Here is a 226,850-nt window from a genome sequence, read left to right as displayed (position 1 = left end):
GCGAGGTGATGTGCCCGATCTGTCGTAAAGAAGAGTTGACCCTCGTATCTTGGGTGTTCGGCGACAAGCTGGGTCCGGTGTCGGGGTCGGCACGGACACCCGAGGAACTGGTTCGTCTGGCCGCGACCGAGGAGGAGTTCTCGGTTCACGTCGTCGAGGTGTGCCGCACATGCAGCTGGAACCACCTGGTCCAGTCCTACGTTCTCGGTGCAGTGCCTGCACCGAAACGGCCGCGGAGGTCTTCGTCCCCGCGTCGCCGCACCGCGAGCGAGTAGGGATCCGACAGCTGTGCCCACCGACCGACGCAACCGAGGACTGCCCACAGTCACTCGATTACTGGAGATTCGTACGTGAGTTCCCCCAACAACCCTCAGGGTCGAGCCAACGGACCTAGACGTCCCAACGGCCCGCAGCAGAGTGGACGACCGGCCGGGCAGCAGCCCGGCCGACCTGTGGGTGGCCCCGCGCCGCGCCGCAACCCCGGCCCACCGCCGGGGGGCCGCCCCGCAGCACCGCGGCAGCCGCAGGGCGGACGCCCCCCGCAGGGTGGACGTCCCCCGCAGGGTGGTGCGCGTCCGGCTACGGGCGGCGGCGGTGGCCGCGGTCCCGGTGGGCGTCCGCCGGTCGGTCCGCCGCCCACGGCCCGCAAGTCGGGTGGGGGTTCGGGCGGTCAGCCGCCCAAGGGGCCGAAGAAGACCAAGTCGAGCAAGTGGAAGATCGCACGACGCGTCACCGCCGCGGTGGTGGCCGTCGGGCTGATCGTCCCGATCCTCGGCTTCATGGTCGCTTACATCTTCGCGGACGTCCCACGCCCCGGAGACATGAAGACGAATCAGGTGGCGACCATCCTGGCGTCCGACGGCACCACCGAGATCACGCGCGTCGTGCCGCCGGAGGGTAACCGCACCGAGGTCACGATCGACCAGATCCCGGCCCACGTGCGCAACGCCGTGCTCGCCGCCGAGGACCGTGACTTCTACTCCAACCCGGGCTTCTCGGTCACCGGCTTCGCCCGCGCGGCGCGCGACAACGTGCTCGGCCGCGACAGCGCAGGCGGCGGGTCGACGATCACCCAGCAGTACGTCAAGAACGCGCTCGTGGGTTCGGAGCGGTCGCTCACTCGCAAGATGAAGGAACTGGTCATCTCCTCGAAGATGGCCAAGCAGTGGTCCAAGGACGAGATCCTGGCCGCCTACCTGAACACGATCTACTTCGGTCGTGGCGCGTACGGCATCGCGGCGGCCTCGAAGGCGTACTTCGGCAAGCCGGTCGAGGAACTGACCGTGTCCGAGGGCGCCGTGCTGGCCGCGGTCATCCAGCAGCCGTCGGGGCTCGATCCGGAGTTCAACCCGACCGGTGCGCAGTCGCGCTGGAACTACGTCCTCGACGGCATGGTCGGCAGCGGCACACTCAACTCGGCCGATCGTGCGGCAGCTCAGTTCCCGCAGGTCATTCCGTCCGCCGAGGTCGACAACGGCGGCGGTGCCGGCGGCCCCGAGGGTCTCGTGAAGCAGCAGGTGCTGCAGGAACTCTCGGCGTCGGGGATCAGTGAGCAGGACCTCAACACCGAGGGCCTGCAGATCACCACGACGATCGATCCGAAGGCGCAGCAGGCCGCGATCGACGCCGTCGAGACCTACATGGAGGGCGAGCCCGAGGAGTTGCGCACCGCCGTCGTGTCGGTCGATCCGCGCAGCGGCGCCGTGCGCGCCTACTACGGCGGCCAGGACGGCTCCGGCTACGACTTCGCGCAGGCCGGCCTGCAGACCGGATCGTCGTTCAAGGTGTTCGGTCTCGCGGCCGCACTGGACCAGGGGATTCCGCTGTCGCAGATGTACGACAGCGGCCCGCTCACCGTCAACGGCATCTCGATCGGCAACGTCGAAGGCGAATCCTGCGGCACGTGCACCATCGCCGAGGCGCTCAAGCGGTCGCTCAACACGAGCTTCTACCGACAGATGCTGTCGATGGACAACGGTCCGCAGGCCATCGCCGACATGGCGCACAAGGCCGGCATCCCCGAGGAGATTCCCGGGGTCGGCAAGTCGCTCACCGAGCCCGACGGCAACGGCCCCAACAACGGCATCGTGCTGGGCCAGTACCAGTCGCGGCCGCTCGACATGGCGTCCGCGTACGCGACGCTGGCCGCGTCGGGTGTGTACCACCAGCCGTACTTCGTGCAGAAGGTCGTCACCGCCGACGGCACCGTGCTGCTCGACCGCGGCACGCCGGCCGGTGAGGAGCGCATCGACGACGCCGTCGCCGACAACACCACTGCCGCGATGACCCCGATCGCCGCGTACTCGCGCGGCCACGGCCTGGCGGGTGGACGCCCGTCGGCGTCGAAGACCGGCACCGCGCAGCTCGGTGACACCGGCGCCAACAAGGACGCCTGGATGGTCGGCTACACCCCGTCGCTGTCGACCGCCGTGTGGGTGGGCACCGAGCAGGGTCTGCCGCTGGTGAACAGCTACGGCGGCATGATCTACGGCTCGGGTCTGCCGTCGGACATCTGGAAGGCCACGATGGACGGCGCACTCAAGGGCACGGACGTCGAGAAGTTCCCGACGCCCAAGCCGATCGCCGGTGTCGCGGGTGTGCCCGCGTACTCGGCCCCGGCAGCGCCCAAGACGACGACCCAGGCGCCCCCGAGCACCTCGGAAACCACGACGACGCGGCCGCCGCTCGAGATCACCACGAGCAACGTGGAGATCCTGCCCGGCGTGACGATCCCGATCCCGGGGATCCGACCGGGGCAGACCACGGAACCCACCCCGACGCAGTCCCCCGACGCGTCGTCCGAGGAGCAGGAGCCGCCCGCCGCGGGTGGCAACGCTCCACAGGGACAGCAGCGGCCCGCGCCGCAGCCGGTACCCGCCGGGTAGCGGATTCCCGGTAGCCTCGCGGAGTGGCCGACACTACTGCGGGCAGCACCGAAGACAGGATCGGCGGTGAGTTGGTGTCTCCGGCACCACTCGCCGCCGATCGTCGTTCCGCCGACTGGCGGGACGTCCCCGGCCACACGGATCCGCTGACGTCGAAGTTGGCGGCGACGATCGGCGGCCCTGTGGGCCGGCACGCGCTGATCGGCCGGACCCGCTTCTTCACCCCGATGAGGGTGATCCTGCTGCTGGCCGTCGTCTTCCTCGCGCTCGGCTGGTTCACCAAGGCCGGCTGCATCCAGCAGGCCCCGGTGGGCGCGGACGGCGCTCTCGGGCTGGACTGGAGCGGCAACCGCCAGTACGTCGCGATGTGTTACTCCGACACCGTCCCGCTGTACGGTGCCGAGCACCTCGACGAGGGCGCGTTCCCCTACAAGAAGTGGTGGGAGGAACCGAGATCCGACGGCTCGATCCAGCAGCGGTACATGGAGTACCCGGTGCTGTCGGGTCTGTACCAGTACGGCTCGATGGTGGTCGCGAAGGCGTGGGACGCGACGCCGTGGTTGCCCGGTGGCCTGCAGGTGGCGATCTACTTCAACGTCGTCGCGTTCGGTCTGGCGATGGCGTGGCTGGTGACGGTGTGGGCGAGCGCGCTGTTGGCCGGCAGGCGGGTGTGGGACGCCGCCCTCGTCGCGTGCTCGCCGCTGGTGATCGTGCACGCGTTCACCAACTTCGACCCGCTCGCGACGGCGTTCGCGATGGGAGGCCTGCTGGCGTGGGCGCGCAGACGGCCGGTGCTCGCGGGCATCCTGCTCGGGCTGGGCGGCGCCGCCAAACTGTTCCCGCTGATGCTGCTCGGCCCGCTGCTGGTGTTGTGTCTGCGGTCTGGACGGATGCGCGACTGGACGCGCGCGACGCTCGCGGCGGCCGCCGCGTGGCTGGTGGTGAATCTGCCGATCGCGCTGCTGTTCCCGCGTGGTTGGGCCGAGTTCTTCCGGCTCAACTCCGAACGCGGCGCCGATCCCGACTCGATCTACAACGTCATCGCGTCGTTCACCGGATGGACCGGATTCGACGGACCGCTCGCGCCGGGTGAGTCGCCGTCCGTGCTGAACGCCGTCACGCTGCTGCTGTTCGCCGCGGTGTGTGTCGGCATCGGGTACGTCGCGCTCACCGCGCCGCGTCGTCCGCGCGTGGCGCAACTGTGCTTCCTGCTGGTCGCCGGCTTCCTACTCACCAACAAGGTGTGGAGTCCGCAGTACTCGTTGTGGCTGGTGCCACTCGCCGTCCTGGCCCTGCCGCACCGTCGGATCCTCTTGGCTTGGATGACGATCGACGCACTCGTGTGGGTGCCGCGAATGATGTACTACCTGGGCGTCTCCAACAAGGGGCTGCCCGAGGAATGGTTCACCGGCGCCGTCGTCGTGCGTGACCTGGCCGTCGTCGCGCTGTGCGTGCTGGTCCTACGGCAGATCTACCGCCCGGCCGACGACCTCGTGCGGTTCGGATTCATCGACGACCCCGCGGGAGGCGTCCTCGATCAGGCCGAGGACGCACCGCCGAGATGGCTGCCGCCGTGGCTGCGGCCCAAGGTGCCACCGGCTCCGGTCGAGGAACCGGTCCACGCGAGGTAGAGAGTGTCCTTCCGGCCGCTCAGACCCGCAGTCCGGTGAACGGTTCGAACGGAAGATTCCTGACCACGAACCACACCGCGAGGGTCGAACCGACGGCGACGGGAACCCAGCCGGGCCGTCGCGTGCTCTCGCCGCGGCGCCCACGCACCGATCGGAACACCCACACCACGTATGCGACCACGAGCACGACCGCGGCGACGACCCCGACGACGTTGTACCGCAGCGCGCCCGGAACGTCGAAGTGCAGCAGCGCGTACAGCATTCGAGAGCTGCCGCACAGCGGACAGTCGAGGCCCAGCAGCGCCTGCGTGGGGCAGGTCGGGATGGGTCCACCGGGCACGGTGGGGTTCGCCCGGACGACGAAGCCGCAGACCGCGAACGCGGCGGCGGCCACTGCCGCGGGTGCGGCGAGGCGACGTAGCCCTCGATGCGCAGGCGGGACGGTCACGGGATCCAGTGCATCACAAGGATGCCGGCGGGGCGCGGAGCCGCGGTTCACCGCGAGCGCGCCGTCGTCGCGGTGACCGGACGTTCCCGGACGAGGTCGGCCGATGTCGTGGGCGCCCGGGTCCCGCCCGCGTAGCGGCGCAACGGTACCCGCGTGAACAGCACGAAGAACACCACCAGCAGTGCGGCCTGACTCCACACGCCCAACTCGACGAGGAACCGTGCGACCTCCGCGTCCGAGTTCGTCGCGAGGGCGTCGAACCAGCGGAACACCGCGATTCCGAGCACGGCGTCGGCGACCAGGTACGTGCCGACCAGCGACCAGGGGATCCGGAGCAGCACCAGGAACGGCAGCAGCCACAGCGTGTACTGCGGCGAGTGCACCTTGTGCAGCAGGACGAACGCGCACAGCATCGACGCGCTGACACCGATCCACGGGTAGACGCCCTCGCGTCCGTACCGGCGCCAGCCCAGCCACAACGCGAGCGCGAAGCCGGCGGCGAGCGCCAACGGGGACAGCGTGCCGACGAGAGCGTGGTACGACGCGCTCCCCCGATCGCCGGCGCCCATCAGCGGACGCAGGCCCCAGTACCAGATGCTGTTGCTGGTGAGGTCGGCCTCGCGCAGTTGCTGGAACGAGAAGGACGCGCGCCAGCCCGTGTAGTCGTGCACCGCGAACGGCAGGTTGATCGCCGCCACCGTCGCCGCCGCGGCGCCGACCACGGCGGCGGCGCCGCGGACGTCGAGGTCGTCGCGCGCCCGGTTCCGGGTGAGGACGTACAGCGCGAGGGGCAGCACGAACAGGCCCGGATAGAGCTTGAGGCAGAACCCCACGCCCAACAGCACCGCCGCGAGCACCCCGCGGGTGCGCACCGACCACCGGCCCGTCGCCATCACCGCGATCGCTGCGACCGACGTCGCGACCACGGGCAGTTCCCAGTTGTGGAATCCGTACAGCAACAGCGGCGGGGTGGCCGCCCACAGCAGCGCGGTGCGTCCGGTGAGCCGGCGGAGCATCCACGCCGTCGCCAGCCCGAACGGCGCCAGCAGCAGCGCCGAGTGCTGGAAGAACTCGGCATCGGTGTGCGCGCCGATCGCCCCGAGCCACATCAGCAACCCGGTGAGCACCGGATATTCGACGGTGCCGCCGGTGAGCAAGCCGTCGGGCGTGATGCCGCCGGTGTAGGGGAACAGGTGCTGGTCGATGCCGCGTCCGAGCCACAGGAGTTGGACGTCGGAGTAGCAGACGTCGGAGTCCTTGATCCGATCGAAGATCAGACTGCGACCGTCGGCGCCGAACGGTGGACCGATGCAGCGAGCCTTGTCCAGGTAACCGAGCAACAGGGTGAGCACGCATGCGGTGAGAACGGTGACCGTCGTCCCTCCGGCCCGGAGGTGCCCCGTCGCCCGCATGGATCCAGCGTAGGGCGATCCCGCGGTCCCGTGGGACCGGCGAGCCCCGGCCGGATCCGACTGCGAGGTCAATTTCGCAGGTCAAAGGGCACTCGTGTACCCTGCAAAGGTTGCTGACGCAACGACCCTCCTGCCACGGACAGTCCGTGGCCGTTTCACAGTCCATAGGAGGTGATGAGGTCTTATGCGTCATTACGAATTGATGGTCATCCTCGACCCCAGCCTGGACGAGCGCACTGTCGCCCCGTCGCTGGATACGTTCCTGAATGTCGTCCGCAAGGACGGCGGCAATGTCGACAAGGTCGATGTCTGGGGCAAGCGTCGTCTCGCGTTCGAGATCGCGAAGAACGCCGAAGGCATCTACGCGGTCGTCGACATCACCGCCGAGCCGGCCACCGTCAAGGAGCTCGACCGTCAGCTGGGTCTGAACGAGTCGGTGCTTCGTACGAAGGTCCTGCGCCACGGCAAGTGATTCCCGTCTGATCCGGGGACGGGCGCTGGTCGTCAGTATCAGCACCTAGGCTCTGGACCAACAGGAACTCCACAAACAGCAGGAGGAACCACATGGCAGGCGACACCGTAATCACCGTCATCGGAAACCTGACGGCTGATCCCGAGCTTCGTTTCACCCCGGCGGGTGCCGCGGTCGCGAACTTCACCGTTGCGTCCACGCCCCGCACCTTCGATCGTCAGACGAACGAGTGGAAGGACGGCGAAGCGCTGTTCTTGCGCTGCAACATCTGGCGTGAGGCGGCGGAGAACGTTGCGGAGAGCTTGACCCGTGGCTCGCGAGTGATCGTGAGCGGACGGCTCAAGCAGCGGTCGTACGAGACCCGTGAGGGCGAGAAGCGCACTGTCGTGGAGCTCGAGGTCGACGAGATCGGCCCGTCGCTCCGTTACGCCACTGCCAAGGTCAACAAGGCCAACCGCGGAGGCGGTGGCGGTGGTGGCTTCGGTGGTTCTTCCGGCGGATCCGGCGGCGGACGTCCGGCGTCCAACTACAACAGCAGTCCCGGCGGAGAAGATCCGTGGGGCAGCGCGCCGCAGGCGGGCTCCTTCGGGGGCTCCCGCGGCGGGGACGACGAACCGCCGTTCTGATCCGTACCCGATCGGAACATCCAGAAAACGGAGATAGACATGCCGAAGCCGCCGCTGCGCGACAAGGTTATGAAGAAGAAGGTCTGCACGTTCTGCAAGGAAAAGAACACGCAGATCGATTACAAGGACACGGCACTGCTGCGTAAGTACGTCAGCGACCGCGGCAAGATCCGCGCCCGCCGCGTCACCGGCAACTGCGTCCAGCACCAGCGGGACATCGCGGTTGCCGTGAAGAACTCGCGTGAGGTTGCCCTGCTGCCTTACGTCTCGACGGCTCGCTGAGGAAAGGGAGGGACGACATGAAGCTGATTCTCACCGCTGACGTGGAAAACCTCGGTGCGCCCGGCGACACCGTTGAGGTCAAGGACGGCTACGGCCGTAACTACCTGCTCCCCCGCGGCCTGGCCATCGTCGCCACCCGTGGCGCCGAGAAGCAGGTCGAGGGCATCCGTCGTGCGCAGGAAGCGCGCGCGGTCCGTGGCCTCGACCACGCCAAGGAGCTCAAGGCTGCCATCGAGGGTCTCGAGGGTGTGTCGCTGTCGGTGAAGACCGCCGGTGACTCGGGCAAGCTGTTCGGTTCCGTCACCGCGGCCGACGTTGCAGGCGCCATCAAGGCTGCCGGCGGCCCGGTCGTCGACAAGCGCAGCCTGGAGCTGCCGAAGGCCCACATCAAGGCCACCGGCAAGCACCAGATCGTGGTCAACCTGCACCCCGAGGTTGCTGCCAAGTTCCACCTGAACGTCGTCGCCGCCTAGTCGACACGTTCGGTCGAAGGGCCCCGCGGACTCCTGGTCCGCGGGGCCCTTCGCGTTGTTGGGGACGGCTTGTGGATAGATTCGCCACCCGGTGCCATTTCTATGACCTGAGTCATACTCTCGTTGGACGTTTGTTTACCCAACACGCCCGGCTTGTCAACTTGGCCGACACGCCGAGAGAACTTCAATCCACAGGGTTGTGAAATCGAAAAGTGTCATCTACCTGCGAATTGTTGAGTGTGATGTTCATCGATCCACAGGTTGTCCCCAGTTTTCCCCAGCCGGTTAACACTCGAGGGTTCTGCGTCCCCAATTCATCCACAACTGTGTACACAGGCCGGTTTGATGTGGGCTCCTCGAGACCCCTAACGTCGCTGCGAGCATGTCTCTCGAGGCGCCCGCGGGGCGGCCGGGATTTGTCGGGGGACGCGAGTACAAAGAGAGTGCAGGACGCCGCCCGGACCTCGGTTCGGGAGGCGTCGCGGGCTCGTTGCGGGGAAGGACGGTCGCGTTGGCGGTTGTAGATGATCGAGGCCACTCCGAGTACCCGGGACCCCCGGAGGAGCCCAGCGAGGAGTTCGGCCGGCAACCTCCGCACGACATGGTCGCCGAGCAGTCGGTGCTCGGCGGCATGCTGCTGAGCAAGGACGCGATCGCCGACGTCCTCGAGGTGCTGCGCCCGGGCGACTTCTACCGGCCCGCACACCAATCCGTCTACGACGCGATCCTCGACCTCTACAGCCGAGGCGAGCCCGCCGACCCGGTGACGGTGTCCGCGGAACTGGATCGCCGCGGCGAACTGCGCCGCATCGGCGGCGCCCCCTACCTCGTGACCCTCACCCAGACCGTCCCCACCGCCGCGAACGCCGCGTACTACGCCGAGATCGTCGCGGAGAAGTCCATCCTGCGTCGCCTCGTCGACGCCGGCACCCGCATCGTGCAGTACGGCTACGCGGGCTCCGACGGCCAGGACGTCGCCGAGGTGGTCGACCGTGCGCAGGCCGAGATCTTCGAGGTCACCGAGCGGCGCACCACCGAGGACTTCATGCCGCTCGAGGAGCTGCTGCAGCCCACGATGGACGAGATCGACTCCATCGCCAGCCGCGGCGGCATCTCCCTCGGCGTGCCCACCGGGTTCAGCGAACTCGACGAGATCACCAACGGTCTTCATGCAGGTCAGATGATTATCGTGGCGGCTCGTCCGGGCGTCGGCAAGAGCACTATCGGCATGGATTTCATGCGGTCGTGCTCGATCAAGCACGGCATGGCGAGCGTCATCTTCTCGCTGGAAATGAGCAAGACCGAGATTGTGATGCGTCTGCTGTCGGCGGAGGCGAAGATCAAGCTCTCGGACATGCGCTCGGGCAAGATGACCGACGACGACTGGACGCGCCTGGCGCGGCGGATGAGCGAGATCAGCGAGGCCCCGCTGTTCATCGACGACTCCCCCAACCTGACGATGATGGAGATCCGCGCGAAGGCCCGCCGGCTCAAGCAGAAGCACAACATCCGGCTGATCGTGATCGACTACCTGCAGCTGATGTCGTCCGGCAAGAAGGTCGAGTCCCGTCAGCAGGAAGTCTCGGAGTTCTCGCGAAGCCTCAAGCTGCTAGCGAAGGAACTCGAGGTTCCGGTGATCGCGATCTGTCAGCTCAACCGTGGTCCCGAGCAGCGCACGGACAAGCGCCCCCAGGTTTCCGACCTCCGCGAGTCCGGCTCGCTCGAGCAGGACGCCGACATGGTGATGCTGCTGCACCGCCCCGACGCCTTCGAGCGGGACGATCCGCGCGGTGGTGAGGCCGACATCATCCTCGGCAAGCACCGAGGCGGTCCGACGGCCACCATCACCGTCGCGCACCAGCTGCACTACTCGCGGTTCGTGGACATGGCGCGGGGGTAGTTGCCGCCGCCGCGCGCGAGCTGCCCGCCGGAACGCCGCGGGAGGCCCGCCGTAGGCCCGCGCGGTGAGAGGCTGGGGTCATGACCGTGGTTTCCGGGGACTTCGAGCTGACGATCGAGGAGCTGCGATGTGTCGCGCGGTACGTGGTGGAAAGCGCTGAGGAAGTCCTGCCGGTGTTCGAGGCCGTGAGTCCCGATGACCCGCGGCCCCGTGCAGCCGTCGATGCGGCGTGGGAGTTCGTCAACGGCGCGAGGAGGACCAATCTGCAGCGCCGGACGTCGCTGGACGCACACCGGGCGGCGAAGGAGGCGCCCACCGAGGCGGCCCGTCTGGCCGCTCGCGCTGCCGGCGACGCGGCGTCCGCCGCTTACCTCCACCCGATCGCGAAGTCTCACCAGGTCGGTCACATCCTGCGCGCCGCTGCAAGTGCGGCGCGCATCGGTGAGTTGAACGCCGGCGACGATGCCGACGTGGGGAACGAGCTGATCGAGCGGGCGCGGCAGCGCGCCACACTCACGTTGACCGACGTGCTCGGCCGGTATCCCGCCGCTCAACCGGGGAAGGGCCGCGTTGCGGAGCTGATGTGTGCCCTCGACGCCGCTCTCCGCGCGACGAGCCGGTAGGGCCGGGACGCGGGATTCCGACCCGATGACGCGGCCGCAGGCGCCACGCCGCCCCCCTTCGCCGGCCCGGGAAACCCGTCCGGGACTCGTCCGGAGCCAGTGGCTTGGCAAGCTGATCCGGGGCGGCCTGACAGCTCCGGGAGGCGCTGCATGTGTGGTGCCGGTAGGCCCGCCGAGACGCTTCAATATGCTGGGTGCGCACACGCCGTTCTCCGCCATACCGGCATATGACGTGCGTCTCATCCAGCCCGGCGTCCCACCGAGCACGCCAATGAGCCAGAAAGACAGAGGAACGCAGTGAGCACAGCGGAACTGACGCAGTGGAACTCCGAGGAAGCCCTCGCCGAAGCGATGATCCCGATCATCGGCGGTCTGCACCGTAAGCACTCGGTGACCATTCTGCTGCACAGTCGCTCGTTGGTGAACAAGTCGGTCATCAAGATCCTGAGGACCCACCGCTTCGCCCGACAGATTCGTGGCGACGAGCTCTCGGTCGAGGAGACCTTCCCCTTCCTGGAGGCGCTGACCGACCTCGATCTGCGGCCGTCGAAGATCGACCTCGGTCTGCTGGTGACCGCGTACCACGCGCACGGCGCCGGTGTGCCGATCCCCGAGTTCGTCGCGGAGAGCCTCGCCGACCTGGTCGGTGGCGCCCAGACGAGCCCCGCGCGGCCGCAGGACGTCGTCCTCTACGGCTTCGGCCGTATCGGCCGTCTCGTGGCGCGTCTGCTCATCGAGAAGGCCGGTTCGGGCAACGGCCTGAACCTGCGTGCCGTGGTCGTCCGGAAGGGTGGCGAGGACGATCTGGTCAAGCGTGCGTCGCTGCTGCGTCGTGACTCCGTCCACGGTCAGTTCAACGGCACGATCAAGGTCGACGAGGCGAACAACGCCCTCATCGCCAACGGCAACGTCATCAAGTTCATCTACAGCAACGATCCGACGACGGTCGACTACACCGAGTACGGCATCGACAACGCGATCCTGATCGACAACACCGGCATCTGGCGTGACCGCGACGGGCTGTCGAAGCACCTGCGCCCCGGTGTGGCGAAGGTGGTGTTGACCGCGCCCGGCAAGGGCGACGTCCCCAACATCGTGCACGGCGTCAATCACCGCGACATCGATCCGGACGAGCGCATCGTGTCGTGCGCGTCCTGCACCACGAACGCGATCGTCCCGCCGCTGAAGACCATGGACGACGAGTTCGGCGTCCTGCGTGGCCACGTCGAGACTGTGCACTCGTTCACCAACGACCAGAACCTGCTGGACAACTTCCACAAGGCCGACCGTCGTGGTCGGTCCGCGCCGTTCAACCTCGTCCTCACCGAGACGGGTGCGGCCTCCGCGATCGCGAAGGCGCTCCCGGATCTGAAGGCCAAGATCACCGGCAACTCGATCCGCGTGCCCACGCCGGACGTGTCGGTCGCGATCCTCAACCTTCAGCTCGGCCGCGAGGCCACCAAAGACGAAGTGCTCGAGCACCTTCGTCAGGAGTCGCTGACGGGTGTGCTGAGCCGCAACCTCGACTACACCGCGGCAACCGACGCCGTGTCGAGTGACTTCATCGGCTCGCGGGCGGCATGCATCATCGATGCGAACGCCGCGATCGTCGAAGGCGACACCGCGATCCTGTACGTCTGGTACGACAACGAGTTCGGCTACTCGTGCCAGGTGGTGCGCACCGTGCAGTACCTGTCGGGCGTGGAGTACCCCATCTACCCGACCGTCGACGCGGCCGTTGCCGCCGAAGTGGTCGCCTAGCGTCCCGGGTCCGCGTCACGACCCACCGGATCGCAGCTTCGTCCGGACGGGATGCGGGTGATCATTCGCCGTGTTCACTCGCATCCCGGCCGGCCACGAGCCTGGCGGACCCCCGCGGTCAGGGCACGTCGGATCGAAGCCCCGTCCAGCTCCTGTCGACGTAGAAGCGTCGGCGGTCTGCGCTGTCGAGCGAGTTCACCGTGGGCGTCGGGTCCGCGTGCCATAGTGAGCGGATGCGGTCGACCTGCTCGCTATACATCGATGCCGGGTACCTGCTCGCCTCGGCTGCGACCCGGGTCACCGGCACCTCGCTCCGCGGTGGGATCCACGTCGACTACGCCAAGCTCGTCAGTTCACTCGTGGACGCGGCGCAGGCCCGGTCGGGACTACCGGTTCTGCGCGTGCACTGGTACGACTCGGCTCGCAACGGTGTTCCGGATCCGCAGCAGGAGCGCATCGGCGAGCTCTCCAAGGTCAAGCTCCGGCTGGGCCGGTTCGGGGTCAACGGCGAGCAGAAGGGTGTCGACCTGCGGATCGGCCTCGATCTCGTGGCCCACGCGCGCAACGGTGCCTCCGACGTGTTCTTCCTCGTGTCGGGTGACGACGATCTGACAGAGGCAGTGGACGAGGCGCAGGTCCACGGAGTCCAGGTGGTGGTGTTCGCCGTGCCGTCCGCCGAGGGCAAGCCGCACGGCGTGAGCCGGCACCTGGTGCGGGCGGCGGACGAACTCGACATCATCGAGGGCGCCGCGGTCGACGACGCCGTCCTCAAGGTCGATCGACAACCGGTTCCCGAGCCCGTTGCGCCGGAGACGGTGTCGGCGACACCCGCGACGGTGGCGGCGGCGCGGCCGACCCGCACCCCGCTCGATCTCGTGTCCCTCCCGCACAGCCCGGCACCGGCGCGGCCGACCAGCGTGCTCGCCTACAGCGTCTCCACCGGGTCTCAGGCGCAGGCACTGCCGGGATACGGCCACACCGAGAACCCCGAGCACGACCGGTTGATCGACGAGGTCGTGATGCGAGTCATCGCCTCGTTCCAGGAGAGTGCCACTGCTGCAGACCAGTTGGAGCTCCTGCGGGCGAAACCGTCGATCCCCCACGACATCGACCGAGCTCTTCTGCTCGACGCCTGCGACGTGATGCAGAAGTACGACCTGGACGAGGGGATCCGATACCGCTTGCGAGCGCGCTTCTGGGAGAGGTACGACGAGTCCTGAACCGCGGTGGCTCTACTCCCGGTTCAGCGTCGCCTCCTCGAGATCGAGCTCGCGCAACACCTGGCGCAGCACGTCGTCGTCGATGCGGCCGGTGTCGCGTTCGGCGATGAAGACGCCGCGCTCGGTCTCGAGCATCTGCAGACGTAGTGCGCGGAAGGCGGCGGATGGACTCTCGCCCAGCTCCGCATCGCTGCGGCCCAGTCGTTCCCATGCCGCGTTGGCGCGGTGTTCGCTCCACGCCCGCAGAATCTCCGCCGCGCGCTGCCGGACGGCGGCCGGGTCACCGTCGGTGTCGGCGACCAGCTGGTCGAGCACCTCCGTCGCGGCCCGCGCCGCCTTGTCCTGTGCGGCGGCGAGGGTGACTGCGTCTCTGCGGCGTTCCTCGGAATTGTCGACTCCGAGGCGAGTGATGAGCCACGGCAGGGTCAGCCCGTGCAGCAGCAGGGTGCCGACCACGACGACGAACGTGATGAACAGGATCATGTCGCGTCCGGGGAAGGGGGCGCCCGAGTTGACCGTGAGCGGAATAGCGAAGGCCGCGGCCAGCGAGACCACGCCGCGCATCCCGGACCATGCGAGTACGAACACCGCTCGCAGGCTCGGCGCAGGCTCCCGCTCGCGGATGCGCGCGGACATCATGCGGGGCAGGTAGGCCGCGGGATACACCCACACCACCCGCACCAGAATCACGGTGGCGAGTACGGCCGCGGACGCGCCCACCACCTCGATCGCACTGCGATCGTGCAGTGCCCGTACGACGCCCGGCAGCTGCAATCCGATCAGGAGAAACACGAACGACTCGAGGACGACGTCGACGGCCTTCCACACCGCGGTGTCCTGTAGGCGGGTCGCGTAGCCGGCACTGGTCGACCGCTGGCCGAGATACAGCCCGGCGACGACGACGGCGATCACCCCGGAGCTGTGGACCTCCTCGGCGGTCAGGTAGGCGACGAACGGGACGATCAGGCCGATCCCGCTCTCCATCACCGGATCCGAGAGCCGAGACCGGATCGCGGCGACGACCACTCCCACCACGAAGCCGATCAGGGTTCCGCCGATCGCGGCGCCGAGGAACGTGCGGACTCCTTCCAGGAGTGTCACTCCGGTGCCGATCGCCGCGGCGAGCGCGACCCGGTACGCGGTGAGCGCGGTCGCGTCGTTGAGCAGGCTCTCCCCGCCGAGCAGCGTCATGATTCGCCGGGGCAGGCCGAGTCGGCGTCCGATCGCACTGGCGGACACGGCATCCGGTGGGGCCACCACCGCCCCGAGCACCAACGCGGCGGCGAGCGGGAACTCGGGAATGACGAGGTAGGCGACGAGCCCGACGACAGCCGTGGTGGCCAGCGGCAACCCGATTGCGAGCAGCGCGATGGGACGCGCATTGCGGCGCATCGCCGGCGACGAGCTGTCGAGGGCAGCGGAGTAGAGCAGGGGCGGCAGCACCGCGTACAACACGAGATCGGGATCGAGCGCGGTGTCGGGCAAGCCCGGGATCTGCGATCCGGCCAGGCCGACCAGGACCAGCAGCAGCGGCGCCGACCAGTTCAACCGGCGCGCGACGGCGGCGGTGAGCAGCGCCACCACCGCGACGGCGAGCAGGGCCACGTTCACGGCGGTTCTCCGTCCGACGTTTCCGGTGTGGATATCGCTCCTTGAAGCATGCAGGATGGGAGGTGATGAAGAGAGCACTCCGACGTGCGGCGGATGCCATCAGGGCCGGATCCTCGGATCCGGCCACCGGCACGTCGTGCGTGGAGCTTGCGGAGGCCACCGGCGCGGACCCCGCGGCGAGGACGCCCGGTCGCTGCGAGGAGTGTGCGGCGCTCGGCGAACAGAACTGGGCGCACCTGCGGATGTGTCTCACCTGTGGGCATGTCGGATGCTGCGATTCGAGCCCACATCGGCACGCGACCGCGCATTTCGCGCAGACGGGACACCCGGTCATGCGTTCCCACGAACCGGGTGAGACGTGGCGGTGGTGCTACCGGCACGCGGAGATGGGCTGATCGTCTCCGACTCTTCCGTGGCGTCCGCGAGCGTGGTGTTCTGGATAGGTCACTGCCCCGGTCTCGGGGACCGGGGCGGATTACTCGACTGTCGAGGAATACGCCATGACGACGATCCATCTGCACGAGAAGACGACCGCGACACCGGAGGAGTTCTTGGCCGGTCTGACCGATTTCGGGCCCGGTCGCGGGGAACTGTTCGGCAACAGCACCGACGGGTATCTGAAGGTGCACAGCGAGGGCCCGCACGACGCGGACGTCACGGAGGGCTCGAACGGCATCTGGGAGCGCCTCCACTACGACTGGACCGATCCCCACCGGGTCGTGATGACGACGACGGACTCCAACCTGTGGGGCGGTGCCTCGGGCCACGTCTACACCCTCACCCGGGAGCCCGACGGGGAGACCGATGTGGACGTGGTGGTGGTCCGGGACGGCAAGAACCTCCGCGGCAAGCTGCTCGCGGGCGTGCTCAGTGCCTTCGGGTCCCGGGTGCTGGGCGGTCAGTTGAAGAAGTCCATCGAGGCCATCGAAGCGCGCAGCCACGGCGCGGGTGAGGCGGGCACGCCGCCGGCGGAGGGCTGAGTCACGCCACCGGCGCCCCGTCGGCGGCGTCGGGCACATCGGCTCGTCTCGGCAACAGAAGTGGCGTCGCGAGAAGCAGGAGGCCGGACGCGGTGATCGCCGCGAGCGGACTGGTCAGCGTGGCCAGGACGCCCCAGGCCGCGACGAGGGCGGCCTGGGCGAGTCTGCTGCTGACGCTCCACGCGGTGAGGACCCGCGCGGCGTGATCGGCGGGGGTGCGGCGCAGGCGTTCGGTCGCGTTGACGGGGTTGAAGACGCCCATGCAGACGATCAACAGGCTCTCGACGACGATCACCGTGAGCAGGCCGGTGACGCCGGGTCGGACGAGCGCGAGGCCCAGTGGAAAAACGGAGCGCAACCAGCCGGAGACGGTCATCACCCGGTGCCGCCCGTAGCGGGCGACGAGACGCGCGGAGAGGCGGGCGCCGACGAGACCCCCGAGCGCCGGGACGCCGAAAGCGAGTCCGTATTGCCAAGCCGGGAAACGATATTCGTCCAGAAGGAGAACCGTCAGAACGGGAACGGCGGCCATGATCAGACCACCGACCGCGACCGAGTTGAGGAACAGGCAGCGCAGGACACGGTCGCGGAGGATGAATCGCCACCCGGCCAAGAGGTCGCCCGCACGCATCACCGCGATCGGATCGCGGTGATGCTCGACGTCGTCCCCACGGATGCGGCGGATTCCGAGCGCGGACAGCAGAAAGCTGAGGGCGTCGACGGCGACGGTGACGACCGGTCCCAGCAACCCCACCAGCGCCCCGCCGAGCGGTGGCCCCATCGCGGTCGCCACCCAACTCGTCCCCTCGAACCTGGCGTTCGCGACGAGGAGATGCTCGCCGCGGACGAGGTGTTTCAGGTAGGCCCCGGAGGCGGCGGTGAAGACGATGCCGGCTGTACCCGACGCGACCGAGACGATCAGCAGTTGTCCGTAGGTCAGCACACCCAGGGCGTACGCGAGGGGCACGCTCGCCGTCGCGAGGAACCGGGTCAGATCCGCCGCGACCATCACCGGCCGCTTGGCGCGGCGCTCGACCCACGGTGCCAGCGGGACCGCGGCGAGCGCGGCGACGGTGAGTCCGGCGGCTTCGAGTAGCGAGACGGCGAAGGCCGTGGAGTGCAGCACCTGCACCGCGATGAGGGGAAATGCCCCGAACGCGATCCAGGTGCCGTAGGTGCTGACCGCGTAGGCCGACCACAGCCGGCCGAGGTTGCGTCGCGACGACCCGTCCATGCGCCTCCTCTCCGACAACCGACCCGCGGGTCTCGAATGAGAACAGCTGCGTCCGTGCCGGATCAAACAACGCGGGAAGCGGTGCGCCACAACGTTCGGTTGTGCGGGCATAGGCTCGGAAGATGGACACCGAGGGCTTGCGTTCGTTCGTCCGGGCCGCCGAGCTCGGGCAACTACGGCATGCGGCTGACGAACTGGGGGTGACTCAGCAGGCCGTCTCGAAGCGGATCGCGGCTCTCGAGCGCGAGCTGGGCGTCCGACTGTTCACCCGCACGCCTCGGGGCGTCCAGCTGACGCTCGACGGCCAGGCGTTCCTCTCCCATGCGCGGGGCATCGTCGCGGGCGTCGACCGGGCGGTCGCCGCGGTGAGGCCCGGGTCGCGGGCGCTGCGCATCGACGTCCTCGGGCTGAGGTCGGCGCAGGCCGTTGTCCTGCACGAGTATTGGCGGATGCACCCCGACGTCGAGCTCGACGTGGTGACCCTCAAGGTCGACGACCCGCGGGTGGCGGTGGCCGCCGTCGAAGCGGGTGAGATCGACGCTTCCTTCCGCTCGGTCACCGATCCGGCGATGTTGCCACGCGACGTGCGGATGATCCACGCGTTCGACTCGCCGCTCGAGCTTCTCGTCGGGCCACGGCACCCACTGGCCTCCGCACGGACGCTGACGCCGCCGCAACTGCGTCGGCATCGGATCTGGGTGCCGGGAATCGTGCCCGGCAGCGAATGGTCGGAGTTCTACGATCAACTCGCCACCGCGTTCGGCCTCCGCATCGACGCCGCCGGTCCGAACTTCGGCAACGAGGTTCTCCTCGACACGCTCGCCGACTCCGCCGACGTTGCCACCCTGATCGCCGCGCGCGATCGGTATCTCTGGCCGGTGCACTACGATCTGCGGCGAATTCCGATCGTGAATCCAACTCTCGCATACCCGATCTCGCTCCTCATGCGGGCTACCGGCGCCCACCCGGCGCTAAGCGGGATCGTCGACCACCTGAGCGCTCTGACGCCCCTCGCCGTGGGCGCCTGGCGACCGTCCTGGGCGCCGGCTCCCCGCGGAGTGGACGGCACGGTCGCCTACCGGAGTCCTACCGACCGGCCACCGAGATCCGTCGGTACCCCGTGACCTACTTCGGTTCCCTTCGGCGCACCATCTCGTCGATCCAGACCGGCGCGAAGGGCGAGGTGCAGTTCGGCAGCGTCGGATAGTCCTTCAGGACTTCGAGTCTCTCGCCGATGTCGATCGCCCGCGCCCGGAGTTCGCGGTGGTGGATGCCGATGGTGGCCAGGCACTCGTTCATCGCCCACTGCAGGCGCTCGGGGGCGTCCTTCATTCGGGTCTCGATGGTGTCGAGTAGTCCGGAAAGATCGAGCCCCTCCGGCGATTTCGCGACACGATCGCTGGTGAGCGTCCATCCGGCGGCGGCGACGGCGGGGTCGGGATCGGCGAGCCACGCGGTCCGCAGTTCTTCGACATGCGCGTTCTTCTTCACGACGTTGCTCACGAGCCATCCGTGCACCTTGGGGACCCGCGCATCGCGGAGCATGGCATCCAGTTCCGCTGCGCTGTAGGCCTTGGGGCGGCTGATCAGGATCGCGACGAGCCGGGCCGCGGTGTCGCCCGTCCCCCACAGCTGCCCCGCGAGGGCGTGCTGCGTCTTCAGGCGCTTGGCCACCGCCCGCAGCGCGGTGAGGTTGACGCCGTGATCGTCCCCGTGCCGTTCGTTGACCGCACGGATCTTCGGATCCTCGAGGGCTGCCAGCTCGGCCAGTATGTCGTCGACCGTCGTCTCCGGTGTCGTCGTCACAACCGCCTCCTTCCCCTCGATCCAGCGTACGGGCCGCATGTGGCGTTTGCGGCGATTGCCCGGGCGATGGACGCGGCACTCGATACGGTGGACACGACTCGGCCGACAGGGAGGACCGACCTTGACCAGGCGCATACTGCACGTCGTCAGCAACGTCGCGCACTACGACGATCCCTCCGAGCCGACCGGCTTGTGGCTGTCGGAGCTGACCCACGCCTGGGAGGTATTCGAGAAGCGCGGGTTCGAGCAGCGCATCGTCAGCCCCAGGGGTGGGCGTTCGGCGCTCGAGCCACGCTCGCTCAAATGGCCGAACATCGATGCGACGGCGAAGGCGTGGCTGGCCGACGAGGCCCGCATGGCGTTGCTGGCGGACACGGCGCGACCGGACGAGATCGACACCGCGGACTTCGACGCGATCTATCTCACCGGCGGACACGCCGTCATGTGGGATTTCCCGGACAGTCTGGGCCTGCAGCGCCTCACCTGCGACATCTGGGAACACGGCGGGGTCGTGTCCTCCGTCTGCCACGGCTACTGCGGCCTGCTGAACGCGAAGCTGTCCGACGGCACGCTGCTCGTCGCGGGACGCCGGCTCACCGGCTTCTCGTGGCGGGAGGAGGTGCTGGCCAGGGTGTCGAGGAAGGTGCCGTACAACGCGGAGGAGGAGATGAAGCAGCGCGGTGCGCTCTACGAGCGGGGCACGCTGCCCTTCACCTCCAAGGTCGTCGTCGACGGACGTCTGGTGACCGGTCAGAATCCGCAGTCGGCCGCGGCCACGGCCGAACAGGTCGCCGCGCTGCTCTGACGTCACGAAACCGACGTCACGAAACGGACGCCACGAAACCGACGCCGCGACGCGGAGAGCGATACCGAGAGCCCGGACTACCGGCCCCCGAAAAATAATTCTCCGCACCTGTCGATCCGCCGTCTTCCCGTTCGACGTCCTGGATGAGAGGGTCGATTCGCGACCCCGGACGAAGGAGCGGACACATGAAGTACATGCTGATCATGCGCGTCACCGACGAGGCGATCGAGGCGTCGAAGGACATCCCGTTCGAGCAGATCATCGAGGACATGGGCAAGTACAACGAGGCGATGATGAAGGCCGGTGTGCTGCTCGCCGGCGAGGGTCTCTCCGACGCGCAGGAAGGCTTCGTCGTCGACTTCACCAGCGAGACCCCGCTGGTGACCGACGGCCCTTACGGTGAGACGAAGGAACTGTTCAACGGCTTCTGGATCCTCGAGGTCGCGTCCAAGGAGGAGGCCGCCGAGTGGGCCAAGCGCGCTCCGCTCGGACCCGGAACCAAGCTCGAGGTGCGCCGGGTGACCGGCCCCGAGGACTTCCCTCAGGACAACGAGTGGATCGAGAAGGAAGAGGGCTGGCGCGAGGAACTCGAGAACCGCAAGGCCTGACCGTATGCCCGACATCCCGACCGAGCGTCGCGCGGAACCAGCGGAGTCTGCGCGACGCTCCGTCGCGGCGGTGTGGCGGATCGAGTCCGCCCGCATCGTCGCGACACTCACCCGCATGGTCGGTGACTTCGGCCGCGCCGAGGATCTCGCGCAGGACGCACTGGCCGACGCGCTCGCACAGTGGCCACAGACGGGTGTCCCCGCCAACCCCGGCGCGTGGCTGACGGCCGTCGCGAAGCGCCGCGCGATCGACGGCTGGCGCCGGCAGGAACGGTACGACGAGCGTCTCGCCGCGATCGCCCACGACCTCGGGACGGAGGAGGATCCCTCGTCGGACGAGTTGCCGTGGGACCCCGACCGGATCGACGACGACGTCCTGCGGTTGGTGTTCGTCTCGTGCCATCCGGTGCTGTCCCGCGAGGCCCGGGTTGCATTGACGCTCAGGGTGGTCGGCGGCCTGTCGAGCGAGGAGATCGCCCGCGCCTTCCTGGTGCCGACGTCGACGGTGCAGCAGCGGATCGTGCGGGCCAAGAAGACCCTGGCCGCCGCGAAGGTGCCGTTCGCGGTGCCCGAGCGCACCGAGTTCGCGGAGCGGCTGGGAACGGTGCTCGGGGTGCTGTATCTCGTGTTCAACGAGGGGCATTCGGCGAGCGCCGGCGACGACTGGATGCGCCCGGAGCTGAGCCGGGAGGCGCTGCGGCTCGGCCGGGTGCTCGTCGAGCTCGTGCCGCGCGAACCCGAGCCGCACGCGCTGGTTGCGCTGATGGAACTGACGGCGGCCCGGTTCCCGGCCCGGCTCGACGCGAACGGTGACCCGGTGCTGCTCGCCGACCAGGATCGACGACGTTGGGACCGGGGCGCGATCACGCGTGGCCGGGCCGCTCTCGCCCGCTCCGACGAGCTGGGACGCGGCCGCGGTGCCTACGCGCTGCAGGCGGCGATCGCGGAATGCCATGCGGTTGCACCGTCCGTGGACGACACCGACTGGGAGCGGATCGTGTTGTTGTACGCGGCGCTGGGGAGGCTCGCGCCCTCCCCCGTCGTCGACCTCAACCGGGCTGCCGCGGTGGCGATGGCGTCCGGGCCCGGTGCGGCGCTCGAGATCGTCGACGGTCTCGTCGCGGACGGGCGGCTCGCCGGATACCGGTTCCTGTCCGCGACCCGCGCGGAACTCCTCGTTCGCCTCGGCCGGAACCGGGAGGCGCGCGCGGAGTTCGAGGCGGCGGCCGAACTGACAGCCAACGTCCGGGAACGGAAGAGGCTCGAGGACAGGGCGTCCGAATTGCCGAGCGCGTGACGATGCCGGGAGTGTGCACAGCCGTGATGTAACGCGTCCGGTCGACCGCCCGACTTCCTCCATGACGTGACGCGCGGACCGGGGGCTGTCCACGTGTCTTCCGTGAGTCGGGTTTGGGGAGTGGACATGGCTATTCACGGCTTTCTCGAGCGGCACCGCGGCGCGACGCGGGTGCTCACCCCGATCGCACTGGGGGTGGCGTTGCTGGTGGTTCTGACGTGGGCGTTGTGGTCCTCCCCGCCGCGCACCATGGACACCGCGCTGACGGCGTCGACCACCGATTGCCACGACATGGTGACCTTGTCGATCGCGGGACGCGGTGACACGCCTCGCTCCGGCACCACGAAGATGCTCGTCGACGCGAACGGTCGGGAGTTGCCGGCGGCCTCGGCGGACGACTACGTCAGTGACTGGATCGACCAGGCGTCAAATGCGCCGCTGAAGGCGGTCGCGCCGGGCTCGTACGCCGCGATGTACATCGCCTACCCGGCGGACATGGCCAGCTACGAGAACGCCGTGACCACCGGTGTCGCGAACACCGAATCGGTGATCAAGGCGATTCGGGCGTCCTGCCCGGACACCAAGTTCGCGATCGTCGGCTACAGCGAGGGCGCCGACGTGGCCCGCCGCGTCGCGATGAACGTCGGCCACCAGGACGCGAGCGCCGAAGGCGGTTACGGCATCGTCGATCCGGCGAACGTGGTCGGGGTCGTCATCCTCGCCGATGCCGGTCGCGCGGAGGGGCAGGGCCCGTTTCCCGGTGCGAAGAACCCGTTCACCAATCCGGACGGCTTCGACGTGAAGTACCAGAACGGCAGGAACCCGGTCCCCGGTCAGGGTGTGACACCGGATACCGGGGGCTCCGATTTCGGTGCACTGGCCGGTCGCATCGCGTCGTTCTGCTCGGACGGTGACCTCACCTGTGCAGCGCCGCAGAACATCTCGTTGTTGCAGCTGGTGGTGAACGTGGGCCGACAGCTGAACATCGACGCACTCGAGCGGGAACAGTTGACGCCGGCCACCGGCGTCGACGTCGCGACGGTCCTTTCCCGGATCGCGCTCGACGCCTTCGCGCACATCCAGGCGCAGCCGGACTGGATGCAGAACGACGAGACGTTCCTGGACGTATTGCTCACGGTGTCGAATCCGTCGTACACCCGGCCCACCGCGCCGCCGACCACGACGACGAAGCAGTCGGAGACCGGTACCGACAACGCAACCACTGATTCGGACATCTCGACTCCCGTTTCGGGAGAGACGGATTCGATCCAGGTCGAGAAGATGTCACCGCTGGCGTACCTGCCGCAGAAGCTGTTCAAGGAGATCGTCGGTCTGATCGTGACGAACCAGAACACGATCCCGGTGATCATGAGCGATCCGTACCAGCTGACGTTGGGTCCGGATGTCGGGCACCACTTCGACTACTGGCGCGACGCCGACCAGGCGAACGGTAAGCCGCTCACCTCGGCGGACTACGCGGCTGCGTGGCTGACCCACCTCGCGAAGCAGGCTCAGAACGGACAGCAGGTGAATGCGGCGGCCAAACCCAGTGCGGCGGAACTGGCTGCGGCACTGAACGAGGTCACGTCCTCCGCGGCCCCGTCCTCCACAGCACCGTCCCCCGGGACCCCGTCCTCCACGCAGCCGAGCGCTTCGGCCGGACAGCCGCCGGCGGCCACCACGGCCGCCTCGCCCACCCCGCAGGCTCCCGCGCCCGCTACGACACCGGAGGTTGTGGTGCCCGAGACCACGACAGCTGGGACGGAAGATGTTTCGTCCCCGGCGGATGCGTCCACGTCGGCCCCGCAGACCACCACCGTGGCCCCGACGACGACGTCCAGCGCAGCCCCCACACCGAGCGGCTAGCTGTCGCGGGTTCGCACGGCAGGCCCCGATCGTTCATTCGTGAACGGTCGGGGCCTCCGTCACGGTGACCAGGCCGCCGTGCGTGGACTCGTCGAATGCCATGAGCGCCACCGACAGGTGCAGGGGCTTCCATGCGCCGTCGAGTCCGCGGCACCGGATCACGCCCTCGACCTTCCGGTGCGCGAGATCCTTCGCCATCGCCCTGGCGAGAGGGAGATCGTCCGGGTGGATCGCCGGCTTCGGTTCGCCGACAGCGTTGCCCCAGGCGATCCCGGGCATCGGCTGGTTGCGCCACTTGATCAGGGTGAGGCGTTTCAGGTCGACGTATGCGTGGTAGTGGCCGGGGGCGAGCACCGCGTCGAGGACTCGGTGCTCGAGGATGACCGGCGGAGGTGCCGACGAAACGTGTTCGGCGGGACCGATGTCGTGGGTGACGCCGCGCAGGATGACCACGCGGGGAGCGTCCGGTTCCGGTCGTTCGTCGAGCATTCGGCACGAGAAGTGTGCGGCGCGTTCGACGCCGTCGTCGCGCCGCACCTTCCATACCGCCTGGTGTTCGGTGCCGGGCTCGGACTGCACTATCTTCGCGAGTGCCTGACCCTCGTCGTGGTTGGTGACCAACCTGTTGAACGCGCCCGACAGTGCCGCCTCGGATCTGCGGTCCTCGGGTGCCACCCCGTACAGATCGAACAGGTCCTCACTACCGCTCGCGGTTCCTGCCGTCAGGTTGAAGTGCCACGCGCCGACGGGATCCCGCCTCGGAAGTTCGTCCGAGACGCCACCGCGCCACAGGTGAATGCCGTGCAGGCGTCCCTCCGAGTTGAGCAGTGGCACGGCCACGATCCGGTGGTCGCCGTCGTCGGTGGTCCGGTCGATCGGTCGATCGTGCGGATCGGCCATGACCTCCAGCACCGTGGAACGGATGTCGTCGAGGGACCGGTTCCTCTGTCTGCGGCGAGTTTTGAAGTGACGATCGAGAGCGACGAACGGTTTGGGGGTCGACCCGAGACCGATCAGTGCAGGCTCTGCACCGCCGAAGGTGTCGATCAGCAACCACTCCGGTGTCATGCGTACTTTCATCCCCCCAGTTGTGATGATGTGAACCCGCTCCGGGAGGAGCGGCACGCGAGACCTGCCTACCGTGAGGCCAGGCGCTTGGCCGCGGGCAGCAGCCATTGGTAGCCGGGCCCGAGGATCCGGGTGACGACGTCCACCACGCGGGCGTCGGGACCGACGAGCACGCGTGGGCGTCCGCGTTCGACACCCCGCAGGATCGTCCGAGCAGCATCGGCAGGGTCTGTGCGGGCGATCCGCTGTTCGAACGACGCCACGACGTCGGCGTGGTCGACGCCCGCTGCAATGCGCGCCGTGCGTGCGATGGGTGTCCGCACCCCGCCCGGGTAGACGCAGGTGACCTTGACACGATGTCCGGCGCTCTCCATTTCCTGCCGGAGCGATTCGGTGAAGCCGCGCACCGCGAACTTCGCGGCGTTGTATGCGGAATAGCCGGGGGCGGCCATCAGCCCGAAGGCCGACGACAGGTTGACGACGTGGCCGCGTTCGGACTTCAGGATGTGCGGAAGGAACTCCTTGGTGCCGTTGACGACACCCCAGAAGTCGACGTTCACGACATGTTCGAGATCCGCATAGTCGGCGTCGACTACGTTGCCGCTGAAGAGGACCCCGGCGTTGTTCACAATGACGTCGACTCCGCCGAACCGTCCGACGGTGTCGGTGGCGAAGGCCGCTACCGCTGTTCGGTCGATGACGTCGAGTGCTGTGGTCGCGACGTCGGCGCCGATTCGGCGGCAGGTCTCGGCCGTGACGTCGAGTGCGGCGGAGTCGACGTCGGCGAGTGCCAGAGATGCCCCCGACTGCGCCAATCGCAAAGCCAGTTCGCGGCCGATCCCTGAACCCGCACCGGTCACCGCGACGACGCGACGATCGAAATACTCCACTGAATTCCCCTGTCCCCGACATCTTCGTGCCTCTGGTTGATTACCAGACAGCAGTCATGCCCGCATCCCGGGCGAATGTCGGGAAGGAGACGACCGCCGGACGGGCGATCCGCGTCGGGGTGTCGGATCGCACGCCCGGCGGCCGAACGGCTCGAGTGCTTGCGTGAAGCCACACGAGCCGAGTCGGTTCGGCGTTCTGTTCGATTCGCGTGACGAAGATGCAGAACGCCAAGAGGGTGACATGCCGGTGCACGATGCGCTACAGGCAGACCCGACGTGGACAAGGCTGCAGGAGACCCCGTATGGAGTGCGCTGTTGGCACTGTAGGCGAGCGTCCGATGATGTGGCAACAACGGCGGCGTGTCGGCGGTTTTCGGGGATCGGGTGGTGACGCCGAACGCGTTCTGCGTCACCACCCGACCACGGCCCGCCAGGTCGGGGGTCCGGGAGGCCGTGGGCCGTCCGACGAATCGGCCGGCACTTCTGAACGCTAGTGGGGCCTCGTCCGGGGCTGTAGGGGGATTTGCCCCGTGGTGGCGGGTGGCCGCGCCGTGGGGGTCCCCGGCGGCGTCAGCTGTTGGGGGCGGCGTCGGATTCGGGGGCGAGGGTGAAGTAGTTCTCCTCTTCCTGGACGAAGTGCAACCGCAGCAGCGCGTGCAGTCCGTACAGGCACGCCAGTAGGTCGTCGACCTGGTCCGGGGTGATGCCGCCGGCCCCGTCGGCGCGGGTGAGGTGGGTGCGCAACCGACGGGCGAGGCGGTCGATCTCGGCGTGCATGCGGCTCATCGTCGCCGTCGCCTCCGCGTTGCCGAGGGGCGTGGCGAGCGCCGGATACAGCTCGCGGTCCTCAGCCTCCTCGTGGGGCAGGAGGGTGTCGAACAGGAAGGCGTCGACGCGGCGAAGCGCGGCGTGGGCGGCCTCGAGATCACCGGTTGCGAGCAGGTCGGCGGTGTCGCGCAGGATCGTGAGTTGGTCGCGGAGCTCGTCGTGCTCGGCGGAGAACCGATGCAGCATCGCCTCGGTGTCCTCGGGCAGCGGAACCTCCTCGGCCCGATCGCCGCCCAGCGCGCGCAGCGCGTTGAGGATCACCGCCACGTCGATGCCTTCCTGGAGCAGCGCACCGACCGCGGGTGGTAACAGGCCGAAGGCGGCGAAGCCCATGGCTACCAAGGACAATCCCATGCCGACGGCCGCGCTCTGCACCGCGATCCGCCGGGAGCGTCGCGCGATCGCCATGGCGTCCGCGAGGTGGTCGAGACGGTCCGTGGTGAGCACGACGTCCGCCGCCTCGGAGGTCGCCGTCGACCCGCGGGCGCCCATTGCCACGCCGACGGTCGCGGCCGCCAGGGCGGGTGCGTCGTTGACCCCGTCGCCGACCATGACGGTGACCGCTCGCTCCCGTTCCGCCCGCACCCCCGCCACCTTGTCGGCGGGGCTCTGTTCGGCGCGGACCGCGTCGAGGCCGAGGACCGCCCCGATCTCCTCCGCCGGTTCGCGGCGGTCCCCGGTGAGCATGACCAACCGGTTCAGGCCGGCGGCGCGGAGGCGCCGGAGGGTGCGGGAGGCGTCGCGGCGCACCGGGTCGATCAGCAGGATCGCGCCGGTCAGCCGGTCGTCGACGGTGACCCAGGCGACTGCCGCCCCGTCGAGGACGGCCCGTCCGTGCGCCGACCGGGCCCAGCCCGGAGCATCGTCCGGCAGGTTCAGGGTGCCGACGCTGACGCGATGTCCGTCGACGGTGGCGGTCACTGCGGTACCGGCCTCCTCGTCCACGTCGGTCGGCAGGGACAGGTCCAGGCCCCGCACCTTCGCCTCCTGCACGATGGCCTCGGCGAGCACGTGCGGTGACAGCTGATCGGCCGACGCGGCCAGGCGCAGCACCTCGGAGGTGTCACCGCCGGGCGCGGTGAGCACATCGGTCCCGGTGGGTCGGCCGGTGGTGAGCGTGCCGGTCTTGTCCATCACCAATGTGGTTGCATGCCCCAGATTCTCGAGCGCCCCGCCGTTACGGACCACGACGCCGCGGCGCGAGGCGCGGGACAGACCCGACACGATCGCGACGGGCGCGGCCAGCAGCAGTGGGCAGGGTGTGGCGACGACGAGAACGGCGACGGCGCGGGTCGCCGAGCCGCTGAGTAGCCAGGCGGCACCTGCCACGGCCAGCGCTACGGGTAGGAACCAGCCGGCGATGCGGTCCGCGACCCGGACGACGGGAGCGCTCTCGGCGGCGGCATCCTGGGCCAGGCGCACGATTCCGGCGTACGTACTCAGGTCCGCGGTGGTGCGCGCCTGCATCTCGAAAGCGCCACCGGCGTCGACCGTTCCGCTGCGAATCGCCTCGCCGCGTCGGCGCTGCACGGCGAGCGGTTCGCCGGTGAGTACGGACTCGTCGAGAACCGCCACCTCCGAGGTGACCCAGCCGTCGACGGGCACCACCTCGCCGGGACCGACGACGAGGGCGTCGCCGGCAACGACGGCTTCGAGCGGGACGGTCTCGACGGTGTCGCCGACCCGGCGTCGCGCGGTCCGTGGCGCATGGTCGAGCAGCGAGCGCAGGTCCTTGGTGGCGCGTCGTTCCGCGGCCGCGTCGAGGGCCTGGCCGGTCGCCAGCATCACGCCGATCAGTGCGCCCGCCAGATACTCCCCCACGAGAAGCGTGCCGACGAGCGAGAGCACGGCGATGAGATCGACGCCGACACGGCGGTGACGAAGGGCGTCGACCACCCACCACGTGGCGGGCACGATCGCGACGACGGTCCCGGCGATCCAGCACGCATCCGAGACGTCGCGCGCCCCCGAAAGCCAGGCGATGCCACCGGCCACGAGGGCTGCGAGCGTGACTGCCAGTAGGGCGGGTTCCCGCAGGCGGCGCAACAGTGCACGCCGCCTGGATCGTCCGTCGGACGCGGCATCCACCATGACGCTCCCAGGCTCTCGCGATGTCACCTCGACGGTACCGCGGCTGCATGCGTTGCCGGAGCAGACCGGTCAGTCGGGGCTGACGAGGTCGCCGTCCGGTTCCGTCGGTCTCCGCTGGGCCGCGGCGAAGGTCAGGGTGCCGTCGTCGACCGGGGTGTCGCGCAGGACCGCGACATCCTTGTAGTAGTCCATCTGCAGGTTCCAGGGGTCTTTTGTGCCGGCCTGCGGCCACAGGTCCAGGGAGCGTTGGACGTAGCCGGCAGCGAAGTCGAGCAGGGGGCGGGTGTCCATGCCCTCCTCGCGGTTCTCCGCGACGGCGACATCGGCGCCGCGCCGATCCATCTCGGTGAGCACTCGGCACAGGAATTCGGCCACCAGATCGACCTTCAGCGTCCACGGGGCATTCGTGTAGCCGACGGCGAACGAGAAGTTCGGGATGTCGGAGAGCATCGTGCCCTTGAAGGCCAGCCGCTCGGTGATGTCGACGGGTTCGCCGTCCAGTCGCAGTTCCACACCGCCGAGCGCCAGCAGGTCGAGTCCCGTCGCGGTGACCACGATGTCGGCGTCGAGGTGCCTGCCGGACTCGAGCGCGATACCGGTCTCGGTGAAGGTCTCGATCCGGTCGGTGACGACCGACGCCTTGCCCTTGCGGATCGTCGCGAACAGATCGCCGCCCGGTACGACGCACAGCCGCTGATCCCACGGGTCGTAGCGAGGATTGAAATGGGTGTCGACATCGAAACCCGACGGAAGCAGGCGCTTGTTGAGCCACCGGATGACGGCCCGGGCCTGCCGCGGAAACCGTTGACAGAGCTTGTAGATCCAGACGTTCTGGGCGATGTTCTTCTTCCGGGTGAGCCGATAGCCGCGCTCGTCGCCCAGCACGCGCCGGAACACACTCGACAGGGCGTCTTCGGCCGGCAACGGAATGATGTACGAGGGCGATCGCTGGAGCATCGTGACATGACCGGTGGCGTCCGCCATCGCCGGGATGAGCGTGACGGCGGTGGCCCCGGAGCCGATCACGACGACCTGCTTGCCGACGTAGTCCAGATCCTCGGGCCAGTGCTGCGGATGCACGAGTTGCCCGGCGAAGCGCTCGACGCCCGGCAACTGCGGGGTGTACCCCCGGTCGTAGTTGTAATAGCCGCTGGCGCAGAACAACCAGTTCGTCGTGAACGTCGCGGTCTCGTCGGTGTCACCGATCCGTGCGACCACGGTCCAGCGGGCATCGGATCGTGACCAGTCGGCACGGATCACCCTGTGGTGGTAGTGGATGTGCCGATCGAGGTCGTACTCACGGGCGGTCTCACGGATGTAGCCGAGGATGTCGGCGGCGGGTGCGAGCGCCTTGCGGCCCTTCCACGGCTTGAAGTCGTACCCGTAGGTCTGGACGTCCGAGTCGGAGCGAATGCCGGGGTAGCGGAACAGATCCCAGGTTCCGCCGGAAGCCGCGCGCGATTCCAGGATGGCGAGGGTCCGCTCGGGGTGCTCGCGACGCAGGCGGGCGGCGACGCCGATGCCGGACAGTCCGGCACCCACGACGAGGACGTCGACGTGCCGGGCAGTTCTCGCGTCGGTCTCGCTCATCGGGTCCTCCGGGTCGGCGTACGGTTGAACGGCGTCTGTACTGCACGTTAGCCCGATTCCGTAGGGTGGTGTGCGCAACGCGGCAACGGCTGCGTGGACGCCGTCCCGGACGCCGAGGGGCGCTGGGCGCGACCGAGTCGAGGAGGTACTTGTGCCCGAGACACCCGACATCGATCCGAGCGTGCCGCCGAGCGGCGCCGGATGCACCGAGTGCGACGCCACCGGCGGATGGTGGTTCCATCTGCGTCGGTGTGCCGCGTGCGGCCACGTCGGTTGCTGTGACTCCTCCCCGGCGCAGCACGCGAGCGCGCACGCGAAGGAGACCGGGCATCCGATCATCCGCAGCTACGAGCCGGGCGAGGCCTGGTTCTGGGACTACCGGACGCAGGGCCTCGCGGACGGTCCGGAACTGGCTCCCCCGCAGCATCATCCGCTGGATCAGACGGTGCCCGGACCCGCCGGTCGGGTGCCGGACGACTGGGCAGACCGGCTGCACTGACGGGACACCGATACGGTCGAGTAATGATCGAGGTTCCCGAGGCGCTCGTCGCTGCACAGCACAGGTACGGCGGTGCGTCCGGCCGGGCGTTCGTTGCCGCCCTCCCCCGGATCGCCGACGAGATGCTCGAGCGCTGGAACCTCCGCCCCGTCGGCCCTGCGATGCACGGCATGGCGGCGTTCGTGCTGCCGGTGACGGACGGTGACGATCGGGCCGCCGTCCTGAAACTTCAGGCCGTCGACGAGGAAACCGTCGGCGAGTCGGTCGCGTTGCGGATTTGGGACGGCGACGGCGCCGTCCGGCTGCTGGCGCACGACACCGACACCGGCGCGATGCTGCTCGAACGCCTCGACATCTCCCGGCACCTGTCGAGCGTCGCGGACACCCGCGCGGCGGTGAAGATCATCGCCGGACTCCTCGCGCGCCTGACCGTGCACACGGCACCGGACGGGTTGCGCCGGCTCGGCGACGTGGCATCCGCGATGTCGGCGCAGACGGCGTCGGCTGTCCGTCTGCTCGATGACCGAGGCGAACGGGATCTGCTGCTGGACTGCGCTGCGGCTGTGCGTGAGGTGATGGACGAGCCCGGAAACCAGCTGTTGCACTGGGATCTCCACTACGACAACGTCCTCGGCTCCGCGCGCGAGCCGTGGCTCGCAATCGATCCGAAGCCACTCGCCGGTGACCCCGGATTCGAGCTGTTGCCCGCCCTGACCGATCGGTTCGACGACGTGGACATCCGCTGGCGGTTCGACATCATGACCGAGGCGCTGAGCCTGGATCGGGATCGTGCGCGAGCCTGGACGCTCGGGCGCATCCTCCAGAACGCTCTGTGGGACATCGAGGACGGCGAACGGCGCCTGTCGCGGGACCAGGTCTCGATCGCACGCGTTCTGCTGCCCTGAATTACCATCCCCGCATGATGAGACGAATTGTGGGGATTGCCGCGTCGGTGGGAATCCTGGTGGGCCTGGGTAGCCAGGCTCCCGCAGCGGCGCAGCCGGAGCCGGTGGACGACCTGACGGCTGTCCGGACGGCGTTCGGCGCGGGACTGCCGGTCGGCGCGCTCACCCCGCAGTCGGTGCTGGAGACGCTGGGGCGGGTCGCCGCCGGCGTTCCGCGTGCCTCCTACTTCCCCCGTTCGGTGCAGCTGGCCGAGGGCGTGGTCCAGCCGTTCCTGTACGACACGTCGGCGTCCGACTGCCTGCTGCCCAACGCTCTCGGCGACGACTCGATCGGTGTCGCGCAGGCCATCGCCGGGCCGGCCGTCGACACGAGCCTGCCGACGCCGGTCATTCCGCCCGGGACGGTCAACGTGTTGTTCTCCGGGCTGGGTACGTCGACGTCCTCGCCGTTCCGCGGCGACCCGATGACGGTGTCGTGGTTGAACCTGAACACGATGCGTTCGGGAACGGCACCGCTGTTCCAGGAGCGCCCCGCGGACGGTCCCCGCACACTGTCGAACACGGTCGAAACTGGAAGGGGCACGGTCGTTTTCCTGGTCTCGGGGAGCATGATCGACAACACCAGCCGGGATCTGCCGGCGTGCGACTTCGCTCCGGTCGTGGGGGTCGTGCAGGCCTGATGCCGTCGAGCCGCCCGCCGTCCGCTCGACGGCGGGCCGGCCCGGCCACATACTGAGGGTCCAGCCGAGGGTGTCGAATCCGGGAGGTGAGCGGGCCATGGCCGTGTACCGACAGAGGCTCGGCGACGTCGCTTACGAGTTCCACGGCCTGGTGGACCTGCTCGCCAAGGCGACTCCCCGCCGCTCGGGCGACGAACTCGCCGGGTGCGCAGCGCATTCGGACGCCGAACGGGCAGCCGCCCAGTGGGCTCTCGCCGAGGTGCCGCTACGCACGTTCCTCACCGAGTCGGTGGTGCCGTACGAGAGCGACGAGGTGACCCGGCTGATCCTCGACACCCACGACGTCGCCGCGTTCGCGCCGATCGCCCACCTCACCGTCGGCGGACTCCGCGACCACCTGCTCGCGGTCGCGGCACGCCCCGACTCGGCCGACGTCCTGGCGGCCCTCGCGCCCGGGCTGACACCGGAGACCGTCGCGGCGGTCAGCAAGATCATGCGGAACCAGGACCTCGTCGCGGTGTCCCGGGCGGCGACCGTGACCAGCGCGTTCCGGACCACCATCGGGCTGCCAGGGCGGTTGGCCACCCGGCTGCAGCCGAACCATCCCCTCGACGATCCACGCGGTGTCGCCGCGGCGATCCTCGACGGATTGCTACTGGGGTGCGGCGACGCCGTCGTCGGGATCAACCCGGCGAGCGATTCACCGCACGCCGTCTCCGATCTGCTGCACCTGCTCGACGACATCCGTGAGCGGTTCGAGATCCCCACCCAGTCGTGCGTGCTCACCCATGTCACGACGACGATCGACCTCATCGAGCGCGGCGCACCCGTCGATCTCGTGTTCCAGTCCGTAGCGGGAACCGAGGGCGCCAACCGCGGTTTCGGGGTGGATCTGACGCTGCTTCGGGAGGGCAACGAGGCCGGTCGGTCGTCGGGCCGCGGCACGGTCGGCGACAACGTCATGTATCTCGAGACCGGCCAGGGGTCGGCGTTGTCGTCGGGAACTCACCTGGGCACCGGCGGCCGTCCGGTGGACCAGCAGACGCTCGAGGCCCGCGCGTACGCGGTGGCGCGGGACCTGCGGCCGTTGCTGGTGAACACCGTGGTCGGCTTCATCGGTCCCGAATACCTCTACGACGGAAAGCAAATCGTGCGGGCGGGGCTCGAGGATCAGTTCTGCGGAAAGCTCCTCGGGCTGCCGATGGGGGTGGACGTCTGCTACACCAACCACGCCGAGGCAGACCAGGACGACATGGACACCCTGCTGACGCTGCTCGCGGTCGCCGGCACGGCGTTCGTCATCACGGTGCCGGGTGCCGACGACGTCATGCTGGGCTATCAGTCGCTGTCGTTCCACGACGCGCTGTACGTCCGGGAGGTCGCCCGGCTGCGTCCCGCGCCCGAGTTCGAGGCGTGGTTGCGCAAACTCGGGATGGCCGACGACACCGGGCGGATTCTTCCCGTAGACGTCGCGGCGTCGCCGTTGCGCGCCCTTGGCGGCGCCGCATGATCGATCCCTGGGACGACATCCGGCGGCACACTCGGGCTCGGATCGGTCTGGGCCGCAGCGGGAACGGAGTGCCGACCCGCCGTCACCTCCAGTTCGTCGCCGCCCACGCGGAGGCGCGGGACGCGGTGCACACGGCGCTCGACGTCGAGACGCTGGCGGAACGGATCCGCGATGTAGGCATCGGGGCCCCGCTGATCGTGCGGAGTGCGGCGGCCGACCGGGCCACGTATCTGCGCCGACCCGATCTCGGCCGCATCCCGGAATCGGGAACGAAGTTGCCGCCCAATGCCTCCGACATCGGAATCGCACTGTGTGACGGGCTGTCCGCGACGGCGCTCGCGGCACACGGCCCCGGTCTGACGGCCGCGATCGTCCAGGCACTGCCGCGGCTGACGTTCGCTCCCCCGGTGATCGCCACACAGGCCCGGGTGGCGTTGGGGGACCACATCGGTGCACAACTCGGTGTCACGACGATGCTCGTGCTGATCGGGGAACGCCCAGGGCTGTCGGTCGCCGACAGCGTCGGCATTTATCTGACGCACCACCCGCGGCCGGGCCGCACCGACGCTCAACGCAACTGCGTCTCCAACGTCCATCCGCCGGACGGAATGACGTACGACCACGCGGCGCGGGTCGTCGCGGTACTCGTCGACGGGGCGCGGCGTATGGGGGCTTCCGGTATCGCACTCAAGGACTCGTCGCGCGATCCTGGCCTGACGGACACGGAACGGCCCGCGCTGTGAGAGCGCGGGCCGTTCCGAAGCGCAGTGACGTCAGCTGCTGAGCTTGGCGATCAGGTCGGCACGCTGACGCGCACCGAGACCCGAAACGCGGCGCGTCTCGGCGATGCCGACGGACTCGGCGATGTCGCGAGCCTTGATCTTGCCGACCTTCGGCAGGGATTCGAGCAGGTACAGCACCTTCGTCTTACCGACCAACTCGTCGGTGTCTGCCTTGTCGAGAACCTCCACCAGCGTCAGCTTGCCCGACTTGAGGCCTTCCCTCAGTTCGGAACGAGCCTTGCGCGACGCGGCGGCCTTCTCGAGGGCGGCGGCGCGCTGCTCGGGGGTCAACGTGGGCAATGCCATGATGTGCCTCTCTCTCGCGGTACCCGGAATGGACCTCAGGCTAGAACGCAATTGGGTTCCGCGCGCGCCAAGTTGGTCCCGCGTGTCGAGAAACTGGGGGTGTTCGTCTCATTTGCCCGTCCATTCGGGCTTCCGTTTCGCGAGGAATGCACTCATGCCCTCCTGTGCGTCGCACGTGACGGCGTTGTCGGCCATCGTCCGGGACATGAGTTCGTACGCCTCGTGCTGGGGCAGATCGATCTGGCGGTAGAACGCCTGCTTGCCGATCGCCAACGTGAGGGGGCTGGACTGGGCGATGCGGACGGCCAACTCATCTGTACGAACGTCCAGTTGCTCCGGCGCCACAACGATATTGACCAGACCCCAGTCTGCCGCTGTCGCGGCGTCGACCGTCTCGCCGGTGAGCAGCATCTGCATTGCCCGCTTGCGTCCCACTGCGCGGCTGAGCGCGACCATGGGCGTCGAACAGAACAGTCCGATCCGCACGCCCGGTGTCCCGAACACCGCGGTCGACGACGCCACGACGAGATCGCACGACGCGGCAAGCTGGCAGCCGGCGGCGATCGCCGGACCCTGGACTGCGGCGATCACCGGTTGCGGGATCGACTGGACGGTATCCATCATCTCTGTGCAGACCTCGAAGATCTCACGCTCCTCCTCGAGCGTTCGTCCGATCATCTCGGACAGATCGTGGCCGGCGGAGAACACGGGACCGGCCGCCGACAGCACCACGACACGGACGGCCTCGTCCTTGCCGAAGCCCTGCAGCGCGGCGGTGACCGCACGCATCATGCTGGTGGACAGCGGGTTCCGCTGGCCCGGCCGGTCGAGGTACAGACGCGCGACGCCCGTCCGGCCGTCGAAGCTCGTCCTGATCGGATCATCCATGCCGCACCTCTTCCCGCGAGTACTCGCAGCCCGATGCTACGACGTCGCGATTCCCCCTGCAGGCCCTGTACGTGCCGGATGGCCGGACACACCCCGGGTCGTTCCCGCGGCTGGCAGGATCGAGGGCGTGAGTATCGCGAATCTGACCCGCTCCGAGACCGCCGCGCGCTCGGCGGCCGTGACAGTCCGTGCCTATCGGGTGGAGTTGGACGTGTCGGACGCCCCCGACGAGACCGAGGCGGGCTTCCTGACCACGACCACGGTGGAGTTCGACGCCACCACCACCCCGGAGACGTGGCTGGACTTCCTCGGGCTCGAAGTGCGTTCGGTGATCGTCAACGGCCAGTTCGTCGACGTCGAGTACGACGGCGCCCGCATCCCGCTGCACGGCCTGCGCCGCTCCAACACGGTGGTGGTGAGTGCAGTGGGCTGTTACAGCCGTTCCGGTGAAGGGCTGCACCGCTTCCGGGATCCGGTCGACGGAGCGACGTATCTGTACACACAATACGAGCCGTCCGACGCGCGACGGGTGTTCGCGTGCTTCGAGCAACCGGACATGAAGGCGCCCTTCACGTTCGCGGTCACCGCACCGTCCGGCTGGGAGGTGGCGTCCAATCGTCCCGCCGCCATGGTGGAGGACGACGGCGATCGTCAGTCGGTGGAGTTCTCCCCCACTCTGCCCATCTCGACGTACATCACCGCGATCGTCGCCGGTCCCTACCATCGCGTCGAATCGCAATGGCGGCGAGGTGATCTCGACGTCCCGCTCGGGCTCCTGTGTCGCGCGTCGCTCGCCCGCTACCTGGATGCCGACACGATCTTCGAGGTGACCCGCCAGGGTCTCGACTTCTTCGCCGAGAACTTCGACTATCCGTACCCGTGGGGCAAGTACGACCAGGTGTTCGTCCCCGAGTACAACCTCGGTGCGATGGAGAACCCGGGTTGCGTCACGTTCACCGAGGCGTACGTGTTCCGCGGCGCCGCCACTGCAGCGCAGTACGAGGGTCGCGCCAACACGATCCTGCACGAGATGGCGCACATGTGGTTCGGCGACCTCGTGACGATGGTGTGGTGGGACGACCTCTGGCTCAAGGAGTCCTTCGCCGACTACATGGGTGCGCTCGCGAGCGCGGAGGCCACCGAGTGGACGGACGCGTGGGTCGCGTTCGCGAACCGGCGCAAGGCGTGGGCGTACTCGCAGGACCAGTTGCCCACGACGCACCCGATCGTCGCCGACATCGTCGACCTCGAGGCCGCGAAGCTGAACTTCGACGGCATCACGTACGCGAAGGGTGCCAGCGTTCTCAAGCAACTGGTGGCGTACGTCGGCCGGGATGCATTCTTCGAGGGAGCGCGCCGCTACTTCCGCAAGCACGAGTTCGGCAACACCACCCTCGCGGACCTGCTGTCGGAGTTGTCGGAGGCGTCCGGTCGCGACCTCGCCGCATGGGCGCAGGCATGGCTCCGGACGACCGGGGTCTCCACGTTGATCCTCGAGCGTGGCGTCGACGGCTACGAGATCGTGCAGACCGATCCTCGGCCGCACCGGATCGCCGTGGGTACCTACGACTTCGACGACTCGGGAAACCTCGTCCGACGCGATCGCGTGGAGCTGGACCTCGAGAGCGAACGCACACCCGTCGAGTTGCCGGATGCACCCCTGCGCCTGCTCAACGACGGCGACCTCACGTACGCGAAGGTCCGGCTCGACGCCGATTCCCTCGCTACCGTGGAGCGTTCGCTGGACCGTGTCGTCGACCCGCTGACCCGGGGGCTGATCTGGTCGGCGCTGTGGAATGCCACCCGTGACGGCGAGCTCGCGCCCGAGCGCTATCTTGCGATGGCGCAGGCCTTCGCGCCGTCCGAGAGCAACACGGCGCTCACGGCAGCGGTCCTGGCGAATGCCGGATACGCCGTCGGGCACTATCTTCCGGACCCGACGCGCGACGAGTGGCGCGGCCGTTGGCTCGAATCGTGCTGGGCGGCGCTGTGGGATGCGCAGCCCGGTTCCGGCGCACAGTTGGCATGGGCACGGGCGGTGGCGGGGGCGGCCGTCGTCGACGATCGCTTCGCGGTGCAGATCCGTGCCGTGCTCGACGGCTCCGCGCCGGCGCCCGACGGGCTGCCGCTCGATCCGGACCTGCGCTGGGCGTTGTGGACCGCGCTGGCCGCCACGGGGCATGCCGACGCGGCGGATCTCGACGCCGAACTCGGCCGCGACGACACCGCGTCCGGACGCACTGCGCACCTGCGAGCGCTCACGGCACGCCCGCTCGCGGAGGTCAAGGACGAGGCCTGGCGGGCGGCGCTGGAGGATCCGGGGCTCAGTAACGACCAACTCGATGCCGTCATCGGCGGCTTCCGGGCCGGCGATCGCCGCGATCTGATCGGCTCGTACGACGACGGCTATTTCGCGGCGCTCCGCGACGTGTGGGCGACGCGGAGCATCGAGATCGCGCGTCGCATCGTGCTGGGTCTGTTCCCGTCGTCGGAGTCGCTCGATCCGGTGGATGCCTGGCTGATGGCGAATACCGACGCTCCGGGAGCGCTCCGCCGCCTGGTTGTCGAACAGCGCGATCACCTGGCCCGCGATCTGCGGGTGCGGGGGCTCGGTGTTAACGACGTGTGACGTCGTTTTTACGCGCGGGTGCCTGAGCGTTTCCATTCTGTAATGGATTGCGATTCAAGGCTTTCACCGCTTGGAATCCGTTGTCGCCGTCCGCTACACATGCAGTGGCGCCGAGAACGGCGACTGAGACGAAGCACCAGCTTCACGGGAACAAAGGGGAAGACAATGGGTTCTGAGGAGTTCGCTACGGCTCTGGGTTCGGTCGACTTCGATCAGGTTGTCGCAGGTGCGGAAGCGGTGGGGGCTTTCGCCGGTCTGATCGCAGCCCTCGGGGCGTTCGCCGCGCTGCTCGTCTAGCGAGTGTGGCCGGGAGCCGGCCGACTCGTGTAGGGCCCGAAGCCGCTCGTCGGCTTCGGGCCCTACACGTATTCGACCTCAGGTGCGTTCGACCAGTCTCTCGTATCGCTGCCGCGCCGCTTGGGTGCTGCCGAGTCCCAACCCGAATGCGATTTCTCGCCAAGTCATTCCGCGCTGGCGAGCGATGCCGAGGAACAGCGCCTCGAGCTGGTCCATCTCCGCGCGAGCCTTGGGGAACAGTCCGAGGGCCGCGGTGATGTCGGCGTCGTCGACATCCGGTTCGCCGGGCTCGGGGGTGTGAACGCCGCCCGCCAGCGCGGCCACGACCCGGATGGCACCCAGGGGTTCCAGGATTTCGGGGTGTGACTGACGCGCCCGCTGTTCGGGGGTGGCGCCGTGGCGTTCGATGATCCGGAACAGGGCCGCGTACTCGCGGTGGGCACGCTCGCGGCTGGGGTTGGGTGGAGTGAAATCCTCGGAGGTCATGCTTCGAGGGTCCATTGAAGAATCCCTGTTTGTCAACGAAATATTGACAACAAGATGTTCACACCATTTCGGCGCGACGTGTAATCGCGACGTGTAATGCGGACCGCCCCTGTGCGATGAAACCGGCATGAAATTAACAAAAGGGACGGTCGGCTCTGTTGTGGCCGGTACGGCGCTCTCGGCACTCGTTCTCGGCGTGCCGACGGCCGCGGCCGACGTCGTTCGGGTGGATGCCCATCCCGGACTCAGCTACACGTGGACCCCGGAGCGTGGCTTCGAGGAGAAGTTCGGAACCAACTGCATCTATGCGGTGACCGCGGCAACGACGTGGCAGAACCCCGTCTCGTTCTTCGACTTCCAGAAGGCCACGATCCTGCCGAGCCCGCTGGCGCCCGTTCTGAACGGCACGGCCACAGTCGGGTGGATTCCGCGCACCCCCGGTGACCATCGGATCGTGGCGTACCACACGTCGGCGGGCGGTCCCGACGTGACAGTTCCGGTGGGAACGGGGATCCCATTGGGTCCGGCCTGTTTCGTGCTTCCATGAGTCCGGTGGCACTCGTCAACCTGCCTGCCTTCCCGGCTTCGGGTCGTGCCCGGCGCGCATGCTCGCGACGGCGTTGACGGCGAGCAGGACGAGGAACGCGGTGACCGGTGTGGTCCACGATCCGGTGGCGTCGTGCAGGATCGACGCCAGGATCGGTCCGGTCGCCGCGATCAGGTAACCGCCCGTCTGCGCCACGGTCGACAGCGCGGCCACGTGGTCCGGGGTACGCCCGCGTCGGGCGTACAGCACTCCGGCAACGGCTTGACCCGCGCCGAGCCCGACACCGAGGATCAACGCCCATACGACCGGCACGGAGTCGGGCGCGATGAGCAACCCGGCGAAGCCCGCGGCGCACACCGCGACGATCGCCAGGATGTGAGGTCGCTGGTCCACGCTCGCGGCTGCGAGGATCGGTGCCACCAGTCCTCCCCCGGCGACGCCGACGATGAACAGCGCCTGCATGTTTCCGGCGCTGCCGTCGGCCAGCCCGGCGGCGACCAGGATGGAGGGCAGCCAGGCGAGCGTCGCGTAGAAGAGCAGCGTCTGGATGCCGAAGAAGATCGTCGAACTCCATGCGGTCCACGTACGCAGCACTTTCGGCCGGTCGTGGGCCGTCGCCCCCGCGTGGGTGCCGGGCCGACTCGCATGCCGCAGTTGTGGGACGGTTCCGACGAGCGCCAGGAGCGCGGGAATCACCGCGAGTCCGATTGCCGGCGGCCATGATTCGCCCGACGCGCGCCACACGGGAATCATCAGCGCCGCGATCACGGCGGAGCCGGCGCCCATCGACATGGCGTAGACACCCATCATCACGCCGGTCCGTTCGGGCGCGAACCGCTTGCGTACGAACACCGGCACGAGCACGTTCACCACCGCGGTCGCGAGGCTCACGATCACGGTGCCGGCGATCAGCCCGGGCATACCCGCCATCCGGACCAGCGCTCCCACGAGGAGCACGGCGCCGGCGGCGAACAGGGCGCGCTCCTCGCCGAGGCGTCGGCGAGCGACGACGGCGAGCGGCGCGAACAGTCCCATCACCAACGGGGGGATCAGCCCGAGCAGTGTGACGGTGGCGGCGTCGAACCCGGCAACCGGGGCCAGTGGGCCGATCTGACCGAAAGCGACGCGGGTGTTCGCGCTGATCAGGACGAAACCGGCGACCAGCAGCATCATCGAGGCGCCGACGCCTGCGCGGGACGCCGCGGCCGGTGCGGCATCGGACTGCAGAGACTGCACTGAGCGTTCCTTTCCGAGGAGTAGGCTCACAGCGTCCACACTCAAGTGGGCTTGAGCGCAAGTCGGAGGTGTCGCATGCCCGACGACCTCTTCTCCATCACCGACGTCGCGCACGCCTTCGGACTGTCCGTGCCGGCGCTGCGGTACTACGAGGAGCGCGGTCTCATCGAGGCGTCGGAGCGTCGCGGGCGCGTCCGCTATTACAGCCGCGACGACCTCGGTCGGCTCGCCTACATCCAGTTGTGGCACGAGGACGGGATGCTCTCGCTCGCCGATACCCAGGCGATCGTCGACTCGGACACGGTGGCGGACCGCAGCAGGTTGATCGAGGACCAGGCCGCCCGGATGCGTGAGCGCATCAGTCATCTGTCCCGGGCGGTCGCGGTGCTCGAACACATGCTCGGCTGCCGCACCGACCGGGCGCGCGACTGCCCGACCACCGGCGGGTACATCCGGGCCCGAGTCGACGCGGCCCTGTCCGGTGAGGACTTCGCGGACGACTTCCTGCCCAAGGCTTCCGAACCGTGAGCACCTCGCTCGTGAACCCCGGCCTCGCGCTGTTCGTCCTGTGCGCGGTCATGGTGGGTCTGGCCGCCGTCGTGTATCGCTTCGCCGGACTCGGCAACCCGCTGACCGCGCCGTGGGCCGCGGTGCGTGGCGCGCTGCAACTGGCCGCGGTGTCGCTGATCCTGGCGGCGGCGCTCGCGCACCTGTGGTCGTCGTTGCTGGTGCTCGCGGTGATGTTCGTGGCGGCGGCGTTCACCGCGGCGCGGCGCTCGCGGGCGGGCCGGTCGGCGGTGTGGCTGGCGTCGGCGTTGGCCGTCGGCGTCGGGCTGGTGGTTCCTCTCATGCTGGTCAGTGGTGTGGTGCCGCTCGAGGGGGTGGCACTGGTGCCGATCGGCGGCATCGTCCTGGGTAACGCGATGACCGCGACGGCACTTGCCGCCAAACGCGGCCTCGACGCGATCGAGCAACGCTGGGGAGAGGTGGAAGCCGCACTCAGCCTGGGGTTGAGCACGCGGGACGCCCGGATGGAGGTGGTCGGGTCGGCCGCCGCGGATGCTCTGCTGCCGGGCCTCGACCAGACCAGGACCGTGGGCCTGGTGACGCTGCCCGGAGCGTTCGTCGGCGTGCTGCTCGCGACCGGATCCGCCGTGCAGGCCGGTGCCGTGCAGATCCTCGTCCTCGTCGGTCTTCTGCTCGCACAGACGTGCGCGGTCGCCACCACGATCGAGTTGGTGGCGCGCGGCGCCGTCCACCGGCCGCGGACCTCCGGTCTCCACCACCCCTGAGTCCCCCTCTCCCCCGCGTTTCGCGCACTTGTCGCGCAATTCCGGGGCGTTTTCCCCGCGCTAAGTGCGCGAAACGCGAAGGGGGCGGGAAGGGGAACAGTCGATGAATGCTCGGTACGTTTCACGATTCTTGTTGAACGTGCGTCCGAATTGCGTTGTGATCCGGGGGTGTTCGAGAACAACGACATCGCTGGGGTGACTCGCCGCGGGGTGCTGCGCGGCTCGATGGTGCTCGCAGGGGCCGGAATCGCCGCCGCGGCAGCGGGACGGGCGTCGGCGGCCACACCGGCACCGGGTTTCGTCCACGGGGTGGCATCCGGTGACCCGCTCCCCGACCGCGTGATCATCTGGACGCGCTTCACCCCGACGGCCGACGCGCTACCGGGATCCGCTGCCGGGCCCGCCGTCCCGGTCACCTGGCAGGTCGCGACCGACGCGGGATTCGCGACGCTCGTTCGCAGCGGCACGGTCACCGCCGGTCCGGAGACCGACCACACGGTGAAGGTCGACGTCACCGGGTTGCGCCCCGGCACCGGATACTTCTACCGGTTCACCGGACTCGGCATCGTCTCCCCCGTCGGACGCACCCGCACGGCGCCGGCCGCGGACGCCGACATCGCCCGCCTGCGTTTCGGCGTCGTGTCGTGCTCCAACTGGGAGGCAGGGTACTTCGCGTCGTACCGGCACCTCGCCGAACGGGACGACCTCGATGCGATTCTCCACCTCGGCGACTACATCTACGAGTACGGTCGCGGCGAGTACGGGGCCCGCGGCGGTTCGGTGCGCCTGCACGACCCGGCCCACGAGATCGTCTCGCTCGCCGACTACCGAATCCGGCACGCGCAGTACAAGACCGACCCCGATCTCCTGGCGTTGCACGCGAAGCTGCCGTTCATCGCGACGTGGGACGACCACGAATCGGCAGACAACTCGTACGACGGCGGCGCCGAGAACCACGATCCGGCCACCGAGGGGGACTGGGGTGCGCGCAAGGCCGCGTCGACCCGGGCCTACTTCGAGTGGATGCCGGTGCGGGTCCACGGGACCGGGTCCGACGCCGCACTGTACCGGCGCTTCCGGTTCGGCACGTTGGCGGAACTGTCGATGCTCGACCTGCGCACCTATCGTGACGAACCGGCATCCGCCGGCGCCGGATGGCGCAAGGTCGACTCCCCCGACCGGACGATTACCGGTCGCGCGCAGATGGATTGGTTGACGAGCGGCGTCGTGACCGCGTCGACCCGGTGGAAGATCGTGGGCAACCCGGTGATGATCACACCGTGCGTCTTTCCGCCCCTGGACAATCGGACGATGGGTGCGATCACGCAGATGATCGGCGTGCCCGACGCCGGTATCCCCTACAACACCGACCAGTGGGACGGCTACACCGCCGACCGTCGACGCCTGTTCGACGCCATCACCGCGAACGGGGTGCGCAACACGGTGTTCCTCACCGGGGATATCCACACGTCGTGGGCGTGCGACCTACCGGTGGACGCCGCGAACTACCCGGCTGCGGGCACGGTCGGCACCGAGTTCGTCGTGCCGTCGGTGACGTCGCCGAACATCGACGACATGTTGAAGGTGCCGCCTCGCACCGCGACCGTGGCCGCGGAGGAGGCGTTCAAGGCGTTCAACCGTCACGTCCGGTACGTCGAACTGGATTCGCACGGTTACGGTGTGTTCGAAGTGAACGAAGCTGCGGCGCAGATGGACTGGTTCTACGTATCCGACCCCACCGATCCGCGCGGGATCGTCCGGCACGCGATGAGCTACCGCGTCGCCGACGGCACGCAGCAGGCGCATCCCGTCGCAGGACCGCTCGCGCCCTGACCCGTCAACCGTCGACCGGGAGCCCGAACTGCCGAGCTCGCCGCAGCACGGCCTTGGCTGCGGCCAGCCGGGGCACGTCCGCGCCGGAAGCGACGTGTTCGCCGTGCGCGCCCAGGCGGTCGATCGTCGCTGCCGCGGAATCGATCTCGGCGAGAGTGGGGGAGAGTGCATCGTTGATGACTGCGGCATCGGCCGGCCGCACGGCGAGTCTTCCCGTCATCCCCAGTTCGGCTGCACCGCGGGTGTCGAGCGCCACCGCTTCCTCCCGTGCGCTGGGACCGTCGATCGGCCCGGGCAGCCCGGCGGCGCGGCTTGCCACCACCAGTCGGGACCGCGCGTACGCCAACGCGGCAGGGGTGTTCGCCACGCCGGTGTCGTGTCGGAAGTCGCCGACACCGAAGGCCAGGCGGACCGCAGGTCCGGCGGCGGCGATCTCGACCGCGCGGGTGAGTGCGAGCGCGGACTCGATCATCGGCACGATCGGGAGCCCGGGCAGTTCGCGTGCCGTCGTGCGTACGTCCTCGGCGGATTCGGCCTTCGCGAGCACCACACCGAGTACCCCGGGAGTGCCCCGCACCACCTCGACGTCGAGAGCGTGCTGGCCGGAGTTCACGTCGCCGATGCGGACCCAGGACGGGTTGTCGGACAGCCACTCCCGTACCAGCTGTCGCGCGAAGCTCTTGCGAGCGAACGGCACTCCGTCCTCGAGGTCGACGACGAGACAGTCCGCTCCGGCGCGGGCGGCGGCGGACAGCGCGTCCTCGCCCACCGCTGCCGCCAGGAGCCAGGATCGTGCCGCGGCAGTGCGGGTCTCGGGGTTCTCCGCGGCCAGGGTCACAGCGCGACGTACTTCGTCTCGAGGTACTCCTCGATGCCCTCGGTGCCGCCCTCGCGGCCGAAACCCGAGTGCTTGACGCCACCGAACGGGGCGGACGCGTCCGACAGGATGCCCCGGTTGACGGCGACCATGCCGGTGTCGAGAGCGGCCGCGACCCGCATCGCCCGATCCATGTCGCGGGTGTAGAAGTAGGAGGCCAGACCGTACTCGGTGTCGTTCGCGGCCGCGATGCCCTCCTCTTCGGTGTCGAATCCGGAGACGGTCGCGACGGGCCCGAAGATCTCTTCGCGCAGCACTCTCGCGTCCGCGGGGATGCGGTCGAGCAGTGTCGGTGCGTAGAAGAATCCCGGACTCTCCGGGGCGAAACCGCCGGTGCGGACACGGGCACCGCGAGCGACGGCGTCGGCCACGAGGTCGGACACGACGTCGCGTTGGTCCGCGTTGACGAGCGGCCCGACGTCGGTGGTCGGATCGATGCCCGGGCCCGTGCGCAGCGCGGAGATCCGTGCGCTCAGCTTCTCGGTGAACTCCTCGATGACCGCGTGCGCGACGTGGAACCGGTTGGCGGCCGTGCAGGCCTGCCCGCCGTTACGCATCTTCGCGGCCATGGCACCGTCCACCGCGGCATCGACGTCGGCGTCCTCGAACACCACGAACGGTGCGTTGCCACCGAGTTCCATCGAGGTCCGGAGGAGCTGGTCGGCGGCGTTGCGCACCAACAGCTTTCCGACCGGCGTCGAGCCCGTGAAGGTCACCTTCCGCAGGCGGGGATCCTGCATGAGTGGCCCGGACAGTGCCGACGCGTTCGACGTCGGCAGGATCGACAGCACGCCGTCGGGCAGCCCGGCCTCGGCGAACACCTCACCGAGCAGCAGCATCGTCAGGGGTGTCTCCTCGGCCGGCTTGACGATGATCGTGCATCCCGCCGCGACGGCCGGCGCGATCTTGCGGGTTCCCATGGCCAGCGGGAAGTTCCACGGGGTGATCGCCAGTACCGGGCCCACCGGGACCTTGGTGACCAGGATCCGTCCGTTGCCGCCCGGTGCGGCGCCGAACCGTCCGCCGACGCGGACGGCCTCCTCCGCGAACCATCGCAGATACTCGGCTCCGTAGGCGACCTCGCTGCGCGCCTCACCGATGGCCTTGCCCATCTCGAGTGTCATGACGGTCGCGAAGTCCTCGCTGCGCCTGCGCACCGACTCGAAGGCGGCGCGCAGGATCTCACCGCGCTCTCGCGGCGCGGTGGCCGCCCACCGAGCCTGGGTTCTCGACGCGAGATCGAGGGCGCGGCGGCCGTCGTCCGGGCTCGCGTCGGCGACGTGGGTGAGGACGCTGCCGGTTGCGGGGTTGTGCACCGGGAAGGTGGCGCCGGTGGATGCGGGGGTCTGCCGGCCGCCCACCCACAGGTCGGTGGGCACGGAGTCGACGATGCTGTCGGGGGTGGTGAGGATCGTCATCGAGTCATCTTTCGAGAGTTCGCCTGCGGAGATACGGGTTCTCAGTCCACGGCCGCGGCAGGGCGGACGCGGGCCGGAGCAACGGACGCGGTCTCCTCGAGCGGGCGTCCGGCGGTCTCCGGAGCCCACGCGTAGCAGGCGGCGAATCCGGCCAGCGTGATGAGCGCGCCGAAGCCCATGGTGGTGCCGATACCGAAGTTGTCGATGCTGATGGGCAGCAGGTAGGTGCCGGTCGCGGCGCCGATCCGGCTGATACCCACGGACACACCCACGGCAGTGGCGCGGATCTCGGTGGGGAACAGCTCGTTCGGGTAGATCCACTCGAGAATGCTGGGGCCACCGGACGCGAAGGCGTACGCGCAGAAGGCCACGACCACCAGCCACACGGGTGCGTCCGGGACGAGCCACAGGAAGATCAGCGGGAACGCCATGACCGCGAACGGGATGATCGACATCTTGCGGCGGCCGATCGTCTCGACCCAGCGCAATGCCGGGATGGAACCGATCGCGAACAGCAGGATGATGACGGTCTCGACGATCAAACCGGCCGAGCCGTCGCTCGACACCGCGAACCCCGCCAGGATGACCGGGAGGAAGGTCAGCATCGCGTACTGCGGCGTGATCTGTGCGAAGTACAGGGCACCGCACATGAGGGTGCGCTTGAGATAGCCCCCGCGCACGATCGCCTTGAACGACTGAAGCATCGTCATCCCGGAGTCGGCAGGTGCTTCGTCGGTGAGGTCGAGCTTCTTGCCGTAGACGTCGAGGATCACCTGCTCGGCCTCGGCGACGCGACCCTTGCCGAGGAGCCACCGGGGCGACTCCGGGATGCCGCGGCGGGCGAGCACGACGACGACGCCCAGGATCGCGGACGTCGCCAGCATCCAGCGCCAGTGATCGTGACCGCCACTGACGCCGACGAACACCGCGCCGACGATGTAGGCGAAGCCGGCGCCGAGCGACCACGACAGACCGGTCACGCCGATCATGAAGCCCCGCTTCTTCGTCGGGGTGAATTCGGTGAGCAGCGACGTCGCGATGGGATAGTCCGCACCGATCGCGAGTCCGATCACGAACCGGAGCACGATCAGTTGCCACGCCTCCTGGACGAACGCGCTGAGGGCGCAACCGATCACCAGGACCGTGAGGTCGAGGGCGTACATCTTCTCGCGGCCGATGCGGTCGGTGAGTGCGCCGAAGAGCGTCGCGCCGAAGAAGATGCCGATCAACGACGCGGCACCGATGAGTCCGACCTCGGCACTCGACGGCATCAGGTCGGCCTTGATGCCGACCAGCGCCACGCCGATGATGCTGAGCACGAACCCGTCCAGGAACGGGCCGCCGCAGCAGGCGATCAACAACTTTCGGTGGAAGCGCGACGTCGGCGCCTCGTCCATGACGTCAAAAGATTTCATCGTGAGTGTCCTCGAAGTGTCGCAGCCGCGGCCAGGAGACGGACCGGAGCGGAACTGATTGCTCGAAACACTAGGAGAACCCTCGGCCGGTGTGAACTGTACGACAGGACGTAACTCGTGGGTGATTCTATCCAGCAGTACAACCCCCTGGACTCGAAGACAGCGTGCTGGGGCCTGATTCGAGCCTTGTTGCTCGTGGTGCGAAATACCGCCGGACCGGGTGTACGCGAGTACGAGCGCGGGGGTCAATTGCAGACTTCGGTACGAGTGATCGCGGTGGGTCGGTGTGGAACAGTCGAGGCGCCAGATCGAAGCATCAGCACGTTCCAGAGAGGTCTCCCATGTCGACCGCGATCGAGTTTCCGACGTTGTTCAGCCCCCTCCGACTCGGTGGGACGACGCTGAAGAACCGGATCTTCTCGTCGGGTCACGACACCGTCATGGTGCACGACGGCGAGGTCACCGACCAGCTCGTCGCATACCACCGCGCGCGGGCGGAGGGCGGCGCCGGAATGATCATCATGCAGGTCGCCGGCATTCACGAGACCGCGCGCTACACCTCGCACGTCCTGATGATCACCGACGACAGCTGCATTCCCGGCTACCGGAGAGTGGCCGAGGCAGTGCACGAGCACGACTGCAAATTGATCTCGCAGATCTTCCATCCGGGACGCGAAATCATGGAATCCGGCGACGGTGCGCTACCTGTCGCGCTCGCACCTTCCGCGGTGCCGAACGAGCGCTTCCACGTCATGCCGCAGGCCGTTGGCATCGAACTTCTGCAGGAGATCATCGCCGGCTACGCCGAGGGCGCGATTCGGCTGCAGACCGCGGGCCTCGACGGTGTGGAGATCGTCGCGAGTCACGGCTACCTCCCCGCGCAGTTCCTCAATCCGAATCTCAATGTGCGCGAGGACCGCTACGGCGGGAGCCTCGAGAATCGGATGCGCATGCTGCGCGAGACGGCCCGGGCCGTGCGCCAGGCAGTCGGACCCGACTTCGTGGTGGGCGTACGCCTTTCGGCCGACGAGAACACCTACGACGCCACCGGTGAGAGCGACACCATCGCGCTGTGCAAGGCGCTCGACGCGGACGGCTACGTCGACTACCTGAACGTCACCGAGGGCACGTCCGCGAGCACGGGCGGGTCCACGCACATCGTGCCACCCATGCACTACGAGGCGATGTACACCGCACCGTCCGCCGCGAAGATCAAAAAGCAGGTGTCGGTGCCGGTTCTGGTCGCCGGACGCATCAACCAGCCGCACGAGGCGGAGATCGTGCTGGCGTCCGGACAGGCCGACGCCTGCGCGATGACGCGGGCGCTCATCTGTGATCCCGAGATGCCGGACAAGGCGCAGTCGCAACGCACCGAGGAGATCCGGGCGTGTATCGCGTGCAACCAGGCATGCATCGGCCACTTCCACATGGGGTACCCGATCTCGTGCATCCAGCGTCCCGAGACGGGCCGTGAAATTCAGTTCGGCCGTACTGTTCCCGCTGCCGCGGCGAAGAGCGTGATGGTCGTGGGCGGCGGGCCGGCGGGCATGAAAGCGGCCGCGATTGCCGCGCAGCGTGGGCACCACGTCACGATCTACGAGGCGGCCGGCCGCGTCGGCGGTCAGGTGTTGTTGGCCGAGAGGTTGCCGCACCGAGCGGAGTTCGGCGGCGCGGTCACGAACCTGCAGTCGGAGATCGAACGCTACGGGGTGGAGGTGCACACCCGAGTGCATGTCGACGCCGCGCTGGTCCGCGAGGTGAACCCGGATGTCGTGATCGTCGCTACGGGCGCCACCCCGTACCGTCCGCCACTCGAGCTCGACGACGCCCTGCCGGTGTTCGAGTCATGGGACGTCATCAAGTCGAACGCCGCCGAGCTTCCGAAGGGACGAATCGTGGTGGCCGACTGGCGCTGCGACTGGATCGGTCTGGGGGTCGCGGAGATGATCGCCCGCAGCGGAGGCCGCAAGGTGACGCTCGCCGTGGACGGCTACGCACCCGGCGAAACCATCCAGCAGTACACCCGCAACGCCATGCTGGCTGCGGTGTACGAGGCGGGCGTGGAGATCGTCACCAACGCGCGACTCTACGGCGCCGACGACGACACCGTGTACCTCCAGAACACCCTCACTTCGCAGCCCGTGATCGCGGAAGACGTTGCAGCGCTGGTGCTGTGCCTCGGCCACAAGCAGGAGGACGGGCTGTTTCACGAGCTGACAGCGCAGTTGAGTGGAACCGGGACCGAGGTGTACGCGATCGGAGACTGCCAGGCGCCGCGCACCGTCGAGGAGGCGACTCTCGAAGGATTGCGGGTCGCCAGCAGAATCTGATGCTCGAGCCCACCGTGTCATGCGGCGTGTGGTCCCGCCCGGTTGTGGGCGGGGACGGGTTTCCTGTAGGGGTCGACGGTGCTCGGTGGGGTGAACCACGGGTGCCGGTCGTCGCCGATTCTCACGTCCCAGTGGGAATTATGCAGTAGATGGTGGTGGAAGCGGCAGAGCATCACGAGATTGTCGAGGTCGGTGGGGCCGCCGTCGGCCCAATGTTCGATGTGGTGGCCTTCGCAGTGGGCGGGTGGTGTGCCGCAACCGGGGAAGGCGCAGCCGTGGTCGCGGGCGATCAACGCCCGACGCTGTTTCTTCGACACGGTCCTGCTGCTGCGGCCCAGATTCAGGGGCACGCCATCGTCCATGACGATGGGAGTGAGGTGACAGTCGCACGCGATCCGCCGCGCGGTCGCGATCGACAGTGGCCCGGTGTGGGGCATGCGTGCGATGTCTTTGTCACCGAACAGGTCCGACCCTTCACCGGTGGGCGTCCACTCGTGAGCCGACTCGCTGCGGGCGAGATCGCTGGCGTTCACGTGCAGTGACAGGTGGGGCCGCTCCCCGCCCTCGATCGGGGCGTCGCCGGAGTCGAGGTAGCGGCGCAGAATCTCCGCGAACGCATCGGCTCGCTGCCGTGCCGGGGTGCGTTTCTCAGCGGGGTCGTCGACCGGATTCCTGGGTTTGGTCAGCGCCGACAGTGCCGTCAACAGCATCTCGCCGGTCACGGCATCGAGGTCACCTTTGACGGAGACGCGGCCGTTCAACGTTTTCGAGGCGTGGAATTCGTTACGTTCGGTGTCTTCGCTGGGCGGGAGTTCGTCGGATTCGAAGATCCGCTCCAACCGCGAGATGCAGGTGCGAACGGTTATGGTGGTCGCGGCGGGACCGGACGCGGCGTCCAGCAACACTTTCCGGCACGAACCAAGCGCTTCGTTCGGCATGCCGCGCGGCGGGGTCTCGCAGAACTTCCCGATCAACGCCGCGTGCTCGGCGGAAATATCGCCGGCGTTGAAGGCGTCGGCGATCTCGGGCTGCCGGCTCAGCATCCGGCCCAACGCGAGGATCCGTGCTGCGGCCGGCACTTCCAGCAATGTGTTCGCGGCCAGCCACTGCTTGACGCTGCGGAAGCCGAGGGTGTCGAACGAGACCGCACGCGCATCGACTTCGGCGGCCATCGCTACCCGCAACGCTTGGAGCCGTTCGATCTCACGGCAAACGTCGGCCATGCCCTGCACAAGAACCGCTTCGGCGAGCGATCCCACGTCGCCAGACCGCAGCGAAGCGGCTGCGATGCCCGAATTGTTGAGTCCCCCCGGATTCATGACACGAGCCTAGTTCGAACTTACGTTCGAGTCAATGGATGCTGAGGCCGGTCGGGAGCGGCTGCGAGTAAGGCGGTTACCGCCAGTTCGTGGACCCGGGAGCAGCACTGTGCCCCGGACAAGTTCGTCCGGGGCACAGAGATGGAGCCGTAGCGATTACGCCGGAGTCGGTACCCCGCCGCCGGAACCGCTGACCTGGAAACCGGAAGAGCCGGCCGAGAATCCCAGGTTCAGGATCAAGGTGAAAAAGTCGCCCACGCTGGAGAACATTTGGAACTCCTTCTCTGTCGGTCGAACAGAAACGGTTGGTACGTGATGAACGTTATCAACCGATTGTGAGGTCTGCATGGCAGCAGTTTCCGGGCGCCGAAAGGCCGTCCCCGACGCCCCTCGCGCCGCGGGTGTTCCGGTCCGCCGCTAGTTTTTCGGCGACGTACGTAGAGTGCGCGACGGGGGAGTGGGTTCCGCGGAGGGGGCGTATGAGAATGATGAGGCTGATCGGTGTGCTCGGGACGCTGGCGCTGGCGACCGGCTGTGGTGCCGACCGAGCGACGCTCCCGTCGAACCCCTCTTTCGCCTCCACGCCGGCCGACCGAACCGGACGAATCGACGTCGGATCCGTCGCCACGCCGCGGTCCACGCTCGAACTCGTGCCGGACGGCGGTGTCCTCTCGACGATCGGTCCTGCCTCTACTGCGTCGGTGAGAGATGTACGAATCGAAACTGATGTGGAGGCGGGTGCGGATCGAGTTGTGTACTCCTTCACCGGGTCCGGAGTGCCGTTCTGGAAGGTCGGCTACGTTGCCGAGGCTGTGCCGCACCGTGGTGGTTCGCCGCTGACGATTCCTGGGCGATCGCTGGTGCAGGTGGACATGATGGACACCGCGCCACCGGCCCGTCATCTCTCTGCCGCTGCAGCACCACTGGCGGGTCCGGAAGGTTCCCGCGTTGCCCAGCTCTACTTGCTCCCCGACATTCGGGAGACCGGGAGAATCACTCAGTCCTTCATCGGTTTCCGGGACGATCCAGCGCTGTTCGATGTGACCGTGCTCGACGCCCCGCCGCGGTTGGTCATCGAGTTCCGCTAGCCCGACTATTGGTTCCCACCGCGACTGATCCGCAGTGCGATGAGCGCCATCCAGAAGGTCGAGATGTCGGCGGAGCTCTTGGTGCTGCGGCCGGTGATCGTTTCGATTCGCTTGAGCCGGTAGGCGAGTGTCTGCCGATGGATCATCAGCTTCTCGGCGGTGGCCGTCCAGCTTCGGTCGAGGGTCAGGAAGGTGTCCAGGGTTTCGACCAGCTGGGACTGGTTGGCGGTGTCGTGGTCCATCAGATCGCCCAGGACGGCACGGGCGGCGAAGGTCGCCTCGCTGAGGGTGCGGGGAAGGAACAGTGGTGACGCCGTGGAGTATTCGGCGACGGCACTGCCGTCGGCGCGTGCGGCCTGCAACGCCCAGCGGGCCTGTCGGACGCTGTCCGGAAGGCGCTGAATCGTGGAGGTGGGGGCCGAGACACCGAGATGCGGGATTCGGCCGGACAGCAGGTCCAGCGCGGCGCTCATGTCGTCGGCCGTGGTCATGAGGTAGCCCTCCTCTCCCACGATGCATGTCAGACTCGGCAAGGCGCTGTCTCCCAGATAGATTCGCGCCGCCCGCAGATGTGGTGAATCGAACGCGATCACAACCCACTCGCGGTCGGCGAGGCCGCTCTGTTCGAGCCGGGGTTGCGCGGCGTCGGAGCCGAGCGAGCCGTCGACGATCTGCTCGAACAGCAGTGCGCCGGATGCGTCGTCGCGTTCGCGGTCGCGGGTCGCGCGTTCGACCTCGATTCCGATGAGGCTCTGGGCGTGCAGCAGGCCGAACGCGTCCATGTCGATATCGGACGGGCCGTCCACGACGAGCATGCACTTGCGGTGGGTCGAAAGCGCGAAGGCCGTCGCGACCAGTTCGTCGCCTACCGTCACGGCCTGGCGAGCGGGCAGCCGGTCGAGCTTGCCGCCGACCCGTTGGCGGAGCGCTCGGACGGTCTCGGCGGGCATGCGTCCCCGGCGGCCGAGAACTTCGGTGCCGAATTCGACGTCGACAACGTGGAGGGGGTGCCCCAGTTCCGTGGACAGCCGGTCCAGCAGCGAAGAGTCAGCGAGCGTGGCGGACCTCGCCACCTCGTACAGCCGACTCAGCCGCGCGATACGGCTGATCTGTTCGCTCTGGGTGGCGACGCCGACCGTCCGCCCGATGGCCGAGAACGGCGTGGAATGCGAGACGCTCAGGATCGGCAGGTCCAGCGCGTTCGCCTCGTCGAGCATCCCGTCGGTCAGCGGTGGGGCTTTCAGGTCGTCGCCGATCGCCATGCCGGCGATGCCCGCTTTGTGGAGCCGGCGGATCATCTCGATCTGGAGTGCTTCGTCTGAGGGAATGCACATGCCGGTGGTCATCAGCAGTTCGTCGGTGGCCACCCAGTTCCACGGGTCGTCGAGCTCGCAGGAATGCGCCCACACGACCGGTCGGTCCAGGCCGCCCGATCCGGCGATCGTCCGACAACCCAACTGGCGCATGGCGACGAGGTCGCCCACGGTCAACTCGGACATTGTGTTTCCTGCCGACGTTCGGGAATGAGGACTGCACTATACGAGGGTATGTCGATTGCGGGGAAGTCCGTACGACAGTACGTCGCTGTTGCAGATCAGTGTGTGACAGCCTCGACGAAGGTAGCGCCTCGCCCCTTTCCCTTGCGGTAGTGGCGATTTCGTCCACAGATCAGGTCGCTGCCGGGTATCGAGAGGAGAGTCGGATGTCGCAGGAAACCAAGGTGATCGAGGTCCGGGAGGCGCCGTTCACGTGGGCGAAGACCGCGGAGTACAGCCAGGTCGTCAGGGTCGGCGACTTCGTCTACACGGCGGGCATCGGTGGCTTCGATGATGCCGGCAGCCTGGTGGCAGGCGGTTTCGTCGAGCAGGCCCGGCAGGCGTTCCGGAACATCGAACTCGCCCTGCGTTCGCACGGGGTGGGTCTCGAGTCGATCGTGAAGATGTCGGTTCACGTCCCGAACATCGAAGACTACGACCTGTTCAAGCAGGTGCGTCCCGAGTTTCTGCAGGCTCCGTGGCCCGCTTCCATCGCCATCTCCTCGGGATTGCTCGTCGAGGGCATGCTCATCGAAATGGACGCCGTCGCGGTAGTCGACGGCAAGCGCGTCTTCGTCGGCTGACGTCCCGAACGCTGAGCCCATCGGTGAGGCCGCCCGATCACCGTCTCGCTTGCGGCTACATTCGAGGGCATGAGCGCACAGCCGGTCGCCCGTCGTCGACGCCTCGCCATGTGGATCGCATCCGTGGCCGCGGTGCTGGTGTTGGCGGCGGGCGCCGTGCTGTGGTGGGCGCCGCCGCGTTACCTGCCGTGGGACACGGCGTCGTTTCCCGACGTCGACACGTCCGCGCTGACGCCCACCCAGGCGAAGGTCGTCGGTCTTCTGGAGAACGAGCACCGCGAGCAGCGGCCCGGCACGTTCTACTCGGAGGGCGTCAAGGAGCCGTGGTGCGCCAACTTCGTCAGCTGGGTGATGCGCGAGGCCGGCGAACCGTTCTCGAACCCCAACTCGGGGTCGTGGCGCATTCCCGGTGTGTACACGCTGCAGGAGTACTACGAATCCCAGGGGCGCTTCGAGCCGATCGGTAACGGCTACCGTCCCAAGACCGGGGATACGGTGCTGTACGACAACGAGTTCCGCATCGGTCAGCACACCAACTTCGTGGTCGCGGTGGACGGCGACACCGCGACCACGGTCGGCGGCAACGAACTCGGCAAGATCCGTGTGCACGATCTCGACTGGCTGTCGGACGGCGCCGTCGTCGGGTTCGGCCGGCTCGATTCCTGACGGCTCACCGGGATCGGAGCGACGGCGCAAGCTGTCAGAACGCCCATCGCAGCGCCGCGGCGATCTCCTCGTCGCTCGCATCCGCGAATCGCGCGGTCTCTGCACGGCGGACGTCGACGATGGTCGCGGACAGCTCGGTCCCGAACGCCTCGGTGAGCATCGTGTCCGCCTCGAAGGCGTCGGTGGCCGCGGCGAGAGAACTCGGCAGGCGGTCGATTCCGCGACGGCTGCGTTCCTCGTCGGTGAGCGAAGCCGGGTCGACGTCCACCAGGTCGGGCAGGGCGACGCCCTCGCGGATTCCGGCCATCCCGGCGAACAGCAGACCGGCCATGCACAGGTACGGGTTCGCGGACAGATCCAGCACCTTCACCTCGAGATTCGAGGCGCGGTCCTCCTCGCCGCCGCTGCCGGTGACCAATCGCAGTGCGGCCTCGCGGTTCTCGTGGCCACATGCCCGGAACGGCGCAGCCCACTGCCCGGGCACCAGGCGAAGGTAGCTCGCCGCCGACGGTGCCCCCACCGCGAGCAGACCGGGTAGGTGTTCGAGGATGCCGGCGGCGAAGGCCTCGGCCGTCGCGGTCAGCCCGCACGGGCCGTCGCCGCCGCTGTGCAGATTTCGTCGGTCCCACCACAGCGACAGATGCACGTGTCCGCCGTTGCCGACCCCGCCGGCAACCACTTTGGGGGAGAACGACACCCGCATTGCGTGCCGGACCGTCACCGCTCGGATCGTCTCGCGCACCAGCACCGACGTGTCGGCCGCAGCGAGTGGGTCCTCCGCGGCGACCGACAACTCGAACTGCCCTGACGCGTACTCCGGATGGATCTGCTCCACCCGCACACCCTGCTTCCGCAGTGCGCTCGCCAGGTCGGTCAGGTAGTCGGACTTCTCGACCAGCCGCGTGAATCCGTACGCGGGCCCCCGGGTGGCGGGGGTGAAGCCGTCGGCGTCCGCCGCGACGATCCACTCGATCTCGAACGCCGCCTGCGCCGTCAGACCCTCGTCGTCGAGTTGCGCGACCGCCCGGCGCAGTGTCCCGCGCGCATCCTGGGGGTGCACCTCGCCGTCCTGCGTGTACCGGTCCACGGGCGCCCACGCCCACCCCGGCACCGCGGCGAGGACGGTGATCCGGGCGAGGTCGGGCATCAACCGCAGGTCGCCGACCGGTCCGCCGGCGTAGCGGCCGGGGACGATCGTGTCGTCCGGGGCGAACGCGTCGAAGACCGGGGAGGCGCCCACGCCCCACGCGGCGGCCCGCTCCAAACGGTCGATCGGGACGGCCTTGGTGCGCACCACGCCGCTGTTGTCGACCCACGGCAACGCGACGAGCACCACCCCGGCGTGGGCGAGTTCGCCGGTGAGCCGCGCCGCGGCGAGGGCCCGACGCTCGCGTTCGAGCCGATCCATCGCAACTCCCTCGCAGCGGGGCCGGTCGGCGGCAGAATGGCAGCGTGACGTTCTCACCGGACGATACGCCCCCGGCCCCCGACGGTGACTCGTTTGCGGAGATGGTCGACGCCCTCCCGCTCGTCGATCATCACTGCCACGGCGTGCTGCGTCGCCCCCTCGACCGGGCCGGGTTCGAGTCGTTCCTCACCGAGGCGGCGGCACCCGGATGGTGGCACGGGAGCCTGTTCGACACGCAGGCCGGCACCGCGGTCCGCAGTCTGTGCGCGCCGGTGCTGGACCTCGACAGGCACGCCGGACCCGACGAGTACCTCGACCGGCGGACCGAACTCGGCGTCGACGAGGTGACCCGACGGCTGCTCGACGCGGCCGGGATCTCCGAGTTCCTCGTCGACACAGGGTTTCTCCCGGACCGGCTGACGGCGCCGGACGAGCTGGCAGATTTCACCGGCGGTGTCGCGCACGAGGTGGTCCGCCTCGAGTCGGTGGCCGAGGACGTCATCGCCGGGCACAATGCCGACGCGTTCGCGCCGACGTGTCGAGCGCGGTTGGCCGACGCGTCCCGCACCGCCGTCGCGTTCAAAACCGTTGCGGCCTATCGGGTGGGCCTGGATCTGGCGGCGGATCGCCCGTCCGACGCCGCGGTCTTCACGGCCGCTGCGCGCTGGGCGGCGGACGTCGCCGCGGGGCGCCCGGTTCGGCTGCACGACGAAACCCTCGTCCGGTTCCTGTTCTGGACCGCCGTCGATCTGGGTCTGCCGATCCAGTTCCACGTCGGTTACGGCGACGCCGACACAGATCTGCACCGCGCGGACCCGCTGCTGCTGATGCCGCTGCTGCGGGCTACCGCGGGCCGGGACGTGCCGATCATGTTGCTGCACAACTACCCCTTCCACCGAAATGCGGGCTATCTCGCGCAGGTGTTCGACCACGTCTTCGTCGACGTCGGGCTCGCCGTGCAGAACGTCGGTGGTGGCGGCGCGGCCCGCATCCTCGCCGAACTGCTCGAGCTCGCTCCGTTCGGGTCGGTGCTCTTCTCCACGGACGGGTGTGGGCTGCCCGAGCTGTTCCACGTGGCCGCGGTGCGGTTCCGTCGCGCACTCGCAGCGGTGCTCGACGCCGAAGTGGCCCGGCGGGACTGGTCGCGTGCGGATGCCCGGCGCGTCGCACGGATGATCGCCGCTGACAACGCGCGCCGCGCCTACCGGCTCGGATCCAACACCCCACCGACCGATTAGTCCGAAACGCCAGGAACCGAGGGGCTGTGATCCGGGTCTCTCGCATGGCATAGTTTCGGCCCACACCAACACGCCACGCGGCGTGCATCGAGCGAGGAGCCGTCAATGCTGAGTACGATGAATGATTTACCTCTTTCCATCGCGCAGCTTTTGCGGCACGGAAGCACCGTCCACGCGGACGCCGAGGTGGTGACCTGGACCGAGGCCGGCGCGCGGCGTCGGACGTACGCGGAGGTCGGCCTGCGCTGTGCACAGCTGGCGCACGCCCTCCGCGGCCTCGGCGTCGACGGTGACGACCGGGTCGCGACGTTCATGTGGAACAACGCCGAGCACCTCGAGGCCTACCTCGCGGTGCCCTCGATGGGGGCGGTGCTCCACACGCTCAACACCCGACTGTTCCCGGAGCAGTTGGTCCACGTGGCCAACCACGCCGAGGACCGCGTGATCATCGTCGACGCCACGCTCGTCCCGTTGCTCGCGCCCCAGTTGCCGCAGCTCAAGACCGTCGAGCACGTGATCGTGACGGGAGAGTCGACGGCCGGGTTGGAGGTGGCGGAGGGCGTCCAGGTGCACACCTACGAGGACCTGATCGCTGGCGAGTCGACCGAGTACGACTGGCCCGAGCTCGACGAACGATCAGCAGCGGCAATGTGTTACACCTCGGGGACCACCGGTGACCCGAAGGGTGTCGTGTACTCGCACCGCTCGATCTACCTGCATTCGATGCAGGTCTGCATGAGTGACGGGCCGAACCTGGCGCAGGGCGACCGCGCGCTCGCGGTGGTGCCGCAGTTTCACGCGATGTCGTGGGGGCTGCCCTACGCGGCGTTCATGATCGGCGCGTCGTTGATCATGCCGGACCGGTTCCTGCAGCCCGGCCCGCTCGCGGAGCTCATCGCGGCGGAGCGGCCGACGTTCGCGGCCGCGGTGCCGACGATCTGGCAGGGCCTGCACCTGCACCTCGAACACCATCCGCAGGACATCTCGTCGATGCGTGAGGTGCTCATCGGCGGGGCCGCGGTGCCGCCGTCGCTGATGCACGCGTTCGAGAACGACCACCAGGTGTCGGTGCTGCACGCGTGGGGGATGACCGAGACGTCGCCGGTCGGTTCGGTCGCGCGTCCGCCCGCCGAGGCCACGGGGGAGGAGCGATGGAAGTACCGCTACACGCAGGGCCGGTTCCCGGCATCCGTGGAGGCCCGCCTGATCGACGACGACGGCAACCGGGTTCCGCACGACGGCACCAGCATCGGTGAACTCGAGGTCCGCGGGCCGTGGATCACCGCGTCGTACTACGGCGTCGAGGCGCCGGACAAGTTCCGGGACGGCTGGCTGCGCACCGGTGACGTCGGCTCGATCACGCCCGACGGGTACCTGACGCTGTCGGACCGGACGAAGGACATCATCAAGTCCGGTGGGGAGTGGATCTCCTCGGTCGACCTCGAGAACGCGGTGATGGGGCACCCGGCCGTGGCCGAGGCCGCGGTGATCGGCATCCCCGACGAGAAGTGGGACGAGCGTCCGCTGGTGGCGGTGGTGCTGCGTGAGGGCAGCGACACCACACTCGATCAACTGCGAGACTTCCTGGCGGACAAGGTCGCCAAGTGGCAGCTCCCGGAGAACTGGGCGGTGATCCAGGAGGTTCCCAAGACCAGCGTCGGCAAGTTCGACAAGAAGCGCCTACGCGCCGATTTCCACGACGGAAGCCTCGACATCACCCGGTTGTGAGCCGCCGGGCCTGCCACGCCGGTTCGGGCGCGTGGCAGGCCCCGGGAGGCTCACGCCCGTTCGAGGTCGGTGTCGTTCGCGGGCTCGGCGGTCCCGGACCACTTCGGGGCGGGCGGCGCCCACGTCGTCATCGCGGTCCGAACGTCGTCGAGGTCGGTGGCGACGAGCAGCGCCTCCCGCTGGTACGCGGCCACGAACCCGGCGTCGACGAGGTGGTCGAGGAGCGCGACGAGGGGCTGCCAGAAACCGTCCGCGTCGAACAGGAACACCGGCTTGTCGTGCAGCCCGAGCTGCTGCCAGGTCCAGATCTCGAAAAACTCGTCGAGCGTTCCGGCGCCACCGGGCAGCACCACGAAGGCATCTGCGAGCTCGGCCATCCGCTGCTTGCGGACGTGCATCGATTCGACGACCTCGAGGGTCGACAGGCCCGGATGTGCGATCTCCTTGTCTGCGAGATGCCGGGGAATCACCCCCACGGTCTCGCCGCCGCCTGCGACCACCGCGTCGGCCACGGCGCCCATGAGTCCGACGCGGCCGCCGCCGTACACCAGGCCGATTCCGGCCGCGGCCAGGTCGCGGCCGAACTGCGTCGCCGTCTGCAGATGGGTGGGATCGTGCCCGGTGGCCGACCCCATGAAGACGGTGATCCTCATTCCACTCCTTAATGCAACGCAACGTTGCGTTGCATCCTATCGCGTGGCAGCATGCGCGCATGCCGGTTCCCAGTGCCGAGCCGCGTCGCGGCGGCCCACGCAAGCGTGACCTCGTGCTTCGGACGGTCGTCGACGAGCTGGCCGTGACGCCGTACGCGCAGCTGACCGTCGAGCGCATCGCCGAGGCGAGCGGTGTGCACAAGACCACGCTGTACCGCTGGTGGTCGGGCAAGCCGGAACTCGTCGCCGACGCACTCGCGACACTGATGGACACCGGGCCGGTTCCTGACACCGGCAGTACGCGGGACGACCTCGTGCAGTGGCTGACCGGGACCGTGCGCAACTACGCGGGCTCACCCCTCGGCGTCGCGATGCCCGCCCTCATCAGTGACCTGGCCCGGACGCCCGAGGGGCTCGCCGCCTTCCGGGGCGCATTCCTTGCCGAGCGCCGCACCAATTGCGTGGAGGTCATCGACCGGGGGGTGGCGCGGGGAGATCTGCCGGCCGATCTCGACGTCGACCTGTTCATGGACACGCTCGCGGGCGCCGTCTTCTACCGCCAGGTGGTCAGCGGCGGCCTGGTCGACGCCGACCTCGCCGAGCGCGTGGTCGACCTGCTCCTACCGTCGGCGAGTGGCGCCCGCGAGTAGCGCAGACGTCATGAGAACGGCTGCAGCGCAGATGAATGCCGCCCGGAACCCGTCGCCGAGCATCGGTGCCACGACGAGCGGTCCGAGGATCTGGCCGAGGCCGTAGATCGCGGTCAGCGCGGCCGCGGCTCGGGGGATGCCCAGTCCCAGAGCCGAATCCATGGCCAGCAACGTGATTCCCATGAATGTTCCGCCGAACAGGACGGCGGCCACCACGGCGGCTATCGGTCCGTCGACCAGTGCGGGCAGCAGCGCCGACACCGACTGAAGCAGGAGTGCCACGGCCAGCAGGGATTCGGCCGACCAGCGGCGGAGGGCTTTCGCCCACAGCAGCGGTGACGGCACGGCGGCGAGCCCGACCACCACCCACGCGGCGGGGCCGGTCCACGCTTCGCCGCCCGCCGATACCGCCGCGACGAGGAAGGTGCCGAGGATGATGTAGCCCAGTCCCTCCAGGAAGTACGACGCGCCGAGTGTCCACCACCGTGCGGACGGCGCCGTGCGGGGCGGAGGTCTGCCGTGGGTCGGGGAAGGCGGTGGGTATCCCGGGGGCAGGCTCCACGCGATCGCGGCATACCCGACCGTGGACGCCGCGGCGACGACCCACAGCGCAGTCCACGACAGCATCGGCCCGAGCACGGCGACGAGCACCCCGGAGGTCGCGATGCCGATCCCGACGCCGGTGAAGGTGATCCCGGCCGAGGGGTGTCCCACCACGGCCGTGGCGCAGTAGACGAAGATCGCGGCGCTGGCCACGCCCGCGACCACGCGCGCGGCCAGCCACACGCGTACGTCCGTCCCGACGGTCATCGCGAGTTCGCTCGCGACGAGGGCGAGGATCGAGGCGCGGAAGACGGTCACCGAGCGCGTGCCGGCCGGGAACACCGCGAGGGCGATCGCACCCAGGAAGTAGCCGAGGTAGTTGGCGGTCGCGACCAGTGCCGTGTCCGAGTGCGAGACCCCGGTCTGCTCCTGCATCAGCGGCAGCAGCGGGGTGTACACGAACCTGCCGACCCCCATGGCGGCGGCGAGTCCGGCCGCCGCGCGCACCACCGTCAGGCGTGTGCGGCGGGCCGGGACCTCCAGGTCGGTTCCTGCCGGCGCGCTCACGTCGTCCCCCTTCGTCGCCTCGACGTTATGCGGGAGGACGGCCGGACGGAAATGCCGCCTCGTTTGGATCTATGCTCAGCAGTTATGAATGTCGAGTTGCGGCATCTGAGGGCGCTGGTCGCGGTGATCGACGCCGGGACCTTCACCGGCGCTGCCGAGCGACTGAGCATCACCCAACCCGCGCTGACGCGGACGATCCAGCAGCTCGAGGCGACGCTGGGCACCCGGCTGCTGGAGCGGACGTCCCGCTCGATGGAGCCCACCGACGACGGGCGAGCCTTCGCGGAGCGGGTGCGGCACGTGCTCGGCGACCTGGATGCTGCCGTCGCATCGGTGCAGGCCAACCGGACGGTGCGGCTGGGGTTCAGCTGGCTGCTGCCCGATCCGTGGGCGCACGACACGATCGCCGCGTGCGAACAGCGCTCGGGTGCGCGCGTGCTGCTGCAACGGTGCGACGACCCGGTGACGGCACTGCGGGACGGTGTCGTGGACGCCGCGGTGATGCGCGGTGAGGTTTCCGGCGCAGCCCTCGCCGTGCATCACCTGTTCTCGGAGCCCCGGGTCGCCGCGGTCAGTGCCCGCTCACCCCTCGCGGAGCGGGACACCGTGACGTGGGAGGAACTGGGGACGCATCCGCTGGTGGTCAACACCCTGACCGGGACGACCCGCGCCGAATCGTGGGCCGCGCCAGACCCGAACCGGGAGATCGTGACCTGCACCAACTTCGACGAGTGGCTGGAGCTGGTCGCGGCCGACCGCGGTGTCGGGGCGGTGCCGGTGGCGGCGCGCCGCCGCGTCCACCACCACAACGTCCGCTTCGTCGACATCGAGGGGGCCGCGCCGACCGCGGTGAGCCTCGTTTACATCGCGAGCCGCGTGACTCCGCTGATGCGGGTGCTGCGGGACTGCGCGCTGACCGAGGCCCGCCGCCTCCGGCGCTGAGACCGTCTACGACGCGCTGCCGAACCCGAACGGCGACGGTGTCACGTCGAACTCGACTGTGGTGGTTGCTGTTTCGCCCGACGGCGGCGCGAAGGTGGCAACTGCCGTGTAGCGGCCCGCCTCGTGGACTCGAACGACCTGGGTGGCGCCGCCCAAGGTCAGCGGAACGGTGAAGCTGGTCGTGTCGCCGTCGGGTTCCGTGAGGGCGAGGGTGACGGGGGTGGTGGCGTCGGCGCCCGACGGGGCGGGGCCGACGACCACCGCCAGGGTCGTGATCGTGCTGCTGAAGACGGTGCCGATCGGAGGAACGACGGTCACGGTGTACGTCGTGGCAGCGGAAGCGGTGGGCGCGAATGCCAGGCAGGCGGCACCGGCGAACGCGGCGAGGGTGGCGGAACTGCGCGGGAGGCTCATGCGAATCCCTTCGTGTCGACAGCGATGAACATGCGACCCCGCCACGCTAGCTGCCCGGACCGGCAACGCATTTCACCCGCACAGGGTGAAATCCGAACTCAGAAACCCCAACCGAGCACCGCGGGCCGCTCCGCCCGGAACGCCAGATCGAACTGCGTCAGTTCGCGGTCCGACATCGCCCGCACGCGCCCGGCTGCCGCGAAGGGGCGGGCGTGGTGGCCACCGAGATACAGGCTGCCCAGGACCTCGAGATCGAGCGAGATCGTGGGTGACGCATCGGTGCGTCGGCACTGTGCGTGCCCGTCCCGCACCGTCAACGCGTACGTCCCGCCGGCATCCAGATACGGGTCGCGGACCTCGACGACGGTGTCGAGATCGAGGGCGTACGTGCGTGCCTCCAGTGCGGCCGGCACGTCCATGATGCGCAGCCACAGGTCGTCGACGACGCGGGTGGTGCGCACCAGCCGAGGGTCGGTGAGCATGTGCCGGAGCGAATCGTCGGGGTGCGTGCTCGCCTCGACACGGACCATCAGGTCCAGCCCGCACAGGGCTCGCCACAGCGCGGCGTGGGCGTCGTCGGTCACAGCGATCAACTCCTCGACGACAGCGGTGCGGGCGTCGCCGTCGCCGCGGCGTCGGAACATCGCATACCCGTCGGGGTGCAGCAGGAAGAAGAGCCCGGTACCGCCGCCGCGGCCCGACTCCGGATCGGTGAACGTGAACTCCCAGTGAGGTTCCGGTCGTGCCTGTGCGCCGGGTGTGATGCGGCGCCAGCGGTCGTAGATTTCCGGCAGGTGGCGCGCGGCGGTGGTCGCGTCAACCACCTGGACGCCACCCGGGTCGGGCGCGTCGTCACGGAACCGGGCGAATCGGCGATCGAGTGTCACGTCGGAGACGACGGTGGCGGGGCCGTACCCGAACCGGCCGTAGATGCCGCCCTCGCTCGCGGTCAGGGCGGACAGCGGCACGCCGGTGGCCGCGATCTCCCGATGCAGGTGGGTGAACATTGCACGGAGGACGCCGCGCCGCCGATGTGTCGGCGCCACCGACACCCAGGAGACGCCACGGGTGGCCGCCCGGTGCCCGCCGGGGACCGTGAGCTCGAGCGGCAGGTGGAGCGCGACTCCGACCGGGTTGCCGCAGTCGGTCGCCACGACGATGTCGTCGATCCGGTTCAGCGCTCTGCCGAGGGTCCGGTCCGGCTCCGCCGGGTGATAGCCGAACCCGACGGCGTCGAGCAGTTCGATCGCCGGCCAGTCACTCTCGGTGGCGGCGCGGACCTGGATACCTTCTGCAGACGTCATGATTGCCGATGTTGGCAGGAATCCGTCGCGACCGCCCGTGATTTTTCGGCCGGCAGCGATGCGACGGCGACGCTCAGCGCTTCTTGCCGAACCGCAGCTTCCACGGCACCAGCGCCGACTCGAGCTGGACGCCGAGGCTCATCTTCGACACACCCTCGATCCGCTCCTCGAACCGGATCGGGACCTCGGCGATCCGCATGCCGCGGCTGGTGGTCCGGTAGTTCATCTCCACCTGGAACGAGTAGCCGTTGCTGTGGATCGACGCCACGTCGATCGCCTCGAGGGTGCGCGCATCCCACGCCTTGAAGCCCGCGGTCGCGTCCTTCACACCGAGTCGCAGGATCGCGTTGACGTAGAAGTTCGCCCAGGCCGACAGCGCCTTGCGGTGCCACGGCCAGTCGCTCGCGACGGCGCCGCCCGGCACGTACCGGGAGCCGAGGACCACCGCCGCGTCCGTCGTGGTGAGGGTGCGGATCATCGTCGGGATCACCTCGGCCGGGTGCGACAGGTCCGCGTCCATCTGGACGACGATGTCGGCGCCCTCGGCGAGCGCGCGGGTCATGCCGGCCACGTACGCCCGACCCAGCCCGTCCTTCTCGGTGCGGTGGAGCACCCCGATGGGGAGGGGAGACTCGAGCGCCAGCTTCTCCGCGACGTCGCCCGTGCCGTCGGGAGAGTTGTCGTCGACGACGAGCAGGTGCAGGTTCGGTACCTCCAGCGCCGCCAGCAGCTCGACGAGCTTGGGAAGATTGTCGCGTTCGTTGTACGTAGGTACAACGACGGTCGTCTTGGGCGAGCTGCTGTCCATGGGACCTTCCTGATCACGCTCTGTCGTCTAGGCCAAAGGCGAGTGTGGTCATGAATGGAGTCGATAGCAACTCACCTGGAGTTTTACTGCACTCAGGACGCCGGTTCCGTGATATTCACCATCCACGAAACCCCGAAACGATCGGTGCAGGCACCGAAGGTGTCGCCCCACATCTGCTTCTCGAGGGGCACGTCGACGGTTCCGGACCCGGACAGCGCGGTCCAGTAGCCGCGTAGTTCGTCGGCGTCGTCGCCGCTCAGACTCACCGCCATATCGGTGCCGTGCGTCCGCTCCATGCCGGGCGGGGTGTCCGCGCCCATGATCGTGAAGCCACTGCCGGTCTCGAGCGTGGCGTGCATGATCTGGTCCTCGGGAGCGGGTGCTCCGAACTCGCCGAAGGTGCTCATGTTCAGGGTGCCGCCGAAGACGTCCCGGTAGAACTCCATCGCGTCGCGCGCGGTGCCGGGAAAGCTGATGTACGGATTGAGACGAGATGCCACGGGATGCTCCTGGGGGCGTCGGTACGTACTCGTTGTCGCAGCACCGACGCTACCGCCCCGGCATCGTCGACAAGGGTCGGTTCAGGAACGTCGTCGCCACGGCGGGAAGGAGGCCGTCGTGACCGCTCGGAGCACCCACTCGGCCGGCCCGTACCTGTGGCCGCGCAGCCAGTACTTGCTGGCCACGGTCTGGCAGGCGAACACCACCGCGACCACCACGACGACGGCGGCCGGCGTCAGCCGGTCCACAAGGCCGAGCCCGTAGCCGGTGAACAACACCCCCAGCAGGACGGATTGCAGCAGGTAGTTGGTGAGTGCGATCCTGCCCATCGGGGCGAGCGCAGATTCGATTCGTCGGCCACGTGCGGTGCGGAACAACATGAGCCCGGCCACGACGTAGGTCGCGGTGAGGGCCGGCGCGGTGAGCTGGCCGAGGCCGAAGGCGAACGTCTCGATACCGCCACCGGGGGCATAGGCGGCCGCGAAGGCGTAGACGGCGGCACCGGACAGCCCGACCGGCAGCCCGATCTGCTGGATCCGCCGCATCGTGACTGCGTGCCGCTCCGGGTTCGCGAATATACGGTTCCGTCCCGCGGCGAACCCGAAGAAGAACATCGCCATCGCGCTCGGTGCCTGCAGCATCGCGAGGGCGCCGAGTGTCTCCGCCAGGTGGCCGGAATGGAACGCGAGCGTCGCGGCGGCATCTCCGCTGAACGCCGACAGCTTGGCGGGCGCGTCCTCAGATCCCGAACCGGCGAGAGCGCCCTCGGCGAGTTGAGCAAGCCCGAGCAACATCCATGCCAGGCCGACGGACGCGACGAGGCCGACCCCGATCTTCACCGCGGTGGCCGGAGCGATGTTGCGGCAGGCCAGCAGGATCAGCCCGAGGACCGCGTACATCGACAGGATCTCGCCGTAGTACAGGAGGGCGCCGTGCAGCAGGCCGATCGCGAGCAGTCCGGACTGCCGGCGCAGCATCCGCGGCACGAAGCCGGTTCCCGCGCGCTCGGCGGCGACCATCTGCCGTGTGAAGCTGTACCCGAACAGGAACGAGAACAGCAGATAGAACTTGGTTTCGAACAACAGCGAGACCAAGAATCGGATGGCGTGGTCGAGCCCGGAATCGAAAGTGGGATTCGTCTCGGTCGACGCGTAGTACGGGTCGGCGAAGGCCCAGACGTTCACCACGAGGATCCCCAGCAGCGCGAATCCGCGCAGCGCGTCGACGTTCCGCAGGCGGGACCCGGTTCCCGGCCGGACGCGGGACTGGGCAGCATCGGTCATCGGGACGCGCCCTGCAGTAACTGGGTGACGATCCGGCGCAGCACGGGGGCCTGCGCGGTCGGTTCGAAGTGCGGATCGGCGGCGACCCGCGCGAACATCCCGTCGATCAGGCCGGCCAGCCATGTCGCGGCCTGCTCGGCGGTCAGGTCCGTGTCGAGCAGGCCCGCGTCGTCGGCGCGGCGCAGAAGTGCCTCGATTCCCTGCCGGAAGCTCAGATCGTTGGCCTCGAACCGCATCGCGACGTCCTCGTCGCGGTGTGCGAGCGCCGAGATCTCGAGTGCCAGCCCGGAGTAGGTGGCGTCGGCAGCGAGCCTGCAGATCTCGTCGAGGAGGGACAGGAGGGCGGCGAACGGATCAGCTGCCGTGGTCAATTCGGCTATGGCAGCTGCGGTTTCGGCGCCGTCACGCTCCACGACTGCCAGCAGCACGGCGTGCTTGGTGGGGAAGTAGTGGAACAGATTGCCGGAACTCATGCCCGCTGCCGAGCAGATGTCCGCGGTGCGGGTGGCGTTGTATCCGCGTTCTGCGAAGCACTGTGCCGCCGCGTCGAGCAGCGCGACCCTCTTCGTCTCGCGTGCGGCCTCGTCGACGGTGCGCAAGTACAGCTCCTCGGGTGGGGTTCTCGCGGTCATGCCGAATAATACATTGAGTAGTCACTTAATGAATATTTGCTGCGGCCCGGATAGGTTCGGCCGGTGGAGATCATCGACCGGATCGGACCGGCCTTCGCCGCCTTCGTCGGCGCGTTCGTAGCGGGGTTCGCGATCCTCGCGCGGAACCGAACGACACGATTGCGCTCGAGGGGGATGGCGGCATCTGGCTCCACACGACACTGCAGTGGGCCGCCACCGCCGCGGCTGTCACCGCGGTACTGGTGTACGTGGCGCTGCGGGCGCCGACCCGGTGCCCGTTGCGGTTGCAGTTGCTGTCGGGCTCGCCGCGCCGGCGCTCAGCGGTCCGTAGCTGAACTGGATCGGAGCCCGGCCGGTCCCGATCGGGGGCAGGACCGGCCGGGCTCCGAGGTATCGGTGGGGCTCAGGCCCACATCTTGGTCGCCAAATCGACGTTCCCTTCGGGAGAATGGATCAGTTCGCGACGTCGGCCATTCCGGCGAAGCCGTACCGGTCGCAGGGACCGATGACCGCGACCTCGAAGAGGCCGGAGCCGACCACGCTCTCGCCGTCCTCGACGAGGGTGAACCGCGCGAGATTGTCGACGGGGCAGAACATCTTCTTCCACGCCTCGATGTCGGCGACCTTCTCGCGGACACCCTGTACGACCAGTTCGCCCTGCCACATGCCGTGCCGCCAGTCCTGCTCGAGGCCGTACCCGGTGCCGACGCCGAGGTAGTGAGGCAGAACGGGTTCGCAAGCGACGGTGAGGATCCGGTCGGGTTTGCCGTATCCCTCGGGACGGTGGAACGTCAGCGTTCCCGTCGCGACCTCGCGCCCGCCGGGGACGAACGTCAGGTCGTGTTCGGGTCGGCCGAGCCACTCGGGCTCGCGGGACCGGTCGGTCCACACCCGCGTCGCGTCCTGCACTATCCGGCGGCCCTGCCGGTCTTCCTGCATGATCGCGACGATCGAGAACTCGTCGAACTGCATGATCGCGTAGATCCAGAAGAAGTTCTGCTCGCCCGCGATCGCCGGATCGGCGCGCCGTCCGGGCGGTTCGGCCTCGCCGACCGGGCGTACGCCCCACGACCGGTCGCGGTTTCCGCGCCACGTGTCGGGGGTCACGGGGTGGGTCTCGCCGTCCACGGTGAGGGTGCCGCTCCAACGTCCGGTCTGCACGAAGCGTTGCGTGTCGAACGTGACGCGCTCGAGCTGCCGGTGGAAGTGCCTGGCCTCCAACGCTGCCGGCACATCCGACTCGAATACGAGATCGAACGACAGGTCGGGCGCCTCGGGAGTGGGTTCGAGGACCACACGCAGGCGGTGCAGACCCTCGAGCACCTCGATCCGCAGCGGCCCCACCGAGACATCCATGCGATCCGAGCCGAGCGCCTTGGACGCGCGGGCCACGATGTGGTCGTTGCCCCGACGGAGCACCGCGAAGCCGTCCGTCACACCGAGATTGGGGTACTGGCCGAGGCCGATGATGAGGAACAGTGGTTCCCCGTCGTAGTCGAGCCCCGGGTGACAGTTGAAGTAGTAGCGGTCGTAGAAGTTGCGGTCGGACGTGCCGACGTGACGGATCGGTTCGGCGATCTGGTGGACCGGGTAGTCGTCCATCGGTGAGAGCATCACGCCACTCCTTCGCTGTCGATGCGGGGCCAGTAGACGCCGTCGAGCATCTCCTCGAGCGTCTTGCGGTGCAGGATCATGTCGTCCGGGTCTGCGGGCGCGTCGGCCTGGCCGAACGCGACAGCGCGGCTCTGCACGCGGAACATGATGATCGCGTGCCGCAGCGCGGCGTACAGCGTGTAGAACTCGAGGTCGCGGGCCTCGTGCCCGGTGAGGTCGCGGTAGGTGGCCGCGACGTCGTCGCGGCGCAGGAAGTCGGGCAGTCCGGGCAGGCCGGCCATCGTGGCCAGGTCCTCGAAGAACCTGTGGATGAAGATCATCCACGCCAGGTCCATCTCGCGCGGCCCGAGCGTCGCCATCTCCCAGTCGAGCACCGCGACCGGCTCGAAGTCGCGGTAGATGATGTTCCCGATCCGCGAATCGCCCCAGCACAGCACGGCCGGTCCGGTGACGGTGGGCCAGTGCGCGTCCAGCCAGTCGAGGCCGCGCTCGATCAGCGGTGAGCGCGGCCCCGTCTCGGTGGCCCACTCGTAGTAGCGGCGCTGGCCGTCGACGTGCGCGCGGAGCGCGGAGTCCGCCGTGACGGCGTCGACACCCGCTGCGGGTGCCAGGCTCGGAAACAGCTGTGCGGGTGTCGGTATCGCGTGCAGCTCGGCGAGGACGCGCACCGATGCGTCCTGGAGGCGCCGACGGTCTTCGGGAGAACCGGCGAACAACCACGAGTCGCCGAAGTTGTACGGCATCACGTCCGGCGGAACCTCGCCGTCGAGGCGTTCCATCACGAAGAACTCGCCGCCGAGTGCGTCCGGCGACGTCTCGGACCAGTAGACCCGCGGCACCGGGACCGGGGAGTGCGCCCCGACTGCCTTGATCACCTCGAACTGCTGGTCCAGGTCGTACGACGGGAAGATCGGCACCCCTGAGGGGGCGGGCGCGATGCGGGCCACGAGGTGGTGGTGACGGCGTTCGCCCTCCTCGTTCCACAGTGCGTCGAACAGAATCGTCTCGTTCGACATGCCGTTCGCGGCCGGTACCTGGACGTCGGTGACCTCGGGTTCCGCATCGGCCGGCAGCTTGGTCCGGAGCCAACCCTGGAGTCGCGAGCCCAACTCGGCCGGATCCGTGCGGGATTCGCCGGGTCTGGCGATCTCCGAGTAGTCGCGATCGTCGGTCGTGTACTCGAAACTCATGGCGACCCTTCGTCTGGTCGGGAGGCGTTCGGGCGCCTCGCAGGCAGGGGAGAGCGGGGTGCAGCGGTGGAGCGGTCCAGCGGCAGTTCGATCGGCGGCCCCGGTGGTGTCGACGGGGCGCGGAAAGCTCTAGTCGATACATTGCGTATCGACTACGACGTGACACAATGTAACGGCCATCACACTTCGACGCAAGGGGTTCCATTCGATGTCCAGGCAGCGGCAAGCGCAGCACAGGCTTGGGCCGCAACGGAACCCCGCGATCGACGAGGCCGTCCTGCAGGCGACGCGCGATCTTCTCGTCGAGAACGGCTATGCCGGAACATCGATCGATGCCATCGCCACGAGGGCCGGGGTGGGCCGCCCGGCGATCTATCGGCGCTGGCCGTCGAAGGCACACATCGTGCACGACGCCGTGTATCCGGTGATGGAGTCGGAGAACGTGTCCGACCTGGAGATCGCCGAGGAGCTTGGGCGGCTCACGTACGGTGCCGTGGCGTTGTTCGGCGGTCCGGCGGCGCGGGAGGCCGTGCCGGGGCTGATGAATGAGGGGCGCAGCGATCCCGAACTGCGCAAGGCACTGATCACCGACCAGCTCGAGGTGATCCGCGAGGAGCTCGGTAATCGCATGCGGGAAGCGATGGCCGCCGGGGAGCTGCGAGAGGGCGTCGATCCGGACGTCCTGCTCGACGTCATCGCCGGCACGGCGATCTTCGCGCAGTCGGTACGCGACGTCGAGGACCAGCAGCGGCTCGCCTCGTCGCTCGTCGACATCCTGCTCAACGGGGTGCTGCCGCGGTGAGTGGCCGGCTCAGCCGGCGAGATCGTCCGGGCCGACGGCGTCGGCGTGCCACTCGGCCGTACTGAGCGGCGCGTCGAACCGCAGCCGGCGCCAGGCTGCCCAGGCGCCGGCCGCGATCGCGAGAACGAGGACGAGGCGGCGAGTGGAGTTCATGCCGCCATTGTGCCCGCTACGCGCGGTCCCACTCCACGAGTAGCGAATTGGGCCCACGCAGTGCAACGCCGACCTGGCTGGTGACCCGAGCCTGCTCCGCGGCGCCGTCCTGCAGTCGCAGACCGGGGAGTCGGGTGAGCAGGATCGTCAGCGCGGTGTTCAGTTCGGCCAGTGCGAGCCAGCTACCGGCGCAGCTGTGTGGGCCCTGCCCGAACGCGAGCATCGAGGTGGCGCGGCGGGTGATGTCGAAGCGGTGCGGATCCTCGTGGACGGCCGGGTCGCGCAGCGCGGCGTTGATCGAGAAGATCATCGGTGTGAGCGGCGGGATGTCGATGCCGTTCCATGTGGTGGCCTCCGGGCAGGCGCGGGGGAGCAACCCCACCGGCGGTTCCCAACGCAGGCCCTCCCAGATCGCCCACTGCGTGTGCTCGGCCGGATCCGAGCGCAGCAGGTCCATCTGGTCGGGATGGGTGAGCAACGCGGACAGCGTGTTTCCGAGAGCGAGCATGGTGGTGTCGGCGCCCGCGGGGAAGAGCAGGCGCAGGAACGCGAGGATCTGCTCGTCGTCGAGCGTCTCGCCCTCCGCGGACTCGGTGACGAGCATCGAGATCAGGTCGTCGCCGGGGTTACGCCGTCGTTCGGCGAGGATCGGCATCACGTGGTCGGTGAACTCCTCCGACGCGCGCATCGCGGCCGGGGGATCCATCGGGAAGTAGAACAGGTCGTGCGCCCAGCGGTGCACGGTGGCCTCGTCCTCCACCGGCAGACCGAGCAATCGGCTGATGACGAGCACCGGGTACCGCGTGGTGAACTCGGCCACCAGATCGGCGGTGCCCCGATCGGCGAAGCGATCGATCAGTTCGTGCGCGAGCGGTTCGAGAACCGGCTCGATGTACTCGCTGATCCGGCTGCGCCGGAAGGGCGGGGACACGATGGCGCGGTTCACTCGATGCTCCCGACCGGCCATGCACTGCAACGTCTTTCCCAGTACCGGCCCGGTGGTCATCGGGTAGATGGCCGACGCCGGAAAGGTGTCCTCGTCCTTGAAGGCCGCGGACACCAGGTCGTGGGTGAGGAGCAGGACGGCCTTGACGCCGGCGAAGGGCACTACGGCGTAGGGCTTCTCGCTGCGTAGCCGCTCGAGGACGGCATGGATCTCGGGGGAGTCCTCGAAGGCGAAGTCGACCCCCTCGATGTCGACGGTGTCGAGCGTTGACGGAGCGGTCATCGGCGGGATCCTCCCGAGAAGATGCGAGACGAATATTCGTGTCGCACTGGACGAATATCGGTTACTGTGGCGAGGGTAGGAGGAAACATGGACCGTGACAAGGGTGCAACCGCATCGCCGCCCACCGATCGGGTGGTGGCGGTGATCGAACTGCTGGCCGGTCGGGACGAGGCGTGCACCATCGCCGAGGTGGCCGACGCGCTCGGATTGAGTCGTTCGACGGTGGGTGCGGTGCTGGGCTCGCTGGACGCCCACGGGTGGGTCCGCCGCGACGCCGACCTCCGGTACCGCCTGGGGGCGCGCCTCGCAAGCATCGGTGAGGCTGCGCGTTCGGCGGCGGGCGTGCCGCCCGGACTGGACGCGGCGCTCGCCAAGTTGTCCGCGCAGGTGGACTGCGGCGCGGCACTCGGCGTGGTCACCGCCACGGAGATGACGTTCCTTGCGGTCGACGCGGGCCGGGGGCGGCTGCCCGCGGGGATCACCGTGGGCACCGGGTTGCCGCTGCGGGCGCCCGCGGGCGCGGCTGTCATCGCGTTCGCCGACCAGGCCCGTCGGCGCGCCTGGCTCGACACCCTGCCCCCGGAGCTGCGCGCGGAGACCGCCGAGGCGCTCGAGCTGATCCGGACCACCGGAGTCGGGATGTGGGGGATCGGTGCCGCCGACCCCGGCATGCTGGACGTGCTGGCGGAGGTCGTGGAGCACCTCGGTGACGACCCCACGCGCAACGCGTTGCGCGGCCGGGTGCTGGACCTGCTCGGCGGGATCAGCGGGAGACCCTACGGCGCAGACGATCTCGCGAGCGAGCGGGCGCTGCCCGTGAGTTACCTGGTGGCGCCGGTCTTCGACGCGTCCGGCCGCGCGGCGTGGGAGTTGCAGATCGGTCCTCTCCGCTCCGCCGTCGGTCGCGACGAGCGGGCGCACTACATCGAAAGCCTCACCCGAACCGCTCGGGAACTGGATACGAGAACTGGAGTGAACGCATGAGTGCTGCCGAAGATCTGGTCACCGAGTTCTGTGCCCTCTGGGCCGATCCCGATCCGGCGGTGATAGCCGGCTACTTCACCGAAGATGCCATTTACCACAACATTCCGATGGATCCGGTGAAGGGCCGCGCCGCGATTCAAGAGTTCCTCGAGGGCTTCCTGGCGATGTTCGAGGGGATCGACTTCCAGATCCACAAGCAGGTCGAGTCGGGCGGCATCGTGATGAACGAACGCACGGACGTGCTCCGGGGCCTCGGCAAGGCGACGCCGCTACCGGTGATGGGCGTGTTCGAGGTGGTCGACGGGAAGATCGCGGCGTGGCGGGACTACTTCGACATGTCGGCGATCACGGCCGCTTTCGGCGGCTGATTCCGGCGCGGACGCGCGAAACTACACAACCGGTGCGCGGAAAGAAAGCCCTTACGCAATAGTTGGACGTCCTATAACCTGCGTCACATGAGTGAGGATCCGCGCACCGACACCGTCGACGGAGTGCTCCGTCGGTCCGCCGCGAGACGGCCCGAACACACTGCTCTGACCTTCGACGACCGCAGCTGGACGTATCGCGAACTGGACGACGCCGTCACCCGCGCCGCCGGGCGCCTGCTCGCGCTCGGACTGGCCCCCGGCGACCGCGTGGCCGGGTACGGCGTCAACTCCGACGCCTACGTCATCGGGTTCCTGGCCTGCTCCCGCGCCGGCCTGGTCCACGTGCCGGTGAACTACGCCCTCACCGGCGACGAATTGCGCTACCTGCTGGCGCAATCGGGGTCCCGCGCCGTACTGGTCGACCCGGCGCTCCGGTCGAGCCTCGAATCCGTCCGCGCCGATCTCGGTGTCGAGCACGTGGTCACGCTTCGGGGCGAGGGCGACTCGCTGCTCGAGTGGACCCGGGACGGCGACGTCCCGCAGGTGCCGGCCCGGGTGTCCGGCGGCGACCTGGCGCAGCTGCTCTACACCTCCGGCACGACATCGAAGCCCAAGGGCGCCATGATGACCCACGGCGCACTGGTGCACGAGTACGTGTCGTCGGTGATCGCCCTCGGGCTGAACGCCGACGACAACCCCCTGATCTGTATGCCGCTCTACCACTCCGCGGGCATGCACGTGTTCATGCTGCCGTACCTGTCGGTGGGGGCGACCGTGCACCTGATGCAGACGCCGGACATCCCCGAGATCCTGCGCCGCATCGAGGCCGATCGGATCGGCTCGCTGTTCCTCGCGCCGACCGTGTGGGTACCGCTCGCGGCGCACCCGGACCTCGAGCGGCGTGATCTCTCGTCGCTGCGGAAGGCGCAGTACGGCGCGTCGATCATGCCGGTGACGGTCCTGAACCGGCTCCGGGAGCGGTACCCGGACCTCGGCTTCTACAACTGCTTCGGGCAGTCCGAGATCGGGCCGCTCGCAACGGTGCTCGGCCCCGACGAGCACGAAGCGCGGCCGTCGTCGTGCGGTCGTGCGGTCTACTTCGTCGAGACTCGGGTGGTGGACGCGAACGGAGACGACGTCCCCGACGGCGAGCCGGGTGAGATTCTCTATCGCTCTCCGCAACTGTGCCAAGGATATTGGGACAATCCGGAGGCCACGGCCGAGGCGTTCCGGGACGGCTGGTTCCATTCCGGCGACCTGGTGACCCGGGACGCCCAGGGATACATCACCGTGGTCGACCGGATCAAGGACGTGATCAACACCGGTGGCATCCTGGTGGCCTCCCGTGAGGTGGAGGACGCCCTCTACACGCACCCCGGCGTGGCCGAGGTCGCGGTGATCGGTGTGCCCGACGAGAAGTGGATCGAGGCCGTGACAGCCGTCGTCGTGCTGCGCGACGACGCCGACCCGGACGTGGTCACGGCGCAGGTGCTCGTGGACCACCTCCGAGATTGGATCGCACCGTTCAAGGTGCCCAAGCGAATTCGCTTCGTCTCGACGTTGCCTCGCAACCAGAGCGGCAAGTTGCTCAAGCGTGAGCTGCGTGCCGAGCTCGACCCGGTGTGACCCGGCGCAGGTCACCAGTTGACGGCGACTCCGCTGTCGTGCAACCAGATCAGTGGATCGACCTGGTAGCCGGCCGGATTCCACACCTCGAGGTGCAGGTGCGGACCGGTCGACTGGCCTCGGTTGCCCACCGTGGCGATCAGCTCACCGGCGAGAACGGGCTGCCCGACGTTCACGACGAACGTGTCGACGTGGCCGTAGACGGTGATGGTGCCGTCGGTGTGCTGGACCCGCACCCACAGTCCGAACCCGGATGCCGGACCGGCGTCGATGACGACACCGTCGGCGGCCGACAGGATCGGCGTGCCGAGGTTGGCGCCGATGTCGATGCCGTTGTGGTGGGTTCCCCAGCGTGGTCCGTAACTCGACGTCAGGAAGCCCGCGACCGGCTGGACGAAGGCGGGACGCGGCGGGGGGAGCACGGGAGCCGGCATCGGTGCCGGAGCGGCCTCGGGGGCCGGCAGCGGCTCGGGCGCGGGGACGGCCTCGGGGGCCGGTAGCGGCTCGGGCATCGGAGCCGGAATCGGCACGGACTGCGGTTCCGGGGCGGGGGCGGGGGCCTGGAGCTTGGGTGCGGGCTTCCACGAGGCGGCGGTGGTGGGCGTCCACTGACCCGGTCCGGCGTGCACGGCGTCCACGAGCGACGGGATGTCGACGCCGGGGAGGAACTGGCCGGCGGGCAGTTGAAGCTGGACCCCGGCGACGTCGGGCCGGTGCAGGGGCGCGGCGGACGCGGTGGCGGCGCCGATCTGCACACTGCCTGCGAGCAGGGCGCCCGTCGTGACGGCGACGGCGGTGGCCTTCACGGCGCGGCTGCGCAGGGCGGCGGGGGAAGTCGGGGCTACGACGTTGTATGTGCTGTGGTTATCGGCCACAGGGAGTACCTCATTTGTGGTCTCTGGTCGGTCCCGATGGACGGCAACCTCGGATCTTTCGTCACGGAAAAGTAACAAAGAGGTATCGACTCGTCCACCGTGATGCTGGCGTTACCTTGATGGGATAGGAACCAACCGGTTCCGAGGGGAGTTGCAGGTCAGGTCGCTCGACGGCCCTCGGCGGGCCTTAGACGCAACTCCGTTGGCCATCTAACGGACCATCGAGTACGAACGCTCGGAGGGCCGTATGCCGAGGTCGGACGGTCAATGGGCACTCCGTGCATCTGAATTACGTCACTGTGACTACAGGCTCCGCTCAGTGGCCGGAAGCGTCCGGCCATATGGCGATCGACCGATCCCGCCCACGGGCGGTCCGTACGGTCGCTTTGTGTCAGCGATCTCAGCGATACGCCGCCAGGGGACCCCGAAAGTAGGCTCCGACGCCGCGGCCCGGGCGCTTCTGCGGTGGCACTTGCGCGCGAGCGTGAAACTCTGTGGCAGACCTACCATTGGCCTCGGCCCGGACCCTGTACGGCGGGAGAGTGATGTCAGGACCCGAAGCGCGGCGGTGTGTGGTCGTGATGGGTGTCTCGGGGGTGGGTAAGACTGCGGTCGCACGCCGTCTCGCGGAGCGACTGGACCTGCCGTGGATCGACGCCGACGACCTGCACCCGGCGAGGAACGTCGCCAAGATGGCTCGCGGCACGCCGCTCGACGACGCCGACAGGCAACCGTGGCTGGAGGCGGTCGGCGCATGGTTGCGCGAGCGTTGCAGCGCGGGCCCAGGAGGTGTGGTCGCGTGTTCGGCCCTCGCGCGCAGCCACCGTGACGTGCTGCGCCGCAGCGCGATCGGTGTGGTCTTCGTGCATCTGACGGCCGAGCCGGCGGTGATCGCGCACCGTATCGCCCACCGCACCGGGCACTTCATGCCGGCGTCTTTGCTGGCGTCCCAGTTGGCGGCGCTCGAACCGCTCGGTCCCGGTGAAGTCGGCGCTTCCGTCGATGCCGGGCTGGACCTCGACGAGGTCGTCGCCGCGGCAGTGGAGGTCGTGAAGCGGGCGGACGCTAGCCCTTGAGCTTCTTCATCGTCAGGTGCGACTCGATCTTCGAGATCGCGGGCTGCTCCATCAGCTTGGTTCGCAGGAATACCTCGAACGCGTTGAGGTCGGCGACGGCGACGCGGATGAAGTAGTCGGGGAGCCCGATCATGCGGCGGAACTCCACGACCTCGTCGAACGCGCCCACCTGGGACTCGAACGCCTCGACGGTCTTGCGGTCCTGCGAAACGATCTCGGCGTTGACGATCACCTCGCAGCCGCGTCCGACGGCGTCCGGGTCGACCACCGCCTGATAGCCGACGATGACGCCGTCGGCCTCGAGCCGCCGGACCCGGCGCAGGCACGGCGACGGCGTGAGGCCGACCCGCTCAGCGAGTTCGGCGTTCGTCAGGCGTCCGTTCGAGCGCAACTCGCGCAATATTGCGCGATCCAGATCATCCACAGCAGAATATTGCGCCGATGGATCCCCAGAGGCAATATCTCGCAATCAACTGCTTCGTCGAGGGCACTATTATTGCCGTGTGACCAGCGCGTTTACCGATCAGGGCCCAGGCGTCTCGTCCGGCGACTCGCGCCGGTCGGACCTGCGGGCAGCCGCCCGTGACACCGTGTCCGTGGGGTTCGGGCTGTTCCCCCTCGGTCTGGCGTTCGGTCTGCTCCTGGTGCAGTCGGGCTTCCACTGGTGGTGGGCGCCGATCTTCTCGTTGACCATCTATGCGGGTTCGCTGGAGTTCCTCGCGATCGGTCTCGTGCTCGCCGTGACACCCCTCGCGTCGATCGCGATGACGACGCTGCTCGTCAACTTCAGGCACGTGTTCTATGCGTTGTCCTTTCCCCTGCACCGCGTGCGGGGAAAGGCGGCGCGCCTGTACAGCATGTACGCGCTGACCGACGAGGCGTACGCCGTGGCCGCGACCAAGGATCCCCGCTCATTGAGCAGCCGCCGGGTGATCCTCATCCAGGTGTTCTGTCAGCTCTACTGGGTGCTGGGCGGCGTGGCCGGCGCCCTCGTCGGCAGTGCCCTGCCGATGCAGCTCGACGGCCTGGACTTTGCGCTCACCGCGCTGTTCGTGGTGCTGGCGGTGGACGCGTTCCGGGCCCGCCGGGACGTGCCGGCCCCCCTCCTGGCGCTGCTCAGCGCACTCGTCGCGCTCGTCGTCGCGCGCGACCAGATGCTCGTGGTCGCGATGAGCCTGTTCGTCGTCGCACTGCTCGCCCGGTTCCTGTGGCAGCGCCGCCGGGGGGCCGTCGATGCCTGACGTCTCCTACCTGCTCGCCGCCCTGGCCGTGATCATGGGCGTGACGTTCTTGTTGCGCGCGGTGCCGTTCGCGGTGATCGCCCCGCTGCGCTCGTCCGCGCTCGTCCACTATCTCGGCGCGCACATGCCGGTGGGAATCATGCTGATCCTCGCGATCTACACGCTTCGGGGCGTGTCCTTCGCGCCCGCGTCGCTCGTGCCGGCTTCGGCGGCGCTGGCGGTGACGATCGCTCTGCACCTGTGGCGATCGCACGCGCTGCTCAGCATCGTCGGCGGCACCGCGACTTACATGGTTCTTGCGAACTGGGTGTTCGGTTGAGCTGGTGAACGCTGTTCGTCGCGGCATTCTGCACGCTCGTCGCACGAAATGGCCGGATCGGCGACCCTCGACACGCGACCAGAGACCGAAACCGCATGTCAGGAGCATTTCGGGTGTTCGTGGCCGGCATTTCACCGGCGTGTCGAGAGTTAGCCTTGTCACTGTGACGTCGCATGTGGATGAATCCGGATCGCAGCCGACCCCGACTCTGGGCTCGACGCGAATCCGCAGCTCGGTGTTCCGGAACAAGGTGACTTCGGCCGCGCAGGCCGTCGAGTTCATCCACCCGCACGACACCGTCGCGATCAGTGGTTTCGCGAGCGCCGGCACGCCGAAGGCGATCATCCCGGCCCTGGCCGACCGCATCCACGCCGTCCGGGGCGCCGGATCGAACTTCACCATCAACCTCCTGACGGGGGCATCGGTGTCCGCGGGCACCGAACGTCTCCTCGCCGAGGTCGACGGGATCTCGTTGCGCATGCCGTACCAGTCCGAACCCACCGCGCGCCGCAGCATCAACACGGGGCGGATGGACTACGTCGACATCCACCTGTCGCACGTCGCGCAACAGGTGTGGGAGGGCTACTACGGCAATGTCGACGTGGCCGTCGTCGAGGTCGCCGGTGTCACCGAGAACGGTGCGCTGATCCCGTCCGCGTCGATCGGCAACAACAAGACGTGGCTCGACGTCGCCGACAAGGTCATCCTCGAGGTCAACTCGTGGGTCCCGGAGGCGATGTCCGGCATCCACGACGTCTACTACGGCACCGCACTGCCCCCGTACCGCAAGCCGATCCAGATCACTTCGGTCGAGGACCGCATCGGTCAGCCCACGCTGAGGGTGGATCCGAACAAGGTCGTCGCGGTCGTCGAGACCGACGCGCGCGACAGCGCCAGCCCGCTCACCCCGCCCGACGAGATCAGCCAGGCCATCGCCGCGCACGTGCTCGACTTCTTCGAGTACGAGGTGTCGAAGGGGCGCCTGCCCGCAGACGGTCTCCTGCCGCTGCAGTCGGGCATCGGCAACGTCGCGAACGCGGTGCTGCAAGGCCTCGACGCCGGTCCGCACAAGGGTCTCACCTGCTTCTCCGAGGTGATCCAGGACGGCATGCTGCACCTCATCAAGCACGGCACGGTGCGGTACGCGTCGGCCACGTCGCTGGCGCTGTCGGAGGCCGGCATCGACGAACTGGTCTCGAACATCGACTTCTACCGCAAGCACATCGTGTTGCGGCCACAGGAGATCAGCAACCATCCCGAGATCGTCCGGCGCCTCGGGATCATCGCGATGAACGGCATGCTCGAGGCCGACATCTACGGCAACGTGAACTCGACGCACGTGATGGGCACCCGGATCATGAACGGGATCGGCGGCTCCGGCGACTTCGCCCGCAACGGTTACCTGTCGATGTTCCTGAGTCCGTCGACGGCCAAGGGCGGCGCGATCTCGTCGATCGTGCCGATGGTCCCGCACGTCGATCACACCGAGCACGACGTCCAGGTGCTCGTCACCGAGCAGGGGCTGGCGGATCTGCGGGGGCTCTCGCCCCGCAAGCGCTCCCGCGTGGTGATCGACAAGTGTGCCCACCCGGACTTCCGGGGGATGCTGCTGGACTACGTCGATCGCGCCGAGCACTCCCCGTCGTCCGGCCACACCCCGCACCTGCTCGGTGAGGCACTCTCGTTCCACCAGCGCTTCGAGGAGACCGGGACGATGCGTCGGAACTGACTGCGCTGCAGATGGTTCCGCGCGGCTACGACGGGAGCAGCCCGGCCACGAATGCGTCGACGATCTCGTCGGTGGAGGTGTCGGGCGCGAGCGGTGTCGTCAACCGGTCGAGGAGGAGTCCGTCGACGGCGTAGTGGAACAGCGCGACCTCGTGGGCGCCGCCGGGTAGCCCCGCAGCGGTGTTGAAGGCCACGTCCGCCTCGAAAGCCGTTCGGCTCCAGTCGGACATCATCGCGGCCACGTCGGGGTTGCGGGCGCTCTCGAGCCGGAGCTCGAACAGGGCGAGCGTCACCTCGCGATTCTCGGTGAGACGCCGGACGATGTCGCGCACGTAGTCGGCGAACAGTTCGCGACTCGGTTCCCGCGAGGACAGCGCGGCCAGCACCGTCTCGTCCGGCGTCAGTCGTTCGCCGATCCTCTCCACCAGGCCCGCGACCAGTGCGTCCCGGCTGCGGAAGTAGTTCGACGTCGTGCCCAGCGGGACTTCGGCTGCACGGTCGACTGCCCGGTGGGTGAGCCCCCGGGCGCCCTGGCCGGCCAGCACTGCCAGTCCTGCGTCGGCGAGGACCTGCCGCCGCTCATCGTTGCGAACCATACCGAGATGCTAGCCGAACCACTACATGTGTTGTACATTTCCATTCACAACAGATGTAGTGATTGGAGTGGGAATGCGTGAACTCGTGTACTACGTCGCCGTCAGTCTCGACGGCTACATCGCCGGCCCCGACGGGCAGTTCGATGCGTTCGACCTCGAGGGCGACCACATGGCCGACCTGACGCGCTTCGCCGACGCGCTGCCCACCGACGGCGCCGCCCACCTCGGCATCGAGCAACCACGCACCGGGTTCGACACCGTTCTGATGGGGTGGAACACCTACGCGGTGGGCCTGCCGACGATGGTGAGCCCGTACCGGCATCTGCGCCAGATCGTGTTCTCGCGCAACAACTCTGCCGAGGCCGAGAGTCTCGTCGTGACGGACGCCGACCCGGTCGAACTCGTGCGGGAACTCAAGGGGCAGCCGGGCGCCGACATCTGGCTGTGCGGCGGCGGCGTACTCGCCTCCCTGCTCGTGAACGAGATCGACCGCCTGGTCGTCAAGCGTCATCCGGTGCTGTTCGGCAACGGCATCCCGATGTTCGCGCCCGGCACGTACCGCCCCGGCCGGTTCGACGCGGTCGACACCCGCTCGTTCGACTCCGGGGTGGCGGTCACGGAGTACGCGCGGCGGCGTTGACGGGCAGTTCGACGACATCGTCGGCCCACGCGCCCAACAGTTCGTGGTCGTGGCTGACGGCGAGGACGCCCAGACCGGCGCGCGTCTCCTCCCGCAGCACGGCGACGACGGCCGCGGTGGTCGCCGGATCGAGCATCGCGGTCATCTCGTCGCAGATCAGGTAACGCGGACGCTGCACCAGAGCCCTTGCAAGGCAAGCGCGTTGCAGTTGACCGTCGCTCACCTGATGCGGACGGCGGGTCAGCAGGTCGGCCGTGAGCCCCACCCGTGCGGCCGCGGCGTGCACGACGTCCGAGCGTTCGCGCCGCGGCACCCGGGCGATCAGTAGCGGTTCGGTGACGATCCGTTCGAGCGTCAACCGCGGCGACGTCGACTGGCGCGGCGACTGGAACAGCATCGCGATCGCCCGCCGCGTGTCCGGCGGAGCCGCGGCGCCGCCGGACACGACGACGCCGTCCACGCTCACCCGGCCCGACCAGGGCCGATGCAGCAGTGCGCACACCCGGGCCAGAGTCGTCTTCCCTGCGCCCGAAGGCCCGGTGAGCCCGATGGTGCGGCCGCGCGCAATCTCGATCCCGACGTCGTCGAGGACGGGGATGTCCGGTCGGTGCCCGGCCCGCAGATGCTCGGCGATGAGGCTCACGATCCACCTCCGACGCGGGTGCGGACCACGCGCGCGCCGCTCCGGACGAGCTGGGTCCGGCCGCCCGAGAAGGCGGTGCCCGGGCGACGCAGATGGTAGACGCAGTCGTCGGGCAGGTCGGTCAGTTCGGGCGGCGTGCCCGGCATGGGGCGCAACCCGTTGCCGGGGAGGGCGGCCATCAGGTCCTTGGTGTAGTCGTGCCAGGGATCGTCGAGAACCTCGGCGGCCGGACCGGATTCGAGTATCCGTCCGGCATACATCACCGACACGGCGGCGGCGTGGCGCCGGGCGGCCGCGATGTCGTGCGTGATCAGCAGAACGGAGGCTCCGGCGTCGGCGCACCCGTCGAGCAGTGTGAGGATCCGCTCGGTGAGGTCGGGATCGAGGCTCGACGTCGGCTCGTCCGCGACGATCACCGCCGGCTCGCCGGCGAGTGCGAACGCGATCGCGGCCCGCTGGGCCATTCCGCCGGACAACTCGTGCGGGTACAGCGTTCGGCACTCGGGATCGAGCCCGGCCCGGGCGAGGAGTTCGTCCACACCGTAACGACTTCCGAGATGGCGTAGCGTTTCGTCGAGCTGCGCTCCGACGGTGCGGACGGGCGTCAGGTACGTGGCCGCGGACTGCGGGACGAGGGCGATCCGGCGCCCACGCACGCTCTGCAGGAGCCGTTCCGGGGCACCCACGATCTCGATGTCGTCGCTTGCGGAGGCCAGCCGGACGGAACCGGACACACGGGCGTTCGACGGCAGTAGTCCGCACGCCGCGGACGCGACGATCGACTTGCCGCAACCGGATTCGCCGACGAGGGCGTGCACGCGTCCGGCCTCGAGGGTCAGGTCGACGTCGGTGGCGGCGTGCACCACGCCCGATCCGACCGGGATCCGGACGGTGAGCGCGTCGATGGTGAGGGTGGCGGTCATCGGGGGATCCTCTCCAGGATCGGTGGGTTGATCCGGTCGCGCAGCGCGGCTCCGATGCCGGCGACGGCCAGGGTCGCGGCGACCAACAGCAGCGACGGGAACAGCAGGGTCCACCACCCGCCGAGCAGGAGCGTCGAACGTGCCTCCTGCAGCAGTGTTCCCAGCGAAGGCTGGTGTGGCGGCAGGCCGAGCCCGAGGAACGACAGCGTGGTCTCGTGCCAGATGGCATGGGGGAGGAGCAGCACGACGGCGATGAGGGCCTGGCCGGCGGCGGCCGGGGCGAGGTGGTGCCGCATCACGTGCCACCGTCCGGCGCCGGCGAGGTGTGCGGCGTCGATGTACTCGCGGCCGCGGACTCCGAGGACTTCGGAGCGGGCGATGCGGGCCACCTGCGTCCAGTGCGTCAGCGCGATGGACGCGATGATCGCCGGAAGGCTGCCCCGGAACAGCGCCACGATGACGATCCCCAGCAACAGGTGTGGGAGCGCGTTGACGCCGTCGACCGCCCGCATCACGATCCGATCGGTCCAACCGCCGAAAGTTGCGGCAGCCACACCGATCCCGACGCCCAGCACGGTGGAGGCGGCCGCGCACACCGCGGCGATGAACAGTGACACCCGCAGGCCGGCCGCCACCCGGACGAACAGGTCGCGTCCCGCGTTGTCGGTGCCGAACCAGTGGTCGGTAGTGGGCGCCAGTCGGGCATCGGCGAAGTTCGTGAGCCGGTCGTCCACACCCGCGAGCCACGGCACCAGCAGCGCGTACGCGACGATCGCGGCCAGCACGACGGCGGACACCAGCAGTCGGCGATCCGGGCGGGCCCTACCCATCGGCGGTCACCCGCGGATCGAGCAGTGCCAGCGCGACGTCGGCGAGCAGCGACCCGATCAGCACGATGAGCGTCGTGCCGACGGTGAGGGCGGCGAGCAGCGGGAAGTCGAGTTCACGCGCGGACGTGACGACGGCGCCGGCGATCCCGGGCCACGAGAACACCTCCTCGACGATCGCCGCGCCGACGATGATCTCCGGCAACCGCAGACCGATCACCGTCACGAACGGGCCGAGGGCCAGCGGGACGACGTGCCGCAGAAGGATCGTCCGCTCGGGGATGCCGCGGGCCCGGGCGCCGCGGACGGCGTCCGACCCGATGGCATCGCGCACCGACTGCCGCACCGACATCGCCAGCCACGGCACCTGTGAGACCGCCAGCACGGTCACCGGCAGCACGAGGTGCTCGGACACCTGGCCGAACGTCGGGTCCGTTCCGGCGTCGGTGAGGCCCGCGACGGGCAGCCATCCCAGCGAGAGCGCGAACACCGCGACCGCGCCGAGGGAGAGCACGAACGGCGGGGTGGCCTGCACGACCGAGGCGAGCGGCGCCACCAGTCGGTCCACCGGGCCGCCCGGGCGCGCGCCGGACCACACGCCGAGCACGAACGACGCCACGATCGCCAGGCCGAGCCCGAGGCACGTGAGCAGCAGGGTCCACGGCAGTCGCTCGCCGATCACCGTCGCGACCGGCTGCCCGAAGCTGCGGGAGACTCCGAGGTCGCCGGACAGCAGCCCGCGCACCCAGTGCCCGTACGTCGCCCACCACGGATCGTGCAGGCCGAGTTCGTCGGCGAGGCGGGCGCGGTCGGCGTCGCTGGTGGTCGTGTAGCGGTCGCCGAGATAGCCGGCGAGAGGGTCGAACGGCGAGCGGGACGCCAGCGCGAACAGCGCCGCCGACACCACGACGAGCAGTGGCACCGCGAAGGCGGCCCGGCGCAACGCCATCCGGGCGGGTGTCGGGGTCACGGGCGGGTCCACTCCCGCAGGTTCCACCACGGTCCCCAGCCGACGCCGTGGCTGTGTGGCTCGAGGATCGGCGCCCGGCCGGTCCAGTCGCTGTCGCGTACCACGTAGGTGTGATCGAGGAACACCAGCATCACGTAACCGGGGTCGGCGACGTACGCGGTCTGCACCGCGCGGTAATCGGCGGCGCGCGCGGCCGCGTCGACGCTGCGGCGGGCTTCGTCGAGGGCACGGTCGATCCGCGAATTCACGTAGTTCGAGGCGTTGTCGTAGCCGCTGCCGACACCGGGCCGCGCGTACGACGAGTGCAGCGTCGAGTACAGCTGGGTGTCCGGGTCGTACGGAAGGTCGCCCCCGCCGAGCAGTCCGGCCTTGGCGGTGAGCTGGTCGGGGAAGACGCTGCGGTCCACGGCCTCGACGTTCACCCGGACCCCGATCTTCGATGCGTCGGAGGCGAACGCCTGCGACAGGTCCCGGCGCAGCGTGTCCTGCGGGAAGTACATGACGGTGAACTCGGCGCGGGCCCCGTCCCTGACGCGCACTCCGTCGGGGCCCGGCACCCAGCCTGCGTCGGACAGGATCTGCTCCGCCCGAACGCGGTCGAACGGGAACACGGCACTCGGCTCGTAGGCGTCGCCGTACACCTCCGGCACCGGGGTGGACGCGGCCCGTCCGTGCCCGGCGAGGATGCTCTCGACCATCGCCCCCCGGTCCACCGCGAGGTTGAGTGCCGTGCGCATCGCCGGATCGGCGGTGACCGGGTTGTCGGCGGGCAGCGTCACGCCGCGCCAGTCCGCGGACGTGTTGGCGACCACCTCGTACCCGTCGCGGTCGGCGAACGTGTTCGCCAGGAGCGGCGGAAGGTTGGCGCCGTCGAGTTCGCCGGACGCCATCCGCTGGGCACGGGCATTGTCGTCCGGCACGTACACCACGGTGAGCCTCTTCACCTGCGGGGCACCGTCCCAGCAGTCCTCGTTGGCCTCGTACACGGCCTGGTCGGCCCGCAACGACACCAGCTCGTAGGGGCCCGTGCCCACCGGTGCGCTGTTGAGCGGCGACTGCTCGGCCAGGCCGCCGGTCAGCCGTTCGGACGGTGCGATCCCGAGCAGCAGCTTGGTGGGCCACGGCGAGTACGGATAGGCGAGCCGGAACTCCACGGTGTCGGGGCCGGTGGCCTGCACCGACTCGAGCATGTCGTACGACGTGGCCAGCGGCGACGCCGACGCGGGATCGAGAATCGCGCGGTAGGTGGCGACGACATCCTCGGGTCCGAACGGCGTGCCGTCCGTGAATCGGACGCCGTTGCGGATCCGGACGGTCCACACCTTCGCGTCGGCGTCGGGAACCGGCATCTCGGCTGCGAGCGCGGGCTCGAGCGCCGGGATACCGGAGTCCCGGCCCCCGGAGAGCCGGACCAAGCCGTCGTACACCTTGGCCTCGCCCGCCTCGCCGAAGCCGGCGACGGGGTTGTAGTTGCCCAGTTCGTAGCCGTCGGCGAGGACGAGTGCGGTGCCGCCGTCGGGCCGAGGCGAGGCCGGCGCGGTGCATCCGACCAGGGCAATCGGTACGACTGAGAAAAGAGAAAGAGCTGGAACGAGTTTCATGATCCTCCCGAGGGTGGACGTGGAGAAGGGGGAACGAGACCGACATATGTGCGGCTGTTCAGATGAGAAGGTAGCAGTGCCGCGCAAGTCGGATCGTCGAATTCGACTCGGTACGGCCACATTCCGAACGCAGGGTGGTGACGGGTACCCCTCTCGGCAGGCTCTTCCCTCGGAACGGGCCGAGCTTGATAGCTCGGCGCGAATCTGTAAGATGTTGGGCACCGCCAGATTCCAGGAATGAAGCTGCTGCACGCGCTCGCGACGGATCGTTCCGCTCGCTCCCCCTGGTTCGCGGCACCCACCAACGAGACATCCCTCGGGATGAGAACGGACAGTGCTCGCCATGAACCTCAGTCCGCGCGAAATGGACAAGCTGTACATCCACGTCGTTGCCGATCTCGCGCGTCGTCGTCGTGACCGGGGGCTGCAACTCAATCACGGCGAGGCTGTCGCGCTCATCAGCGAGGCGGTCGTGGAGGGTGCCCGTGACGGCAGGACCGTCGCGGAGTGCATGCAGCTGGGTCGACAGGTGCTGACCAGCAGCGATGTCATGCCCGGCGTGCGTGAGATGACCCAGCTCGTGCAGGTGGAGGCCACCTTCGTCGACGGCACCAAGTTGGTGTCGTGTCACGACCCGATCGGTGGATGAGCACGTGGCCGCCGTGAACGTGATCCTCGTGTGCGGACACGAGTGTCCCGACCCCGCCTACCTGCAAACCGTCTCGCCCGACTGGACTGTCGTCGCAGGTGGCCGCGCCCTCACCGCCGCGATCGACACCGCGCGGGCGGCGTCCACCGACCCGGTCTGTGTCGTGCCGATGACCCTGGGACGGGACTCCGGTCTGGTGGCCGACGCAGCCCGAGCCTCGAGTTGGGCACGCAGGGAATCGAATTCGCCTCCCCTCGTGCTGTCGTCCCCGCTGGGGACGGCAGACCACCTGGTCGGCTGGTTGCGCGGCCGGGCCGCGGCCGCGTCGTCGGACGCGCTGTTGGTCGTCGCACCGACCGGCTCCCCGTTCGAGGACGCCGAGCTGTTCCGAATCGCCCGGCTGGTGCGGCAATTCGGTCCCTCGGCGCTGGTGGAGGTGGCTCTGTCGGGCGGGGACCCCGACCTCGACGACGGTATCGACCGATGTCGTCGACTGGGTGCCCGGCAGATCGCCGTCCTGCCGGCGTGGCTCGGCTCGGGGCCGGCGCTTCCGTCCGGGGTCGCCGACGGCGGCCCACTACTGACCGGCGCGGCGTTGCGTGAGCTTGTCGAGGCCCGGGTGGCCGATGCCCTGCACGATCTGGCGCACGGGCACGACGGAATCGCAGACGGACTGAGCGCAGAGCACGGGCACGGCTTCGCCCACGGCCACGGTCCCGGCGGAAGCCACGGCCACGGTCACGGCCACTAGACAGACAGACAGATACCACCGAACACCTCTGACCGACTCCCGGGTATCCGGGAGTCGGCTTCTTCGTTCGTTTTTCGCAGCGGCGGGTACAACCCGCAGGAAAGGACACGACACCACATGACGGAGGGAGCGAAGTACCTGTACGCCGACGAACCGGTGCCCCTCAATGTCGGACGCCGGCGAGTTGTGGTCACCGTGTCGAACATCGGCGACCGCGCGGTGCAGGTGGGCTCGCACTACCACTTCTTCGAGGTCAACCGCGCACTTCGGTTCGACCGGGCGGCGGCGTACGGGATGCACCTGGACATCGCGTCGGGTACGGCGGTCCGGTTCGAACCGGGAGACACCCGCACCGTCACGCTGTGCGAGTTCGGCGGCACCCGTGAGCTCGCTGGGTTCGCCGGACTGGTCCACGACGGTGGTGACCACGTAGCGCCACTCGACGACCCGGACATCCGTTCCGGAGCGTTCCGGCGTGCGGTCGAGCGTGGATTCCTCTCCGCCGCCGACGATTCGGGCGGCGACTGCGCGGCGGACCGCCGCGAGCCCGAGCCGGCCGTTCTACCGCGACGCACGTACGTCGACCTGTTCGGCCCGTCCGTCGGCGACCGGTTCACGCTCGCAGACACGAACCTCGTGGTCGAGGTCGAACGCGACTGCAACGCCGGTGCCTTCGGTGACGAGGCCGTGTACGGCGGTGGTAAAGCCGTCCGCGACGGCATGGCGCAGGACCCCGCCGCGACCGCCGCGTCCGGGGCCCTCGACCTGGTGATCACCAACGTGGTGGTGCTCGACGGGGTGCTCGGGGTCGTCAAGGGCGACCTCGGTGTACGCGCCGGGCGCATCGTCGGTATCGGCAAGGCAGGCAACCCGCGTACGCAGGACGGGGTGAGCCCGGGACTGGTGATCGGTCCCGGCACCGAGGTGATCTCGGGCGAGCACCTGGTGGCGACCGCCGGCGCCGTCGACACCCACGTCCACTTCCTGGCGCCACAGCAGGTGGAGGAGGCGCTCACCAACGGCGTCACCACGATGATCGGCGGTGGCACCGGTCCTGCAGACGGCAGCAAGGGCACCACCTGCACACCGGGCCCGTGGCACATCGGCCGGATGTTGCAGGCCGTCGAGGAGCTGCCGGTGAACGTCGGATTGCTGGGGAAGGCGACGTCGTTGCCGGAGGCGATGGCCGAGCAGATCGCAGCAGGACTGTGCGGGATCAAGATCCACGAGGACTGGGGCGCCACGCCCGCGACGATCGATGCCGCGCTGCGGATCGCCGACGACATGGACGTGCAGGTGGCGATCCACGCCGACACCCTCAACGAGTCGGGATTCTACGAGGACACGCTCGCTGCGATCGACGGCCGGACCATCCACACCTTCCACACCGAGGGCGCGGGCGGCGGCCACGCCCCGGACATCCTGCGCATCGCCGGTGAGCCGAACGTGCTTCCGGCGTCGACCAATCCGACACTGCCGTACACCGTGAACTCGGTCGACGAACTGTTGGACATGGTGATGGTGTGCCACCACCTGCGGCACGACATCCCCGAGGACGTCTCGTTCGCGGATTCGCGGGTGCGGGCGGAGACGATCGCAGCGGAGACGGTGCTCCACGACGACGGCGTCATCTCGATCTTCTCGTCCGATTCGCAGGCGATGGGCCGGGTGGGCGAGACGTGGACGCGCGCGATCCAGACCGCCCATCACTGCAAGGATCAGCGGGGTTCGCTGCCCGAGGACACCGCGCCGGACGGTTCGTCGCGCAACGACAACAACCGGATCCTGCGGTACGTCGCGAAGACCACGATCAATCCGGCGCTCGCGGCGGGTGTGGCCGACCACGTGGGTTCACTCGAGCCCGGCAAGCTAGCCGACATCGTGCTGTGGCCGGTCCATTCGTTCGGCGCCAAGCCGAGTCTCGTGCTCAAGGGCGGCCTGATCTGCTGGTCGGTCATGGGCGACCCCAACGGCTCGATCTCGACGCCGCAGCCGGTGCGGTACCGCCCGATGTACGGTGCGCTGGGTGCGGCGATGCGCGCGACCCGGCTGACGTTCGTATCGCAGGCGGCGCTCGACGCCGGTGTGCCCGAGAGGTTGGGTCTGCAGAGCCCGGTGGTCGCGGTGCGCGGCTGCCGTTCGGTCGGCAAGAAGGACATGGTGCGCAACACCGGGACGCCGCACATCACCGTCGATCCGGACACCTACCACGTCCGCGCAGACGGTGAGACCGTCACGATCGCTCCGGCGCAACGCCTTCCGCTCACCCAACTGTTCTACATCGTGTGAGGCCGGCATGACCGACGTGGCAGCTCTGCTCGTGACATTGCAACTCACCGATTCGGCGTTCCCCGCCGGGTTCTACACGCTCTCGCACGGCCTCGAGGGGTACGCGCAGACGGGGTCGGTGACGCCGGCGACGCTTCCTGAGCTGCTGGCGGATCTGTTGCGGCATTCGGTCGGTCCCGCCGACGCGACGGCACTGGCGCTCGCGCACAACGCTGTTCGGGACGGGGATCGTGAGGCGCTGCACCGAGTGGACCGACGCCTGCACGCCACCAAGCTCAACCGCGAGTTGCGGCGCGCCTGTATCCGGACCGGCCACCAGATGCTCGCGGTCGCGCGCGAGACGTTCGGCCGTCCCGAGATCGAGCGGTTCGGCGAGGACGTCGCCGCGAAGCGTTCCCCCGGCACACAGCCGGTGGTCACCGGGGTGGTCGCGGCGGCGTGCGGGGTGGATGTCGCGCAGGCGGTGGCCGGTGATCTGTTCGCGTTCTCCGCCAGCCTGGTGGGTGCCGCGCTGCGGCTGCGGCTCACCGATCACATTCGAGCGCAACGAATCCTCGCCGACGCCGCCCCGGTGATCGGGGAGGTCACCGCGGCCGCGCTGCGCCGCGACCTGAACGACCTCGGCGGGTGCACTCCCGTCGCCGACGTGATGTCGGCGGGACACGAGCGGGCCGACGCCCGCCTGTTCGTCAGCTGACACCAGAGGAAGGAGAAGACATGACCGACGTTCTGCGGGTCGGGATCGGTGGCCCGGTGGGCTCGGGCAAGACCGCACTGATCGAGGCGCTCGTCCCGGTGCTGACTGCACGGGGGCGCCGTCCGGCAGTGATCACCAACGACATCTACACACAGGAGGACGCCGAGCACGTCCGACGCACGCTCGACGGGATCCTCGATCCGGCACGCGTCGTGGGCGTGGAGACGGGAGCGTGTCCGCACACCGCCGTGCGGGACGACCCGACGATGAACCTCGCCGCGGGCGTCGAACTGCTGGAACAGTTTCCGGACGTCGACACACTCCTCTACGAGTCCGGCGGCGACAATCTGACACTGACGTTCAGTCCGGTGCTGGTCGATCTGTTCCTGTTCGTGCTCGACACCGCCGAGGGGGAGAAGATGCCACGCAAGCGGGGGCCGGGCATCACCGAGTCGGATCTGTTGGTGATCAACAAGATCGACATCGCGCAGTACGTCCGCACCGACGTGGACGTCATGGAGTCCGACGCGTACCGGGTCCGCGACGGTCGTCCGGTGCAGTTGACGAACTGCCTGACCGGACAGGGGCTCGATGCCATCGCGGACTTCCTCGACACGTTCAGGAAGCAACCGTGACCGGGGACGGGAACGGCGACGTCCCGGAGATCGTGGCCGGTTACGCGGGAACCCCCGAGACGCTGCCTGCCGGCAGCCCCGGCAAGGACGGCGTCCTCGAGCTCGGATTCGTCCGAATCGGTGGCCGGACCGAGCTGTCGCAGCACCGGCAGCAGCCGCCACTGCAGATCATGCGGCCCTTGTACGTCGACCCGGAACGTCCCGACCTGCCGGTGGTGTATTTGATGTCGACCGGCGGCGGGCTGGTCCAGGGCGATCGTATGAGGCTCGACATCGACTGCGGCCCGGACACGTCCGTGCATCTGACGACGCAGGCCTCGACGAAGGTGCAGCGGATGGACACCGACTACGCGACGCAGACGGTGACGTTGCGGGCGGGTGCCGGCGCCTTCGTCGAGTATCTTCCCGAACCGCTGATCCCGTTCGGTGGGGCGCGCCTGCACCAGCGCACCACGGTGACCGTCGATCCGTCCGCCACCGTGATCCTCGGGGAGACGGTGCTCGCCGGACGCCTGGCCCGGGACGAGAAGCACGAGTACGACGTGTTCGCGTCGGATCTCGAGGTCGTCCGGCCCGACGGCGTGCTACTGGCGGTCGACACGATCCGGCTGCAGCCGTCGGACGGCGGCGTCACCGGGCCTGCGGTGTTCGGCGACCACGACGTGATGGGCACGCTGTACGTGATCACTCCGCTCGCGCACGCCCGTGCCCTCGCCGACGTGTTGCACGATGCGATCGAGGGCCCGACGGACGGCATCGAGGCGGGCGTGAGCATCCTCCCGGAGGACTGCGGGGTGTGGCTCCGGGTGCTCGGCACCGAGACCGAGGCCGTGGCCGCAGTGGTCCGCCAGGCCTGGGACGCGGCCCGGCGCCTGCTGATCGGGGTTCCGGCGCCGCACATTCGCCGAACCTGACGGGCAGGACGGGCGACGGGACGGGACACGAGGGTTCAGGGCTGACGGCCGTCGTCGCCGACCGACGTCCGGGGGATGCGTCCGCTGGCGAAGAGCGCCGCTACCGTCAGCAGTGCGGCGACCCAGAGTGCGGCCTGCAACGCCTGCAGGCGGGCGTCGGTGTTGGCCGACACCACCGCGTCCGCGACCGTCCGATCCACTCCGGCGGCATCGAGAGCCCCGGACAGTTGGGTGTCGCTGAGGAACGGGACACCGCTGGCGAGTTCCGTGGTGGCCTGTTCCTGGACGGTGTCGGGTACGCGGGGGTCGTCTTGGATTCCGGCGACGATCGAGGCGCTCAGTGTCGCGATCAGCACGGAACCGATGAGCGCGGTGCCGAGCGAAGCGCCGAGGTTGGTCGCGGTGTTCTGCAGGCCGCCCACCTCGGCGCTGCGCGCGTCGGGCACCGCGGAGACGGTGACCGCGCCGAGTTGGGACGCGAGCGCGCCGAGCCCGAGACCCATCAGCAGCATCGGGACCGCGACGATCCCGGCGTTGGCGCCGGGGTCCATGCCCGCGGCCAGGATCCCGATGCCGACGGTCATCGACGCGAGGCCCGCCCGCACGACGCGGCGCGGATTCGCGCGCGGCCACACCCGCGGTATCCCGACCGCGGTCAGGAGCAGCGCGACCGACAGGGGGAGCAGGCGCACGCCCGTCTGTAGCGCGGTCAGTTCGAGAACGACCGACAGGAACAGTGGGACGGTGAAGAACACGCCGGCCTGAATCATGAACTGTGCGAAGAACATCGTCAGTCCGCCGGACAGTTGCCGGTTGGCGAGCAGCCGGGTGTCGAGCAACGGTTCGCCACCGCGGTGCGTCAGGCGCGCCTCCCAGCGGGTGAAGGCGTAGATCACCAGCAGGCCCGCGAGCACGAGCCAGCAGACCGGGGACAGGCCCAGCAGTTCGGGACCGCCGGGTCGGCTGCGCAGCCATCCCCATTCGCCGGCCCGCAGCACGCCGTACACGACCAGGCCCAGGCCCGCGACGGACAGCAGCGAGCCGACCAGGTCGAGCCGGGCTCGCGCCGGCGGGGCGTCCTCGATCCGGCGCAGCACCGGCAGGATCAGGATCACGAGGACGACTTCACCGGCGAACACGTACCGCCACGACGCGAACGTGGTGACCGCGCCGCCTATCAGCGGACCGGCGGCCACCGCGACGGCGCCCGAGGCGGCGATCAGTCCGTAGGCGCTCGCACGCTTCTCGGGCGGGAAGTTGGCCGCGACGAGGGCCACGATCGCGGGCATGATGAGGGCGGCACCGAGACCCTCGAGCACCGACCACCCCAGCAGGAGCACGCCCAGGTTCGGGGCCAGTGCGGTGGTCAGCGAGCCCGCACCGTAGACGACGAGACCGATGCCGAACGCCCGCCGACGACCGATGATGCTGCCGATCTTCCCGCCGGTGATCATCAGTGTCGCCATCACGAGCGTGTACAGCGTGATCGCCGTCTGGATCCCGGTGATCGTGGTGCCGAGGTCCGACGCGACCATCGCCATCGACACGTTCATCACCGAACTGTCGAGCGTCATCAGGAACTGTCCCGCCGACAGTGTCGCCAGGATCAGGGTCGCCCGGGATCCGGTCGGACGCCCGATGGTGTCAGGCATACCCGATTGAATCAGGGCCGGGGCACGCCGCGCGGCGGATCGGCCTCAGTCGATCAGGCCGGTCCGATACGCGATCTCGAGGGCCTCGTCGCGCGAGTGCGCGTCGATCTTCCGGTACAGCGTCCGCAACTGGCTCTTGACCGTGTTGGTCGACACGAAGAGCGTGCGGGCGATCTCGAGTGTCGACAGGCCGCGCGCGAGTTCGGCGAGGACCGCACGCTCACGTTCGGTGAGTTCCACGTGGTGGACGGCCGCGGGGTACACCTCGCGGGCGTCGGTCGCGAGCAGCGCGGCCACGGCCTTCGACGGGGTCCGTGCCGCCGCATCCAGGTCGGCGAGCAGCGCCCGGGGGACCGTGGCGAGCATTCCGAGCAGCCCGGTCCGGTCCGCGATCGCCGTCGCCTGCGCCCACGACCGGGCGGCCGCGGCGTGCTCGCCCAGCGCGTGGTGCGCAGCGGTCTCGATCAGCAGGGCGTCGAGCTGGCTGCGGGTGAACGGATAGCTGAACCAGTCGCATTTGCGGCACAGTGCGAGCGCGGTCGCCGGCTTGCCGGTGAGCAGGTGAGCGCGCGCGGCGGGGATCAGCAGGATCGGCTCGGTGAGTTCGCGTTCGGCGAGCATCGACAGGGCGCGGTTGCCCTCGCCGAGGGCCAGGCGGAGTTCGATCTCGAGCGCCGATGTCAGCGACGCGACCTTCGATCCCGGGCGGAGCCTCGCGGCGTGGGACGCGATCGCGCGCTGCAGGACGGCCATACCGGCGTACGCCTGTCCGGTCGCGAGGGCGTGCCGGCAGTGGGCCAAAGTGACGAAAGGCCACAGCTCCTCGCGTTCGGACGCCTCGCCCAGTTCGTCGAGCCAGTGATCGGCGGCCGCGATGTCGAGGCGGTCGAGTGCCACCAGGGTGCGGGCCACGAGTCCGCCCACCTTGACCATCGGCTCGAGCCAGCCGTCGGGATCGGGATGTGCGTTCTCGAGCTCGATCCATTCCTCGGCGCGCCGCGGTTCGCCGGTCACGGCCCAGTTCATCGCGGAGTTGCCCGCCGCGTTGCGGGCCACGAAGTCGACTCCCTGCGCCAACGCGCCACGGTGTGCGAGCCGCAGCTCCACCGCCGATTCCGCGAATGCCCCGGCGAGTTCGTACGTGATTCCCCACTGGAGGCGCATCACCGGCAACTGGTCGGCGATGTCGTCCGGGCGGGTGTCGAGCGCGCCGCGGACCAGATGGGTGAGCCGGCGGGTCATTTCCGCGGCGCGTTCGTGCTCACCGCCGAGGCGGAGCATCAGGGTCTGGACGCAGCCCACGCTGAGGGCGTCGCGCGCCTTCTCGGTGGTGCCGAGTTGCTCGAGCGCTGCGGGCCGGCTGGGCAGCGCGTCGGCGGGGATGGTCGGCTGGGCGCCCAGGAGGATGAACAGGTCGCGTCCGGCCTTGATGGCGGGGTGGGCGTCGAGGTGTTCTTCCGGCAGGCCGCTCAGCGTCGACCGCAGTAGTCCGAAGTGGCTGTCGATCAGTCTCACCCAGTGATCGGAGATCAGATCGAGCACGAAGTCCCAGTCCTTCGCCTCGACCGCGTACCCGAGTCCCGACGCGATGTTCCCTCGCTGCACCTCGTGGCGCGCCAGGACCGTGAGTCTCTCGTCGCGGTCGATGCCCACCTGCGCCTGTGCCGCGAGCAGGCAGTCGCGGACGGCCGGCGCGAACTCCCAGGCGTCCTCGACCGTTGTCTCGCAATGGTTGACGATTCCGGCGGATTCGAGAATCTCGAGCCGTCGCACGGTGTCGTCGGCGCCGGTCAGCAGCCGAGCGATCTCCTCCGTGATGACGCGCGCGGTGGCGACGGTGATGACGAAGTCGCGGCTTTCGTCAATCGAAGGATGTTCGAGCACAGTCGATTGCACGTATCGGGCGATCGTGCTGTCGAGGCGGTGCGCGAGGAGTTCCCGGCGTTCCGGGGAGTCGGGGAGATTCTTCGTGACGACGACCGCGATGCGCATCAGGGCCGGCAGTCCTCCGGTCCGAGTGCGGATGTAGTCCAGTTCGCCCGGCTCGAGCGATATTTCGGCGTGAGCGAACAGCTCCTCTGCGTCCTCGCGGGTGTAGAGCAGGTCGCGCGCCAGGATCAGCTCGTGCGTGGGCTCCATGACGACGGGGTCCCCGAACAGCGATCTGTCGCACGCGGTGGCGACGATGTTGACGTTGTGGCACCGGTCGAGAAGATGCAGGATCTCGTCCTCGATACGGACGTCGTGCACCAGATCGATACGAACGAGTACGAGCAGTACCGGCGCTCCGCAGTGGGCGAGATACTCCCGGACCTGCTCTGCTGCCGACGTGTTGTCCGGCGACGGATCGGTCTCTCCCGCAATGATGCCCGCCGCACGGATTCGCTCGATCGCGGACCGCCAGAACTCCTCCGACGTGGTGGTCTCCGCAGGGGCGGAAATCCACAGCACTGCACGATATTCCGATCTGGCGGACTCGAGCCACGACACGAGGAGGTTGATCTTGCCGAAGCCCCGCGGCGCGCGGATCACCGTGATCGGCGAGTTCCGGTCCAGGCGCGCGAGAAGTCGCTTCCGGGCCGGAGCCCATGCCGAACTGCGGCTCGGCATCGGACCTGTAATGCCGTTCTGCCGGCGCTCTCTCATTGGAAACCACCCCCCGGCTCCGGTTCGCACGATTCCCGCGACGCGGCGGGCTTCGAGACTTCTCTCCACAAACCTCTTCCGCACGATCATTGCAAATTGCGCCACACCGGACATTGGCTACCCTCTACTTCCACCCGATGAGACCTGCACTTGATCGCCGCGTACGTCATGGGGCACGGTCGATCCCATGACCGAGACCGCTCCGGATCCCGCACTGCACGGTGCCGTGCGGGCGCCCCGTGCCGATGTGCCGGTCGCTCGATCGAATTCGGTAAGGCTGGTCACTCGTCTCGACCTGTCGCGGCCGGACGGTGCCGGAGGCATGCTCCGATTGAGCGGGCGGGCGTGGGAGTTCGAGATCGACGCGCGCGCCGTGGAGTCGGTGCGGGACGCGGCCGACCTCGAGGCAGTCGTGGACTATCACGACGGTCGCACCCTCACCCGCATCCGCACGTCGCCCGCTGTGCCGGAACTCGCAACTCTCGTCGGGGCACCGGCGATCGCAGGGTTCCGGGGGCGGGTCGACGCCGTGGTCGCGGATGGTGCCGCCGACGTGCGTGCACCGCTGGCCCAGTTGCTCGACGACGTGCCACTGGGCACGTTGATCTCGGGTCACGCCGTATCGGCCGAACGCGCGCTGGATCCACACGCTGCCGTGGGTGGCACCGGCTACGTTCCGGTGGGCGACCAGTGCGCGGGCTACGTCGACGGCGGCGCGCTCATCACCACGATCGCCGTGCGCGGGCGCAGTCCGGTCGCGGACGGACCCGTCGCACCGCCCCTCGACGACGCCTTCGGGCGCACACCGCCCGCCCTGGGGATCCACGCGATGCGACGTCGTCGCAGGATCGACCGGTGGACCGAGAACGGCGAGCTGCGTTGCGACGCGATGTTCCGAGACACCTACGTCCGCGCCGACGGGGTCGAGACGGTGATCCACGAGTACGAACTCACGGCGGCCGTCGACGCCGCGACGGGCGTCGTCCGCGAGGCGACGGCGACGCCTCGGGTGTTGCCGTGGCTCGATTGTCCGGGCGCCGTGGCCAGCGCCGGACGACTGGTCGGGACCGCGATCACGGACGTCGAGGCGGACGTGCGCCGCGGCTTCCGTGGACCGCACACGTGCACGCACCTCAACGACCTGCTGCGCAGCATCACGCGCTGATCCGGGGAATTCGCCCGATATCCGACATCGGCGCGGCGGACACGGGATGATGCCGGTGCCGGCGGGCGTGCGGCGGCGCAGTGCCCGCCGCGTCCCGCCGCATCACATCCGACCGTTGGACGAGGAGTGCCCGTGGGGATCGGTAGACGAGCTTCGGTCGTGGGACGGTTCGCGGCGCCTGCGTGCGCCCTCGCGGCGATGACGGCCCTCGCGGCACCGGCATGGGGCGCGCCCGCCGACACACCGGCGACGCCACCGACGGATGTGTCGACGTCCGAGCCGCAGGACTGCACCGCGACCGGATCGGCGTCGTCGGCGTCGCTGGACACCGGACTCGGTTCGGAGTGGTCGGCGCCCGTCTCCTCCGCGGCGTTCGGGCTGTCCTGCAGCGGATCGGCCGTGCTGCTCGACCTCGGGTCGCTCGCGGCGTTCGTGGGCAGCTGACGCCGCGAGGTCTGTCGAGACCGCACACGCGGGCCCGAGTCACGTCCAGCGGTGGGTCAGGACGTGGTCGCACGCAGGTTTCGGCGCAGGATCTTGCCGGAGGCCGACTTCGGGACGATCTCGATGAACTCCACCTGCCGCACCTTCTTGTGCGGCGAGACACGTCGAGCGACGAAGTCGATCACCGCCTCCTCGGTGAGCGCGGCACCCGGCTGGCGAACGACGAACGCCTTGGGCACCTCCTCGCCGTCGGCGTCGAGGACCCCGACGACGGCCGCGTCGGCGATCTGCGGGTGGGTCAGCAGGAGTGCCTCGAGTTCGGCGGGTGGCACCTGGTAGCCCTTGTACTTGATCAGTTCCTTCAAGCGGTCGACGATCGTGACGTTGCCGGCTGCGTCGACGGTCGCGATGTCTCCGGTGTGCAGGTAGCCGTCCGCGTCGAGCGCGTCGGCGGTGGCCTGCGGGTTGCCGAGGTAGCCGAGCATGACGTTGGGTCCCTTGCACCACAGTTCGCCGGGTTCGGAGTTGCCCTCTCCGATGGGGTAGTCGACTTCCTCCCCGGTGTTCGGGTCGACGAGCTTGCACTCCATGCCGGCGAGTGTCGGTCCCACCGAGTCGAGCGGAACGTCGTCCCCGTCGAACGGGATCACGTGGCTGACCGGGCTCATCTCGGACATGCCGTAACCTTGGCGGACCTTGCAGTTGAGCCGGGCGCTCACCGCCTCGCCGAGCGCCCGGTCCAGCGGCGCCGCGCCGGAGAACACGGTGTGCACGCTGGAGAGGTCGAACTCTTCCACGAGCGGATGTTTCGCCAGTGCCACGGCGACCGGCGGGGCGACGAACACATAGGTGCAGCGCTGCTCCGCGACGATTCGCAAGAACTCCGGTAGCTCGAACTTGGGCATCGTCACCAGTGACGCCCGGTTGTACAGGGCGGCGTTGAGCAGCACGGTCATTCCGTAGATGTGGAAGAACGGCAGAACCGCGAGAATCCGGTCGTTCGGGGTGATCTCGATCGGCGCCTCGATCTGGAGCACGTTGGCCACGAGGTTGCGGTGGGTGAGCATCACGCCCTTGGGTCGGCCGGTGGTCCCCGAGGAATACGGCAACACCGCCAGATGCGTGGCGGGGTCGAACGACACGTCGGGAGCGGGCACGTCCTCGGCGAGCAGATCGCTCAGGGATGGGTGTCCCGGCGCATCGTCGATCACGACCAGACGATCGTCGGGAAGGCCGACGGCGGTGGCTGCCTCCGTTGCTTGAGGAAGCAGCGTCGAGACCGTGAACAGCCACTGCGCCTTCGAGTCCGCGAGTTGTCCGCGGATGTCCGCCGCGGTGTAGAGCGCGTTGACAGTCGTGGCGGTGGCACCGGCCCGGAGGATGCCGTGGAACACGGCCGCGAAGTCGGGCGAGTTCGGTGAGAGGAGGGCGACGACGTCACCGACCCCCACGCCACGGGCCGCGAGGGCGCCGGCCACGGCGTCGATCCGCGCGATCAAGGTCCGGTAGTCGGTGACGGTCCCGGAGGCGCCGTCGATCAGAGCCGGACGATCGAGGTCGGTATCCGCGATGGAACCGAACAGGACGTCGTGGACACTCCGGTTCGGGATCGGGACGGCGGGATAGGGGCTGCGAAAGCTCATGATGCTCCTGTCGATTCGTTGTCCGGTGAGTTCGAACGCGTGCCGTGCCCATCCCATCGGGCCAGTGCCACATCCAGATCCTCGGTGCGCGGTGGCGGCGCCGCGCCGCGCGTCGAGCCCAGCCGTGGGGCTGGCGCCGGCATCATGAAGCCGGCGGTGTCGGTGAATGCCGCGCGGTGGGTTGCGTGGCTGTGAAGGGTGGCCTCCTGTAGCGAAAGTACCGGTGTGACACAGGCGTTCGCTCCTTCGAAGACCGCCGTCCAGTCGCTGCGCGCCCGAGAGGCGAAGATCCCGTCGAACCGTTCCGCCAGCTCGTTCCAGTTCGAGCGGTCCCACCGGTCGGGCAGTGCGGCCGGGTCGAGCCCCAGGCCTCGCACGAACCGGTCGTAGTACACATCCTCGAGGGCGCCCACGGCCATGAACCCGTGGTCGGCGCACTCGTAGGCGCGGTAGAAGGGCGCCGATCCGTCGAGGAGATTGGTGCCTCGGTCGGCCGACCAGCGGCCGGCATGCTGCCACGATCGGACGAGCGCGGTCACCGAGCTGGCACCGTCGATCATGGCCGCATCCACCACCTGGCCCCGGCCGGTCCGGGTTCTCTCCCACAGAGCGGCGAGGATGCCGACGAGCAGGAACATAGATCCCCCACCGAAGTTCGCGACGTAGTTCAGTGGCGGCGACGGTGGCCCGGTCGCGGGGCCGAGCGGTTCGAGCGCGCCCGACAGCGCAAGGTAGTTCACGTCGTGGCCGGCCTCCCGGGCCAGCGGGCCCTCCTGCCCCCAGCCCGTCATCCGGCCGTAGACCAGTCCCGGATTGTCCTGCAGGCAGACGTCCGGGCCGAGGCCCAGCTTCTCCATCGTGGCGGGCCGGGAACCCTCCATCAGGACGTCGGCGCTGCCGATCAGGCTGCGCACTCGGCGCCGGCCGCGGTCGCTGGTGAGGTCCGCGGTGACCACGGTCCGTCCCCGGAGCATCCCCGCATCGGCGTCGTCGATCCCGTCGTCGGAGGCTTTCGACGACGGCCGGACGACGCGCACGATGTCGGCGCCCAGGTCCGCCAACATCAGCCCCGCGTGCAGTAGCGGGCCGATGGCCTCCATCTCGACCACCCGGACACCCGCCAGCGGCCCGCCGTGACCGTGCGCGGCCGTCCTCTGCGGCATCGTCATCCCTGCCCGGCCGGGGCCGGAACCGCTGCGGCACGGGCGGGTTCGGTTCGGAAGTCCGCAGGGTCGACCTTGTTGGTCATTGCCCAGTAGTCGTTGATACGCCAGGGCAGTACCGATACGACGCGGCCGTCCGGGTTGCGGTACCAGTTCTCCATCGCGGGGTGTGTCCACACCATGCGTGCGTGCCGACGATCGACTGCCTCGTTGTAGCGATCGTTCACCTCGGTCCGGCACTCGAGTGCACCGAGCCCCTCCGACCGCATCAGCGCGAGAGCGTCCATGATGTAACGGATCTGGCATTCCAGGATCGTGATGAAGCTCCCTCCGTGGCCGAGGCCGGTGTTCGGCCCGGTCATGATGAAGAAGTTGGGGAAGTCCGGGACGGTGATGCCGAGATAGGCGCGGGCGTCGTGCTCACCCCAGATCTCCTTGGTGGACCGACCCGCGCGACCGACGATCTCCATCGGGTGGAGAACACGCACGCTGTGGAAGCCCGTCGCCATCACGATGACGTCCAGTTCGTGCTCGACGCCGTTCGAATCGATCAGGCCGGAGGGGGTGACGGCGTCGACACCGAACGGAACGAGGGTGACGGCGGGTTTGCGCAGCATCGCGAACCAGCCGTTATCCAGCAGCATCCGCTTGCCGAAGGGGGGATAGTCCGGCAGGGAGGCCGCGATCAGATCGGTGCGGTCACCCAGCTGATCGCGTAGGTAGCGCTCGTAGAACTTGCGATGACCGTGGTTGATCGCGTTGATCGAGGCGTTCGGCTCGGGCCAGTCCGGATCCACCTGGAGGGACGGGTACACCTTGTCGTTGAAGATCCACGACAGACGTGCCCGATACCACTCGCGATAGCCGGGCACGTGGTCCATGAGCCAGTGCACGTCCTCGGGGATGGTCGCGAAGTAGTCGTCGTTCGGCGCGATCCACTGCGGCGAACGCTGGAAGATCGTCAGCGATCCGACACGGTCGGCGATGGCCGGCCCGATCTGCATGGCACTGGCGCCCGATCCGACGATGCCCACCTTCTTACCCAGCAGCGCCTCCGGATCGTCGAGCTCGCTGGGCCACTCCGCGGAGTGGAAGAGACGCCCACCGAAACTCTCCATCCCCGGCAGGTTGGGGACCTTCGGACGGTTGAGCAGGCCGACAGCGCTGATCAGGATCGGCGCCTCCCAGAGCTCCGAGCTCTCGTCGGGCCGGCGCACCGTGACGCGCCAGCACTGTCGCGACTCGTCGAACTCGGCACGCGTCACCTCGTGCCGGAAACGGACATGCCGCCGGATGTCGTGCGCCGCGGCGAAGTCCTCGAGATAGTTCTGCACCTCGTCACGCTTGCCGAAGTGGGTCGACCAGTTGTGCGGGAACGACGAGATCGAGTACAGGTGGCTCGGTGTGTCGACCCCGGCACCCGGGTAGCGGTTCTCCCACCACGAACCGCCCACCTCGTCGTTCTTCTCCACGATCACGTGGGGGATTCCGGCGCGGGTCAGCTCGACCGAGGCCAGCATCCCCGCGATGCCCGCTCCGATCACGATCGCGTGTAGGCGGTCGTCCGGCGTGCTCGTAACGGGTTCCGGCCGTGGACCGTTGACGATCTCCGCCATCATGGGCGCGAAATCCGACGGCACCGTCTCACCGCAGGTGAGGTCGAGAATCCGCTCGACCTCCGCGTCGTCCAACCGTCGCCGCGGGGGCCGGCCCAGCGCCCACCAATGTTCGACGGCGTCCACCAGTGCACTCCGGATCTCGGACTGGACGTCGTCGGGAAGCCCTCCCGTCGCGTTGTCGTCCATGCCGCGGCTGCGGGTGGGTCGGTAACGGGTGCCCGTCCAGCGCTCGTCGGCGGTCAACTCCAGCAACACCGCGAGCATGGTCGGAACGTTTCCCTGTCGCACCGCCGAACGGAGGCGGTCGTGGTCAGTGAAGTTAGCCATGCGACGGAGGCTAACACGAGTTAGTTTGTTCGCAAACCTTGAAGGCCGAACCGTTTACAACCTTCGTAATCAAGGCTTGACCACGGGCGACGCCGATGCGAGTATGAGCCACATCATACTAACGATGGTAAGTCTTGGAAGTGAGGAACCATGGACCTGTCGGTACGTGTCGAAGCGTGGACGACCGATCTGCGGCGGTGGCCGAGACTGTGCCGTGAGGCCGGCGCGGGGCGGCCCCGGACTGTCCCTGCTGCTGCCGGTGTCGACGTCTGCGAGGCCGCATGAACACCGCGAGCGCAATGGCCGAAGGTCGAACCCTCACGCAGATCCAGGCATCACCTCTGGGTCGGGCGACCCTGGGCGACCAGCTCCGCCGCCACGCGCAGAGCCGGCCGTCCAAGGCCGCGATCGTGTCGTACCGTTCCGACGGTCGACGCACGGTGACCACTTACGCGGCGCTCGACCGGGGGGCCAACCGAGCCGCCCACATGTTCCTCGGGCTGGGGGTCTCCCGCGGTGACCGCGTTGCGGTGATGGCCCGCAACCGGGTGGAGTCGGTGATCGCCTACTACGGTGCCCTCAAGATCGGGGCGGCGTACTCCGGGATCAATGTCCTCTTCGGGCCCGGCGAAGTGTCCCAGCAGCTCGCGCATCTCGAGCCCGCGGCCGTCGTCGTGGCCGCCGAGTTCCTGCCGGTCGTCGAAGAGGCGCTGGCGGGCCTGACGACTCGTCCCGAAGTCGTGGTCCTCGACGGCGGACGCGACATCGGTGGCCACCGTTTCGAGCACCTCCTCGAGTCCTCGCCGGCCACCGAGCCGAATTGCGACGTGGACGAGCACGACCTCGCCATGATCGTGTACACCAGCGGCACCGAGGCGGCGCCGAAGGGCGTCATGCTGCCCCACCGCAATTACCTGGTCTCGACTGCGCCCGCCTACACGTGGGGGCTCAGGTGCCTGGACGACGACGTCTGGCTGTACGTGATGCCGTTCCACACGATCGCCGGGATCGGTTCCCTGACATCGCTTCTGCTCCTCGGTGCGACTTTGGTGCTTCCGGCGAGCCTCGCGCCGGCCGACGCGTTGCAGATGATCGAGACGGAGCAGATCACGGTGCTGGCCCAGACGCCGACGTTCTTCATCTCGCTCGCGGAACACCCACGGTTCGGTCCCGCAACCGTGGGCACCATCCAACGCTGCCTGACCTACGGAGGCCAGGTGTCACCGCGGACGGTGGATGCCTGGCACGACGCGGCACCCGCGTCGGTGTGGGGCACCTACTGGGGTCAGTCCGAGCTGACGCAGCTGGGTTCCGTCGGCTGGTTCAAGCGGCTCGAGGACATTCCCGATCAGGATCCGACCTGGATCGGCAAGCCGGTCGGACACCTCGAGGTCAAGGTGGTCGATGCCGACGGGAACGAGGCCGAGAGCGGCGAACTGCTCTGCCGCACACCGTCGGTGATGCTGGGCTACTACAAGGATCCCGAGAAGACGGCCGCGGTGCTCGACGGCGGGTGGGTACGCACGGGCGACATCGTGCGCCGCGACGCCGACGGCAACATGTTCTTCCTCGATCGCAGCAAGGATATGATCAAGACGGGCGGCTACAACGTGTCCTCCCAGGAGGTCGAGCGCGTACTGCAGACGCATCCCGGGGTGGCGCGGGCCGCCGTCGTGGGACTTCCGGATCCCTACTGGTCCGAGGCGGTCACGGGCTTCGTCGTCGCAGTCGACGGCAGCGACCTCTCCGTCCAGGAGCTCCGAGATCACTGCAAGACCGAGCTCGCCGGTTATAAGGTCCCCAAGGCGATCATGATCGTGGACGAGCTGCCCACGGACGCCCAAGGCAAGCTGCTCAAGAGAGAACTGCGCCGGATGTATGCAAAGGAATGAAACGCTGAACACCGAACCCGACGGCAGTGCGACGCCCGCATCCGGTCGATCCGGACTCGTGGGTCTTCCCAGTCGACGCGACGCCATCCTGGCCGCCGCGGCCGAGTACTTCGCCGAGCAGGGGTACCACTCCGCCGGGATGCGGGGCATCGCCGATTCGGTGGGGATCAAGGGTGCGAGCCTGTACAACCACTTCACCTCGAAAGAGGAGATCCTCTATGCGATCGCGCTCAAGATGACGCAGGTCCCGGTCGAGGAACATCTCCTGGTCCTCGAAGAGTCCGGAACGCCGGCCGAGCGGCTCACGGCGCTGATCGATGTCCATCTGCGGCACCTGGCGGTCAACCGGGTCGAGCACCTGGTGAGCCTGCGAGAGCTGTCTGCGCTCACCGAGGAGCACCGCGAACGGGTGCTCGAGTACCGCAAGTACTACCAGCGACGTGTGCGTGACGTGATCGCCGCCGGGGTTCGCGCCGGGGAGTTCGACAACGACGACCCGGCCCGCGCGGCCGTTGCCGTGCTGGACCTCATGAACGGGGTGAGCTGGTGGCTCCGGGACGATCACGACATCGACGCGCTGGTGACCACCTACGTGGATTACATCGTCGGCGGAATCCTGCGCCACCGCCCCGGACAGTAGAGAGGTCGGGCCGGTCGGCGGCCCCGGTCCATGTCCTCCGAAGCAGTCGGTCTCCCTTCGCATCGCGCGGAGGGAGACCGACTGCATTCACGTCTCGGATCAGAGTGCTCGCCGTAGAAGGGGGACCAGGGCGTCCGGATCCGCGATGGGGTTCGGGTTGGTCCCGCACCAGATGTCCTTGAACGTGTACGTCGCCAGACTGTGGAGATCGTTCTCGGTCAACCCCACCTCACCCAACGACCGCGGCATGCCGAGTTGCCGGATGAGCGTGTCCGCCAACTCGTGTGCGGGCGTCTGCGGCGCGCCCAGCGAGGCGCTGATCAGCGCTTGGCGATGCTCGTTGACCTCACGGTTGTACTCGAGCGCGAAAGGCGCCATGACGCACGAGGTGTAGCCGTGGGGCACGTCGAACGAACCACCGAGGGCGTGCCCGACGGCATGGCTCACGCCCATGTCCAGTCCCGCGACGATCGCGACCATCGACGACCACGCACCGACCTGGCACATCTGGCGGGCCTCCACGTCGTCGGCGTCCTCCTTCACTCGGACGAGTCCTTCGGAGAGCAGCCGGATGGCATTCATCGCCATTCCGTCGTAGTACCCGTTCGACTCGAGGGAGCCGAGCGTCTCGAAGGCGTGATCGAGCGCGCGCACCCCGGTCGAGAGCCACAGCCATTCCGGCGTGTGCCGTGCGAGCGTCGGATCGAGGATCACGGCCTTCGGGGTCATCGCCGGATGCAGGTACCCCTCCTTGACATTGCTCTTCTCGTCCGTCGACCCGGCCAGTGCGTTGAACTCGCCACCGGCGAGGGTCGTGGGTGCCACCACCACCGGAATCCTCGGCGCCGTGAAGCTGGGAGCCGTCACCGAGGTGTCCGGATTGACCTGCAGGTGATAGGCGTCCATCTGGGAGACCTCGCGAACGCCGTGTTCCAGAGTCACGGCCAGGATCTTCGCCAGGTCCGTCGCCGACCCGCCGCCCACGCACAACAGCATGTCGGGGTCGACCTCGGAGGCGGCCAGGGTCGCGGCGATGACGTCCTCGCGTGGCACGTGGGGCCGAACCGCGTCGAACAGTCCCACGAACCGAGCGCCCAGTGCCTCTCTCACGCGGGCGATCTCGTCGGTCTGCGAGTTGAGTGTGCCGCTGCACACGACGAACACACGCTTCGCGCCCAGCAGATCCGCTTCCTGGGCGGCGGCCTCGGCCACCGGGGTCCCGATGCGGACTCTCTCCATGGGCGTCAGGGAGACGAGCGATGACTGCACGGCAATACCATCCTTCTTCTTTTCGACCCGCCGACGACGCAGGCTAACGGCCGTTACCCTAGCCCACATTTGTGGCGTGCGCCACACCCTGTTTCTCCAACCGGGTGGAGAGCTGCGAGCGGTCCGGGATGCGGGCCTCCCCGTATCGAGTCTTCCTGCGGATTTACCGGGAATCGAGACCGGTGGGACGGTCCGACGACGAGCGGTCGGCCAAGCGGGAAGCCTACGGCGAGGCGACGGTGCGAACGTTTGCGAGCGGAGAAACTAACCGTTGTGTGTCTGCTTATTCGGTGTCCGTGCGCTCCCCGCCTCGGCACGCAGGTCGTTCCAGCGCCTGCCGTCCGTTCCCCCGGGGCAGCCGCACCGTGAACGTGTTTCCCGTGGAACCCGATGTCACGGAGATGGTTCCGCCGTGCAGCGTCACGTTCTCCTCGGCGAGGGCGAGGCCGATCCCGCTGCCGTCGGTGCGGCCGCGGGATTCGTCGGCCTTGTAGAAGCGTTCGAACAGGTGCGCCCGAACCTCCGCGGGGATCGGAGCGCCGTGGTCGGTCACGGTGATCACCGCGTCGTCGCCGTCGCCGTCGGTTCGCACCGCCACCGCCACCGGCGGCCGACCGTGCGCGAAGGCGTTCGCCACGAGGTTCCCGACGACGATGTCGATGCGGCGCCGGTCCACTCGGCACGGGACGGCTCCGTCCGCCCCGAGCCGGGCGCGCGATCCGAAACCACGGGTGGCCAACGACTCCCGCACGACCTCGACGAGGTCGTGCGGTTCGAGGACGAGATCGGCCCGTCCGTTGTCGAACCGGGAGATCTCGATGACGTCCTCGGTGAGGCGGGACAGCCGCTCGGTGCCCCGACTGACGATGCGGGCCGCACGCGCGGTGTCCGGCGCCATCGAGTCGGCGTCCTCTTCGAGGACCTCGGCGACCGCGACCAGCGCCGCGAGCGGCGTGCGGAGCTCGTGGAAGACGTCGGCGACGAAACGTCGCGCGTCGGCCTCCTTCGCAGCGAGATCGGCAACGGTGCGGTCGAGTTCGGCCGCGGACCGGTTGAACGTCGCGACCAGCTCGGACAGTTCGTGGCTGGCGCCGGCGGTGAGTTCCTGGCGGGGACGTCCCGGGACGAGCGCCGCAGCGGCGGCGTTGAGTCGACGCAGGGGCAGCACGAGTCGGCGCGCGGTCCACAGCCCGGTCAACGCGGCGAGCGCCGAGACGACGATCGCGACCGCCGCCGCACGGCGTTCGAGCGAATCGATCTGCGCCTGGGCCTCTCCCAGGTCGAACACGGCGGCGACGAACGTCGGCCGGCCCAGGGGCAACTCGGGATCCCCGACGCGGCCACCGACGTAGAACAGTGGTGCGCCGTCGTTGTCGACGCGCTGGAACACCGGTAGCTCCGACTGCTCGAGGCGGGCCAGTAGTTCCGGTGGTGGGGAAGGGACGCCGAGGGGCCACGTGTCGGTGCGGACGGTGCCGGACCAGGCGACGCTCCCGTCCCCGAGGCCGCTGAACTCGGACAGCTCTCGTCGGGTCGGACGCTCTCCGATCCAGGGCACCGCGGAGTCGAGGGTGTCGGCGAAGCTGTTCAGGATCTGGTCCTGCGCGGTCGAGAAGATGTTGGCACGCGCCTGCAGGTACACCGCGGCGGAGGTCGCCACCGCCGCGACCAGCGCGATCACCGCGACGAGCGCCGTGAGCCGGGCCTGCAGCCCCGGGCGCCGAATCCTCATGCGACGGGACCGAACCGGTAGCCGAATCCGCGCACCGTCTGCACGTAGCGGGGATTCGACGGTTCCTTCTCGATCTTCGCGCGCAGTCGCTGCACACAGGCGTCGACCAGACGGGAGCCGCCGAGGTGGTCGAAGCCCCACACCTTCTCGAGCAGTTGCTCGCGGGAGAGCACCTGGCCGGGGCGCTCCGACAGAGCCAGCAGCAGTTGCCATTCGGTGCGGGTGAGTTCGGGCCGCCGAGCGCCCTCGGTGAGGGTCAGGGCGTCGCGATCGATCACGAGGTCGCCGTGCACCTCGCGGCCGTCCACGGTGGGTGCGGTCGGGGTTCGGCGCAGCACCGCCTTGATACGAGCGTCGAGGATCCGCGGCTGCACCGGCTTGACGACGTAGTCGTCGGCGCCGGTCTCGAGTCCCGAGACGACGTCGACGTCCTCACCGCGTGCGGTGAGCATGATGACGGGGACACCGCTGCGGGCCCGGATCCGCCGGCACACCTCGAACCCGTCGACGCCCGGCAGCATCACGTCCAGCACGACGATGTCGGGCGCGCCGTCGGCGAGCGCCGCCAGTCCGGCCTCACCGCTGGCCGCCGCCGTCACCACGTGTCCGTAGCGGTGCAGCGCGAGGCTCAGCGCGTCGCGCAGGTTGTCGTCGTCCTCGATCAGCAACACCGCAGTCATGACGCCCATCCTCCCGACCCTGGGCCCCGGGACAATCGTCGCCACACCTTGTAGCAGAACGGTGACGAAACACCCGCAGGATCCGGAAACTCGGCGGCGACGGTGGACGCCATGCACATCCTTCGTAGAGGTATCGCCCTCCCGATCGCGGTCGTGATCCTGCTGGTGGGCGCCGCGCTGTGGTTCGTCGACGTGATGTCGCGACCGGGATCCGGTGGGCCCGTCGGCCTGGCGCGGCCCGGCGCCTCGACCGCGTACACCTTCGTGGACGACGCGGTCGCGGAGATGCGTGTCGGAGGGGCGCGGCAATCGCGGCCGCGGCCCACCGCGAGCACCGCGAAGGTCATCACGGCGCTGGCCGTGCTGGAGAGGAAGCCGCTCGCGCCGGGCGAGGACGGGCCGACGCTGACCATGACCGAGGCCGACGCCGATCTCTACCGCGACTACGCCGACCGGGGCGGCTCGGCGGTCGCGGTGGGAGCCGGACAGCAGTTGTCGGAGTACGAGATGCTCGTCGGCATGCTGTTGCCGTCGGCCAACAACCTGGCCGACACCCTCGCGGTGTGGGCATTCGGATCGCTCGCCGAATACCGGACGGCGGCAACGCAGCTGGTCCGTTCGCTCGGCATGACGTCGACGACGGTGGGTACCGACGCGAGCGGCTTCTCGTCGTCGACGACCAGCACCGTGCAGGACCTGACCCTGCTAGCGGCGGCGGCCGTGCGAAATCCGGTGATCGCCGAGATCGTCGCGCGCGACCACGCGACGCTGTCGGGGGTGGGGGTGGTCTTCAACACCAACTCGCTGCTCGGCCGTCCGGGAGTGGTGGGCCTCAAGACCGGTACGACCGACGAGGCGGGCGGGGTGTTCCTGTTCGCCGCGCGGGTCGGCGCCGCCGGCCGTCTCGTGGTGGGGGCGGTGCAGGGCGAGGGCCGGTCGGCCCACGACGCCGTCACCCGGGCGTCCCGCCTGCTCGACGAGATCGAGGAGGACACCGCCACCGAGGGCTGACCGGACCCTCAGTGGCTGACGGGTGCGCCGAATCCTCTCTGTGCGAGCCAGTCCAGGACGGTGTCGGCGACGTCCGGCCAACCGTGGTCGACGGTGAGGGAGTGACCGCGGTCCGCCAGCACGATGTAGTCGTTGTCGGTGGGGGCCTTGCGGTAGCGGTGGTGGGCGGACCGGCTGACCGATTCCGGGACGGCGTGGTCCTGACCACCACCGAGGATGAGCAGCGGTCCACGACGTGCGGTCGTGTCGACGTGCGCGGGAGAACCGGGTAGCAGGTTCGCGAACGCCGCCTGGAACAGCGGCCGGCCGGGGGACGGGATGGTCCAGTGGTCGTAGATTTCGTCGGATTCGCTGCGGTCGATGGCATTTCCGAAGCTGTACGCGAAGGCGTCGGGCGTCAGTGTCACGGTGCGTTTGGCGTTCGCCGGGTTGCCAAGTACGGAGAACGTCGACCGTAGTTGCGCGAGCGGCAGTACCTTCACGCCCTGGATCTGGGCGGGGTCGATCGCCACGGCGGCCGCGGCGACGTCGGCGGCCAGCAGTTTCTGCGCGACGAGGCCGCCGAACGAGTGGCCGACGACGATGGGTTTGCGGCCCAACGGTGCGATGGCCTCGGCGAAATGCGCGGTGACCTCGTCGATCCCGTAGCCGGCCTGGTCGTCGGCGTGTTCGCGGGTGTCGGTGATGCTCGGCGCCTCTCCGGGCCACGTGGGTGCCAGGGTGCTGAATCCGGCGGCGCCGAATCTCGTTCGCCACGGGTCCCACGAGGAGGCGGCGAGCCAGAGTCCGTGGATGAACATGACCGGCGGGGCGTCGACGGCGAGGTGCGGTGTGTCCGGCGTGTCGGGCATGGTCTCGGGTCCTTCCAGATCGTGGAATGTGTCCCCAGTGCTGGCTATCACGATGCTCGGCCGCACCACTCGCGGAAGTCGTTATCGCCGTTTCGGTATGGACTTTGGTCACCAATCGAGGACAAACAGTTCGATTCGGTCCCGTTCAGTGAGATTCGTGCCACTCTCGACTGACACGTGTTTCAGTGTGAAGCAGGACACATCATCAAACAGATGATTGATACCGGTAGTCGAGCGTTTTCACTGAAAGGGACTTGGGGAGCGGTCATGACGACGATGGATACGGAGAACGAAGAAGTCCGGATGATCGATGCCGGCGAGGCCCCGGAGCGTTTCGCGCGCGGGTGGCACTGCGTCGGTCTGACGCGCGACCTGCGTGACGGCAAGCCGCATCCGATCCACGCCTTCGGCACCAAGCTGGTGGTGTTCGCGGACAGCGAGGGCGATCTGAAGGTTCTCGACGCGTACTGCCGGCACATGGGTGGCGACCTGAGCCAGGGCGAGATCAAGGGCGACTCGGTGGCGTGTCCGTTCCACGACTGGCGCTGGAACGGCAAGGGCCGCTGCACCGACATCCCCTACGCCCGCCGCGTGCCGCCGCTCGCCAAGACCCGCGCGTGGACCACGATGGAAAAGGACGGACTGCTGTTCGTCTGGCACGACCCCGAGGGCAACCAGCCGCCGGCCGAGGTCACCATCCCGGAGATGACCGCCCCCGGTGAGGAGTGGACCGACTGGGTGTGGAAGCAGATCACCATCGACACCAACTGCCGCGAGATCATCGACAACGTCGTCGACATGGCCCACTTCTTCTACGTGCACTACGGCTTCCCGATCAAGTTCAAGAACATCTTCGAGGGCCACATCGCCACCCAGTACTACGAGGGCGTCGGACGCGAGGACATGGCCCGGCCCACAAAGGACGGACAGGCGGCCTCCACGGGCAACAGCTCGGTCGCGGCGTACTACGGCCCGTCCTTCATGATCGACGAGTTGACCTACCACTACCCGGATTTCGACATCGACTCGATCCTGATCAACTGCCACTACCCGATCTCGCCGAACAAGTTCGTCCTCATGTACGGCATCAAGGTCAAGCAGAGCGAGTCGGTCAGTGGCGCGAAGGCGAACGCACTGGCCGCCGGGATGGCCAAGTTCATCGCGATCGGGTTCGAGCAGGACGTCGCGATCTGGAAGAACAAGACCCGCATCGAGAACCCGCTGCTGTGCGAGGAAGACGGGCCCGTCTACCAGCTGCGCCGCTGGTACGAGCAGTTCTACGTCGACGTCGCCGACATCAGCCCGGACATGACCAACCGTTTCGAGTTCGAGATGGACACCACCAAGCCGGTCGCGGCCTGGCGGCGCGAGGTCGCCGAGAACATGGAGCGCCGGGCGGCCGAGCTCGCTGCTTCGAACTGACGCCGACGGACGACCCGCGGGGTGCGCCGGAATAAGCCGACGCGCCTCGCGGTTGCCCGGTCATGGCCAGAACGGTGGTCGCAACCGCGTACGGGGGCCCCGAGGTCCTCGAGGTGATCGACGCGGACATCCCGCCCCCGGGGCAGGGCCAGGTCGTCGTCGCGATGCGGGCTGTCGGGGTCAATCCGCTGGACTACAAGCTCTACAGCGGTGCCTTCGGTACCGATCCCGCCCGCTTGCCGATCCGCCCGGGCATGGAGGGGGCCGGCATCGTCGAACAGACCGGTGCCGGCGCCGACACCGTCCGGGTGGGCGACGAGGTGATCGTGCGCACCGATGAGGGCGCCTACGCCGATCGGGTACTGCTTCCGGTGGACGACGTCCTGCCGAAACCCGAATCGCTGACATGGGAGGGCGCAGCCTGCCTGCTGTCGTCGGGCGCGACGGCGTACGAGGCCCTCGCGGTCGCAGACGTGGGCGAGGGGGACACCGTCGTCATCCACGGTGCGGCCGGCGGTGTCGGTGAACTGGCCGTCCAACTGGCCGTGATGCGAGGCGCCGTGGCGATAGGCGTCGCCTGGCCCGTTCATCACGATTTCCTGCGCACTCTCGGCGCCGTCCCGGTCTCGCCGGGGCCCGGCCTGGTCGCGCGGATCCACGAGGTCGCACCGGACGGGGTCGACGCGGTCGTGGACACCGTCGGTACCGACGAGGTGGTCGACGATTCGCTCGCGCTGGGCGTGGAGAGGGATCGGTTCGTCAGTCTCGTCGCGTTCGGCCGGGCGGTCCGCGACGGCTTCCGCACGGTCGACGGGATCAGTGAGGAGAGTGCGCGGATCCGCCGCGAGGCGCGTCCGCTGCTCGTGGACATGGCCGGGCACGGCGGGCTGGACGTGGTCGTCGGCACCCGGTTCCCGTTGGCCGAGGCCGCGGCGGCGCACCGAGCGCTGCAGGAACCGCACGCCCGGGGCAAGTTCGTGCTGCTGCCGTAGCGGGGACGGCAGCAGATCAGTCGACGCACGGGATGCCTCTGCTGTCGTCCGCCGCCACGGGCTCTTCCGGTGGTGGAGCTTCGAGCGGAGTGCCGGTGTCCTCGGTGGTCGTCGTGGTGCTGTGCGACCCGGACCGGGTGGTCCGGGAAGACGTGGGCAACGGACCGGTCGTGGCCGTGGTCGTGGTGGGGCTCTCGCCCGCGAACAAGCCGGCCACCTCGGCGCGCAGGCGGTTGGGGTCCACGATGTTCACGGCCTGACCGTCGACGGTCCGGTACCCCTCGATCGGCAGGGTGTGGAAGTCGAGTTCGCCCCGGGTGAGGTTGCGCGCACGCAGGGCGAACGACACCGGATCGAGGTCGTCGTCGACCACGACGTCGCTCTTGACCGTGTCGAACAGCCCGCGCATCTTGGAGACACTGCCGAACATGCCACCGACGTCGAGGTTGCGGAGGACGGCGGTGAGGAACGCCTGCTGCCGGCGGGTGCGGTCGAGGTCGCCGTTGGCGAGCCCGTGTCGTTGCCGCACGAACGACAGCGCCTGCGACGGATCGAGCATCTGCCTGCCGGCGGGGAAGTTCGCGCCCGAGTACGGGTCGTCGACCGGTGCGTTGAGGCACACCTCGAGCGGGCCGAGCGCCTCGGCGATGTCGTAGAAGCCCACGAGGTTCACCTCGGCGAAGTGGTCGATGGGGACGCGCAGCAACTTCTGCACGGTCTCGATCGTGGACCGTCGCCCGGCGTCGCGGGATCGCTGTTCGCGTTCGGCGGGGTCGGTCACGCCCTGCTCCTCGAGGTCGGCGTCGGCGTCCGCCTTCGCCATCCCGTACGCCTCCTTGATCTTGTGCTTGCCGTACCCGGGGACGTCCACGTAGTCGTCGCGGGGGATCGCGGCCGCGGTGGCTCGGCTGCCGTCTCCCGGGACGTGCAGCAGGATGAGCGTGTTGGTGTTGTAGCCACCCGCGTCGCTGTCCCCGGCATGCAGTTCGTCGGTGACGAACTCGGCCGGTAGATCGTTGCCGTGCATGTCCTTTCGGCTGTCGAGGCCGATGAGCAGAATGTTCGAGTCGCCATGTCGGGAATTGCGGTCGCCGCCGGTCAGGACGTCGAGGGCGCCTGACCGGAGGATTCCGCTCGTCAACTCGTGGTGCGCCGCCCATCCGAGTCCGGTCACCACCAGGACGGCGGTCGCCGCGGTGGCCGCCGCGATGCGCAGGGCGGTGACCGTCCTGCGTCGGCGGCGTGGACCCGCAGCGTCGATCGTGTCGTCCTGATCGGAGCGCACTGCCCCAACATAGCCGGGCCCAGCGCACCGACACCCGGCGAATCGGGTCACATGTGGGTGACGCTCAGCCGAGTTGCTTCACAACCGCTTCGGCCACGGGCCGTGCGCTCGCCGGATTCTGCCCCGTCACCAGGCGCCCGTCCTCCACGACGTGCGGCGCGAAGGGCTCGGCCGCGAAGGAGTACACCGCGCCCCGCTCCTCCAGCCTCGCCTGGAGACTGAACGGCACCGCATCGGCACGGTGCGCGAATTCTTCCTCCGGCCAGGAGAATCCGGTGACATTGCGGCCGGCGATCAGGTACTCGCCGTTCGCAAGGGTCGCGCCGAGGAGGCCGGCCGGGCCGTGGCACACGGCCGAGACGACCTTGCCCGTCTCGTGGAATTCCCGCAGCAGGCGCGAGAGGTGCGGGTCGTCCGGGAAGTCGAACATCACGCCGTGCCCGCCCGTGAGGTAGATGGCGTCGTAGTCGTCGGCGGCCACGTCTGCGATGGAGACGGTGGTGTCCAGTAGGTCCATGAATGCCCGGTCTGCATAACGTTTTCTGGTTCCCAGCTCCTCCAGGACGTCCTGGGTGAGGCTCTCCGGATCGAGTGGGACCGGGCCGCCGGCGATGCTCGCGATGGTCGCGGTACCACCCGCTTCGTGCAGGTAGTCCCAGAAATGCGTCAACTCTCCCAACCACAGTCCGGTGCGGTAGCCGACGCTCTCGTACTCGCCGACGCTCGTGACGACGATCAGTACCCGCTTGCCGCTCATGTGAACTCCTCGGGTGTTCGGCGGTTTCGCTCCGCTCCCACGTTACGAGGCGACGGTGTTCCTCACCATCTCCCGCTCGTCACGGTCCGATGATGTCGTGATCGCGAGTGCCATCACGGCCGCGACCGCGCACAGACCGCCCGCGACGAAGAACGCCGCGTCGTAGCCGCCGAACCGGTCCCGGACGACGCCGGCCAGGAACGCGACGAGCCCGGCGCCGATCTGGTGCGACGCGAGCACCCACCCGAAGACGATGGGGCCGTCGGCGCCGAAGTGCTTGCGGCACAGTGCGACGGTCGGCGGCACGGTCGCCACCCAATCGAGCCCGTAGAAGATGATGAACGCGATCATCGGCGGGTGCACCGTCTCCGCGAAGAGAATGGGCAGCACCATCAGCGACAGGCCGCGCAGCAGGTAGTAGATCCCGAGGAGCTTGCGGGAGTCGAACCGATCGGTGAACCAGCCCGACGCGATGGTGCCCACCAGGTCGAAGATGCCGATCACGGCAAGCAGGCCGGCGGCTGCCGTGACGGGCATGCCGTGATCGTGGGCGGCGGGGACGAAGTGCGTGCCGACCAGTCCGTTGGTGCTGGCACCGCAGATGGCGAAGGTTCCCGCCAGGAGCCAGAACACCCGGGTCCGTGCCGCCGAGCGCAGGACGCCGAGCGCGCGCCCGACCGCACCTCCGGACGCCGACGGCGGCTGTGGCCGGACGTAGTCGGCCGGCGCTCCCAGCGGCGGCACACCGACCTCCTCCGGACGGTCCCGGAGGAACACCAGTACCAACGGCACCACGGCGAGTGCGGCGACGGCGACGGTGAGCGAGACCGTCCGCCAGTCGTAGCGTTCGGACAGGGCCGCCAGCGCCGGCAGGAACACGAGCTGGCCGGCGGCACCGCCCGCGGTGAGAATGCCGGTGACCAGGCCGCGGCGGGCGACGAACCAGCGGTCGACCACCGTCGCGACGAAGGCGAGCGCCATCGACCCGGTCCCCAGACCCACCAGGACTCCCCACAGCAGGATCAACTGCCACGTCGTGGTCATGAAGACCGTCAGGCCGCTGCCCAGCGCGACCAGCGTCAGCGCTGCCGCCACGACTCGCCGCATGCCGAAGCGTTCCATCAGCGCTGCGGCGAACGGTGCGGTCAGTCCGTACAGCACGAGGTTCACCGAGACCGCCGCGGAGATGCTCGCGCGGGACCAGCCGAAGTCGTCGTGCAGCGGGTCGATCAGGATCGACGGCGCCGCCCGGAAACTGGCGGCTCCGACGAGGGCGAGGAAGGCCACGACCGCGACGAACCAGGCCGGGTGGATGCGCGGTACACGCCCGCCGGGGATGGAAATCGGGGTGGCGCGGAGCGGGGCGATCTCGGAACTCACGGCGTACATTGTGGCCGCCGCGGCCCGGACCGCCCCGCTCGCCCCGGAGTGCTCAGTTCGGCATGAGCGCCGGCGGCGTACCCGGCAGGCCCGGGTAGTACGTGCCGGCCGACCAACCGCCGTCCACTGCGAGTTCGGCGCCCGAGATGTACGACGCCTCATCGCTCGCGACGAAGAGGGTGGCCCGCGCGATGTCCTCGGACTCGCCGATTCGTTGCAGCGGCACACCCACGTACTTGCTCTGCAGATCGTCGCCGACCAGACCGCCCGGATTGCCGAGCGTGGTGTCCACGCCGCCGGGGTGCACCGAGCACACGCGGATGCCCGCCGGGCCCAACTCGTAGGCCAGCGCCTTGGTGAGTCCGCGCACCGCCCACTTGCTCGCGGTGTACGCGGCCAGGCCGTTGACGCCGCGCAGCCCGTCCACCGAGGAGATGTTGACGATGACGCCGCGGCCCGCCTTCTTCATGGTCGGCACGACAGCCTTGGCGCCCAGCAGGTTTCCGAGGACGTTGATGTCGAGCAGGCGTTCGGTCCGCGCGACGTCGAGGTCCTCGATCGGCGCCCAGTGCATCACTCCGGCATTGTTCACCAGGATGTCGAGGCCGCCGAAACGGTCGACGGCCACTGCGACGGCCGACTCCCACGAAGATTCGTCGCTCACGTCCAGCGGCGTGAAGATGGCGGCGTCGCCGAGTTCGGCGGCGAGTGCACGCCCCTTCTCCTCGAGCACGTCACCGAGCACCACGCGCGCGCCCTCGTGGACGAACAAGTGCGCGGTGGCGGCGCCCATGCCCTGCGCCGCGCCGGTGACGATCGCGACCTTGCCTTCGAGCCGTGCCATGTGTCCTCCGAAATCCGTTGCGCGCCGGTCGGTCCGGCCTGCCACGGACCATGGCGTGATCGCCCCGTGAAGAAAAGGGTGTTTCTCACTCAGTGGTACGGGTCACATCTCGGGTGGCGTCTAGTGCACGACGGCGCCGCCGTCCGCGATGATCACCTGGCCGGTGATGTAGCTGCCGGCGTCGGACGTGAGCAGTAGTGCGGGACCGACCATCTCGTCAGGTTCGGCGATGCGCTTCTGCAGGGACATCTCCCGCATCGCCTCGATCGCCTCGGGCGGGTTGTTGCGGACCATGTCGGTGTCGACCGAGCCCGGTGCGAGCGCGTTGACGCGGATGCCGCGCGGCGCGAATTCGGCGGCCATCGAGCGGGTGAACGACAGCAGTGCGCTCTTGCCCGCCGCGTACATCGCGACTCGGGGAGAGAACATGAATGCGCCGACGGAGACGACATTGAGCACGGCAGCGTGCGCGCTGGCCTCGAGATGCGGCAGGGCGGCCTGGGTGAGGAAGACCGGGCCGCGCAGGTTCACGTCGTACGACTTGGACCACGCGTCCGCGGTGAATCGGCCCAGCGGCTGTGTCAAGGGATTCGCGGCGGCGTTCACGAGGATGTCGATGCCGCCGAACTCTCCAACGGCCCGGTCGACGAGTGTCGTCAGATCGTCGAGCTCACCGAGATGGGTCGGCACACCGATCGCGTTGCCACCCAGATTTCGCAGGTGCTGCTCGATCTTGGCGCACGCCTCGGGTTTGCGGCTGGCCACGACGACGTTCGCGCCCGCGGACACGTACGCCTCTGCGAGTGCGAGGCCGATGCCGCGGGTGCCGCCGGTGACGACCGCGGTGCGGCCGGTGAGATCGAACAGGGTGCCGAGCTTCTCACGGTTCACGATCGGGGGTTCCTTTCCGAGGGACATGCGGGTCAGTGGACCCAGGACGGTGCCCGGCGCTCCGCGAACGCCGTGACGGCCTCGGCGAACTCGCCGCCGGTGCCGGCCAGGATCTGGGTGCGGTTCTCGAGCGCGATGGCCGCGTCCACGCTGCCGGCGGATGCGTTGGAGACGAGAACCTGCTTCGTCATCGCCAATGCGAACGGGCTGTGGTTGCACAGGGTGGCCGCGAGTTCGGTTGCGGTGTCCAGTAGTTCGCCGTCTTCGGCCACGCGGGTGACGAAGCCGATCCGCTCCGCCTCGGTGGCATCGAACTCGCGACCGGTGGTGATCAGTTCGGCGGCGCGGCCGCCGCCGACGATCCGGGGAAGTGTGTAGCTGATCCCGATGTCGCAGCCCGAGATCCCGATCTTGACGAACTGCACGCCGAATCGGGCCGATGTGGACGCGATCCGTATGTCGCACGCCGCCGCCAGCGCGAGTCCGCCACCGAACGCGGGTCCGTTGATCGCGGCGATCACGGTCTGCGGGAGTCGTTGGATCCGCGGGACCAGCGAGGCGATGTACTCCTGTGTGCGCATTCCGGCCGCCGGTCCGGTGAGGCCGGCGGCGGTCGGCGCTGTGCGGACCGGATCCTTGAGGTCGAGACCGGCGCAGAAGCCGCGACCGGCGCCGGTGAGGATCACGACGCGGCACGAGTTGTCTCGCTCGAACGCGGCCAGGGCGTCGTGGAGTTCCTCGACCAGGGCGAAGCTCAGCGCGTTGAGACGCTCCGGCCGGTCGAGTGTGAGGATCGCGACGTCCGGTGCGGGCCGTGCGATGTCGATCAAAGTCATTCGGGCTCCGCTTCGTTCGAATCGTCCGGCTATCAGGCTTACACCATGTAAGGTAAATACGCAGCACTTTCACGAGGAAGGGTCCGAAGTGACTCAGGACGGTCCCGGCAGGGGGCGGCGGCGCGACCCCGTGCGGCATCGTGCGGTGCTCGACGCCGCGGCGCAGGTGCTGGTCGAGGACGGCTACGAGGCGCTCACCTTTGCTGCGGTGGCGCGGCGGGCGGGTGTCGGACGTCCACTGCTCTACCAATGGTGGGGAACGAAGGGCGCGCTGGTGCAGGAGGTGCTGTTCCGGCGCGAACCGGTGTCGGCGCGGGCCGTCACTCCCGGCGCGTCCTTCGAGGAGACCTTCACGGCGATGGTTCACGACATGGTGTCGCTGCAACTGCTGCCCGAGTACCGGCGAGGGATGCCGGGACTGATCGCAGACATGGTGGCAGACCCCGCCCTCCAGGATCAGGCCGAACGCCGGTTCATCGGGCCCGTGCGGGCGCGCTATGTCGAGGTCTTCGACCGAGCGGTCCGATCCGGCGAGATCGGACCGAACGTGGATGGCGCCCTCGTGCTGGACACGCTGCGCGGTGCGCTCACCACGCTGACCTCGGCCCGGCCGGACTGGGAAGCGGACGATTTCGTCGACTATCTCGTGCGACTGGTGCTGGACGGGATCCGCACCGGCTGACGGCTTCACGAGGAGACCTTCCCGGTATCGCGCCCGGCGTGCCGAAGTGTCCTACGGTGGACCGGAGGCCGACAGCGAGCGGAGGTCGACATGCGCAGGCGCGACAAGGAAGAACGCCCGGACTACGACGAATCCCACCTGAGGGTCGGGAAGCCGAAGACGAAGGCCGCCGGTGTTCCCGCCGTTGCGGTCTCCATGAAGCGGTCGCTGGAGAACATGGGCATCGTCCGCACCGGTGAGACGCTGCTCGAGTTGAACAAGGTCGGCGGCTACGACTGCATGAGCTGCGCGTGGCCCGACCCCGAACCCGGACACCGGCACCCGGCGGAGTTCTGCGAGAACGGCGCCAAGGCCGTCGCGAACGAGGCGACCCTGCGCAGGGTGACGCCCGAGTTCTTCGCGCGTCACTCGATCGCCGAACTCGCCTCGCGCAGTGAGTACTGGCTCAACGAGCAGGGGCGGATCACGCACCCGATGATCAAGCGGCCAGGGGCGACGCACTACGAACCGATCGACTGGTCCGACGCGTATGCGCTGATCGGACGCGAGCTGCAGTCCCTCGACCCCGACGAGGCGATCTTCTACACATCCGGCCGTGCCTCGAACGAGGCTGCCTTCGCCTATCAACTGTTCGTTCGGGCGTACGGCACCAACAACCTGCCGGACTGCTCGAACATGTGCCACGAGTCGACGTCGATCGCGCTCGCCGAATCGATCGGAATAGGCAAGGCCAGCGTGGTCTTCGAGGACATCCACGAGGCCGATCTGATCGTGCTGCAGGGGCACAATCCCGGAACCAACCACCCGCGGATGCTCACGCACCTCGAGGAGGCGAAGAAGCGCGGCGCGAAGATCCTGTCGATCAACCCGCTCAAGGAGGCGGGCCTGCTGCACTTCCAGAACCCACAGACCCCGAGTGGGGTGATCGGCCGGGGGACGGATCTCTCCGACTACCACCTGCAGATCAAGCTCGGTGGCGATCTCGCCCTGATGCAGGCGATCGGTTCGCTACTCGTCGAGTGGGACGCGCTCGACCACGAGTTCATCGAGGCGTACACGCACGGCTTCGAGGCGTGGCGCGATCATGTCAGGGCGGTGGACTGGGACGCGGTCACGGCGTCCACCGGGCTGTCCCGGGCGGAGATCACGGGGGCGGCGCAGATGCTGCGCGAGTCGAAGGCCACGGTCTTCTGCTGGGCGATGGGGCTGACCCAGCACCGCAACGCGGTCGCGATCATCAAGGAGGTCTGCAACGTCGCGTTCGCGCAGGGCAACATCGGCAGGCCCGGAGCGGGGCTGCTGCCACTGCGCGGCCATTCCAACGTTCAGGGCGACCGGACCATGGGGATCTGGGAACGCCCGCCGCAGAGCTTCCTCGATGCGCTCCAGCTGGAGTTCGGTTTCGATCCGCCCCGCGAGTACGGCTACGACACCGTCGATTCGATCCGCGCGATGCGGGACGACAAGGCCAAGTTCTTCATGGGGCTCGGTGGCAACTTCGTCGAAGCGGCCCCGGACACCCGCGTCACCGCGGGCGCGATGCGCAACACCCGGATGTCGGTGCAGATCTCGACCAAGCTCAACCGGTCACACCTCGTCACCGGCGAGACCGCACTCATACTCCCGACGCTGGGGCGCACCGAGAAGGACGTCCAGGCGAGCGGGGAACAGTTCATCTCGGTCGAGGACTCGGTGTGCGCCGTGCACGCGTCGCGTGGCCCGCTCGATCCGGCGAGTCCGCACCTGCAGTCGGAGACGGCCATCGTCACGCAGATCGCGCACGCGACTCTCGGTGACCGTTACGGCCTCGATTGGCTGGGCATGCGGGACGACTACGCGAAGATCCGGCTCCACATCTCGAAGGTGGTTCCGGGGTGCGAGGGCTACGAGGTGAACGTGCGTCGTCCGGGCGGATTCATCCTCCCGCATCCGCCGCGTGACTCGAGGACGTTCGAAACCCCTTCGGGGAAGGCCGAGTTCGACGTCGCTCCGATCGAGGTGATGCAGGTGCCGCCGCGGCACCTGATCCTGCAGACGCTGCGCAGCCACGACCAGTTCAACACCACCATCTACGGCCTGAGCGATCGCTATCGGGGTATCGAGGGCGGGCGCCGCGTGATCTTCATGCACCGCGACGACATCGCCGCTCTCGGCTACGACGACGGCGATCGGGTGGACCTGCTGACGGAATGGAAAGGCGACGACTGTGCTCGGTACGCGCCAAGTTTCCGGATCGTCGAGTACGACATTCCGCGAGGCACGGCGGCGGCCTACTATCCCGAGACCAATCCGCTCGTCCCGCTGGATTCGACTGCGCTGAAGAGTAATTGCCCCACGTCCAAATCCATCATCGTGCGACTGGAGCGGGCGGGCACCGTGCGGGAGGCGCACATCGACGCGCGTACGCAACACGACATCGGCTGGGACTGGTCGCACAAGAGCGAGCCGCAGCCGCGTTACCTCTCCTGAGTGTGCGCGGGCGGTAGTCCGGCGGCGACCGCCACGGTGTCGAGTACCCACGCCTCGTATCGCTCCGGCGTCCAACCGCTCTCGCGCACGAGGTGTGTATAGGTCTCGGGGCTCAGCAGCGCCAGTGCGACGTCCGTGGCGGCGTGGGGGTCCACGCCAGGCGACTTCGCGGCGAGGGCGTCCATCAGGTGCCGCTGAACGGTGCGACGCTGCTCGAGATTCGTCTGCCACAACTCCGCGACCTCGGAGTCGGCCGACGCTCCGGCCCGCACCGCGAGCAGCACGTCGGCGGCGCGTTCCAGGATCAGGCGGGCGTGGTGGATCTGGATCCGCAGCTGATCGCGCGGATCGGGGGCCGCGACGGCGTCGGCGACCCAGCCCCGGTCGAGAGTCGCGACCGGCGCGTCGTCGCCGGCGATGGTGATGTCGAGCAGGGACGACAGCACGCTGCGCTTGTTGCCGAACACGAAGTACACGCTCTGCGACGACACGCATGCGCGGGCGGCGATCTGCTTGATCGTGGTGGCCGCGTACCCGGTGGTCGTGAACAAGGCACACGCGGCGTCGAGGATCTTCGCGCGTGCCGGTCGCTGTCCGTTGGAGGTTGCCACGCCCAAACCCTAGCTCTAGAGTTGTGCTCTAGAGCAGCACTCTAGTGGTGGAGGTGGCGGGATGAGGGCACTGGTCCTGGGCGGTTACGGTGCGGTCGGCGCGTCGCTCGTGCGGCACCTGCGGGCGGCGGGTATCGAGTCTTCGGCGGCCGGACGCGACGCGGCCCGCGCCGATGTCCTGCTGGACCTCGCCGACACCGGTGCGCTCGAGGCGGCGGCGCGAGCGGTGGACGTGGTGGTGAACGCATCCGGGCGCGAGAACGCCGACGTCGCGCGGGCCGCGGTGCGGGCGGGCGCGGTGTTCGTCGACATCACTGCCACCACGTCGTACTCGCGGGAACTGGAGCGGATCGAAGGTCCGGTCCTGCTCGGTGTCGGTCTGGCGCCGGGGCTCACCGGGTTGCTCGCCTCCGAGGTCGCCGCCACGGGAGCCGGTCCGGTCGAGATCCTCGTCGGGATCGGGGCGGGCGAGCGCCACGGCGCGGCGGCGGCTGAGTGGACGTACCGCCTGCTGGGGGAGCGGTTCGACGACCCCGACGGCTCACCGGTCCGCAACTTCACGCGTCCGCAGTCGATTTCGTTGCCGCCCGCAGTCTCCTCGGAGTACCGCGCCTTCCCTGCCGTCCGCGCGGACTTCGCGGATCAGCACGTGCTCACCGCCGGTCTCGGGGTCCCGGTCCGTACCTATCTGCGGATGGACTCGCGGATCGCGACCCTGGGGCTGGCGACGCTGACGTGGGTTCCGGCACTGCGGTCCTTGGCGCCGACCCGGATGTGGGGTTCCGACCGGTGGATCGCCCTGGCGCGGAACGCGGACGGTGCTTCGCGGTGGGCGACCGGGCGCGGCCAGTCGGAGGGGACCGCCGCGATCACGGCGTGGGCGGTTGCGCGGCTGGCGGAGCGTCCGATCGCCCGGCCGACGTGGTTGCACGACAATGCGACCCTCGCCGAGCTCCGGTCGTCGTCCGCGGCGGATGCGATCGAGTTCGGTGCGGTCGACGGCGCCACTCGGTAATTCGATTGCGCGGTGCGTGCGCCCGTCCTAGGGTTTCGCGAATCCGGCACGTCGGCCGGTCCCTACCCGTATGGAAGTGGTGAATTATGCCCCGGACAGCCGCCGAGCTCCTTCGCGATCCCGCGAACCGCTCCGGCCGGTGATCCGAACCAGACATCGGATCCCCTGTCCGGTGTGATCCTTCCGCGGGGTCGACGACGCTCGGCAACCTTTGCCGCCCAGTCGATCTCACAGAGGAGTTTCCCGTGTCCCACAGCGGCACGCCGATTTCACGCCTGTCCACCTTCACGTGTGTCCGTTGCGGGCTCACCGTGTGCGTCACCACGCCGGACGCCGTCCCGCGTACGCACTGCCCGAACTGCCTCGCCGGCAGGCACGGACGGTGCGACGCCCGAACCCATCCGATCGCGGTCGCCGTGCAACGCGACGGCGACTGGATGCTGATCCATCGATGCACCGGTTGCGATCGTCTCGAGGCCGGGCCGGTGGCCTCGGACGACAACCAGCTGCTGTTGATCCGCATCGCGGTGAAACCGTTGGCGCAACCGCCGTTTCCGCTCGAACACCTCGCGCACCTCTGACGCGGCGTGAGGTGATTCGCGTGTCACGCAGGAACGACAGAACCGAACGTCCGCAGCGCGCCAAACCCGTCCACCGGGACGGCCCGGCACGCCGTGGGACATCCTTCCGCTGCCTGGGTTGCGGATTGGACGTCCCGATGTGGGCGCCCGGCACGGCGCACCGCAACCACTGTCCGACGTGTTTGTGCAGTAGGCACGTCGACCGCACCGTCCCCGGCGACCGTGCGTCGTCGTGTGGCGGCCGGATGGACCCGATCTCCATCTCGGTGCGCGGCGGCGGTGAATGGCTCATCGTCCACCGATGCGGTGCGTGCGGTGCGATGGGTGTGAACCGCACGGCCGGTGACGACAACCCGCTCGCCCTCGTGCGGATCGCGGTGCGTCCGCTCTCGCATCTCGATCGCGTCCGGTAGCCGGTTCTCGGCTCGGAACCGAAGGGTCGGCCCGGACCCGCTCGGGCGATTGCCGTGCGGAAACCGCGATTCCGGGGCAGGGTTGACAGCAAGCGCAGTGCCGCGCGGCCCGAGGAAGGCCCGTCTGCAGTGAGTGGACGGGCCTTTTTCGGGCTTTGTCGCGGCTGAAGGGAGGTTCTGGAGTGGATTTCCAGACCCTGTGGGATTTCGTGTCCGAGCGGCGTCAACAGCTGCTCACGGACTCGTATCTCCATGTCAGCGCGGTCGTCCAGTCGGTGGTGATCGCGGGTGTGATCGCCGTCCTCGTCGGGATCGCCGTCTACCGCAGTCCGATCGGGTCGGCGGTCGCGACGGGTCTGGCCAGCACCGTGCTGACCTTGCCGTCGTTCGCCCTGTTGGGTCTGCTCATCCCCATCCTGGGCCTGGGCGTCGCGCCGACCGTGACCGCCCTGGTCCTGTACGGCCTGCTGCCGATCATCCGGAACACGATCATCGGTCTGGCCTCGGTGGATCCGGCGATCACGGACGCGGCCCGCGGCGTAGGCATGAACCGGCTCCGGGTGCTCACCCGCATCGAGATGCCGTTGGCGTGGCCGTCGATCCTCGCCGGGATCCGGGTCAGTACGCAGATGCTCATGGGCATCCTCGCGATCGCGGCCTACGCGAAAGGCCCGGGCCTGGGCAATCTCATCTTCTCGGGCCTGTCCCGCGTCGGCAGTCCCACCGCCGTACCGCAGGCGCTCACCGGCACCGTTCTCATCGTCATCCTGGCGCTCGTCCTCGATGGACTGCTCGTCCTGCTCGGGCGCCTCACCACCTCGAGGGGGCTTCGTGACTGACCTTCTACCCGCCGAAGAACGAACCGGCAGTGGCGTCGAAATCGTGCTCGACGACGTCGTCAAGCAGTACGCGGGCCAGGACGACCCGGCCGTCGATCATGTGTCGATGACCATTCCCGCCGGTGAGACGGTCGTGTTCGTCGGACCGTCCGGATGCGGCAAGACCACCACCATGCGGATGATCAACCGGCTCATCGAGCCGACGTCGGGCACGATCACCATCGCCGGCCGCGACACCCACTCGATCGATCCCGACCGGCTGCGCCGGGGCATCGGCTACTCGATCCAACAGGCCGGTCTGTTCCCGCACCTCACGGTCGCGAAGAACGTCGCCACCGTGCCCGGACTGGTCGGGTGGGACAAGAAGCGCACCGCCGAGCGTGTCGACGAGATGCTCGATCTGGTGGGACTGGACCCGGACACGTACCGCGACCGCTACCCGCGGCAGTTGTCGGGCGGGCAGCAGCAGCGCGTCGGCGTGGCCCGCGCACTCGCCGCGGATCCGCCGGTGCTGCTGATGGACGAGCCGTTCGGTGCGGTCGACCCCATCACGCGCGGACTGCTGCAGGACGAGTTGATGCGACTGCAGTCCGATCTGGGCAAGACCATCGTCTTCGTCACCCACGACTTCAACGAGGCCGTCAAACTCGGCGACCGGATCGCCGTGCTGGGCAGCCAGTCGCACGTGATGCAGTACGACACCCCGGAGGCGATCCTCGCCAACCCGGCCAACGACATGGTCGCCGGGTTCATCGGCGCCGACGCGTCGCTCAAGCAGCTGACGCTCGCCCGGGTTCGCGACATCGAACTGAGCCAGTGCCCCACCGCGTACCGGAACGGATCGGTGGCCGAACTGCGCCGGGAGCTGGCCGAGCAGGACGCGCCGTGGGGCCTGATCCTCGACCCGCGCGATCGCCCGCTGCGGTGGGTCTCGCCCGAGCAACTCGCGACGGCGGGTTCGCTCGAGGACGTCGGCAACCCGGTGGGCGAGAACGTGTCGCTCACCTCCACGTTGCAGGACGCCCTGGAAGCACTGCTGGTGCAGGCGAGCGCGTCGGCCGCCGTCACCGGCCGGCGGGGCGAGTACGCGGGCATCGTGACGATCGACACGCTCGTCCACGCACTGCAGGAGGTACGCGAGGAACACGCCGACGACCACGTCACCGGGGAACTGTCCGAATGACCACCGCCACCGAACAGCAGGCGACCGCGCGCGCCGAACGCATGCGGCTGCTGGTGCAGCCGGTGCTGGTGCTGATCCTGGTAGGCGGCGTGCTGGGCTGGGCGTTCAGCCGGGACCTCAATGCCACGCAGAAGGCGAGCATCAACGTCGCCAACATCGCGACGCTCACGTGGCAGCACGTACTGATCACCGTGGTGGTGGTACTCATCGTGCTGGCGCTCGCGGTGCCGCTGGGTACGTTGCTCACCCGGCCGGGCTTCACGCGGTTGGCGCCGATCTTCGTGGGCATCGCGAACATCGGTGCGGCCGCGCCGGCGATCGGCCTGCTGGTGTTGTTCTACCTCGCGACCCGGACCACGGGATTCTGGATCGGGGTGCTGCCGATCGCGTTCTACTCGCTGCTCCCGGTGCTGCGGAACACGATCCTCGGCTACCAGTCGGTCGATCCGACGCTCGTCGACGCCGGTCGAGGACAGGGCATGTCGGCGCTGACGGTGCTGCGCCGCGTCGAGTTTCCGCTCGCGGTGCCGTACATCCTGGCGGGCCTGCGCACGTCGCTCGTCCTCGCGGTCGGCACCGCGACGCTGTGCTTCCTGGTGAGCGCGGGCGGTCTCGGCATCCTCATCGACACCGGATACAAGTTGCGCGACAACGTGACCCTCGTGGTGGGCGCGGTGTTGGCGGTGGCGCTCGCGTTGCTGGTCGACTGGCTGGGCGCGCTCGCCGAGACGTACCTCGGCCCGAAGGGACTGCGCTGACATGAAGGTGATGCGACGAGTCCTGGTCGGCACCGCGGTGGTGCTGGCGACCACGCTGCTGGCGTCGTGCGGCCTCGAATCGGGTGGTGCCCTCCCACTGAAGGTCGGTCCCGGCAGCATCGCGCCCGTCGCCGAGCTCGACGGTGCGCGGATCACGGTCGGCTCCAAGGACTTCACCGAGCAGGTGATCCTCGGCTACATCATCGAGTTCGCACTGTCCGCGGCCGGTGCCGACGTCCGCGACCTGACGAACATCCAGGGCTCCAACAGCACTCGCGACGCGCAGTTGGCGGGACAGATCGATGTCAGCTACGAGTACACCGGCACGGGCTGGATCAACTACCTCGGGCACGAAGAGCCGATTCCCGACTCACGAGCACAGTTCGAAGCCGTCCGGGACGAGGATCTCGAGCGCAACGGGATGGTGTGGACGGATCCGGCGCCGATGAACAACACGTACGCGCTCGCCACCAGTCGGGCCACCGCGGAGCGCACCGGGGTGCGGACGTTGTCCGACTACGCCGCCCTGGTGGAGCGGGATCCGGCCGCGGCGACGACGTGCGTCGAGACCGAGTTCAACGTCCGCCAGGACGGCTTTCCCGGCATGGCGGCCGCGTACGGATTCGACCCGGCGCGAGCCGATCGGCGGATCCTGCAGACCGGCATCATCTACCAGGCGACCGCGGACGGCAGCCAGTGCAAGTTCGGCGAGGTGTTCACCACCGACGGCCGGATCGCGGCCCTCGATCTCGTGGTGCTCGAGGACGACCGTCAGTTCTTCCCGAAGTACAACCCGGCGTTGACGATGCGCGAGGACTTCGCCGAGCGGTACCCGGAGGTCGCGGAGGTGATGGCACCCATCTCGGCGGTGCTCACGGACGACGTGATCAGCGAACTCAACAAGCAGGTGGACGTCGAAGGCGAGGACCCCGCGACGGTGGCCAGGCAGTGGCTCGTCGACCGGGGTTTCGTGACAGCGGAGGGCTGAATCACACCATCCCGGTGAGTCCTTCGGCGCCGTCGGCGAGGAACCGGATCAGCTCTCGGTCGGGCTGGACGCGTCCGTCGGCGCCGTGCAGATACAGCCCGCCGACGACGTGATCCGCCCGATCGCGCAGCGGAACCGCGAGTGCGGCCCGGCCGATCCGGGACTCCTGGCACTCGTGAGCGAACCCGTCCAGCACCACCGCCCGCAGGTGCCGGGTCAGCTCGTCGAGGTCGCAGATCGTGAATTCCGTCAGCCGGCGCAGGTCCGGCTCGGGGTGCACGTCCGGGAGATACGCGAGCATCAGCTTGCCGAGGGCGTTGGCGTGCAGGTGCTTCGACAGCATGCCGACGGCCGCGATCTCGTGGTCGGGGTCGCGGTCGACGATGCGCAGCCGGCCGCCTGCGAACGACGCGACGTGGATCGCGAACCGCGTGCGCGACCGTAGTTCCTCCACGGCCTCGTGCAGTGACGGCAGTGTGCCGGTGTCGGCGGCGGCCCGCGCGAGCTCCGCGGTGCGGCGTCCCAGCGCGAAGCCGGACAGGTCCGGCACCCGCACGAGGAAGCCCTCGGCGACGAGCAGATTCAGCATCCGGTAGGCGGTGGCCGGAGGTACACCCGCGAAGCGCGCGATCTCCTTGGCCGTCGTCCCCGGGCCCAGATGCGCCACCGCCTCGAGCATCCCGAGTGCCCGCTGCACGGCCTGCGGTTGTTGCCCGCTGAAGTGCGTGCCCTCGGTGCGGACCTGGGTACGTGACGGCATCACCGTTCGCCGTCCCGGGCCTGTCGCACGCCGTGTCCGGCGGTCGCGACGATGCGCCGTCGGCCGTCCTCGTCCACGACGAGAACCCCTGCGCCCGGCAGGATGTCGGCCGTCTCGACCGAGTCGAACGCGCCCACCGTGGCGAGACTGTCGGGCCGGGACCGGCGCAACAACTCGTGCCACACGACGCCGGACGACCCGACCAGCGTGAGCGTCGCGGGCACCATCCACACGTCGTGCACGGTGCCGTCGACGGCGAGGCACGCGAGCAGACCGGCGCCGAGTACCGTGACGAACACGGCGGCCGCACGGGTCGTCGCGGTGTGCTCGCCGATGCGGCGCAGGAAGCGCAGCGACGCGAAGGCGACGAGCGTGTACGCCGTCACCAGGCCGACCTCGACGACGCCGTCGAACACCGCCGAATCGGCCCGCGCCCACAGCGCGTAGACCGCCGCGCCGGTCAGACTTGCGGAGGAGAAGAGCGCGACCGCGACGTGCGGCGTGCGGAACCGCCGGTGTACGCGCGAGAGTGCCGGCGGGAGTACGCGTTCGACGCCCATCGAGTACAGCAGCCGCGATCCGGCCTGCGCGCAGCCGAGGGTGGACGCGAACCACGAGCACGTCATGCCCGCCTTCACCGCGAGCACGACCCCCCACGAGGCACCGGAGGCGGTGCCGTCGAAGTAGGCGCCGACGATCACCGAGCCGTGCCCGAGGAGCGACGCGGTGGCGGCGAACACGAAGAGGATCCCGACGAGGACGGGGGAGACGAGGACGGTGCGGGTGACGGTGACGAGGGGGCGTTTGGCTTCCGGGCCGAAGAACGCGGCGCTCTCGAAGCCGGCCATGGACAGCACGGTGAGCATCGCGAGGAAGGGGAGCAGGCTCACGGGCGTCGGCGGCAGATGAGCGCCGGCCGGGGCCGTGCCGGTGGGCGTGCCGATCATGATCGCCACGATCAGGACCAGTGAGAGGCTCTCGACCACCAGGATCGCCCGGGTCGCGAACCGCACACCCCGCACCGCGATCGCGCCGACCACCGCCGCCAACACGGCGATGGTGAGCACCCACGGTGCGGGCCCGTCCAGCCGCAGCCCGAGCAGATCCGCGATGTCGAGCAGACTCCCGGCGGCCTGCGACATGACGGAGATCGAGATGCCGAGGTAGCCGACGACCAGAGCGGTGCCGGTAGCGAGCGCCGCCCGCGCGCCGAGGCCCTGGAACACGAAGCTGTACAGCGATCCGGCGGCCGCGAGGCGGCGGGTGAACTGGGTGATGCACAGCGCCACCAGCGCGACCGCCGCCGTCGTCGCGCCGATCACGAGCACGCCCCCGACGCCGGGCCGGTACGCGGTGATCCACAACGCGATGAACACCATCCCGGTGGCGGGCGCGATGGTCGACAACGACTGGCCTATCAGGTCGACCAACGTGAGCCGTCGCCGGCCGAGGGCACGCAACGGTGAATACACCTGCTCCGGTGGGCTTTCCGCCTCCTGTGCACGGGCAATCGCTGCCCGGAGTGCAGCTGTCACGACTCTCGTCCCGTCTGTACGCCCGGTGGTACAGACGCAAGCTAACCCCGGTGTGTTTCGGCCCGGTTACCTTTGCGAACAATGTGCGATTCGCAAGTGGGAATCGCCTTCTCGCCGGCCCCACTCGTGATGCGACGGAACGTTTCGTCACCGTCGCAACGGCGACTTCCGGGACGGCAACGATGGGTCCACACCGTTGGAGAAGGAGGTGGATCCACCCATGCTGTGGACGATGATCGCGGCAGCCGTCGGGGGTGTGCTGCTGCTCGCCGGAGTGCCGAAGGTGCGAGATCGGGAGGGCCTGCTGCGGGTGGTCCGCGGCTACCGGATCCTGCCGGCGTCACTGGAGCGACTGGTCGCGGCGACGCTGCCGTCGGTGGAGATCGCGCTCGGCGTGGCCCTGATCGCGGGCTTCGCCCCGCGGATCGCGGCGGCGGTCGCTACGGTGCTGTTCACCGGCTTCTGTGTCGGGCTCACCGTCAACCTGCTGCGAGGACGCCGCGAACTCGATTGCGGCTGTTTCGCGTTCGGGAACGAGGGCGAGGCGCCGCGGATCGGCTGGTTCCACGCGGTGCGGGCGGCCACGCTGGCCGTCGTCGCCGGGGCGCTCGCGGCCACGACGTCGACGGCCCCGACACCGGCCGAGCACGTGCTGGCGGTCGCCGGCGTGCTCGTGGTGCTGGCCGCAATCGTCGCGGCCGTGCAACTGCGCTCGGTGGTCCACCTCGGACGCCGGCCCGTCGACGCGCACCTGAGCAAGGCATCCATCGAATTGCGTGTCGCATCGGCGATCTCGCGCTACTGACCGACGTTCCCTCACGACAAGGATCGACAATGAACACTTTCCTCCTCATCGCCGTCGTGGTCCTGGCGGTCGCCGTCGCGGTGCTGTTCCTCATGGTGCTGGCGCTCGCCCGCGAGATCGGCCGTGTGCAGGTCCGGCTCGGCCCACTGGGCGCCCGGATGATGGACACCGGCCCCAAGGTGGAACAGGTCGCGCCGTCGTTCCGCGGCCTCACCGACCACCTGGGACGCACCGTCGGCGTCGGCGGGCACCGGGACAAGCCGCAGCTGCTGCTGTTCACCGCGCCCACCTGTTCCACGTGCAAGAGCCTGCTGCCCGGGCTGCGGGCGATGGCGAAGGCCGAGAGGGACCTGGAGATCGTCATCGTCTCCGACGGGACCCCGGAGGAGCACGCGCAGTTCCTGGCCGGCTCGGGGATCGGCAGCGAACTCAGCTACGTCGACGGCCGTGACGTCGGTATCGCCTACCAGGTCGGGACCACGCCGTACGGCGTCATCCTCGACGAGCACGGCAAGATCCGGTCGAAGGGACTGTGCAACCACATGGCGCAGGTCGAAAGTCTGCTCAACGCACTCGAATCCGGTACCCCGTCACTCCAGCACCTGCACGAGCAGGCGAAGACCAACCTCGCCGCGCACGTCTGAAACCCCCCATCGAGAACGGAGAGAACACATGTCCGACAAACCGATACACGACGGTCCGGAGATGTACGAGAACCGGTATCCCGTCGACGAGGACACCGTGAGGGAGCAGGCCGCGTGGATGGCCGGGTCCGGCGGAACCCTCGCCAGCCGTGCCGGGCGCCGGATGTCCGAGCGTGTGTCGCGCCGGTCGATGATCAGCCGGATCGGCAAATGGACGATGGGCGTTTCCGGTGTGGCGCTGATCAGTTCGCTGCCGGTTACCAGGAGCGCGTTCGCGCAGGAGGCCGCACCGCCGCCCGCGCCGACGCCCGACAAGGACCCACTCGTACCGGTGTACGACGGCAAGGACCCTGCCGAGTGCGAGTACTGGCGCTGGTGCAACATGGACGGCACGTCGTGTGCCGCGTGCAACGGCGGTGGCGTCACGACGTGTGCGCCGGGCAGCAAGCCGGGCGCCGAGTTCTGGGTGGGGTGCTGCACCAACCCCGACACCGGCAAGACGTACCTCATCGCGTACTACGACTGCTGCGGTGCGCCTTCGTGTTCCAATGCCTTCTGCGGCGAGCCGGACATGCAGGCGATCATGTACAACCCGGTCTCCGGCAGCTACGACCAGGAGATCATCTGGTGCGTGTCGGACGAATCCCAGTCGTACACGTGCACGATGGCGCCGATCATCGGCGAGGACTGCCAGACCCGTCCCGCCGCCCGTCCCAAGGTCGGAGCCGGCTCATGACCGATGCCTCACGCCGCCTCGTCCGTGGTGCCGCGGCCGCCGTCCCCGTCGCGCTCGTCCTCTCGCTCGCCGCGTGCTCGTCCGACGCGGCCGGTAACGAGTCGGAGTCCTCGCAGGCCACAGCAGGCGAGGTCACCTACCCGAGTGTCCCGTTCACCGCGCCCGGCGCGGGCATCTCGTTGGGACACGACGACCAGGCGATCGGTTCCACCATCCCCGAACCGCTGCACGTCGGCGAGGTCCAGCCGGCCAAGGCGAACGAACTCCTCGCCGTAGCCGGGGGATTCGGCAAACTCGAGCTGGGTGTCAACGTGATCGATCCCGCGACGGGCGTCGCCGCGGGCCGCATCGTGGTGGGTCCCGGAATCTGGGACCCGGTGATCCACGGCTTCGTCGGCGAGAAGACGAGCGACCCGGCAGTGCTCGCCGCCGAGGTGTGGCGTCCGCGGGGGTCCCGCGGGGCGGCCGACTTCACCGTGAGCACCTATTCCGGCAACCTGCTCGAGCCGTCGGAGGCGATGCTGCCCGACTACGCCCGCGTCCACTCGCGGCCCGGTTCGAGTGCGGTGACGTCGGACGGCAAGTACTTCGTCACGTGGGACGACGGGCTCTACGGTGTCCGCGTCGTCGACCTCGCCGCGAAGAAGGAGAGCGGCGCGTTGCAGATCATCGGGTGCGGGCCGTTCACGTGGCTCGACGGACACGAGCTCTACAGCGTGTGCGAGGAGAGCCGCGAGCTGATCCGGATCTCCATCGACGACGCGGGCGTCCCCACCGAGACCGCGCGCACCAAGGTGTTGCCCGACGACTTCGTCAGCGCCCGCGAGGTCACGTGGGCGGCGGACGCGAAGAAGGCGCTGCTCGTCGGCGGCAACGGTGACGTGTACGTGTTCGATTTCGCGAACGGTCTGCCGTCGTCGACGGTGGCTCCGATCGGCAATGCCGGTCAAGAGGGCGGCCGCTTCGCGGGGAACGCGATCGACAACACCGGCAGTCGCATCGCGATCGAGTACACCGACACCGAGATCCATCCGCACTCGGCGCGCGGCGGCGACGTCGTGAAGATCGAACTGCACGACGCCACCACGTTCGCGCCGGTCAAGACACTCGACCTGCCTGCGCTGGGGCTGACCGGGATCGACAGCATGGCGTACTCGGTGGACGGCCGCACTCTCTACGTGCTCGGGGACGGTCCCGAGGTGGACGGTGAGACCGAGAAGGCGATCGTCGGCATCGAGTCCGCCACCGGCAACAAGGTCAGCACCGCGAAGGTGACCGGAACCGTCGAGGACATCGGTACGCTCCTCACTCCCCAGGTGCTCCGATGATTCGGCCCGACCGCGGCCCGGTGCTCGACCGCCGCCGATTCTTGCGGCTGAGTTCGCTCGGCGTCGGCGCGGTCGGGCTCGCGGCAGTCGGATCGGCCACCGCGGGTTGTAGTTCCGGAACGTCGGACGCGCAGGCCTCGTCGGGCAACCTCGACTACATCCTGCCCACCGATCCGGAAGTCGCGCAGGCCGAAGCGGCCCGCGCCGCGAGCGGGGCGACGGCGTCGTTCGCGCTCGCGGCCGCGGTCGGCGCGGTCGATCTCGGTGGCCGCGTGGTGGACACGTGGACGTACGGCGGCAACGCGGTGGCCCCCGAACTGCGGCTCGGCAAGGGCGACCGGGTACGGGTGTCGGTCGCCAACGGCCTACCCGCGGACACCACGCTGCACTGGCACGGCATCCGGATCCGTAACGACATGGACGGTGCGGCCCCGGTGACCCAGCCGGCGATCGGAGCGAACGGAGGCACGTTCGAGTACGACTTCGTCGCGCCCGATCCCGGCACCTACTGGTACCACTCGCACAGCGGCCTGCAGGCCGACCGGGGCCTCTTCGGCGCGATGATCGTCGAGGATCCGGACGACAGTACCGGCGCCGATGCGGACGCCGTTCTGGTGCTGGACGATTGGATCGACGGCCTGGGAACCACGCCGGACGCGGTGCTGATGGCACTCAACCCGGCGATCGCCGGCGGGCACGCGGGGCACGGTGGCGGTGCGGCCGCGCCGACGGCTCACTCCGAGGGCGAGATGGGAGTGGCGCAGCAGTTGGTGGCGCAGGGCCACGGTGATTCGACGGCACTGGGCGGTATGACCCAGCACATCGCCTACCCGATGCACCTGATCAACGGGCGACCGCCGAACGATCCGGCGGCGATCGAGGCGCCGGTGGGGCAGCGGCTGAGAATGCGCATCATCAACGCCGCGGCAGAGACTCCGTACCGATTCGCGGTGGCGGGTCACGAACTGACCGTCGTGGCCGTCGACGGCTTCGACGTCCGGCCGGCCGTCGCGGACACCGTGATCGTCGGCATGGCGCAGCGCATCGACGTGCTGGTCACCGTCCGGTCCGGGGTGTGGCCGGTGGTGGCGAAGGTCGAGGGGCGCGACGGCTACGCATCGACGGTGCTGCGCACACCCGACGCTGTTCCGTTGTCGAATCCCGATGTGGGCGGACTGGTCCCGGAACTCTCGGGTCGGCTGGTGCTCGAGAGCGAGTTGCGTCCCGTCGACGCGGCGCGTCTGGAGGACCGCACCCCGGACCGGGACTACCGCGTCGAACTCATCCAGGCCGGCGACCGCTACGTGTGGGGCATGGCGGGCGCCGACGCGGGCAAGCTCGTCATGAAACAGGGTGAGCGGGTGCGCATCACGATGACGAACTCGTCGTCGATGTGGCATCCGATGCACACGCACGGGCACACCTTCGCCGTCCCCGCCTACGGGGGGCTGCGCCGGGACACCGTCAACGTGCTGCCCGGCACGGAGCTGGCGATCGAGTTCGACGCCGACAACCCGGGCGAGTGGATGTTCCACTGCCACAACGCCTACCACTTCGAGGCCGGAATGACCGCGAACCTGCGGTACATCCGGTGAGAGGACCGATCATGAAGAGAATCGTCGCACTCGCCGCGGGCCTGATCACGACGGCTGCGCTGGTCACCGGTTGCAGCAGTGGGGAGGCCGACGCGGGCGGCAGTGCACCCGCCGCGGTGATCGAGGTGAAGAACATGGCCTACACACCGGCCCAGGTCACCATCGAGAAGGGACAGACCGTGCAGTGGAAGTTCGACGACGCGGGCCTGCCGCACGACGTCGCGGGTGAGGGGGCGCTGCAGGACGAGTTGAAGAGCGAACTGATGACCACCGGCACGTACGAGTACTCCTTCGACGACGCGGGCACCTTCGACTATCACTGCACGCCGCACCCGATGATGGTCGGCACCGTCGTCGTGACGGAATGAACCGGCGGTGGTTCGCCGCGCCCGCCGTGCTGCTCTCGCTGGCCGCGGGATGCGCGGACGCGTCGGCCGCCGGCCCGGACGCCGTCGTGGTGGTGCGCAATGTCCACTTCGGGCCGATGGACGTCACCGTGCCGGTCGGGGGCACGGTGCAGTGGCGCTTCGAGGACGGCGGCCTGCTCCACCACGTCGGCTCCGACGGAGTGTTCGACAGCGGCATCACGAGCGAAGGGAGCTACGAACACACCTTCGACGCCCCGGGCGTATACGAGTACCACTGCTCGGTCCATCGCTACATGACCGGCACCGTCACCGTGACCGGCTGACGGACACAGCAATTCGTTCACATGGAAGAGGGATTTCGATGACGGAAACACTCACGCGCGAGTCGCTCGCGCACGCCCCCATCGCGACCGACGTCCCGGAGATCCGGCCCACGCTGCAGAAGGCGGTGTCGATGCCGGCCCGTGCCGCGCTCGTCGCCGGTGCCGCGGTGCTCGGCGCCGGTGTCGGTGCACTCGTCGCCCCGGCGGCGGGCTCGGCCCTGATCGCGTCGGTGGTGGGGGCGGGCGCGCTCACCGCGCTCGCCGCCAACTGGTCGACGTGCGGCATGTCGGTCGCGGGCGTCGTCGCGGCGCCGAAGCAGCCGGGACGCAAGGGCTCGTCGACGCCGGTGCGCCGGCTCGGCTGGCACGCGCTGGGCTCGATCGCCACGGGTGCGCCCACCGGCGCCCTGCTCGGTGCGTTGGGCGCCGTCGCGGCGGGCGCGATCCCGATCGCGTGGGCGGTGGGGGTCTGGGCGGTGCTGGCATTGGCGTACGGCCTGCACGAGATGGGCCTGGTGACACTGCCCGCGCCGATGCGGCGGCGACAGCTGCCCCGGCACCTGCGCCGGTCGATGGCACCGTGGAAGGTTTCGCTGCTGTTCGGCGCGATGATCGGTCCCGGCTTCGTGATCTTCATCCGGTCCAGCGCCTACTACCTGCTGGTGCTCGGCGTGATCGCGGCCGGATCGCCGGCCCTGGGTGCCGCGCTGTTCACGCTCGTCAGTCTCGGGCGTTGCATGCCGAGCCTGCTCGCGATCGTGCACACCCGCCGCGGGGGATCCATGCCCGGATTCCTCTCCGCGATGTGTGTGGTCGACCGCCGGGTCCAGGTGGTCACGGGCGCGGCCCTCGTCGCGCTCGCGGCCTTCGCCGGGGTGGCGCTCATCTGACGCCTCGGCGCCTCTGGGCGCGGGTCCGGATCCGGGGCCCGCGTCCTCAGCGCCGGGCCGCGACGTCGTCGCGTACCCGCGGGAACACGTCCTGCGCGAGGTAGGTCAGCTGTTCTTCGCTCGCGGCGCCGCCGAGAACGAACGTGTCGATGCCGTGGTCGAGAGCGAGGGCCGTCAACCGCCGTGGCAGTTCGTCGCGGGGAATCTCCTCGCCGACGTTGAGAATCCGCCGGATCTGCGCGGGATCGCGGCCGGCGGCGGTGGCCGCAGCGTCGATCGCCGCACTGGCCGAGGCTATTCCGTCGTCGTCGATGTAACCGAGCGAAGGCAGCCAGCCGTCGCCGATCTCACCGATCAGACGCAGCATCCGCGGCTTGTAGCCGCCGATCCAGATCCCGATGGGGTGCAGGGGCACGGGCCCGGGATGGACTCCGTCCACGGAGTAGAAGTCGCCGTCGAAGCGGATCGCCCGCTCTCCGCTCCACATGAGCCGGATGATCGACACCGCTTCCTCCAGAGCGCGCACCGACTCGCCGGGTGTCCGCCGAGGCCCGCCCATCGCGGCGATCGCATCCCAGAACGCCCCGGCACCCAGGCCCAGTTCGACGCGGCCACCGGTGAGGAGGTCGAGGCTGGCGGCCGCCTGCGCCAGCACGGCGGGTGGGCGCAGCGGCAGACTCGCGACGTCCGGGAACACTGCGAGGTTCTCGGTGCGGGCCGCGATGACGGACAACAGCGTCCAGGCGTCGAGGAAGCGGCGCTGGTACGGGTGATCCTGGATGCCGACGAGATCGAATCCGGCTCGGTCGAGAACTACCGCAGTGTCGAGAAGGCCCTGCGCGGCATCCGCGTCGGGCACGAGGAAGTAACCGAATCGGATGTCGTTGCCGTAGTCGGGCATTGCGGGCTCCTTCGTCGACGACGATCGGTCTTCTCACGATAGGTGCCGGGCGGCGTCTCGGATACCGAACCGATCGACAACCCAAGGTTGACGACATGGGTTCGTCAACCTACGGTTGTCGTATGACAGATCCCACGCGTATGTCGAATCCCGTGCGCCTCGACGACCTCATCGAGGCGATCAAGAAGGTGCACTCCGACGCCCTCGAACAGTTGACGGACGCGGTCCTCGCCGCGGAACACCTCGACGAAGTGGCCGATCACCTCATCGGCCACTTCGTGGACCAGGCCCGGCGCTCCGGCGCCTCCTGGACCGACATCGGTCGCAGCATGGGCGTCACCAAGCAGGCAGCCCAGAAACGTTTCGTGCCCAAAGGTCCCGAGGAGCCGTCCGATCTCGATGCGAGCCAGGGCTTCAGTCGATTCACCCCGCGCGCCCGCAACGTCGTGATGGCGGCACAGAACGAGGCGCGGGCGGCGGGCAACGACCAGATCACCCCCGAGCACGTGGTGCTCGGGCTCCTCTCGGAACCCGAATCGCTTGCGGTGAAGGCGCTCGCCGCGCAGGACATCGACGCGGAGGCGGTTCGCGCGGCCGCCACGGCGGTGCTGCCCGCACGCGCCGACGAGGTGCCCGACCTGATTCCCTTCGACGCCGGAGCACGCAAGGCGCTCGAGCTCACGTTCCGGGAGGCGCTCCGGCTGGGGCACAACTACATCGGCACCGAACACATCCTGCTCGCGCTGCTCGAGCTCGAGGACCGGGCGGGCGTGCTCGCGGAGCTGGGCGTCGAGAAGGCGGCCGTCGACAGCTACGTCGAGGCGGTGCTGGCCACGATCCTCGAGTCTCGACAGCAGGAGACGTAGTTCGCGCGGGGGTTATTCGGCGAACCGCAGGATCGCCGCGGCCGGAACCTCGTCGGGCACGTCGCCGGACCGCACCGCGAGCACCTTCGCGCCGGTGAGCAGGGCCCGGCGGGCGATTTCGTCGACCACGCCGTACTCGTGGTTGCCGTTGAGCTCGGCGAGGTCGACGGTGCCGGTGTCCGGATCCACCGTGCCGGGCACGACGCCCTCGATGTCGACGAACAGTGTCTCGACCCGCCCGAACGTCGCCGACCGCGCGACGTCGGAGATCTCCACCTGTGCCCGGCCCTTGGACCGCAAGTCGTCGAACTGCTTGCGGATGGTCGCCAGTTGCTGGGCGTAGTAACCGTCGAGGACTGCCCGGGTGGCCTGCGATATCTGCTCGTCGCTCATTTCCTCCGGATTGCCGTGGATGCCGTCGTCGAGCAGCTTGTGATAGTTGTTCACGGACCGGTAGATCGACGCGGTCGGTTCGGCGGCGGCGAGCACCAGCGGGATGTCCCGCCCGGTCAGCACGCTGCGCAGTTCGTGATCGATGGCGCGGGCATACTCCCGAACCCGGAGTTTGCGGCCTTCGTCGCCCTGCACCCGGCCGTTCACCCGTCCCGGCGGGGTCCGTCCGAGTGACCGTACGCCCGCGTAGCTCGCAGCGTCCTTGGGGAGCCCGGGGACGTCGACCGTCGTCGGCGGCTGATCGGCCGTGACCTCGATCAACCGGACCGACCCCTCGGCGAGGGCCAGCACGTAGGCGGTCTGAGGGAACGTCACCGTCCGCAGCAGCGGCTTGATGTAGAAGCGGTCGCTGACGATGCAGCACGCACCGAGTCGGTTCGGCAACCGGTAGCGGCGGAGTCGGTCCGCCGTCGCGAGAACGACGAGCGTGCGCGCCTGGTAGCGCCAGAACGCCTCGTCCTCGATCAGGTCGTCGAACGCTTGCTCGAACGCCAGTCGCTCCTTGTGATCCTCGATCTGTTCGAGCGCGGACTTGACCTGATTGGTGAATTCGAGCCGGCTCTTGCCCGGATCGTGGATGTCGTCCTCGGTGGGCGTGTAGATCGAGATGCAGGTGCGACCCTCCACCTCGGCGAGCCGGCGAACCTCGGCGTGACTCGGAATATCGCTGTAGAGCATTCCTCGACCTCCCGATAGTTGGTCGCCTTCAGCGTACCCAGGACCGCGACGTCCCGGCAGGGGTTTGTCTCCGGTCTCGGCGCCGAGGGCCGGCGGCCGCGTTTTGCCCGTTGTGTGGAAGAAGGTCTGGACCGCACCGGCATCGGACCGGTAATGATCTGGGGCAGTTGATGCTTGGAGGAGATATGGGACAGCTCGAAGGTCGGGTCGCGTTCGTCACCGGTGCCGCCCGCGGGCAGGGACGCGCACATGCCCTCGCGCTCGCCGACGAGGGCGCGGACGTGTTCGGCATCGACATCTGCGCCGATGTCACGACCGTGCCGTACCCGCTGGCGACGGTCGACGAACTCGACGAGACCCGTCGCCTGGTCGAGACCCACGGCGTCCGGTGTCGCACCGCCGTCGTGGACGTGCGCGACGGGGCGGCGGTGGATGCCGCGGTCGCGGCCGCCGCAGCCGAATTCGGCAGGATCGACATCTGCGTCGCGAACGCCGGGGTGTGCGCGTTCGCGAAGACGTGGGACCTCACCGACGAGATGTGGGACGCGGTGGTGGACACCAACCTGTCCGGGGTGTTCAAGACGCTGCGGGCCGTGACGCCGCACATGATCGAACAGGGGTACGGGCGTATCGTCGCGACGTCGTCGATGGGCGGACACACCGGCATCCCGAACCTGTCGCACTACGTCGCGGCGAAGTGGGGTGTGATCGGCCTGGTGAAGACGTTGGCGCTCGAGCTCGCCCGCCACGGCATCACGGTCAACGCGGTGTGCCCGGGATCGGTGGACACCCCGATGGTGCACAACGAGGCGTTCTACGGGCTGTTCGCTCCGGACGTCGAGCACCCCACCCGGGAGACCGTGGAGTCGCGCTATGCCTCGATCACGCCGATGCGGGTGCCGTGGGTGGCACCGGAGGACATCGCGCACGCGGTGCTGTACCTGGTGTCGGAGCAGGCGCGGTACGTCACCGGGACCTCGCTCGACGTCAGCGCCGGCAGTTCGGCACTGATGCCCTGACGGCTGCCCCGACCCGGGCGGTCAGCCGATGTCGAACAGGTCCACGGCAGCGGCGACCGTCCGCGCGACGACGTCCGCGCGCTCGGGGTCGAGCCCGTGCCGCCCGCCCTCGACGAGCAGCAGGAGATGGGGGGCAGGAATGAGTTCGAGCGCCGCCTGCATCTCGTCGGGGGTGCCGAACGGGTCCCGGTCGCCGTGTACGAACAGCGACGGATTACGCAGATCCGGTAGGTGTTCGGTGCGCTGCTTCTCCGGTTTGCCGGGCGAGTGCAGCGGATACGACAGCAGCACAAGCCCGTCCGCGACGTCGGGGCGCTCGGCGGCGAGCATCGTCGACTGGCGTCCGCCGTACGAGTGCCCGGACAGGATCAGTGGACCGTCGGCGAGGTCGCGGATCGCGTCGGCCGCGGCGACGATGCCCTCGCGGTCCTCTCCGGCCCGGGACTGGTTCGGCGGGCCCGACGCCCGACGCCGGCGGAACCGCAGGTTGTAGCGCAGTACCAGGAAGCCCCGTTCGGCGAAGCCGATGGCCATGGCCTGCAAGAGTTTTGCGTCGAGGTCGCCGCCCGCGCCGTGCGCGAGGACGAGTTTGCCGACCGCGTCGCCGGCCGGACGGTGCAGGTATCCGTACACGTCGTCGGTGTCGAGGAGGACCGTTTCGTCGAGCGCACTCATGACTGTCGAGGCTACCGTGGAGTGATGTCGCGACTGCGCGTGCTCGTCACCGGGGCCACCGGCTACATCGGTGGGCGCCTGGCTCCCCGTCTGCTCGCCGCCGGACACGACGTCCGGGTGCTGGCGCGTTCTCCCGAGAAGTTGCGGGACATCCCGTGGGCGAAACAGGTGGAGATCGTGCGCGGCGATCTCGCGGACCCCGAGTCGCTGGCCGCCGCGACCGCCGACATGGACGTCGTGTACTTCCTGGTGCACGCCATGGGCGGCTCCGAGGAGTTCGTGGAAGCGGAGCGGCGCGGCGCGTCCAACATGGCGGCGGCCGCGAAGGCGAGCGGCGTCGGACGCATCGTCTACCTGGGTGGGCTGCACCCGGAGGACACCGACCTCTCGCCGCACATGCGCTCCCGCGCGCAGGTGGGCCGGATACTCATGGAGTCGGGGGTTCCGACGATGGTGCTGCAGGCCGGCGTCGTCATCGGCTCCGGGTCGGCCTCGTTCGAGATGATCCGGCACCTGACGAACCGGCTACCGGTGATGACGACCCCGAAGTGGGTGAACAACCGGATCCAGCCGATCGCGGTGCGCGACGTCCTGTACTACCTGGTTGCTGCGGCCACGGCACCGCTGCCGCGCAGCCGGACGTTCGACATCGGTGGCCCCGACGTCCTCACGTACGGCGACATGATGAAGGTGTATGCGGAGGAGGCGGGTCTGCGGCGGCGTCGGGTGCTGGTGCTGCCGGTGCTCACACCGCGCCTGGCGGGTCTGTGGATCGGACTGGTGACACCCATCCCCAGCTCGCTGGGCCGCGCGCTCATCGAATCGCTGCACAACGACGCCGTCGTCACCGACCGCGACATCGACGACGTCATCCCACCGCCCGAGGAGGGGCTGACGCCGTACCGCCGAGCGGTGCAACTGGCGCTGCGCCGTATCAAGAACGGCGAGGTGGAGACCAATTGGGCCAACGCGTCGCCGGTGGGGGCGCCGTCGGATCCGTTGCCGTCCGATCCCGACTGGGCGGGAGAGGTGGTCTTCACCGATGTCCGCAGCGCCGAGTGCGATGCGGACGCCGATACGTTGTGGCGGGTGCTCGAGAGCATCGGCGGTGAGAACGGTTGGTACTCCTTCCCTCTCGCGTGGGTGATCCGAGGTTGGCTCGACCGGCTGGTGGGCGGCGTCGGACTCACCCGTGGGCGGCGCGACGCGCGACATCTCAACACCGGTGACCCGCTGGACTTCTGGCGGGTGGAGGAGATCGACCGCGGCCACCTGCTGCGGCTGCGGGCCGAAATGCGCACCCCGGGTGGCGCTTGGCTCGAATGGCGGGTGGAGCCGGAGGGGCCGCACCGGTCCCGGCTCGAGCAGCGGGCGATCTTCTTTCCGAAAGGCATTGCGGGCAGGGCCTACTGGTACTCGATCCTGCCGTTCCACGGAATCATCTTCAAGGGCATGCTCGCGAACATCACCGGCGCCGCGGTACGTGAGGCCGCGGCGACCGAATAGGGACTGAGCCACTTAGCCGGAGCGCCCACTCTCAGCCCCGATCCGCGGAATCCCGCGTGTGAGAGAAGAGAGTGGGCACTCAGGCCGATGGGGCGAGCCGGGCGACCTGTCAGACCGTGCAGAGCGGGGCGATGTCGGACCGCCCTCCCGTGGTGGGCGAGGTGAGCACCAGGCACGAGTTGTAGCCGCGCGACTCGACGACGCTGCGGATCTGCTGCCAGCCCTCGGCGCTCACCGCGGGCGTGCGCGAGAGCACGAAACCGGAGACGCGGGCCGGGTCGCCGACGAAGGCCCACGAGTAGTCGTCGGCCAGGTACGTGACGACGTAGTTGGTGGGGCCGTCGGGGGAGTTCTGGAACGGCACCGACGGGAAGCTCACGTGCAGTTGGGCATTGGTCACCGGATCGTTGACGCGGGCATTGCCGACGATGCCGTTGGTGCCGCCGCTCCACGTGGTGCAGGAGTTGTTGACGCTGACGTTCGACGCGTCGAGCACGCCGTAGGTGGCGCGGGTGTCGCGCGCGCAGTCCAGGTTGAACGGCTGCGGGACGGCCGCCAGCTGGTACCACGTGCCGGCGTAGCGGGCGACGTCCAGCGACGGGATCGGGGCGAGCGGCTGCCACAGATCGGCGGAACCGGTGGGCTGGGCCGCGGCGGGCGCGGCGGTGGCGACTGCCGCGGCGGCGGCGACAGCGAACAGTCCGGCGGTGAGCTTCCTGGTGGCAGACATGGTGGTCCTTCCGGTTGTGACAGGAGCGGTCACTCGGTATTCGGTGCCGCCCCTGTCGATGGATGGGTCCGGAAGATCAATTTTCTCAGCGATGCAGCAGATTGGCGGCCGCGATGATCGCGTCCCGCGCCGACGCGTTGCAGTCCTCGGCGATGGCCATCGCCCAGCGGCGCTCGCCGTCGTGCTCGGCGAGGATGAACGTCGCGGTGCCCTCCGACGTGCGCTGCTGGTGGAACGACAGGATCTCGAGCTGGAAACCGGCGTCGAACAGCATCGACGTCAGTGCCGCGATGGGTCCGGTGGCGGTCGCCGAGGCGGACGAGATGCGGTCGCCGAGCCCGAGGGTGGCGGTGAACGTGTGCCGACCGGCGCCGAGGTGCTCCGACGTCCAGCTGCCCAGGCGGACCGGGCCGCCGGTGGGGCTGAAACGCTGGGCGAACTCGGTCCAGCTCAGACCCTGGGCCTGGGCGCGCAGGTCACGCGGCAGGTGGGCGCCGAAACGCTGGAAGAACGGATCGTTCGAGAACGTGGTGGTGGCGAGAGCCTGGGAGGTGCGCATTTTCGGGGGTCTTCCTGAAGTGAAGGAAGGACCGACAGGTGGATAGCTCAACGACCCGCAGCGAGGGGTCGGTCCGAATCAGACCCCGCTACGGCGGTGAACTACTACCTGGATGCGCTGCATGACCGAGGAGTCTAAGCGCGACTCCCGGGAACACGCAACCCTCCGGGTGAACCTCAGCCGCGCACACCGGTGATCTCGTCGGGGGTGTGCGGCAGCTCGGCGGTAGTGGTGACCTGGCCCTTCTCGTAGTCGACGGCGTGGATCCGGTTGGTGGCCGGATCGGTCACGTACGCGGTGAAGCCCTGCACGAACAGCGCCGGCCGGGCCGTCTGCCACTCCTCCGGCTCGGTCCACGGGTCGAGTACCGGGATCGTGCGGATCGTGGCACCGGAGTTCGGGTCCAGTACGTGCAGCGCGCCGTCGGTGCCGAGGACCAGGGCCTCGCCGAACGCGCCGCGGCCGAGCGACCGGAACGTGTAGCTGGTGCCGAGGTCCACCAGGCGCAGCTCGCCGGTGACGGTGTTCGTCAGCGACACCCGCGTCGGACGCTCCAGGTCGGCGTCCGGGTCGCTCTTGTAGTCGCCGAGCACGACGGTCGATTCCTCCGAGCCGGCCTGGTTGCCGATCCGCCCGTACGGGTGGGGGCTGGTGACCTTGGTGATCGCGCCGTTCCGGTAGATCAGCAGGCCGTCCTGGCAGCCGAACACCACGGTCTCGTCGGCGGCGACGGCCTCGCCGTGCACGCCCGGGCACTGCTCGCTGCGGGCGATCTCGGTGCGGGCGGCGTCGTAGACGACGATGCCGGTGCGGGTCTTCGCGTCGCCGAGCGTGGTGACGAGTCCGCCGTCGGCCAGTTCGACGGCGACGCCGTGGTGCGCGACCGGGGTGGTGAACGTCGTGGTCTGTGGCTTGCCGTCGGCGAGGGTGCTCGGGTCGAACGAGTCGACGCGTCCGGTGCCGTCGTCGAACAGGACGGTGCGGCCCGCGTGCCGCACGACGTGGCCGGGCTTGTCCGCGTCGAACGTGACGTCGGTGAGGGCGGGCGCGGCGGTGTAGTGGTGCGCGTGGTCGCCGTGCGCCTCCGACCAAGCCCCGGTGTCGAGCACACGGAAGCCGTCCTCGGTGGAGACGATCACGTGCCGCTCGTCGCCGGCCGGGTTGAGCCGGTTGAACCCGGCCAGCTCGGTTTCGCCCACCAGCGAGAGCGATTCGGCATCGAGTACGAGGATGCCGCCGTCGTAGGTGACGGCCAGTCGAGGTGTCGCGGAGCGAGCCTGCGCGGGTTTGGCGGTGGTGGACTCGGGGCCCGCGGCCGCTGCGGCGGTCGCGGTGGTGGTGCCGTCGTCGGTACCCGAGCAGCCCGCCAGCAGGGCCGCGCACGTCGCGACGGACGCGGCGAGGGTGAGGCGTCGGGAGGTGGGGTCGGTGCGAATCATGCCGCAAGGTCTATCGCGTAATGAAAATCATTGTCAAAGGCGAAGATGTGCATTCGTGCATGCAACGGCGTGTGCGGTGGCGGTATCGGCGCCCGGTGGATGGACGCCGATACCGCCTCGGTCAGTCCGGAACCTCGCCGGTGGTTCGGCCGAGGTGGCGGGCGAAGAAGCGGGCCGAACTGTCGCGCTCGTGCTCGGGCACCTGGAAGTGCCGGCCCGGGTGGGCGTGCAGGGTCTTCTCGGTGGAGGCGAATGCGTCGAACAGTGCGAGGCCGGACGCGCGGTCGATCTCGTCGTCGTCCCACGGAATCCGGTACTCGACCGGCGCGGTGATCCGTCGGGCCACCTCGATCAGGGCATCGTTCACGAACACCGCACCGATGCTGAGTGCGGCGATCCGGCGGTCGGCTTCCGCGAGCAACAGTCCTGTCGTGACGCCCAACGTCATTCCGCCGTAGCCGATCTGCGCGTCGGCGCTGATCTCGGGCAGCGCCTGCAGCGCGTCCAACGTCGCCTGCCATTCGGGTACCGCGAGCTCCGCCACCGACATGTTGTGCTCGACGACGATCGGGGCGAGGGGTTCGCCCGCCGCCCGGGCCCGATGGATCGCGTCCACCCGCCGTTGATCCTCGGCGCTTCGCGGGCGGTCGCCGTGCCCGGGTGCGTCGATGGCGGCGACGGTGAACCCGTGGGCGGCGACGCTGTGCAGTGCGCCGGCCACCAGTCCCGGCGCCCGCTTGTGCATGCCGCCGGAATGACCCGACAGCAGCAGTGGCCCGCCGCCGGCCCCGGATCGGGGCGACCAGAGCACGCCGGTGATCTCGTCCAGTGTGAAAGTGCGTTCGACGACACCGTTCGACGATGTCTCGGAAGTGAAGTGCATGGTGTGGCCTTTCGGGAGTGCCTTGAATTTCGGCGCTCCCGGCGACACCTACGTCAATCGCCCGACCGTGCACACGAGTGGGAGCACCCACATGTTCGTTGCGTACATGGGTCTCACCTCCTGGTGTGAAGTCACGGTCGCGCACACGCTAGCAACGGGCGTCGGAGCGCGTCCAGCCGTTTTTCGGCGTCGTCAGGCCGCGATGCGATTCGGCACGGAGTAGCTGGTAGTCGGCGGGATCGACGACGCGGGTGCGCCGCCGGTAGTCCCAGGACGTCCCCGGCCACAGCGCGTGGTTGGATCCGCGGGCGTCGAGGTACCAGCTGGCGCAGCCACCGGTGCTCCACACGCCGCGCGAGAGCCGTTCCCGCAGAGACGAATCGAACGCGTCCTGGGCCGCGGCGCGGACCTCGACAGTGCCCGCGCCGCTCTCCTCGGCCAGGCGCATCGCGTCGAGTGCGTGCGCGATCTGCGCCTCGATCATCACGATCACCGAGTTGTGGCCCAGGCCGGTGTTGGGCCCGGACAGGAAGAACGCGTTGGGCATCCCGGACATCGTGACGCCCAGGTGGGTGCGGACGCCGTCCTGCTGCCAGCGTTCGAGCAGGCTGACGCCGCCGCGGCCGATCAGGTTCATGCGGTTCAGCGCGCCGGCGACGCGGAACCCGGTGGCGTACACGATGACGTCGACGTCGTGGCGGGTGCCGTCGGCGGTCTCGATGCCGCTCGGCTGGATCGCGGTGATCGGGTCGGTGACGAGGGTGGTGTTCGGGCGGGCCAGCGTGGGATAGAAGTCGTTGGAGCGCAGTATCCGCTTGCAGCCGATGCGGTAGTCGGGGGTGAGGGCGTCGCGCAGCACCGTGTCGTGCACCTGCTTGCGCAGGTGTGCGAGGGCGCGGTTCTGGGTGCGCTCGAGTAGTCGGGGACGGCCGAGGCCGACACCGAGCGCCTCGCCGCCCCAGTAGGTGGCCGCGCGAAACAGATTGCGCGCCAGCGTGCTCCGTCGGCTCGCCGCGACCGCCGTACGGAACCTCCGGCGCGGCAGGATCCAGGCCGGGGTGCGTTGGAAGACGGTGAGTTCGGCCGCCCGTTCGGCGAGGTGCGGCGCCAGCTGGATCCCGCTGGCGCCGGTGCCGATCAGCGCCACCCGCCTGCCGGTGAGGTCGACGTCGTCGCGCCACGCCGCCGAGTGCATGCTCGCGCCCGCGAACGTCTCGGCGCCCGGCAGCCGCGGGATGCGCGGCACGTTGAGAGCGCCCGACGCGACCACCAGGTACTGTGCCACGAACTCACGTCCGCTCTTGTCGAAAACATGCCAGCGGCAGTCGGTCTCGTCCCACCGCGCCCCGGCGACCTCGGTACCGAACTGCAGACGGTCGCGCAGTCCGTGGCGCTCGGTCAGCTCGGTGAGGTAGTCCAGGATCTCCGGTTGCCCGGCGTGCGACGACGTCCAATCCGTCTTGGGGGCAAACGAATACGAGTACAGCACCGACGGGATGTCGCACTCGCAGCCCGGGTAGGTGTTCTGCCGCCACGTGCCGCCCACGGCGTCGGCCTGCTCCAGGATCAGGAAGTCGCGTCGGCCGCGGCGCGTGAGTTGCAGGGCCATGCCGAGCCCGGCGAATCCCGCGCCCACGATCAGCACCCGGGTGTGACGAACCGACTCCGACACGCTGCTTCCCATCCGTGAGGTCTCCGCGCAGCGCCTCCCTCACCGCCTGACGTCAGCAGTGTGCAACTTGAACAGTGTTCAAGACAAATCGGTCGAGCGGGTCAGGCCACCTCGTCCTCGCCGCCCGGCTGAACTTTCCGCAGGCCACGGTAGGCGTCCTCGGGGGTCTTGCGTCCGGCGACGACGGCCTCCACCTCGGCGGCGATCGGCATCTCGACGTGGTAGTCGCGGGCCAGTTCCATCACCGTCGGCGCGGTCTTGACGCCCTCCGCCACCTGCCCCAGCTTCTCCACGGCCTCGTCGACGGTGAGCCCGCGGGCGATGGCTTCGCCGACACGCCGGTTGCGCGACGCCGGGCTCATGCACGTGGCGATGAGATCGCCGACGCCGGTGAGTCCGGCGAAGGTGCGCGGGTTGGCGCCCATCGCCTCCCCGAGTCGGGTCATCTCGGCGAGCCCGCGGGCCAGAACCATCGCGCGGGTGTTGTCGCCGACGCCCAGACCGTCGGCCATGCCCGACGCGATCGCCACGATGTTCTTCAGGACGCCGCCCAGCTCGCAGCCGAGGACGTCGGTGTTGCGGTAGACGCGAAACACCTTGGACGCGAACAACGGTTGCAGCGCCGTGGCGACGTCCTCGTCCTGTGTGGCGACCACCGACGCGGCGGCCAGCCCGTCGGCGATCTCGCGGGCGATGTTGGGGCCGGCGAGGAGCCCGACGGGGTGACCGGGCAGGCACTCGGAGATCACCTCGGTGGGCCGCTGCCGGGTACCCGGTTCGAGGCCTTTCGCGAGCGAGAGCACCGGCACCCACGCGCGCACCTCGTTGGAGATCAGGTTCAGCGTGCTGCGGATCGCGTGCGACGGCACCCCCACCACCAGTACGTCGGCCTCGTTCGCGGCCTCGAGAATGTCGGACGTCGCCCGCAGGCTCTCCGGCAGCTCGTGCTCGCCGAGGTAACGCGAATTGCGGTGTTCGGTGTTGATCTCGTCGGCCGTCTCGGGGTTACGCGACCACAGCAACGTGGGCGTGTTGTGGGCCGCGAGTTTGGCGACCGTGGTGCCCCAGGATCCGGAGCCGAGAACGACGACGCGGACGGGTCGGGCCATCAGTGATCACCTCGTACTGGGGCGTTCCGGGGACTCATGGCTTCAGGTTGGCACTGCGGGTGGTGTCGCGTGGGCGAATCGGCAACTCCGAGGTGGCCCGAAGGGTGGGTCGCTCGCAACGCCGCCGCAGTTTCGTCCCGTCGATCGTGTGGTCGCGCCCGACGAGGTCGACGTGCCGATCGGTGAGGCCTGCCGCACCGGCGCCGGCGAGCGCCGTCGGGAACGAACAACTGGTGGTGGGTAGGCCGTCGGTGGCCGTTCGAGTCGCAATGTCGAACACCGACATCGGTTCCGGTGACGCGGCATGGAACAGTGCGCCCCGGTCGGCGTCCGAGCTGGTGAGAGCGAGACGGGCGATCAGTTCGCCGAGTTCGTCGACGGAGATGACCGAGAGGAGTGCGGCGCCGTCGTCGATCCAGGCCCCCATGCGGGCGAGGATGTGTCGAAGCCCCGGAAGGAACCAGCGATCGCCCTCGCCTTGGACGAATCCGGGTCGGACGACGATGCCGCCCTGGGCGCGGACCATCCGGTCGGCTGCCGCTCGGGTGGCACTGAGCACGGTGACCGGATTCGGCTCGCGGGTGTCCTCGACGACGTCCCGAAACGGACCCGCTCCGTAGACGCCGATGGTGCTGAGGGTGACGACGACATCGATCGACCGGGCCTCGGCTGCCGCGAGCAGATTCCGGGTGCCCTCGTAGTTGATTCGCCGGCACAGGGTCTCGTCCGGACCGGTGTAGCTCGCGGCGTGGACGATGGCGTCGACACCGTCGAGCGCTGAGTGCAAAGTGGACGGAACGCCTATGTCGGACAGGACATATCGGACACCTGGGATCGGTGACTCCGGCATTCGCCGCACTGCTGCGGTGACTTCGCCGTCAGACGCGGCTAGTGCCCGTAGAGTGGCACCGCCGATGAAACCGGACGCACCGACCAGGGCGATGTGGGGACGGTGTCCGCCCGTTTCGTCGCGTGGCATCACTGGGCGGCGCCGGAGGGAGCGGCGAGCGCAGCAGTGGTGTGTCCGATGGGGAGGCGAAGCGAGAGGGGATCGGCACAGTGCTCAAGCAGGAGAGGGCTTTCGAGACGAGGAACGAGATCATCTGGGCCGCAGCCACTCGGTTCGACGAGACCGGTTACGAACGAGCCAGCCTCACCGAGATCGTCGAACTGACGGGCTTCACCAAGGGCGCGTTGTACTTCCACTTCAAATCGAAGGACGATCTGGCCGTCGCGATCATCGAGGAACAGCATGCGATCTCGATGAACGCGGTGGCCGCGATCCGCGCGACCGAGGCTCCGGCGCTCGAGCAGTTGGTAATGCTCGCGTACGAGATGGGGCGGCAGATCGTCGAGGACCCCGTGGTGCGGGCCGGTATCCGCCTGACGTTGGAGATGAGCGCGGCGGCCGGACCGACGGCGCCGTACCTGGACTGGATCGACGGTCTTCGTGAGGTGTTCCAGGCCGCGATCGAAGAGGGCGACATCGCCGACACCGTCGATTCCGCGGAGCTCGCGCGGTACTTCGTCTCGGCTTTCACCGGCGTCCAGATGGTGTCGAACGTGCTCACGGGCCGCGCGGATCTCGATGCGCGACTCGATCAGATGGTGTCGTTCGTGCTGGCCTCGGTGGTCGCACCCCGCCGGCGTCACAAGATCGACCGGTACGTTCATACCCGGTGGAGCCCGACGAACGCGTGAGCCGGTTCGACGGTCGGCAGAGGCACCGCCAGGCGGATGGTGCCCGACGCCTTGATCTCGCCCCACTGCGAGAACTCGACGTCGACACAGCCGTCCTCTCCGGGCCGGAGTTCGGTGGTCACCGTTGTCGGTTCGTCCAACTCCAGGAACCGACGGAACCGCAGTTCGAGCGATTCCACATCGGCGCACGACCATCCGAGCCGTAGGCGCGCGCTCTGGCGGGCCGCCTCGAGCACCACGACGCCCGGAACGTGGTCGGAGGGATGGTCGAACAGCACCGGATGCGTCGGATCCACCCGCAGCAGCCAGCGACCGATGTCGCCCGACGGATGGACACCGAGCACGACCGCGCGGTCGTCGGGAACACATACGGCGGACTGCAGCACGGGAAGCGGCTGCGGGATGCGCCCCACCGTCGGGGCCCGGTCACTGCTCCACCGGATGCGGGCGTAGTCGTCCGGGGTGAGGACACCGGCAACGGCCATGCCGTGTCCCGCCGGCGTGTCGTCGACGAGGAAGTCCACGTCGACACTGAACGCCGACAAGCGGCTGCCCCGCCGCGCGTGCTCGGTGACCTGGGCGTTCATGACGACCTCCGCCGCCGACGACCCGATGGTCAACCGGTCGAGGTGTGCCTCGATGCGCATCGTCTGCATCGTGAAGAGGTGCCCCAGGGGTACGGCGTAGTGCATGTGTCCGAGATAGATGGCGCACTGGCGAACGGTCTCGCCGAGCAGCATCGTGTCGTAGCGGTCGGTGCACGTTCGGTAGAAGGCGTGTTGTCGCGGCCATTGGGCGCCCAGCCGAAACCGGCCGGCCTCCCCGACGGGGATACCGTCCGTCAGGTAGACCTCGGACACGGATTGACGATGTACGAACCGTCGCGGCACCGTCGATTCAAAGCTCAACGCCTGCACCATCTCACGGACAGTAGCGGGGGAAATCGCCTGGCATGAGCGATTTGGGCCGAAATTTTCGTACCTGGATCCACGGATGATCCGCCTAGAGTCGGAGGGGTACGAAGCGAACCCGATCTTCGAGACGATAGCGAGTGCCGGTGGCGAACGACCTACCTCTGCGCGACGTGTACGCCGAGCCCACGCTCGCCGACGTCCTACCGTCGGTGCTGTCCTCGCTGGGCGCGCCCGGCGAGGCGAACCGGCTGGGCATACCCGAGTCCGATCGGACCGTGGTTCTGCTGATCGACGGTCTCGGCTGGAATCTACTGCGCCGCAACCTCGATGCCGCTCCGTTCCTCAACGGCATCGAGGGGCGACCGATCCGGGCCGGATTCCCCACCACCACCGCGACGAGCCTGGCGTCGTTCGGCACCGGACTGCCGTCGGGCCGGCACGGCATCACCGGTTACGTCTCGGACGTCGCGGAGGCGGGTGGACCGTTCAACTGGCTGCGCTGGCAGCGGGTCGGCGACCACCGCGACCTGCTCGCGCAGGTGATGCCGGAGCGGATCCAGCCGTCCCCCACAGTTTTCGAGCGCGCCACGGCAGCCGACGTGATCGCGACGACAGTTCTGCCCCGCGAGTTCGCCGGCAGCGGACTCACCCGTGCCGCCCTGCGCGGCGGCCGCTTCGTCGGCACCGTCGCGTACGGCGACCTGTTGCACTCGACGGTGCACGCCGCGACGGCGGGAGAGCGGACCCTGGTCTACTGCTACCTGAGTCAGATCGACACCCTCGGCCACGTGTACGGACCCGGCAGCGACCCGTGGGTGGCGCAGCTGACGATCGTCGACCGGTTCGTCGAGGACCTCGTCGCGCACCTGGGTCCCGACGTCAACCTGCTGGTGACCGCCGACCACGGCATGGTGTCGGTCGACCCGCCGCACCGCGTCGACTTCGACAAGGAACCCGCGCTGTCGAGCGGGGTGGTCGCCCTCACCGGCGAAGCCCGCTGCCGGTACGTGCACACCGAACCCGGGCGTGCCGCGGGCGTCCTGAGCCGGTGGCGGGAGCTGCTCGGCTCGCGGGCCTGGGTGGGTACCCGCGACGACGTCGCCGCCGCCGGGCTGCTGGGGCCGAACCCGACCCCGGCCGCGCTGCGCCGGGTGGGTGACGTCGTGATGATCGCCCACGGCGCCACTGCCGCGGTCCGCAGCGAGGCCGAGCCGCGGATGTCGATGCTGGCGGGCCAGCACGGTGCACTCACCGACGACGAACTCCTGATCCCGCTGCTGCAGGTCTGATGTCCGTGCGGGTTCCGGCGCCGGACTCTAGGGTGGCGGGCGGGGTGGACCTGACCACCCGCGGGGACGACGACTGGGGGCACGATGCGTACGCGCGAGACGACGATCATCCGGCACTGGAAGGTGAGCTGGCGGGCGTGGCTGGTGTTCTGGATCGCGCGCATCTTCGTCAAACCGCTCTTCGCGGCGTGGCCCACCACCGACCGGGGCATCGCGGCTCTCGGGCACCTGGAGAAGGTCGTCGACCGGTTACCCAAGCCCAAGGGCGTCACGATCGAACCGATGACGCTCGGCGGGGTGCCGAGTGAACTGATCAGCCATCACCGGAAGGCTGCCGACTCGCTCGCGGGTGCGACCGTCCTGTACTTCCACGGCGGCGGATTCGTCTTCTGCGGCTTGGCAACTCATCGCAGCCTGTGTGCGGTACTCGCGGCCCGAGCAGGCGTCCCGGTGATCTCCGTCGAGTATCGGCAGCTGCCGTACGGCGGGATCGGCACGTCCATCCACGACGCGATGGCCGCGTACACCGATCTGCTCGGCAGAGCCGAGGATCCCACGAAGATCATCCTCGCGGGCGACTCGGCGGGCGGCTACCTGGCGATGAAAGTGGCCGAACTGGCCGCGACCCGCGGCATGGTGACCCCCGCCGCCGTGATCGGGTACTCGCCGCTGCTCAACCTGGCGCTAGAGAAGCACGACCCCGACTACATGCGTCGCGACGCCTACCTGCCGATGAGCCAGGTCGAGGCGCTCAAGGACCGGTGGGCCGGCGGTCCGGAACCGATCGCCGGGGCCGATTCGCCCATCGAGGCCGATCCGCGGGTGTACCCGCCGGTGTTCTTCAGCGTCGCCCAGTACGAGCTGATGCGCCCCGACGTGGAGGCGATGACGGGGATGCTCGAGGACGTCGGACAGGCCGTCGAGACGCACGTGTGGAGTGGCCAGATCCACGCCTACCCGGTGATGGGCACAGTGCTGACGGAGGCCACCATGACGATCGCGTTCAGCCTCGACTTCGCCCGCCGCGCACTGGGTTACCGCGGCCGGCACTCCGCCTGATCTACAGGCCCAGCGACTCGATCTGCTTGCGCAGATTCGTCTCGGTCTGCTTGATCGCGGTGGTGACGAACGGCTCGATCAGCCTGCCCAGGGCCTTGCCGGCCAGCCCGCCCGGCAGTTCGTAGCCGAAGTCGACGGACAACTCGGTGCGGTCGTCGCCGACCGGGGTGAACATCCAACTGGACCGGTTGCCGAATCCGGAGACCGAGGACAACGTGATGAGCCGATCCCGCTCCCACTCGGTGACCTCGACCGTCGACTTCAGCGCCTTGGGGCCGAGCTGCATCGTCGCGTCGTACGTGGCGCCCAGACCTTGGTCGAGGTCGCCGATCGGGACGAATCGGCTGATGCCGAACATCCAGTCGGGCACGTTCCGATAGTCGTCGATGTGCGCGAACGCCAGATCGACGGGAACGACGGCAACGGCCTTGTGTCGAACGTGGATCATGTGTTTCCTCCCCTGAATTCCCCGGAGGTCGGACGCTAGTGCATCCGACGGTCCACTCCGGTCACCGCCGCCCCGAGAGTCGGAACTCGGCGATCTCGCGGGCGTTGTCGATCGCGTCCGTCAGCGCCCGGTGCCGGTCGTCGGCGGTCTGGGCGGACAGCACCGCGTACTTGTCCGCTGCCCCCATCGGTACCCAGGAGGCGAGCGCGTACAGGTGGTCGCCGGGCCGCTCGAGCACGTCGAACAGGCGCGGAGGGGCTGGCGGCGGATCGTCGCGCAACTCCCGGATCCGGGTCAGCAGGATGTACAGCTCGGTGATCTTGTCGGTGAGGTGCTGGAGCTGGTCGTCCGACACGCGACTCGACGCCTCCACCGGCCATGGCTCGATCTCGGCGCGCGGATACGGGTCGTCGCCGAGCCATCGCACGATCCGGATGCGCTCCTCGCCGACGCAGTCCAACGCGTACCGTCCGTCGCCGATGCCGACGTGGGAGACGATCCGCACCGCGGTGCCGACGTCGTTGCGGACGTCACCACCGCCCACCTCGTGGCCACGCGCGATGAGCACAGTGCCGAAGACGGGACCCTCGGTGGCAGTGAGACAGTCGCGGACGAGCGCCTGGAACCGGGGCTCGAACACGTGCAGCGGGAGCCGTTCCCCGGGCAGCAGTGCGGCGCCGAGGGGGAACATCGGCAGAACGGTCATTTGACCAGGATGAGTCATCAGGGCATCCGGAGTCGGGGAACCGGGATCGTGTCGGGTTGCGTGTCTCGATCGAGTTCGACGATGAGGTGATCGGCCCACGCGACCAGGCCGGTGATGTCGAGCGCGTGCGGCGGGTCGTCCTCGAACGGGACGATGCGGTGTCGGCCCTGCCTGAGCAGGGAGACGGCGCCGGCCGGGTTGCCGCGCATCTGATGGGTTACCGCCACCGCGAGCTGGGCCAGGCCCTGCCACAGTCCGCGCTCCTCGTGCGGCGCCTTCTTCCAGGCGGACTCGAGCACCTCGTGCGCGTGGAACGGCAGGTCGTGATCGAGCAGGCGCTGCGCCTCGGTGATCGCCTCGCCGGGATCGAGGTCCAGGTCGTCGGGCATCGTCGGAAACCCTTCCTCGCCCCACTCGAGCGGGCGCCCCAGACGATCCCGGGGCCGGGCGTTGCGCGGCTTACCGAGGGTGTCCCGATCGCGGTCGGCCATAGAAGCAATCTAGCCGCCGACAGGGGTACCGGGGGAGGGGCAGCTTCGGGTTGCCCGGAATCGTCTCGGGTCGGGCGGTGGAGTGCCGGCGCGCCGAGGCCGCGGCGCCACACCCTTTCTGTCGGCAACACACACCGATTCGGCGTGCATTTCGTGTGTGTTGTTCCGAAAACCGGTGTGACGCCAGCGGCGGCGTCGTGGACAAAAGAAAAGACCCGGTATCGCTGGTGCGATACCGGGTCTTTCATTGGTAGCGGGGACAGGATTTGAACCTGCGACCTCTGGGTTATGAGCCCAGCGAGCTACCGAGCTGCTCCACCCCGCGTCGGTATGTTCAGCCTACACGACGTTTCGGGGTGCCTTGACCAGCCGTCGGTTCGGGGGGTCGAATCGGCTGTGGTCCCGGTCATCGGAAAGCGCCCCGAACGGGGCTCAATCACTGCCTTAATCTGCGGAGATACTGCACGACGAGGGATCCGGAGGGATTCGCATGGCACTGCTCGAGAACAAGGTTGCCTTCATCACAGGCGCGGCACGCGGACAGGGGCGCAACCACGCGGTGCGCTTCGCACAGGAAGGCGCGGACATCATCGCGCTCGACATCTGCGCGTCCGTGTCCGACGACGTCGGCTACCCGGCGGCCACGCCCGAGGATCTCGAGGAGACCGCCCGCCTCGTCCGCGCCGAGGGCCGCGAGATCGTCACCGCGATCGGCGACGTCCGCGACCAGTCCGACCTGCAGGCCGCCGTCGACGCCGGTGTGGAGCGATTCGGCCGTCTCGATATCGTGGTCGCGAACGCCGGCATCTCGACGTGGAACCGCTTCTGGGAGATGCCCGAGGAGCAGTGGACCACGATGATCGACATCAACCTCAACGGCGTGTGGCGCACCCTGAAGGCTGCGGTTCCCGCGATGATCGACGGCGGTCGCGGCGGCTCGATCATCGTCGTCAGCTCGGCGGCCGGGATCAAGGCCAGCCCCGGGACGTCGAACTACACGTCCGCCAAGCACGGCCTGGTGGGTCTGACGAAGACTGCGGCGATCGAGTTGGGCGAGTTCGGTATTCGCGTCAACTCCATCCACCCGGGAGCGGTGGACACCCCGATGGGTCAGGACGCCAACGTCGGCAAGATCCTGGCGCAGTACCCGCGCTACATCGACAACTACAAGTGGCCGCTCGCCGGGCTCAGCAAGTGCAGCGTCGACGACGTCTCCGAGGTCGTGCTGTACCTGGCCAGCGACCGCTCGCGCACCGTCACGGGTTCGCAGATGTCGCTGGACCTGGGCATTACGTCGATCTAGGCGGCTGCGCCACCCGTGCGCCTTTCTGGTGGGCCCAGCTACCAAAAAGGCGCACGGGCGCGAAGCGCCTACAGGTTGCCGCGCCGCTCCTGCTCACGTTCGATCGCGAGGAACAGGGCCTGGAAATTGCCCTTGCCGAACCCGAGCGAGCCGTGCCGCTCTATGAGTTCGAAGAACACCGTCGGACGGTCGCCGATGGGTTTGGTGAAGATCTGCAGCAGATACCCGTCCTCGTCGCGGTCGACGAGGATCCCGCGGCGCTGGAGTTCCCCGATCGGGACACGTACCTCGCCGATCCGTGCCCGCAGCGCCGGATCCTTGTAGTACGACGCCGGTGTCGGCAGGAACTCGACGCCCGCCGCCGACAGCCGGTCCACGGCGCCCAGGATGTCCGACGTCGCGAGCGCCAGGTGCTGCGATCCGGGGCCGCGATAGAACTCGAGGAACTCGTCGATCTGCGACCGCTTGCGGCCCACCGCGGGCTCGTTGAGCGGAATCTTGATGCGATGGTTGCCGTTCGCGACGACCTTGCTCATCAGCGCCGAGTACTCGGTGGCGATGTCGTCGCCCACGAATTCGGCCAGATCGGTGAACCCCATGACGCGGTGGTAGAACTCCACCCACTCGTTCATCCTGCCGAGTTCGACGTTCCCGACGACGTGGTCGAGCGCCTGGATCACCTGCGGCACAGCACTCGTGGCGGCGGTGCGCGCGACATAGCCGGGCAGGTACGGCCCCGTGTAGCGGGATCGGTCGACGAGTGTGTGCCGGGTGTCGCCGTACGCGGCAATGCTCGCGGTGCGGACGGTGCCGTGCTCGTCGGAGACGTCGTGCGGCTCGACGAGGACGCGCGCCCCCTGCCGGCGGGCGTGCGCGATGCAGCGGTCGACGTCGGTGACTTCCAGCGCGACGTCGTGGACGCCGTCACCGTGCCGGCGGTGGTGGTCGAGCAGTGGACTGGACGGGTCGACGCCGCCGGTGAGCACGAATCGGACGGCGCCGCTGCGTAATACGAAGGCGCGGTGATCGCGGTTGCCCGTCTCGGGACCCGAGTACGCCTCCAGTTCCATCCCGAAAACTGCCCGGTAGTACGCGGCGGCCTGGGTGGCGTTGCCCACCACCCACACGATCGCGTCCCAGCCGACCACGGGGAACGGATCGGCGGACGGGTCGTGTTCGACGAGTCCGAGCAGTTGGCGCAGAGCGGCGTCGTCGAGGTGGGCCAGTGACTGGTCGACGGTCATGAGCGGACCTCCCGTGGACGGGTACGGGTCGATCACACCGCGCCCACCCACGGGAGGCAACATCGGCCTGTTCGGATGTCCAGAGTGGACAATCTGTGCCGACGGAGGCCCTGTCGAGTGTGCAGTTTGTATGCCGAGTGCGACGCCTTGCACTTTGAATTTGTCTGCAGTGCACTCTTTCCGAAGTCGACCACTTCCTTGTTGAACTCCAATGAATTGAACTCCAGTGCAATTTGGGCCTGCCGTTTCCGGGTCAAGGCCGCTGCGTCATCGGGCGGCCCTGAACGAGCCCTCTGTCCTGCGGTTATGGTGTGCAAATTGGACCGCTGGAATGTTTCGGTCAAAAGCCATCCGAATCGGACTCGCATGGGTTAGTTTCGTTTCGATCACGGCTGCTGAAGGGGTTCGGAAGGGGCGATCGGGCCCCAGCGTGTGAGCTTCCTGAGCGTCTGTGTGCTGCTTGAGTTCGCAACTGCGTGGAAGGTGGGAGCGGCACCGTGCAGATGTTCGATGAATGGTTTCAACACCGACCGAGAGGGTGGGATTTCGAATGAGTGTGTCGTTTCTGAACGCGACGGCGGTATTGGTGCGCGGCCTCCTGGACGACGTCTGGGGCGGCTCGTGGATGCCGGGCGTCGAGGGCCTCACCGGGTCGCTGGCCGGCCTGTTGGAAATGAGCTGACGGCAGATTTGTACTGCCGTGCCAAATCTCTGAGAGAAGGAGTAGATGAATGACGCTGGGATCGCTGGCTCCGTTGCTCACGAATGAACTCGTACAGATGATCATAGGAAACATGCTCTTCGTCCCGCTGGCTTTGTCGACCGACTTCACCTTCGTCCCCTTCTGACGAGGGTAAAACGACCAATTTTTTGAAGGAGTGTGATTCGTAGTGGACACCGGAAGTCTTGTCGACCTCGTCACGAGTGTCGACGTGGGTTCTCTGGAAGCGCCCATTTTCAATGGCCTCAACGGCATCGTCAACGCGATCTTCAATGTCGTCGGTGACGTGATCGCGCTGTGGCCTGCAGGTTCCTCAGGCATCGCTGGAAGCCTCGACGGCGGCCTCGGCTCCGTCGGCACAACTCTCGGCTCGACCGTCGGCCAGTAACGAAGGAGGGGAAAACATGTTCGATCTGTCTCTCACGTACAGCGCCGACCTGGTCGGGTTCGGGTCTATCGATCTGGTGGGCACGCTCGCTCAGTACCTGAATGCTCTGTCTCTGAACCCGAACCCGCCCATAACGAATCCGGTCTAGAGAAAGGTCTTCGAAATGGTCCAGCAGTACCTCAACGGCTCGATCACCGTGATCGCCGCGATCTTCGGGTTGGTAGGCACGGGAAGCAAGATTCTCGAGAACCCGCCCCAGAAGTAGCCGGCGCCCATCGTATTCACGTGGCGGAACCGAGGCTCTCGCACCCGACAGCGGGTTCGACGCCTCGGTTTCGTGTTCGCGGGACAAGACGCGAATCGGACCGCCGATGCGATCGCACTACAGATCGAACCGATAGGAGTGTCCATGCCTTCGTCTGAAGTACCGGTTGCGGGGGTCGAACAGTTCAGTCCACGCGACGCCGACTTCGTCTACAACGAGTCGGACGGGCATCCCGGCCACCTCCTCGCTGTGTATCTGTTCGACACAGATCGGCAGCCAGCCGAGCTGTCGCAGAGCGCCGCAGTCGAATGGGTGGCTGCGAGACTCGGCCACAACCGCATGTTCACACACCGGATCCGCCGTGTTCCTCTGGGTCTCGCACACCCCTTCTGGGAACCGGTCGCGAATCTCGACCTGAATCAGCATGTTCGAGTCCGCGCGATCTCCGAACCCGGATGGGTGCCCGTGCAACAGCATCTCGACGCACTGCTGACCTCGCGGATGGACCTCACCCGTCCACCGTGGGAGTTGCACATTCTCACCGGAATAACCGGAATGGACGGCCAGTCCGGTCGGCGGACCGCCGTCGTGCTCAAGACCCACCACAGCGCGGGTGATGGGCTCGCGGTCCTGCAGTTGGCTGAGAAGATCTTCTCGGACAAGGCGGCTCCCGCGAACCCTGTGCCGGCCACGCGCTTCCTGCGGGGTCGCATGTTCGCCAGGTCGGTACTGGGACTTCCCGGAGCGCTCCGGCGGTTCGCCAAGGATGTTCCGGGCAACCGAGCAGCCGTCCGTGAGGTGAACGAGGCCGCGGAGTCCGGGCAGTGGGTGGAGGCGGTCGAGCAGCCTGCCACCCGCTTCAACGGCAAGGTGACCGGATTCGGCTCTCTATCTCCAGTTACTCTGCCCGCGAGCGGGGTTCGCCGTATCCGCGCAGCCGCTCCGGACGCCACTGCAAACGATGTACTGCTTGCCGTGATCGGCGGCGCCCTCGCGCGCTACCTCGCCGAGAAGGGCGAGCCTCATCAGGGTTCGCTCGTCGCGATGGTGCCGCGATCCATGCGCAAGATCGAGGAATGGGAGTCCGCCAACCAGTTGGCGATCATGGGCGTCGACATGCACACCGGCATTACAGATCCCCTCGAACGAGTTGCCCTCATCGCTCTGTCATCGAAGTCGGAGAAGACCCGAACCTCCCATATCGCGGTGCGCCGACAGGCGGCGGCGATGGAGACCGCGCCCCCGCCGTTGCTGCGATTGATGGCGTACTCGCGCAAGAAGAGCACCCCTGACCCGTCTCGTCCGCGGCACCAGCACACGATGGTGAGCAATATGCCCTTCTCGATCGAGGGCTTCACGCTCAACGGTGCGCCGGCGGTGGCGGTGATCGGTGCCCAACCGCCCGTCGATGGAGACCAGCTGCGCCACTTTGTCGTGACGACCGCGGATGGCAGCCTGATGCTCACCGTGATCGCCGACAAGGCGACCATGCCGGATCTGGACCACTACCTGGAACTCATCCGCGCGAGCCTCGCGGAACTCGAGGATGCAGCGGACGCCCGGACGAATCAGGATCCCTCGGACGAAATGGCGTCCTGACCGAAGCCACGATCGCGGTCCCAAGCTCACGCCACGGCAGGGTTTCGTCGTTAGTCTGATACCGAACGTGCACACACGAGCCGATCGGAGTGGACGATGTCACCAGCGAACGAGACCAGGCCGGTGATCGTGGGCGTCGACGGATCCGACGCCGCGATCCACGCCGTCCGGTGGGCGGCCGTCGAGGCACACGCCCGCAAGGTGCCGCTGAAACTGGTGCATGTCATCGACACCGAGAACGACTTCCCGTTCGTCGCGGACGACCTCGAGGAAGAAGAGGCGGCCGGTCGGGAGGCTCTCAAGGCCGCGCGGGAGGCTGCCACGATCGAGGACTACACCATCGACATCGAGGTGGAACTGCTTCGCGGCCGGGTCAATCGGGCATTCGTCGACCTGTCGGAGAAGGCGAGCTTGCTGGTGGTCGGGTCGGTGGGCGCCGGTTTCTTCGAACGCATGGTCCTGGGGTCGACCGCCCTCTCGCTCGCACATCACGCCAAGTGCACGGTTGCGGTGGTGCGCGGCGCCGACGGCAGCCCCGTCCCGCCCACGTCCGGTCCCGTCGTCGCGGGCGTCGACCATTCCGACAGCGCCGACATCGTCGTCGGTACCGCGATGCAGGAGGCGTCGATCCGGCACGCCGAGATGACGGCCGTGCACGCGCGTCGTCGGCGCGGCACCCAGGAGGCCGACGAAGAGGCGCGCGGCCGCATCGATCGGCTGATCGCGACCCTGGGCGCCAAGTTCCCGTCGGTGCAGGTCGAAACCGTGATCGCGGAGGCTGGCCCCACCAAGCACCTGGTCGCCCTCAGTGCCACCGCCCGCTCGATCGTCGTCGGCAGCCGCGGCCGCGGCGGGTTCGAGAGCGCACTGCTGGGGTCCACGTGCCAGTCGCTGCTGTACCACGCGCAGTGCCCGGTGATCGTCGCCCGCTCCCGCGTCACGCCGTGACATTGCCATGGACCGGGGTGGGCATCGACTGGACGCGCTCGACGTCGACCTGATCGCCCGCCTGCGCGACGAGCCGCGGATCGGGATCCTCGAACTGTCCCGGCGGGCCGGGGTGGCCCGCGCCACCGTGCAGGCGCGGTTGCGCCGGCTCGAGGAGGCCGGGATCGTCACCGGCTACGGGCCCGAGATCGATTTGCACACAGCCGGTTACCCGGTGCAGGCGTTCGTGACCCTGGAGATCGCGCAGGGCTCGCTCGGACAGTTGACGAAGGAACTCGAGGAGTTTCCCGAGGTGGTCCAGGCGTGGGCCACCACCGGCGTCGGCGACGTCCTGTGCCGGGTCGCGACCGCGTCGCACGACGACCTGCAGACCCTGCTGATCGCACTGCACCACTCGTCGACCGTTGCGCGGTCGATGTCGGTGGTGGTGCTGTCGGAGATCGTGCCGTTCCGGACGCTGCCGTTGCTCGCGAAGTCGGTCGAGCGCTAACCGAGATTCGCGGCCAGGTCCCGGTAGTAGCCGGATTGGGAGGGGAAGTAGTTCGCGAAGTCCGGCAGGGGCGTCCTGTTGCGCGCCGCGACGAGCATGTCAAGGTAGTACTCCCAGCCGGGCCCGATCTCGCTGACGGCCTCGTCGGGGACGCCGACGTGGGTGAGCGTCAACTCGGTGGTGCCGTCGGCCTCACGCAGGTCGACGGCCAGTCGCCACGCCCCGGCGTCGTCGCTGGTGGACAGCGCCAGGTGTCGCGGCGGGTCGCACGCATCGATGCGCATGTCGGTCCACGGAGCGTCCTCCTCGAACGCCATCTGCACGCGGATCGTGTTGCCGGCTCCGGGTTCTCCCTCCCACGGGCCGAACCACGCTGCGGTGCGGTCGGATTCGGTGATGCTCGCCCAGACGTCGTCGATCGGGGCGTCGAACGTGCGGGTGAGACGCAGGTCGACGCCGCCGGGCGTGCGGACGAGCGTGCCGTGCGGTTGCGGTTCCATCGGCTCTGCCTTTCGTTGTGGGGCAGGGTTCGGCCTACTCGCCTTCGCCCAGCTTGTCCTCCCCGCGACGGCGGAAGAAGCCGAACCCGGGAACCCCGATGATCGCCTGCCGCACGTCCTTGACCACCTCGAGCAGCTCGTGGATCTCCGGGGACACGGTGTCGAGCGTCGCGAGGATCGGCATGAGCGCCGCCATCCGCTCGGTCAGCTCGGGAAGCTGGTCGAGCAGGCGGACCGCGGCGTGCACCTCGTCCTCGCTGATCTCGTCGACGAACTGCGTCGCCAGCGGCGCGGCCGTCAGCGCCAGCGGTCGGTAGATCTCGAGTAGTTGGTCGGCGACAGCTGCGGACCGCGAGGCCGACGCCACCACCACTTCCGTCTCGCCCGCGACCACCGCAGTGCGATCGACCAGCGCGGCGCACGCGGCGATCACCGTGTCGGCCGCGGCGACCGCGCGGGCCGCGCCGTCGACCACGCCGGACACCTGCCGCACCAGGCCCTCGGCCTCGTCGAGCAGCGCCGACACCCGGGTGGGCAAGCCGGCGACGAAGACGGCCGTGTCCACGGACCATTGCAGGGACGACTGCGCCGCCTTCTGGACCGTCGAGACGAGTTGGAGCGGGTTGGGGAGAAGCGGCATTCTGCAATCCTGCCCGAACTTCCCGGACTGTCGGTGGTTGCTGGGAGGATCGGAGCTGTGGATGCCGAACACACCGTCGTCGATTCGCCCGTCGGGCCGCTGACGCTGGTCCGCAATCCCGAGGGTCTGTGCGGGCTGTACATGCACCTTCAGCGGCACCTGCCGGACGGTGCGCGGTTCGGTCCGCGCACCGACACCGGCTTCGACGACGTCACCTCGCAGCTCACCGAATACTTCGCCGGGGAGCGCACCGAGTTCACGGTGCCGCTCGCACCGCGCGGTACCGAGTTCCAGCAGCGGGTGTGGGCCGCGCTGCGAACCATCCCGTACGGCGAGACCTGGTCGTATCTGCAGCTCGCGGAGCATCTGGGCAACGTCGCCGCGATCCGCGCCGTCGCCGCCGCCAACGGCCGGAACCCGATCGGCATCATCGTCCCGTGTCACCGCGTGGTCGGCAGCAACGGCGCGCTCACCGGCTACGCCGGCGGGCTGGGACGCAAGCAGTTCCTGCTGGATCTGGAGAGCCCGGCCGCCGTGGGAATCCAGGATGGACTGTTCTGACGCGGATCGAACCTCACGTTCCGGCGCACCGGAGCGTCTACCCGGTGTGGGACTGAAACCGTTCGAGAACATCGTCACCGAGCACGGGCCGGTGGTACTGCGGGTGTGCCGGGCACTGCTCGGGCCCGTCGACGCCGACGACGCGTGGTCCGAGACGTTCCTGGCGGCGCTGCGGGCGTACCCCGACCTGCGGCCCGGCGCGAACGTCGAGGCGTGGCTGGTGACCATCGCGCACCGCAAGGCCGTCGACGTGCACCGCGTCCGACAACGCACGCCGGTCCCCACCGACGACCTGCCCGACCGGGCGTCGGCGCGGGATCTGCCCGGCGCGTGGAACCACGAACTGTGGGACGCCCTTGCCGATCTGCCGTTCACGCAGCGCGCCGCCGTCGTCTACCACCACCTGGCCGGACTTCCGTATGCGGAGGTCGCGGCGATCCTCGGCAACAGCACCGATGCGGCCCGCCGCGCCGCCGCCGACGGCATCGCCCGGCTCCGCCGCACCTACCCGGCCTCCACCGAACCACTCGCTCAGGAAGGAGCCGTCCGATGAGCGTCATCCCCACCCCGAGCGTGGACCCCTCGGATCTGAGCAGCCTGCACGCCCGACTCGTTACCGCCGCGGACCGCGACGGGTTGCTCGACCTCGCCTACCGGTCCGTCGACACCCCCGTCGGACGGCTGCTGCTCGTCGCCACCGACGTCGGGCTGGTCCGGGTGGCCTACCCACGGGAGGACCACGACGTGGTGCTCGCGATGCTGGCTCGGCAGGTGAGCCCGCGCATCCTGGAGGCTCCGGGACGGCTCGACGCCGCGGCCCGGCAACTCGACGAGTACTTCGCGCACCGGCGCACCCGCTTCGACGTTCCGCTGGATCTGCGCCTGTCGAGCGGTTTCCGGCGCACCGTCCTCACCCGCCTGCCCGACATCGCGTACGGCCGCACCGCCAGCTACGCGCAGGTGGCCGACGCCGCCGGCAGCCCGCGCGCGGTCCGGGCGGTCGGATCGGCCTGCGCCACCAACCCGCTGCCGCTGTTCGTGCCGTGCCACCGGGTGGTGCGCAGCGACGGCAGCATGGGCCAGTACGCGGGTGGCGTCGACACCAAGCGCGCGCTGCTGACGTTGGAGGCGGCGTGAGCGCGCTCGCGGACCGCGTCGACGCCCTCGACTGGACGCCGCTGCTCGACGAGCTCGACCGGTTCGGCGGCGCCCAGAGCGCCCGTCCGCTCCTCGATCCCGGCGAATGCCGGGAGTTGGCGGAGCTTTTCGACGACGACGCGCTGTTCCGGTCGACGGTCGACATGGCGCGGCACCGCTACGGCTCCGGCCGGTACCGGTACTTCGACTACCCGTTGCCGCCGACGATCGCCGAGATGCGGGCCCGGTTCTACGTGAAACTTCTGCCGGTCGCGCGGGAGTGGGCATGGCGGCTGGGCCGGCCGGCGCCGTGGCCCGACACCCTCGACGAGTGGCTCACCATGTGTCACGCGGCGGGGCAGCGCCGGCCCACCCCGCTGATCCTGCGCTACGGTCCGGACGACTGGAACGCGCTGCATCGGGACCTGTACGGGGAGCTGGTGTTTCCGCTGCAGGTGGTGATCGGACTCGACGCGCCCGGCGTGGACCACGAGGGCGGCGAGTTCCTGCTGGTCGAGCAGCGCGCCCGCGCCCAGTCCCGCGGCACCGCCACCGTGCTGCGGCAGGGGCACGCGTTTGTCTTCACCACCAACGACCGCCCGGTGCAGTCGGTGCGCGGCTGGTCCGCGGCCCCGATGCGGCACGGGGTCAGCACCGTCCGCGGCGGCGTCCGGCGCACGCTCGGACTGGTACTGCATGATGCGGAGTGAATCGGGGATGTACACGTTGATCGATCGGGATGGGAAGCCCTACGAGAGCGCCACTCCCGGCACTCTCGGCGGTCACCGCAAGGACCGCATCTACGGCACGCTCGACTGTCCGGGCGCGGCCCGCGCCATCGCCCGCGGCGGCTACGTGACACAGCGCGTGTTCTTTGCCGACGAGGACATCGCCGTCGCCGCCGGCTACCGGCCGTGCGCGGTGTGCCTACGAGACGAGTACGACGAATGGAAGCGATCGCACGGGAAGGGGGACCGGTAGATGTCGGCCCTGCTGCCTCGGCCCCGCCGCACCGTCGCGGACGGTGCGGTGCTGGTCCCCGACTGGCTCGACCTGGGCGAGCAACGCCGACTCGTGGAGGCGTGCCGCGACTGGGCGCGTGGGCCGGTGCCGATGCGGGCCGCGCGCCTGCCCACCGGGCACGCGATGTCGGTGCAGACCGTGTGCCTGGGCTGGCACTGGCAGCCGTACCGCTACAGCCGGATCGCCGGCGACGCGGGTGGCGGGCGGGTGCTGCCGGTACCGGAGTGGCTGGCGCAGTTGGGAAGACGTGCCGTCACCGACGCCTACGACGATCCGGCTGCGGGTGCCGCCTACGAGCCGGACGCCGCGCTGATCAACTTCTACGACGACGCCGCCCGCATGGGCATGCACCGCGACCAGGAGGAGCGGGCGGACGCCCCGGTGGTGTCGCTGAGCATCGGCGACACCTGCACCTTCCGTTTCGGCAACCCCGATACCCGCACCAAGCCGTACACCGACGTCGAACTGCAGTCGGGTGACCTGTTCGTGTTCGGCGGCCCGTCACGGTTCGCGTACCACGGTGTACCCAAAGTATTTCCGGGCACTGCCGACCCCGACTGCGGCCTCACCGCCGGTCGGCTCAACATCACGCTGCGGGTCACCGGGCTGGAGGACGAACGTTGACCGCCACGAACTTGCCGTTCCGCCCACCCTTCACCACGGCGCCCATGCTCGGCGCCTTGGCGGCGCACGCGGTGGACGGCCTCGAACGCCACGACGCCGAGAGCGGGACGCACACCCGGGTGGTGCCCGCGCCGCACGGGCCCGCGGTGGTGAGCGTCCGCTTCGCCGGGACCGACCACGTCGAGGCGGACATCCGGGCGGCGCACTCCGACGACGTCCCGCACGTCGCAGCACTGGTTCGCCGCTGGCTCGACCTCGACGCCGACCCGGACGTCGTCGACGCCGCACTCGCGCGGCAGACCCTGCTCGCGCCGCACGTCGCGGCGCGGCCCGGCCTGCGGGTACTCGGCTCCGTCGACGGCTTCGAGACGGCGGTGCTGACGGTTCTCGGTCAGCAGGTGTCGCTCTCGGCGGCAAGGACATTCGGATCCCGGTTCGTGGCGGCGTTCGGCACCCCGACCGCATTCGACGGGTTCGTCAGCTTCCCTGAACCCGAGACCTTGGCCGCACTCGATCCGGCGATCATCCAGAAGGCCGTCGGACTCACCGGTGCCCGCGCCCGCACCGTGCAGGCGCTCGCCGCGGCGGCGTCGGACGGGCTACACCTGGGGCCCGGCGCCGATCCGGTCGAGTTCCGGACCCGGCTGCTCGCGCTGCCCGGCATCGGACCGTGGACCGTGGACTACCTCTCGGTGCGGGTGCTCGGTGACCGTGACGCCTACCCGTCAGGGGATCTGGTGCTGCGCCGGGCGTTGGGCGTGAAGACGCCGCGTGAGGCTGCTGCGGCGTCGGAGCCGTGGCGGCCGTGGCGGGCCTACGCGCTGTTCCACCTGTGGACGAGCCAGGCCTTCCTGTGACGCCGCCCAGGCGGCTACCGCGGCAGCGGGCGTAACCCGATCATCGTCCGGGACGAGGCGTACACGTAGTGGCCGGGATGCGGGGCGGCGAGCATTCCGTCCGAGGCGAGCGCGTCGGGGTCGTCGTCGATTTTGCGGAACGGGGTGTCCCAGAGCGATTCCCCGGTCCCGGTGTCGACGGCGCGGATCCCGTCACCGTCGATCGTCAACAGCGACGGCCCGTCGAGTGCCGCAACGGTTCCGAACCGTTTGTCGTCATGGGTCCACAACCGTTCACCGGTACGCAGGTCGAGTCCCGACATCGTCTGCGCCCCAGGGCGCAGGATCGCGACGTCCCCCGCCACAGCGACAGCCGTACCGCGGACGGTGTCGGAGTTGTACTCGTCGGGTTCGCGCGCGGCGACGAGATCGGGACTGGTCCAGACCCGCTCGCCGGTCCGGCGGTCATACGCGCCGTCGCCGACCAGCAGTGGAAGGCTCTCGTCGGCGGGGTGATCGAACGAGAGGTTCTGGGCCCCCGCGCCTTCGGTCGACACGATGGTGCGTCCGTCGCTGCCGATGGCGTCGGACCCGGTGATCCGGTAGCCGTCGCACTCGGTGCGGAACCGGACCACGACACCACCGTCGCCGGGGACGGCCCGCGAACAGCCCTCGAGTCGCGTGGTCCACGTCGGTCGGCCACTGTCGAGATCGAAGCCGGCGACATCCGCGCCGAGGGTGAGCAGGCCCTGACCATGCGCGACGTCCAGGGCCTGGGTCAGGTCGTCCTCCCAGATCGAGCCCATCGCGAACGGCTGCGACCACTGCGCGTCCGGGTCGGCGAGGGTGCCGGCGTGCAGGCGGACGTCGTCGTCCTCGATGTTGCCCTCCGCGACATACAAGCGGTCGTCGTGGGCGGCGATAGCGAAAACCATCCAGTCCGTGGGTGTTCGGGTGATCTCGCCGGTGCGCAGATCGAATCCGACGAGGGCCGGGTCCTCCGCAAGCGGCGCCGTGAAACACACGAGGCGGCCGTCTACGGGAGCCTCCGCGCAGCCCCCGAGGTCGTCGGCCGCGCTCTGCCAGCGCACCGCACCGTTGCCGGCGTCGATCCCGAACATCTGGGGATCGGTCAGGGTCATGCCGCCGTGCGAGACGCCCACGATACTGACGACGACGTCATCAGCGGCAATGAAACCGGTACTTCCCCAGTCGAATTCGCTGCCGGTGCGGGGATCGCGGAACTCCGCGAACGCCTGTCCGTGCATCGCAGCGGCGTCCACCGACCAGCCCAGCCCCGGTGCGGCATCGTTGGTTCCGGTGATCTTGCGGGTGCCGTCGTCTCCTGCCTGCGCGACGGTGACGACGGCGCCGGTGACGGTCACGACGGCCACCGCCGCGGCCGCGAGCAGGTTACGGATCTCGCGCTTCACCTGGGCACCTCGATCCCGGGTACGAGCGCGATCGCGTCGAGCTGCTCGAACGACACCGGCACGGACGGTGAGTCCGCCTCGGACGACGCTCGGACGAGGGTCCCGGACGGGCGGGTGACGGTCACGACCCGCTGCGTCGTCGCTCTCGTCTCGGAACCGGGGTGCAGACCCATCGATGTGTAGTCGTGCTCGCTCTGTTCGACGACAGACCCGTCGGGGAGTTGTCGCACCGTGGTGCGACTGCGCTCACTCGAGGCCTCGGGTGGGGCGTCGGTCGACGGCAGTTCCTGCCCGCCGGCGATCGCGACGTCGAGCGTCGACTCCCGACCCGGTGTGGTCACCCGCACCGATTGGCACACGGCGTCGCCGCCCAGACGGGCTGGTTGCAGCGCGCCGAGCGGACGATCGAGTGTCAGGCCGTCGAGGGGCACCGCCGCCAGCATCGTGCCGAACCGTTCGGCGGTGGCGCGGTCGATGTCCGGACCCGACCGCTGCTCGACCGGGGAAGAACACGAGGCGGGCGGGGGGGCGGGACCGGGGCCGTCACGCGCAGGCCGGGCGCGGTGACGAGCACGACGAGTTCGTCGACGGTGAGCGGTACGGTCCCGCTGTTCGCCTGCCCGGAGTCCGCGACCGCGGCATCGGTGGCATAGGCCGAGACGCGGGTCCCGTCTGGCGCGTACGCACTGGCACTGCGCGACAGGGTGCGCACCCCGTTGGTCTCCGACCACGTGTCCAGGACGTCGACGACGGTGCCGTCGGCGAGCGTCCGGCGCGCGTCGAGGTATCCGGCTACGCATGCCGGGATGGCGTCGGTGCTGAGCCGAACCGCGACGGACAGGGAGCCGTTCTTCCCATCCCGCGACAGTGTCGCGTCGGCATTGGTGTTGCCGTCGTAATCCGGAGCGCCGTCCTCCGGCGCGTCCTCGCTCATGATCGGTTGGAAGATCAGCGACCGTTCGGGCGAAGCGAACGCCACCTCCACGCCGCCGGGCAGCGCGTCCCGTAGCGCCCGCGACATGGCACCGGCCTTGGGTCCGGAGAACCACGGGTAGTCGGGGTTGTCGTAACCCGAGTCGCGGTCGACCACGAACGCAGTCCACTCGCTCTCGCCCGGCCGTTCGACGACATCGCATCCGGGGATCTGCGTCGGATACGTCACCGACGGCGTGACGTACGAGTACTCGGGCCGTTCGGGTTCGGTGGTCGGTGGCGTGGTGGTCGGCAGTGCGGTCGTCAGTTCGGGCTCGGGGCTGTGCAGAAACCCCGCGACGACGACGCCGACGGCCACGACGGACACCAGTGACAGCCCGAACGTCCACGCCGCGACCGCGCGGGACGCCCCCGCCTCGTTGTCGTCGCCCAATGTCCCTCCCCTTAACAGACAGCTCCCCTGGGAAGCTGTCTATCACGGATACGGGATCAATCGGACATCAAGCCTTGGCCTCCGCTGCGGGACTGGCCGGGTTCCGATCACTCGACGCGTTTCCGTTCTGCGCGGTCCGGACGCCCTTCTCGACCCGCTCCCCGAGGTCTTTGTCGACGTTGCGCCAATAGTCGAAGGCGCGCACGAGAACCGGCTCGGTGACTCCGTTGAGCAGGTGCCCCACGATGTTCGACACCAGCCGTTCGCGGGCCGCGTCGTCGAGGACGTCGCGCACCATCGTGCCGGCCTGACCCCAGTCGTCGTCGTCCTTGCGGAGCGTGTACGCCTGGTGGACCATCTCGCCGTCGGTGTACCAGCCGGGGGACTCGCCGGACACCGAGATGTCGGCGTGCGGGCCGCCCTTCGAGTTCGGTACGTACACCGGATCGCCCGGATTGTGGTGCCGAAGTTGCCCGTCCTTGGTGTACGAGTTCCGCGGCCCGGCATGCGGCGAATTGACCGGCAACTCCTTGTAATTGGATCCGATCCGGTAGCGGTGCGCGTCCGGGTAGGAGAACCACCGACCGAGCAGCATCTTGTCGGGGCTCGGCCCGGTGCCCGGCACCGAACTGCTCGGCTCGAAGGCGGCCTGCTCGATCTCGCAGTGGTAGTCGGCCGGGTTGCGGTCCAGCTTCATGGTGCCGACGTCGATGAGCGGGTAGTCGGCGTGCGGCCACACCTTGGTGAGATCGAACGGATTGAACCGGTAGGTCTTGGCCTCCTCGTACGGCATGATCTGCATCTTCAGCGTCCAGGTGGGGTAGTCGCCGCCGTCGATGTGCTCCCACAGGTCCCGCTGGTGGTAGTCGGTGTCCATGGCGGCCATCTGGTCGCCCTCGTCCTGCGTGAAGAACTCGATGCCCTGGTCGGTCTTGAAGTGGTATTTCACCCAGAACCGCTCGCCCTGCGCGTTCACCCACATGTACGTGTGGCTCGAATACCCGTTCATGTGTCGCCACGTGCGGGGGATACCGCGGTCACCCATCAGCCATGTCACCTGGTGTGCCGACTCGGGAGACAGCGTCCAGAAGTCCCACTGCATGTCGTGATCGCGCAGATTGTTGTCGGCCCGCCGCTTCTGGGACCGGATGAAGTCCTGGAACTTCATGGGATCGCGGACGAAGAACACGGGGGTGTTGTTGCCCACCATGTCGAAATTGCCCTGCTCGGTGTAGAACTTCAGGGCGAAGCCGCGAGGGTCGCGCCACGTGTCCGGGCTGCCCCGCTCACCGGCGACGGTGGAGAATCTCGCGAGCATCTCCGTCTTCTTGCCGGGCTGGAACAGGTCCGCCTTGGTGTAGGCACTCACGTCGTTGGTGACCTCGAAAGTGCCGAACGCACCGGCGCCCTTGGCATGTGGCTGGCGTTCCGGCACGCGCTCACGGTTGAACTGGGCCATCTTCTCGATCAGGTAGTAGTCCTGGAGGAGGATCGGCCCGTCGGGTCCGACGGTCAGTGAGTGTTCGTCGCTGGGTACCGGGATACCGGAGTCGTCGGTGGTGTAGTTCGACATCTCATTCCTTCCCTACGGATCACGTTTCCGTGCGGTAGAGACGACGCCCCGAAAGTATTTGGGCTGCAGGGCATCATCGGTGGAGAGCACGTACCTGGCCGCGGCGCGGGCGAGGCGCGCCATCCATCACCTACCAGCCGACCACTTCCGGACCGATCCGTCAACCGATGCGCCGCCCCGCCGACCGTCGACGGCTCAGTTCTTCGCCTGCGCCAACTTCGACGGCCACCAGATCTTCCGGCCGATGTCGTGCGAGAGTGCCGGCACCAGCACGCTGCGTACGACGATCGTGTCGAGCAGGACGCCGAAGGCGACCGCGAAGCCCACCTCGGCGAGGAACACCAGCGGCAGCACCCCGAGGACCGCGAACGTGCCCGCCAGCACGATGCCCGCCGACGTGATGACGCCGCCGGTCACGGCGAGGCCGCGCAGCACGCCCGACCGGGTGCCGTGCGTGAGCGTCTCCTCCCGGACACGAGTCATGAGGAAGATGTTGTAGTCGATGCCGAGCGCGACCAGGAACACGAACGCGAACAGCGGGAACGACTGGTCTGCACCCGCGAAATGGAACACGTGCGTGAAGAAGAATCCGCACACGCCCAGGGTCGCGGCGAAGCTCAGCACGACTGTCGCGATCAGGATCAGCGGCGTCAGCAGCGCCCGCAGCAGCACCGCGAGCACGATGAAGATCACGACGAGCACGATCGGGATGATCAGGTTCCGGTCGTGCACCGACGCGGTCTGTACGTCGAGCGTCGCGGCCGAGCTACCGCCGACGAGTGCATCCGCGCCCGGCACCGCGTGCAGGGTGTCGCGCAGGCGCTCCACGGTCTCCAGGGCTTCCGGCGAATCGTACGAATCGGCCAGTGCCACATTGACGATGGTCCGACCGTCGATCGGCGCGACGTTCAGCAGCGACGGCGGGCAGCCGGGCGGGAGCTGCTGCGCATTGCCACCGGAGTTCTGCAGCAGCGCCTTGACCTTCTCGATGTCGACCTGCACGCACACCGAGCCCGGGCCCTGCCGCACACCCTCGACTCCACTCGCGGCAGCGATGACGGCGTCGACGGTGGACGCGTTCGTGGCGACGACGGCGGGCGCCCCGGCACCCTGGTCGAAGTTCGCGTCGTAGAGTGCCTGCCCGCGGACGGCGTCGGGCTCGTTGGTGAAGTTCTCGGTGGCGGTGAGGCCGGAGGTCTGCAGGCTGCCGATGCCGACCGCGAACAGCACCGCCAGCAGGACGGTGGCGCCGATCCACGCGGGCCGGTCCCGGCGCCCCACCACGTCCGCGATCCGCCCCCACAGCCCGTGTGTCGCAAGGTCTGTCGCACCGTCGGTCCGGGGCTTGCGCGGCCAGAACACCCACCGGCCGACTGCGGACAACACCACGGGCAGGAAGGTCATCATCACCACGTACGTGCACGCGATGCCGATCGCGGCGACCGGGCCGAGGCTCTTGTTCGAGTTCAGTTGCGAGAAGCCCAGGCACAGCAGGCCGAGGATCACGGTCACCGCGGAGGCGGTGATCGCCGGCGCGGACTCCCGCCATGCCTTGATCATCGCGTCGAAGCGATTGTCGTGAAAGTGCAGTTCCTCCCGATATCGCGCTATCAGCAGCAGCGCGTAGTCGGTGCCGGCACCGATCACCAGCACGAACAGGATGCCCTGGCTCTGTCCGGTGAGGGTGAGAATCTCGTGGTCGGCGAGGACGTAGATCACCATCGACGACAACCCCAGCGCGAGCAGGGCCGAGAACAGCGGGAAGAACCACAGGATCGGCGACCGGTACACCACCAAGAGGATCAGGATCACCACCAGCAGCGCGACACCGAGCAGCGTGCTGTCGAGGCCTTCGAACGCGTCGATGAACGCCACCAGCAGGCCGCCGGGGCCCGCGGGCAACACCTCGAGATCCGACGGCACCGCGTTCTGCGCCGCGTCGATGACGTCCTGTTCCGCGGCCGCGAGGTCGTTGCCCTGGACGGTCGCTCCGTCCTGCTTCGCGATCAACGGCACGAACACCGACGCGGTGGTGCCGTCCGTCGAGATCTGCGTGGGCGTCACGCCGTCGGCGTCCACGCCCTCCACCGACGCCATCGAGATCCGCGCCTGGTCGATCGCGGCCTTGTCGGCGTCCGTCAACCCGCTGTCGCGGTGGAACACCACGGCACCCGGAATGGTCTCCACCTTCAGGAATTTCGCGCTCTCGTTCGCGACGATCGTCGACTCCGCCGATCCGGGTAGATAGGACGCGTTGTCGTTCTTCTGCACCTCGGCGAGCTTGCCCTGGAACGAACCGCCCAGTCCGCCCAGGAAGAAGGCGACGATCGCGATCGCGACGACCGTGAACACCGGCCAACCGCGGCGCACGCGCGTCACCGTGCCGGGCGGCGTGTCACCGGAGGACTCCACTCGTGTCATCGGTGCTCCTCGTGCGAGATCGCGGCCGGACAACCAATGCAGACCAGTACAACACGCCATCTCGCCGGCGGTGGCCGATCACCACATCGAAGGCGGGACGCGTGTGCGGATGCCGGACACTCAGCGCAGTTTGATGCTGCCGCCGTCGACCATGAGTGTCTGTCCGGTGATGTACGACGCGTCGGCGCTGGCGAGGAACACCGCGACCCGTCCGATGTCGGATTCGGGATCACCGAAGCGGTGCAGCGGGGTTCGGGACAGCAGCGCTTCCTCGATGCCGGGATTGGCCGCGATGTAGGCCTCGACGCCCTCGGTGAGAGCCAACGGCGAAATCAGGTTGACGTTGATGTTGTCGGCCGCCCACTCGTTGGCCGCGACGCGGGAGATGGCGCGGATGGCTTCCTTGGCCGCCGCGTACGACGCCTGGTTCACCTGGCCGTCGATTCCGGCGCCCGACGCGAAGTTGATCACCGAGCCCTCGTGGGCCTTCAACTGCTCGTAGCACGCCTTCATCAGCCAGAAGGTGGGATAGAAGCCGGTGCCGAAGGACAGGTCCATCATCTCCTGGGTGGTCTGCAGCAGGGGTGCCTGCCGGGACGCGTGGGCGTTGTTGACGAGCACGTCCACCGAGCCGAACGCGTCCACGGCGGCCGCGCAGATCTGGGCGGCACTCGCCTCCTTCGAGATGTCGGCGGCGAGATAGCGGACCGAATCGCCGAGTTCCGACGCGAGCGCGTTGCCCGCCTCGTCGTTGATGTCGACGACCAGAACCTTGGCGCCTTCCTTCGTGAACGCCCGCGTGATCCCTCGTCCGATACCCCCGGCGCCTCCGGTGACGATCGCGACCTTTCCGTCAAGTCTCATGATTTACTCCGATGCGATTGTGATCGTTGAAGTTTCGTCGTACCGACCTGCGGCCTCGACGATACGGATGTGCGTCCTCTCGAGGTAGCCGGGTGGAGGTGGAGGACGGCAGCGCGCCGCGGCGCTAGTCTCGGGGTGTGAACGGCGGCACGATCCTGAACTTTGTTCTGGTGGTTGTGTTCATCCTGATCGGCGGCGTGTTCGCGGCCACCGAGATCGCACTCGTGTCGCTGCGGGAAGGGCAGCTCCGCGCGCTGGAACAGCACGGGCGGCGGGGTGAGCGTGCGGCCGCGCTCGCGCGGAATCCGAACCGCTTCCTGTCGTCCGTGCAGATCGGAGTCACCGTCGCCGGGTTCTTCTCGGCCGCCTACGGGGCATCCACACTCGCCCCGAACTTCTCGCCCACGCTGCGGCACTGGGGTCTGTCGGCCGGGACGGCGGACGTGGTGGCGCTCGTCGCGACCACCCTGGTGATCTCGTACCTGTCGCTGGTGCTGGGTGAGCTCGTCCCCAAACGCATTGCGCTGCAGAGCGCAACCGGTGTCGCGCTGGTGACCGCGCCGCCGCTCGACCGGTTCGCCCGACTCGTCCGACCCGTCATCTGGCTGCTCTCGCTGTCCACGAACGCTCTGGTGCGGATCCTCGGCGGCGATCCCGGACGTAAGGGGGAGGAGATCACCCACGAGGAACTGCGCGAGCTGGTGACCGGGCACAGCGCGGTCGCCGAGGAGGAGCGCCGGGTGCTCACGGAGGTGTTCGACGCGGCCCGGCGATCGCTCGTCGAGGTGATGCGCCCGCGCACCGACGTGGACTTCCTCGGCGCAGACACCCCGGTGCGGCGGGCTCGCGGCGACGCGCTGGCACTCGGCCACAGCCGCTACCCGGTGTGCGCGGAGACCCTCGACGACGTCGCCGGTTTCGTGCACCTACGGGACCTGTTGCTCGCGCGCGGCGGCGAGGCGCAGACTGTGGGCGACCTGGCCCGGCCGCTGCTGCGTCTGCCCGGGTCGAAACCGGCGCTCGCCGCCCTCGCCGTGATGCGCCAGGACAATTCGCAGATAGCGCTCGTCGTCGACGAGTACGGCGGCACCGCCGGCATCGTGACGGTCGAGGACATCGTCGAAGAGGTCGTCGGAGAGATCGGTGACGAGTTCGACCCCGAGCCGCGAGTCGCCGACACCGAGCGGTCCCGGGTCGACGGCCGGTTGCTCGTCGACGACTTCGAGCGGGACACGGGTACGGCGCTTCCCCAGGGTCCGTACGAGACGATCGCGGGCTTCGTGCAGCATCGACTGCAACGACTGCCCCGACTCGGCGACCGCGTCGACGTCGACGGGTTCCACCTCACCGTCGAGGCGCTCGACGGCCGCCGGATATCCACCGTAACGGTGACGCCGATCAGGTGACGGGCGCGCCCAACCCGTGGGAGAGGTGGCGTTCGTGATCGCCGCGTGGCTGTTCCTGCTCCCGAAGAAGCGACTCGTCCCGGTACAGCACGACACCATCCGGGGCGGTGCGGCGGAGCCGCGTCAGTCCTCCGGCTCGGCGTAACACTCTCGCACCTCGACCTCCATCGGGAACCGAACTGCTGTGTCGCCGAACAGCAGTCGCGTCGCCGACGCCGCCGAAGCGAGAACGTGCGCGGCCGCCGCGTCGGGACGGCGGGTGTGCACCATCACCTCGTCGTGCTGGAAGAACACCAACTCGCCGTCACCCGGAGCGGCGGACAGGCGCCGGCGCAGATCTGCCAGCAGACACAGCGCCCACTCGGCGGCGGTGGCCTGCACGACGAAGTTGCGGGTGAACCGGCCACGCGCGTGGGTGTCGCCGTTGGACCACCACGAGTCCGACGGTGGCGGGCAGGCGCGGCCGAGCCACGAGTGCACCACCTCGCCGCGCTCACCTGCCCGGGCCGCGTCCTCGACGAGTTGCACCGCGACGGGAAAGCGCTTGCGCAGCAGTGTCAGGAGCGCGCGGGCCTCGCCGGCCGTGGCGCCGTAGAGGACACCGAGGATCGCGATCTTGGCCTTGGCGCGGTCTCCGGCGAAGACCTCGGCCGCGACGAGGGCGTACAGGTCGTCGGTGCCGGCCGCCGCGGTCATCCGTGGATCGCCGGACATCGCCGCGAGGATGCGCGGCTCGAGCTGGCCGGCGTCGGCGATCACGAAGGTGTGTCCGGGATCGGCGATGACGCTCGTGCGCAACGCCTTCGGGATCTGCAGCGCGCCGCCGCCGCGGCTGGCCCAGCGGCCGGACACCACCCCGCCCGGCACGTACACGGGCCGGAACCTGTTGCCGCGCACCCACGAATCCAGCCACGTCCAGCCGTTGGCGGCGTGCAGCTTCGCCAGGTCGCGATAGCGCAGCAGCGGTTCGACGGCCGGGTGGTCGATCTCCCGCAGCAGATACTTGCGCGTGGACGCCAGTTCGATGCCCTCGCGTGCGAACGCCGCGACCACCTCGGGTTGCGACGCCGGATTGACCTGACGCCCGAACGCCGCCGACACCTCGTCGGCCACCTGGTGCAGGCGGACGGGCAGCATGTCGTCCCGAGTGCGCGGGCCGAGCGCGTCGGCGAGCAGCGCCAGATGGGCGTCGGTGGAGAACGGCAGCCCGTCGTGGCTCATCTCGGCGGCCGCGAGCCCACCGGCCGACTCCGCGGCCACCAGCAGGCGCAAGCGTGGATCGTCCGCGATGGCCGCGAGCTGGCGGCGGTGCCGCTCGATCACCACGTCGGGCGCGGTGGACGCGACCGCGTCGAACAGTCCGGGACGGTCGTCGACGGGCATCTCGGGTGCGGGTGCGAGCCGCCCGGCGCGCATGTCGAGCAGCGCGCCGGTCAGCCGCAGGTCGTGGCTGCGCTGTACGCGCACACCCTCCGCGAGCAGCGGCGGGCACGCACGTGCGGAGTCCTCGAACACCCAGCGCGGATGCTCGGCCGCCTCGATCTCCCGGACCGTCGCCGCGACGTCTGCCGTGCGGCGCGGCGCCTCCACCGGAGCGCCGGACTCGTCGGTCCGGACCAGCGTGGCACCGTCGCTGTCGGATACCAGCACCGTTCTCACGGCGTCCAGTGTGCGCGACGGCACCGACACGAGCGTGTCGGGCCGGCGGGCGGCGGTGGAGCGGATCCCGGCCGAGCCGGTGTGGCTGCCGCTCCCCGCGCGGCGATAGGCTGACTAGCCCCGAGCACGTGTCGCTCGACCGGCTCAGCGCATCCGGCTGGACACATTCGAAAGTGGGAGGTTCCCGTGGCTGGTGGTCTCGTCGCCCTGCTGGACGACGTCGCAGCGATCGCGAAAGCGGCCGCGGCATCCATCGACGACGTCGGCGCCGCGGCCGGCAAGGCGAGCATCAAGGCGGCCGGGGTGGTCGTGGACGACACCGCTGTCACGCCCCGCTACGTCCACGGCTTCTCGCCGAAGCGGGAACTGCCGATCATCCGGAAGATCGCGATCGGATCGATCCGGAACAAGCTTCTGATCATCCTCCCGGTGGCGATGATTCTCAGCCAGTTCCTGCCGGCGGCGCTGCCCTATCTGTTGATCGCCGGTGGTCTCTTCCTCTGCTACGAGGGCGCCGAGAAGGTGTACGAGGCACTCACCGGCGGCCACCACGAGGACGAGGACGCGCCGGCGCTGCAGGACGGGCCCGAACGTGAGAAGGCGATGGTCAGCAGTGCCATCCGCACCGACCTGATCCTGTCCGCCGAGATCATGGTGATCTCCCTGTCGTCGGTAGAGGACGAACCGTTCCTCACCCGGCTGATGGTTCTGATCGTCGTCGCGATCCTGATCACCATCCTCGTGTACGGCGTCGTCGCCGTCATCGTGAAGATGGACGACGTGGGTCTCGCGCTCGCCCAGCGCAAGTCGACGCTCAGTCAGCGGATCGGCCGCGGCCTCGTCGCCGCGATGCCGAAGGTGATGGCGGTGCTCACCGTGGTCGGCATCGCGGCGATGCTGTGGGTGGGCGGCCACATCCTGCTGGTCAACGTCGGCGAGGCCGGATTCCACTGGCCGGCCGACCGTCTGCACGACCTCGAGCACTGGTTCGGCGAACTCGTGCACGGCGGCTTCGGCGGCGTCCTGTCGTGGACCGCGGGAACGGTGGCGTCCGCCGTCGTCGGACTGATCCTGGGCGCGATCGTCGTGCTGATCGCGCACCTGATTCCGAAGCGGAAGAAGGACACGACGGCGCACTGAGGCGGTATCACCGCCCCAGGGAGAGCATCGCGGCCGCCACCCCGTCGGCGGCCGTATCGGGGATCGCGGTCGCCGCATCTTCCATCACGAGTAGCCGCGCGCCGGGGATCTCTCGTGCGCACGCCTTACCGTTGCCGAGGGGAAAGAACGGGTCGTGCCTGCCGTGCACCACGAGTGTCGGGATCGTGAGTTCGGGCAGGCGTTCGCGCCAGCGCGGCTTGCAGTCGAGCTTGGAGAACACCATTCCCAGCTGGTTGGCCATCTGGATCGCCGGTTCGGTGCTCTGCGTGCGGTCCCAGATGCGTTCGGCGCTCACGCGAGCGGCGGCGGGGTCGTCGCCGAGGATCTCGGCGCCGGCGGCGGCGAATTCCGCCACGGCGGCGCGGTCGGTCCAGTCCGGCATCGGATGTGAGAACAGCCGGCCCATGGTTGCGTCGTCATGGTCGGGCAGATCGTCGTCGACCGGCCCCGGAGCGACAGGCCGCGTTCCGACGAGCGTGAGTGCGCCGAAAGCGTCCGCATGATCGAGCGCGGCTACCTGGGCCACCATTCCGCCGACACCGATGCCCGCCAGATGCGCCGGCCTCGAGTCGAGTTCGTGGGCGAGCGCCGCGGCGTCCGCGGCCAGGTCGCGCAGGGTGTAGGCCGGCTTCTCGGGATCGACGGTGGTCGACGCACCGGAATCGCGCAGGTCGTACCGGACGACGTGGTGCCCGCCGCGAGCGAGTGCGGTGCACAGCGCGTCGGGCCACGAGAACATGGTGGTTCCGCCCGTGAGCAGAATCAGCGGTGCTGTCGGATCCCCGAAGTGCTCCACCCCGAGTGAGACGCCGTTGGCGTCGATCGCTTCCCATCCCTTTGCCACAGGGATTCTCCCCTCGTCAGATACTGCGCTTGCACAGATAGACCCGACTCGGAGGGGAAAACCATCGGGCTCCACAGGGAATTGGAGCCAGTTGAACGCAGGCTATGTGGTGGCCCCCTCGACTGTGGTGGTCGAGAATCTGCGCGCGACGTTCTCCTCCGTCGACGGTCCGGGCGCCCAGGACGCGATCCACGGCCCGGTGCCCTCCGACTGGTCGAGGACTCCGGCCTCGAGCCACGTGTACTCGCCGCCGAGCACGCCGCGCGAGATCCGATGGTCGGTGTCGTCGGTGTTCTCCCACAGCGCCGCGAACAGCCGCTCGATCCGTAGCCGCGCCTGCCGGCAGAACGCGTCGGCGAGGTCGATGGCGGCTGTGCCGCGCTCCGGGTCATCGGCGCGCTCCATGTCCGCGCGCACGCAGGCCGCCGACATCGCGAACAGCTCGGCACCGATGTCGACGACGCGCCCGAGGAACGACTGGTGCTTCTCCATACCGGCCTGCCAGCGCGCCATACCGTAGAACGTGGAGCGCGCGAGCCTGCGGGCACCCCGCTCGACGAATCGCAGATGCGTTGCCAGAGAGCCGAATTCGCTGTACGACGTGGGCAGCTGGCCCTTGCCGGAGACGAGGTGGGGCAGCCAGCGGGCGTAGAAGCCGCCGGCGCCGAGGGCGGCCTTCGCCTTGCGTTGGATGTCCGCCTCGGGATCTGCCAGGGCGCCCGCCGCGGCCAGGTGCGCGTCGACGGCCTCGCGCGCGATGAGCAGACGCATGATCTCGCTCGACCCCTCGAAGATCCGGTTGATCCGCAGATCGCGCAGCAACTGCTCCACCGGCACCGCCCGCTCGCCACGCGCCGCGAGCGACGCGGCCGTCTCGTAACCGCGTCCGCCGCGGATCTGTACGAGGTCGTCGGCGATCTGCCACGCCATCTCGCTCGACCACAGCTTGGCCAGCGCGGCCTCGATGCGGATGTCGTTGCGTCCCTCGTCGGCCATCCGCCCGGTCAGCTCGAGCACCGCCTCGAGCGCGTACGTGGTGGCCGCGATGAACGAGATCTTGGCCTCGACCGCACCGTGTTCGCCGACGGGCCGACCCCACTGCACCCGCTCGGCCGACCACTCGCGCGCGATCTTGAGGGACCACTTGCCGGCCGCCGCGCACATCGCGGGGATCGCCAGCCTTCCGGCATTGAGCGTGGTCAACGCGATCTTCAGGCCGTCACCCTCGCGTCCGACGAGGTTCTCGGCCGGGACCCGTACCCGGTTCAGCCGGGTGACGCCGTTCTCGATGCCGCGCAGCCCCATGAACGCGTTGCGGCGCTCGACGGTGATTCCGGGGGCGTCCGCCTCCACCACGAACGCGCTGATCCCGCCGCGCTTGCCCTCCCGGCGCGGAACCCGCGCCATCACCACCAGCAACTCGGCCACGACGCCGTTGGTGGTCCAGAGTTTGACGCCGTCGAGGATGTACGCGGAACCGTCCTCCGTGGGGGTGGCGGTGGATGCGAGACGGGCCGGGTCGGATCCGACGTCGGGCTCGGTGAGGAGGAACGCCGAGATCGCGCCCTTCGCGCAGCGCGGCAGGAACTTCTTCTTCTGCTCTTCGGTGCCGGCCAGCTTCAGTGGTTCCGGCACACCGATCGACTGGTGCGCCGACAGCAACGCGCCGAGGCTCCCGTGTACCGACGACACCACCATCAGCGCGCGGTTGTAGGCGACCTGGGACAGTCCGAGCCCGCCGTACTCGACCGGCACCTTGAGCCCGAAGCAACCGAGTTCGGCCAACCCGGCGACGTACTCGTCGGGGATGCGGGCGTCCCGCTCGATCACCGACCCGTCGATCCCCCGGCAGTACCGCTCGAGGTCGGCGAGGAAGACGTCGGTTCGCGCGGCCTCGTCGGGGGCGGGCCGGGGGAAGGGATGGACGAGGTCGAGCGGGAATCGCCCGAGGAACAGTTCCTTGGCGAAGGACGGTTTCTCCCAGCCGCTCTCGCGGGCCTCCTCGGCGACCGCGCGGGCCTGTTCCTCCGTCACCTGGGTCGGTGTCACCGTGATCCGCCTCCTCGAAGAGAGCGATCGAAGAACCTAGCGAACAAGCTACTGGCGAGTATTCCCCTCGATCGTGGTTTGCGGAACCCGTGCGAGAATCGATGCCCGGAGGTAACCATGGTCAGCTCGGCAAGGCCGCCGGCGTACACGATGCGTCAGCTGTTCGTGTTCGTCGCCGTCGCCGAGACCGGCACCATCCGGGCCGCCGCGGATCGGCTGCACGTCTCGCAGTCCGCGGTCTCGCTCGCGATCACCGAACTCGAGCGCGGACTCAAGTCGCAGCTGTGCGTGCGCCGGCGGGCGCACGGCGTCCAACTCACCCCGACGGGCGAACGGGTGCTGATCCGCGCGAAGGCGCTGCTCGAGCAGGCGGGCGACCTCGCCGCCGAGGCGTCCGGGGCGGAGGGCGTGCTCACCGGTCCGCTCGCGATCGGTTGCTACTCGTCGCTCGGCCCGACACTGCTGCCGCGGCTGCTGTACGAGTTCAACCAGCTGCACCCTCAGGTCACCGTCGACTTCGTCGAGGACACCCAGGACCGCCTCGAAGGGCGGCTGATGTCGGGCGAGCTGGACCTCGCGATCGTCTACGACCTCGACCTGTCGCCGGAACTGCGGCGGGCCCGGATGGACACCCGGCAGCCCGCGATCCTGCTGCCCGCCGACCATCGTCTGGCCGACGCGCCGGTCGTCGAGCTCGCCGAGCTCGCCGACGAGCCGATGGTGCTGCTCGACGCCCCACCGAGTTCGTTCCATGCGCTGCAGATGTGCAGCCGCGCCGGCTTCACTCCGCAGGTGCGGTTTCGTCCCAAGAACTTCGAGACAGCCCGCGCGCTCGTCGGCCGCGGCTTCGGCTGGACGCTGCTGATCCAGCGGCCGCAGCTCGACGTCACGTACGAGGGGCTCGGCGTCGTCGTCCGCCCGGAGGTGGAGCCTCCGGTGCCGGAGGTCGACATCCTCCTGGCGTGGTCGCAGGACGCGCTGCTGAGCCGAACCGCGCGCGCCTTTGTCGACTTCGCGGTGGACGGCGATGTCGCAGGAGATGTCGCAGCCCACTGAGACGGCGTCGGTGTAGGCACTCTCACACGGGACAATCGGTCCGGAACAAGGCAGGATCCGAAGCGGCGAGTCCGCTACCCGGGCGTGCGCCGCACCTGAGTGACAAACCTCAGGATTTCTGCGCATTCACCCCGCTTTCTTGCGCTTTTCACGCGATGTGATCCAGGTCAAGATGTCCTGCAGGCCGCTTAGTCGGCATGTGTGCAGGTGGGTTTCGTCCCTGCATGCCTCCAGAGTTGAAAGGCACCCGAACCATGACGGCAACCATGGCTGCGGCTCCGCCGCAGGAGTTGCACCGCAAGGCCCGCAAGGCCGCGCTCGGCAGCTTCGTCGGCACCGCGATCGAGTGGTACGACTTCTTCATCTACGGCACGGCCGCGGCGCTGGTACTCGGGCACCAGTTCTTCCCGAACTCCTCGGACCTCGCGGGCACGTTGGCGTCGTTCGCGACGCTCGCCGTCGGCTTCATCGCGCGTCCCATCGGTGGCGTCGTCATGGGCCACTTCGGCGACCGCGTCGGCCGGAAGTCGATGCTCGTCATCTCGCTGCTGCTCATGGGCTTCGCGACCGTCGGCATCGGTGTGCTCCCCAACTACGACGCGATCGGCGTGTTCGCCCCGATCCTGCTCGTGACGCTGCGCTTCGTCCAGGGCCTCGGCGTCGGCGGCGAATGGGGCGGCGCGGTGCTCGTCGCCACCGAGAACGCCCCCGAGGGGCGCAAGGGCCTCTACGGTGCGGCCCCGCAGATCGGCGTCCCGGCGGGTGTCCTCGTCGCGAACCTCGTCTACCTGCCGCTGACCGCCTTCATGAGCGACGAGACCTTCAAGGCGTGGGGTTGGCGAATCCCGTTCCTGCTCAGCGCCGTCCTCGTGCTGGTCGCGATGTGGATCCGGCTCGGCCTCGAGGAGAGCAACGAGTTCAAGGAGACCAAGGACCAGGAGCAGCCGAACAAGCTGCCGATCATGGAGGTCCTCACCAAGCACTGGAAGACGGTGCTGCTGGCCGGGGGCACGTTCATCGCCACCAACGGCATCGCGTACGCGTACATGGTCTACGTCCTCAAGTACGGGGAGACCGAACTCGGCTTCAGCAAGACCACGATGCTGTTCCTGCTGATCGGCTCGTGCCCGTTCTGGATGGCCGGCATGGCATTCAGCGCGTGGAAGTCCGACACCATGGGACGTCGTCCCGTCTACGTGCGCAGCTCGATCGCGCTCGTGATCGCCGCCGCCGTGTTCTTCCCGCTCATGGACACCGCGGTCCTGCCCGTCATGATCGTCGCGATGATCGGCCTCGGCTTCACCCTCGGCTGCTGCGCCGGACCCCAGTCCGCGCTGTTCGCGGAGCTGTTCCCGCCGGCGATCCGCTACTCGGGTGCCTCCCTCGGCTACCAGATCGGCGCCATCCTCGGCGGCGGTCTCGCCCCGATCATCGCCACCGCGCTGTACGCGAGCTTCGACACGTCGCTCGCGATCACCGGGTACTTCGTGCTGATCGCCCTGATCAGCCTCGCCAGCATCCTCGTGCTGAAGGTTCCCGGTACCACGTCCTCCCGTCCGATCGAGCAGGAAGCGGTCTAGCTCCATGTCGACCTACTACCAGCCCAAGAAGTACCCGGCCTCGGACTTCGCGTCGATGACGCCCGCCGACGAGACCCTGCCCGTCGTCATCGTCGGCGCCGGCCCCGTCGGCATGGCCGTCGCGCTCGGCCTCGCGCAGCGCGGCATCCCCGTCACGATCATCGAGGCCGCCGACCAGGTGTCCTTCGGCAGCCGCGCGATCTGTATCTCCCGCCACAGCCTCGAGGCCGCCGCGCGCCTCGGCTTCGGCGCCGAGCTGGAGAAGATCGTGCTCCCGTGGGTCGGTGGCCGCAGCTTCTACCGCGACCAGCAGGTGCTGCACTTCCAGATGCGCAACGCCGACCACGACGTGCGCCCGCCCATGATCAACGTCTCCCAGTCGGAGTTCGAGCAGATCATGGTCGACACGATCGAGGCGAACCCCCTCATCACGCTGCACTGGTCGGCGAGCATCGCCGGCGTGCTGCGCGCCGACGACGAGGTCACTCTCGAGGTCGACTGTGCCGGTGGCAAGCGCCACCTGCGCGCCCGCTGGGTCGTGGCCGCCGACGGTGGCCGCAGCCGCATGCGCGAACTGGCCGGACTCCGGCTGCAGGGCAACAACTACGACGGCCGCTACGTCATCGCCGACATCCACTGGGAGTCGGAACTGCCGGCCGAGCGCATGGTCTGGTTCGATCCGCCGAGCAACCCCGGCTCGACGATCATCATGCACAAGCAGCCCAAGAACATCTGGCGCATCGACTACCAGCTCGACCCGTCCGAGGACGCCGAGATCGAGACGCAGGAGGACCGCATCCGGGACCGCATCACGCGGCACCTGGAGTGGCTGCAGAACGATCTGCCGTGGACCCTCGAATGGCACGGCTTCTACAGCGCTCGCGCGCTGGCGCTCGAGGACTTCACGCACGGTCGCCTGCTGTTCGCCGGCGACGCCGCCCATCTGGTGCCGATCTTCGGTGTCCGCGGGTTGAACTCGGGCATGGAGGACGCCGAGACCCTCGCCTGGCAGCTCGCCGCGGTGATCCACGGCAATGCCGACGAGAAGATGCTGCAGGCGTACTCGGTGGAGCGCCACGACGCGTGGCGGCAGAACGTCGCGAACGCCGGCAAGAGCACGCTCATCATGTCGCCCGGGAGCCACGGCTACCTGACGACGCGGGACGCGATCCTCGCGCTGGCCGTCAACCGCCCCGAGTTCAGCCACCTCATCAACCCGCGGCAGTCCAGCGCCACCAACGCCCGGATCTCGCCGCTCACGTGGCCCACTCCGGCCGATGTCGCGGGCGTCGCCGCCGGCGACCCGGTCGACGATCGTCGCGTCGTGACCGCCGACGGCACCGAGACGTCACTCAACAAGCTGCGCGGCACCGGTTTCGCGGTGCTCGGTGTGCAGGTCGATGCCGCGGCGCTGGCCGCCGCGACTGCAACTCTCGCCGCGGCGTTGGCTCCGGAGTCGGTGCGCGCCATCCTGATCGGTAGCGACACGTCCGACGCGTCGGTCTCCGTCGTGCCCGACGCCGACGGCGGGATCGTCGCCGCGCTCGGTGCCCGCGACGGCGAGGTCTTCGTGATCCGCCCCGACGGTCTGCTGCTGTGTCGCATCGACGGTGTCGGACGAATCGAGGACGTCGCCCGCCACCTTTCGCTGGGGGATGCCCCGACCGGTGCCAGCGCCACCGTCGACAGCGGACCCGCCATCGACCCGGCGGAGCTGCGCCGCGAGAACGTGTGGATGGGTCTGTCCGACGCGCTCGACCAGGTCGGCGAGAACGACCGCGAGGGCTTCCTCGCGCGCCTCGCCCTGGTCCTCGGTTCACAGGTGGGGCAGCGTGAGTTCGAGGAGGCCATCGCGGCCGCCGCCGATCCGTCGCTCACCGTTCCTGCCGACCGGAACGTGGACGCCACCATCGGTGGCTGAGCTGGTCTCCGAGTCCAGCGCCGCCCGGCAGCAGCCGGCGGCGCTGGAGTCGTCTTCGTGGCCGGTGGTGGCCGTCGCATTGCTTGCCGGGGTCCTGGCCGCCAGTCAGGTCGGCAAGGTCATCGTCGCACTGCCGACCGTGCGCGACGATCTCGGAATGAGCCTGACCGCGGCAGGGGTCCTGCTGTCGTCGTACACGTTCGTGGGCGCTCTGCTGGGCAGTGCGGCAGGCGGATTCGTCGACAGACTCGGTCGACGCCGAATGCTGGCGTTCGCTCTGCTCGCCCTCGCGGCCGGCGCCGGGCTCGGTGCGATCGGTCCCGGGACACCGGCGTTGCTGTTCTCCCGGGTCCTCGAGGGGCTCGGCTTCATGGGCGTCGCGGTGTCCGCTCCCGCCACCATCACGGCGGCGTCGGGGGACCGGCATCGCCGCTTCGCGCTCGGGCTGTGGGGCATCTACATGCCGCTCGGACAGTTCGTCGCGATCCTGCTGGGCCCGTCGATCATCGACGCGGTCGGCTGGCGGGGGCTGTGGGCCGTCAACGCCGGACTGCTGCTCGGGTGCGCGGGCCTGGTGGTCGCGGTGGTGCCTCGCGTGGCCGGGGTTCCGGCTGCGTCGGCCGGGGCGAAACGAGCTCCCGTGTGGCGCAACCCGGCTGCAGTACTGATCGCTGTCGCCTTCGGTACCTACTCGCTGCAGTACCTCGCGGTCATCGGGTTCCTGCCCACCGTGTACGCATCGGGCGGGTGGGCCGACACCTCTGCGGCGATCCTCACCGCGCTCGTCGTCCTCGGCAACGTCGTTTCCGGAGTGTTGCTGCACCGGGGCGTACGCCCCGGCACGCTGATCGCGGTGGCCGCGACGTCGATGGGCCTGGCTGCCGTCCTCGTCTACGCCGGGTGGGCGCCGTTCGGCCTGTCCTACGGTGCTGCAATCGCTTTCGCCCTTCTCGGTGGGCTGCTGCCGGCCGCCGTGTTCGCAGCCGTGCCCAGCGCCGCCCGCGGACCGCGCGAGATCGGCCCCGTCAACGGACTGGTGGTGCAGATGTCGAACGTCGGGTCGATCGTGGGACCGCCGGCCGTCGCGTTCGTCGCCACCCACGTCGGGGGCTGGTCCATGAGCCCCCTGGTGCTCGCGACCGCAGCCGTGGCTTGCCTCGTGGCCGGACTCGCCCTGCGGGTCAGGGATTCTCGCTGACCTGACCCGCCTTGCGGCGGTCAGCGGAGCAGTAGCGCCCCCAGTCGCCGGGCCGCGGCCATGACCGCCTCGCCCAGCTTCTGCTCCTCCGACGAATCGAACACCGAGACGCCGATGCTCACCAGGTCGGCCGGCCGGCGGTTCGGCAGCGTGGCGGAGATGCCCGTGACCGAATGAGTGACCTCGCCCGAGGTCACCGCGAATCCGCGCTCGCGGGCGCGCGTGACCTCGGGGCGCTCGCCCTCCTGCGGCGGCAGCGCCGCGAGCATCGCCAATCCCGCCGACCCGCGGTTGATCGGGTCGATCTGGCCGGCGTTGAAGCCGACGTGCGCCCGCGAGTTGCGCGGCTCGATCACCATGAGCGCGCGGACCGAGTCCTCGCCCTCCCGGACCGCGAGGTGCGCGGTCGCCTCCACGGAATCCGCGAGCTCCTCGAGGATGGGGCGGGCGAGTTCGCGCAGGTCCTGCTCCACAGAGCCCGCGAGCGTCACCAGTCCCGACCCCAGCAGGATGCGTTTGCTCTCGGTCCGTCGGCACAGTCGGTGCGCCTCGAGGGTGCGCACCAGCCGATCCGCGACGGTGCGATGCACGCCGATTCCCTCGCCGATCTCGGTGATCGTAAGCCCGTACTTGTGTTGCGTCAGCAACTCGAGGATCTCGAGCCCGTTGTGCAGCGTCTTCGACATCCGTGAATCGAGCTGGACCGCGCCCGTTCTCCCAGCACTTTCGTTCATCCGTTCATCGGAACCGACCGACGCCATGGATCCCTCCCTTGACTCGTGTGAGGCGAGACACCTACGCTTCTTCTTAATCGCACTATGCGTTCGAATATCGCACACCGAGTGTGACGGCGCAATCCCGTTCGGGAAGCGCCGTCGAGGGTCGAGGAGTTCGTGATGACAGGGATCGAGGCACGCGCCGACATCGGTGCTGTGGCGATCGTGGAGATCCACCAGCTGTACGGGCGGCAGAGCCACCTCATCGACGAGGGGCACGCGTCCGAGTGGGCGGCCACCTTCACGGCAGACGGTGAATTCCACTCACCCAGCTACCCGGCCCCGGTCGTGGGAGTCGAGGCGCTCACCCAGTTCGCCGACGCGTTCTTCACGAACGCGTCCGTGGCGGGGGAGGCGCATCGGCACGTGCTCACCAACATCGCCGTCGATCGTGTCGGTGACGACGAGCTCGAGGTCCACGCCTACCTGCAGATCGTCGCGACCCGGATAGGTGGGGATTCCCGCCTCGTGCGGTTCACCACCGTCACCGACCGGGTGGTGCGAGAGGGCGGGCAGTGGCGCATTGCGCGCCGCGTCGTCCGCCGGGACGATCAGGCCCCTCAGTCCTGACATCTCGGGGCTCGACAGACGTGCATCCCGAATCTTTTGCAGAACATTGTTTTTGGAGGAACACCCGATCATGACCGAAACCGCTGACACCCAGAACCCCGGCCGCACCGACGCGTCCCTGATGACTGCGCTGTACCCGGAGATGGCCGGCAAGGTCGCCGTCGTCACCGGCGCTGCCCGGGGTATGGGCGCGGCCTTCGCGGCCGGTCTCGCCACCCGCGGCGTCAACGTCGTCGGCGCCGACATCAACGAGGAGCAGATGGCGGCCACCGCCGACGAGATCAACGACGCGCTCGCCGCGAACTCGCTGGCCGAGACGCCCGGACGCGTCGTCGGCACCCGCATCGACGTCACCAAGGCGGACGAGCACGAGGCGCTCGCGCAGGTCGCGCTGAAGGAGTTCGGCCACATCGACTTCTGGATCAACAACGCGGGCATCTTCCCGTTCGCGCTGGTCGACGAGATCTCCCCCGAACAGATCGCCGCGGTGCTCGACGTCAACGTCGAGGGTGTGCTGTTCGGCGCGCAGGCCGCGTCCCGCCACATGGCGCCGGGCGGCGCGATCGTGAACATGTCGTCGGTGTCGGCGCTGCGCATCCGCCGTGGACGCGGTGCATACTGCACCTCGAAGGCGGCCGTCGCGCACCTCACCGAGTCGCTCGCTGTCGAGCTGGGCGACAAGGGTATTCGCGTCAACGCCATCGCCCCCGGCTACATCGACACCGAGATGACCCGGTGGGTCCGCGAGGATCCCGCCGCCCTCGAGCACGCGCTGAGCGTGGTGCCGCTGCACCGCCTCGGCTCGCCCGAGGAGGTCTTCGGGCCGCTGCTGTTCCTGCTCTCGGACAGCGCCCGCTATGTCACCGGCCATTCCATCGCCGTCGACGGTGGTTCGCGCCATGTCTGAGTCGACGGGTCGTTCTGCAGGCTCCACTTCCGAGACTTTCCCGAACGTCGTCCTCGTCACCGGCGCCGCCGGCGGCATGGGCGCGGGCCATGCGAAGGCATTGGCCGCACGGGGCGTGCACGTCTGCGTCGCCGACGTCGCGGACAGCTCCGCGGTCATGGCCGAGATCGAGGCCGCCGGTGGCAGCGCGTCGGCGCACGAACTCGACGTCGCGGACTCCGCGGCCTGGACCCGCGTGATCGACGAGATCCGCTCCACCAAGGGTGAACTCGGTGGTCTGGTCAACAACGCCGGCATCAGTCGGCGACGCGAGTTCATGGACACCCCGGACGACATCTGGGAACTGACCATGCGGATCAACCTGTTCGGTCCGTTCTACGGGATGAAGGCCGCCGCACCGCTGATGCGGGAGAGCGGCGGCGGATCGATCGTGAACATCTCGTCGATCTCCGGCCAGGTCGGCTACTTCTCGCCGGCGTACGCGTCGAGCAAGTGGGGACTGACCGGGCTGTCGAAGTCGGCGGCCGGACAGTTCGCGCAGTGGGGCATCCGGGTGAACTCCGTGCATCCCGGGCTGGTGGGCACCGCTCTCGTCGGGGGAGCGGACGCCTTCGTCAAGGCCTCGCTGCAGAGCATCCCGGCCGGACGCATGGGCACCGTCGACGAGATCACGGATGCGGTGCTGTTCCTGCTGTCCGACCGGTCCACGTACATGAACGGCAGTGAGGTGACGGTCGACGGCGGCCTGGTGTCCAACGGGCTGTACCACCGCATTCTCGCCGAGACGGGAGGAGCCCTCTCATGAGTGAAGACAACTGGGACGTCGTCGTGATCGGCGGCGGCGGAGCGGGACTCGCGGCCGCGGTCTCGGCGGCCGAGCAGGGTGCATCGGTGCTGCTGTTCGAGTCGCAGACCGAACTGGGCGGCTCGACGCAGCTGTCGGCGGGATTGTTCACCGCCGCCGGCACGAGCGTCCAGCGGGGCCTCGGGATCGAGGACACCGCCGAGAAGTTCTTCCAGCACTACATGGACCTCAACCACTGGATGCTCAAGCCGGGTCTGGTCCGCGCCTTCTGTGAGAACGCCGGCCCCACACTGGAGTGGCTGATCGGCCTGGGCGTGGAGATTCCGGCCCGCGAATCCGCCAACGCCCACATGCCGGGTCTCGCGCAGGCCGGCGTCGAGGACGTCTGGCGCGGGCACGTGCCCAAGGATCAGGGTTACGGGCTGGTCCAGGTGCTCGACAAGGCGCGCCGCGACCAGGGCGTCGAGGTGGTTCTGAACACCCGCGTGCAATCGCTGCTTGTCGAGGACGGCCGGGTGGCCGGTGTGGTCGCTGACGACATCGAGGTCCGCGCGTCGTCAGTGGTGATCGCCAGCGGCGGATTCGCGCAGAACAAGGATCTGGTCGACCGCCTCTACCCGTTCGCGAACCGGGGCGGGGACTCCCTCTTCGTCGTGGCCGCCGAGGGCAGCCGGGGCGACCACCTGGCGTTCGGTGAGCAGGTCGACGCGGCCGTCACCGGCGAGGGCTGGGGTCTGATGCTGCCCACCGTCTACTTCCAGCGGTTCCACCACTGGCAGTCGGGCTTCCCGCCCAAGTCGCGGATCTACGTCAACGGCGACGGCCGTCGGTTCATGGACGAGGACGCGTCGTACGCGGTCTCGACCGGGATCATCGACGCACAGCAGGGCGGGGCCTGGGTCGTCTTCGACGAAAGGGCTAGACTGAATCTTCCTGCGGGCTATACTGATTGGGCTCCCGAGCGGATTCTCGACGAGGCCGAGGCCGGGCGCACCCTCCGAGCGGACACGCTCACCGAACTCGCCGCCGCGATGGGCGTGCCGGCCGATGCTCTCGAGGCGGCCGTCGCGCGGTGGAACGACCAACTCCCGAACGGTGTCGACGACGACTTCCTGCGTCATCGCACCCTCGCGAACAAGGGATCGACCGCCGACCCCGACCCGATCGACCAGGGGCCGTTCTACGCGGCCCGACTTCTGCCCGCCGAACTCGTCTGCACACACGCGGGCGTCGAGATCGACGGCAACGCATCGGTACTGGACCGGACCGGACGCCCGGTCCAGGGACTCTTCGCGGCCGGTGAGGCCGGAGCCGGCATCCTCGGCCTCCGGTACGTGGGCGGCGGCAACGCCGTGGCGAACGCCCTCACGATGGGCCGGATCGCCGGAATGAACGCCGCGCGCACCGCCCGCGGCGAGTCGACGACGTCGACGGCACTGACAACTGCAGGAATCTGACACCGAGCGTGTTGCGCACCAGACACTTACAAAGGACCATCCATGCCAACGAACGATATTGTGGAGCCCGCGGTTCGTAACCCCGAGCCCGCCCGAGGACCGGATCCCGTGCAGACAGAGACCCAGCCGAAGCAGTCCACCGTCAAGGTGGTGCGTGCGGCCATCGTCGGCACCGTCGTCGAGTACTACGACTTCGGTATCTACGGCTACATGGCGACCATCATCGCGTCGCTGTTCTTCGTCTCGGAGAACGACACCGCCGCACTGCTCGGCACGTTCGCGACGTTCGCGGTCGCGTTCTTCCTGCGTGTGCCCGGTGGCATCTTCTTCGGCCACATCGGCGACAAGTACGGCCGCAAGAACGCCCTGTCCTGGACGATTCTGCTGATGGTCGTCGCGACGGCGGCGATGGGAATGATGCCCACCTACGTCACGCTCGGTGTGTGGGCGACGGCGATCCTGGTGCTGGCCCGTTGCCTGCAGGGCTTCGCTGCCGGTGGCGAGCTGGGTGGCGCCAACGCCTTCGTGTCGGAGTCCGCTCCGGCCAGGTGGCGCGCGTTCCAGACCTCGATGGTCAACTCCGGCACCTACATCGGTTCGCTGGTGGCATCGCTGACCGCGCTGGCGCTCACCTCCGTGTTCACGCACGACCAGATCATGTCGTGGGCGTGGCGTATCCCGTTCCTGCTGTCGGTCGTCATCGGCGTCGTCGGTATCTGGATCCGGAACCACATGGAGGACACCCCGCAGTTCAAGGAGCTCGAGGACAAGGGCGAGACCGCGAAGGTGCCGGTCAAGGAACTGCTCAGCAGCTCCGGTCCGGCGCTGGTGAAGATCATCTTCCTGGGTGCGCTCATCACCGGCGGCTACTACATCGCCTCGGTGTACGCGGCGACGTACCTGCAGAAGGCCGGCGGCCAGTCGTCGACCGTCGCCTTCCTGTCCACGTCGCTCGCGCTGGTCCTCGGTGTCATCACGCTGCCGATCGCCGGCTACCTGGCGGACAAGTACGGCCGCAAGCCCGTCCTGTTCACCGGCACGGTTGCCGCCGTGGTCCTGGGCGTCCCGATGTTCATGCTCATGGCGGGTGGCAGCATCTGGCAGGCGATCGTCGGCCAGTCCGTCCTGTTCATCGCGGTGTCGGTGGTCAACGGTGCGTCCTACGTGACGTACGTCGAGATGCTCAAGGCGTCGGTCCGCTACAGCGGCCTGGCCCTCGGTAACAACATCACCAACATGGCTCTCGGTGGCACGGCCCCGTTCATCGCGACGTGGTTGATCGACATCACCGGGAACAACCTCGCGCCGGCGTTCTACTTCGTGTTCTGTGCGCTGCTCACGCTCGGCGCGATCTTCTTCGTCAAGGAGACCAAGGGCATCGAGCTCCGCGTCGACTAGTTCGTCCCCTCGGGCCCTGCCGGTGGCGACACCGGCAGGGCCCGTTCGTCACGAGAGGAGAGCGCGTGTCGCTCATCGACAAGCAGGAGATCACCGAGGTCCTCTACCGCTACGCGCGGGCGGTGGACCGCAAGGACTTCGATCGCGTCGCCGACTGCTACTTCCCCGACGCGATCGACAACCACGGCGGCTACATCGGCACCGTGGCGGGACTCATCGAGGACATGAAGAGCCGGCACGCCACCATCGACTCGTCGCTGCACTACGTCACCAACGTGCTCATCGATCTCGACGGCGACACGGCGGACGTCGAGTCGTACTGCCTGTGCTACCTGCGGCAGGCGCCCGCCGTCGCGGGTGGCCCGCAGTCCCGGGCGACCGTCAAGTGCCGCTACGTCGACCGGTTCGAGCGGCGCGACGGGCAGTGGCGCATCGCGGACCGCATCGTCGTGTTCGACGAGTCCGTGACCGACGAGATCGTCGACGCCCTGTCCCCCTCCTGGGTTCGATCCCGTCGTTCCTTCGAGGACCCGGTCTTCACCGGGAAGCCCTGACCGGCAACACGTCCGGATCCACGAAGACGGCAGCGCCGGTACCCCATCCGCGGGGTACCGGCGCTGCCGTGGTGTCAGCTCGGATCAGCTCACTTCAGCTCGGAGAGCACGGCCTCCATGCTGGTGATCAGTGCGACCGGAGCCTCGAACATCGCGTAGTGGCCGGCGTTCGCGAGAACGTCGAGTTCGCACTGCGGCAGCTGCGCCATCCACGTCGCCTTCATCGTCTCGGCGCCCAACGCGGGATCGTGCTCGCCGACGATCGCCTTGACCGGGATCGACGTCTGCGGCAGCGCATCGACGAAATCGGCCCCGCCCCACGCGCGCAGGTACGCACCGAACGCCGGGCGCGTCGTGTGCTCGACGGAGAACTCGGTCATCTGGTTCAGCCACGTGGCCGACTGCCGGTTACCGGTCGTGAAGTCGAGGATCGCGTAGCGGTTGCCGTCCTCGTTCTCGGCACCCGTGAACAACGCCTCGCTGTCGGCGTCGAACGGGACGCCCGACGCGGGCACCGGACTGATGCCGACGACCGCGGTGACACGCTCCGGGGCGTCCGCCAGCACGCGCAGCGCCGCGGCGCCACCCATCGAATGTCCGACCAGGGCGAAGCGGTCCCAGCCCAGCTCGTCGGCGAGGGCGAGGGTGTCCGCCGAGATCTCCTCGAGCGTGTACTCGCCGGCCTCGTCCTTGCGGGCGCCGTAGCCGCGGTAGTCGATGAGCGCGTACGTGTAGGTGTCGGCGTCGACGAGCTCGGGGAGCATGCCCCAGCCCTCGGACGTGCCGAACCAGCCGTGCAGCGCGATCACCTTGACCGGGCCGTGCCCGACGAGCTTGTGAGCGATGGTCATTCGAAGTCTCCTGTCTGTAACTGCCGCCGTCGAGTATGCCGAACGATATGGGCCCCGGCCCGATCCCACGCGGGGAATCGGACCGGGGCCCATATCGTCAGGCCGGATCAGCCGACTCGGCGGTCCTGATCACGCGACCTCGTCGAGGTCCACGCCCTTGGTCTCCCGGCTCAGCAACAGCGCCACCACGGTGATCGCCATCGTCACCACCAGGTATCCGATGACGGTGCCGACACCGAAGTTCTCGATCAGCCACACCGCGATGAACGGCGCCGGGGCACCCGCGATGATCGACGAGCCCTGGAACACCAGCGACGAACCGGCGTACCGGTAGCGGGTCGGGAACAGCTCGGTGATCCATGCCGCCTCCGGACCGGCCAGCATGCCGTGGAAGAACGCGCCCACGCACACGCCGAGCCACAGCATCGGCAGGCTCTCGAGCTGGACCAGCCAGAAGAACACCGGCGCCCACACCACGAGGATGATCGCGGGCACCAGCATCGCCTTCTTGCGGCCGATGCGGTCCGACCAAGCGCCGCCGCCGATCATGCCGACGAACTGGAACAGCGACGCGAACGTCACAGCCAGGATGATGTCACCGCGGTGGAAGTCGAAGTACGTCGTGGCGTACGCGATGACGAAGACCGTGTACACGTAGAACGCGATGTTCTCGCCGAGGCGCATGCCCAGGCCGATCAGAACGGCGCGAGGGCGGCTCAGTGCCTCGAGAATCGACGAACGTTCCTGCGCCGCAGGCGCCTTCGCGGCCTGCTCCTGTGCGGCCTTGAAGACCGGGGACTCCTCGACGCCGCGGCGCACCCAGAAGCCGACGATCAGCAGCGGGATCGCGAACAGGAAGGCCACACGCCAGCCCCACTGGTCGAACGCGTCGTCGGTGAGGAAGAAGCCGAGGACCGAGACGATGACGGTCGCCAGCACCGTGCCCATCGGGGCGCCGGCCTGCGGCCACGACGCCCAGAAGCCACGCTTCTTCGGCTCGCCGTACTCGCTGACCAGCAGCACCGCGGCACCGAACTCGCCGCCGAGCGCGAAGCCCTGGATCATGCGCAGCACCACCAGCGCGACCGTCGCCCAGATGCCGATCTGGTCGTACGTCGGCAGCAGGCCGATCGCGGCCGTCGCGGTACCCAGCAGGATGAAGGTGGTGACCAGCATCGGCTTTCGGCCGAACTTGTCGCCGAGATGGCCGAACACGATGCCGCCCAGCGGGCGGGCGATGAAGCCGAGGCCCTGGGTGGCGAGCGCCAGCAGCAGCTTCGCGACGCCGTCGTCACCGGGGAAGAACAGCGGGCCGAGGACGGTCGCGGCGAGGATGCCGTAGATCGCGAAGTCGTACCACTCGAGCACGGCACCGGCCATACTGCCGGTCAGGACGCGCTTGAAGCTGGACTTCGGGGGCTGATCGGTGGTGGCCGAACCCGGCGGCACGGCGGCCCCGGTGACGGACGGAGATCCCATGACGGATCCTTTCGGGTGCTGGAGAGATTCTGGGGAGGGGATCAGAGGGCGAGACTGATCTTCTTGCCGCACGCGCGCGAGCAGCACGTCATCATCGACTTGTTCTGTGCCTGTTCGGTCTTGGTGAGCACCATGTCGCGGTGGTCCACCTCACCGTCGAGGACCGGGGCTTCGCACGATCCGCACAGCCCCTCCTCGCAGTCGCTCTGGATGTCGATGTTCGACGCGCGCAGGGCGTCGAGCACCGTCTGATCGGCAGCGACCTGGATGGTCAGGCCGGAGTCGCGCAACTCCACCTCGAACGCGTGCTCGTTGGCCGGGTCGAGCGTGGCCAGGTTCGACGTGAAGTGCTCGACGTGCAGTGAGTCCTCGGGCCAGTGCGCGGTGGCCTCCTCGAGCGCGGCGAGCAGGCGTTCCGGTCCGCACGAGTAGATCTGGGTGCCGTCGACGGGGGTTGCGAGGAGGGCCGGGATGTCGAGGCGGTTGCCGGCGGCGCTCGAGTGGATCTCGACCTTGTCGCCGTGATCGGCCGTCAGCCGGTCGAGCAACGCCATGGTCGCGACGTCACGCCCGCAGTAGTGGATCTCGTAGTCCTTGCCGGTGGCCTTGGCGTGGTCGGCCATCGCGATCACCGGAGTGATGCCTATGCCCCCGGCCACGAAGACGTAGCGCTGCGCGTCGGGGTCGAGCTTGAAGTGGTTGCGAGGGCCGCGCATCTTCAGTGTGTGCCCGGCCTGCAGGGTGTGGTGCACGTAGCGCGATCCGCCGCGGCTCTCGGGCTCCTCGAGCACCGCGATCTCGTAGTGCGACAGATCGTTCGGGTCGCTGCACAGCGAGTACTGCCGGGACAGGTCACCCAGTTCGACGTCGATGTGCGAGCCCGGCGTCCACTTGGGCAGCGGCTTGCCCGACGGATCGGACAGTGTCACGCGCACGACGCCGTCGGCGACCGGGGTGACGGCGTCGACCGTGACGGTCCGCGAGATGTTGGTCTTCGACGGCTCACCGATCTTCACGGGCTGCCGCTCGTCGAGGATCGACGGGTCGGCGCGCTCCGGATTCTTGGCCGGGTCCCACTGCACCAGAACGTGATCCGGTCCGCGGAACGACGTGTTCGGCAGGTAGGTGAACTCCTGGTCGGGGACCAGCTCCATGTGCGGGATGCGCTTGGTGAACTCCTCGAGGAAGATCTGCATCTCCATGCGGGCGAGGTTCTTGCCCATGCACTGGTGGCTGCCGTAACCGAACGTCAGATGGTCGCTGGAGTTCTCGCGGCGGATGTCGAAATCGTCGGCATTGTCGAAGTGTCGCTCGTCGTGGTTGGCCGACGAGGTGACGATCAGCAGCTTCGATCCCTTCGGGATGTCGATGCCGCCGATGGTGGTGTCGTCGGTGACCAGTCGGCGCCACGCGGCCACCGAACCGGAATGGCGCAGGCACTCCTCGACCGCGTTCGGGATCAGGCTCGGGTCGGCGCAGATCTCCTCCCACACGCTGCGGTTCTCGAGCAGTAGACGGAAGGCGTTGGCCGAGGCGTTGGCCGTGGTCTCGTGCGCCGCAACGATTCCCGCCATCATCATCGAGTGCAGGTACGAGTCGGTGACGACGTCCGGCTGCTCCTGCTGGACGCGGATGCCGAACGGCATCCAGCCGTGGCCGGACGGATCCTTGCGCATCTTCTCGAGCACCGTGCCGGCGTACTGCCAGAACTTGCCCACGGCCTCGGCGACCGCGACCTGCTCCTCGACCGCGGGGCGGCCCCACGTGTTGACGGTGTGCGCAATCGAGTAGCTGCGCAGCTCGTCCATGTCCTCCTCCGGCACGCCGAGGAAGTGCAGGGCGACGGTGAGCGGTACCTCCCACAGCATCTCGTCGACCAGGTCGGCGCGGCCGGTGTCGATGAACCGGTCCACGTACTCACGGGTGAGGCGGCGGACCATCGGCTCGTGGTGGACCAGTTCCTTGGGTGTGAACGGATCCATCAGCGCTCGGCGGCGCGGCATGTGCGCGGGCTCGTCCTCGTTCACCATGGTCCGCGCCATTGCGTAGTCGTACTTGGCGAGCGTCGCCGTCGCCTCTTCCGAGACCGGGGTGATCTTCTCGAGTGCGATCGACGGCGAGAACAGGATGTTGTCGCGGAAGACGGATTTGACGTCCTCGTATCGGGTGACCACCCAGTAGCCGAGCTCGGGGCTGTAGAAGACCGGCTCCTCGTCGCGCGACCAGCGCAGCGACGCCGCGGGATCCACCTGGTACGGACCGGTGAAGGGATCGAAGGCAGCGGCATTCGCGGAAACCGGGCATCCCATGTTCTGGAGGGCCTTGTGATCGATCGGGCACGCGCTCATGACTTGAATCTCCGTTGCTCTGAAACTCGCTCGAACTGCGAAGTTACTAATAACGCACAACCTGTAGCGGTGAGCGAACTTCGCACAGAGTAAGTGCGGTCACATTCGAGGTCAAGTGCGGCTTCAGTAACGACGTAAGTGGTCTGTTACTTCGGGTCGATGCTCCCCGGAATCCGCCCCCCGCCACAGGGTTTCGTCCCCCCTCGCGTTTTGCGCACTTATCGCTAGTCGCGGCCCCGTCTCCCTCGCGTTTTGCGCACTTGTTGCGGGGTGAGGGGCCGGTTTCGGCGCGCTAAGTGCGCAAAACGCGAGAGGCGGCACTCGCGAGGTGCGGGTGCCGCCGGGGGTGCTGCCGGGTGTGGAGGTGGGTGGGGCGTCGTCGGACGCGTCGCGTCAGACGGTGATGAGCCGCTCGATCTGGCGGGCGGTGCGCTGGACCGCGCCGGCGGCCCGCTCGGTGTCGAGGCCGTCGATCGCCACGACGCCGACACTGCGCTCGAGTCCGGTGGTGGCGCCGACGCCGTCCGGCAGACGGATCCCCGTCGCGATGCCGACCGCGCCGTGCTCGAGCTGTCCGCGAGTGAGGCTGAAGCCGTCGGCCCGCGCCTGGCAGACCTCGTCGGAGTCGGTCGGCTTCTCCGGGCGCATCGCCAGGATCGCGATCCCGGCGGCACCGCGGTCGAGTGGATGGCTGCTGCCGACTCGGTACGCGACGCGCAGGAGCGTCCCCTCCGGTTCGGCGACCAGGATGACGACGCAGTTCTCGCCCTGGGCTGCGGAGACGAAGGCCGTCGCGCGGGTCTCGTTGGCGAGCAGATGCAGGATCGGCTGGACGTCGCCGGCGAACTGCGGTTCGAACCGGGACGCGAGGACGGCGGCACTCACGCCCAGCCGGATTCGGCCGTCGGCGGTGCGTGCGACCAGTCCGTGCGCCTCGAGCGTGGCGACGATCCGGTAACAGATGGCGCGGTGCACATCGAGTTCGCGAGCGAGGTCGGCGACCGAGATGCCGGCGGCGGACTGTGCGACGACGTCGAGTGCACGCAGCCCGCGATCGAGGGTCTGCAGTGTGCTCATGTTCATCCTGTTCGGGGGGTCGTCGCGCCCCGGTCGTGGGCGACGCTTTCGCTGGTCTCGGTCCTTTGTACAGACTTTAAGCCGCGTATGGGTAACCCATTGGCGCACAGGGCCGAACGTAGGGTCGAAGGTCCCTCGCGCCGTCAGCTCAGCGGCAAACCGCAGCTCCCGAAATGATTAACAGATATACTATTTAGGTGGATTCTGTACGACGTTTCGTCCTTCGCAGGGCGCTGGGCTGCCGCGATAGGGTGGCCGGATGAACGGCGACGAGGGACGCAGCGCGCAGGCGGCGGAGGGTTCGGCGACGCCGGCTCCCGGGTCGCTCGACTTCTGGTCCTTCATCGACCTCGCCAATACGCGTCTGAGCACGGAGTTCGGGTCCACCCATCAACTGGCCACGCAGGTTTTACTGACCCTCAACCGAGCGGCGAACGTCGTCACGTACGACCTGGAATCGTCGGTACATCGCCCGCGCGGGCTGTCGTGGTCGGCGTTCCGGTTGCTGTTCGTCACGTGGCTGGCCGGGCCCATCGAACCCAAGAGCGCCGCCAAACTCACCGGCATGAGCCGTGCCGCGGTGTCGAACCTGGCGAAGACGCTGGTCGCGAGCGGTCTGATCGAGCGATCCCCGGACGCGCGCGACGGCCGGTCGGTGCAGCTGTCGCTCACCGAGCAGGGGCGCACCGAGATGGCGGCGACCTACCGCGAACACAACGAGCGCGAGTACGCCTGGGCGAGCGTGCTCACCGAGGCTGAGCAGCACATTCTCGTCATGCTGCTCGACAAGCTGATCACCAACCGCAGCCAGTTCGACGTCCGCGGCCGCAACTGACGCGTCCTCCAACCCCCTTCTTCCTCCCGCGTTTTGCGCACTTGATGCTGCCCGGGCGCGTCCCCGCGCCGCGCTAAGTGCGCAAAACGCGGGGTGGGAGGGCGCGAGGGCGCGCTAAGTGCGCAAAACGCGAGGGGCGGGGCGGCGGGATAGCGGGGTGCCGGCGGAGGGGGAGGTGGGCGTCGGGGGACGAGACCGCTCGTGTGGTTGCGCTCACGCCCGGAAACTAGTTAATCTGTTTACTAACCTCGGACGGGGACCGGCGGCCGTGTTCATCGCAGCCGCGCTGCTGTCCCGCCGACGGTGACGACCACAGCCCGAGATCGGGCGCGAGTACCTCAGGAGGCCGGTCATGGCGTTCTACCGACAGCTCGGCAACATTCCGCCGAAGCGTCACACCCAGCACCGGGACGAGGAAGGCCGGCTCTACTTCGAGGAGCTGATGGGCGAGGAGGGCTTCTCCTCCGACTCGTCGCTGCTCTACCACCGCCACATCCCGTCGGCCATCGTCGACGCGACCGTGTGGGAGCTGCGCGACCAGACCACCACCCCCAATCACCCGCTCAAGCCGCGGCACCTGAAGCTGCACGACCTCTTCCCCGAGGAGATCTGGGCGGAGACGGACGTCGTGACCGGCCGCCGGCTGATCCTGGGCAACGCCGACGTGCGCCTGTCGTACGTGGTGTCCGCCAAGGAGTCGCCGCTGTACCGCAACTCGCTCGGCGACGAGATGGTGTATGTCGAGTCCGGCGAGGCGATCGTCGAGACCGTTTTCGGCGCCCTGCACGCCCGCCCGGGCGACTACGTCCTGATCCCGATGTCGACCACCCACCGCTGGGTGCCCCAGGGATCGGAACCGCTGCGCGCGTACGCAATCGAGGCGAACAGTCACATCGTTCCGCCCAAGCGTTACCTGTCGAAGTTCGGCCAGTTCCTCGAGCACGCGCCGTTCTGCGAGCGCGACCTGCACGGCCCCACCGAGCCGTTGATCGCCGAGGGCACGGACGTCGAGGTCCTCGTCAAGCATCGTGCCGGGGGAGCGATCGTCGGCACCCGCATGGTGTATCCCAACCACCCGTTCGACGTCGTCGGCTGGGACGGTTGCCTGTACCCGTACACCTTCAACATCTCCGACTACGAGCCCATCACCGGACGCGTGCACCAGCCGCCGCCGGCGCACCAGGCGTTCGAGGGCAACAACTTCGTCATCTGCAACTTCGTGCCCCGCAAGGTCGACTACCACCCGCTGTCGATCCCGGTGCCGTACTACCACTCGAACGTGGACTCCGACGAGATCATGTTCTACTGCGGAGGCGACTACGAGGCCCGCAAGGGTTCGGGCATCGGCCAGGGCTCGATCTCGATCCATCCCGGCGGCCACGCCCACGGCCCGCAGCCCGGCGCGTACGAGCGCAGCATCGGCGTCGAGTTCTTCGACGAGCTGGCGGTCATGGTCGACACCTTCCGCCCGCTCGAACTCGGTGAAGGTGCGCTGGCGTGCGAGGACCAGGCCTACGCGTGGTCCTGGTCCGGACGGGGGCCGAACAAGTGACCATTTCTCCTTTGCTGGCCGGGCTGTGCGACGACGCCGCGCTGTTCCCCCCGGGGAACGCGCCGATGGACGCTGCAGTGCCCGCGCACCTCGCGCACGAGCGCAGTGACCACGCTGCGCTGGTGGGGCCGTTCGTGTTCCCGGCGCCCCGTCTGGGTGAGCTGCCCGCCATCGTCGCGCAGCAGGACGGCGAGCTCCAGCTGAGCCTGACCGTGCCCGCCGGCACCGACGCCGTTCCGGCGGCGCTCGAGCAGTTGCGGTCGATGGACGGCGTGAAGCTGGTCGCGATGGAGATCGGCGTCCCCGACGGGCAGGCGCCGGACGCGCTCCTCACCGCTCTCGGTGAGATCGCCGCGGCCGCGCCGGGTGTGGAGATCTTCGTCGAGGTTCCGCGTGACGACCGTCGCCCCGCGATCCTGGCCGGACTGGTCGGCACGCCGTACTCCGCGAAGTTCCGCACCGGCGGCGTCGTCGCGACCGCGTACCCCGACGAGGCTGAACTGGCCGCCGCGATCCACACCGTCGCGACGTCGGGTGTGCGGTTCAAGGCGACCGCAGGCCTGCACCACGCTGTCCGGAACACGGACCCGGACACGGGCTTCGAGCAGCACGGCTTTCTCAACCTCATGCTCGCCACGCATCGGGCAACCGATGGCGCGACTGTCGAGGAGATCGCCGCGACGCTCGCCGACCGTGACGGAACTGCTCTCGCCGGCGCGCTGGCGGGACTGTCGGCCGAGGCCGTGGACGCGCTGCGCGCGAACTTCCGGTCCTTCGGCACCTGCAGCATCAGCGATCCGCTGACCGAACTGGTCGGCCTCGGACTGGTGCCCCGATCATCCACCGAGCCCTCCGCGCCTACGGGCTCGGTGGATTCCACCTCGACCGAGGAAGGACCCCTCGCATGACCGTCATCTCGATCCCCGCCGACTCCCTGTTCGGCGTCGACAACCTGCCCTACGGCGTGTTCTCGACCGCCGACGCGGGCCCGCGGGTGGGTGTGCGTGTCGGCGACAGCGTCGTCGACCTCGCAAAGGCGCTGGGCGACGACACGTTCGCCCAGTCGACGCTCAACGCATTCATGGCCCAGGGCCGTGCGCGTTGGGTCGAGGTCCGTACGCAGATCACCGAACTGGTGACCGGTGAGATCGCCGACGACGCGGTGTTCTCGGTCGACGACGTCACCATGCACCTGCCGATCGCGGTCGCGGACTACGTCGACTTCTACGCCTCGGAGAACCACGCGACCAACCTGGGTCGCCTGTTCCGCCCGGATTCGGCTGCGCTGATGCCGAACTGGAAGCACCTGCCGGTCGGCTACCACGGCCGGTCGAGCACCGTCGTCGTGTCGGGCACCGACATCGTGCGCCCGTGTGGTCAGCGCAAGGCGCCGGCCGACGCGGCCCCGTCGTTCGGCCCGTCGATTCGTCTCGACATCGAGGCCGAGATGGGCTTCATCGTCGGTGTCGGTTCGCCGATGGGTTCCTCGATCACCCCGGACGAGTTCGCCGAGCACTGTTTCGGCGCCGTGATCCTCAACGACTGGTCGGCCCGCGACATCCAGGCGTGGGAGTACGTCCCGCTGGGCCCGAACCTGGGCAAGAGCTTCGCGACGTCCATCTCCCCGTGGGTCGTCCCGCTGCTGGCGCTCGAGGCTGCCCGCATCGACACCCCCGTGCAGGACCCGACTCCGCTGCCGTACCTGCAGGGCGACGAGAAGTGGGGCCTGGACATCGATCTCGCGGTGGAGTGGAACGGCGACGTCGTCTCCCGCCCGCCCTACGCACAGATGTACTGGTCGCCTGCACAGATGCTGGCGCACACCACCGTCAACGGCGCGGCGGCGAGCACCGGTGATCTGTTCGGATCCGGCACCATCTCGGGCCCGGACAAGGATCAACGAGGCGCCTTCATCGAACTGACCTGGGGTGGAGCCGAACCCGTCGAGGTCGCCGGTGAGCAGCGCACGTTCATCCAGGACGGCGACGAGATCGCGATCTCGGCAACCGCCCCGGGAGCGAACGGTGGCCGCATCGGCTTCGGCGAGGTCCGCGCCCGCATCCTGCCCGCGACCGGTGATGTGCGATGAGTAAGGTCTACGCGACCGCGGCCGACGCCGTCGCGGACATCGCCGACGGATCCTCGCTCGCGGTCGGTGGTTTCGGCCTGTGCGGCATCCCGAGCGCCCTGATCGGCGGGCTCGCCGAGCGCGGGGTGTCCGGACTCGAGGTGTTCTCCAACAACTGCGGTGTCGACGACTGGGGTCTGGGAATCCTGCTGTCGGCGGGCCAGATTCGGCGCGTGACGGCGTCCTACGTGGGTGAGAACAAGGAGTTCGCGCGGCAGTACCTCTCGGGCGAGCTCGAGGTGGAACTGACCCCGCAGGGCACTCTCGCCGAGCGGATGCGTGCCGGTGGCGCCGGGATCCCCGCGTTCTACACGCCGGCCGGCGTCGGCACCCCGGTGTCCGAGGGCGGTCTGCCGTGGCGCTACGCCGCCGACGGCTCGGTCGCGGTCGCGTCGCCTGCCAAGGAGACCCGCGAGTTCGGCGGCAAGACGTACGTGCTCGAGGAGTCGATCGTCGCGGACTTCGCACTCGTCCATGCCGAGATCGGTGACACCGAGGGCAATCTCGTGTTCAACAAGACCGCGATGAACTTCAACCCGCTGGCCGCGATGGCCGGCCGGGTCACCATCGCTCAGGTCGAGAAGCTGGTCGAGCCGGGCGAACTCGACCCCGCGCAGGTCCACCTTCCGGGCGTGTTCGTCCAGCGTGTGGTGCATGCGGGTCAGCAGGACAAGCGAATCGAGAAGCGGACGGTGTCGGCATGAGCTGGTCACGTGAGCAGATGGCCGCGCGTGCCGCGGCCGAGATGATCGACGGTGAGTACGTCAATCTGGGGATCGGGCTGCCGACCCTGATCCCGAACTACCTGCCCGAGGGTGTCAAGGTGGTTCTGCACTCCGAGAACGGCATCCTGGGCACCGGCCCCTACCCGACGGACGATGCGGTCGATCCCGACCTCATCAACGCGGGCAAGGAGACAGTAACCGTGAACCCGGGTGCGGCGTTCTTCGATTCGGCATTGTCGTTCGGCATGATTCGCGGTGGACACATCGACACCGCGGTCCTCGGTGGCATGCAGGTCTCCCGGAACGGGGATCTCGCCAACTGGATGGTGCCGGGCAAGATGGTCAAGGGTATGGGCGGCGCCATGGATCTGGTGCACGGTGCCCGGCGCGTCATCGTGGTCATGGAACACACCGACCGCGATGGCGGCGCCAAGATCGTCGAGCAGTGCTCGCTCCCGCTCACCGGCCGGGCCGTGGTGCAGCGCATCATCACGAACCTCGCCGTGATCGACGTTCGGGACGGCGAATTGGTGCTGCGTGAACTCGCGCCCGACGTCACCGTCGAAGAGGTGCAGGAGAAGACCGGCGCCGCGCTGGTCGTGGACCTGGCGCAGGACGCCGTCTAGCACCCCCGATCGCCCGTCCGGTCCGGACCTCCCCCCCTACGGATCGGACGGGCTTCCCACTCGACGGGGCGCGATCGCCTCGGCGATGAACCCGGCCGCGCGGCCGAAGTCCCGTTCCATCTCGACGATGGTGTTCTCGCGCCAGAGCCGGATCGTGGTGATGTAGACCGCGGTGAGCATCTGCGACAGGAAGTCGAGCGGGTAGTCCCGGCGAACTTCACCGCAGCCGATGCCGGCCTCGAGAATCCGCCCGAACGCGACGAGGAAACGGTGGGTGCGGGCGGCGCTCTTCTCGGGCGTCGCGAGATCGCGATCCAACTCGCGGGTGGTGGCCCGGAAGTAGTTCTCGAGCGTGACGGCGGCCTCGACGACGTCGTTGAACAGCGAGCCGATCCGCTCAGCCGTCGTGAGGTCGCGCGCGAGCAGGTCGTCGACGATCCCGGGCAGCTTGTCCATGTGGACTTGATGCAGTGCGGCGAGGACCGCGTCCTTGTTGTCGAAGTAGTTGAAGAAGGTTCCCCGGGAGACGCGGGCCGTCGACGCGATGTCGTCGATCGTCGTGCGGTCGAACCCGTTCGCGCTGAACTGTTCCCGCGCGGCTTGCAGAAGCCGCTCGAACGTCTGCTGCCGCCGCTGTTCCCGCCGCGTCACGATTTCCCGGCTTTCCCCCATCTCGCCGCCTCCGTGTCCCTAGCTCGAAGCCTGGATACCTTCCGGTCAGTCGGAATCTACCTGCCGGACGACCATCTCGGACAAACTTCGCCAATTCGGTCAAATCAGGCGCGCGTGGCCAGGGACTCCGCCACGTAGGATCCCGCCATGCGGAAGCCTTCGGCGAGGTCGTACGCCGGATCCTGGCGCCAGTAGCGGATGGTCGACACGTAGACGGCTGCGACCATCCGGGCGAGGAACTGCGGTGGATAGTCCGTGCGCACCTCGCCGGACTCGATTCCGGGCGTGAGTAGCCGCAGGATCTCCTGGTCGAATCGGTCCGTACGCTCCGCGCTGATCTGGGGCGATGCGAGATCGCGCTCCAGTTCGCCGGTCACCGCCTGCAGGTATCCGGGCACGTTCCCGGTCGCCCGCACGAAGTCGTCGAACAGGCCGACGATCCTGTCCCCGGTCGTCAGATCCTGCTCGAGGAGGCGGTCGACCACTCGTGCGAGCGAGTCCATGTGGGTGGTGTGCAGGGCTGCGAGCAGGCCGTCCTTGCTGGGGAAGTAGTTGAAGAAGGTGGCCCGGGAGACGTCCGCCAGGTCGGCGATGTCCTCCACGGTCGTACCGGCGACCCCGCGTGCGGCGAACAGTGTGCGCGCGGCGGTCAGCAGTGCGTCCCGCGTCCGGCGCTTGTTGCGCTCGCGCCGACCGAGTGCGCTCGAATCGGTCATTCGATACAACCTCCTCCGGGGGGGGGGATCCCCAAATCTCCTGCCGAAACTTAGACTAGCGTCTATCTTTGGCCTCCAAGTCCAGTTTCAGTGAGCAATCGGAGGCGGTTCCATGACGGTGCGGTACGAGCGGGACGGTCGAGTTCTCGTGATCCGGATCGAGCGGGAGGAGCGGCGCAACGCGATCGACCGGGCGACCGCGGAGGGGCTCGAGGAGGCGTTCGACCTGCTGGACGACGACGATGCCCTGTGGGTCGGCGTCGTGACCGGTACGGAGCGGATCTTCTCCGCGGGCACGGACATTCGGGAACGTGCCGATCTTCGGATGCCACGTGGCGGCGAGTACGGGATCATCCGCCGCAAGCGGGTCAAACCGTTGATCGCCGCGGTGGAGGGCTACGCGCTCGGCGGGGGGTTCGAGATCGCTCTCGGGTGCGACCTCATCGTGGCCTCCCGCTCCGCCGAGTTCGGTCTGCCCGAGGCGCGACGCGGCCTCGTCGCGGCGTCGGGGGCGCTGTTCCGCGCGCCCCGGGCGCTGCCGGTCAACGTCGCGCGGGAACTGCTCGTCACTGGCCGGACGCTTTCGGCCGAGCGGGCTTTCGCCCTCGGGGTGGTCAACGAGGTGGCCGAACCGGGGCAGGCGCTCGCCGGCGCGCTCGGGATGGCCGGCGAGGTCTGCGAAGCGTCTCCCGTCGCGGTGCGAGAAACCCTGCGGGCGCTCGACGCGCAGGTTTCGGACGCCGACGTGCGTGGCTGGGAGGTCACCGCGGACGCGCTGGGCACGGTCCTGGCATCGGAGGACTTCCGGGCGGGCATCGAGGCGTTCGCCCAGCGGCGCACGCCGCAGTGGCAGGGCCGCTAGTTCCCGAACGTCCGCAACGGCGCCGGTGGGCAGCCGATCTCGCACTATTGACGCGTGTCAATTTTGCTCCTACGGTGTGAGGCACCTCACGCATCCGCCCGGTGGGTGGCCCCCGAGTGGGCCCCCGCCCCGCGGCTTCCCTCGAACGGAGCACGATGGCGAAACCCACCACCTGCATCATCGGAGCCGGGATCAGCGGTCTCACGGCCGGCAAGATGCTCACCGACTACGACATTCCCTACGAGTGCTTCGAGAGTTCCGATCGGATCGGCGGGAACTGGGCGTTCGGCAACCCGAACGGGCACTCGAGCGCCTACCGGTCGCTGCACATCGACACGTCCAAGACGCGACTGTCCTTCAAGGACTTCCCGATTCCCCAGGAACTCCCGGACTTCCCCCACCACACCGACATCAAGCGATACCTCGACGACTACGCCGAGGCTTTCGGGTTGCTCGACCGGATCAGTTTCCGCAACGGTGTCGACCACGCGGAACACCTGCCCGGCGGCGGGTGGGAGATCCACACCCAGGACGGCGAGACCCGTCGCTTTGACTTCCTGGTGGTCGGGAACGGGCACCACTGGGATCCCCGCCTGCCCGACTTCCCCGGCGAGTTCACGGGCGAGTCGATCCATTCCCATGCCTACATCGATCCCGAAACGCCGCTGAACCTGCGGGACAAGCGAATTCTCATCGTCGGCCTGGGTAACAGTGCAGCCGACATCGCGGTGGAACTGTCGCATCGAACGCTGACGAACAAGGTCACTCTCTCGACGCGGTCGGGCGCGTGGGTGGTGCCCAAGTACGCGTTCGGCGTCCCTGCGGACACGCTGATCCAGACCATCCCGCAGATCCCGCTGTCGTGGCAGCGCCGGATGGGGCGGCGCGGGCCGATCTTCCTGTCGGGTCGTCCCGAGAGCTTCGGCCTGCCCAAGCCGGATCATCATTTCGGGGAGGCGCACCCCACGCAGTCCCAGGAGTTGTACATCCGCCTCGGCTCGGGAGACCTCACCGCGAAGCCGAACATCGACCGACTAGACGGCGAGACCGTGCATTTCGTCGACGGCACCAGTCAGGACTTCGACGTCGTCATCTACGCGACGGGCTACAACATCACGTTCCCCTTCTTCGACGAGGACTTCCTGAGCGCGCCCGGCAACCACTTCCCGCTCTACAAGCGCATGTTCAAGCCGGGGATGGACGATCTCGCCTTCATCGGCTTCGCGCAGGCGGCCCCGACGCTCTTCCCGTTCGTCGAATGCCAGGCGCGCACTCTCGCCGCGTATCTCGCCGGCACCTACCGGCCGCCGACGGAAGCGGAGATGCACCGCGTGATCAAGGCCGACGAGGAACGCTTCGTGGGGCACTTCAACAATCGGCCCCGGCACACCCAGCAGGTCGACTACTACATCTACGAACACGAGATGCGGACCAAGGAACTCCCGGCCGGCCTGGAGCGGGTGCGCCGAGACGGCGCGGTCCGGTTCGCGGGTGTCCCGGCATGATGGGGACTCCAACGCCGTAGCCGACCGGAAGGCCGACACCATGAGCAGTCACCCTGCCTCCAGCGACGAGACCCGCACGCGGAGGGCGAACAAGGGTGAGGAGCGCCGGGCGGCGATCCTCGACGCCGTCGAACGCCTGCTCGAGGATCGCACCCTCGACGAGATCAACATCAGCGACATCTCGCGCGCCGCGGGGGTCACCCGGTCGGGCTTCTACTTCTACTTCGACAACAAGGCGAAGGCCGTCGCCGCACTGTCTCGCACGGTGTACGGCGAGATGCAGGAGGGAGCACGCGGCTACCTCGCCCGCGAGGGCAGTCCGCGGGAGATGATCGACGGCCTGATCACCGAGGTGATCGGAACCTGGGAACGTCACCCGAATCTGTATCGCGCCCTGCGGGATGCGCGCGACTCGGATCCCACGGTGCGCGAGATGTGGGATCACGACCGCTTCAGCTTCGTCGACCCGGTGGCGTCGGTGATCGACGCCGAACGGACGTCGGGGCGCGCGGCGGACGGTCCGGACAGCCGGGCCCTCGCCGTGGTTCTTCTCGACATGAACGACCGCGCCGTCGAGAGCCTGTCGCGCGGCGGACCGGAGGCATTGACCCCCGAGACCGCTCGCGAGGCACTCGTCGCGGTGTGGCTCAACTCGATCTATGGGAGCAAATTGTGAATCGGACCGATGTGGAATTCTCGGCGCGGGGGACCACCTGCGCCGCCTGGCACTACCGAGGCGAGGGTGACGCGTTCCTGACCGCGGCGGGCCGACCGTGCGTGGTGATGGCGCACGGCTTCGGCGGAACGGTGGACTCCGGCCTCGAGGGCTTCGCGGAAGGGCTCGCCGCGGCCGGCTTGGACGTCCTGGCCTTCGACTACCGTGGCTTCGGACGCAGCGGTGGCGATGTGCGCCAGACGATCTCGATCCATGGCCAGCTCGACGACTACGCAGCCGCGATCGCGGCCGCGCGCCGCACGGACGGCGTCGACCCCGACCGCATCGTCGCGTGGGGCGTCTCCCTGTCCGGCGGCCACGTCCTCCGTCTCGGCGCGAGCGATCCCCGGCTGGCGGCGCTGGTCGCGCTCACCCCCGCTACGGACGCCCGAGCCGCGTCGGCGGCCTCGATGAAGCAGTACAGTCCCGCGCACCTGGCGAAGAGTTCGTGGGCGGCGGTGCGCGACCGGGTGGCGTCGGCGCGCGGCGGTGCGGGGGTCACGATTCCACTCGCCGGCCGTCCCGGCGAGGTGGCCGCGCTCGCACTGCCCGGCATCTACGAGGACTACCGCTCCATCGCCGGACCCAGCTGGCGCAACGAGGTCAGCGCGCGGTCCTTCCTGGAGATCGGCTCCTACCGGCCCGTGACCGTCGCCGACAAGGTGACCGCCCCGTTGCTGGTGCAGATCGGTGATCTCGATCGCAGCGCGCCGCCGCATGCCGCGGCGAAGGCTGCCGAGAGGGCCCGGGCCGAGGTGCGGCACTACCCTTGCGACCACTTCGACGTCTACCCCGGTAAGCAGTGGTTCGACCGGGTACTCGAACACCAGATCGTGTTCCTGCGCAGGCATCTCGGTGATCCCGGCACCGTCGTGGGCGTCGTTGCAGGGGAGGTGCGTGATGAGAGCGTTGCAGCTGGTTGAGCACGGCCGGATCGCCGTCGTCGACACCGACGTTCCTGAGATCGGCGCCGGTGAGGTCCTGATCGAGGTTGCCGGTGCGGGCCTGTGCCACTCCGACATCCACGTCCGGCACTCCCCGGCATCCATGATGCCGCCGCCGATGACGCTGGGACACGAGACCGCCGGACGCGTTGCCGCACTGGGTGACGGGGTCGACGCATTCGCGGTAGGCGACGCGGTCCTGGTGTTCCTGGTGTGGAGTTGCGGCACGTGCCGCGCATGCGTGCAGGGACGCGAGAACTCCTGCGAGCGCGGGACCGGACGCCAGGGGCTGCCGCTCTGCCCGGGCCTGGCCGCGCACGGCGGCATGGCCGAGTACATGAAGGTCGACGCCCGCTTCGTCGAACCACTCGGGGGCCTCGACCCCGTCACGGCAGGGCCGTTGGCCGACGCCGGCCTGACCACCTACCACGCCATCGACGGCGCCCGGGACCGACTGGGGCCCGGTACGACGGCCGTGGTGCTCGGCATCGGCGGGCTCGGCCACACCGCGGTGCAGATCCTCGCGGCCACCACCGCCACCCGGATCATCGCGGTGGACTCGGCGGAGGAGAAGCTGGAACTGGCAACCGCATTGGGCGCCGATCACGTGTTCGCCAGCGATGCGTCGTGCGTCGGAAGGATTCTCGAACTGACCGACGGCATCGGCGTCGACGCGGTCTTCGACTGTGTCGGTGTGCAGGCCACGGTCGACATCGCCACGCAGATCATCGGACGCGACGGGGCCCTGAGAGTGCTGGGCTTGGGCGGCGGAACCTTCGCCTGGACCGGCTTCGCGCTGCCGTGGGGCGCCGACGTGCGCACGAGCTACGCCGGCACCCGTGCGGACCAGCGAGCGGTGATCGACCTGGCGCGTCGCGGGCTCGTGACGATCGAGTCCGAGACGATTCCGCTCGAGGACGCCGTCGCCGCCTTCGACGCGCTCGAGGCCGGAAAGATCAAGGGCCGCGCGATTCTGGTGCCCGATCACTCCTGAAACGGCGAACGGGAGTTCACCGCACGCACCCCACAGGAAAGCGTGCCGTGAACTCCCGTTCGTGATCGAACCGTCAGTACAGCCGGCCCGCGTGGAGCTTCTGGTCGAATTCCGGCATCGGGTCGCCGTCCCGCAGGCGCTGCGCGATCGCGGGGTCCGCCAGGTGCAGGCGCCCGATCGCGACGAGGTCGAACTCGCCCTCGTTCACCCGGCGCATCAGATCCGACAGGGTGTCCGTCATGTGCGGCAGGCCGACGATGACCTGCTCGTTCAGCGCGCTGTCGAGGCCGACGCTGCCGACGGCCATCACGGTGGCGCCGGTGAGCTTCTTCGCCCAGCCGGCCAGCGAGAGGTCGCTGCCCTCGAACGCGGGCGCGTAGAACCGGCGGATGCTGGCATCCAGGATGTCGACGCCGGCGTCGACGAGGGCGTTCAGCACCACACCGAGTTCCTCGGGGGTCTGGGCGATCTTCGACGCGAAGTCCTGCTGCTTGTGCTGCGAGAAGCGGAAGATGATCGGGTAGTCCTCGCCGATCTCGGCGCGGATCGCCTTGACGACCTCGACGGGGAACCGGGTGCGGCGCTGCAGATCTCCGCCCCACTCGTCGTCGCGCTGGTTGGTCGCCTCCCACAGGAACGCGTCGAGGAGATAGCCGTGACCGCCGTGCAGGGCGATGCCGTCGAACCCGACGTCGATCGCGTTGCGGGCCGCCGCGGCGTAGGCCGCGATCACGTCGGCGATGTCCTGCTCGGACATCGCCGCGGTGACCGGACGCATCTGCTCGACGTAGTCGTCGGAGTACATCGTGTTGCCCACGGTGCCCCAGTGTCCGGACGGGCGCATCGGGGTGACGTCACCGACCGGGCCCATCGCGCCGAACAGCGGCCCGACGTGCCACAACTGCGGGACGATCTTCCCGCCCGCGGCGTGAACCGCGTCGACAACCTTGCGCCAACCCGCCAGCGCCGCTTCGCCGTACATCACCGGAACGGTGTCGGCGTCGACGGCCGAGGGATGCTCGATCGCCACCCCCTCGGTGACGATGAGTCCGGTCCCACCCTCCGCGCGGCGACGGTAGTACGCGACGACCTCGTCGGTGGGCACGCCACCCGGAGACCCGTGACGGGTCATGGGCGACATCGCGATCCGGTTCCGCAGTTCGAGGGACCGGACGGTGAGCGGCGTGAAGAGGGCGGACGTGTCCAGTGCTGTGGTGGTCACAGGGCTCCCATGTAGTCGAAGAAGTTGGGCGTGTGGGTTTCGCGGAGGCGGGTGAGCTTGCGGTAGCTGATCAGCCACTTGCCCTCCACCTTGCGGTACTCCTCGTGGTAGTGGCCGTAACCGTGGAGGTGTTCCTCGACATCGCCGTTGGTCCACCACAGTTCGTCCTCCATGGCCCAGATGCCGGTGGCGGTGGTGTCCGAGGTGAGGACGATCTCGGGCGTGTGGCCGTGGTGCGCCGTGGTCACGTGCGTCGAGGATCCGAGCATGCCCCGGATCGAGTTGGTCAGGTGCTCGCGTCCGGATGCCCGGTTGGCCTGGCCGTCGGACTTGGGCTGCTTGTCTCCGGGCAACCCGGCCCACGTCTCGGTGACGACATCCTCGGTGTGCAGGGGCCCGTAGAGGTCCCACTGCTTGGTGTCCATGACGCGCAGACGCATCGCGAACACGCGCTTGATCTCCTCGATGGCGAGCACCTGCTCGGCCGCGGTCATCGTCAGTTCAGTGGTGGGCGCACCCATGCCTCAACCTCTTTCCTCGGGTCTCGTTCTATCAACCAAGCAATTGTTTGGTGACCTGGAACACAGCATAGCTAGCGTCGAGGCGTATCGGCTCCGCGGTAGTCGTAGAAGTTCGGGGTCGCGGTTTCGCGCAGTCGGGTGAGGGTGCGGTAGCTGATCAGCCACTTGCCCTCCACCTTGCGGTATTCCTCGTGGTAGTGGCCGTAGCCGTGGAGGTGTTCCTCGACATCGACGTTGGTCCACCACAGTTCGTCCTCCATGGCCCAGATGCCGGTGGCGGTGGTGTCCGAGGTGAGGACGATCTCGGGGGTGTGGCCGTGATGCACACTTGTCACGAACACCTTGCCGTCCAGGGTGTTTCGAATCGCGTCGGCGAGGGTCTCGCGCCCGGTGACTCTGCTGCCGGCACCCCAGGACTCGCTGACGACGTCCTCCGTGTGCACCGAGCCGTAGAGGTCCCACTGCTTGGTGTCCATGATCCGCAGGCGCCTGGCGAAGACCCGTTCGATCTCCTCGACGGCGAGCGCCTGTTCAGCCGGGGTGAGTGTCAGCGACGGTGACTGGTTGTCCGTGGCGGGCGTGCCCATGATTCGACCTCCGTGTTCGGGGTGTGGAAGAGCGAGCTTTCGATCGGCCCGGAGCCTAACCGCGGTTGTGGCCCCGGGGCCCGGACTTCCCGCCCAGCGGTTGCGCGGGCGTCGGAGACTTCACGCCGCCGCCGGAGCGGGAGTGTGGTGCACCGAATCGTGATGGGAGCAGCCGGCATCGACGGCGAATCCGTCGAGGAAGATCGACACACAGTCCGCGGCGAGACGATCGGTGGAGTAGGCGTCGTCGGCGCTGTGCCACCGCGTGGACAGCCACACGCAGTCGCGGATGAAGCGATGGAACACTCCTGCCGGCAGATCGTTTCGGAAGGTGCCGCGCCGCTTGCCGTCCTCGATCGTGTCGAGCCACACCTGCTGGATCTCGTCCGCGAGGTCGCTCGCGCGGGTCCGCTGCGAGCGGTTGTGCAGGTGGGGGAGTTCGTCCTGGTAAACGGCGGTTGCGTGTGGACGCTCGTGCGCCAGTTCCAACGACGTGTCGACGACGGCCTGCAGCCGTGCGCGCGGGTCCAGTGTCAGTGCGTCGAGTGCCCGGTACCGCCGTTGCAGTTCTTCGAGATAGCCCACCACGAGCTCGTCCACGATGGCGAGCTTGGACGGAAAATGGTGGTACAGCGCTCCCGACACGACGCCCACGCGGTCGGCGATCTCCCGAATGGTCGTCGCGGCCACGCCTTTGCGGGCGAACAGGTCGGCCGCCGCGTCGAGGATCTCGCGGCGTCGCGCCGAGCACTCCGTCATGGTCCAGCCCCTCCCTCGAGCTCCCAAGCAATCGCTTGACTGAACTATAGGATCGGACGGCCCGTCGGGGAAGGCCTGTTCCGCTCAGCCAAATATCTCCTGAACTGCTTCGATCGACGATTGCGTGGGACGGCGGGCGCTCTCACTTCAGGAGCTCGACCTCGACGTCGTAGGTGAAGTCGACCGAGAGTTCCCGCCGGGAGATGCGCCACGCGCCGTCCGCGCGGCGGTACTCGTCCTGGTAGCGCATCGCCACGACGTAGTCGCGATGGCCGCCCCCGGTGGCATACACGTGGTGGGCCTCGCCGTAGACCTGGCCGCGGGCAGTGTCGCCCGAGAGGTCGACGATCTGCTGGCTGACGACGTGCCGGGTGGAATGGAGATGCGCGACGGCCTCGAGGACCCCCGCGGCGATGCCCACGTTGCCGGTCAGCGTGGCGTTCCGGCCGCGTCGGACCAGGCCGGCCGGCTGGACCAGTTCCGCGTCGTCGGCGAAGAGCACGGTCAGCGCCGGTTCGTCGCGGTGGTCGACGGCGATCGCGTACTGCGCGACGAGGTCGGTGAGGGCAAGGCGGTCTACGAGTTCACTGCTCATGAAACACATTCTCCCCGCCGCCCGAGAGGGCGGCGGGGAGACATCTCACTGATCGGCAATGTCGCCGCTACGGGGTGACCTGCGCCTCCATCGCGGCGAGGAAGCCCTCACCGTACGGTGGCAGCGTGCCCCATTCGGCTCGCGGGTCGTGTTCGGGCGCCTCGAAAACCGTACGGGCATGGCTGAATTCGAGAAACCCCTCCCGCCCGTGGTAGTGGCCCATTCCGGACGCGCCGACACCGCCGAACGGGGCGTCGTGCATGCCGGGATGCATCATGATGTCGTTGACCGTCACCCCGCCCGAGAACGTGCGAGTGAGAACTGCCTCCTGCTCGGCGGCGTCGGTGCCGAAGTAGTACAGCGCCAGCGGCTTCGGCCTGCTGTTGATGTCCGCGATGACCTCTTCGGTCTGGTCGTACGGAAGCAGGATGATCGCGGGGCCGAAGATCTCTTCCTGCATGATCTTCGACTCGGCGGGCGGCGAGACCACCAATCGCAGCGGACGCTTGCGGTCGCCGTCGACGGGCGAGCTCTCGTCCACCGGGGTGGCGACGATCAGTGCTCCGCGGTCGCGGGCGTCGGCGACCAGAGCCTCCACCCGGGCCAGGTGACGATCGCTCACCACAGCGACGACGTCCGGGTTGTCGGTGATGGACGGCAGGAGCGAGGCGTACGACTTCTCGAGCGCGCCGACGAACGTGTCGAGTTCCTCGCGGGGGACGTACACCACGTCGGGGGAGACGCAGATCTGGCCGGAGTTGGTGGCCTTCGCGATTGCGATCTTGTTGGCTGCGTCGTCGAGGTCGGCGCTGCGCCCGACGATCGTCGGCGACTTGCCACCCAGTTCCAGGGTGACCGGGACGAGGTTCTTGGCGGCGTTGGCCATGACGAGCTTGCCGACCTCGGTGCTGCCGGTGAAGACGAGGTGGTCGAACGGCAGCGACGTGAACGCGTCGGCGACTTCGGGGCCGCCGGTCACGACCGCGACCTCGGTGGGATCGAACATCTCTGCCACGGCGTCGGCGAGCACCTGCGCAGTCTGCGGCACGATCTCGGACGGCTTGAGGATCGCGCGATTGCCGGCACCGAGCGCGCACGCCAGCGGGCTGAGCAGTGTGAACAGCGGCGCGTTCCACGTGCCGATGATGCCGACCGAGCCCTTGGGTTGGTACTGGATGTACGCCTTCGCGCCCAGTTGGTCGTACGGCGGGTACGGTGGCCGCTCCTCGTCTTCCATCCACGACTCGAGGGAGTCCCGGGTGTGCTTGAGCGACGTGATGGCTCCGAGGATGTCGTTCATGATCGAGAACGCGACGAGGCGCCCACCGAAGTCCGCGTCGATCGCCTCGGTGAGCGGCTTGTGGTAGCGGACCAGCAGGTCGATCATCTTCTGCAGGCGGGCGCGGCGCTCGTCGGCCGACGGCGTTCCCTGTTCGGACGCAGCACGTTTCTGAGCCTCGAGGATCTGGGGGAGGCGCGTGATGGCGGCGGTGTCCGTACTCATGGGTAACTCCTGTCGTTGCCGATGTCACGAAGCTAGACGACCTGTGGCGGCGGTAACAGCACGGCGTCTCGCCCACCGGGAGTGTTCGTCGGCGTCCGGCCGGGAAGGGGCCGACCGGGCCGGTCCGTCCCGGTGGGAGGTACCCCGTGTGGGGGAGTCGGGAGTCCTCGCTAGTCGGGACTTCGGTCCCCGGAGTGGGATTCGTCGGCGGATTCGGATTGGGATTCGGAGGGGTCGTCGGGCTCCTCGATCGTGGCGCCACTGCGGGTGACCACGAGCCCGGTGCCGACGAGACCGATCAGCACCACGCCGAGTGCGACGCTCGGCCAGCCCTCGGTCTGCCAGTACACGTCCCGCAGAGTGATGAGCAGTGCGGCCTCGTCGACGATGAGTGCGAGCGCAATGCCCAGTGCCAGACCCATCCACGTGCGTGCGCGCGGACTGCGGTCGACCATGCCGAAGATCGCGACGCCGGCCAGCAGCAGGATGCCCCACAGGTAGTGGTGCAGGTGCGTGCCGCCGGCGGAGACGTCGCCGAAGTCCCGGGAGTCGACCTGGATCAGCCACGTCACCAGGCGGGCGCCGCCGAAGGTGACCGTGAACGCGAGCCAGGCCAGCACGATGCCGCGGCGGGTCTCGTCGATCTGACTCCAGCGGCGCGGGAAACGCACGCGCCGTGGCTCGGATGGCTTCCGGTCGTCGTCGGAGGTGGATCGTCCCATGATTTCTTGTCTACCCCCGATGACGCGACATCGCCGGGCACGCGCGTTTTCCGCCCGTGCTGCAACGTGTTCTAGCTACGATGCGGCATGCGTATCGCCAAGACGTCGACCCTGTCCCTGCTCGCCGCGGCCACCATGGCCGTGGTGGCACCCACCGCTGCCTCGGCCGCGCCGAACCCGGCCGACTCCCCGAACCAGGCGATGGCCCGCGCCTACATCGACGCGCTCGTCAGCCACGACGCGAGTGCCGTCGTGTTCACCCCCGACGCCACCCGTGTCGAGGCCGGACTGCAGACCGGCTTCAACGGCCCGCAGCTCACGAACGACCTGAACCACGGCGTCCAGTACCGCGTCATCCAGGGCGTCCGGGACCTCGTGATGAGCGAGGCCGGCGACACCGTCCACACCCGCTACCTGCTCGACGCCGGCTTCGGCCCGCAGCGACTGATGACCGTCGAAATCGTCGAGACCTTCGCCTTCGAGAACGGAGCGATCGACCAGATCGTCGCCACCATCTCCCCGGTCTCGCTGTCCTGACGCCGTCGCCCGCGTAGCCTCACCGACGGACGACACCGGGCAGTGGGAGGGAACGACACATGACGGACGGCAACCAGCGGGTGGCAGTGGTCTCGGGTGCGGCACGCGGAATCGGCGCCGCGATCGCGAAGCGCCTCGCGTCGGACGGCCTCGCCGTCGCGGTCCTCGACCTCGACGAATCCTCCTGTGCCGAGACGGTCTCCGCCATCGAGAGTGCCGGCGGGCGCGCACTCGCGGTGGGCGCCGACGTCTCGGACGAGGCGTCGGTCGCCGCCGCCGTCGACAGGATCGCGAACGAACTGGGTGCCCCCACCGTCGTCGTGAACAACGCCGGCATCACCCGGGACAACCTGCTGTTCAAGATGAGCGTGGACGACTGGGACGCCGTGATGAACGTGCACCTGCGCGGGGCCTTCCTACTCACTCGCGCCGCGCAGAAGTACATGGTCGAGCAGAAGTGGGGCCGCATCGTCAACCTGTCGAGCATCTCGGCGCTCGGCAATCGCGGCCAGGTGAACTACTCGGCCGCGAAGGCTGGCATGCAGGGGCTGACGAAGACTCTCGCGCTCGAGCTGGGTCCGTTCGGCGTCACCGCCAACGCCATCGCCCCCGGTTTCATCGCGACCGAGATGACGGCCGCGACGGCGGAGCGCCTCGGCGTGCCGTTCGACGACTTCATGGCCGCTGCCGCCGCCGAGACGCCGGTGCGCCGCGTCGGTGTGCCCGACGACATCGCGCACACCGCGTCGTTCCTGATCGGCGAGGGGGCGGGGTTCGTGTCGGGGCAGGTGATCTACGTGGCGGGCGGCCCGAAGGACTGAACCTCGAGGGCCAACTGGGTGCGGGACGCGCATCCGGTGGCCGCGAGGATCCGGCTGACGTACTTCTTCACGGTGTCCTCGGCAAGCATGAGTCGCCGCGCGATGGCCGCGTTGCTCATACCGTCCGCAACCAGTCTCGCGACGTCACGCTGACGTTCGGTGAGTGCGGCGTACGGGTCGCGTCGCGGTGCCGTCTCGAGATTGCGGGTCAGAGCGGACAGGTGACGGGCCAACAGGCGCAGCGTTGCGAGGTCGCGGGTGCCGAGCGCACTGTCGTCGCCGTCGAAGAGACCCACGAGAGCGCGCGCCCGACCGGGCAGATCCAGGTGCATCGCGCTGACCGAGCGCAGGCCCCAGGCGCCCAGATAGTCCCGCACGTAGGCGGCCGCACCGGCGGGCAGGTCCTGTAGATCGGCGAGCGACGCGACGCGGTTGTGTTCGAGCCGGCGACGGGCCTCGGGGGTCGCGAAGATGTCGTGCCGGGCCCACTTCTCCTGGTAGACCGGACGATTGCGCTCCCACCCGTGTCCGCCGACGAGTGCGGCGTCGGGATCGGTGAACTGACTGTCGTAGCTGTCGCCGACGAAGCACGTCGCGACCCGCACCGGGAAGACGTCGGTCATCGCCGCCGCGATCCGGGTGCGGAACTCCGGCACCGTCCGCACGTCCACGCAGCGATCGAGCACCGCGAAGACGCGCTCGTAATCGGTTGCCCGCAAGGAGACCTCGGTCAAACAGTTCACCACCCATCCGAGTACCCGGCCTGGCCGAGGCGCTGTGTGCGGAACTGTCCACCAAAGTGCACTGTCGCCCGGGCGGAACGAATTCTAGCGTCGGGGACGACTGTGTTTCAGCGATTTCCCGAGGAGTACACGCATGGGCAGGCTTCGTTTCGGCGCTTTCATCGCGCCGCACCACGCCATCGGCCAGAACCCCACCGTCGCCCTGCAGCGCGACCTCGAGTTCGTCGAGCACCTGGACCGGCTCGACTTCGACGAGGTGTGGATCGGCGAACACCACTCGGCGGGCAGCGAGATCATCGGGAGCCCCGAGATCTTCATCGCCGCCGCCGCGGAGCGGACCAAGCGCATCAAGCTCGGCACCGGTGTGACGTCGCTGAGCTACCACAACCCGCTATGGGTCGCGGACCGCATGGTGCTGCTCGACCACCTCACCCGTGGCCGGGTGATGCTCGGCGTCGGTCCCGGCTCGCTGCCGACCGATTCGGCGATGATCGGACTGAATCCCACCGAGTGCCGCGAACTGCTCGAAGAGAACCTCGACATCGTCGTGCGACTGCTCCACGGCGAGTCGGTCACCGCGACCACGCGGACCCACACCCTGATCGACGCCCAACTGCAGCTGCGCCCGTACTCGCACCCGTGTTTCGAGGTCGTCGTCGCCGGGGTGGCGTCGCCCACCGGTCCGCGCCTGGCCGGCAAGCACGGCCTCGGCCTGCTGTCGATCGGCGCGACGCTGACCCCCGAGGGTTACGACGCGCTCGGCCACCATTTCGGAATCATGGAGGAACGCGCCGCCGAGTTCGGCACCGCCGTCGACCGGGACCAGTGGCGTCTCGTCTGCCCGATGCACATCGCGGAGACGGAGGAGGAGGCGCAGCAGGACGTCCGATTCGGGTTGGGCGAGTGGATCGACTACTTCGGAAAGGTCGCGGCCTTCCCGCATTTCGGCTCCGGTGGTGCCGCAATGGACGACATGATCAAGTACATGAACCACTCCGGCATGGGGATCATCGGCACCCCGGCACAGGCCCGCGAGCTGATCGGCAAGCTCGTGACGCAGTCCGGCGGATTCGGTTCGATGCTGATCATGAACGCCGACTGGGCCGCCCCGGCCGCGACGAAGCGCTCGTTCGAGTTGATCGCGCAGCAGGTGGCCCCGCACTTCCAAGGACAGTCGCAACCTCTGTTCGACGCCGCTGCCCGCGCCGGCCAGAAGCGAGACGGGTACAACGAGGCGCAGCACGCCGCGATCGCGCACATGACCAAGAAGTACGAGGACGAACTGGCGGCCAAGGCGTGAGGGCCGCTGTCCTGCACGGCATCGACGACCTGCGGGTCGAGGACGTGCCGGAACCGGAGCTGCCGGACGGGTACGTCCTCGTCGACGTGGCGTTCAACGGCATCTGCGGATCCGATCTCGGCATGATCCACTCGTTCGGGATCTCCGAGCATCCGCATCCGCTCACCGGTGCGTGCGGCCCACAGATCCTCGGCCACGAGTTCTCCGGCGTCGTTTGCGCGGTGGGCGCCGGTGTCGTCGACGTGGCCGTCGGCGACCGGGTCGCGGTGCAGCCCAACTATCACTGCGGCACGTGTGCCCGGTGCCGGGACGGGCACGAGCACCTGTGCACGTCGGCGGCCTTCCACGGGATCAACGCTCCGGGAGGCGGGTTGGCCGAGCGCACCGCCGTGCCCGCGGAGAACGTGTACGTGCTGCCCGACGGCGTCTCGCTCGAACAGGCCGCGGTGGTGGAACCGCTGGCGGTCGCGTTGCACGCCGTCGAACTGTCCGGCGTCGGGCACACCGACTTCGCCCTGATCCTCGGGGCCGGGCCCATCGGCATCGCGACCGCACTCAACCTGTGTGCGGACGGTGTGGACCGGATCCTGCTCAGTGAGCCGTTCGAGACGAGGCGTGCGGTCGCGACCGCGCTGGGCCTCGACGTGATCGATCCGACGGCGACCGATCTCGTTGCGGCGGTGCAGGAACGCACCGACGGAGCGGGCGCGGACGTCGTGTTCGAGTGCGCCGGAGTCGGTGCCGCGTTGCAGACGGCGCTCGCTGCCGTTCGGCCCCGGGGCGCGGTGGTGCTGCTCGCGACCTACAAGGAGCAGGTGCCTCTGAACACGTATGCGCTGATGTTCGGCGAGATGCGGCTGATGTCGTCCCTCGCATACTCGCGCAAGGAATTCACTTCCGTCATCGACCGTATGGCGGCGGGTGCCTATCCGCTCGACGGGTGGGTGGAGCGTGTCCCGCTCGCGGACGTGCTCGACGGTGTCCAGGCGGCGTCCGACGGGCGTCGCATGAAGGTTCTCGTGGAGGTAGCTCATGTCTGACAACACGTTCGACGGCGAACGTTTCGCCGGCCGCGTCGCGGTGGTGACCGGTGCGGCATCGGGAATCGGTGCGGCCGTGGCGAAGCGGCTGATCGGCGAGGGTGCATCCGTCGTCGGGATCGACATCGCCACCGACGCGCTCGCGGTCCTGGAGAAGGAACTCGGCGAGAAGTTCGTCGGCGCGACCGCCGACGTCACCGCCGAGGACCAGGTGGCGGCAGCAGTCGCCGTCGCGGTGGAGCGCTTCGGTGCGCTGGATCTGGCGTTCAACGTCGCCGGTGCCGCACGCGGCGGCATGATCCTCGATCTCGAGGAGTCCGACTGGGACTTCACCGTCGACCTCGTGCAGAAGGGCGTGTTCCTGTCCACGAAACACGAGGCCCGGCACATGGTGGCGAACGAGCGGGGCGGCGCGATCGTGAACATCGCGTCGTTCAACGCCCGCATGCCGATGATGGGCGGAAGCCCGTACGTGACGGGCAAGGCCGGGGTCGAGATGTTCAGCAAGAACGCCGCCCTCGAACTGTCGCAGCACGGGATCCGCGTCAACGCGGTGCTACCGGGACTCGTCGACACCCCACTCGTCGCGGGCGTCACCGGCTGGGAGCCGCTGCTGAACGGGTTCGTCGAGCGGATCCCGATGGGCCGCCCCGCGACTCCCGAGGAGATCGCAGCGCCGTGCCTGTACCTGGCGAGCGACGACGCCACCTACATCACCGGCGCCAGCCTCATGGTCGACGGCGGCTGGCAGGTCTCCAACTACCCGGACGTGATGAAACTGGTCACCGGCCGCTGAGCGGCGTCGGGGCGCCGCAGCGGCGGAACGCGCCCAGGTTCAGTGCCAGGTGTGGTCGACGATCGGTGTCCGCGGCCCGAACTTGGGTTTGCGGGC

At 68.7% G+C, this 226,850-nt stretch carries 223 protein-coding genes and 1 tRNA gene (2 of these 224 only partly in view); 124 read left to right on the top strand and 100 right to left on the bottom strand.

From position 1 onward, the window contains the following. From A6I89_RS10900 to A6I89_RS10890, 3 genes are all read left to right on the top strand, one after another. On the top strand, nt 1–275 hold the 3' portion of the coding sequence (locus A6I89_RS10900) for a DUF5318 domain-containing protein (RefSeq protein WP_005516753.1). 145 nt of this gene lie to the left of the window's left edge; the window shows 275 of its 420 coding nt (coding positions 146–420); its start codon lies off the left edge, out of view; it ends in the stop codon at nt 273–275. Between the two features lie 468 nt (nt 276–743). After that, nucleotides 744–2,885, top strand: a complete 2,142-nt coding sequence (locus tag A6I89_RS10895; RefSeq protein WP_414477678.1) for a transglycosylase domain-containing protein — start codon at nt 744–746, stop codon at nt 2,883–2,885. A gap of 23 nt (nt 2,886–2,908) precedes the next feature. Then, nucleotides 2,909–4,516, top strand: coding sequence for a glycosyltransferase family 87 protein (locus A6I89_RS10890; protein ID WP_022598555.1), 1,608 nt, complete (start codon nt 2,909–2,911; stop codon nt 4,514–4,516). A gap of 19 nt (nt 4,517–4,535) precedes the next feature. On the opposite strand, the gene A6I89_RS10885 is transcribed toward A6I89_RS10890, so the two are convergent. Next, nucleotides 4,536–4,964 carry a DUF2752 domain-containing protein gene (locus A6I89_RS10885; RefSeq protein ID WP_044991492.1) on the bottom strand — a complete coding sequence of 143 codons (429 nt, stop codon included), beginning with the start codon at nt 4,962–4,964 and terminating at the stop codon, nt 4,536–4,538. Nucleotides 4,965–5,011: 47 nt separating this feature from the next. Next, on the bottom strand, nt 5,012–6,376 hold the full coding sequence (locus tag A6I89_RS10880) for a glycosyltransferase 87 family protein (protein WP_022598551.1): 1,365 nt from the start codon (nt 6,374–6,376) through the stop codon (nt 5,012–5,014). Between the two features lie 184 nt (nt 6,377–6,560). Between A6I89_RS10880 and rpsF the strand changes: the two genes are divergently transcribed. The 8 genes from rpsF to A6I89_RS10840 all read left to right on the top strand — a co-directional run bounded on the left by rpsF (nt 6,561) and on the right by A6I89_RS10840 (nt 13,733). After that, nucleotides 6,561–6,848 (top strand): 30S ribosomal protein S6, encoded by a 288-nt coding sequence (gene rpsF, locus A6I89_RS10875; RefSeq protein WP_005516767.1) that lies wholly within the window; start codon nt 6,561–6,563, stop codon nt 6,846–6,848. Nucleotides 6,849–6,940: 92 nt separating this feature from the next. Beyond that, on the top strand, nt 6,941–7,474 hold the full coding sequence (locus A6I89_RS10870) for a single-stranded DNA-binding protein (protein ID WP_005516768.1): 534 nt from the start codon (nt 6,941–6,943) through the stop codon (nt 7,472–7,474). Nucleotides 7,475–7,513: 39 nt separating this feature from the next. Further along, on the top strand, nt 7,514–7,756 hold the full coding sequence (rpsR, locus tag A6I89_RS10865) for a 30S ribosomal protein S18 (RefSeq protein WP_005516769.1): 243 nt from the start codon (nt 7,514–7,516) through the stop codon (nt 7,754–7,756). Between the two features lie 17 nt (nt 7,757–7,773). Further along, nucleotides 7,774–8,229, top strand: coding sequence for a 50S ribosomal protein L9 (gene rplI, locus A6I89_RS10860; RefSeq protein WP_005516770.1), 456 nt, complete (start codon nt 7,774–7,776; stop codon nt 8,227–8,229). 511 nt (nt 8,230–8,740) lie between these two features. Next, on the top strand, nt 8,741–10,129 hold the full coding sequence (gene dnaB / locus A6I89_RS10855; protein ID WP_005516772.1) for a replicative DNA helicase: 1,389 nt from the start codon (nt 8,741–8,743) through the stop codon (nt 10,127–10,129). An 80-nt stretch (nt 10,130–10,209) separates the two neighbouring features. Beyond that, nucleotides 10,210–10,752 (top strand): putative immunity protein, encoded by a 543-nt coding sequence (locus A6I89_RS10850; RefSeq protein WP_013417611.1) that lies wholly within the window; start codon nt 10,210–10,212, stop codon nt 10,750–10,752. Between the two features lie 297 nt (nt 10,753–11,049). Continuing rightward, nucleotides 11,050–12,513: a glyceraldehyde-3-phosphate dehydrogenase gene (locus A6I89_RS10845; RefSeq protein WP_005516774.1), complete on the top strand. Its 1,464-nt coding sequence runs from the start codon at nt 11,050–11,052 to the stop codon at nt 12,511–12,513. A gap of 233 nt (nt 12,514–12,746) precedes the next feature. After that, nucleotides 12,747–13,733, top strand: a complete 987-nt coding sequence (locus tag A6I89_RS10840; RefSeq protein WP_022598549.1) for an NYN domain-containing protein — start codon at nt 12,747–12,749, stop codon at nt 13,731–13,733. 12 nt (nt 13,734–13,745) lie between these two features. On the opposite strand, the gene A6I89_RS10835 is transcribed toward A6I89_RS10840, so the two are convergent. After that, nucleotides 13,746–15,344, bottom strand: a complete 1,599-nt coding sequence (locus A6I89_RS10835; protein ID WP_022598547.1) for a Na+/H+ antiporter — start codon at nt 15,342–15,344, stop codon at nt 13,746–13,748. 65 nt (nt 15,345–15,409) lie between these two features. Between A6I89_RS10835 and A6I89_RS10830 the strand changes: the two genes are divergently transcribed. Then, a complete protein-coding gene (locus A6I89_RS10830) occupies nt 15,410–15,739 on the top strand; it encodes a UBP-type zinc finger domain-containing protein (RefSeq protein WP_022598545.1) in 330 nt (109 codons plus the stop codon). Nucleotides 15,740–15,844: 105 nt separating this feature from the next. Beyond that, complete coding sequence (locus A6I89_RS10825; protein WP_022598543.1) at nt 15,845–16,324, top strand: hypothetical protein; 480 nt, start codon at nt 15,845–15,847, stop codon at nt 16,322–16,324. Nucleotide 16,325: 1 nt separating this feature from the next. Here A6I89_RS10825 and A6I89_RS10820 read toward each other — a convergent pair whose 3' ends face one another. Then, the gene (locus tag A6I89_RS10820; protein WP_022598541.1) at nt 16,326–17,558 is read right to left on the bottom strand and encodes an MFS transporter; all 1,233 of its coding nucleotides are present in this window, start codon (nt 17,556–17,558) and stop codon (nt 16,326–16,328) included. A gap of 122 nt (nt 17,559–17,680) precedes the next feature. Here A6I89_RS10820 and A6I89_RS10815 point away from each other — a divergent pair, with 122 nt between their 5' ends. Beyond that, nucleotides 17,681–18,682, top strand: a complete 1,002-nt coding sequence (locus tag A6I89_RS10815; RefSeq protein WP_022598539.1) for a LysR family transcriptional regulator — start codon at nt 17,681–17,683, stop codon at nt 18,680–18,682. Between the two features lies 1 nt (nt 18,683). On the opposite strand, the gene A6I89_RS10810 is transcribed toward A6I89_RS10815, so the two are convergent. Continuing rightward, nucleotides 18,684–19,403: a DNA alkylation repair protein gene (locus A6I89_RS10810; RefSeq protein ID WP_044991491.1), complete on the bottom strand. Its 720-nt coding sequence runs from the start codon at nt 19,401–19,403 to the stop codon at nt 18,684–18,686. 82 nt (nt 19,404–19,485) lie between these two features. Here A6I89_RS10810 and A6I89_RS10805 point away from each other — a divergent pair, with 82 nt between their 5' ends. The 4 genes from A6I89_RS10805 to A6I89_RS10790 all read left to right on the top strand — a co-directional run bounded on the left by A6I89_RS10805 (nt 19,486) and on the right by A6I89_RS10790 (nt 23,940). Continuing rightward, nucleotides 19,486–20,169 carry a type 1 glutamine amidotransferase domain-containing protein gene (locus A6I89_RS10805; protein WP_022598535.1) on the top strand — a complete coding sequence of 228 codons (684 nt, stop codon included), beginning with the start codon at nt 19,486–19,488 and terminating at the stop codon, nt 20,167–20,169. 185 nt (nt 20,170–20,354) lie between these two features. Then, entirely contained in the window at nt 20,355–20,777 is a 423-nt protein-coding gene (locus A6I89_RS10800; RefSeq protein WP_005516784.1) for a YciI family protein, read from the top strand. A 4-nt stretch (nt 20,778–20,781) separates the two neighbouring features. Continuing rightward, nucleotides 20,782–22,074, top strand: coding sequence for an RNA polymerase sigma factor (locus tag A6I89_RS10795; RefSeq protein ID WP_022598533.1), 1,293 nt, complete (start codon nt 20,782–20,784; stop codon nt 22,072–22,074). A 126-nt stretch (nt 22,075–22,200) separates the two neighbouring features. Then, on the top strand, nt 22,201–23,940 hold the full coding sequence (locus A6I89_RS10790; RefSeq protein ID WP_022598531.1) for a cutinase family protein: 1,740 nt from the start codon (nt 22,201–22,203) through the stop codon (nt 23,938–23,940). Nucleotides 23,941–23,973: 33 nt separating this feature from the next. Here A6I89_RS10790 and A6I89_RS10785 read toward each other — a convergent pair whose 3' ends face one another. The 4 genes from A6I89_RS10785 to A6I89_RS10765 all read right to left on the bottom strand — a co-directional run bounded on the left by A6I89_RS10785 (nt 23,974) and on the right by A6I89_RS10765 (nt 30,407). Then, nucleotides 23,974–25,008 carry a GAF domain-containing protein gene (locus tag A6I89_RS10785; protein ID WP_022598529.1) on the bottom strand — a complete coding sequence of 345 codons (1,035 nt, stop codon included), beginning with the start codon at nt 25,006–25,008 and terminating at the stop codon, nt 23,974–23,976. A gap of 68 nt (nt 25,009–25,076) precedes the next feature. Beyond that, complete coding sequence (locus tag A6I89_RS10780) at nt 25,077–25,898, bottom strand: SDR family NAD(P)-dependent oxidoreductase (RefSeq protein WP_022598527.1); 822 nt, start codon at nt 25,896–25,898, stop codon at nt 25,077–25,079. A gap of 570 nt (nt 25,899–26,468) precedes the next feature. After that, a complete protein-coding gene (locus A6I89_RS10770) occupies nt 26,469–28,817 on the bottom strand; it encodes a heavy metal translocating P-type ATPase (protein ID WP_044991490.1) in 2,349 nt (782 codons plus the stop codon). Nucleotides 28,818–28,886: 69 nt separating this feature from the next. Continuing rightward, nucleotides 28,887–30,407 (bottom strand): flavin-containing monooxygenase, encoded by a 1,521-nt coding sequence (locus A6I89_RS10765; protein ID WP_022598522.1) that lies wholly within the window; start codon nt 30,405–30,407, stop codon nt 28,887–28,889. Between the two features lie 151 nt (nt 30,408–30,558). Between A6I89_RS10765 and A6I89_RS10760 the strand changes: the two genes are divergently transcribed. The 5 genes from A6I89_RS10760 to eutC all read left to right on the top strand — a co-directional run bounded on the left by A6I89_RS10760 (nt 30,559) and on the right by eutC (nt 34,744). Then, nucleotides 30,559–30,906 (top strand): UBP-type zinc finger domain-containing protein, encoded by a 348-nt coding sequence (locus A6I89_RS10760; RefSeq protein WP_005516798.1) that lies wholly within the window; start codon nt 30,559–30,561, stop codon nt 30,904–30,906. 23 nt (nt 30,907–30,929) lie between these two features. Then, complete coding sequence (locus A6I89_RS10755; protein ID WP_022598520.1) at nt 30,930–31,811, top strand: aminoglycoside phosphotransferase family protein; 882 nt, start codon at nt 30,930–30,932, stop codon at nt 31,809–31,811. 14 nt (nt 31,812–31,825) lie between these two features. Further along, a complete protein-coding gene (locus A6I89_RS10750) occupies nt 31,826–32,491 on the top strand; it encodes an Rv1157c family protein (RefSeq protein ID WP_005516803.1) in 666 nt (221 codons plus the stop codon). 97 nt (nt 32,492–32,588) lie between these two features. After that, complete coding sequence (locus A6I89_RS10745) at nt 32,589–34,001, top strand: ethanolamine ammonia-lyase subunit EutB (RefSeq protein WP_013417596.1); 1,413 nt, start codon at nt 32,589–32,591, stop codon at nt 33,999–34,001. Further along, nucleotides 33,998–34,744 (top strand): ethanolamine ammonia-lyase subunit EutC, encoded by a 747-nt coding sequence (gene eutC / locus A6I89_RS10740; RefSeq protein WP_013417595.1) that lies wholly within the window; start codon nt 33,998–34,000, stop codon nt 34,742–34,744. Before A6I89_RS10745 ends, eutC begins: the two co-directional genes overlap by 4 nt. 30 nt (nt 34,745–34,774) lie before the next feature. On the opposite strand, the gene mihF is transcribed toward eutC, so the two are convergent. Together mihF and A6I89_RS10730 are read right to left on the bottom strand one after the other, a co-directional pair. Continuing rightward, the gene (mihF, locus tag A6I89_RS10735) at nt 34,775–35,089 is read right to left on the bottom strand and encodes an integration host factor, actinobacterial type (RefSeq protein ID WP_005516808.1); all 315 of its coding nucleotides are present in this window, start codon (nt 35,087–35,089) and stop codon (nt 34,775–34,777) included. 108 nt (nt 35,090–35,197) lie between these two features. Next, the gene (locus A6I89_RS10730; protein WP_005516812.1) at nt 35,198–35,977 is read right to left on the bottom strand and encodes an enoyl-CoA hydratase; all 780 of its coding nucleotides are present in this window, start codon (nt 35,975–35,977) and stop codon (nt 35,198–35,200) included. A 127-nt stretch (nt 35,978–36,104) separates the two neighbouring features. On the opposite strand from A6I89_RS10730, the gene pepN reads away from it, so the two are divergent. Continuing rightward, a complete protein-coding gene (pepN, locus tag A6I89_RS10725; RefSeq protein WP_022598515.1) occupies nt 36,105–38,606 on the top strand; it encodes an aminopeptidase N in 2,502 nt (833 codons plus the stop codon). A gap of 165 nt (nt 38,607–38,771) precedes the next feature. Beyond that, a complete protein-coding gene (locus tag A6I89_RS24955; protein WP_005516815.1) occupies nt 38,772–38,903 on the top strand; it encodes a hypothetical protein in 132 nt (43 codons plus the stop codon). 78 nt (nt 38,904–38,981) lie between these two features. Here the strand turns inward: A6I89_RS24955 and A6I89_RS10720 are convergent, their stop codons facing one another. Further along, complete coding sequence (locus tag A6I89_RS10720; protein WP_005516816.1) at nt 38,982–39,389, bottom strand: hypothetical protein; 408 nt, start codon at nt 39,387–39,389, stop codon at nt 38,982–38,984. 160 nt (nt 39,390–39,549) lie between these two features. On the opposite strand from A6I89_RS10720, the gene A6I89_RS10715 reads away from it, so the two are divergent. Beyond that, nucleotides 39,550–39,936 carry a hypothetical protein gene (locus A6I89_RS10715; RefSeq protein WP_022598513.1) on the top strand — a complete coding sequence of 129 codons (387 nt, stop codon included), beginning with the start codon at nt 39,550–39,552 and terminating at the stop codon, nt 39,934–39,936. A 15-nt stretch (nt 39,937–39,951) separates the two neighbouring features. Here A6I89_RS10715 and A6I89_RS10710 read toward each other — a convergent pair whose 3' ends face one another. Next, nucleotides 39,952–41,172, bottom strand: coding sequence for an MFS transporter (locus A6I89_RS10710; RefSeq protein ID WP_022598511.1), 1,221 nt, complete (start codon nt 41,170–41,172; stop codon nt 39,952–39,954). Nucleotides 41,173–41,247: 75 nt separating this feature from the next. Here A6I89_RS10710 and A6I89_RS10705 point away from each other — a divergent pair, with 75 nt between their 5' ends. The 3 genes from A6I89_RS10705 to A6I89_RS10695 all read left to right on the top strand — a co-directional run bounded on the left by A6I89_RS10705 (nt 41,248) and on the right by A6I89_RS10695 (nt 44,297). Next, entirely contained in the window at nt 41,248–41,700 is a 453-nt protein-coding gene (locus tag A6I89_RS10705) for a MerR family transcriptional regulator (protein WP_005516819.1), read from the top strand. Further along, nucleotides 41,697–42,464, top strand: a complete 768-nt coding sequence (locus A6I89_RS10700) for an ABC transporter permease (protein ID WP_022598508.1) — start codon at nt 41,697–41,699, stop codon at nt 42,462–42,464. The genes A6I89_RS10705 and A6I89_RS10700 overlap by 4 nt, the downstream gene beginning before the upstream one ends. Before the next feature lie 225 nt (nt 42,465–42,689). Then, nucleotides 42,690–44,297, top strand: coding sequence for an alkaline phosphatase D family protein (locus A6I89_RS10695; RefSeq protein WP_172504610.1), 1,608 nt, complete (start codon nt 42,690–42,692; stop codon nt 44,295–44,297). 4 nt (nt 44,298–44,301) lie between these two features. On the opposite strand, the gene A6I89_RS10690 is transcribed toward A6I89_RS10695, so the two are convergent. Genes A6I89_RS10690 through A6I89_RS10680 form a run of 3 tightly spaced genes read right to left on the bottom strand, consistent with a single transcriptional unit; the run spans nt 44,302 to nt 48,007 of the window. Further along, complete coding sequence (locus tag A6I89_RS10690) at nt 44,302–45,135, bottom strand: HpcH/HpaI aldolase/citrate lyase family protein (RefSeq protein ID WP_022598504.1); 834 nt, start codon at nt 45,133–45,135, stop codon at nt 44,302–44,304. Beyond that, nucleotides 45,132–46,592 carry an NAD-dependent succinate-semialdehyde dehydrogenase gene (locus A6I89_RS10685; RefSeq protein ID WP_022598502.1) on the bottom strand — a complete coding sequence of 487 codons (1,461 nt, stop codon included), beginning with the start codon at nt 46,590–46,592 and terminating at the stop codon, nt 45,132–45,134. The genes A6I89_RS10690 and A6I89_RS10685 overlap by 4 nt, the downstream gene beginning before the upstream one ends. Nucleotides 46,593–46,633: 41 nt before the next feature. Beyond that, nucleotides 46,634–48,007 carry an MFS transporter gene (locus tag A6I89_RS10680; protein ID WP_041674474.1) on the bottom strand — a complete coding sequence of 458 codons (1,374 nt, stop codon included), beginning with the start codon at nt 48,005–48,007 and terminating at the stop codon, nt 46,634–46,636. Between the two features lie 341 nt (nt 48,008–48,348). Here A6I89_RS10680 and A6I89_RS10675 point away from each other — a divergent pair, with 341 nt between their 5' ends. Next, a complete protein-coding gene (locus A6I89_RS10675; protein WP_022598500.1) occupies nt 48,349–50,337 on the top strand; it encodes an oxidoreductase in 1,989 nt (662 codons plus the stop codon). Between the two features lie 17 nt (nt 50,338–50,354). Here A6I89_RS10675 and A6I89_RS10670 read toward each other — a convergent pair whose 3' ends face one another. Next, complete coding sequence (locus tag A6I89_RS10670; protein ID WP_084967906.1) at nt 50,355–51,656, bottom strand: HNH endonuclease signature motif containing protein; 1,302 nt, start codon at nt 51,654–51,656, stop codon at nt 50,355–50,357. Nucleotides 51,657–52,306: 650 nt separating this feature from the next. On the opposite strand from A6I89_RS10670, the gene A6I89_RS10665 reads away from it, so the two are divergent. Further along, nucleotides 52,307–52,744 carry an AMIN-like domain-containing (lipo)protein gene (locus tag A6I89_RS10665; RefSeq protein ID WP_139811868.1) on the top strand — a complete coding sequence of 146 codons (438 nt, stop codon included), beginning with the start codon at nt 52,307–52,309 and terminating at the stop codon, nt 52,742–52,744. A 5-nt stretch (nt 52,745–52,749) separates the two neighbouring features. On the opposite strand, the gene A6I89_RS10660 is transcribed toward A6I89_RS10665, so the two are convergent. Next, on the bottom strand, nt 52,750–54,243 hold the full coding sequence (locus tag A6I89_RS10660; RefSeq protein WP_022598495.1) for a PucR family transcriptional regulator: 1,494 nt from the start codon (nt 54,241–54,243) through the stop codon (nt 52,750–52,752). Between the two features lie 203 nt (nt 54,244–54,446). Here A6I89_RS10660 and A6I89_RS10655 point away from each other — a divergent pair, with 203 nt between their 5' ends. Together A6I89_RS10655 and A6I89_RS10650 are read left to right on the top strand one after the other, a co-directional pair. Next, the gene (locus tag A6I89_RS10655) at nt 54,447–54,863 is read left to right on the top strand and encodes a RidA family protein (protein WP_022598494.1); all 417 of its coding nucleotides are present in this window, start codon (nt 54,447–54,449) and stop codon (nt 54,861–54,863) included. A gap of 69 nt (nt 54,864–54,932) precedes the next feature. Further along, nucleotides 54,933–55,529, top strand: coding sequence for a CHAP domain-containing protein (locus A6I89_RS10650; protein ID WP_044991489.1), 597 nt, complete (start codon nt 54,933–54,935; stop codon nt 55,527–55,529). Nucleotides 55,530–55,563: 34 nt separating this feature from the next. Here A6I89_RS10650 and A6I89_RS10645 read toward each other — a convergent pair whose 3' ends face one another. Next, nucleotides 55,564–56,937 (bottom strand): type I glutamate--ammonia ligase, encoded by a 1,374-nt coding sequence (locus tag A6I89_RS10645; protein ID WP_022598492.1) that lies wholly within the window; start codon nt 56,935–56,937, stop codon nt 55,564–55,566. A 44-nt stretch (nt 56,938–56,981) separates the two neighbouring features. Between A6I89_RS10645 and A6I89_RS10640 the strand changes: the two genes are divergently transcribed. Both A6I89_RS10640 and A6I89_RS10635 read left to right on the top strand, forming a co-directional pair. Then, nucleotides 56,982–58,175, top strand: coding sequence for an amidohydrolase family protein (locus tag A6I89_RS10640; RefSeq protein ID WP_022598491.1), 1,194 nt, complete (start codon nt 56,982–56,984; stop codon nt 58,173–58,175). 105 nt (nt 58,176–58,280) lie between these two features. Next, a complete protein-coding gene (locus tag A6I89_RS10635; RefSeq protein ID WP_022598490.1) occupies nt 58,281–59,903 on the top strand; it encodes a long-chain fatty acid--CoA ligase in 1,623 nt (540 codons plus the stop codon). A gap of 50 nt (nt 59,904–59,953) precedes the next feature. Here A6I89_RS10635 and A6I89_RS10630 read toward each other — a convergent pair whose 3' ends face one another. Continuing rightward, nucleotides 59,954–60,556, bottom strand: coding sequence for an LOG family protein (locus A6I89_RS10630; RefSeq protein ID WP_022598489.1), 603 nt, complete (start codon nt 60,554–60,556; stop codon nt 59,954–59,956). A 59-nt stretch (nt 60,557–60,615) separates the two neighbouring features. On the opposite strand from A6I89_RS10630, the gene A6I89_RS10625 reads away from it, so the two are divergent. Beyond that, nucleotides 60,616–61,206, top strand: a complete 591-nt coding sequence (locus A6I89_RS10625; RefSeq protein WP_005516839.1) for a TetR/AcrR family transcriptional regulator — start codon at nt 60,616–60,618, stop codon at nt 61,204–61,206. Here A6I89_RS10625 and A6I89_RS10620 read toward each other — a convergent pair. After that, nucleotides 61,177–62,316 carry a YbfB/YjiJ family MFS transporter gene (locus A6I89_RS10620; RefSeq protein WP_022598488.1) on the bottom strand — a complete coding sequence of 380 codons (1,140 nt, stop codon included), beginning with the start codon at nt 62,314–62,316 and terminating at the stop codon, nt 61,177–61,179. The two genes, A6I89_RS10625 and A6I89_RS10620, sit on opposite strands and share 30 nt — an antisense overlap. A gap of 84 nt (nt 62,317–62,400) precedes the next feature. Between A6I89_RS10620 and A6I89_RS10615 the strand changes: the two genes are divergently transcribed. Continuing rightward, the gene (locus A6I89_RS10615) at nt 62,401–63,258 is read left to right on the top strand and encodes a LysR family transcriptional regulator (protein ID WP_005516841.1); all 858 of its coding nucleotides are present in this window, start codon (nt 62,401–62,403) and stop codon (nt 63,256–63,258) included. Nucleotides 63,259–63,264: 6 nt separating this feature from the next. On the opposite strand, the gene A6I89_RS10610 is transcribed toward A6I89_RS10615, so the two are convergent. The 8 genes from A6I89_RS10610 to A6I89_RS10575 all read right to left on the bottom strand — a co-directional run bounded on the left by A6I89_RS10610 (nt 63,265) and on the right by A6I89_RS10575 (nt 71,004). Further along, the gene (locus A6I89_RS10610) at nt 63,265–63,672 is read right to left on the bottom strand and encodes a hypothetical protein (RefSeq protein ID WP_013417575.1); all 408 of its coding nucleotides are present in this window, start codon (nt 63,670–63,672) and stop codon (nt 63,265–63,267) included. 98 nt (nt 63,673–63,770) lie between these two features. Beyond that, nucleotides 63,771–64,976, bottom strand: coding sequence for an enhanced intracellular survival protein Eis (locus tag A6I89_RS10605; RefSeq protein ID WP_022598487.1), 1,206 nt, complete (start codon nt 64,974–64,976; stop codon nt 63,771–63,773). Nucleotides 64,977–65,049: 73 nt separating this feature from the next. Then, nucleotides 65,050–65,784 (bottom strand): polyprenol monophosphomannose synthase, encoded by a 735-nt coding sequence (locus A6I89_RS10600; RefSeq protein ID WP_005516848.1) that lies wholly within the window; start codon nt 65,782–65,784, stop codon nt 65,050–65,052. A gap of 92 nt (nt 65,785–65,876) precedes the next feature. Further along, nucleotides 65,877–66,284 carry a VOC family protein gene (locus A6I89_RS10595; protein ID WP_013417573.1) on the bottom strand — a complete coding sequence of 136 codons (408 nt, stop codon included), beginning with the start codon at nt 66,282–66,284 and terminating at the stop codon, nt 65,877–65,879. 81 nt (nt 66,285–66,365) lie between these two features. Further along, nucleotides 66,366–67,568, bottom strand: coding sequence for a DUF418 domain-containing protein (locus A6I89_RS10590; protein WP_022598486.1), 1,203 nt, complete (start codon nt 67,566–67,568; stop codon nt 66,366–66,368). Next, nucleotides 67,565–68,200, bottom strand: a complete 636-nt coding sequence (locus tag A6I89_RS10585) for a TetR/AcrR family transcriptional regulator (protein WP_049910671.1) — start codon at nt 68,198–68,200, stop codon at nt 67,565–67,567. Before A6I89_RS10585 ends, A6I89_RS10590 begins: the two co-directional genes overlap by 4 nt. A gap of 453 nt (nt 68,201–68,653) precedes the next feature. After that, entirely contained in the window at nt 68,654–69,814 is a 1,161-nt protein-coding gene (locus A6I89_RS10580) for an Rv3169 family protein (RefSeq protein ID WP_022598484.1), read from the bottom strand. Beyond that, on the bottom strand, nt 69,814–71,004 hold the full coding sequence (locus A6I89_RS10575; RefSeq protein WP_005516860.1) for a phosphotransferase family protein: 1,191 nt from the start codon (nt 71,002–71,004) through the stop codon (nt 69,814–69,816). Before A6I89_RS10575 ends, A6I89_RS10580 begins: the two co-directional genes overlap by 1 nt. Nucleotides 71,005–71,212: 208 nt before the next feature. On the opposite strand from A6I89_RS10575, the gene A6I89_RS10570 reads away from it, so the two are divergent. After that, nucleotides 71,213–71,806, top strand: a complete 594-nt coding sequence (locus A6I89_RS10570) for a TetR/AcrR family transcriptional regulator (protein ID WP_005516865.1) — start codon at nt 71,213–71,215, stop codon at nt 71,804–71,806. A gap of 9 nt (nt 71,807–71,815) precedes the next feature. Here the strand turns inward: A6I89_RS10570 and A6I89_RS24620 are convergent, their stop codons facing one another. Both A6I89_RS24620 and A6I89_RS10565 read right to left on the bottom strand, forming a co-directional pair. Further along, a complete protein-coding gene (locus A6I89_RS24620; RefSeq protein ID WP_005516866.1) occupies nt 71,816–71,959 on the bottom strand; it encodes a hypothetical protein in 144 nt (47 codons plus the stop codon). A gap of 16 nt (nt 71,960–71,975) precedes the next feature. Continuing rightward, entirely contained in the window at nt 71,976–73,187 is a 1,212-nt protein-coding gene (locus A6I89_RS10565; RefSeq protein WP_022598483.1) for a cytochrome P450, read from the bottom strand. An 87-nt stretch (nt 73,188–73,274) separates the two neighbouring features. Between A6I89_RS10565 and A6I89_RS10560 the strand changes: the two genes are divergently transcribed. The 3 genes from A6I89_RS10560 to A6I89_RS10550 all read left to right on the top strand — a co-directional run bounded on the left by A6I89_RS10560 (nt 73,275) and on the right by A6I89_RS10550 (nt 76,165). Beyond that, nucleotides 73,275–74,171 carry a helix-turn-helix domain-containing protein gene (locus A6I89_RS10560; protein ID WP_022598482.1) on the top strand — a complete coding sequence of 299 codons (897 nt, stop codon included), beginning with the start codon at nt 73,275–73,277 and terminating at the stop codon, nt 74,169–74,171. Further along, nucleotides 74,168–74,539, top strand: a complete 372-nt coding sequence (locus A6I89_RS10555; RefSeq protein WP_005516871.1) for a limonene-1,2-epoxide hydrolase family protein — start codon at nt 74,168–74,170, stop codon at nt 74,537–74,539. Before A6I89_RS10560 ends, A6I89_RS10555 begins: the two co-directional genes overlap by 4 nt. Before the next feature lie 87 nt (nt 74,540–74,626). Beyond that, nucleotides 74,627–76,165, top strand: a complete 1,539-nt coding sequence (locus tag A6I89_RS10550) for an acyl-CoA synthetase (RefSeq protein WP_022598481.1) — start codon at nt 74,627–74,629, stop codon at nt 76,163–76,165. Between the two features lie 11 nt (nt 76,166–76,176). Here A6I89_RS10550 and A6I89_RS10545 read toward each other — a convergent pair whose 3' ends face one another. Then, nucleotides 76,177–77,040 (bottom strand): M23 family metallopeptidase, encoded by an 864-nt coding sequence (locus tag A6I89_RS10545; RefSeq protein ID WP_022598480.1) that lies wholly within the window; start codon nt 77,038–77,040, stop codon nt 76,177–76,179. A gap of 545 nt (nt 77,041–77,585) precedes the next feature. On the opposite strand from A6I89_RS10545, the gene A6I89_RS10540 reads away from it, so the two are divergent. Continuing rightward, nucleotides 77,586–78,116, top strand: coding sequence for a gluconokinase (locus tag A6I89_RS10540; RefSeq protein ID WP_197939409.1), 531 nt, complete (start codon nt 77,586–77,588; stop codon nt 78,114–78,116). On the opposite strand, the gene A6I89_RS10535 is transcribed toward A6I89_RS10540, so the two are convergent. Beyond that, a complete protein-coding gene (locus A6I89_RS10535; RefSeq protein WP_005516878.1) occupies nt 78,106–78,540 on the bottom strand; it encodes an Lrp/AsnC family transcriptional regulator in 435 nt (144 codons plus the stop codon). The two genes, A6I89_RS10540 and A6I89_RS10535, sit on opposite strands and share 11 nt — an antisense overlap. Nucleotides 78,541–78,619: 79 nt before the next feature. Between A6I89_RS10535 and A6I89_RS10530 the strand changes: the two genes are divergently transcribed. From A6I89_RS10530 to A6I89_RS10520, 3 genes are all read left to right on the top strand, one after another. Next, nucleotides 78,620–79,357, top strand: coding sequence for an AzlC family ABC transporter permease (locus A6I89_RS10530; protein WP_022598477.1), 738 nt, complete (start codon nt 78,620–78,622; stop codon nt 79,355–79,357). Continuing rightward, nucleotides 79,350–79,676: a branched-chain amino acid transporter permease gene (locus A6I89_RS10525; RefSeq protein WP_022598476.1), complete on the top strand. Its 327-nt coding sequence runs from the start codon at nt 79,350–79,352 to the stop codon at nt 79,674–79,676. Before A6I89_RS10530 ends, A6I89_RS10525 begins: the two co-directional genes overlap by 8 nt. A gap of 208 nt (nt 79,677–79,884) precedes the next feature. Further along, nucleotides 79,885–81,405 (top strand): acetyl-CoA hydrolase/transferase family protein, encoded by a 1,521-nt coding sequence (locus A6I89_RS10520; protein WP_390893140.1) that lies wholly within the window; start codon nt 79,885–79,887, stop codon nt 81,403–81,405. Between the two features lie 25 nt (nt 81,406–81,430). Here A6I89_RS10520 and A6I89_RS10515 read toward each other — a convergent pair whose 3' ends face one another. Further along, a complete protein-coding gene (locus tag A6I89_RS10515; RefSeq protein WP_005516884.1) occupies nt 81,431–82,000 on the bottom strand; it encodes a TetR/AcrR family transcriptional regulator in 570 nt (189 codons plus the stop codon). A gap of 73 nt (nt 82,001–82,073) precedes the next feature. Here A6I89_RS10515 and A6I89_RS10510 point away from each other — a divergent pair, with 73 nt between their 5' ends. Then, nucleotides 82,074–82,640, top strand: a complete 567-nt coding sequence (locus A6I89_RS10510) for a dihydrofolate reductase family protein (protein WP_022598474.1) — start codon at nt 82,074–82,076, stop codon at nt 82,638–82,640. Here A6I89_RS10510 and A6I89_RS10505 read toward each other — a convergent pair. The 5 genes from A6I89_RS10505 to A6I89_RS10485 are packed head-to-tail and all read right to left on the bottom strand — an operon-like array spanning nt 82,615 to nt 87,604. After that, complete coding sequence (locus tag A6I89_RS10505) at nt 82,615–83,283, bottom strand: ABC transporter ATP-binding protein (RefSeq protein ID WP_022598473.1); 669 nt, start codon at nt 83,281–83,283, stop codon at nt 82,615–82,617. The two genes, A6I89_RS10510 and A6I89_RS10505, sit on opposite strands and share 26 nt — an antisense overlap. Continuing rightward, complete coding sequence (locus A6I89_RS10500; protein WP_022598472.1) at nt 83,280–84,206, bottom strand: ABC transporter ATP-binding protein; 927 nt, start codon at nt 84,204–84,206, stop codon at nt 83,280–83,282. The genes A6I89_RS10505 and A6I89_RS10500 overlap by 4 nt, the downstream gene beginning before the upstream one ends. Further along, a complete protein-coding gene (locus tag A6I89_RS10495; protein WP_044991488.1) occupies nt 84,203–85,036 on the bottom strand; it encodes an ABC transporter permease in 834 nt (277 codons plus the stop codon). The genes A6I89_RS10500 and A6I89_RS10495 overlap by 4 nt, the downstream gene beginning before the upstream one ends. Beyond that, nucleotides 85,029–85,982 (bottom strand): ABC transporter permease, encoded by a 954-nt coding sequence (locus A6I89_RS10490; protein ID WP_049910675.1) that lies wholly within the window; start codon nt 85,980–85,982, stop codon nt 85,029–85,031. Before A6I89_RS10490 ends, A6I89_RS10495 begins: the two co-directional genes overlap by 8 nt. Before the next feature lie 17 nt (nt 85,983–85,999). Further along, complete coding sequence (locus tag A6I89_RS10485) at nt 86,000–87,604, bottom strand: ABC transporter substrate-binding protein (RefSeq protein WP_022598469.1); 1,605 nt, start codon at nt 87,602–87,604, stop codon at nt 86,000–86,002. A 343-nt stretch (nt 87,605–87,947) separates the two neighbouring features. Between A6I89_RS10485 and A6I89_RS10480 the strand changes: the two genes are divergently transcribed. The 6 genes from A6I89_RS10480 (at nt 87,948) to A6I89_RS10455 (ending at nt 93,539) form a co-directional block, all read left to right on the top strand. Beyond that, a complete protein-coding gene (locus A6I89_RS10480) occupies nt 87,948–88,253 on the top strand; it encodes an urease subunit gamma (protein WP_022598468.1) in 306 nt (101 codons plus the stop codon). A gap of 4 nt (nt 88,254–88,257) precedes the next feature. Continuing rightward, nucleotides 88,258–89,004: a sirohydrochlorin chelatase gene (locus tag A6I89_RS10475; RefSeq protein WP_044991506.1), complete on the top strand. Its 747-nt coding sequence runs from the start codon at nt 88,258–88,260 to the stop codon at nt 89,002–89,004. Nucleotides 89,005–89,121: 117 nt separating this feature from the next. Then, on the top strand, nt 89,122–91,293 hold the full coding sequence (gene ureC / locus A6I89_RS10470) for an urease subunit alpha (protein ID WP_022598466.1): 2,172 nt from the start codon (nt 89,122–89,124) through the stop codon (nt 91,291–91,293). Between the two features lie 7 nt (nt 91,294–91,300). Next, a complete protein-coding gene (locus A6I89_RS10465) occupies nt 91,301–91,990 on the top strand; it encodes an urease accessory protein UreF (RefSeq protein WP_022598465.1) in 690 nt (229 codons plus the stop codon). A 20-nt stretch (nt 91,991–92,010) separates the two neighbouring features. After that, a complete protein-coding gene (gene ureG, locus A6I89_RS10460; protein WP_022598464.1) occupies nt 92,011–92,625 on the top strand; it encodes an urease accessory protein UreG in 615 nt (204 codons plus the stop codon). Further along, a complete protein-coding gene (locus A6I89_RS10455; protein ID WP_022598463.1) occupies nt 92,622–93,539 on the top strand; it encodes an urease accessory protein UreD in 918 nt (305 codons plus the stop codon). Before ureG ends, A6I89_RS10455 begins: the two co-directional genes overlap by 4 nt. 35 nt (nt 93,540–93,574) lie before the next feature. On the opposite strand, the gene A6I89_RS10450 is transcribed toward A6I89_RS10455, so the two are convergent. Together A6I89_RS10450 and A6I89_RS10445 are read right to left on the bottom strand one after the other, a co-directional pair. Next, nucleotides 93,575–95,191 (bottom strand): MFS transporter, encoded by a 1,617-nt coding sequence (locus A6I89_RS10450; protein ID WP_022598462.1) that lies wholly within the window; start codon nt 95,189–95,191, stop codon nt 93,575–93,577. A 45-nt stretch (nt 95,192–95,236) separates the two neighbouring features. Then, nucleotides 95,237–97,801 (bottom strand): LuxR C-terminal-related transcriptional regulator, encoded by a 2,565-nt coding sequence (locus tag A6I89_RS10445; RefSeq protein ID WP_022598461.1) that lies wholly within the window; start codon nt 97,799–97,801, stop codon nt 95,237–95,239. 223 nt (nt 97,802–98,024) lie between these two features. Between A6I89_RS10445 and A6I89_RS10440 the strand changes: the two genes are divergently transcribed. Continuing rightward, nucleotides 98,025–99,002: a DUF2889 domain-containing protein gene (locus tag A6I89_RS10440; protein ID WP_022598460.1), complete on the top strand. Its 978-nt coding sequence runs from the start codon at nt 98,025–98,027 to the stop codon at nt 99,000–99,002. Nucleotides 99,003–99,134: 132 nt separating this feature from the next. Continuing rightward, entirely contained in the window at nt 99,135–99,446 is a 312-nt protein-coding gene (locus A6I89_RS10435; RefSeq protein WP_064066942.1) for a hypothetical protein, read from the top strand. A 56-nt stretch (nt 99,447–99,502) separates the two neighbouring features. Here the strand turns inward: A6I89_RS10435 and A6I89_RS10430 are convergent, their stop codons facing one another. From A6I89_RS10430 to A6I89_RS10420, 3 genes are read right to left on the bottom strand one after another with little or no spacing between them, the layout of a single operon-like run. Beyond that, nucleotides 99,503–101,089, bottom strand: coding sequence for an AMP-binding protein (locus A6I89_RS10430; RefSeq protein ID WP_022598458.1), 1,587 nt, complete (start codon nt 101,087–101,089; stop codon nt 99,503–99,505). After that, nucleotides 101,086–102,258 carry a CaiB/BaiF CoA transferase family protein gene (locus tag A6I89_RS10425; RefSeq protein WP_022598457.1) on the bottom strand — a complete coding sequence of 391 codons (1,173 nt, stop codon included), beginning with the start codon at nt 102,256–102,258 and terminating at the stop codon, nt 101,086–101,088. Before A6I89_RS10425 ends, A6I89_RS10430 begins: the two co-directional genes overlap by 4 nt. Next, the gene (locus A6I89_RS10420) at nt 102,255–104,135 is read right to left on the bottom strand and encodes a flavin-containing monooxygenase (protein WP_022598456.1); all 1,881 of its coding nucleotides are present in this window, start codon (nt 104,133–104,135) and stop codon (nt 102,255–102,257) included. Before A6I89_RS10420 ends, A6I89_RS10425 begins: the two co-directional genes overlap by 4 nt. A gap of 344 nt (nt 104,136–104,479) precedes the next feature. Here A6I89_RS10420 and A6I89_RS10415 point away from each other — a divergent pair, with 344 nt between their 5' ends. Beyond that, entirely contained in the window at nt 104,480–106,090 is a 1,611-nt protein-coding gene (locus A6I89_RS10415; protein ID WP_022598455.1) for a class I adenylate-forming enzyme family protein, read from the top strand. Then, nucleotides 106,077–106,730, top strand: coding sequence for a TetR/AcrR family transcriptional regulator (locus A6I89_RS10410; protein ID WP_005516912.1), 654 nt, complete (start codon nt 106,077–106,079; stop codon nt 106,728–106,730). Before A6I89_RS10415 ends, A6I89_RS10410 begins: the two co-directional genes overlap by 14 nt. Nucleotides 106,731–106,829: 99 nt before the next feature. Here the strand turns inward: A6I89_RS10410 and A6I89_RS10405 are convergent, their stop codons facing one another. The 3 genes from A6I89_RS10405 to A6I89_RS10395 form a co-directional block, all read right to left on the bottom strand. After that, the gene (locus A6I89_RS10405; protein WP_022598453.1) at nt 106,830–107,999 is read right to left on the bottom strand and encodes an iron-containing alcohol dehydrogenase; all 1,170 of its coding nucleotides are present in this window, start codon (nt 107,997–107,999) and stop codon (nt 106,830–106,832) included. 283 nt (nt 108,000–108,282) lie between these two features. Then, nucleotides 108,283–109,731, bottom strand: coding sequence for a sensor histidine kinase (locus tag A6I89_RS10400; RefSeq protein ID WP_022598452.1), 1,449 nt, complete (start codon nt 109,729–109,731; stop codon nt 108,283–108,285). Next, nucleotides 109,728–110,411, bottom strand: a complete 684-nt coding sequence (locus A6I89_RS10395) for a response regulator transcription factor (protein WP_022598451.1) — start codon at nt 110,409–110,411, stop codon at nt 109,728–109,730. Before A6I89_RS10395 ends, A6I89_RS10400 begins: the two co-directional genes overlap by 4 nt. 111 nt (nt 110,412–110,522) lie before the next feature. Here A6I89_RS10395 and A6I89_RS10390 point away from each other — a divergent pair, with 111 nt between their 5' ends. Further along, the gene (locus A6I89_RS10390; protein ID WP_044991503.1) at nt 110,523–111,422 is read left to right on the top strand and encodes a D-alanyl-D-alanine carboxypeptidase family protein; all 900 of its coding nucleotides are present in this window, start codon (nt 110,523–110,525) and stop codon (nt 111,420–111,422) included. An 8-nt stretch (nt 111,423–111,430) separates the two neighbouring features. On the opposite strand, the gene A6I89_RS10385 is transcribed toward A6I89_RS10390, so the two are convergent. After that, a complete protein-coding gene (locus A6I89_RS10385; protein WP_013417542.1) occupies nt 111,431–112,342 on the bottom strand; it encodes an alpha/beta fold hydrolase in 912 nt (303 codons plus the stop codon). Between the two features lie 198 nt (nt 112,343–112,540). Between A6I89_RS10385 and A6I89_RS10380 the strand changes: the two genes are divergently transcribed. Both A6I89_RS10380 and A6I89_RS10375 read left to right on the top strand, forming a co-directional pair. Next, nucleotides 112,541–113,695 (top strand): 3-ketosteroid-9-alpha-monooxygenase, oxygenase component, encoded by a 1,155-nt coding sequence (locus A6I89_RS10380; protein ID WP_084978813.1) that lies wholly within the window; start codon nt 112,541–112,543, stop codon nt 113,693–113,695. A gap of 62 nt (nt 113,696–113,757) precedes the next feature. Further along, a complete protein-coding gene (locus tag A6I89_RS10375) occupies nt 113,758–114,687 on the top strand; it encodes an NADP-dependent oxidoreductase (protein WP_022598447.1) in 930 nt (309 codons plus the stop codon). Between the two features lie 16 nt (nt 114,688–114,703). Here the strand turns inward: A6I89_RS10375 and A6I89_RS10370 are convergent, their stop codons facing one another. The 6 genes from A6I89_RS10370 to A6I89_RS10345 all read right to left on the bottom strand — a co-directional run bounded on the left by A6I89_RS10370 (nt 114,704) and on the right by A6I89_RS10345 (nt 120,680). Next, a complete protein-coding gene (locus A6I89_RS10370) occupies nt 114,704–115,972 on the bottom strand; it encodes an LCP family protein (RefSeq protein WP_022598446.1) in 1,269 nt (422 codons plus the stop codon). Between the two features lie 64 nt (nt 115,973–116,036). Beyond that, entirely contained in the window at nt 116,037–116,729 is a 693-nt protein-coding gene (locus A6I89_RS10365) for a type 1 glutamine amidotransferase domain-containing protein (protein WP_005516926.1), read from the bottom strand. Nucleotides 116,730–116,771: 42 nt separating this feature from the next. Next, nucleotides 116,772–118,109, bottom strand: coding sequence for an MFS transporter (locus A6I89_RS10360; protein WP_172504547.1), 1,338 nt, complete (start codon nt 118,107–118,109; stop codon nt 116,772–116,774). 52 nt (nt 118,110–118,161) lie between these two features. Beyond that, a complete protein-coding gene (locus A6I89_RS10355; protein ID WP_022598444.1) occupies nt 118,162–118,953 on the bottom strand; it encodes an SDR family NAD(P)-dependent oxidoreductase in 792 nt (263 codons plus the stop codon). A 120-nt stretch (nt 118,954–119,073) separates the two neighbouring features. Then, entirely contained in the window at nt 119,074–119,844 is a 771-nt protein-coding gene (locus A6I89_RS10350; RefSeq protein ID WP_013417535.1) for an SDR family NAD(P)-dependent oxidoreductase, read from the bottom strand. Nucleotides 119,845–119,876: 32 nt separating this feature from the next. Continuing rightward, complete coding sequence (locus tag A6I89_RS10345) at nt 119,877–120,680, bottom strand: enoyl-CoA hydratase/isomerase family protein (RefSeq protein ID WP_022598443.1); 804 nt, start codon at nt 120,678–120,680, stop codon at nt 119,877–119,879. Between the two features lie 88 nt (nt 120,681–120,768). Here A6I89_RS10345 and A6I89_RS10340 point away from each other — a divergent pair, with 88 nt between their 5' ends. Further along, a complete protein-coding gene (locus tag A6I89_RS10340) occupies nt 120,769–121,362 on the top strand; it encodes a TetR/AcrR family transcriptional regulator (protein WP_022598442.1) in 594 nt (197 codons plus the stop codon). 90 nt (nt 121,363–121,452) lie between these two features. After that, complete coding sequence (locus A6I89_RS10335; RefSeq protein ID WP_022598441.1) at nt 121,453–123,831, top strand: FdhF/YdeP family oxidoreductase; 2,379 nt, start codon at nt 121,453–121,455, stop codon at nt 123,829–123,831. On the opposite strand, the gene A6I89_RS10330 is transcribed toward A6I89_RS10335, so the two are convergent. After that, nucleotides 123,819–124,442, bottom strand: a complete 624-nt coding sequence (locus A6I89_RS10330) for a TetR/AcrR family transcriptional regulator (RefSeq protein ID WP_022598439.1) — start codon at nt 124,440–124,442, stop codon at nt 123,819–123,821. The genes A6I89_RS10335 and A6I89_RS10330 overlap by 13 nt on opposite strands. A gap of 61 nt (nt 124,443–124,503) precedes the next feature. Between A6I89_RS10330 and A6I89_RS10325 the strand changes: the two genes are divergently transcribed. The 7 genes from A6I89_RS10325 to A6I89_RS10295 all read left to right on the top strand — a co-directional run bounded on the left by A6I89_RS10325 (nt 124,504) and on the right by A6I89_RS10295 (nt 130,219). Next, nucleotides 124,504–125,457: an NAD-dependent epimerase/dehydratase family protein gene (locus tag A6I89_RS10325; RefSeq protein WP_022598437.1), complete on the top strand. Its 954-nt coding sequence runs from the start codon at nt 124,504–124,506 to the stop codon at nt 125,455–125,457. Nucleotides 125,458–125,702: 245 nt separating this feature from the next. Then, complete coding sequence (locus A6I89_RS10320) at nt 125,703–126,038, top strand: RNHCP domain-containing protein (protein ID WP_005516946.1); 336 nt, start codon at nt 125,703–125,705, stop codon at nt 126,036–126,038. 11 nt (nt 126,039–126,049) lie between these two features. Next, nucleotides 126,050–126,451 (top strand): RNHCP domain-containing protein, encoded by a 402-nt coding sequence (locus A6I89_RS10315; protein WP_255221276.1) that lies wholly within the window; start codon nt 126,050–126,052, stop codon nt 126,449–126,451. Between the two features lie 182 nt (nt 126,452–126,633). Next, nucleotides 126,634–127,290, top strand: a complete 657-nt coding sequence (locus A6I89_RS10310; protein ID WP_005516948.1) for an ABC transporter permease — start codon at nt 126,634–126,636, stop codon at nt 127,288–127,290. After that, a complete protein-coding gene (locus A6I89_RS10305) occupies nt 127,283–128,473 on the top strand; it encodes an ABC transporter ATP-binding protein (protein ID WP_013417531.1) in 1,191 nt (396 codons plus the stop codon). The genes A6I89_RS10310 and A6I89_RS10305 overlap by 8 nt, the downstream gene beginning before the upstream one ends. Continuing rightward, complete coding sequence (locus A6I89_RS10300; protein WP_005516951.1) at nt 128,470–129,231, top strand: ABC transporter permease; 762 nt, start codon at nt 128,470–128,472, stop codon at nt 129,229–129,231. The genes A6I89_RS10305 and A6I89_RS10300 overlap by 4 nt, the downstream gene beginning before the upstream one ends. Before the next feature lies 1 nt (nt 129,232). Beyond that, nucleotides 129,233–130,219 carry a glycine betaine ABC transporter substrate-binding protein gene (locus tag A6I89_RS10295; RefSeq protein WP_013417530.1) on the top strand — a complete coding sequence of 329 codons (987 nt, stop codon included), beginning with the start codon at nt 129,233–129,235 and terminating at the stop codon, nt 130,217–130,219. 1 nt (nt 130,220) lies between these two features. On the opposite strand, the gene A6I89_RS10290 is transcribed toward A6I89_RS10295, so the two are convergent. Next, nucleotides 130,221–130,979 (bottom strand): IclR family transcriptional regulator, encoded by a 759-nt coding sequence (locus A6I89_RS10290; protein WP_022598432.1) that lies wholly within the window; start codon nt 130,977–130,979, stop codon nt 130,221–130,223. Continuing rightward, nucleotides 130,979–132,514, bottom strand: coding sequence for an APC family permease (locus A6I89_RS10285; protein WP_037084819.1), 1,536 nt, complete (start codon nt 132,512–132,514; stop codon nt 130,979–130,981). The genes A6I89_RS10290 and A6I89_RS10285 overlap by 1 nt, the downstream gene beginning before the upstream one ends. A gap of 220 nt (nt 132,515–132,734) precedes the next feature. On the opposite strand from A6I89_RS10285, the gene A6I89_RS10280 reads away from it, so the two are divergent. The 8 genes from A6I89_RS10280 to A6I89_RS10245 are packed head-to-tail and all read left to right on the top strand — an operon-like array spanning nt 132,735 to nt 139,203. Beyond that, a complete protein-coding gene (locus A6I89_RS10280; RefSeq protein ID WP_005516957.1) occupies nt 132,735–133,319 on the top strand; it encodes a MauE/DoxX family redox-associated membrane protein in 585 nt (194 codons plus the stop codon). A 29-nt stretch (nt 133,320–133,348) separates the two neighbouring features. Further along, nucleotides 133,349–133,963 (top strand): redoxin domain-containing protein, encoded by a 615-nt coding sequence (locus A6I89_RS10275; protein ID WP_013417526.1) that lies wholly within the window; start codon nt 133,349–133,351, stop codon nt 133,961–133,963. A gap of 28 nt (nt 133,964–133,991) precedes the next feature. Beyond that, a complete protein-coding gene (locus tag A6I89_RS10270; protein WP_005516959.1) occupies nt 133,992–134,699 on the top strand; it encodes a methylamine dehydrogenase light chain in 708 nt (235 codons plus the stop codon). Beyond that, nucleotides 134,696–136,027 (top strand): hypothetical protein, encoded by a 1,332-nt coding sequence (locus A6I89_RS10265; RefSeq protein WP_005516960.1) that lies wholly within the window; start codon nt 134,696–134,698, stop codon nt 136,025–136,027. The genes A6I89_RS10270 and A6I89_RS10265 overlap by 4 nt, the downstream gene beginning before the upstream one ends. After that, nucleotides 136,024–137,622: a multicopper oxidase family protein gene (locus A6I89_RS10260; protein WP_022598429.1), complete on the top strand. Its 1,599-nt coding sequence runs from the start codon at nt 136,024–136,026 to the stop codon at nt 137,620–137,622. Before A6I89_RS10265 ends, A6I89_RS10260 begins: the two co-directional genes overlap by 4 nt. Before the next feature lie 11 nt (nt 137,623–137,633). Beyond that, nucleotides 137,634–137,990, top strand: a complete 357-nt coding sequence (locus A6I89_RS10255) for a cupredoxin domain-containing protein (RefSeq protein ID WP_022598427.1) — start codon at nt 137,634–137,636, stop codon at nt 137,988–137,990. Continuing rightward, nucleotides 137,987–138,313, top strand: coding sequence for a cupredoxin domain-containing protein (locus tag A6I89_RS10250; RefSeq protein ID WP_005516964.1), 327 nt, complete (start codon nt 137,987–137,989; stop codon nt 138,311–138,313). The genes A6I89_RS10255 and A6I89_RS10250 overlap by 4 nt, the downstream gene beginning before the upstream one ends. 38 nt (nt 138,314–138,351) lie before the next feature. Continuing rightward, nucleotides 138,352–139,203, top strand: a complete 852-nt coding sequence (locus A6I89_RS10245) for a hypothetical protein (RefSeq protein ID WP_022598425.1) — start codon at nt 138,352–138,354, stop codon at nt 139,201–139,203. Nucleotides 139,204–139,249: 46 nt separating this feature from the next. Here A6I89_RS10245 and A6I89_RS10240 read toward each other — a convergent pair whose 3' ends face one another. Further along, nucleotides 139,250–140,104 carry an LLM class flavin-dependent oxidoreductase gene (locus A6I89_RS10240; RefSeq protein WP_005516967.1) on the bottom strand — a complete coding sequence of 285 codons (855 nt, stop codon included), beginning with the start codon at nt 140,102–140,104 and terminating at the stop codon, nt 139,250–139,252. 122 nt (nt 140,105–140,226) lie between these two features. On the opposite strand from A6I89_RS10240, the gene A6I89_RS10235 reads away from it, so the two are divergent. Beyond that, the gene (locus A6I89_RS10235; RefSeq protein WP_037084821.1) at nt 140,227–140,970 is read left to right on the top strand and encodes a Clp protease N-terminal domain-containing protein; all 744 of its coding nucleotides are present in this window, start codon (nt 140,227–140,229) and stop codon (nt 140,968–140,970) included. Nucleotides 140,971–140,982: 12 nt separating this feature from the next. Here A6I89_RS10235 and A6I89_RS10230 read toward each other — a convergent pair whose 3' ends face one another. Beyond that, a complete protein-coding gene (locus tag A6I89_RS10230; protein ID WP_005516969.1) occupies nt 140,983–142,101 on the bottom strand; it encodes a baeRF11 domain-containing protein in 1,119 nt (372 codons plus the stop codon). 185 nt (nt 142,102–142,286) lie between these two features. On the opposite strand from A6I89_RS10230, the gene A6I89_RS10225 reads away from it, so the two are divergent. Further along, on the top strand, nt 142,287–143,120 hold the full coding sequence (locus A6I89_RS10225; RefSeq protein WP_005516971.1) for a mycofactocin-coupled SDR family oxidoreductase: 834 nt from the start codon (nt 142,287–142,289) through the stop codon (nt 143,118–143,120). A gap of 21 nt (nt 143,121–143,141) precedes the next feature. Here the strand turns inward: A6I89_RS10225 and A6I89_RS10220 are convergent, their stop codons facing one another. Further along, nucleotides 143,142–143,795 (bottom strand): alpha/beta hydrolase family protein, encoded by a 654-nt coding sequence (locus tag A6I89_RS10220; protein ID WP_022598421.1) that lies wholly within the window; start codon nt 143,793–143,795, stop codon nt 143,142–143,144. 24 nt (nt 143,796–143,819) lie between these two features. On the opposite strand from A6I89_RS10220, the gene A6I89_RS10215 reads away from it, so the two are divergent. Then, a complete protein-coding gene (locus A6I89_RS10215; protein WP_022598419.1) occupies nt 143,820–145,301 on the top strand; it encodes an SDR family oxidoreductase in 1,482 nt (493 codons plus the stop codon). A gap of 109 nt (nt 145,302–145,410) precedes the next feature. Here the strand turns inward: A6I89_RS10215 and A6I89_RS10210 are convergent, their stop codons facing one another. The 7 genes from A6I89_RS10210 to A6I89_RS10180 form a co-directional block, all read right to left on the bottom strand. Continuing rightward, nucleotides 145,411–146,031, bottom strand: a complete 621-nt coding sequence (locus A6I89_RS10210) for a lipocalin family protein (RefSeq protein WP_022598418.1) — start codon at nt 146,029–146,031, stop codon at nt 145,411–145,413. 85 nt (nt 146,032–146,116) lie between these two features. Then, on the bottom strand, nt 146,117–146,590 hold the full coding sequence (locus A6I89_RS10205) for a 2-isopropylmalate synthase (protein ID WP_022598416.1): 474 nt from the start codon (nt 146,588–146,590) through the stop codon (nt 146,117–146,119). Nucleotides 146,591–146,766: 176 nt separating this feature from the next. Next, nucleotides 146,767–148,029 (bottom strand): zinc metallochaperone AztD, encoded by a 1,263-nt coding sequence (gene aztD / locus A6I89_RS10200; protein ID WP_022598414.1) that lies wholly within the window; start codon nt 148,027–148,029, stop codon nt 146,767–146,769. 121 nt (nt 148,030–148,150) lie between these two features. Beyond that, nucleotides 148,151–148,912, bottom strand: a complete 762-nt coding sequence (locus tag A6I89_RS10195; RefSeq protein WP_022598412.1) for a dienelactone hydrolase family protein — start codon at nt 148,910–148,912, stop codon at nt 148,151–148,153. 148 nt (nt 148,913–149,060) lie between these two features. After that, nucleotides 149,061–150,596, bottom strand: a complete 1,536-nt coding sequence (locus A6I89_RS10190) for a flavin-containing monooxygenase (RefSeq protein WP_022598410.1) — start codon at nt 150,594–150,596, stop codon at nt 149,061–149,063. An 89-nt stretch (nt 150,597–150,685) separates the two neighbouring features. Next, nucleotides 150,686–151,693: an NAD(P)H-dependent glycerol-3-phosphate dehydrogenase gene (locus tag A6I89_RS10185; protein ID WP_013417514.1), complete on the bottom strand. Its 1,008-nt coding sequence runs from the start codon at nt 151,691–151,693 to the stop codon at nt 150,686–150,688. 34 nt (nt 151,694–151,727) lie between these two features. Then, nucleotides 151,728–152,672, bottom strand: a complete 945-nt coding sequence (locus A6I89_RS10180) for an NAD-dependent epimerase/dehydratase family protein (RefSeq protein ID WP_049910668.1) — start codon at nt 152,670–152,672, stop codon at nt 151,728–151,730. An 80-nt stretch (nt 152,673–152,752) separates the two neighbouring features. On the opposite strand from A6I89_RS10180, the gene A6I89_RS10175 reads away from it, so the two are divergent. Next, nucleotides 152,753–153,394, top strand: a complete 642-nt coding sequence (locus A6I89_RS10175; RefSeq protein WP_013417512.1) for a ScbR family autoregulator-binding transcription factor — start codon at nt 152,753–152,755, stop codon at nt 153,392–153,394. On the opposite strand, the gene A6I89_RS10170 is transcribed toward A6I89_RS10175, so the two are convergent. Further along, nucleotides 153,364–154,314: a ScbA/BarX family gamma-butyrolactone biosynthesis protein gene (locus tag A6I89_RS10170; RefSeq protein ID WP_044991483.1), complete on the bottom strand. Its 951-nt coding sequence runs from the start codon at nt 154,312–154,314 to the stop codon at nt 153,364–153,366. The genes A6I89_RS10175 and A6I89_RS10170 overlap by 31 nt on opposite strands. A gap of 131 nt (nt 154,315–154,445) precedes the next feature. Here A6I89_RS10170 and A6I89_RS10165 point away from each other — a divergent pair, with 131 nt between their 5' ends. Beyond that, nucleotides 154,446–155,597 carry an alkaline phosphatase family protein gene (locus A6I89_RS10165; RefSeq protein WP_022598405.1) on the top strand — a complete coding sequence of 384 codons (1,152 nt, stop codon included), beginning with the start codon at nt 154,446–154,448 and terminating at the stop codon, nt 155,595–155,597. A gap of 84 nt (nt 155,598–155,681) precedes the next feature. Next, complete coding sequence (locus A6I89_RS10160; protein ID WP_022598403.1) at nt 155,682–156,656, top strand: alpha/beta hydrolase; 975 nt, start codon at nt 155,682–155,684, stop codon at nt 156,654–156,656. A 1-nt stretch (nt 156,657) separates the two neighbouring features. On the opposite strand, the gene A6I89_RS10155 is transcribed toward A6I89_RS10160, so the two are convergent. The 4 genes from A6I89_RS10155 to A6I89_RS10140 all read right to left on the bottom strand — a co-directional run bounded on the left by A6I89_RS10155 (nt 156,658) and on the right by A6I89_RS10140 (nt 158,626). Further along, on the bottom strand, nt 156,658–157,104 hold the full coding sequence (locus tag A6I89_RS10155; protein WP_013417509.1) for an SRPBCC family protein: 447 nt from the start codon (nt 157,102–157,104) through the stop codon (nt 156,658–156,660). 61 nt (nt 157,105–157,165) lie between these two features. Continuing rightward, on the bottom strand, nt 157,166–157,810 hold the full coding sequence (locus A6I89_RS10150; protein WP_005517000.1) for an LON peptidase substrate-binding domain-containing protein: 645 nt from the start codon (nt 157,808–157,810) through the stop codon (nt 157,166–157,168). Nucleotides 157,811–157,827: 17 nt separating this feature from the next. Further along, the gene (locus A6I89_RS10145) at nt 157,828–158,301 is read right to left on the bottom strand and encodes a DUF309 domain-containing protein (RefSeq protein WP_022598400.1); all 474 of its coding nucleotides are present in this window, start codon (nt 158,299–158,301) and stop codon (nt 157,828–157,830) included. Between the two features lie 248 nt (nt 158,302–158,549). Beyond that, nucleotides 158,550–158,626, bottom strand: a tRNA-Met gene (locus A6I89_RS10140). A gap of 165 nt (nt 158,627–158,791) precedes the next feature. Between A6I89_RS10140 and A6I89_RS10135 the strand changes: the two genes are divergently transcribed. After that, entirely contained in the window at nt 158,792–159,604 is an 813-nt protein-coding gene (locus A6I89_RS10135; protein ID WP_013417507.1) for a mycofactocin-coupled SDR family oxidoreductase, read from the top strand. A gap of 68 nt (nt 159,605–159,672) precedes the next feature. Here the strand turns inward: A6I89_RS10135 and hppD are convergent, their stop codons facing one another. Further along, a complete protein-coding gene (hppD, locus tag A6I89_RS10130) occupies nt 159,673–160,848 on the bottom strand; it encodes a 4-hydroxyphenylpyruvate dioxygenase (RefSeq protein ID WP_022598398.1) in 1,176 nt (391 codons plus the stop codon). A gap of 550 nt (nt 160,849–161,398) precedes the next feature. Between hppD and A6I89_RS24950 the strand changes: the two genes are divergently transcribed. From A6I89_RS24950 to A6I89_RS10110, 6 genes are all read left to right on the top strand, one after another. Beyond that, nucleotides 161,399–161,530, top strand: a complete 132-nt coding sequence (locus A6I89_RS24950; RefSeq protein WP_013417505.1) for a hypothetical protein — start codon at nt 161,399–161,401, stop codon at nt 161,528–161,530. Nucleotides 161,531–161,738: 208 nt separating this feature from the next. After that, the gene (locus tag A6I89_RS10125) at nt 161,739–161,957 is read left to right on the top strand and encodes a hypothetical protein (protein ID WP_013417504.1); all 219 of its coding nucleotides are present in this window, start codon (nt 161,739–161,741) and stop codon (nt 161,955–161,957) included. Nucleotides 161,958–161,973: 16 nt separating this feature from the next. Continuing rightward, nucleotides 161,974–162,105, top strand: coding sequence for a hypothetical protein (locus A6I89_RS24945; RefSeq protein WP_013417503.1), 132 nt, complete (start codon nt 161,974–161,976; stop codon nt 162,103–162,105). Between the two features lie 261 nt (nt 162,106–162,366). Next, the gene (locus A6I89_RS10120; RefSeq protein ID WP_044991501.1) at nt 162,367–163,821 is read left to right on the top strand and encodes a wax ester/triacylglycerol synthase domain-containing protein; all 1,455 of its coding nucleotides are present in this window, start codon (nt 162,367–162,369) and stop codon (nt 163,819–163,821) included. Nucleotides 163,822–163,917: 96 nt separating this feature from the next. Further along, nucleotides 163,918–164,769, top strand: a complete 852-nt coding sequence (locus A6I89_RS10115; RefSeq protein ID WP_013417500.1) for a universal stress protein — start codon at nt 163,918–163,920, stop codon at nt 164,767–164,769. Between the two features lie 7 nt (nt 164,770–164,776). Further along, a complete protein-coding gene (locus tag A6I89_RS10110) occupies nt 164,777–165,259 on the top strand; it encodes an Lrp/AsnC family transcriptional regulator (protein ID WP_013417499.1) in 483 nt (160 codons plus the stop codon). Here A6I89_RS10110 and A6I89_RS10105 read toward each other — a convergent pair. Next, nucleotides 165,256–165,759: an SRPBCC family protein gene (locus A6I89_RS10105; protein WP_022598392.1), complete on the bottom strand. Its 504-nt coding sequence runs from the start codon at nt 165,757–165,759 to the stop codon at nt 165,256–165,258. The two genes, A6I89_RS10110 and A6I89_RS10105, sit on opposite strands and share 4 nt — an antisense overlap. 34 nt (nt 165,760–165,793) lie before the next feature. Beyond that, a complete protein-coding gene (locus tag A6I89_RS10100; protein WP_022598390.1) occupies nt 165,794–166,399 on the bottom strand; it encodes a hypothetical protein in 606 nt (201 codons plus the stop codon). Between the two features lie 57 nt (nt 166,400–166,456). Between A6I89_RS10100 and A6I89_RS10095 the strand changes: the two genes are divergently transcribed. From A6I89_RS10095 to A6I89_RS10065, 7 genes are read left to right on the top strand one after another with little or no spacing between them, the layout of a single operon-like run. Continuing rightward, a complete protein-coding gene (locus A6I89_RS10095; protein WP_013417496.1) occupies nt 166,457–166,960 on the top strand; it encodes a methylated-DNA--[protein]-cysteine S-methyltransferase in 504 nt (167 codons plus the stop codon). A 46-nt stretch (nt 166,961–167,006) separates the two neighbouring features. Beyond that, nucleotides 167,007–167,513: an RNA polymerase sigma factor gene (locus A6I89_RS10090; protein WP_022598388.1), complete on the top strand. Its 507-nt coding sequence runs from the start codon at nt 167,007–167,009 to the stop codon at nt 167,511–167,513. Next, nucleotides 167,510–168,097: a methylated-DNA--[protein]-cysteine S-methyltransferase gene (locus A6I89_RS10085; protein WP_022598386.1), complete on the top strand. Its 588-nt coding sequence runs from the start codon at nt 167,510–167,512 to the stop codon at nt 168,095–168,097. The genes A6I89_RS10090 and A6I89_RS10085 overlap by 4 nt, the downstream gene beginning before the upstream one ends. Further along, nucleotides 168,094–168,807 (top strand): 2OG-Fe(II) oxygenase, encoded by a 714-nt coding sequence (locus tag A6I89_RS10080; protein ID WP_022598384.1) that lies wholly within the window; start codon nt 168,094–168,096, stop codon nt 168,805–168,807. Before A6I89_RS10085 ends, A6I89_RS10080 begins: the two co-directional genes overlap by 4 nt. 7 nt (nt 168,808–168,814) lie before the next feature. Further along, nucleotides 168,815–169,078, top strand: a complete 264-nt coding sequence (locus A6I89_RS10075; RefSeq protein ID WP_022598382.1) for a hypothetical protein — start codon at nt 168,815–168,817, stop codon at nt 169,076–169,078. After that, nucleotides 169,079–169,744, top strand: coding sequence for an alpha-ketoglutarate-dependent dioxygenase AlkB family protein (locus tag A6I89_RS10070; RefSeq protein ID WP_022598381.1), 666 nt, complete (start codon nt 169,079–169,081; stop codon nt 169,742–169,744). Continuing rightward, nucleotides 169,741–170,601 carry a DNA-3-methyladenine glycosylase family protein gene (locus A6I89_RS10065; RefSeq protein ID WP_022598379.1) on the top strand — a complete coding sequence of 287 codons (861 nt, stop codon included), beginning with the start codon at nt 169,741–169,743 and terminating at the stop codon, nt 170,599–170,601. The genes A6I89_RS10070 and A6I89_RS10065 overlap by 4 nt, the downstream gene beginning before the upstream one ends. Before the next feature lie 14 nt (nt 170,602–170,615). Here A6I89_RS10065 and A6I89_RS10060 read toward each other — a convergent pair whose 3' ends face one another. The 6 genes from A6I89_RS10060 to A6I89_RS10040 form a co-directional block, all read right to left on the bottom strand. Further along, entirely contained in the window at nt 170,616–172,013 is a 1,398-nt protein-coding gene (locus A6I89_RS10060; RefSeq protein WP_022598378.1) for an outer membrane protein assembly factor BamB family protein, read from the bottom strand. Next, nucleotides 172,010–172,444, bottom strand: coding sequence for a hypothetical protein (locus A6I89_RS24845; RefSeq protein ID WP_232244817.1), 435 nt, complete (start codon nt 172,442–172,444; stop codon nt 172,010–172,012). Before A6I89_RS24845 ends, A6I89_RS10060 begins: the two co-directional genes overlap by 4 nt. Beyond that, nucleotides 172,426–173,379, bottom strand: a complete 954-nt coding sequence (locus A6I89_RS10055; protein ID WP_232244816.1) for a hypothetical protein — start codon at nt 173,377–173,379, stop codon at nt 172,426–172,428. Before A6I89_RS10055 ends, A6I89_RS24845 begins: the two co-directional genes overlap by 19 nt. A 67-nt stretch (nt 173,380–173,446) precedes the next feature. After that, a complete protein-coding gene (locus A6I89_RS10050; protein WP_022598377.1) occupies nt 173,447–174,952 on the bottom strand; it encodes a catalase in 1,506 nt (501 codons plus the stop codon). Nucleotides 174,953–175,147: 195 nt separating this feature from the next. After that, nucleotides 175,148–177,373 carry an MMPL family transporter gene (locus A6I89_RS10045; RefSeq protein WP_005517026.1) on the bottom strand — a complete coding sequence of 742 codons (2,226 nt, stop codon included), beginning with the start codon at nt 177,371–177,373 and terminating at the stop codon, nt 175,148–175,150. Between the two features lie 120 nt (nt 177,374–177,493). Then, entirely contained in the window at nt 177,494–178,237 is a 744-nt protein-coding gene (locus A6I89_RS10040; protein WP_013417485.1) for an SDR family NAD(P)-dependent oxidoreductase, read from the bottom strand. Between the two features lie 137 nt (nt 178,238–178,374). Between A6I89_RS10040 and A6I89_RS10035 the strand changes: the two genes are divergently transcribed. Then, on the top strand, nt 178,375–179,643 hold the full coding sequence (locus tag A6I89_RS10035) for a hemolysin family protein (protein WP_013417484.1): 1,269 nt from the start codon (nt 178,375–178,377) through the stop codon (nt 179,641–179,643). 123 nt (nt 179,644–179,766) lie between these two features. Here the strand turns inward: A6I89_RS10035 and A6I89_RS10030 are convergent, their stop codons facing one another. Continuing rightward, nucleotides 179,767–181,302: a bifunctional 3'-5' exonuclease/DNA polymerase gene (locus A6I89_RS10030; protein WP_172504544.1), complete on the bottom strand. Its 1,536-nt coding sequence runs from the start codon at nt 181,300–181,302 to the stop codon at nt 179,767–179,769. A 186-nt stretch (nt 181,303–181,488) separates the two neighbouring features. Between A6I89_RS10030 and A6I89_RS10025 the strand changes: the two genes are divergently transcribed. Further along, complete coding sequence (locus tag A6I89_RS10025) at nt 181,489–182,442, top strand: DUF808 domain-containing protein (protein WP_022598372.1); 954 nt, start codon at nt 181,489–181,491, stop codon at nt 182,440–182,442. A 7-nt stretch (nt 182,443–182,449) separates the two neighbouring features. Here the strand turns inward: A6I89_RS10025 and A6I89_RS10020 are convergent, their stop codons facing one another. Both A6I89_RS10020 and A6I89_RS10015 read right to left on the bottom strand, forming a co-directional pair. Continuing rightward, the gene (locus A6I89_RS10020) at nt 182,450–183,307 is read right to left on the bottom strand and encodes an alpha/beta fold hydrolase (protein ID WP_022598371.1); all 858 of its coding nucleotides are present in this window, start codon (nt 183,305–183,307) and stop codon (nt 182,450–182,452) included. 102 nt (nt 183,308–183,409) lie between these two features. After that, nucleotides 183,410–185,356 carry an acyl-CoA dehydrogenase family protein gene (locus A6I89_RS10015; RefSeq protein WP_022598369.1) on the bottom strand — a complete coding sequence of 649 codons (1,947 nt, stop codon included), beginning with the start codon at nt 185,354–185,356 and terminating at the stop codon, nt 183,410–183,412. Between the two features lie 117 nt (nt 185,357–185,473). Between A6I89_RS10015 and A6I89_RS10010 the strand changes: the two genes are divergently transcribed. From A6I89_RS10010 to A6I89_RS09995, 4 genes are all read left to right on the top strand, one after another. Further along, complete coding sequence (locus A6I89_RS10010; protein WP_013417479.1) at nt 185,474–186,412, top strand: LysR substrate-binding domain-containing protein; 939 nt, start codon at nt 185,474–185,476, stop codon at nt 186,410–186,412. 254 nt (nt 186,413–186,666) lie between these two features. Then, nucleotides 186,667–187,992 carry an MFS transporter gene (locus A6I89_RS10005; protein WP_005517038.1) on the top strand — a complete coding sequence of 442 codons (1,326 nt, stop codon included), beginning with the start codon at nt 186,667–186,669 and terminating at the stop codon, nt 187,990–187,992. A 4-nt stretch (nt 187,993–187,996) separates the two neighbouring features. Further along, nucleotides 187,997–189,913 carry an FAD-dependent monooxygenase gene (locus tag A6I89_RS10000; RefSeq protein ID WP_022598368.1) on the top strand — a complete coding sequence of 639 codons (1,917 nt, stop codon included), beginning with the start codon at nt 187,997–187,999 and terminating at the stop codon, nt 189,911–189,913. After that, nucleotides 189,906–191,111: an MFS transporter gene (locus tag A6I89_RS09995; protein ID WP_022598367.1), complete on the top strand. Its 1,206-nt coding sequence runs from the start codon at nt 189,906–189,908 to the stop codon at nt 191,109–191,111. The genes A6I89_RS10000 and A6I89_RS09995 overlap by 8 nt, the downstream gene beginning before the upstream one ends. A gap of 20 nt (nt 191,112–191,131) precedes the next feature. Here the strand turns inward: A6I89_RS09995 and A6I89_RS09990 are convergent, their stop codons facing one another. Beyond that, the gene (locus tag A6I89_RS09990) at nt 191,132–191,845 is read right to left on the bottom strand and encodes an IclR family transcriptional regulator (RefSeq protein ID WP_231813587.1); all 714 of its coding nucleotides are present in this window, start codon (nt 191,843–191,845) and stop codon (nt 191,132–191,134) included. 162 nt (nt 191,846–192,007) lie between these two features. On the opposite strand from A6I89_RS09990, the gene A6I89_RS09985 reads away from it, so the two are divergent. The 6 genes from A6I89_RS09985 (at nt 192,008) to A6I89_RS09960 (ending at nt 197,578) form a co-directional block, all read left to right on the top strand. Continuing rightward, on the top strand, nt 192,008–192,457 hold the full coding sequence (locus A6I89_RS09985; protein WP_022598366.1) for a nuclear transport factor 2 family protein: 450 nt from the start codon (nt 192,008–192,010) through the stop codon (nt 192,455–192,457). A 70-nt stretch (nt 192,458–192,527) separates the two neighbouring features. Further along, nucleotides 192,528–193,364 (top strand): SDR family NAD(P)-dependent oxidoreductase, encoded by an 837-nt coding sequence (locus A6I89_RS09980; RefSeq protein ID WP_022598365.1) that lies wholly within the window; start codon nt 192,528–192,530, stop codon nt 193,362–193,364. Then, the gene (locus A6I89_RS09975; RefSeq protein WP_022598364.1) at nt 193,357–194,169 is read left to right on the top strand and encodes an SDR family NAD(P)-dependent oxidoreductase; all 813 of its coding nucleotides are present in this window, start codon (nt 193,357–193,359) and stop codon (nt 194,167–194,169) included. The genes A6I89_RS09980 and A6I89_RS09975 overlap by 8 nt, the downstream gene beginning before the upstream one ends. After that, on the top strand, nt 194,166–195,626 hold the full coding sequence (locus A6I89_RS09970; protein ID WP_022598361.1) for an FAD-dependent oxidoreductase: 1,461 nt from the start codon (nt 194,166–194,168) through the stop codon (nt 195,624–195,626). The genes A6I89_RS09975 and A6I89_RS09970 overlap by 4 nt, the downstream gene beginning before the upstream one ends. A gap of 108 nt (nt 195,627–195,734) precedes the next feature. After that, nucleotides 195,735–197,024 (top strand): MFS transporter, encoded by a 1,290-nt coding sequence (locus A6I89_RS09965; protein WP_005517052.1) that lies wholly within the window; start codon nt 195,735–195,737, stop codon nt 197,022–197,024. A gap of 65 nt (nt 197,025–197,089) precedes the next feature. Next, nucleotides 197,090–197,578, top strand: coding sequence for a nuclear transport factor 2 family protein (locus A6I89_RS09960; RefSeq protein WP_013417471.1), 489 nt, complete (start codon nt 197,090–197,092; stop codon nt 197,576–197,578). A gap of 89 nt (nt 197,579–197,667) precedes the next feature. Here A6I89_RS09960 and A6I89_RS09955 read toward each other — a convergent pair whose 3' ends face one another. The 4 genes from A6I89_RS09955 to A6I89_RS09940 all read right to left on the bottom strand — a co-directional run bounded on the left by A6I89_RS09955 (nt 197,668) and on the right by A6I89_RS09940 (nt 203,333). After that, the gene (locus tag A6I89_RS09955; RefSeq protein ID WP_013417470.1) at nt 197,668–198,429 is read right to left on the bottom strand and encodes an alpha/beta fold hydrolase; all 762 of its coding nucleotides are present in this window, start codon (nt 198,427–198,429) and stop codon (nt 197,668–197,670) included. A gap of 129 nt (nt 198,430–198,558) precedes the next feature. Further along, a complete protein-coding gene (locus A6I89_RS09950) occupies nt 198,559–199,908 on the bottom strand; it encodes an MFS transporter (RefSeq protein WP_022598359.1) in 1,350 nt (449 codons plus the stop codon). 41 nt (nt 199,909–199,949) lie between these two features. Further along, on the bottom strand, nt 199,950–202,256 hold the full coding sequence (locus tag A6I89_RS09945; protein ID WP_022598357.1) for a cytochrome P450/oxidoreductase: 2,307 nt from the start codon (nt 202,254–202,256) through the stop codon (nt 199,950–199,952). 393 nt (nt 202,257–202,649) lie between these two features. After that, nucleotides 202,650–203,333: an IclR family transcriptional regulator gene (locus A6I89_RS09940; RefSeq protein ID WP_037085916.1), complete on the bottom strand. Its 684-nt coding sequence runs from the start codon at nt 203,331–203,333 to the stop codon at nt 202,650–202,652. 259 nt (nt 203,334–203,592) lie between these two features. Between A6I89_RS09940 and A6I89_RS09935 the strand changes: the two genes are divergently transcribed. The 6 genes from A6I89_RS09935 (at nt 203,593) to A6I89_RS09910 (ending at nt 209,199) form a co-directional block, all read left to right on the top strand. Continuing rightward, the gene (locus A6I89_RS09935) at nt 203,593–204,168 is read left to right on the top strand and encodes a MarR family winged helix-turn-helix transcriptional regulator (protein ID WP_005517061.1); all 576 of its coding nucleotides are present in this window, start codon (nt 203,593–203,595) and stop codon (nt 204,166–204,168) included. A 352-nt stretch (nt 204,169–204,520) separates the two neighbouring features. Next, complete coding sequence (locus A6I89_RS09930; protein WP_005517062.1) at nt 204,521–205,720, top strand: homogentisate 1,2-dioxygenase; 1,200 nt, start codon at nt 204,521–204,523, stop codon at nt 205,718–205,720. Further along, nucleotides 205,717–206,628 carry a hypothetical protein gene (locus A6I89_RS09925; RefSeq protein ID WP_044991479.1) on the top strand — a complete coding sequence of 304 codons (912 nt, stop codon included), beginning with the start codon at nt 205,717–205,719 and terminating at the stop codon, nt 206,626–206,628. The genes A6I89_RS09930 and A6I89_RS09925 overlap by 4 nt, the downstream gene beginning before the upstream one ends. After that, nucleotides 206,625–207,809: a fumarylacetoacetase gene (gene fahA, locus A6I89_RS09920; RefSeq protein WP_005517064.1), complete on the top strand. Its 1,185-nt coding sequence runs from the start codon at nt 206,625–206,627 to the stop codon at nt 207,807–207,809. The genes A6I89_RS09925 and fahA overlap by 4 nt, the downstream gene beginning before the upstream one ends. Next, nucleotides 207,806–208,552, top strand: coding sequence for a CoA transferase subunit A (locus A6I89_RS09915; protein ID WP_005517066.1), 747 nt, complete (start codon nt 207,806–207,808; stop codon nt 208,550–208,552). Before fahA ends, A6I89_RS09915 begins: the two co-directional genes overlap by 4 nt. Next, nucleotides 208,549–209,199, top strand: a complete 651-nt coding sequence (locus tag A6I89_RS09910) for a CoA transferase subunit B (RefSeq protein ID WP_005517069.1) — start codon at nt 208,549–208,551, stop codon at nt 209,197–209,199. Before A6I89_RS09915 ends, A6I89_RS09910 begins: the two co-directional genes overlap by 4 nt. Nucleotides 209,200–209,235: 36 nt before the next feature. Here A6I89_RS09910 and A6I89_RS09905 read toward each other — a convergent pair whose 3' ends face one another. Together A6I89_RS09905 and A6I89_RS09900 are read right to left on the bottom strand one after the other, a co-directional pair. Next, a complete protein-coding gene (locus A6I89_RS09905) occupies nt 209,236–209,871 on the bottom strand; it encodes a TetR/AcrR family transcriptional regulator (protein ID WP_022598352.1) in 636 nt (211 codons plus the stop codon). A gap of 104 nt (nt 209,872–209,975) precedes the next feature. Further along, a complete protein-coding gene (locus A6I89_RS09900) occupies nt 209,976–210,587 on the bottom strand; it encodes a TetR/AcrR family transcriptional regulator (RefSeq protein WP_005517079.1) in 612 nt (203 codons plus the stop codon). 112 nt (nt 210,588–210,699) lie between these two features. Here A6I89_RS09900 and A6I89_RS09895 point away from each other — a divergent pair, with 112 nt between their 5' ends. The 5 genes from A6I89_RS09895 to A6I89_RS09875 all read left to right on the top strand — a co-directional run bounded on the left by A6I89_RS09895 (nt 210,700) and on the right by A6I89_RS09875 (nt 215,607). Next, nucleotides 210,700–211,449, top strand: a complete 750-nt coding sequence (locus A6I89_RS09895) for an enoyl-CoA hydratase-related protein (protein WP_022598350.1) — start codon at nt 210,700–210,702, stop codon at nt 211,447–211,449. Between the two features lie 155 nt (nt 211,450–211,604). Further along, the gene (locus tag A6I89_RS09890) at nt 211,605–212,954 is read left to right on the top strand and encodes a flavin-containing monooxygenase (protein ID WP_022598348.1); all 1,350 of its coding nucleotides are present in this window, start codon (nt 211,605–211,607) and stop codon (nt 212,952–212,954) included. Between the two features lie 40 nt (nt 212,955–212,994). Then, a complete protein-coding gene (locus A6I89_RS09885; RefSeq protein WP_013417460.1) occupies nt 212,995–213,630 on the top strand; it encodes a TetR/AcrR family transcriptional regulator in 636 nt (211 codons plus the stop codon). An 11-nt stretch (nt 213,631–213,641) separates the two neighbouring features. After that, nucleotides 213,642–214,592 (top strand): alpha/beta hydrolase, encoded by a 951-nt coding sequence (locus A6I89_RS09880; RefSeq protein ID WP_044991499.1) that lies wholly within the window; start codon nt 213,642–213,644, stop codon nt 214,590–214,592. Further along, on the top strand, nt 214,570–215,607 hold the full coding sequence (locus A6I89_RS09875) for an NAD(P)-dependent alcohol dehydrogenase (RefSeq protein WP_044991478.1): 1,038 nt from the start codon (nt 214,570–214,572) through the stop codon (nt 215,605–215,607). The genes A6I89_RS09880 and A6I89_RS09875 overlap by 23 nt, the downstream gene beginning before the upstream one ends. 73 nt (nt 215,608–215,680) lie before the next feature. Here A6I89_RS09875 and A6I89_RS09870 read toward each other — a convergent pair whose 3' ends face one another. From A6I89_RS09870 to A6I89_RS09840, 7 genes are all read right to left on the bottom strand, one after another. Beyond that, complete coding sequence (locus A6I89_RS09870; RefSeq protein WP_022598343.1) at nt 215,681–216,829, bottom strand: oxidoreductase; 1,149 nt, start codon at nt 216,827–216,829, stop codon at nt 215,681–215,683. After that, nucleotides 216,826–217,350: a nuclear transport factor 2 family protein gene (locus A6I89_RS09865; protein WP_005517089.1), complete on the bottom strand. Its 525-nt coding sequence runs from the start codon at nt 217,348–217,350 to the stop codon at nt 216,826–216,828. The genes A6I89_RS09870 and A6I89_RS09865 overlap by 4 nt, the downstream gene beginning before the upstream one ends. A gap of 71 nt (nt 217,351–217,421) precedes the next feature. Beyond that, nucleotides 217,422–217,937, bottom strand: a complete 516-nt coding sequence (locus A6I89_RS09860) for a nuclear transport factor 2 family protein (RefSeq protein ID WP_022598340.1) — start codon at nt 217,935–217,937, stop codon at nt 217,422–217,424. A gap of 120 nt (nt 217,938–218,057) precedes the next feature. Next, nucleotides 218,058–218,696 carry a TetR/AcrR family transcriptional regulator gene (locus A6I89_RS09855; RefSeq protein WP_013417454.1) on the bottom strand — a complete coding sequence of 213 codons (639 nt, stop codon included), beginning with the start codon at nt 218,694–218,696 and terminating at the stop codon, nt 218,058–218,060. A 142-nt stretch (nt 218,697–218,838) separates the two neighbouring features. Beyond that, nucleotides 218,839–219,291, bottom strand: coding sequence for a nuclear transport factor 2 family protein (locus A6I89_RS09850; protein ID WP_013417453.1), 453 nt, complete (start codon nt 219,289–219,291; stop codon nt 218,839–218,841). 67 nt (nt 219,292–219,358) lie between these two features. After that, on the bottom strand, nt 219,359–220,795 hold the full coding sequence (locus A6I89_RS09845) for a coniferyl aldehyde dehydrogenase (RefSeq protein ID WP_005517093.1): 1,437 nt from the start codon (nt 220,793–220,795) through the stop codon (nt 219,359–219,361). A 170-nt stretch (nt 220,796–220,965) separates the two neighbouring features. Then, complete coding sequence (locus A6I89_RS09840) at nt 220,966–221,517, bottom strand: hypothetical protein (protein ID WP_022598337.1); 552 nt, start codon at nt 221,515–221,517, stop codon at nt 220,966–220,968. Between the two features lie 87 nt (nt 221,518–221,604). Here A6I89_RS09840 and A6I89_RS09835 point away from each other — a divergent pair, with 87 nt between their 5' ends. Next, on the top strand, nt 221,605–222,054 hold the full coding sequence (locus tag A6I89_RS09835) for a DUF8021 domain-containing protein (RefSeq protein ID WP_005517095.1): 450 nt from the start codon (nt 221,605–221,607) through the stop codon (nt 222,052–222,054). Between the two features lie 59 nt (nt 222,055–222,113). After that, entirely contained in the window at nt 222,114–222,875 is a 762-nt protein-coding gene (fabG, locus tag A6I89_RS09830) for a 3-oxoacyl-ACP reductase FabG (protein WP_005517097.1), read from the top strand. Here the strand turns inward: fabG and A6I89_RS09825 are convergent. Beyond that, nucleotides 222,848–223,618, bottom strand: a complete 771-nt coding sequence (locus tag A6I89_RS09825) for a helix-turn-helix transcriptional regulator (RefSeq protein WP_022598335.1) — start codon at nt 223,616–223,618, stop codon at nt 222,848–222,850. The two genes, fabG and A6I89_RS09825, sit on opposite strands and share 28 nt — an antisense overlap. 133 nt (nt 223,619–223,751) lie before the next feature. Between A6I89_RS09825 and A6I89_RS09820 the strand changes: the two genes are divergently transcribed. From A6I89_RS09820 to A6I89_RS09810, 3 genes are read left to right on the top strand one after another with little or no spacing between them, the layout of a single operon-like run. Further along, nucleotides 223,752–224,918: an LLM class flavin-dependent oxidoreductase gene (locus tag A6I89_RS09820; RefSeq protein ID WP_022598333.1), complete on the top strand. Its 1,167-nt coding sequence runs from the start codon at nt 223,752–223,754 to the stop codon at nt 224,916–224,918. Continuing rightward, the gene (locus A6I89_RS09815) at nt 224,915–225,958 is read left to right on the top strand and encodes an alcohol dehydrogenase catalytic domain-containing protein (protein ID WP_022598331.1); all 1,044 of its coding nucleotides are present in this window, start codon (nt 224,915–224,917) and stop codon (nt 225,956–225,958) included. The genes A6I89_RS09820 and A6I89_RS09815 overlap by 4 nt, the downstream gene beginning before the upstream one ends. Further along, nucleotides 225,951–226,754 (top strand): SDR family NAD(P)-dependent oxidoreductase, encoded by an 804-nt coding sequence (locus tag A6I89_RS09810; protein ID WP_013417448.1) that lies wholly within the window; start codon nt 225,951–225,953, stop codon nt 226,752–226,754. Before A6I89_RS09815 ends, A6I89_RS09810 begins: the two co-directional genes overlap by 8 nt. Before the next feature lie 39 nt (nt 226,755–226,793). On the opposite strand, the gene A6I89_RS09805 is transcribed toward A6I89_RS09810, so the two are convergent. Next, nucleotides 226,794–226,850 carry the final stretch of a DNA-3-methyladenine glycosylase family protein gene (locus A6I89_RS09805; RefSeq protein WP_022598329.1) on the bottom strand. It continues 876 nt past the right edge of the window, so the window shows 57 of its 933 coding nt (coding positions 877–933); its start codon lies beyond the right edge, outside the window — the gene reads right to left on this strand; the stop codon is at nt 226,794–226,796.

This window comes from Prescottella equi (genome assembly GCF_002094305.1).
Taxonomy (GTDB): domain Bacteria; phylum Actinomycetota; class Actinomycetes; order Mycobacteriales; family Mycobacteriaceae; genus Prescottella; species Prescottella equi.
This window is presented reverse-complemented; position numbering and strand designations above follow the sequence as displayed.

Coding starts and splice junctions, on each gene's coding strand:
- A6I89_RS10335 (WP_022598441.1), top strand. CDS start 121,453: ATGCGCAGGCGCGACAAGGAAGAACGCCCGGACTACGACGAATCCCAC.
- A6I89_RS10260 (WP_022598429.1), top strand. CDS start 136,024: ATGATTCGGCCCGACCGCGGCCCGGTGCTCGACCGCCGCCGATTCTTG.
- A6I89_RS09980 (WP_022598365.1), top strand. CDS start 192,528: ATGACCGAAACCGCTGACACCCAGAACCCCGGCCGCACCGACGCGTCC.
- A6I89_RS10005 (WP_005517038.1), top strand. CDS start 186,667: ATGACGGCAACCATGGCTGCGGCTCCGCCGCAGGAGTTGCACCGCAAG.
- A6I89_RS10585 (WP_049910671.1), bottom strand. CDS start 68,200: ATGACCGCGAGAACCCCACCCGAGGAGCTGTACTTGCGCACCGTCGAC.
- A6I89_RS10755 (WP_022598520.1), top strand. CDS start 30,930: ATGATCGAGGTTCCCGAGGCGCTCGTCGCTGCACAGCACAGGTACGGC.
- A6I89_RS10570 (WP_005516865.1), top strand. CDS start 71,213: ATGTCCAGGCAGCGGCAAGCGCAGCACAGGCTTGGGCCGCAACGGAAC.
- A6I89_RS10215 (WP_022598419.1), top strand. CDS start 143,820: ATGTCGCGACTGCGCGTGCTCGTCACCGGGGCCACCGGCTACATCGGT.
- A6I89_RS10145 (WP_022598400.1), bottom strand. CDS start 158,301: ATGGCCGACCGCGATCGGGACACCCTCGGTAAGCCGCGCAACGCCCGG.
- fabG (WP_005517097.1), top strand. CDS start 222,114: ATGACGGACGGCAACCAGCGGGTGGCAGTGGTCTCGGGTGCGGCACGC.
- A6I89_RS10155 (WP_013417509.1), bottom strand. CDS start 157,104: ATGATCCACGTTCGACACAAGGCCGTTGCCGTCGTTCCCGTCGATCTG.
- A6I89_RS09950 (WP_022598359.1), bottom strand. CDS start 199,908: ATGGGATCTCCGTCCGTCACCGGGGCCGCCGTGCCGCCGGGTTCGGCC.
- A6I89_RS09905 (WP_022598352.1), bottom strand. CDS start 209,871: ATGGGGGAAAGCCGGGAAATCGTGACGCGGCGGGAACAGCGGCGGCAG.
- A6I89_RS10300 (WP_005516951.1), top strand. CDS start 128,470: ATGACCACCGCCACCGAACAGCAGGCGACCGCGCGCGCCGAACGCATG.
- A6I89_RS10580 (WP_022598484.1), bottom strand. CDS start 69,814: ATGCTCTCACCGATGGACGACTACCCGGTCCACCAGATCGCCGAACCG.
- A6I89_RS10680 (WP_041674474.1), bottom strand. CDS start 48,007: ATGAAATCTTTTGACGTCATGGACGAGGCGCCGACGTCGCGCTTCCAC.
- A6I89_RS24955 (WP_005516815.1), top strand. CDS start 38,772: ATGGGTTCTGAGGAGTTCGCTACGGCTCTGGGTTCGGTCGACTTCGAT.
- A6I89_RS10390 (WP_044991503.1), top strand. CDS start 110,523: ATGCACATCCTTCGTAGAGGTATCGCCCTCCCGATCGCGGTCGTGATC.
- A6I89_RS10850 (WP_013417611.1), top strand. CDS start 10,210: ATGACCGTGGTTTCCGGGGACTTCGAGCTGACGATCGAGGAGCTGCGA.
- A6I89_RS09985 (WP_022598366.1), top strand. CDS start 192,008: ATGACAGGGATCGAGGCACGCGCCGACATCGGTGCTGTGGCGATCGTG.
- A6I89_RS10600 (WP_005516848.1), bottom strand. CDS start 65,784: ATGGACAGCAGCTCGCCCAAGACGACCGTCGTTGTACCTACGTACAAC.
- A6I89_RS10650 (WP_044991489.1), top strand. CDS start 54,933: ATGAGCGCACAGCCGGTCGCCCGTCGTCGACGCCTCGCCATGTGGATC.
- A6I89_RS10500 (WP_022598472.1), bottom strand. CDS start 84,206: ATGACCGCCACCCTCACCATCGACGCGCTCACCGTCCGGATCCCGGTC.
- A6I89_RS10625 (WP_005516839.1), top strand. CDS start 60,616: ATGCCGGTTCCCAGTGCCGAGCCGCGTCGCGGCGGCCCACGCAAGCGT.
- A6I89_RS10590 (WP_022598486.1), bottom strand. CDS start 67,568: ATGACCGATGCTGCCCAGTCCCGCGTCCGGCCGGGAACCGGGTCCCGC.
- A6I89_RS10825 (WP_022598543.1), top strand. CDS start 15,845: ATGACGACGATCCATCTGCACGAGAAGACGACCGCGACACCGGAGGAG.
- A6I89_RS10635 (WP_022598490.1), top strand. CDS start 58,281: ATGCTGAGTACGATGAATGATTTACCTCTTTCCATCGCGCAGCTTTTG.
- A6I89_RS10440 (WP_022598460.1), top strand. CDS start 98,025: ATGACCGAGACCGCTCCGGATCCCGCACTGCACGGTGCCGTGCGGGCG.
- A6I89_RS24950 (WP_013417505.1), top strand. CDS start 161,399: ATGAGTGTGTCGTTTCTGAACGCGACGGCGGTATTGGTGCGCGGCCTC.
- A6I89_RS10195 (WP_022598412.1), bottom strand. CDS start 148,912: ATGCACTTCACTTCCGAGACATCGTCGAACGGTGTCGTCGAACGCACT.
- A6I89_RS10290 (WP_022598432.1), bottom strand. CDS start 130,979: ATGCCGTCACGTACCCAGGTCCGCACCGAGGGCACGCACTTCAGCGGG.
- A6I89_RS10800 (WP_005516784.1), top strand. CDS start 20,355: ATGAAGTACATGCTGATCATGCGCGTCACCGACGAGGCGATCGAGGCG.
- A6I89_RS10395 (WP_022598451.1), bottom strand. CDS start 110,411: ATGACTGCGGTGTTGCTGATCGAGGACGACGACAACCTGCGCGACGCG.
- A6I89_RS10135 (WP_013417507.1), top strand. CDS start 158,792: ATGGCACTGCTCGAGAACAAGGTTGCCTTCATCACAGGCGCGGCACGC.
- A6I89_RS09855 (WP_013417454.1), bottom strand. CDS start 218,696: ATGACGGAGTGCTCGGCGCGACGCCGCGAGATCCTCGACGCGGCGGCC.
- A6I89_RS10550 (WP_022598481.1), top strand. CDS start 74,627: ATGAGTGAGGATCCGCGCACCGACACCGTCGACGGAGTGCTCCGTCGG.
- A6I89_RS10000 (WP_022598368.1), top strand. CDS start 187,997: ATGTCGACCTACTACCAGCCCAAGAAGTACCCGGCCTCGGACTTCGCG.
- A6I89_RS10210 (WP_022598418.1), bottom strand. CDS start 146,031: ATGTCTGCCACCAGGAAGCTCACCGCCGGACTGTTCGCTGTCGCCGCC.
- A6I89_RS10250 (WP_005516964.1), top strand. CDS start 137,987: ATGAACCGGCGGTGGTTCGCCGCGCCCGCCGTGCTGCTCTCGCTGGCC.
- mihF (WP_005516808.1), bottom strand. CDS start 35,089: ATGGCATTGCCCACGTTGACCCCCGAGCAGCGCGCCGCCGCCCTCGAG.
- A6I89_RS10810 (WP_044991491.1), bottom strand. CDS start 19,403: ATGCGGCCCGTACGCTGGATCGAGGGGAAGGAGGCGGTTGTGACGACG.
- A6I89_RS10685 (WP_022598502.1), bottom strand. CDS start 46,592: ATGACGATCCTCACCACCCCCGACAGCATCGTCGACTCCGTGCCCACC.
- A6I89_RS10480 (WP_022598468.1), top strand. CDS start 87,948: ATGAACCTCAGTCCGCGCGAAATGGACAAGCTGTACATCCACGTCGTT.
- A6I89_RS10445 (WP_022598461.1), bottom strand. CDS start 97,801: ATGCCGAGCCGCAGTTCGGCATGGGCTCCGGCCCGGAAGCGACTTCTC.
- A6I89_RS10415 (WP_022598455.1), top strand. CDS start 104,480: ATGAACACCGCGAGCGCAATGGCCGAAGGTCGAACCCTCACGCAGATC.
- A6I89_RS10380 (WP_084978813.1), top strand. CDS start 112,541: ATGACGACGATGGATACGGAGAACGAAGAAGTCCGGATGATCGATGCC.
- A6I89_RS10115 (WP_013417500.1), top strand. CDS start 163,918: ATGTCACCAGCGAACGAGACCAGGCCGGTGATCGTGGGCGTCGACGGA.
- A6I89_RS10565 (WP_022598483.1), bottom strand. CDS start 73,187: ATGACCGCTCCGTCAACGCTCGACACCGTCGACATCGAGGGGGTCGAC.
- A6I89_RS10365 (WP_005516926.1), bottom strand. CDS start 116,729: ATGAGCGGCAAGCGGGTACTGATCGTCGTCACGAGCGTCGGCGAGTAC.
- A6I89_RS10615 (WP_005516841.1), top strand. CDS start 62,401: ATGAATGTCGAGTTGCGGCATCTGAGGGCGCTGGTCGCGGTGATCGAC.
- A6I89_RS10045 (WP_005517026.1), bottom strand. CDS start 177,373: ATGACACGAGTGGAGTCCTCCGGTGACACGCCGCCCGGCACGGTGACG.
- A6I89_RS10105 (WP_022598392.1), bottom strand. CDS start 165,759: ATGGAACCGCAACCGCACGGCACGCTCGTCCGCACGCCCGGCGGCGTC.
- A6I89_RS10525 (WP_022598476.1), top strand. CDS start 79,350: ATGCCTGACGTCTCCTACCTGCTCGCCGCCCTGGCCGTGATCATGGGC.
- ureG (WP_022598464.1), top strand. CDS start 92,011: ATGACCGACGTTCTGCGGGTCGGGATCGGTGGCCCGGTGGGCTCGGGC.
- A6I89_RS10765 (WP_022598522.1), bottom strand. CDS start 30,407: ATGAGCGAGACCGACGCGAGAACTGCCCGGCACGTCGACGTCCTCGTC.
- A6I89_RS10270 (WP_005516959.1), top strand. CDS start 133,992: ATGTCCGACAAACCGATACACGACGGTCCGGAGATGTACGAGAACCGG.
- A6I89_RS10515 (WP_005516884.1), bottom strand. CDS start 82,000: ATGGTTCGCAACGATGAGCGGCGGCAGGTCCTCGCCGACGCAGGACTG.
- rplI (WP_005516770.1), top strand. CDS start 7,774: ATGAAGCTGATTCTCACCGCTGACGTGGAAAACCTCGGTGCGCCCGGC.
- A6I89_RS10465 (WP_022598465.1), top strand. CDS start 91,301: ATGACCGACGTGGCAGCTCTGCTCGTGACATTGCAACTCACCGATTCG.
- A6I89_RS10420 (WP_022598456.1), bottom strand. CDS start 104,135: ATGCTCGCGGTGTTGCTGGAGTTGACCGCCGACGAGCGCTGGACGGGC.
- A6I89_RS10230 (WP_005516969.1), bottom strand. CDS start 142,101: ATGCTCTACAGCGATATTCCGAGTCACGCCGAGGTTCGCCGGCTCGCC.
- A6I89_RS10245 (WP_022598425.1), top strand. CDS start 138,352: ATGACGGAAACACTCACGCGCGAGTCGCTCGCGCACGCCCCCATCGCG.
- A6I89_RS10410 (WP_005516912.1), top strand. CDS start 106,077: ATGCAAAGGAATGAAACGCTGAACACCGAACCCGACGGCAGTGCGACG.
- A6I89_RS10645 (WP_022598492.1), bottom strand. CDS start 56,937: ATGGATCGGCTCGAACGCGAGCGTCGGGCCCTCGCCGCGGCGCGGCTC.
- A6I89_RS09885 (WP_013417460.1), top strand. CDS start 212,995: ATGAGCAGTCACCCTGCCTCCAGCGACGAGACCCGCACGCGGAGGGCG.
- A6I89_RS10790 (WP_022598531.1), top strand. CDS start 22,201: ATGGCTATTCACGGCTTTCTCGAGCGGCACCGCGGCGCGACGCGGGTG.
- fahA (WP_005517064.1), top strand. CDS start 206,625: ATGACCGTCATCTCGATCCCCGCCGACTCCCTGTTCGGCGTCGACAAC.
- hppD (WP_022598398.1), bottom strand. CDS start 160,848: ATGACCGTCGACCAGTCACTGGCCCACCTCGACGACGCCGCTCTGCGC.
- A6I89_RS10150 (WP_005517000.1), bottom strand. CDS start 157,810: ATGACCGTTCTGCCGATGTTCCCCCTCGGCGCCGCACTGCTGCCCGGG.
- A6I89_RS10560 (WP_022598482.1), top strand. CDS start 73,275: ATGGACCGTGACAAGGGTGCAACCGCATCGCCGCCCACCGATCGGGTG.
- A6I89_RS09835 (WP_005517095.1), top strand. CDS start 221,605: ATGCGTATCGCCAAGACGTCGACCCTGTCCCTGCTCGCCGCGGCCACC.
- A6I89_RS09810 (WP_013417448.1), top strand. CDS start 225,951: ATGTCTGACAACACGTTCGACGGCGAACGTTTCGCCGGCCGCGTCGCG.
- A6I89_RS10750 (WP_005516803.1), top strand. CDS start 31,826: ATGATGAGACGAATTGTGGGGATTGCCGCGTCGGTGGGAATCCTGGTG.
- A6I89_RS10705 (WP_005516819.1), top strand. CDS start 41,248: ATGCCCGACGACCTCTTCTCCATCACCGACGTCGCGCACGCCTTCGGA.
- A6I89_RS10695 (WP_172504610.1), top strand. CDS start 42,690: ATGGTGCTCGCAGGGGCCGGAATCGCCGCCGCGGCAGCGGGACGGGCG.
- A6I89_RS10120 (WP_044991501.1), top strand. CDS start 162,367: ATGCCTTCGTCTGAAGTACCGGTTGCGGGGGTCGAACAGTTCAGTCCA.
- A6I89_RS10345 (WP_022598443.1), bottom strand. CDS start 120,680: ATGACTTTGATCGACATCGCACGGCCCGCACCGGACGTCGCGATCCTC.
- ureC (WP_022598466.1), top strand. CDS start 89,122: ATGACGGAGGGAGCGAAGTACCTGTACGCCGACGAACCGGTGCCCCTC.
- A6I89_RS10555 (WP_005516871.1), top strand. CDS start 74,168: ATGAGTGCTGCCGAAGATCTGGTCACCGAGTTCTGTGCCCTCTGGGCC.
- A6I89_RS10185 (WP_013417514.1), bottom strand. CDS start 151,693: ATGGCCCGACCCGTCCGCGTCGTCGTTCTCGGCTCCGGATCCTGGGGC.
- A6I89_RS10830 (WP_022598545.1), top strand. CDS start 15,410: ATGAAGAGAGCACTCCGACGTGCGGCGGATGCCATCAGGGCCGGATCC.
- A6I89_RS09840 (WP_022598337.1), bottom strand. CDS start 221,517: ATGGGACGATCCACCTCCGACGACGACCGGAAGCCATCCGAGCCACGG.
- A6I89_RS09930 (WP_005517062.1), top strand. CDS start 204,521: ATGGCGTTCTACCGACAGCTCGGCAACATTCCGCCGAAGCGTCACACC.
- A6I89_RS10170 (WP_044991483.1), bottom strand. CDS start 154,314: ATGGTGCAGGCGTTGAGCTTTGAATCGACGGTGCCGCGACGGTTCGTA.
- rpsF (WP_005516767.1), top strand. CDS start 6,561: ATGCGTCATTACGAATTGATGGTCATCCTCGACCCCAGCCTGGACGAG.
- A6I89_RS09850 (WP_013417453.1), bottom strand. CDS start 219,291: ATGAGCAGTGAACTCGTAGACCGCCTTGCCCTCACCGACCTCGTCGCG.
- A6I89_RS09865 (WP_005517089.1), bottom strand. CDS start 217,350: ATGGGTGCGCCCACCACTGAACTGACGATGACCGCGGCCGAGCAGGTG.
- A6I89_RS10205 (WP_022598416.1), bottom strand. CDS start 146,590: ATGCGCACCTCCCAGGCTCTCGCCACCACCACGTTCTCGAACGATCCG.
- A6I89_RS10075 (WP_022598382.1), top strand. CDS start 168,815: ATGTACACGTTGATCGATCGGGATGGGAAGCCCTACGAGAGCGCCACT.
- A6I89_RS10485 (WP_022598469.1), bottom strand. CDS start 87,604: ATGAAACTCGTTCCAGCTCTTTCTCTTTTCTCAGTCGTACCGATTGCC.
- A6I89_RS10730 (WP_005516812.1), bottom strand. CDS start 35,977: ATGGATGATCCGATCAGGACGAGCTTCGACGGCCGGACGGGCGTCGCG.
- A6I89_RS10610 (WP_013417575.1), bottom strand. CDS start 63,672: ATGAGCCTCCCGCGCAGTTCCGCCACCCTCGCCGCGTTCGCCGGTGCC.
- A6I89_RS09875 (WP_044991478.1), top strand. CDS start 214,570: ATGAGAGCGTTGCAGCTGGTTGAGCACGGCCGGATCGCCGTCGTCGAC.
- A6I89_RS10160 (WP_022598403.1), top strand. CDS start 155,682: ATGCGTACGCGCGAGACGACGATCATCCGGCACTGGAAGGTGAGCTGG.
- A6I89_RS10655 (WP_022598494.1), top strand. CDS start 54,447: ATGTCGCAGGAAACCAAGGTGATCGAGGTCCGGGAGGCGCCGTTCACG.
- A6I89_RS09975 (WP_022598364.1), top strand. CDS start 193,357: ATGTCTGAGTCGACGGGTCGTTCTGCAGGCTCCACTTCCGAGACTTTC.
- A6I89_RS09860 (WP_022598340.1), bottom strand. CDS start 217,937: ATGGGCACGCCCGCCACGGACAACCAGTCACCGTCGCTGACACTCACC.
- A6I89_RS09940 (WP_037085916.1), bottom strand. CDS start 203,333: ATGAGCACACTGCAGACCCTCGATCGCGGGCTGCGTGCACTCGACGTC.
- A6I89_RS10745 (WP_013417596.1), top strand. CDS start 32,589: ATGGCCGTGTACCGACAGAGGCTCGGCGACGTCGCTTACGAGTTCCAC.
- eutC (WP_013417595.1), top strand. CDS start 33,998: ATGATCGATCCCTGGGACGACATCCGGCGGCACACTCGGGCTCGGATC.
- A6I89_RS09970 (WP_022598361.1), top strand. CDS start 194,166: ATGAGTGAAGACAACTGGGACGTCGTCGTGATCGGCGGCGGCGGAGCG.
- A6I89_RS10510 (WP_022598474.1), top strand. CDS start 82,074: ATGCGTGAACTCGTGTACTACGTCGCCGTCAGTCTCGACGGCTACATC.
- A6I89_RS10225 (WP_005516971.1), top strand. CDS start 142,287: ATGGGACAGCTCGAAGGTCGGGTCGCGTTCGTCACCGGTGCCGCCCGC.
- A6I89_RS09900 (WP_005517079.1), bottom strand. CDS start 210,587: ATGACCGATTCGAGCGCACTCGGTCGGCGCGAGCGCAACAAGCGCCGG.
- A6I89_RS10295 (WP_013417530.1), top strand. CDS start 129,233: ATGAAGGTGATGCGACGAGTCCTGGTCGGCACCGCGGTGGTGCTGGCG.
- A6I89_RS10630 (WP_022598489.1), bottom strand. CDS start 60,556: ATGAGGATCACCGTCTTCATGGGGTCGGCCACCGGGCACGATCCCACC.
- A6I89_RS10670 (WP_084967906.1), bottom strand. CDS start 51,656: ATGAATCCGGGGGGACTCAACAATTCGGGCATCGCAGCCGCTTCGCTG.
- A6I89_RS10815 (WP_022598539.1), top strand. CDS start 17,681: ATGGACACCGAGGGCTTGCGTTCGTTCGTCCGGGCCGCCGAGCTCGGG.
- A6I89_RS10375 (WP_022598447.1), top strand. CDS start 113,758: ATGGCCAGAACGGTGGTCGCAACCGCGTACGGGGGCCCCGAGGTCCTC.
- A6I89_RS24620 (WP_005516866.1), bottom strand. CDS start 71,959: ATGAACTCCACTCGCCGCCTCGTCCTCGTTCTCGCGATCGCGGCCGGC.
- A6I89_RS10280 (WP_005516957.1), top strand. CDS start 132,735: ATGCTGTGGACGATGATCGCGGCAGCCGTCGGGGGTGTGCTGCTGCTC.
- A6I89_RS10575 (WP_005516860.1), bottom strand. CDS start 71,004: ATGAGTTTCGAGTACACGACCGACGATCGCGACTACTCGGAGATCGCC.
- A6I89_RS10880 (WP_022598551.1), bottom strand. CDS start 6,376: ATGCGGGCGACGGGGCACCTCCGGGCCGGAGGGACGACGGTCACCGTT.
- A6I89_RS09915 (WP_005517066.1), top strand. CDS start 207,806: ATGAGTAAGGTCTACGCGACCGCGGCCGACGCCGTCGCGGACATCGCC.
- A6I89_RS09820 (WP_022598333.1), top strand. CDS start 223,752: ATGGGCAGGCTTCGTTTCGGCGCTTTCATCGCGCCGCACCACGCCATC.
- A6I89_RS10495 (WP_044991488.1), bottom strand. CDS start 85,036: ATGGGTAGGGCCCGCCCGGATCGCCGACTGCTGGTGTCCGCCGTCGTG.
- A6I89_RS10235 (WP_037084821.1), top strand. CDS start 140,227: ATGACAGATCCCACGCGTATGTCGAATCCCGTGCGCCTCGACGACCTC.
- A6I89_RS10255 (WP_022598427.1), top strand. CDS start 137,634: ATGAAGAGAATCGTCGCACTCGCCGCGGGCCTGATCACGACGGCTGCG.
- A6I89_RS10050 (WP_022598377.1), bottom strand. CDS start 174,952: ATGTCGAACTACACCACCGACGACTCCGGTATCCCGGTACCCAGCGAC.
- A6I89_RS10110 (WP_013417499.1), top strand. CDS start 164,777: ATGGACCGGGGTGGGCATCGACTGGACGCGCTCGACGTCGACCTGATC.
- A6I89_RS09895 (WP_022598350.1), top strand. CDS start 210,700: ATGACGGTGCGGTACGAGCGGGACGGTCGAGTTCTCGTGATCCGGATC.
- A6I89_RS09910 (WP_005517069.1), top strand. CDS start 208,549: ATGAGCTGGTCACGTGAGCAGATGGCCGCGCGTGCCGCGGCCGAGATG.
- A6I89_RS10220 (WP_022598421.1), bottom strand. CDS start 143,795: ATGAGTGCGCTCGACGAAACGGTCCTCCTCGACACCGACGACGTGTAC.
- A6I89_RS10240 (WP_005516967.1), bottom strand. CDS start 140,104: ATGCCCGACTACGGCAACGACATCCGATTCGGTTACTTCCTCGTGCCC.
- A6I89_RS10265 (WP_005516960.1), top strand. CDS start 134,696: ATGACCGATGCCTCACGCCGCCTCGTCCGTGGTGCCGCGGCCGCCGTC.
- A6I89_RS09935 (WP_005517061.1), top strand. CDS start 203,593: ATGAACGGCGACGAGGGACGCAGCGCGCAGGCGGCGGAGGGTTCGGCG.
- A6I89_RS10430 (WP_022598458.1), bottom strand. CDS start 101,089: ATGAGCTTTCGCAGCCCCTATCCCGCCGTCCCGATCCCGAACCGGAGT.
- A6I89_RS10660 (WP_022598495.1), bottom strand. CDS start 54,243: ATGTCCGAGTTGACCGTGGGCGACCTCGTCGCCATGCGCCAGTTGGGT.
- A6I89_RS10010 (WP_013417479.1), top strand. CDS start 185,474: ATGGTCAGCTCGGCAAGGCCGCCGGCGTACACGATGCGTCAGCTGTTC.
- A6I89_RS10450 (WP_022598462.1), bottom strand. CDS start 95,191: ATGCCTGACACCATCGGGCGTCCGACCGGATCCCGGGCGACCCTGATC.
- A6I89_RS24945 (WP_013417503.1), top strand. CDS start 161,974: ATGTTCGATCTGTCTCTCACGTACAGCGCCGACCTGGTCGGGTTCGGG.
- A6I89_RS09845 (WP_005517093.1), bottom strand. CDS start 220,795: ATGAGTACGGACACCGCCGCCATCACGCGCCTCCCCCAGATCCTCGAG.
- A6I89_RS10820 (WP_022598541.1), bottom strand. CDS start 17,558: ATGGACGGGTCGTCGCGACGCAACCTCGGCCGGCTGTGGTCGGCCTAC.
- A6I89_RS10400 (WP_022598452.1), bottom strand. CDS start 109,731: ATGAGGATTCGGCGCCCGGGGCTGCAGGCCCGGCTCACGGCGCTCGTC.
- A6I89_RS10490 (WP_049910675.1), bottom strand. CDS start 85,982: ATGGCGTTGCGCCGGGCCGCCTTCGCGGTGCCACTGCTCGTCGTGGTG.
- A6I89_RS10770 (WP_044991490.1), bottom strand. CDS start 28,817: ATGGTGGATGCCGCGTCCGACGGACGATCCAGGCGGCGTGCACTGTTG.
- A6I89_RS10325 (WP_022598437.1), top strand. CDS start 124,504: ATGAGGGCACTGGTCCTGGGCGGTTACGGTGCGGTCGGCGCGTCGCTC.
- A6I89_RS10675 (WP_022598500.1), top strand. CDS start 48,349: ATGTCGACCGCGATCGAGTTTCCGACGTTGTTCAGCCCCCTCCGACTC.
- A6I89_RS10180 (WP_049910668.1), bottom strand. CDS start 152,672: ATGCCACGCGACGAAACGGGCGGACACCGTCCCCACATCGCCCTGGTC.
- A6I89_RS10795 (WP_022598533.1), top strand. CDS start 20,782: ATGCCCGACATCCCGACCGAGCGTCGCGCGGAACCAGCGGAGTCTGCG.
- A6I89_RS09945 (WP_022598357.1), bottom strand. CDS start 202,256: ATGAGCGCGTGCCCGATCGATCACAAGGCCCTCCAGAACATGGGATGC.
- rpsR (WP_005516769.1), top strand. CDS start 7,514: ATGCCGAAGCCGCCGCTGCGCGACAAGGTTATGAAGAAGAAGGTCTGC.
- A6I89_RS10275 (WP_013417526.1), top strand. CDS start 133,349: ATGAACACTTTCCTCCTCATCGCCGTCGTGGTCCTGGCGGTCGCCGTC.
- A6I89_RS10100 (WP_022598390.1), bottom strand. CDS start 166,399: ATGCCGCTTCTCCCCAACCCGCTCCAACTCGTCTCGACGGTCCAGAAG.
- A6I89_RS09890 (WP_022598348.1), top strand. CDS start 211,605: ATGGCGAAACCCACCACCTGCATCATCGGAGCCGGGATCAGCGGTCTC.
- A6I89_RS10355 (WP_022598444.1), bottom strand. CDS start 118,953: ATGGCACGGCTCGAAGGCAAGGTCGCGATCGTCACCGGCGCGGCGCAG.
- A6I89_RS10085 (WP_022598386.1), top strand. CDS start 167,510: ATGAGCGTCATCCCCACCCCGAGCGTGGACCCCTCGGATCTGAGCAGC.
- A6I89_RS10870 (WP_005516768.1), top strand. CDS start 6,941: ATGGCAGGCGACACCGTAATCACCGTCATCGGAAACCTGACGGCTGAT.
- A6I89_RS10540 (WP_197939409.1), top strand. CDS start 77,586: ATGTCAGGACCCGAAGCGCGGCGGTGTGTGGTCGTGATGGGTGTCTCG.
- A6I89_RS10190 (WP_022598410.1), bottom strand. CDS start 150,596: ATGGGAAGCAGCGTGTCGGAGTCGGTTCGTCACACCCGGGTGCTGATC.
- A6I89_RS10785 (WP_022598529.1), bottom strand. CDS start 25,008: ATGACACCGGAGTGGTTGCTGATCGACACCTTCGGCGGTGCAGAGCCT.
- aztD (WP_022598414.1), bottom strand. CDS start 148,029: ATGATTCGCACCGACCCCACCTCCCGACGCCTCACCCTCGCCGCGTCC.
- A6I89_RS10040 (WP_013417485.1), bottom strand. CDS start 178,237: ATGAGACTTGACGGAAAGGTCGCGATCGTCACCGGAGGCGCCGGGGGT.
- A6I89_RS10425 (WP_022598457.1), bottom strand. CDS start 102,258: ATGACGATGCCGCAGAGGACGGCCGCGCACGGTCACGGCGGGCCGCTG.
- A6I89_RS10720 (WP_005516816.1), bottom strand. CDS start 39,389: ATGACCTCCGAGGATTTCACTCCACCCAACCCCAGCCGCGAGCGTGCC.
- A6I89_RS09990 (WP_231813587.1), bottom strand. CDS start 191,845: ATGAACGAAAGTGCTGGGAGAACGGGCGCGGTCCAGCTCGATTCACGG.
- A6I89_RS10070 (WP_022598381.1), top strand. CDS start 169,079: ATGTCGGCCCTGCTGCCTCGGCCCCGCCGCACCGTCGCGGACGGTGCG.
- A6I89_RS10840 (WP_022598549.1), top strand. CDS start 12,747: ATGCGGTCGACCTGCTCGCTATACATCGATGCCGGGTACCTGCTCGCC.
- A6I89_RS09955 (WP_013417470.1), bottom strand. CDS start 198,429: ATGACCATCGCTCACAAGCTCGTCGGGCACGGCCCGGTCAAGGTGATC.
- A6I89_RS10605 (WP_022598487.1), bottom strand. CDS start 64,976: ATGACGTCTGCAGAAGGTATCCAGGTCCGCGCCGCCACCGAGAGTGAC.